162 protein-coding genes, 1 tRNA gene and 4 pseudogenes (1 of these 167 cut by a window edge) are annotated in these 230,686 nt (G+C 45.7%); 86 read left to right on the plus strand and 81 right to left on the minus strand.

Annotated elements, in window-relative coordinates; all coding sequences use genetic code 11:
* The 3 genes from BQ7997_RS00080 to BQ7997_RS00090 all read left to right on the plus strand — a co-directional run.
* A partial coding sequence (locus BQ7997_RS00080; protein WP_073342340.1) for a hypothetical protein occupies positions 1–800 on the plus strand: 800 nt, incomplete at its 5' end.
* 197 nt (positions 801–997) lie between these two features.
* Complete coding sequence (locus tag BQ7997_RS00085) at positions 998–1,903, plus strand: hypothetical protein (protein ID WP_055278963.1); 906 nt, start codon at positions 998–1,000, stop codon at positions 1,901–1,903.
* 74 nt (positions 1,904–1,977) lie between these two features.
* Positions 1,978–2,652, plus strand: coding sequence for a DUF5131 family protein (locus BQ7997_RS00090; protein WP_082436464.1), 675 nt, complete (start codon positions 1,978–1,980; stop codon positions 2,650–2,652).
* Positions 2,653–2,755: 103 nt separating this feature from the next.
* On the opposite strand, the gene BQ7997_RS00095 is transcribed toward BQ7997_RS00090, so the two are convergent.
* The 8 genes from BQ7997_RS00095 to BQ7997_RS00130 all read right to left on the minus strand — a co-directional run bounded on the left by BQ7997_RS00095 (position 2,756) and on the right by BQ7997_RS00130 (position 13,366).
* Complete coding sequence (locus BQ7997_RS00095) at positions 2,756–4,210, minus strand: ATP-binding cassette domain-containing protein (RefSeq protein WP_073342748.1); 1,455 nt, start codon at positions 4,208–4,210, stop codon at positions 2,756–2,758.
* A gap of 70 nt (positions 4,211–4,280) precedes the next feature.
* A complete protein-coding gene (locus BQ7997_RS00100; protein ID WP_073342343.1) occupies positions 4,281–6,488 on the minus strand; it encodes an alpha-glucuronidase family glycosyl hydrolase in 2,208 nt (735 codons plus the stop codon).
* Between the two features lie 10 nt (positions 6,489–6,498).
* Complete coding sequence (locus BQ7997_RS00105) at positions 6,499–7,479, minus strand: glycoside hydrolase family 43 protein (RefSeq protein WP_073342345.1); 981 nt, start codon at positions 7,477–7,479, stop codon at positions 6,499–6,501.
* A 51-nt stretch (positions 7,480–7,530) separates the two neighbouring features.
* Positions 7,531–8,667 (minus strand): endo-1,4-beta-xylanase, encoded by a 1,137-nt coding sequence (locus tag BQ7997_RS00110; protein ID WP_073342348.1) that lies wholly within the window; start codon positions 8,665–8,667, stop codon positions 7,531–7,533.
* 26 nt (positions 8,668–8,693) lie between these two features.
* Positions 8,694–10,178: an MFS transporter gene (locus tag BQ7997_RS00115; protein ID WP_073342750.1), complete on the minus strand. Its 1,485-nt coding sequence runs from the start codon at positions 10,176–10,178 to the stop codon at positions 8,694–8,696.
* Between the two features lie 250 nt (positions 10,179–10,428).
* Complete coding sequence (pulA, locus tag BQ7997_RS00120; protein WP_083589128.1) at positions 10,429–12,429, minus strand: type I pullulanase; 2,001 nt, start codon at positions 12,427–12,429, stop codon at positions 10,429–10,431.
* 71 nt (positions 12,430–12,500) lie between these two features.
* Complete coding sequence (ruvC, locus tag BQ7997_RS00125; RefSeq protein WP_022137522.1) at positions 12,501–13,067, minus strand: crossover junction endodeoxyribonuclease RuvC; 567 nt, start codon at positions 13,065–13,067, stop codon at positions 12,501–12,503.
* Positions 13,064–13,366, minus strand: a complete 303-nt coding sequence (locus tag BQ7997_RS00130) for a DUF4286 family protein (RefSeq protein ID WP_022137521.1) — start codon at positions 13,364–13,366, stop codon at positions 13,064–13,066. Before BQ7997_RS00130 ends, ruvC begins: the two co-directional genes overlap by 4 nt.
* 118 nt (positions 13,367–13,484) lie before the next feature.
* Here BQ7997_RS00130 and BQ7997_RS00135 point away from each other — a divergent pair.
* Positions 13,485–13,558, plus strand: a tRNA-Ala gene (locus BQ7997_RS00135).
* 115 nt (positions 13,559–13,673) lie between these two features.
* Here the strand turns inward: BQ7997_RS00135 and BQ7997_RS00140 are convergent.
* Both BQ7997_RS00140 and BQ7997_RS00145 read right to left on the minus strand, forming a co-directional pair.
* On the minus strand, positions 13,674–13,886 hold the full coding sequence (locus tag BQ7997_RS00140; RefSeq protein ID WP_022137520.1) for a hypothetical protein: 213 nt from the start codon (positions 13,884–13,886) through the stop codon (positions 13,674–13,676).
* A 156-nt stretch (positions 13,887–14,042) separates the two neighbouring features.
* Positions 14,043–15,059: an energy transducer TonB gene (locus tag BQ7997_RS00145; protein WP_044656677.1), complete on the minus strand. Its 1,017-nt coding sequence runs from the start codon at positions 15,057–15,059 to the stop codon at positions 14,043–14,045.
* Between the two features lie 360 nt (positions 15,060–15,419).
* On the opposite strand from BQ7997_RS00145, the gene BQ7997_RS00150 reads away from it, so the two are divergent.
* Entirely contained in the window at positions 15,420–16,655 is a 1,236-nt protein-coding gene (locus BQ7997_RS00150; protein ID WP_073342353.1) for a site-specific integrase, read from the plus strand.
* A 13-nt stretch (positions 16,656–16,668) separates the two neighbouring features.
* Positions 16,669–17,031 (plus strand): virulence RhuM family protein, encoded by a 363-nt coding sequence (locus BQ7997_RS00155; RefSeq protein WP_073342355.1) that lies wholly within the window; start codon positions 16,669–16,671, stop codon positions 17,029–17,031.
* Positions 17,032–17,107: 76 nt separating this feature from the next.
* On the opposite strand, the gene BQ7997_RS00160 is transcribed toward BQ7997_RS00155, so the two are convergent.
* Together BQ7997_RS00160 and BQ7997_RS00165 are read right to left on the minus strand one after the other, a co-directional pair.
* Positions 17,108–17,413 (minus strand): helix-turn-helix domain-containing protein, encoded by a 306-nt coding sequence (locus BQ7997_RS00160; RefSeq protein ID WP_073342752.1) that lies wholly within the window; start codon positions 17,411–17,413, stop codon positions 17,108–17,110.
* Positions 17,414–17,453: 40 nt separating this feature from the next.
* A complete protein-coding gene (locus BQ7997_RS00165) occupies positions 17,454–17,747 on the minus strand; it encodes a helix-turn-helix domain-containing protein (protein WP_032535412.1) in 294 nt (97 codons plus the stop codon).
* Between the two features lie 223 nt (positions 17,748–17,970).
* On the opposite strand from BQ7997_RS00165, the gene BQ7997_RS00175 reads away from it, so the two are divergent.
* The 15 genes and pseudogenes from BQ7997_RS00175 to BQ7997_RS00245 all read left to right on the plus strand — a co-directional run bounded on the left by BQ7997_RS00175 (position 17,971) and on the right by BQ7997_RS00245 (position 39,907).
* Positions 17,971–18,312: a helix-turn-helix domain-containing protein gene (locus tag BQ7997_RS00175; RefSeq protein ID WP_445531311.1), complete on the plus strand. Its 342-nt coding sequence runs from the start codon at positions 17,971–17,973 to the stop codon at positions 18,310–18,312.
* 3 nt (positions 18,313–18,315) lie between these two features.
* A complete protein-coding gene (locus tag BQ7997_RS00180; RefSeq protein WP_073342361.1) occupies positions 18,316–18,666 on the plus strand; it encodes a helix-turn-helix domain-containing protein in 351 nt (116 codons plus the stop codon).
* A 19-nt stretch (positions 18,667–18,685) separates the two neighbouring features.
* Positions 18,686–20,275, plus strand: a complete 1,590-nt coding sequence (locus tag BQ7997_RS00185) for a DUF4099 domain-containing protein (RefSeq protein ID WP_073342363.1) — start codon at positions 18,686–18,688, stop codon at positions 20,273–20,275.
* A gap of 59 nt (positions 20,276–20,334) precedes the next feature.
* Positions 20,335–22,425 (plus strand): type IA DNA topoisomerase, encoded by a 2,091-nt coding sequence (locus BQ7997_RS00190; RefSeq protein WP_073342366.1) that lies wholly within the window; start codon positions 20,335–20,337, stop codon positions 22,423–22,425.
* Positions 22,426–22,588: 163 nt separating this feature from the next.
* On the plus strand, positions 22,589–23,041 hold the full coding sequence (locus BQ7997_RS00195; RefSeq protein ID WP_073342369.1) for a DUF1896 domain-containing protein: 453 nt from the start codon (positions 22,589–22,591) through the stop codon (positions 23,039–23,041).
* Positions 23,031–28,853: an N-6 DNA methylase gene (locus BQ7997_RS00200; RefSeq protein ID WP_073342373.1), complete on the plus strand. Its 5,823-nt coding sequence runs from the start codon at positions 23,031–23,033 to the stop codon at positions 28,851–28,853. Before BQ7997_RS00195 ends, BQ7997_RS00200 begins: the two co-directional genes overlap by 11 nt.
* Positions 28,854–29,512: 659 nt before the next feature.
* Complete coding sequence (tet(Q), locus tag BQ7997_RS00205; protein WP_073342757.1) at positions 29,513–31,438, plus strand: tetracycline resistance ribosomal protection protein Tet(Q); 1,926 nt, start codon at positions 29,513–29,515, stop codon at positions 31,436–31,438.
* Positions 31,438–33,756: a hybrid sensor histidine kinase/response regulator gene (locus BQ7997_RS00210; protein WP_073342377.1), complete on the plus strand. Its 2,319-nt coding sequence runs from the start codon at positions 31,438–31,440 to the stop codon at positions 33,754–33,756. The genes tet(Q) and BQ7997_RS00210 overlap by 1 nt, the downstream gene beginning before the upstream one ends.
* Positions 33,749–35,071, plus strand: a complete 1,323-nt coding sequence (locus BQ7997_RS00215; RefSeq protein WP_073342381.1) for a sigma-54-dependent transcriptional regulator — start codon at positions 33,749–33,751, stop codon at positions 35,069–35,071. The genes BQ7997_RS00210 and BQ7997_RS00215 overlap by 8 nt, the downstream gene beginning before the upstream one ends.
* 281 nt (positions 35,072–35,352) lie before the next feature.
* Entirely contained in the window at positions 35,353–35,766 is a 414-nt protein-coding gene (locus tag BQ7997_RS00220; RefSeq protein WP_073342384.1) for a dihydrofolate reductase family protein, read from the plus strand.
* Between the two features lie 210 nt (positions 35,767–35,976).
* Positions 35,977–36,594 carry an RteC domain-containing protein gene (locus BQ7997_RS00225; RefSeq protein WP_073342387.1) on the plus strand — a complete coding sequence of 206 codons (618 nt, stop codon included), beginning with the start codon at positions 35,977–35,979 and terminating at the stop codon, positions 36,592–36,594.
* A gap of 150 nt (positions 36,595–36,744) precedes the next feature.
* Positions 36,745–37,062, plus strand: a pseudogene (locus tag BQ7997_RS00230) (AlbA family DNA-binding domain-containing protein); the annotation flags it as partial.
* A gap of 407 nt (positions 37,063–37,469) precedes the next feature.
* Entirely contained in the window at positions 37,470–38,270 is an 801-nt protein-coding gene (erm, locus tag BQ7997_RS00235) for a 23S ribosomal RNA methyltransferase Erm (protein WP_073342390.1), read from the plus strand.
* A 39-nt stretch (positions 38,271–38,309) separates the two neighbouring features.
* Positions 38,310–39,449: pseudogene (locus tag BQ7997_RS00240) on the plus strand (ATP-binding protein); the annotation flags it as partial.
* Positions 39,450–39,454: 5 nt separating this feature from the next.
* Entirely contained in the window at positions 39,455–39,907 is a 453-nt protein-coding gene (locus BQ7997_RS00245; RefSeq protein ID WP_073342393.1) for a hypothetical protein, read from the plus strand.
* A 60-nt stretch (positions 39,908–39,967) separates the two neighbouring features.
* On the opposite strand, the gene mobC is transcribed toward BQ7997_RS00245, so the two are convergent.
* From mobC to mobA, 3 genes are read right to left on the minus strand one after another with little or no spacing between them, the layout of a single operon-like run.
* Positions 39,968–41,977, minus strand: coding sequence for a conjugal transfer protein MobC (gene mobC, locus BQ7997_RS00250; protein ID WP_073342395.1), 2,010 nt, complete (start codon positions 41,975–41,977; stop codon positions 39,968–39,970).
* A 33-nt stretch (positions 41,978–42,010) separates the two neighbouring features.
* Positions 42,011–43,267: a conjugal transfer protein MobB gene (gene mobB, locus BQ7997_RS00255; RefSeq protein ID WP_073342398.1), complete on the minus strand. Its 1,257-nt coding sequence runs from the start codon at positions 43,265–43,267 to the stop codon at positions 42,011–42,013.
* The gene (mobA, locus tag BQ7997_RS00260) at positions 43,246–43,671 is read right to left on the minus strand and encodes a conjugal transfer protein MobA (protein WP_073342401.1); all 426 of its coding nucleotides are present in this window, start codon (positions 43,669–43,671) and stop codon (positions 43,246–43,248) included. Before mobA ends, mobB begins: the two co-directional genes overlap by 22 nt.
* A 20-nt stretch (positions 43,672–43,691) precedes the next feature.
* Between mobA and BQ7997_RS25985 the strand changes: the two genes are divergently transcribed.
* The 9 genes and pseudogenes from BQ7997_RS25985 to BQ7997_RS00305 all read left to right on the plus strand — a co-directional run bounded on the left by BQ7997_RS25985 (position 43,692) and on the right by BQ7997_RS00305 (position 52,330).
* On the plus strand, positions 43,692–43,823 hold the full coding sequence (locus BQ7997_RS25985; protein WP_259302448.1) for a hypothetical protein: 132 nt from the start codon (positions 43,692–43,694) through the stop codon (positions 43,821–43,823).
* A 269-nt stretch (positions 43,824–44,092) separates the two neighbouring features.
* On the plus strand, positions 44,093–45,142 hold the full coding sequence (locus BQ7997_RS00265) for a ParA family protein (protein ID WP_073342403.1): 1,050 nt from the start codon (positions 44,093–44,095) through the stop codon (positions 45,140–45,142).
* Positions 45,143–45,144: 2 nt separating this feature from the next.
* Positions 45,145–45,585, plus strand: coding sequence for a DUF3408 domain-containing protein (locus tag BQ7997_RS00270; RefSeq protein ID WP_005944168.1), 441 nt, complete (start codon positions 45,145–45,147; stop codon positions 45,583–45,585).
* Between the two features lie 2 nt (positions 45,586–45,587).
* On the plus strand, positions 45,588–45,935 hold the full coding sequence (locus tag BQ7997_RS00275) for a DUF3408 domain-containing protein (protein ID WP_005850496.1): 348 nt from the start codon (positions 45,588–45,590) through the stop codon (positions 45,933–45,935).
* 21 nt (positions 45,936–45,956) lie between these two features.
* Positions 45,957–46,685, plus strand: coding sequence for a conjugal transfer protein TraD (locus tag BQ7997_RS00280; protein ID WP_083589129.1), 729 nt, complete (start codon positions 45,957–45,959; stop codon positions 46,683–46,685).
* A gap of 202 nt (positions 46,686–46,887) precedes the next feature.
* Positions 46,888–47,199: a DUF4134 domain-containing protein gene (locus BQ7997_RS00285; RefSeq protein ID WP_009016663.1), complete on the plus strand. Its 312-nt coding sequence runs from the start codon at positions 46,888–46,890 to the stop codon at positions 47,197–47,199.
* Positions 47,200–47,209: 10 nt separating this feature from the next.
* Positions 47,210–47,542: a DUF4133 domain-containing protein gene (locus tag BQ7997_RS00290; protein ID WP_005944155.1), complete on the plus strand. Its 333-nt coding sequence runs from the start codon at positions 47,210–47,212 to the stop codon at positions 47,540–47,542.
* Positions 47,539–49,926 (plus strand): annotated as a pseudogene (locus BQ7997_RS00295) (TraG family conjugative transposon ATPase); the annotation flags it as partial. The gene BQ7997_RS00290 and the pseudogene BQ7997_RS00295, both read left to right, overlap by 4 nt.
* A gap of 580 nt (positions 49,927–50,506) precedes the next feature.
* On the plus strand, positions 50,507–52,330 hold the full coding sequence (locus tag BQ7997_RS00305) for a reverse transcriptase/maturase family protein (protein WP_005680466.1): 1,824 nt from the start codon (positions 50,507–50,509) through the stop codon (positions 52,328–52,330).
* 94 nt (positions 52,331–52,424) lie between these two features.
* On the opposite strand, the gene BQ7997_RS25990 is transcribed toward BQ7997_RS00305, so the two are convergent.
* On the minus strand, positions 52,425–52,547 hold the full coding sequence (locus tag BQ7997_RS25990; protein ID WP_262481135.1) for a hypothetical protein: 123 nt from the start codon (positions 52,545–52,547) through the stop codon (positions 52,425–52,427).
* 52 nt (positions 52,548–52,599) lie between these two features.
* Between BQ7997_RS25990 and BQ7997_RS00310 the strand changes: the two genes are divergently transcribed.
* From BQ7997_RS00310 to BQ7997_RS00360, 11 genes are read left to right on the plus strand one after another with little or no spacing between them, the layout of a single operon-like run.
* Positions 52,600–52,980 (plus strand): DUF3876 domain-containing protein, encoded by a 381-nt coding sequence (locus BQ7997_RS00310; protein WP_073342408.1) that lies wholly within the window; start codon positions 52,600–52,602, stop codon positions 52,978–52,980.
* A gap of 23 nt (positions 52,981–53,003) precedes the next feature.
* On the plus strand, positions 53,004–53,633 hold the full coding sequence (locus BQ7997_RS00315) for a DUF4141 domain-containing protein (protein WP_005850484.1): 630 nt from the start codon (positions 53,004–53,006) through the stop codon (positions 53,631–53,633).
* A 3-nt stretch (positions 53,634–53,636) separates the two neighbouring features.
* Positions 53,637–54,641, plus strand: a complete 1,005-nt coding sequence (gene traJ / locus BQ7997_RS00320; protein ID WP_005944138.1) for a conjugative transposon protein TraJ — start codon at positions 53,637–53,639, stop codon at positions 54,639–54,641.
* A 31-nt stretch (positions 54,642–54,672) separates the two neighbouring features.
* Complete coding sequence (traK, locus tag BQ7997_RS00325) at positions 54,673–55,296, plus strand: conjugative transposon protein TraK (protein ID WP_004308925.1); 624 nt, start codon at positions 54,673–54,675, stop codon at positions 55,294–55,296.
* Between the two features lie 5 nt (positions 55,297–55,301).
* Positions 55,302–55,610 (plus strand): TraL conjugative transposon family protein, encoded by a 309-nt coding sequence (locus BQ7997_RS00330; protein WP_073342411.1) that lies wholly within the window; start codon positions 55,302–55,304, stop codon positions 55,608–55,610.
* Positions 55,591–56,937, plus strand: coding sequence for a conjugative transposon protein TraM (gene traM, locus BQ7997_RS00335; RefSeq protein WP_073342414.1), 1,347 nt, complete (start codon positions 55,591–55,593; stop codon positions 56,935–56,937). The genes BQ7997_RS00330 and traM overlap by 20 nt, the downstream gene beginning before the upstream one ends.
* Positions 56,938–56,981: 44 nt before the next feature.
* A complete protein-coding gene (gene traN, locus BQ7997_RS00340; RefSeq protein ID WP_073342416.1) occupies positions 56,982–57,968 on the plus strand; it encodes a conjugative transposon protein TraN in 987 nt (328 codons plus the stop codon).
* Between the two features lie 2 nt (positions 57,969–57,970).
* Positions 57,971–58,546 carry a conjugal transfer protein TraO gene (locus BQ7997_RS00345; RefSeq protein WP_073342419.1) on the plus strand — a complete coding sequence of 192 codons (576 nt, stop codon included), beginning with the start codon at positions 57,971–57,973 and terminating at the stop codon, positions 58,544–58,546.
* A 10-nt stretch (positions 58,547–58,556) separates the two neighbouring features.
* Positions 58,557–59,459 (plus strand): toprim domain-containing protein, encoded by a 903-nt coding sequence (locus BQ7997_RS00350; RefSeq protein WP_073342421.1) that lies wholly within the window; start codon positions 58,557–58,559, stop codon positions 59,457–59,459.
* A complete protein-coding gene (locus BQ7997_RS00355; protein ID WP_073342424.1) occupies positions 59,456–59,959 on the plus strand; it encodes a DUF3872 domain-containing protein in 504 nt (167 codons plus the stop codon). Before BQ7997_RS00350 ends, BQ7997_RS00355 begins: the two co-directional genes overlap by 4 nt.
* Positions 59,956–60,483, plus strand: coding sequence for a glycoside hydrolase family protein (locus BQ7997_RS00360; protein ID WP_073342426.1), 528 nt, complete (start codon positions 59,956–59,958; stop codon positions 60,481–60,483). Before BQ7997_RS00355 ends, BQ7997_RS00360 begins: the two co-directional genes overlap by 4 nt.
* Positions 60,484–60,546: 63 nt before the next feature.
* Here BQ7997_RS00360 and BQ7997_RS00365 read toward each other — a convergent pair whose 3' ends face one another.
* The 11 genes from BQ7997_RS00365 to BQ7997_RS00415 form a co-directional block, all read right to left on the minus strand.
* The gene (locus BQ7997_RS00365) at positions 60,547–60,768 is read right to left on the minus strand and encodes a DUF7688 family protein (protein ID WP_073342429.1); all 222 of its coding nucleotides are present in this window, start codon (positions 60,766–60,768) and stop codon (positions 60,547–60,549) included.
* Positions 60,769–60,885: 117 nt separating this feature from the next.
* Positions 60,886–61,194 (minus strand): hypothetical protein, encoded by a 309-nt coding sequence (locus tag BQ7997_RS00370; protein WP_073342432.1) that lies wholly within the window; start codon positions 61,192–61,194, stop codon positions 60,886–60,888.
* 45 nt (positions 61,195–61,239) lie between these two features.
* Complete coding sequence (locus BQ7997_RS00375; RefSeq protein ID WP_253298539.1) at positions 61,240–61,485, minus strand: DUF6956 domain-containing protein; 246 nt, start codon at positions 61,483–61,485, stop codon at positions 61,240–61,242.
* Positions 61,482–61,715, minus strand: a complete 234-nt coding sequence (locus tag BQ7997_RS00380) for a DUF3873 domain-containing protein (protein ID WP_073342762.1) — start codon at positions 61,713–61,715, stop codon at positions 61,482–61,484. Before BQ7997_RS00380 ends, BQ7997_RS00375 begins: the two co-directional genes overlap by 4 nt.
* Positions 61,716–61,721: 6 nt before the next feature.
* Positions 61,722–61,919: a hypothetical protein gene (locus BQ7997_RS00385; RefSeq protein ID WP_073342765.1), complete on the minus strand. Its 198-nt coding sequence runs from the start codon at positions 61,917–61,919 to the stop codon at positions 61,722–61,724.
* Positions 61,920–61,937: 18 nt separating this feature from the next.
* Positions 61,938–62,195, minus strand: a complete 258-nt coding sequence (locus BQ7997_RS00390; protein ID WP_073342438.1) for a hypothetical protein — start codon at positions 62,193–62,195, stop codon at positions 61,938–61,940.
* 24 nt (positions 62,196–62,219) lie between these two features.
* Positions 62,220–63,509: a PcfJ domain-containing protein gene (locus BQ7997_RS00395; protein WP_073342441.1), complete on the minus strand. Its 1,290-nt coding sequence runs from the start codon at positions 63,507–63,509 to the stop codon at positions 62,220–62,222.
* Between the two features lie 2 nt (positions 63,510–63,511).
* A complete protein-coding gene (locus tag BQ7997_RS00400) occupies positions 63,512–63,934 on the minus strand; it encodes a PcfK-like family protein (protein WP_073342444.1) in 423 nt (140 codons plus the stop codon).
* Positions 63,935–63,950: 16 nt separating this feature from the next.
* Positions 63,951–64,547 (minus strand): hypothetical protein, encoded by a 597-nt coding sequence (locus BQ7997_RS00405; RefSeq protein WP_073342447.1) that lies wholly within the window; start codon positions 64,545–64,547, stop codon positions 63,951–63,953.
* A gap of 12 nt (positions 64,548–64,559) precedes the next feature.
* Positions 64,560–64,781, minus strand: a complete 222-nt coding sequence (locus BQ7997_RS00410) for a hypothetical protein (RefSeq protein WP_007366491.1) — start codon at positions 64,779–64,781, stop codon at positions 64,560–64,562.
* 11 nt (positions 64,782–64,792) lie between these two features.
* Positions 64,793–65,008, minus strand: coding sequence for a hypothetical protein (locus tag BQ7997_RS00415; protein WP_005850429.1), 216 nt, complete (start codon positions 65,006–65,008; stop codon positions 64,793–64,795).
* A gap of 456 nt (positions 65,009–65,464) precedes the next feature.
* Between BQ7997_RS00415 and BQ7997_RS00425 the strand changes: the two genes are divergently transcribed.
* From BQ7997_RS00425 to BQ7997_RS00470, 10 genes are all read left to right on the plus strand, one after another.
* Complete coding sequence (locus tag BQ7997_RS00425; RefSeq protein ID WP_073342450.1) at positions 65,465–65,656, plus strand: hypothetical protein; 192 nt, start codon at positions 65,465–65,467, stop codon at positions 65,654–65,656.
* Between the two features lie 710 nt (positions 65,657–66,366).
* Entirely contained in the window at positions 66,367–69,360 is a 2,994-nt protein-coding gene (locus BQ7997_RS00430; protein ID WP_073342453.1) for a SusC/RagA family TonB-linked outer membrane protein, read from the plus strand.
* A gap of 29 nt (positions 69,361–69,389) precedes the next feature.
* A complete protein-coding gene (locus tag BQ7997_RS00435; RefSeq protein WP_073342456.1) occupies positions 69,390–70,997 on the plus strand; it encodes a RagB/SusD family nutrient uptake outer membrane protein in 1,608 nt (535 codons plus the stop codon).
* A 101-nt stretch (positions 70,998–71,098) separates the two neighbouring features.
* Positions 71,099–72,118, plus strand: a complete 1,020-nt coding sequence (gene pheS / locus BQ7997_RS00440) for a phenylalanine--tRNA ligase subunit alpha (RefSeq protein WP_022137516.1) — start codon at positions 71,099–71,101, stop codon at positions 72,116–72,118.
* Positions 72,119–72,216: 98 nt separating this feature from the next.
* On the plus strand, positions 72,217–73,416 hold the full coding sequence (locus BQ7997_RS00445; protein ID WP_073342458.1) for an MFS transporter: 1,200 nt from the start codon (positions 72,217–72,219) through the stop codon (positions 73,414–73,416).
* Complete coding sequence (gene nth, locus BQ7997_RS00450; RefSeq protein ID WP_022137514.1) at positions 73,413–74,090, plus strand: endonuclease III; 678 nt, start codon at positions 73,413–73,415, stop codon at positions 74,088–74,090. Before BQ7997_RS00445 ends, nth begins: the two co-directional genes overlap by 4 nt.
* 93 nt (positions 74,091–74,183) lie before the next feature.
* Entirely contained in the window at positions 74,184–75,443 is a 1,260-nt protein-coding gene (locus BQ7997_RS00455) for a phosphoglycerate kinase (RefSeq protein WP_073342461.1), read from the plus strand.
* 107 nt (positions 75,444–75,550) lie between these two features.
* Entirely contained in the window at positions 75,551–76,597 is a 1,047-nt protein-coding gene (locus tag BQ7997_RS00460) for a porin family protein (protein WP_022137512.1), read from the plus strand.
* A gap of 163 nt (positions 76,598–76,760) precedes the next feature.
* Positions 76,761–77,942: a DUF418 domain-containing protein gene (locus BQ7997_RS00465; protein ID WP_073342464.1), complete on the plus strand. Its 1,182-nt coding sequence runs from the start codon at positions 76,761–76,763 to the stop codon at positions 77,940–77,942.
* Positions 77,943–77,956: 14 nt separating this feature from the next.
* Positions 77,957–80,161: a tetratricopeptide repeat protein gene (locus tag BQ7997_RS00470; protein ID WP_073342467.1), complete on the plus strand. Its 2,205-nt coding sequence runs from the start codon at positions 77,957–77,959 to the stop codon at positions 80,159–80,161.
* On the opposite strand, the gene BQ7997_RS00475 is transcribed toward BQ7997_RS00470, so the two are convergent.
* The 5 genes from BQ7997_RS00475 to BQ7997_RS00495 form a co-directional block, all read right to left on the minus strand.
* Positions 80,156–80,737: a Maf-like protein gene (locus tag BQ7997_RS00475; RefSeq protein WP_073342469.1), complete on the minus strand. Its 582-nt coding sequence runs from the start codon at positions 80,735–80,737 to the stop codon at positions 80,156–80,158. The two genes, BQ7997_RS00470 and BQ7997_RS00475, sit on opposite strands and share 6 nt — an antisense overlap.
* 99 nt (positions 80,738–80,836) lie before the next feature.
* Positions 80,837–81,358, minus strand: a complete 522-nt coding sequence (locus tag BQ7997_RS00480; protein ID WP_022137508.1) for a KdsC family phosphatase — start codon at positions 81,356–81,358, stop codon at positions 80,837–80,839.
* Positions 81,339–82,133, minus strand: a complete 795-nt coding sequence (locus BQ7997_RS00485; protein ID WP_073342767.1) for a Rossmann-like and DUF2520 domain-containing protein — start codon at positions 82,131–82,133, stop codon at positions 81,339–81,341. Before BQ7997_RS00485 ends, BQ7997_RS00480 begins: the two co-directional genes overlap by 20 nt.
* A gap of 7 nt (positions 82,134–82,140) precedes the next feature.
* A complete protein-coding gene (locus BQ7997_RS00490) occupies positions 82,141–82,476 on the minus strand; it encodes a hypothetical protein (RefSeq protein ID WP_022137506.1) in 336 nt (111 codons plus the stop codon).
* 2 nt (positions 82,477–82,478) lie between these two features.
* Positions 82,479–83,015 (minus strand): nitroreductase family protein, encoded by a 537-nt coding sequence (locus BQ7997_RS00495; protein WP_022137505.1) that lies wholly within the window; start codon positions 83,013–83,015, stop codon positions 82,479–82,481.
* Between the two features lie 102 nt (positions 83,016–83,117).
* Here BQ7997_RS00495 and BQ7997_RS00500 point away from each other — a divergent pair, with 102 nt between their 5' ends.
* Positions 83,118–83,339, plus strand: coding sequence for a hypothetical protein (locus BQ7997_RS00500; RefSeq protein ID WP_073342472.1), 222 nt, complete (start codon positions 83,118–83,120; stop codon positions 83,337–83,339).
* Between the two features lie 77 nt (positions 83,340–83,416).
* Here BQ7997_RS00500 and BQ7997_RS00505 read toward each other — a convergent pair whose 3' ends face one another.
* From BQ7997_RS00505 to BQ7997_RS00515, 3 genes are all read right to left on the minus strand, one after another.
* Entirely contained in the window at positions 83,417–83,959 is a 543-nt protein-coding gene (locus tag BQ7997_RS00505; RefSeq protein WP_022137502.1) for a beta-class carbonic anhydrase, read from the minus strand.
* Between the two features lie 139 nt (positions 83,960–84,098).
* A complete protein-coding gene (locus BQ7997_RS00510; RefSeq protein WP_073342474.1) occupies positions 84,099–85,898 on the minus strand; it encodes a RagB/SusD family nutrient uptake outer membrane protein in 1,800 nt (599 codons plus the stop codon).
* Positions 85,899–85,911: 13 nt separating this feature from the next.
* Positions 85,912–89,028, minus strand: coding sequence for a SusC/RagA family TonB-linked outer membrane protein (locus BQ7997_RS00515; RefSeq protein ID WP_073342477.1), 3,117 nt, complete (start codon positions 89,026–89,028; stop codon positions 85,912–85,914).
* Positions 89,029–89,270: 242 nt separating this feature from the next.
* Between BQ7997_RS00515 and BQ7997_RS00520 the strand changes: the two genes are divergently transcribed.
* From BQ7997_RS00520 to BQ7997_RS00550, 7 genes are all read left to right on the plus strand, one after another.
* Positions 89,271–90,269, plus strand: coding sequence for a GNAT family N-acetyltransferase (locus BQ7997_RS00520; RefSeq protein ID WP_022137498.1), 999 nt, complete (start codon positions 89,271–89,273; stop codon positions 90,267–90,269).
* A 175-nt stretch (positions 90,270–90,444) separates the two neighbouring features.
* Positions 90,445–90,849 carry a methylmalonyl-CoA epimerase gene (gene mce, locus BQ7997_RS00525; RefSeq protein ID WP_008999807.1) on the plus strand — a complete coding sequence of 135 codons (405 nt, stop codon included), beginning with the start codon at positions 90,445–90,447 and terminating at the stop codon, positions 90,847–90,849.
* A 29-nt stretch (positions 90,850–90,878) separates the two neighbouring features.
* Positions 90,879–92,432 carry an acyl-CoA carboxylase subunit beta gene (locus BQ7997_RS00530; RefSeq protein ID WP_044655719.1) on the plus strand — a complete coding sequence of 518 codons (1,554 nt, stop codon included), beginning with the start codon at positions 90,879–90,881 and terminating at the stop codon, positions 92,430–92,432.
* A 31-nt stretch (positions 92,433–92,463) separates the two neighbouring features.
* Positions 92,464–93,384 (plus strand): OadG family transporter subunit, encoded by a 921-nt coding sequence (locus tag BQ7997_RS00535; RefSeq protein ID WP_044655720.1) that lies wholly within the window; start codon positions 92,464–92,466, stop codon positions 93,382–93,384.
* 24 nt (positions 93,385–93,408) lie between these two features.
* Positions 93,409–93,840 (plus strand): acetyl-CoA carboxylase biotin carboxyl carrier protein, encoded by a 432-nt coding sequence (locus BQ7997_RS00540; protein ID WP_022137408.1) that lies wholly within the window; start codon positions 93,409–93,411, stop codon positions 93,838–93,840.
* 1 nt (position 93,841) lies between these two features.
* Positions 93,842–95,002 carry a sodium ion-translocating decarboxylase subunit beta gene (locus tag BQ7997_RS00545; protein ID WP_022137409.1) on the plus strand — a complete coding sequence of 387 codons (1,161 nt, stop codon included), beginning with the start codon at positions 93,842–93,844 and terminating at the stop codon, positions 95,000–95,002.
* Positions 95,003–95,257: 255 nt separating this feature from the next.
* Positions 95,258–96,571, plus strand: a complete 1,314-nt coding sequence (locus BQ7997_RS00550) for a tetratricopeptide repeat protein (protein ID WP_073342479.1) — start codon at positions 95,258–95,260, stop codon at positions 96,569–96,571.
* A gap of 100 nt (positions 96,572–96,671) precedes the next feature.
* Here the strand turns inward: BQ7997_RS00550 and BQ7997_RS00555 are convergent, their stop codons facing one another.
* Positions 96,672–97,676, minus strand: coding sequence for a class II fructose-bisphosphate aldolase (locus BQ7997_RS00555; RefSeq protein ID WP_022137411.1), 1,005 nt, complete (start codon positions 97,674–97,676; stop codon positions 96,672–96,674).
* 371 nt (positions 97,677–98,047) lie between these two features.
* On the opposite strand from BQ7997_RS00555, the gene BQ7997_RS00560 reads away from it, so the two are divergent.
* The 6 genes from BQ7997_RS00560 to BQ7997_RS00585 all read left to right on the plus strand — a co-directional run bounded on the left by BQ7997_RS00560 (position 98,048) and on the right by BQ7997_RS00585 (position 106,870).
* The gene (locus tag BQ7997_RS00560) at positions 98,048–98,302 is read left to right on the plus strand and encodes a type B 50S ribosomal protein L31 (protein WP_004300906.1); all 255 of its coding nucleotides are present in this window, start codon (positions 98,048–98,050) and stop codon (positions 98,300–98,302) included.
* A 168-nt stretch (positions 98,303–98,470) separates the two neighbouring features.
* Positions 98,471–98,878 (plus strand): hypothetical protein, encoded by a 408-nt coding sequence (locus tag BQ7997_RS00565; RefSeq protein WP_073342482.1) that lies wholly within the window; start codon positions 98,471–98,473, stop codon positions 98,876–98,878.
* 768 nt (positions 98,879–99,646) lie between these two features.
* The gene (locus tag BQ7997_RS00570; protein ID WP_073342484.1) at positions 99,647–101,296 is read left to right on the plus strand and encodes an ISL3 family transposase; all 1,650 of its coding nucleotides are present in this window, start codon (positions 99,647–99,649) and stop codon (positions 101,294–101,296) included.
* A 178-nt stretch (positions 101,297–101,474) separates the two neighbouring features.
* A complete protein-coding gene (locus BQ7997_RS00575; RefSeq protein WP_022136476.1) occupies positions 101,475–102,530 on the plus strand; it encodes an efflux RND transporter periplasmic adaptor subunit in 1,056 nt (351 codons plus the stop codon).
* Complete coding sequence (locus BQ7997_RS00580) at positions 102,527–105,565, plus strand: efflux RND transporter permease subunit (RefSeq protein WP_073342487.1); 3,039 nt, start codon at positions 102,527–102,529, stop codon at positions 105,563–105,565. Before BQ7997_RS00575 ends, BQ7997_RS00580 begins: the two co-directional genes overlap by 4 nt.
* Positions 105,566–105,598: 33 nt before the next feature.
* Positions 105,599–106,870: a TolC family protein gene (locus tag BQ7997_RS00585; RefSeq protein WP_073342489.1), complete on the plus strand. Its 1,272-nt coding sequence runs from the start codon at positions 105,599–105,601 to the stop codon at positions 106,868–106,870.
* A 100-nt stretch (positions 106,871–106,970) separates the two neighbouring features.
* On the opposite strand, the gene BQ7997_RS00590 is transcribed toward BQ7997_RS00585, so the two are convergent.
* From BQ7997_RS00590 to BQ7997_RS00630, 9 genes are all read right to left on the minus strand, one after another.
* On the minus strand, positions 106,971–108,206 hold the full coding sequence (locus BQ7997_RS00590) for a sodium ion-translocating decarboxylase subunit beta (RefSeq protein WP_073342492.1): 1,236 nt from the start codon (positions 108,204–108,206) through the stop codon (positions 106,971–106,973).
* Positions 108,206–110,035, minus strand: a complete 1,830-nt coding sequence (locus BQ7997_RS00595; RefSeq protein WP_073342494.1) for a biotin/lipoyl-containing protein — start codon at positions 110,033–110,035, stop codon at positions 108,206–108,208. The genes BQ7997_RS00590 and BQ7997_RS00595 overlap by 1 nt, the downstream gene beginning before the upstream one ends.
* Before the next feature lie 29 nt (positions 110,036–110,064).
* Positions 110,065–110,325 carry an OadG family protein gene (locus BQ7997_RS00600; RefSeq protein WP_022136481.1) on the minus strand — a complete coding sequence of 87 codons (261 nt, stop codon included), beginning with the start codon at positions 110,323–110,325 and terminating at the stop codon, positions 110,065–110,067.
* A 653-nt stretch (positions 110,326–110,978) separates the two neighbouring features.
* Complete coding sequence (locus BQ7997_RS00605; RefSeq protein ID WP_044656116.1) at positions 110,979–111,815, minus strand: FecR family protein; 837 nt, start codon at positions 111,813–111,815, stop codon at positions 110,979–110,981.
* Positions 111,816–111,823: 8 nt separating this feature from the next.
* Positions 111,824–112,414, minus strand: coding sequence for an RNA polymerase sigma factor (locus BQ7997_RS00610; RefSeq protein WP_073342497.1), 591 nt, complete (start codon positions 112,412–112,414; stop codon positions 111,824–111,826).
* 76 nt (positions 112,415–112,490) lie between these two features.
* On the minus strand, positions 112,491–114,065 hold the full coding sequence (locus tag BQ7997_RS00615) for a peptide chain release factor 3 (protein ID WP_022136484.1): 1,575 nt from the start codon (positions 114,063–114,065) through the stop codon (positions 112,491–112,493).
* A gap of 5 nt (positions 114,066–114,070) precedes the next feature.
* Positions 114,071–114,919, minus strand: a complete 849-nt coding sequence (rfbD, locus tag BQ7997_RS00620) for a dTDP-4-dehydrorhamnose reductase (RefSeq protein WP_022136485.1) — start codon at positions 114,917–114,919, stop codon at positions 114,071–114,073.
* Entirely contained in the window at positions 114,920–115,465 is a 546-nt protein-coding gene (locus BQ7997_RS00625) for a DUF4924 family protein (RefSeq protein WP_022136486.1), read from the minus strand. It lies immediately after the preceding gene.
* Between the two features lie 10 nt (positions 115,466–115,475).
* Positions 115,476–116,129 (minus strand): LysE family translocator, encoded by a 654-nt coding sequence (locus tag BQ7997_RS00630; RefSeq protein WP_044656119.1) that lies wholly within the window; start codon positions 116,127–116,129, stop codon positions 115,476–115,478.
* A gap of 259 nt (positions 116,130–116,388) precedes the next feature.
* Here BQ7997_RS00630 and purL point away from each other — a divergent pair, with 259 nt between their 5' ends.
* The 4 genes from purL (at position 116,389) to BQ7997_RS00650 (ending at position 125,522) form a co-directional block, all read left to right on the plus strand.
* Positions 116,389–120,093 (plus strand): phosphoribosylformylglycinamidine synthase, encoded by a 3,705-nt coding sequence (gene purL, locus BQ7997_RS00635; protein ID WP_073342500.1) that lies wholly within the window; start codon positions 116,389–116,391, stop codon positions 120,091–120,093.
* A 273-nt stretch (positions 120,094–120,366) separates the two neighbouring features.
* A complete protein-coding gene (locus tag BQ7997_RS00640) occupies positions 120,367–124,383 on the plus strand; it encodes a hybrid sensor histidine kinase/response regulator transcription factor (protein ID WP_073342502.1) in 4,017 nt (1,338 codons plus the stop codon).
* Complete coding sequence (locus tag BQ7997_RS00645; protein WP_073342505.1) at positions 124,380–124,922, plus strand: chromate transporter; 543 nt, start codon at positions 124,380–124,382, stop codon at positions 124,920–124,922. Before BQ7997_RS00640 ends, BQ7997_RS00645 begins: the two co-directional genes overlap by 4 nt.
* A gap of 51 nt (positions 124,923–124,973) precedes the next feature.
* Entirely contained in the window at positions 124,974–125,522 is a 549-nt protein-coding gene (locus tag BQ7997_RS00650) for a chromate transporter (RefSeq protein WP_022138353.1), read from the plus strand.
* Here the strand turns inward: BQ7997_RS00650 and BQ7997_RS00655 are convergent.
* A complete protein-coding gene (locus BQ7997_RS00655; RefSeq protein WP_195406521.1) occupies positions 125,519–127,105 on the minus strand; it encodes a glycoside hydrolase family 10-like protein in 1,587 nt (528 codons plus the stop codon). The genes BQ7997_RS00650 and BQ7997_RS00655 overlap by 4 nt on opposite strands.
* A 17-nt stretch (positions 127,106–127,122) precedes the next feature.
* On the opposite strand from BQ7997_RS00655, the gene uvrA reads away from it, so the two are divergent.
* Complete coding sequence (gene uvrA / locus BQ7997_RS00660; RefSeq protein ID WP_073342510.1) at positions 127,123–129,894, plus strand: excinuclease ABC subunit UvrA; 2,772 nt, start codon at positions 127,123–127,125, stop codon at positions 129,892–129,894.
* 111 nt (positions 129,895–130,005) lie between these two features.
* On the opposite strand, the gene BQ7997_RS00665 is transcribed toward uvrA, so the two are convergent.
* Genes BQ7997_RS00665 through BQ7997_RS00675 form a run of 3 tightly spaced genes read right to left on the minus strand, consistent with a single transcriptional unit; the run spans position 130,006 to position 132,153 of the window.
* Positions 130,006–130,491, minus strand: coding sequence for an outer membrane beta-barrel protein (locus BQ7997_RS00665; protein WP_073342512.1), 486 nt, complete (start codon positions 130,489–130,491; stop codon positions 130,006–130,008).
* A 4-nt stretch (positions 130,492–130,495) separates the two neighbouring features.
* Positions 130,496–130,726, minus strand: a complete 231-nt coding sequence (locus BQ7997_RS00670; protein WP_022138347.1) for a hypothetical protein — start codon at positions 130,724–130,726, stop codon at positions 130,496–130,498.
* Positions 130,723–132,153 carry a carbon starvation CstA family protein gene (locus BQ7997_RS00675; protein WP_073342515.1) on the minus strand — a complete coding sequence of 477 codons (1,431 nt, stop codon included), beginning with the start codon at positions 132,151–132,153 and terminating at the stop codon, positions 130,723–130,725. The genes BQ7997_RS00670 and BQ7997_RS00675 overlap by 4 nt, the downstream gene beginning before the upstream one ends.
* A gap of 108 nt (positions 132,154–132,261) precedes the next feature.
* Between BQ7997_RS00675 and BQ7997_RS00680 the strand changes: the two genes are divergently transcribed.
* Entirely contained in the window at positions 132,262–133,713 is a 1,452-nt protein-coding gene (locus tag BQ7997_RS00680; RefSeq protein WP_073342517.1) for a glycoside hydrolase family 10-like protein, read from the plus strand.
* Positions 133,714–133,746: 33 nt separating this feature from the next.
* Here the strand turns inward: BQ7997_RS00680 and BQ7997_RS00685 are convergent, their stop codons facing one another.
* From BQ7997_RS00685 to BQ7997_RS00715, 7 genes are all read right to left on the minus strand, one after another.
* Complete coding sequence (locus BQ7997_RS00685) at positions 133,747–136,107, minus strand: PDZ domain-containing protein (RefSeq protein WP_073342520.1); 2,361 nt, start codon at positions 136,105–136,107, stop codon at positions 133,747–133,749.
* Between the two features lie 228 nt (positions 136,108–136,335).
* A complete protein-coding gene (gene hepC / locus BQ7997_RS00690; protein WP_073342523.1) occupies positions 136,336–138,456 on the minus strand; it encodes a heparin-sulfate lyase HepC in 2,121 nt (706 codons plus the stop codon).
* A gap of 16 nt (positions 138,457–138,472) precedes the next feature.
* Positions 138,473–140,161, minus strand: coding sequence for a RagB/SusD family nutrient uptake outer membrane protein (locus tag BQ7997_RS00695; RefSeq protein WP_073342525.1), 1,689 nt, complete (start codon positions 140,159–140,161; stop codon positions 138,473–138,475).
* A 12-nt stretch (positions 140,162–140,173) separates the two neighbouring features.
* Positions 140,174–143,155 (minus strand): SusC/RagA family TonB-linked outer membrane protein, encoded by a 2,982-nt coding sequence (locus BQ7997_RS00700; protein ID WP_073342528.1) that lies wholly within the window; start codon positions 143,153–143,155, stop codon positions 140,174–140,176.
* Between the two features lie 24 nt (positions 143,156–143,179).
* A complete protein-coding gene (locus tag BQ7997_RS00705; RefSeq protein ID WP_073342770.1) occupies positions 143,180–144,952 on the minus strand; it encodes a RagB/SusD family nutrient uptake outer membrane protein in 1,773 nt (590 codons plus the stop codon).
* A 10-nt stretch (positions 144,953–144,962) separates the two neighbouring features.
* Positions 144,963–148,205, minus strand: coding sequence for a SusC/RagA family TonB-linked outer membrane protein (locus tag BQ7997_RS00710; protein ID WP_083589130.1), 3,243 nt, complete (start codon positions 148,203–148,205; stop codon positions 144,963–144,965).
* A 37-nt stretch (positions 148,206–148,242) separates the two neighbouring features.
* Positions 148,243–149,661, minus strand: a complete 1,419-nt coding sequence (locus BQ7997_RS00715) for an alpha-L-fucosidase (RefSeq protein ID WP_082073556.1) — start codon at positions 149,659–149,661, stop codon at positions 148,243–148,245.
* Between the two features lie 482 nt (positions 149,662–150,143).
* Between BQ7997_RS00715 and BQ7997_RS00725 the strand changes: the two genes are divergently transcribed.
* Entirely contained in the window at positions 150,144–150,593 is a 450-nt protein-coding gene (locus tag BQ7997_RS00725) for a DUF5053 domain-containing protein (protein ID WP_073342531.1), read from the plus strand.
* 53 nt (positions 150,594–150,646) lie between these two features.
* Here BQ7997_RS00725 and BQ7997_RS00730 read toward each other — a convergent pair whose 3' ends face one another.
* From BQ7997_RS00730 to BQ7997_RS00740, 3 genes are all read right to left on the minus strand, one after another.
* A complete protein-coding gene (locus BQ7997_RS00730; protein ID WP_073342534.1) occupies positions 150,647–154,735 on the minus strand; it encodes a hybrid sensor histidine kinase/response regulator transcription factor in 4,089 nt (1,362 codons plus the stop codon).
* 62 nt (positions 154,736–154,797) lie between these two features.
* Positions 154,798–155,997, minus strand: a complete 1,200-nt coding sequence (locus tag BQ7997_RS00735) for an AGE family epimerase/isomerase (protein WP_073342537.1) — start codon at positions 155,995–155,997, stop codon at positions 154,798–154,800.
* Between the two features lie 237 nt (positions 155,998–156,234).
* On the minus strand, positions 156,235–157,884 hold the full coding sequence (locus BQ7997_RS00740) for an ISL3 family transposase (protein WP_073342484.1): 1,650 nt from the start codon (positions 157,882–157,884) through the stop codon (positions 156,235–156,237).
* 793 nt (positions 157,885–158,677) lie between these two features.
* Between BQ7997_RS00740 and BQ7997_RS00745 the strand changes: the two are divergent.
* Positions 158,678–159,222: pseudogene (locus BQ7997_RS00745) on the plus strand (AAA family ATPase); the annotation flags it as partial.
* Here the strand turns inward: BQ7997_RS00745 and BQ7997_RS00750 are convergent.
* The gene (locus tag BQ7997_RS00750; RefSeq protein ID WP_073342540.1) at positions 159,182–160,435 is read right to left on the minus strand and encodes a hypothetical protein; all 1,254 of its coding nucleotides are present in this window, start codon (positions 160,433–160,435) and stop codon (positions 159,182–159,184) included. The pseudogene BQ7997_RS00745 and the gene BQ7997_RS00750 overlap by 41 nt on opposite strands.
* A 161-nt stretch (positions 160,436–160,596) precedes the next feature.
* On the opposite strand from BQ7997_RS00750, the gene BQ7997_RS00755 reads away from it, so the two are divergent.
* On the plus strand, positions 160,597–161,775 hold the full coding sequence (locus BQ7997_RS00755) for an ATP-binding protein (RefSeq protein ID WP_044655606.1): 1,179 nt from the start codon (positions 160,597–160,599) through the stop codon (positions 161,773–161,775).
* A 32-nt stretch (positions 161,776–161,807) separates the two neighbouring features.
* Positions 161,808–165,356: a pyruvate:ferredoxin (flavodoxin) oxidoreductase gene (gene nifJ, locus BQ7997_RS00760; protein ID WP_073342543.1), complete on the plus strand. Its 3,549-nt coding sequence runs from the start codon at positions 161,808–161,810 to the stop codon at positions 165,354–165,356.
* A 75-nt stretch (positions 165,357–165,431) separates the two neighbouring features.
* On the opposite strand, the gene BQ7997_RS00765 is transcribed toward nifJ, so the two are convergent.
* From BQ7997_RS00765 to BQ7997_RS00835, 14 genes are all read right to left on the minus strand, one after another.
* A complete protein-coding gene (locus BQ7997_RS00765; RefSeq protein WP_044655963.1) occupies positions 165,432–166,295 on the minus strand; it encodes a glycine betaine ABC transporter substrate-binding protein in 864 nt (287 codons plus the stop codon).
* Between the two features lie 48 nt (positions 166,296–166,343).
* Positions 166,344–167,171, minus strand: coding sequence for an ABC transporter permease (locus BQ7997_RS00770; protein ID WP_073342545.1), 828 nt, complete (start codon positions 167,169–167,171; stop codon positions 166,344–166,346).
* Positions 167,168–168,394 carry a quaternary amine ABC transporter ATP-binding protein gene (locus BQ7997_RS00775; RefSeq protein ID WP_073342548.1) on the minus strand — a complete coding sequence of 409 codons (1,227 nt, stop codon included), beginning with the start codon at positions 168,392–168,394 and terminating at the stop codon, positions 167,168–167,170. The genes BQ7997_RS00770 and BQ7997_RS00775 overlap by 4 nt, the downstream gene beginning before the upstream one ends.
* Before the next feature lie 296 nt (positions 168,395–168,690).
* Positions 168,691–169,029 (minus strand): MGMT family protein, encoded by a 339-nt coding sequence (locus BQ7997_RS00780; protein WP_073342551.1) that lies wholly within the window; start codon positions 169,027–169,029, stop codon positions 168,691–168,693.
* A 127-nt stretch (positions 169,030–169,156) separates the two neighbouring features.
* On the minus strand, positions 169,157–171,967 hold the full coding sequence (locus BQ7997_RS00785; RefSeq protein WP_317044999.1) for a substrate-binding domain-containing protein: 2,811 nt from the start codon (positions 171,965–171,967) through the stop codon (positions 169,157–169,159).
* 14 nt (positions 171,968–171,981) lie between these two features.
* Complete coding sequence (locus BQ7997_RS00790; RefSeq protein ID WP_073342557.1) at positions 171,982–177,546, minus strand: alpha-2-macroglobulin family protein; 5,565 nt, start codon at positions 177,544–177,546, stop codon at positions 171,982–171,984.
* A 347-nt stretch (positions 177,547–177,893) separates the two neighbouring features.
* The gene (locus tag BQ7997_RS00800) at positions 177,894–178,742 is read right to left on the minus strand and encodes a BRO-N domain-containing protein (RefSeq protein ID WP_044653168.1); all 849 of its coding nucleotides are present in this window, start codon (positions 178,740–178,742) and stop codon (positions 177,894–177,896) included.
* A gap of 237 nt (positions 178,743–178,979) precedes the next feature.
* Positions 178,980–179,867, minus strand: a complete 888-nt coding sequence (locus tag BQ7997_RS00805; RefSeq protein ID WP_022140174.1) for a carbohydrate kinase family protein — start codon at positions 179,865–179,867, stop codon at positions 178,980–178,982.
* A 35-nt stretch (positions 179,868–179,902) separates the two neighbouring features.
* Positions 179,903–181,072 carry an MFS transporter gene (locus tag BQ7997_RS00810; RefSeq protein WP_073342562.1) on the minus strand — a complete coding sequence of 390 codons (1,170 nt, stop codon included), beginning with the start codon at positions 181,070–181,072 and terminating at the stop codon, positions 179,903–179,905.
* A 392-nt stretch (positions 181,073–181,464) separates the two neighbouring features.
* Positions 181,465–183,297: a glycoside hydrolase family 32 protein gene (locus BQ7997_RS00815; protein WP_073342565.1), complete on the minus strand. Its 1,833-nt coding sequence runs from the start codon at positions 183,295–183,297 to the stop codon at positions 181,465–181,467.
* 130 nt (positions 183,298–183,427) lie between these two features.
* Entirely contained in the window at positions 183,428–184,999 is a 1,572-nt protein-coding gene (locus BQ7997_RS00820; protein ID WP_073342568.1) for a glycoside hydrolase domain-containing protein, read from the minus strand.
* A gap of 33 nt (positions 185,000–185,032) precedes the next feature.
* Positions 185,033–186,427 (minus strand): DUF4960 domain-containing protein, encoded by a 1,395-nt coding sequence (locus BQ7997_RS00825; protein ID WP_073342779.1) that lies wholly within the window; start codon positions 186,425–186,427, stop codon positions 185,033–185,035.
* 13 nt (positions 186,428–186,440) lie between these two features.
* A complete protein-coding gene (locus tag BQ7997_RS00830; protein ID WP_073342776.1) occupies positions 186,441–188,144 on the minus strand; it encodes a RagB/SusD family nutrient uptake outer membrane protein in 1,704 nt (567 codons plus the stop codon).
* 33 nt (positions 188,145–188,177) lie between these two features.
* The gene (locus BQ7997_RS00835) at positions 188,178–191,282 is read right to left on the minus strand and encodes a SusC/RagA family TonB-linked outer membrane protein (protein ID WP_073342571.1); all 3,105 of its coding nucleotides are present in this window, start codon (positions 191,280–191,282) and stop codon (positions 188,178–188,180) included.
* A gap of 290 nt (positions 191,283–191,572) precedes the next feature.
* On the opposite strand from BQ7997_RS00835, the gene BQ7997_RS00840 reads away from it, so the two are divergent.
* A complete protein-coding gene (locus BQ7997_RS00840) occupies positions 191,573–192,421 on the plus strand; it encodes a BRO-N domain-containing protein (protein ID WP_073342574.1) in 849 nt (282 codons plus the stop codon).
* Between the two features lie 10 nt (positions 192,422–192,431).
* A complete protein-coding gene (locus BQ7997_RS00845) occupies positions 192,432–193,304 on the plus strand; it encodes an aldose 1-epimerase family protein (protein WP_073342577.1) in 873 nt (290 codons plus the stop codon).
* Positions 193,305–193,408: 104 nt separating this feature from the next.
* Here the strand turns inward: BQ7997_RS00845 and BQ7997_RS00850 are convergent, their stop codons facing one another.
* From BQ7997_RS00850 to BQ7997_RS00860, 3 genes are all read right to left on the minus strand, one after another.
* Positions 193,409–194,800, minus strand: coding sequence for a glycoside hydrolase family 32 protein (locus BQ7997_RS00850; protein WP_394333721.1), 1,392 nt, complete (start codon positions 194,798–194,800; stop codon positions 193,409–193,411).
* Between the two features lie 132 nt (positions 194,801–194,932).
* Positions 194,933–196,432 (minus strand): hypothetical protein, encoded by a 1,500-nt coding sequence (locus BQ7997_RS00855; protein WP_073342582.1) that lies wholly within the window; start codon positions 196,430–196,432, stop codon positions 194,933–194,935.
* Between the two features lie 56 nt (positions 196,433–196,488).
* Complete coding sequence (locus tag BQ7997_RS00860) at positions 196,489–199,002, minus strand: carbohydrate-binding protein (RefSeq protein WP_073342585.1); 2,514 nt, start codon at positions 199,000–199,002, stop codon at positions 196,489–196,491.
* A gap of 381 nt (positions 199,003–199,383) precedes the next feature.
* Here BQ7997_RS00860 and BQ7997_RS00870 point away from each other — a divergent pair, with 381 nt between their 5' ends.
* The 9 genes from BQ7997_RS00870 (at position 199,384) to BQ7997_RS00910 (ending at position 223,373) form a co-directional block, all read left to right on the plus strand.
* Positions 199,384–202,626, plus strand: a complete 3,243-nt coding sequence (locus BQ7997_RS00870; protein WP_073342590.1) for a glycoside hydrolase family 2 protein — start codon at positions 199,384–199,386, stop codon at positions 202,624–202,626.
* Positions 202,627–202,662: 36 nt separating this feature from the next.
* A complete protein-coding gene (locus BQ7997_RS00875; protein ID WP_073342593.1) occupies positions 202,663–204,924 on the plus strand; it encodes a GH92 family glycosyl hydrolase in 2,262 nt (753 codons plus the stop codon).
* Between the two features lie 201 nt (positions 204,925–205,125).
* Entirely contained in the window at positions 205,126–207,708 is a 2,583-nt protein-coding gene (locus BQ7997_RS00880; RefSeq protein WP_073342596.1) for a Kelch repeat-containing protein, read from the plus strand.
* Positions 207,709–208,156: 448 nt separating this feature from the next.
* Positions 208,157–211,435 carry a SusC/RagA family TonB-linked outer membrane protein gene (locus BQ7997_RS00885; protein ID WP_073342782.1) on the plus strand — a complete coding sequence of 1,093 codons (3,279 nt, stop codon included), beginning with the start codon at positions 208,157–208,159 and terminating at the stop codon, positions 211,433–211,435.
* Positions 211,436–211,446: 11 nt separating this feature from the next.
* On the plus strand, positions 211,447–213,435 hold the full coding sequence (locus BQ7997_RS00890) for a SusD/RagB family nutrient-binding outer membrane lipoprotein (RefSeq protein ID WP_073342785.1): 1,989 nt from the start codon (positions 211,447–211,449) through the stop codon (positions 213,433–213,435).
* Positions 213,436–213,457: 22 nt separating this feature from the next.
* Positions 213,458–214,819: a glycoside hydrolase family 99-like domain-containing protein gene (locus tag BQ7997_RS00895; protein ID WP_073342599.1), complete on the plus strand. Its 1,362-nt coding sequence runs from the start codon at positions 213,458–213,460 to the stop codon at positions 214,817–214,819.
* A gap of 30 nt (positions 214,820–214,849) precedes the next feature.
* The gene (locus tag BQ7997_RS00900; protein WP_073342602.1) at positions 214,850–216,679 is read left to right on the plus strand and encodes a DUF5010 domain-containing protein; all 1,830 of its coding nucleotides are present in this window, start codon (positions 214,850–214,852) and stop codon (positions 216,677–216,679) included.
* Between the two features lie 44 nt (positions 216,680–216,723).
* A complete protein-coding gene (locus BQ7997_RS00905; protein WP_210436298.1) occupies positions 216,724–219,432 on the plus strand; it encodes a hypothetical protein in 2,709 nt (902 codons plus the stop codon).
* A gap of 242 nt (positions 219,433–219,674) precedes the next feature.
* Positions 219,675–223,373 carry a glycoside hydrolase family 2 TIM barrel-domain containing protein gene (locus tag BQ7997_RS00910; protein WP_083589133.1) on the plus strand — a complete coding sequence of 1,233 codons (3,699 nt, stop codon included), beginning with the start codon at positions 219,675–219,677 and terminating at the stop codon, positions 223,371–223,373.
* 138 nt (positions 223,374–223,511) lie between these two features.
* Here BQ7997_RS00910 and BQ7997_RS00915 read toward each other — a convergent pair whose 3' ends face one another.
* From BQ7997_RS00915 to BQ7997_RS00930, 4 genes are all read right to left on the minus strand, one after another.
* Entirely contained in the window at positions 223,512–226,103 is a 2,592-nt protein-coding gene (locus BQ7997_RS00915; RefSeq protein ID WP_073342791.1) for a glycosyl hydrolase family 95 catalytic domain-containing protein, read from the minus strand.
* A gap of 89 nt (positions 226,104–226,192) precedes the next feature.
* Positions 226,193–228,745: a glycoside hydrolase family 3 C-terminal domain-containing protein gene (locus BQ7997_RS00920; protein ID WP_073342607.1), complete on the minus strand. Its 2,553-nt coding sequence runs from the start codon at positions 228,743–228,745 to the stop codon at positions 226,193–226,195.
* Positions 228,746–228,772: 27 nt separating this feature from the next.
* Complete coding sequence (locus BQ7997_RS00925; RefSeq protein ID WP_073342609.1) at positions 228,773–230,476, minus strand: family 43 glycosylhydrolase; 1,704 nt, start codon at positions 230,474–230,476, stop codon at positions 228,773–228,775.
* A 38-nt stretch (positions 230,477–230,514) separates the two neighbouring features.
* Positions 230,515–230,686, minus strand: partial view of a glycoside hydrolase family 3 C-terminal domain-containing protein gene (locus tag BQ7997_RS00930; RefSeq protein ID WP_073342613.1) — the end only. The gene runs 2,693 nt beyond the window's last position; the window shows 172 of its 2,865 coding nt (coding positions 2,694–2,865); the start codon falls outside the window, past its right edge — the gene reads right to left on this strand; it ends in the stop codon at positions 230,515–230,517.

Consider the following 230,686-nt stretch of genomic DNA (forward strand, 5'->3'; position numbering starts at 1 on the left):
AGTATAGCGAGTTGCTAGAGTATATATATCCAGTGACACAAGAATATTTCCCTGATTTTGATTATGATGAAGAAACAGGACAGGCATATATGTTGCCGTCACAAACGCCAGATACTTTTAAAGGAAGATACAACAGAGGGATATTGAAAGGTAGATTTTCCATTGATGCTTACTTGCAGAATCGTGAATTGCAGGATTTACTTACTACATTAGATTTAGATGCTGAAAAGTTTTGGTATCTATTGCTTTTCTGTTATGATTGCAGTTGGGGTAAATGTATGGAGGGTATAGAAATAAAAGAATCCCCTAAAGAACAGATAGAAAAACTTGTTAATGCTATCAGTGAGGATTATAAAAGAGATACTCCGTTTGGTGCAGTCTTTAAAAGCCCAATTTGTATTACCTTGAAAATAGGTAGAAAGAATATCGTGATAGATAATAAGACGGCTATTGCTAGTATAGCAAAGTTTTGTGCAGACGGATTGGAAACAGTAAATTCAGACCAAATGAATACTGGTAACGTTGATTTGAGTAATCCACATACTGAATCATTCTCCGTATTCGCTTATTATTTTTCACAAATGATTATCACTGCCTTGAATTATCAAGAACAGGTAAAAGAAAAGAGAAAGAAGGGAGCTAATATGTCTGACAAGGAAAAGACGCTGATTTCTCATCTACTATACTTCACTGGCATCGTGAGCAACGAAAGTGTGTTGGTTGATAATGACTACTTGAAGTCTTTGTTGAAACAATATAAAGACAAGGACATAAGGAGTTTGAACGCATTTTATCATTGATTGAAACTTATTTTATTGTTTATTTCTGCTTTCTTATTCTTTAAATACTTCATTCTACAACTTGTGAAGTGGGGGAATAAGAAAGCAGTGTTTTTTTATTCCCGTTAGCTTTTCAAGAAAAGGGCAATCTTTGTAGTATAAAAATAATCGGTGAGCCAGATACCAAAATAAGTCCGCAGGGCAGCGGTAAGATTTATATGAAGAAAAACGAAGTAACAACATTAACCTCGTTAGTAAATGAAGGAAAAAAGATTGCACGTTTAAGCGGTAATCGTGATTTGAATGAAAAGATTGTGAAGGCTAAAATGGAAACACTTGAAGAGTGCGGACAGTTAATTCCTGCCATAGTGGTAGATGCTACTGATGTTATAAATCAAGGGCTGGAAGTTGTTGATTTTACTACAGGTAATATTATAAGAGAAGAAGAAGCTGTGGATTATTTGGTGTTGGTGGAAGGTAATCATCGCTATGAAGCGCACCTTAGACTTATAGCGAGTAATGAAGAACGGGATGAGCAAAAACGTTATAAGAGAGAATTTAAGTTATTGTATGCTTTGAATACGGAACTACCAATAGCTAAGATGTTATCAGAAATCAATATTGCTACTAATCCGTGGAAGGGCAGCGACTATGTGAAAGGAGCAAAAATAAACAATCAGCAAAAAAAACTACCTTTGTTGGATGCTATGAATAATTTAGTAAATAAAGGTTATTCTTTAACTTCAGCGTCGAAGTGGCTGACCTTCACCTCGAAAATTAATAAAAAAGTCATGGATTGTGCCATAGACGGTAACATTGTTGATGAGTTGAAAAATACCAATGGCTTGGAAAGAGGGTTAAGACTTTTGCAAGCGGCAGAAGGTATTTTTAAAGAAACGACAATACAGGCACGAACAGTAATCGACTGGATAATATCCAAGTATGAAAAAACTAGTGATAATCTCAAACCTGAATTTACAAACAAAATGGAACGTTTTTTGAAAAATATTAGTAAAGAAGATGCTGATTATATTGAAAAAGCCAAAGGAACTAGAGGAGGTGATACGAAAGAAAATATTATCAATAATAAATTGAGTGGATTGTGGGACGGATTTGAAAAATAATCCGTAGAGATAAGAAGCCAGTAGGTGCTTCCTGCTGGCTTTCCAACAAGAATAATAACTAATAAAGATATATCATGATTAAGGAGAGTAAAGGCAATATGTATGAATTTGTGACACACACATGGAATCCTATTAAGGGTAAATGTTCTCATGGCTGTACCTATTGCTATATGAAAAAAATGTGTTCTCGTTTGAATACCCCTAGATTAGATGCGGCAGAATTAACCTGCTATCTTGAGTGCTTGAACTTTATATTTGTAGGAAGTAGTATTGATATGTGGGCAGAAGATATACCTAGCCATTGGATTCAAATGGTTTTAGATTATTGTGATAGGTCTGCCAATAAATACTTGTTTCAAAGCAAAAATCCTTCCAGAATATTAGATTTTATAGCTCATCCTGTATTTCATCATTCAGTGGTTTGTACGACCATAGAAACCAATAGGTTTTATCCAGAAATAATGCGTAACTCACCAGAGATAGAAGAAAGGGTAAGAGCAATGGAAAAAATTGCAAATTTGGGTATAGATACCTATGTTACGGCAGAACCTTTGATGCAGTTTGATTTGGATAAAATGGTGGAGTACATAAAACGATGTAAACCTCTACAAGTAAATATAGGACGGAATACGAACAGAAAAGTACAGTTGCCAGAGCCAACAGCAAACGAAGCGAAAGTACTTGTAACAGAACTGGAAAAGTTCACAACAGTGGAGATAAAGAAAAATGCAGGAATATGGTTTAAGTGAAAGCCAGAGTCAAAACAGAAAATCCAACTATCAGAAATGGTAGTTGGATTTTTTTATGTTCAATTCACTAAAATAAAAAAACATTTTAACACAGCATCGTAATTTACTGATTTTTAGACAAATGAATCCGTCTATCAATTGTTTGCGGCAATTCTGATTCATAATGTGTTACCATAATCATCGTCTTATCTTTACGTTTGCAGAAGGCTTCGATAACCTTTTTGACCCGACGACGATTATAAGTATCCAATCCATGAAGCGGCTCGTCCAAAATCAGCAATTCCGGATCTTTGACGAAAGCACGTGCCAACAGAGCCAGACGTTGCTCCCCGCTGGAAAGTTGCAGGAAAGGTTTGTCTTTCAGACCGGCAATACCGAATATATCCATCCACCATTCACAGACAGCCATCTGTTCCGGTTGGGGGCGTTTGTACAGACCGATACTGTCGTGCAAGCCGCTCGCAACAATCTCGATGGCCGGCAGGTTCTTGAGATAGGCACGGTGCATTTCGGGACTTACATATCCGATGTGTTTCTTGATTTCCCAAATGCTCTCCCCCGTTCCCCTCTTCCGTCCGAAAAGGCTGATGTTGCAGGCATATGATTGTGGATTATCCGCACAAACCAAACTCAATAATGTGGACTTTCCTGCGCCGTTCTCTCCGCTCAACGCCCATTTTTCCCCACGACGCACCGTCCAGTCCAGTTCGTTCAGAATAGTACGGTCATCGTAGCCGATACTTACCTTATTCAGTTTCACCACTTCGTCCGAATCATAGTTATTGCCGTCATAAGGCAAATCAATGATACGCTTCTGCAATTCATTGAAAGAAACAGCTATATCTCTGTCGCGAAAAGCATCGAGGTAGGCTTCACGTTCCATCTTGGGAAACACTTCCATTTTATCTACCGGAATAACGTGGGTGATAAACGACGGTATATCATCGAGCATGGAAAGTACCAGAATAATCTGGACAGACGACATCTTTGTCAGATGTTCGAGCAAAGAGAACAAAAGTTCGCGGGTAGGCGCGTCCAGTCCGATAAACGGATTATCCATTATCAGGACGCGGGGGGCTGTCAACAGTGTTTTTGTAAGTTGGAACTTACGCAGTTCGCCACTGGAAAGAAGAATTATCTTTTTATCAAGAAGAGGTTCGATACGGAAGAGCTCGAACAACTCATTCTTTAACTGTTCGTCTTTGATTTCCCCCAACATTTCGCGGACATCCGGTGTTTCATCCTGGTCATGCGCATTCCAACGCTGTTGGTAGTAATAATTGGCATCCGCCGCTCCATAAGTATCACGGAACGCGATATATTTCACATTATCATAAACGGTTTGAGTGGCAGAAGGGGAAAAGTCATACTGGAGCGTTCCTTCGCGCAACGGATATTTTCCGGTCAATGTATCTACAAAAAGGCTTTTGCCACCACCATTAGGCCCTACAATGGCTATATGTTCATCCGCACCGATAGTTGCCGTGACAGGTTTGGCTAAACGCACAAGCGGGTTGCGTGCAACGCCCCCCGCCATGCTAAATGTATTTTGGCTCATATTCTTATATTCTGTTTCATTATTGTCCGCAAAGGTAACAATTTTATCACAGAACAAGCATTTTTCTTGTCTATTTAGTAAATCCGTAAGGCGGACATTCAAAATTAGTAATATTCAGCCTGTATTCCATCATATCTTTTAATTCATGCACCGGACGTTCCAGTTCATAAGGTATCGGCTGCTTGCTGAATTGCTGGAAATACAGTAAACAGGCATCTTTCCACCACACTGCATCCCGCGCCTGAATCTTCAACCGGTGTTGTACATCACGAAAACGTTCCGGGTCGATGTATTTCTCCATAGGCTCCCACAACTTTTGGAAGTTTCTGGTTTCTTGCACCCCACGGTCATAAGCATAGCACAACTCCGCCCAAAGTGTACGCCCGCTCTTCATCCGATGATTCCAGGGAACATGATGAAACCAAAGAAGCAGGTTTTCGGGACAGGTATTTACGTCATCCAGTTGTTCGCATAAAGGAGAATGATATTGTGCAGTCGCATTGCTTCCTTTGCTGCTGCGGTCGAATCCGATGCCGTCCTTATCCGCCCTGTGATAATAAGAAGGCATCCAGTCGAGACGGGCGCCGGGAATATCACACCAGGGTTCCGGCCCGTAATGATGTCCCCATGCAAAGATGTGATGCAGTCCGAGGGGCATCATATAATCGACTACTGCTTCCCTTGACTTTTGGAGAAGTTGAGAGTTGAGAAGGGAGAGTTGAGAGTGAAGTTGTTGTCTCTCTTTTTGGGACAGTTCATTTGCGGAATCACTGCGTGACTGTTCGAAAATGGGTAGAAAGGTTTGCTTCAGCCATTCTTCGCCTATCTCTTCGGATGAAAGGGAATGTTTCCAGGCGAGACGCCCGAAGGCATACCAGTTGGCTTGCGCAAAAGGATGCCCGCACCAGTTTACATCGTCGCCGATGTTGGTAACTCCGGCAATAGCAGTCAACGGATGAGAAAACAGAGAGCCATCCGTCACACGGGCGATGGTAGAACCTGCGCCTTGCACGTAAGTGTCACTATCCAAACATTCCTTCCACATGGGAGCGAGAAAGGCAAGGTGGTTGGAGAAGCCCAGATACTCCTGTGTGATTTGGAATTCCGGCATCACGGGCGTTTTCTTCATGGCTCCGAATAGCGGACTGAACGGTTCACGGGGTTGGAAGTCAATCGGGCCGTTCTTTATCTGCACAATTACATTGTCGCGGAACTTTCCATCCAAAGGTTCAAATTCAAGGTAGGCCTGCTTGGCACGGTCGCTGTCCGTGGGCGAGTAAACGAAGGCACGCCACATGATGATACCGTGATAAGGTTTCAATACATCGGCAAGCATGTTCGCTCCTTCGGCATGGGTACGTCCGTAATCACACGGCCCGGGTTGTCCTTCGGAGTTCGCTTTCACCAGAAATCCGCCGAAATCGGGAATCAGGGAGTAAATCTCTTTTGCTTTCTTCTTCCACCAGGCGATTACTTCTTTATTCAAAGGGTCGGAAGTAGGTAAGCCACCCAGGGCGGCCGGAGATGAAAAATTGATAGAAAGATATACTTTCAATCCGTAAGGACGGAAGATATCAGCCAGTGCTTTTACTTTTTGCAGATAGTCGTCGGAAAGAATCCTGGGACTTGCGTTAACGTTATTCACCACGGTTGCGTTGATGCCGATAGAAGCATTGGCACGTGCGTAGGCTTCGTAACGGGGAGAGATTACGGCAGGAAGTTCTTCCCACTTCCAAAGTGAATGTCCGGCATAGCCACGCTCAATCGTTCCGTCCAGATTGTCCCAATGGTTCAGGATACGAATCCGGTAATCCGGTTTTTCCGAGATATTCAGAGCGTTCAAGCTTGAGTCCGGATTAGAGTTTGAACTCAAGTTTGAGTCTGAGTTTGAGTCTGAGCTTGAATTTGAGCTTGGGTTTGGATTCAAAAGCTGTTCCGTAGCTTGCAGACGGAGTAAGTGGTAAGTTCCATAAAGCACGCCTTGTTCACCGGAAGAAGCAATAGTGATTTGCTTGCCGTCGGCAGAAGTACGGATGGTGTATCCTTCATTTCCAAGTGCACGCAGTTCTTTAGTTGCGTTTACTTCCAAAGCCACAGGTATACCGCCTTTCCAATGTTTCTGTAATTCGGAAACGGCAATATTCAATGTCGGCGACTGCTTCCTGCAACTAATTTCCGCCTTCGTACCCGTCGCATAGCGAAGCCACAGGGCGCTTCCATCTTCCGCACGGGACGAAAGACAGAAGAACAAGGCTAATAATATAGATATTATTCTCACAAGTAATAGTTCAAAGTTTATCTATTCCTTCAATGGTGATAATCCGCCCGTCCGCATCATATTGGAGTTCACAGACTTTCAGACTACGAAGCCATGTCTTCCCTTCGGACGGCACACAGTCGTGATGGAACAAGTACCACTTGCCTTTGAATTCCACAATGGCATGATGGGTAGTCCACCCCACTACTGGAGTAAGGATAACGCCCTGATAGGTAAACGGCCCGTAAGGATTGTCGCCAATCGCATAACAAAGCAGATGAGTGTCTCCCGTAGAATAAGAGAAATAGTATTTACCATTATATTTATGTACCCAGGAAGCTTCAAAAAAACGACGGTCGGTATCTCCTGCTGTCAACGGCTTGCCGTTCTCATCCAAAATTATCACCGGACGGGGTTCTTCCGCAAATTCCATCATATCCCCACTCAAACGGGCTATACGAGCCGGCAAAGCTTCTTCCTCTCCTTTCGGTAGAACAGCCGACTCCAAAGCCTTATTATTCCGGTAACGTTGAAGTTGTCCGCCCCACAAACCACCGAAATACATATAGTAATTACCGTCGCCATCGTCCAACACGGCAGGGTCTATGCTATAACTTCCCTTCATCGGGTTGGCTTCCGGCACAAAAGGGCCGTATGGATTATCGCTGACAGCCACTCCGATACGGAATATGTCATTCCGGTCTTTCAACGGGAAATACATATAATACTTACCGTTCTTCAAAGCGACATCGCAATCCCAAAGTTGACGTCCCGCCCACGGAATATCCTCTGTGGACAGCACTACACCGTGGTCGGTAATCTCACCGTTCATCACATCGTCCGTAGAATAGACGTGATAGTCTTTCATGTTGAAATGATCCCCGTTGTCATTTTCGGCAATCCCGCTTTCCCAGTCATGAGAAGGGTAAATGTAGAGTTTGCCGTCAAATACGTGTACGGCAGGATCAGCCATATAATCATTGGGAACTAAATATCTTTTTTCTGTTTTCATGGTTCTATTCTTTTTACTAATAAAGTTAATATTATCGCTCAGACAAACGATTCATTTCCGTGCTGCTTCTTTGATAATCAAGTCGACTATCGGTTTCGGTTGGTAGTTGCGGTCGAAAAGCAACGGATAATCCGTGCGTCCATTCATCGGCCAGTCGTTGCGCCAGGAGTTATGGTCGGCCACTCCCCAAAGGGTAACCCTGGTTATAATATCCTGATGTTTCAGGAAAAGACGGAAGAAGTCGTTCATACGCGCTGTCCATGCCTTTGCCACTTCTGCAGGCAGTTCCTTCGGATAGGGATTCATCTCTTTCTTATATTCGAAAGAAGCGGAGACTTCCGCACCGACATTGGGATTCGGTGAGGGAATAACTGTCAGATCCAGTTCCGTTATCATCACCTTTACTCCTGTTTCGGCAAAAGCAAGCATACTCTTTTCAAATTCACTGATTTTCGGATACTCCATGCCGACATGTCCCTGCATACCTATGGCATCAATACGGATACCCCGTTTTTTCAGGTCTTGCACCAGTTTCACAACTGCCGCCCTTCTTCCCGGAAGAGCCATCGAATAGTCGTTGTAGTATAATTCGGCGTTCGGGTCGGCTTCGTGTGCATACTGGAAAGCCAGAGGAATATACTCTTCTCCTAAAATCTCATAAAACTTCGTCTTACGATACGAACCATTATCTTCAAATGCTTCATTCACTACATCCCAACCTTTGATACGGCCTTTGTAACGTTTCACAACGGTGGTGATATGTTCTTTCATCCGTTTCTTCAAGACTTCGGGAGAAACATTTTTGCCATCCTTATCCACGCAGAACCAACGGGAAAGTTGAGTGTGCCATATCAAGGTATGTCCTGTAACCGTCAAATTGTTTTTCTCGCCGAATTCTACAAATTCATCCGCCTTTGTAAAGTTATAACGGTTCTCCTCAGGATGGATTTCCTGGTTTTTCATGCAATTCTCCGCTACAATGGCATTAAATTGTTTCCGGATAACCTCTGCTCCTACTTTATCTTTGCCGGATGCCTGTTGTGTATTCACTGCCGTTCCTATCAGGAATTTATCTTTCAAGGCTTCTTTCAAAGTATTCTTTTCTTGCGCAGAAGCTATCGAAGAGCCTGCTATCAATGCTGCCACAACCCATAAGAATGATACAGTTGTTTTTGTCGAAATCTTCATATTTATCTAATTCTATTAATTATTAATCAATTGTTTTCCAGTCTTCGTTTTGTCAGGTCTGCCTGAATATGCTCATTCAATTTCTTTGAAATCGGATAGAAGAACAACGCAATCACTCCGATAAAGAATGTGATAGAAGGAATCACACTGGACGTCAGGCGAATGCCAAAGAGCGCACTCTCTGTTTGTGCTACATTAGGGATGAAACCGAACGAATCGACAATCGCGCCGCAGATAGCTCCACCGATACCTAATCCGGCTTTCAATGCAAAAACCACTCCTGCAAAGACAAAACCCGTAGCACGGCGATGGTTCACCCATTCGGAGTGATCGGCTACATCACCCATCATCGCCCAAAGCAACGGGATGGTAGGTGCGTAAGCCAAGCTCTTCAAACTGTTTATGATGAATATCGTGCCGATGCTCGTTGAATCTACCATAAAAAACAAAGCTGTAAACAATGCGGTCAGTGCCAGACAAATCAAGAACACATTCCGCTTGCCAAAGATATTGGAAAGATAGCCGGAAAGCAAAATTACACCCGCTAAAGTGATAATCTGACCAATCATATTGAACAGGCTGAAACCTACTGCAAATACATTGCTATGGTCAGGCTGCGCTATCAAGCCGAAAGCATCAAGAAAAGTATGCCACATTCCATACGTTTCCCCTTCTACCCTCACTAGTCCGAAGTTTTGCAGGAAATCGAAAAGGGCTGTCTTATCTACGAAGTAATTAAAATAGTAGGACATACTGCTGCCCCACATAGCCAATGTCGTAAACAGGAAAAGGGTCAGGATAAACATAGACTTCCAGGGACGGCTGCTTACAATGTCCTTAAAGTCCTGTTTCACGGAAGTCTTCTGTCCCACAGGCGGAGTGATACGTTCTTTCGCAGAAAAGAAAGTGATTACTAATAGAATGACTCCGATAACAGCAAACAGAGTGATTGTCAGAAACCATCCGCGCTGGTCGTCTCCCTGTCCGAATTTAGAGACTAACGGCAGAGTAAGTCCTTGTACAACGAAAGTGGCTATCGTAGCCGTCACGAAACGGATGGACGAAATACTGGTACGTTCCTTTATATCACTGGTCATTACGCCACCCAGGGAAGCATAAGGTGTGTTATTGAAGGAATAAATGGACATTAATAAGGTATATGTAATACCTGCATAGATTATTTTACCACGCTCGCTAAGGTCGGGTGTCGTAAATGCCAGGATGAAGAATACAGCAAAAGGGATAGCCGTCCACAATAGCCAGGGGCGGTATTTCCCCCAACGAGTATTGGTTCTATCGGACAGGATGCCTACCACGGGATCGACAAACGCATCGAATATGCGTGCGACGAGTAATATCATTCCTGCTGCTGTTGCTTTGATTCCGAACACATCTGTATAAAAGAAAAGTTGGAACATCATCATCATTTGGAAAATCAGGTTCGCAGAACCGTCTCCCAAGCTATAACCGATTTTCTCGGCCATCGACACTTTTTGAGTCTGTGCTTTCATGGTACTGTTATTTATTTTATTCATTCTGTATTTTCTTTTATGTTTTAGCCTGTGAGCATTTGAAAGGAAAAACCATCCGAAATGTCACAGTGCAAACTTAAGAAGTTTATTCCCTACCGCCGAGGAATTACGATTCAGAATGTTTCTTGTCTGTTACATCAGCGTTTGCAAATGTTACAAATACGTTTTACCATGTTACATCCAAGCTAAGACAGGCATTAGAAGGCAGGTGCAAGCAGCAAAGTGAGTTTTACTTATACATTATCAGCGCAGACTGACCGGGGACAATCACTTCCGCCCCGGTTTGCGTTCCCAATCCGCGGACGTCTATCATACCGTCTTTGCACACGACTGTGTATTTGCCGGCAGGCACTTCAAGACGGGCAGGCGTAGTACGGGAGTTGTAAGCAACGACAATATCTCCCCAACGATCCCCGTTGGCATGGTCTTTCAGGCGGAACGCAATCAGGTTCCTGCCTTCTACGGGAAGAAACTCCAAATGTTTCCGAACTTTGTCCGCATCTCCCATACGGAAAGCGGGATGGGATTTGCGAAGGTCTATCAGCCGTTTGTAGTACATGAAGACATCGCCATTCGTCGTTTTGCGTCTCCAGTCAATGGCATTGACCGCATCCGGACTTTTGTAACTGTTATCCACTCCTTGTTTGTCACGCATCACTTCTTCTCCGGCATAGATAAACGGAATGCCCTGCGAAGTAAAGACGACCGTTTGCGCCAATTTATCAAGGCGTACAAGTTGTTCGGGAGTAATCCCCGGCATACTCGCTTTCAATCGGTCTGTCAGGCATAAGCCATCGTGACAGGAGACGTAGCCGATCATTTGAGTCGGTTCTTCCGCCCACGGCTTCTGACTGTAATTCACCGAATCATACCGTACTTGCGGATGCTCAATAGCTCCTACGATACCAAACTTAACGCTATTCTCCCCACCCGGAATTCCGGCAAGGAAAGCTCCTTTGTCTTTTTCCCAAACAGGGCCGCAGAGTCCGTCACGCAGTTCGTCGGAGAAAACGGCTATTCCCGGCATATGGGCAGCGTTTCCTTTCATTGCCAAAGAATCAGCAGGATATTGGGGAGTTTCGGCCGCCCAGCCTTCGCCATAGATGCAAATTGTCGGGTCTACTCCGTTCACCGCCTTGCGGATTTCGTTCATTGTCTCAATGTCATGCACTCCCATCAGGTCAAAGCGGAAACCATCGATATGATATTCCTTCATCCAGTAGAGGACGGACTCTATCATAAACTTACGCATCATAGGGCGCTCGCTTGCCGTCTCATTGCCGCATCCCGAACCATTCGCCAAGCTGCCGTCTTCTTTCTGACGGTAAAAATAGCCGGGAACGGTACGTTCAAAGTTGCTCTCTGCCGTATTGAAAGTATGGTTGTAGACTACATCCATAATCACACGGATACCGGCTTTGTGAAGTGCCTGCACCATTTGCTTGAATTCTTTCACACGGGTGGCAGGCTGATAAGGGTCAGTTGCGTAGGAACCGTCGGGGACGTTGTAGTTCAACGGGTCGTATCCCCAGTTGTACTGGTTTTCGTCCAGTTTCGTTTCATCTACGGAAGCATAGTCATAAGAAGGAAGGAGATGGACGTGCGTCACGCCCAGTTCTATCAGATGGTCGATGCCGGTCAATAGTTTGTCCGAGTTCATCGTTCCGTGTTCGGTCAGTGCGAGGTATTTTCCTTTGTTCTTTATTCCTGAAGTAGAATCGACGGAAAAGTCACGGTGGTGCATTTCGTAGATAATCATATCGGCAGGAGATTTCAACGGTGGACGCTGGTCGCTCTCCCACCCTTCCGGATTCGTTGACTTCCAGTCAATGATAGCGGCACGTTTTCCATTCACTCCGACCGCATGGGCATTGATGCCCGGTGTATCTCCCTGCCACTTATCGTCAATCTTCACATTGAAAGCATAGAATTTATCGAGCAAATCCTTGTTTACTATGGTAGTCCAGGTTCCGTCCTCTCCGCGCTCCATCTTCACTGTTTCGTAAGCGTGTCCGCCTTCGCCTTCATCATAAAGCATCAGGCGCACTTCTTCCGCTGTCGGCGACCAAAGAATAAACTTAGTTGCTTCCGGCGCATATTCCATTTCCGTAAGACTTCCCGTGCGAACCGGATATAACTCAAAAGAAGCATATTCCTTTTTCGCTGAAGAGCAACTCATCACTGTTGCCACTGTAGTAACCCCTACTATTGCTGAATAATTAATTCCCATCCTAATACTCTCCTGTGATAACGTTTTTCGTTCTATGATTATCTTCTATAATCTATCAGTAACCCATCAGTTTACTTTACCTTATCCGGATTCTTCGCTATAAAATCCTTCCAGCTACTATACCCCTTTTCCATGACAGGGCGTCCCATTTGCAGAAAATGACAGTAGGCGGCAGCCAGTCCGTCCGTAGCGTCCATAAAGACAGGCATATCTTCTTTCGAGAGACGGAGCATCCGCTGTAACATATCCGCCACCTGCTCTTTCGAAGCCTGTCCGTTTCCGGTAATCGCCATCTTTATCTTCAAAGGGGCGTATTCGGTGATAGGAATATCACGGCTCAATGCCGCCGCCATCGCTACTCCCTGCGCACGTCCCAGTTTCAGCATAGACTGCACGTTCTTACCGAAGAATGGAGCTTCAATAGCCAGTTCGTCAGGCAGATAACTTTCAATAATTCCCAATACCCGTTCGTGGATATGGCGCAGTTTCAGATAGTGATTGGCAAATTTGCGCAAGTCGATAATTCCCATGGCAATCATTTCGGGCTTGGTTCCTTTGATTCTCAAGACTCCGTATCCCATGATTGTCGTACCGGGGTCAATCCCCAGGATTATCTTTTCCTTTACCGGCTGAATCACTCCACTATCTCCATTAATGTCGGAAATCCGACCACTTTATCTTTAAATATTTTTGTAAGTTCGTCATTCAAACGCACTCCCTGTTCCAAATGCCAACGATGCAGCAATCCGCTGCTTTCCACTTCCCATTGCAGAGAATAGGCACTTCCATCTTCCCGATGACTCAGAATCCGGCAAATACGCGGCGCTTTCAATGTGCCGTGTTTTTGCACTTCGGGAATATAGAATTCTTTTATCCAAATCAAAAAATTGTCGTGGATGGCATCGTCCACCTGAAAAGTAGTATTATAAATCAGCATATTTTTTTTTTCAAACAATTATTTACCGCAAACATAGCAATTATTTCAGAATATTGCATTATATTTGCGCCAACAAAAAAGGATTCGTTTGCAAACGTTATCATATAAAGTTGAAAAAGGGGGGTTAGCTCATCTGGCTAGAGCGCGACACTGGCAGTGTCGAGGTGATCGGTTCGAGTCCGATACTCTCCACTAAAAAAAGAGCAATTCTGAAAAGAGTTGCTCTTTTTTGATTTATTTTATGGAGTAACTTTACGCTCTCGAATAACCTATTATGCTTTATGCGCACTAAAATAAAAAAAGACCTTTATTCAAGGTCTTTTTTTATCACTTCATCCATTTCCTTTATACGTTTCTTACGATCCTTGATAGGGCCGTCCTTCTTGTCATTCTTGAACACATTGTCGGCACGGTCGGCCACCTCGCCGCTCCATTCTTCAAAATCGTTCGTAGCCGGACGACCATTCGGTTCGATATTCTCTTCGGCAATCGAATCATGTCTGTTAATCATATCATCCATAAGTTTTCTTTTTTATAGGTTCATGGCTATAAGACAATTAAGAACAAGATAAGTTTGTTGTATTAATGATTTTTGAAGAAATTAAAGGTACTATTATACCGTGCCAGTGATAGGTGATAGAGGATTTCGCGTTTTTACTTGGGAGAGAGCACTGATTTATTTGGCACGATAACTCTTCGGACGGAAAGGAATATACAAGGTATAATTACTATCCGACGGCTTTCCCCCGACAAGGGCAGGCGACCATTTCGGCATCCCTTTCACTATGCGAAGTGCTTCTTCCGCAAATTCAGGATGAGTGGAACGCAGAATGTGCGGACGAAGGATCACTCCCTCTTTGTCAATAGTAAATTCACAGAGGACATATCCCGATACATTCTTTTCCAAAAGGCTTTCCGGATAAATCATCTGTCCGGCGATATATTCTTCCGCACTCATGTCCGGAAAGTGAGCCAGTTCTTCGACTTGCCTACCCGAAAGCGTTTGTGAACGAGGGCCTATCTGATAAATGCCTACATACATCGGTTTCTTATAAGCATCCGGTTGTTCCTTAGTACGTTGCTGCAACGATTTCAATAAGGCGGCAGCCTCTTCCGCCAAAGTCGGCTCCGAAATATTGTCACCTTTGGACAACATATATGCCGACTGGCAAACCAACACCAGACGTTCCATCAAAGTTCCCTTGGCAGGCGACCATTTACGCCCCATCTGTTCTTTCCCATTCGCATCAGTAGAAAAGAAATAATAGACAATTCCGTCCAAACCTGCACTGGAACCATCCAAATCCTGTATCTGCTCGGTGACTAAACGAAAAATAGCTCCTAAAGACTGGTAAAGGGATGCGCTGATTACTACCGACTTAGTCTCCACTCCCACTGTTCCTTTCTCCGCTTGCCAGTAGGTACGCGACAGCGTATTTGAAATCAGGGAATAACGCCCGTTCCTCTTTTCAACCGACATTGCATATTCGGGTGAAAAGGAAGGGATAGCTACAAAACGTGCATAAGGTTGTTTTTGAAAACCTGTATTTAGTAAAGAAAACACATTACGATAATATTCGCCCAACTCACCTTTATAAGTAGAAAAAGGTCGCACCGGCTCCAAATAATCTATTTGAGCCATAAGGCGGAAAGAAAAAGTCAAAAGCAGAAGAGTGAAAACAATCTTTTTCATAAGTTGCCGGATTTTCGGTACGTATCGGGAACAAAGTTACTACAAAAAAGTGAAATGCGGAAAGATATAGTGATAGAATTGAGTTACAGGGGTTTCAGTTGTACTTCCGATTATTCGTGAAGCCATCGCAATCACCGCTGAAGCCAAATCAGGACGCCGCTACGTTACTTGTCCGTAACCATACCCAAAAGGGCGACAAACGGACACGGATGGCGAAACAAGACGTTAAGGATTAGTGAGTTACTGACAACCCACGCAACAAATCCGGTTACGGAAAAAGATTGCGCCGTTCCTCCCCGTTTTGCGTACCGACACCGGACTCTTCACCAACTAATTTTGAACCTAAAAAAATTAAGGACGATGAAGAGTACATTTTCAGTAATCTACTACCTCAAGCGTCAGGTAGTGAAAAAGGACGGGACAGTACCCGTCATGGGACGCATCACGGTGGACGGCAGCCAGACGCAGTTCAGCTGCAAGCTGACCGTCGATCCCAAGCTGTGGGACACCAAAGGGGGACGTGTCACGGGCAGAAGCTCGGCGGCACTCGAAACGAACCGCATGCTCGACAAGATGCGTGTGCGTATCAACAAACACTATCAGGAAATCATGGAGCGTGACAACTTTGTCACGGCGGAGAAGGTCAAGAACGCCTTTCTCGGACTGGAACACCGCTACCACACGCTGATGCAGGTGTTCCGCCAGCACAACGAGGACTACGAGAAACAGGTGGAGGCCGGCATGAAAGCCAAAGGCACGCTCTTGAAGTACAGGACCGTTTACAAGCACCTGCAAGAGTTCCTCACCATCCGCTACCGCGTGAAGGATATTGCACTGAAAGAGCTTACGCCCGCCTTCATCTCCGACTTTGAGATGTTCCTGCGCACGGACAAGCACTGCTGCACCAATACCGTGTGGCTGTATGTCTGCCCCTTGCGGACGATGGTGTTCATCGCCATCAACAACGAGTGGCTCACACGCGACCCGTTCCGGGAGTACGAAATCAAGAAGGAGGAAACCACACGCAGTTTCCTGACGAAAGAGGAAATCCGGCTGCTGATGGAGGGCAGGCTGAAAAACGCCAAGCAGGAGCTTTACCGCGACCTCTACCTGTTCTGCGCCTTCACGGGCTTGTCGTTCGCCGACATGCGCAACCTGACGGAAGAGAACATCCATACCTACTTCGACGAACACGAGTGGATAAACATCAACCGCCAGAAGACGGGCGTGGTGTCCAATATCCGCCTGCTCGACATCGCAAAGCGCATCATCGACAAATACCGGGGACTGTGCGGGAACGGCAGGATTTTCCCCGTTCCCCACTACAACACGTGCCTTGCCGGAATCCGTTCCGTTGCCAAGCGTTGCGGCATCACCAAGCATATCACGTGGCATCAGAGCCGCCACACGGCAGCTACGACGGTGTTCCTCTCCAACGGCGTACCCATTGAAACGGTGAGTTCCATGCTGGGACACAAGAGCATAAAAACGACGCAGATATACGCAAAAATCACCAAAGAGAAGCTCAACCAAGACATGGAGAACCTTGCCGCAAGGTTGAACGGCATCGAGGAATTTGCAGGTTGCACCATCTAAAAACAGAGAAGCCATGACACGAGGAACCATCATCATAGAGGACAACAGGGTCAGCGTAACCGGTAACGGGGTATGGATGACCGCCACAGAAATCGCCGGGCTGTTCCACACGGGCGTCCCGGCAGTGAACGCCGCCATCAGAGCCGTCCGCAAGCCGGACGTGCTGAACGACTACGAGGTGTGCCGCTACATGCGGCTTGAAAACGGGCTGCACGCGGATGTTTACTCGCTTGAAATCATCATCCCCGTCGCCTTCCGGCTGAACACCTACCATGCGCACGTGTTCCGCACGTGGCTGGTAGGCAAGGCACTCACGAAGGAAAAGCGGCAGGCATACGTGATGTTCATACAGAACGGAAAAGCCGGGTATTGCTAAACACACATACATATAATTATAAAGGAAACGGACAGCCCGTATGGAGTTGCCCGTTCCCTTTTTTCATGCAGCCGCCTTATTCCATCGGCTTGCTGTAGTTCGCCTCCAGCAGCTCACGCAACCCCGATTCGGGGTAAAGCACCTTTCCTCCCAAAAGGATAAAGGGCAGCACCCTGTTGTTGCGGTACTCCTGCAAGGTGCGGCGGCTGACACGGAGCAGTTCCGCCACCTCCCTGTCCGTCAGGTAACGCTCCCCATCCAGCGGCGGACGGTAACTTTCCAGAAAGGCGGAAAGCCATTTCGAGCCTTTGCGCATGTTCTGCACGACGGAGGCAAGCGGCTCGTCCTCCATCGTAAACACTTCATTGTTCTCGTTCATCATCATTTCGGATTCAGTGGGTTGTGAATAATAAAAAATCAAATCATTTTCCGCCGGGATAGAGCGTGCCGACAAGCGGAATGAGCCTTTTGACCTCCTCCGGCTTGTAATAGAACCTGCGGTTAATCTGCGAGTAGCCGATAAGCCGCCTGTCACGCAAGGTCTGCAACGTGCGCGGGCTGATCCTCAACTGCCCACAGACCTCCTCGCCCGTGAGCCACCTTTCCATCCGCCCGCCGTCGCTCCTGCGCCTCAGGGCGGCTACCTTCTCCGCGAGGGCGTTGAAGGACGCCACCATCATCTCGAAGGTCTTTTTCTCGATAGATACTATTTCCATAAGCAAAACATTTCAGAGTTTGCCGCAAAGGTAACGAAGCCGCCTTGCACACGTGCCGTTTCCCGCTAAAAGGCAGCTTGTTGCGCCGTCTGTCCGGTTTACGGAGCCATTATCCGTAAAAATCTTACGTGAGCCACGTAGTGAGCTGTTAAAGCCCCTTTGGTTTATTGCCGAATTTTGCCGCAGAAACCAAAAGAAAGGACTGAATATGAAAGTGATAACGATGGAAAGTTCCGCCTTCACCGCATTGACGGAACAGATAGCCGAGATAGCGGCACACGTGCGTGCCGTTTCCGGCGGGAGAAAGGAAGAAGCTCCCGACAGGCTGCTCACCACCCGCGAGGCGGCGCACCTGCTGAACGTGAGTTGCCGCACCCTCCAGCGCATGCGCAGCGAACAGCGCATCGCCTATGTCGTGCTGCGCGGCAAGTGCCGCTATCGGCAGTCGGAAATCGACCGCCTGCTCGAAGACAGCACCGTCACGGGAGATGCCGCGACACCGGAACAGATGAAACGCAACCACACGCTGCGCACGGGCGGCAGACCCAAAGGAAGGAGGACGTAGGACATGGAACTGCTTACCCGCAACAATTTCGAGAACTGGATGCAGAAGGTGATGGAACGGCTCGACCGTCAGGACGAGATGCTGCTATCCATGCAGCCGTCCGGCAAAGCCCCGAACCCGATGGAAGGGATCAGGCTTTTCGACAACCAAGACCTGTGCATGCTGCTCCAGATCAGCAAGCGCACCCTGCAACGCTACCGCAGCATCGGCGCATTGCCCTACAAGACGCTCGGCAAAAAGACCTATTACAGCGAGGCGGACGTGCTGACGTTCCTCTCCGAACATGTAAAGGATTTCCGCAAGGAAGACATAGCCTTCTACAAGGCTCGTATCCATAATTTCTTTCAAAAATAACCATTAAAACATTTTTCAGATGGCAAAGAAAAAAGACGAAAAGGACGTGCTGGTTGTCCGTGACGAGAAGACGGGCGAAATCAGCGTGGTAGCCGGGCTGAACGCCGACGGCTTCCCCAAGCGCATCCCCGCGAAAGCGGAGAACTCGCAGAGTTTCCTGCAATTCGACCGGCACGGCGACGTGCTGGACAACTTCTTCAAGAACTTCTTCCGGCAGTGCAAGGAACCCAGCCGCTTCGGTTTCTACCGTGTCGCGGCGGATCAAGCCGACAAACTGCTGGAGGTTATCAAGGACTTGCTGAAAGACCCCGACGGCAACAAGGAACTGCTTGCGCCCCACAAGGTGGACACCTCCGGCTACGAAAAGAAAGTACAGGAGGAGCAGTCCGCCGAAAAGCAGGAACAACCGGAACAGAAACAAGATGACGAACCTAAAAAACAGGAAGAACTGGAACAGAAAAACGAACAGAATCAGGAAAGCCCGCAGCAGACGCAGGGCAACCGGGGCTACCGGCCCATCGACGAGAGCAAGATCAACTGGCAGGAGTTGGAGGAGAAATGGGGCGTGAAGCGCGACGACCTTGAAAAGTCGGGCGACCTTGACAGGATGCTCAACTACGGCAAGTCCGACTTGGTGAGGGTGTCGCCCAATTTCGGCGGAGAGGCTTTCGAGCTGGACGCCCGCCTCTCCTTCAAGAAGGACGGCGAGGGCAATGTCAGCCTTGTGCCGCACTTCATCCGCAAGGAGCAGAAGCTCGACGAGTACAAGGAACACAAGTTCTCCGACGAAGACCGTAAGAACCTGCGCGAAACGGGCAACCTCGGCAGGGTCGTGGACCTCGTGGACAGGGAAACGGGCGAGATCATCCCCTCGTTCGTCAGCATCGACCGCAAGACGAACGAAATCACGGATGTCCCGGCCAGCAAGGTGCGCATACCGGAGCGCATCGGCAAGACGGAAATCACCAAGCAGGAGCAGGGCATGCTGCGTGCCGGGCTACCCGTGCGCGACAAGCTCATCGAGCGCAAGGACGGCAGGAAGTTCGTCACCACCCTGCAAGTGAATGTGGAACAGCGCGGCGTGGAGTTCGTGCCGGGAACCGGCAGGTCGCCCCGTACCGCCCAAACGCAGGAAACGAAGAACAACCCCGCACAAGGACAGGCGCAGGGTACGGAGAATGCCGGGGGCACGAACAAGGAGCAACGCCGCAACACGTGGACGAACGCCGACGGCAGCATCCGCCCCATCAGCAAATGGAGCGGCGTGGACTTCACCGAACAGCAGAAAGCCGACTACGTGGCGGGCAAAGCCGTGAAACTGGAGAACGTGACCGACAAGCAGGGCTTCCACGCCACGATGTACATCAAGTTCAACCCGGAAAAGGGACGCCCGTACCGCTACGACACCAATCCAGACAACGCGCAGAAGGTCGCGTCTTCCAACGAGAGCCGCACGCAGGTGGCGGTGAACAGCGAGGGCAAGACCAACGAGGCTACCAAGAACCTGAAGGAGCCGTTGCGAAAGGGACAGACCGCCCCGAAGGACACCGCACAGCAACAGCAGCAGGAGAAGCCGCAGAAGAAAACGGGCAAGGGCATGAAGATGTAATCCAGTGTCCGCCACTAAATCCGAAGTAACATTTGTAAAATTCAAAACGACAGAAAAATATGAAGACAATCATTGCAGAAAAGCCGTCTGTGGCACGTGAGATCGCCCGCATCGTGGGCGCGACAAAGAGAGAGGAAGGATATTTCGAGGGAGGCGGCTACGCCGTGACATGGGCGTTCGGACACCTCGTGCAGCTTGCCATGCCCGACGGCTACGGCATACGCGGCTTCGTCCGTGACAACCTGCCCGTCATCCCCGACACCTTCACGCTCGTCCCCCGTCAGGTAAAGACGGAGAAGGGCTACAAGCCCGACAGCGGCGTGGTGACGCAGATCAAGACCGTAGCCCGACTATTCAAGGAAAGCGAACAGATTATCGTGGCGACCGATGCAGGACGCGAGGGTGAGCTTATCTTCCGCTACCTCTACCATTATACCGGATGCACCACCCCGTTCGTCCGCCTCTGGATAAGCTCGCTTACAGATAAGGCTATCCGCGAGGGACTGCGCAACCTCGAAGCGGGCGGCAAATACGACAACCTCTATCTTGCCGCCAAAGCAAGGAGCGAATCAGACTGGCTTGTGGGCATCAACGGCACGCAGGCACTTTCCATCGCCGCCGGACACGGCACATATTCCGTCGGACGGGTGCAGACACCTACATTGGCGATGGTGTGCGCACGCTATTGGGAGAACCGCCGCTTTAGCCCCGAAGCCTTCTGGCAGCTCCATATCGCGACGGACGGCTGCGATGAAGGAACGGTGAAGTTTTCATCTTCCGAAAAATGGAAAGAGAAAGAGCCCGCGACGGAACTGTATAATAAGGTGAAGTCGGCAGGCACAGCCACTGTCACGAAAGCCGAACGCAAGGAGAAGACGGAGGAAACACCGCTCCTGTACGACTTGACCACGCTCCAGAAGGAAGCCAACGCCAAGCACGGCTTCACGGCGGAACAGACGCTTGAAATCGCGCAGAAGCTCTACGAGAAGAAGCTCATCACCTATCCGAGAACCGGAAGCCGCTACATTCCCGAAGACGTGTTCGCCGAAATCCCCAAGCTGCTCGCCTTCATCGGGGCTTTGCCCGAATGGAAAGGCAAGGTGCAGCCGAAAGCCGTACCGACACGCAGAAGCGTGGACGGTAGCAAGGTGACAGACCACCACGCCCTGCTCGTCACGGGCGAGAAGCCGCTGTTCCTCTCCAAAGAGGACAGCACCGTCTATCAGATGGTTGCCGGACGCATGATCGAGGCGTTTTCCGAGAAATGCGTCAAGGATACCGCCACCGTCACGGCAGAGTGTGCCGGAGTGGAGTTCACGGTGAAAGGTAGCGTCATCAGGCAAGCCGGATGGCGTGCCGTCTATGGCGAGGAGGACAAGGAGGAAACCGCCATCCCCGGTTGGGAGGAAGGCGACACGCTGACGCTGAAAGGCTGCTCCATCACGGAAGGCAAGACCAAACCCAAGCCGCTGCATACCGAAGCGACATTGTTGTCCGCTATGGAAACGGCGGGCAAGGACATAGAGGACGACGCACTCCGTCAGGCGTTGAAGGACTGCGGCATCGGCACGCCCGCCACCCGTGCGGCGATTATCGAAACGCTCTTCAAGCGCGGATACATGGAACGCTGCAAGAAGTCGCTTGTGCCGACTGAAAAAGGGCTTGCCCTCTACTCGGTCGTGAAGACGATGCGCATCGCCGACGTAGCCATGACGGGCGAATGGGAGAAGAATCTGGCACGCATCGAGCGCGGGGAGCTGCCAGCCGACACCTTCCGCAGGGAGATAGAGGCGTACACACGCGAAATCACCTCCGAACTGCTCTCGTGCGACAAACTGTTCTCCCGCAGGGATTCCGGCTGCAAGTGTCCCAAGTGTGGGACGGGCAACATGCAGTTCTACGGCAAGGTGGTACGCTGCGACAACGCGGAGTGTGGGCTGCCCGTGTTCCGCCTAAAAGCGAACCGCACCCTTTCCGACGACGAGATCAAAGAACTGCTCACCGACGGGCATACGAAGCTGCTCAAAGGCTTCAAGAGCAAGCAGGGCAAGAGCTTCGACGCCATAGTCGCCTTTGACGGGGACTATAACACGACTTTCGTGTTCCCCGAAAGGAAAACGAGCAGGAAATTTTCAGGACGGAAGAAATAGTATTAACTTTGCCACTGGTTCAGAGTAATGAATTGTTCTTCGATATCGGATTACACTCATACTTTGGATTTAGTGGTGGCACTCGGAGGGATACCGAGTGCCTTTTCTTTCTCCTTTCCAGACGATTATCCCCGTCATTACCAATCCACTAAATTCCAAAGTAATGAACAACAAGAAGAAAAACGAGGGTCAGACCGACTTTTCCTATTACGGTCTGTACCTGCTGGACTACCTCCGCACAAACAAGTTTGAACAGGCTTCCGACGATGCCTTCATCCGGGAGCGTGCCGACCGTGCCGCCGAAACGTATGAGCGTTCGCGGCTCGAAGGCTATCCGCCCGAAGGGGCGCAGGAGTTGGCGATGGACACGCTCCTGCGGGGGCTTCGCTATTCCAAGTACGCCATCCTCCGCGAAGTCGTGGAAAACGAGTTTGCCGGTGAAGTGCCGGAAAAGAAACGCGAAGCCTTCATCCGAAAACTGCTGCCGCCTGTCGGTAATGTATTCTCCGTCTATGACCTTTCGGACGACAACTTCGCCCTGTCGCCCGAATACGACCTGCTCTATACGGAGCTGACGGGAGCCGTCGTCCTTTATATCGACGAGTATGGCGTTTAACCGCAAACAACGGCTGCGGGACAACATCGAGGCGATACGGACGGCATTCATCCTTGAGAGGGAACGGAGGACGGCAACCGCCGAGGAACAAGCCATACTTCGGAAGTATTGCGGTTTCGGCGGGTTGAAGTGCATACTGAACCCGGCAAAGGAACTGACGGATGCCGTGCATTGGGCGAAATCTGACCTCGAACTGTTCGCCCCGACGGTGGAGCTGTACAGGCTGGTGCGTGAACACAGCAAGGACGAAACGGAGTACAAGCGGTACGTGGATGCCATGAAGCAGTCCGTGCTGACCGCTTTCTACACCCCGCCGGAGATAACCGGCACTATCGCGGATGTACTGCATGAACACGGCATACGTCCCGACCGTGTGCTGGAGCCGTCGGCGGGTGTGGGCGCATTCGTGGATGCCGTGCTGGAAAACAAGCCGGACGCGGACATCATGGCTTTCGAGAAAGACCTGATGACGGGCAAGATATTGGGACACCTGCATCCCGACCAAAAGGTAAGGGTGCAGGGATTCGAGAAGATAGAGAAGCCCTTCACGGACTATTTCGATCTGGCAATATCGAACATCCCGTTCGGTGACGTGGCTGTGTTCGACCCGGAGTTTACGGGAAGCCAAGACCCCGCAAGGCGTTCCGCACCGAAGGCAATACACAACTATTTCTTCCTGAAAAGCCTTGACGCGGTGCGTGAGGGCGGCATCGTGGCGTTCATCACCTCGCAGGGGGTGCTGGACGCACCGTCCAACGCACCCATACGCGAGTATATGATGCGTAATGCCAATCTGGTGGGTGTCGCACGCCTGCCGAACAACCTTTTCACGGACAACGCGGGTACGGAAGTGGGCAGCGACCTTATTATCCTTCAAAAGAACAGCGGCAAGAATGGGGAGCTGTATTATAACGAGAAACTTTTCATGCAGACCGAACAGACCCCTATCGGCACTTCTGTAAACGGGTATGTATGGAGCATCAGTTCTCTTTCCAATACAGATTTAATCAGAGGCACAGACCCTTATGGCAAACCTGCCTATCAACTTATACACCGGGGCGGCATCGGACAAATGGCGGATGACTTGCGGGAACATCTGAATATTGAGTTACCCCAGTTAGACATAGAACTATATGAAATGCACAACCTGCATCCGGCACAGGTAAAAAACACAGTGACGGAACCCATTTTCACACCGGTTGTCACTCCTGAAATACAGCCTCTTACAGAAATGGCAGTGAAGCCCGAAGCGGTAACACCGCAGCCGGAGGAAGAAAAGCCGGAGATAGAGCCGCGCCGCCCCGATTATTCAGCAGGCGTGCAGCTCTCCCTGCTCGACCTTTGGGGCATGACCGAGGAAGTCCGCAAGCAGGAAGCACCCGCCAAGAAGAAAAAGACAGCGAGAAAGGAAAGCACGGCAAGGCGTATGTCCCCCAAACCGCAGGCGCAGGTTACGCCGAAGGTTACGACCGCACCGCCGCCGTCTGCCGCACTGCTGACGGAGAACAGGGACAGCCATGAAACAAAGTCGGTGAGTGTCGCAGCCAAAGCCGATCCGGATGATATTTACGCCACTTTGGATTGGGATACCAACCCGCCCATCAACGGCTTCTATGAAATGATGATGGACCTCACGCCGGAGCGACGCAAGGAGCTTCGCAGGCTGGCGGCACAGCATCAGGAGAAACGGCAGCATGTCACGGGCGTGAAAGCCGCACCGGAGCAGGAAACACGGCGACCCAAAACACAGCCGGAAATTGCCGCCAATCCTGCCGCTCCCGCAACGGAAACGGCTGCAACCTCCCTTTTCCCCGAAATGGAAGCGGAAAAACCGAAGGAGGAACCTCTCTACCTTTCTCCCCGTCCGTTCAACGGTCTGCTGGAGCCGCACTACCGTGACGGCTCTATGGTACTGGATGCGTCACGCAATCTCGGCTATTTGAAAGACCTCACGCTTTACGGCGCGACATTCCAACCGCTTGACCTGACCGGCTACCAGAAGGAGAAAGCGATGTTGTATGTGTCACTCCGTGATTCATACGAGCGGCTTTACCGCTACGAGGCGGAGTACCACGATGAAGGGTCTGCGCAACGCGGAGCGTTGAACACCTGCTACGATGAGTTTGTCATGCGCTACGGCAACCTCAACGCCAAGCAGAACGTGAAACTGGTGATGATGGATGCAGGAGGACGCGACATCCTTTCGCTGGAACGGGCGGAGGACGGCAGGTTCGTCAAGGCGGATATTTTCGAGCGTCCCGTTTCTTTCTCGGTGGAGAGCCATGCCAACGTCAGCTCTCCCGAAGAGGCGTTATCCGCATCGCTCAACAAGTTCGGCACGGTCAATCTTGATTATATGCGGGAGATAACCGACAGCACGGAGGAGGGATTGCTTGACGCCCTCAAAGGACGCATCTTCTACAACCCGCTCGTAACCGGTTACGAGATAAAGGACAGGTTCATCGCCGGGAACGTGATAGAGAAGGCGGAGCGCATCAAGGCATGGATGGGCGACAACCCTGAAAACGGACGTATGCCGGAAGTGAAGCAGGCGTTGGAGGCTCTGAAAGAAGCCGAGCCGCAACGCATCTCCTTTGAGGACCTTGACTTCAACTTCGGGGAACGCTGGATTCCGACGGGCGTGTACGCTGCTTATATGAGCCACCTTTTCGACACGGACGTGAAAATCGCCTACTCCGCAAGCATGGACGAGTTTTCGGTGGCGTGCGGCTACCGCACCATGAAAATCACGGACGAGTTTTTAGTGAAGGGCTATTACCGGAACTATGACGGCATGCACCTTCTGAAACACGCCCTGCACAACACCTGTCCCGACATGATGAAGTCCATCGGCAGGGACGAGCATGGCAACGACATCAAGGTGCGCGACAGCGAGGGAATACAGCTCGCCAACGCCAAGATTGACGAGATACGAAACGGCTTCTCCGAATGGCTCGAAGAGCAGTCGCCACAGTTCAAGGAGCGGCTGACGACGATGTATAACCGCAAGTTCAACTGTTTCGTGCGCCCGAAGTATGACGGCTCGCATCAGACTTTTCCCGACCTCAATCTGAAAGGGCTGGCAAGCCGGGGCATCAGGAGCGTCTATCCCTCGCAGATGGATTGCGTCTGGATGCTGAAACAGAACGGCGGCGGAATTTGTGACCACGAGGTTGGAACCGGCAAGACGCTGATAATGTGCATCGCCGCGCATGAAATGAAGCGTCTGAACTTGGCGCACAAGCCGATGATTATCGGGCTGAAAGCCAATGTTGCGGAGATTGCCGCCACCTATCAAGCGGCATATCCCAACGCGAGGATTCTGTACGCTTCGGAGAAAGACTTTTCGACCGCCAACCGCGTGCGTTTCTTCAACAACATCAAGAACAACGACTACGATTGTGTCATTATGTCGCACGACCAGTTCGGCAAGATACCGCAGTCGCCGGAGTTGCAGCAGCGCATCCTGCAAGCGGAGCTTGACACGGTGGAGGAAAACCTCGAAGTGCTGCGCCAGCAGGGAAAGAACGTATCGCGGGCGATGCTGAAAGGTCTGGAGAAGCGCAAGCATAACCTTGAAGCGAAATTGGAGAAGGTGGAACACGCCATAAAGTCACGCACGGACGACGTGGTGGACTTCAAGCAGATGGGCATCGACCACATTTTCATTGATGAATCGCACCAGTTCAAGAATCTGACTTTCAACACGCGCCACGACCGTGTGGCGGGATTGGGGAACAGCGAGGGAAGCCAGAAGGCACTGAACATGCTCTTTGCTATCCGCACCATACAGGAGCGCACGGGCAAGGACTTGGGGGCGACCTTCCTCTCCGGCACGACTATCAGCAACTCGCTGACTGAGCTGTACCTGCTGTTCAAGTACCTGCGCCCGAAGGAGCTGGAACGGCAGGACATTCGATGTTTTGATGCGTGGTCGGCGATATTTGCCAAGAAGACAACGGATTTTGAGTTCAACGTGACGAACAACGTGGTGCAGAAGGAGCGTTTCCGCTACTTCATCAAAGTGCCGGAGCTTGCCGCCTTCTATAATGAAATCACGGACTACCGCACGGCGGAGGATGTGGGCGTGGACCGTCCCAACAAAAACGAGATACTGCACCACATACCGCCCACGCCGGAGCAGGAGGACTTCATACAGAAGCTGATGCAATTCGCCAAGACGGGCGACGCCACCCTGTTGGGCAGACTGCCGCTTTCGGAAACGGAGGAAAAGGCGAAGATGCTTATCGCCACGGACTATGCCCGGAAGATGGCACTCGACATGCGCATGATAGACCCGCATTACGAAGACCACCCCGACAACAAGGCGAGCCACTGTGCCAAAATAATCGCGGAGTATTATCAAAAATACGACGCGCAGAAAGGCACGCAGTTCGTTTTCTCTGACTTGGGGACTTACCAGCCGGGCGATGGGTGGAACGTCTATTCGGAAATCAAGCGCAAACTGACGGAGGACTACGGCATACCGCCAAGCGAGGTGCGCTTCATTCAGGAGTGCAAGACCGACAAGGCTCGGAAGGCGGTGATAGATGCCATGAACGCCGGGACGGTGCGTGTGCTGTTCGGCTCCACCTCCATGCTCGGAACGGGTGTGAACGCACAAAAAAGGTGTGTCGCCATCCATCATTTGGATACGCCTTGGCGACCGTCCGACCTGCAACAGCGTGACGGACGGGGAGTTAGAGCAGGCAACGAGATTGCCAAGCATTTTGCCGGGAACAACGTGGATGTCATCATCTATGCGGTGGAAAAGTCACTGGACAGCTACAAGTTCAACCTGCTGCACTGCAAGCAGACGTTCATCTCGCAGCTCAAAAGCGGGGCGATGGGCGCGCGTACCATCGACGAGGGTGCTATGGACGAGAAATCGGGCATGAACTTTTCGGAGTACATGGCGTTACTATCCGGCAATACCGACCTTTTGGACAAGGCGAAACTGGAAAAACGTATCGCCTCGCTCGAAGGGGAACGCAAGTCGTTCAACAAGGGCAAGCGTGATTCGGAGTTCAAGCTGGAATCGAAGACCCGCGAGCTGGGCAACAACACAGCTTTCATAGATGCCATGACGGAGGACTGGAACCGCTTCCTCTCTGTGGTGCAGACCGACAAGGAGGGCAATCACCTTAATATAATAAAGGTGGACGGAGTGGATTCCGCCGATGAGAAAGTCATCGGAAAGCGTTTGCAGGAGATAGCCAAGAATGCCACGACCGGAGGGTTGTACACGCAGGTTGGAGAGTTTTACGGTTTCCCGATAAAGGTGGTCAGCGAAAGGATACTCAAAGAGGGATTGGAGTTTACCGACAACCGCTTCGTGGTCGAGGGGAACTACAAGTACACCTACAACAACGGGCATCTGGCGCTGGCTGACCCGTTGGCCGCCGCCCGCAACTTCCTCAACGCGATTGAGAGAATCCCCTCCATCATCGACCAGTATAAAGCGAAGAATGAGGTCTTGGAACGTGAGATACCGCAGTTGCAGGAGATAGCAGGCAAGGTGTGGAAGAAGGAGGAAGAACTGAAACAGTTGAAGTCCGAACTTGCCGCCCTTGACCGCAAGATACAGCTGGAACTTGCGCCGCCTACACCCGAAATCACCGAAAAGGAGCATGAAGGGCAACAGGTCAAACCGGAAGCGAAAGGTGTGCGAAACGGTATCAGGCAATATCCCGAAGATACATCACCGCAAATACGCAATCCATCGGAAAGTATTATCGCCAATCACACCATAACTGGGCATCCGGGGCTGTATGCCAAGGAGGAAACCCGGTCCAAAGGATTGAAAATATAACCTTAGGAATTTTATCTGAAGTATTAATAAGGGCTATCCCAAAAGGTCTAAAAGTAAATTTTATCCTTTCTGCAAGTATCTGTAGGATGGCAACTGCATTTTTTTTCTTTTTGGGCAGCCCTTATTAAAATTTATTCTTATTTTAGGTTATATACATTCATGTCCATTTATGTAAAAAATCCTGCTGACCTTGTTTATGTCTTGTCAGTCACCATTTGCAAAACCATATTTGACCCTCAAAGAGGCTGAATTTGATAAGCAACTTGCTACATACTCATAATAAGGAGCTAAATAGAACACGAATGGGAAATACTCAAATGCCAAACTAAAGAAGATATTGGCCAAAATAAACGTTATACCGAGAGAGAAACTTGATTTTTTTCAACTTCCTAAAACGTTGTTGTTCAAACATTTCTACTTATTTGTACTTACCAGTTGAACCTACGCTTCCCTAATAAAATGTCTATGGTAAAAAGTTAAAAAATCCTCCCACTTTTGTTAGATATATTTTTTTGTGTAATTTTGTAATCGTTATGCGGCAGTAATAATATACATATTAATACGAGTTAGTAATCCTGTAGTTCTCACATGCTACGAGGAGGTATTAAAAGGTGCGTTTCGACAATGCATCTATTGTAGTATATTATTGCTTAATCCAAATGAATATTATAAATTTAGGAATTCTTGCTCACATTGATGCAGGAAAAACTTCCGTAACCGAGAATCTGCTGTTTGCCAGTGGAGCAACGGAAAAGTGCGGCCGTGTGGATAATGGTGACACCATAACAGACTCTATGGATATAGAGAAACGTAGAGGAATTACTGTTCGGGCTTCTACGACATCTATTATCTGGAATGGAGTGAAATGCAATATCATTGACACTCCGGGACACATGGATTTTATTGCGGAAGTGGAGCGGACATTCAAAATGCTTGATGGAGCAGTCCTCATCTTATCCGCAAAGGAAGGCATACAAGCGCAAACAAAGTTGCTGTTCAATACTTTACAAAAACTGCAAATCCCGACAATTATATTTATCAATAAAATTGACCGTGACGGTGTGAATTTAGAGCGTTTGTATCTGGATATAAAAACAAATCTGTCTCAAGATGTCCTGTTTATGCAAACTGTTGTCGATGGATTGGTTTATCCGATTTGCTCCCAAACATATATAAAGGAAGAATACAAAGAATTTGTATGCAACCATGACGACAATATATTAGAACGATATTTGGCGGATAGCGAAATTTCACCGGCTGATTATTGGAATACGATAATCGATCTTGTGGCAAAAGCCAAAGTCTATCCGGTACTACATGGATCAGCAATGTTCAATATCGGTATCAATGAGTTGTTGGACGCCATCTCTTCTTTTATACTTCCTCCAGAATCAGTCTCAAACAGACTTTCAGCTTATCTCTATAAGATAGAGCATGACCCCAAAGGACATAAAAGAAGTTTTCTAAAAATAATTGACGGAAGTCTGAGACTTCGAGACATTGTAAGAATCAACGATTCGGAAAAATTCATCAAGATTAAAAATCTAAAGACTATTTATCAGGGCAGAGAGATAAATGTTGATGAAGTGGGGGCCAATGATATCGCGATTGTAGAAGATATGGAAGATTTTCGAATCGGAGATTATTTAGGTACTAAACCTTGTTTGATTCAAGGGTTATCTCATCAGCATCCCGCTCTCAAATCCTCCGTCCGGCCAGACAGGTCCGAAGAGAGAAGCAAGGTGATATCCGCTCTGAATACATTGTGGATTGAAGACCCGTCTTTGTCCTTTTCCATAAACTCATATAGTGATGAATTGGAAATCTCGTTATATGGTTTGACACAAAAGGAAATCATACAGACATTGCTGGAAGAACGATTTTCCGTAAAGGTCCATTTTGATGAGATCAAGACTATCTACAAAGAACGACCTGTAAAAAAGGTCAATAAGATTATTCAGATCGAAGTGCCACCCAACCCTTACTGGGCCACAATAGGGCTGACGCTTGAACCCTTGCCGTTAGGGACAGGGTTGCAAATCGAAAGTGACATCTCCTATGGTTATCTGAACCATTCTTTTCAAAATGCCGTTTTTGAAGGGATTCGTATGTCTTGCCAATCTGGTTTACATGGATGGGAAGTGACTGATCTGAAAGTAACTTTTACTCAAGCCGAGTATTATAGCCCGGTAAGTACACCTGCTGATTTCAGACAGCTGACCCCTTATGTCTTCAGGCTGGCCTTGCAACAGTCAGGTGTGGACATTCTCGAACCGATGCTCTATTTTGAGTTGCAGATACCCCAAGCGGCAAGTTCCAAAGCTATTACAGATTTGCAAAAAATGATGTCTGAGATTAAAGGTATCAGTTGTAATAATGAGTGGTGTCTTATTGAAGGGAAAGTTCCATTAAATACAAGTAAAGACTATGCCTCAGAAGTAAGTTCATACACTAAAGGCTTAGGCACTTTTATGGTTAAGCCGTGTGGGTATCAAATAACAAAAGGTGGTTATTCTGATAATACCCGTATGGAAGAAAAGGATAAACTTTTATTCATGTTTGAAAAATCAGTATCATCAAAATAATGGAACGATCCAGGAATTTCTATAAGACAATACGGTTGGGGTATATACTTATCTCCGTTCTTATCGGATGTATAGCATATAATAGCTTCTATGAATGGCAGGAGATAGAAGCATTAGAACTTGACAATAAAAAAATAGACGAGTTCCGAAAAGAGATAAACAATATCAATATTCAAATGATAAAATTCTCTCTATTTGGTGAAACAATACTGGAATGGAACGATAAAGATATCGAACATTACCATGCACAGCGTATGGCAATGGACAGTATGCTCTGCCGTTTCAAAGCTACCTATCCGGCAGAGCGTATAGACAGCGTACGCCATCTTCTCGAAGATAAGGAACGGCAGATGTGCCAAATCGTGCAGATACTTGAACAGCAACAAGCCATCAACGATAAGATAACCCGTCAAGTACCCGTAATCGCGCAGAAAAGTGTGCAAGAACAACCCAAGAAACCTAAACGAAAAGGATTCTTGGGCATCTTCGGCAAAAAGGAAGAAGCGAAACCAACTGTGACTACCACGATGTACCGTTCCTTTAACCGGAATATGAGAACCGAACAACAGGCGCAAAGCCGTCGCTTATCGGTTCATGCCGATAGCCTTGCCGCACGAAATGCGGAACTTAACAGGCAACTGCAAGGACTGGTTGTTCAAATAGACGGGAAAGTACAAACTGACCTACAAAAGCGGGAAGCCGAGATAACAGCCATGCGGGAACGGTCGTTCATTCAGATTGGGGGCTTGACAGGGTTCGTTATACTGCTACTGGTCATATCATATATCATCATACACCGAAATGCCAACCGCATCAAGCGATATAAACAGGAAACCGCAGATTTAATCGAGCGACTGCAACAAATGGCAAAGCGAAACGAGGCACTGATAGCCTCTCGCAAGAAAGCCGTACATACCATTACCCATGAATTACGCACACCGCTGACTACAATAACGGGCTATGCCGGACTGATACCAAAAAACTTCGATACGGATAAAACCGGGATGTATATCCGAAATATTCAGCAATCCTCCGACCGTATGCGTGAAATGCTTAATACTCTTCTGAGTTTCTTCCGGCTGGACAACGGCAAGGAACAGCCTAATTTCTACACGTGTAGGATTTCATCAATAGCGCATACGCTCGAATCAGAGTTTATGCCAATTGCCATAAACAAGGGACTTGCTCTTACTGTGACGAATCACACGGATGCTGTTGTCTTGACCGATAAGGAACGTATTCTACAAATTGGAAATAACCTGCTGTCAAATGCCATCAAGTTCACTGAGAACGGTGGCGTTTCTCTGACAATGGGGTATGATAACGGTTTGCTGAAGCTAATCGTCAAAGATACAGGAACGGGCATGACCGAAGAGGAGCAACAACGTATATTCGGTGCGTTTGAACGTCTGTCAAACGCCGCCACAAAAGACGGCTTCGGACTGGGATTGTCCATCGTGCAGCGTATCGTGGCAATGCTCGGCGGTACAGTACGGCTGGAGAGCGAAAAAGGTAAAGGTAGCCGTTTCACAGTGGAAATACCCATGCAGACAGCTGAGGAACTGCCGGAACAGATAAATAGAACACAGATTCATCATATCCGTACATTCCATAATGTTATTGCCATCGACAATGACGAAGTGCTGCTTCTGATGCTGAAAGAAATGTATGCACAGGAGGGAATACACTGCTATACCTGCACCGATGCTGCGGAGCTGATGGAAATGATACGTCGGAACGAATATAGTCTGCTGCTGACGGATCTGAATATGCCGGATATAAACGGTTTCGAGTTGCTGGAACTGTTGCGCACTTCCAACGTTGGCAATTCAAGGGATATCCCGGTAGTCGTGATAACAGCTTCGGGCAGTTGCGGCAAAGAGGAACTTATAGAACATGGATTCACAGAATGCCTGTTCAAGCCGTTCTCCATATCTGAACTGATGGAGATTTCAAATAAATGTGCCATGAATGCGGCACAAAATGAAAAGCCGGATTTCACATCCCTGCTATCCTACGGCAATGAATCCGTCATGCTGGAGAAACTGATTACGGAAACCGAGAAGGAAATGCAGGCGGTTCGGGAGGCGAAACAACGGAAAGACCTTCAGGAGCTGGACGCCCTTACACACCACCTGCGCAGCTCGTGGGAGATACTCCGTGCCGACCAGCCGTTAAGGGAACTTTATAAACAGCTTCATGGAAGTGCCGCTCCCGACTATGAAGCATTGAACAAAGCCGTGACTGCCGTATTGGATAAGGGTTCGGAGATAATCCAACAGGCAAAAGAAGAAAGGAGAAAATACAACAATGGTTAAAACAAAAATCATCGTGGTGGAAGATAATATCGTGTATTGCGAATTTGTCTGCAACCTGCTGGCACGTGAGAAATTCCGTACAGTGCAGGCTTTCCACCTCTTGACAGCGAAGAAACATCTGCAACAAGCCGCTGACGGTGACATAGTGGTTTCAGACCTTCGCTTACCTGACGGCAACGGTATCGACCTGCTTCGTTGGATGCGCAAGGAAGGCATGACGCAGCCGTTCATCATTATGACCGACTATGCCGAAGTGCATACGGCTGTGGAAAGTATGAAACTCGGCTCGCTGGATTATATACCCAAACAGCTTGTGGAGGACAAACTTGTCCCATTACTCCGCACCATATTGAAAGAACGCAATGTCGGACGGAGCCGTATGCCCGTGTTTGCTCGTGACGGTTCAGCCTTCCGGAAAATCATGCACCGGATAAGGCTGGTAGCACCAACTGACATGAGCGTACTGATATTCGGTGAGAACGGCACGGGCAAGGAGCATATCGCCCACCATCTGCATGACAAAAGCAAGCGTTCTGGCAAACCGTTTGTGCCTGTGGACTGCGGATCGTTAAACAAAGAGCTTGCTCCATCGGCATTTTTCGGACACGTCAAAGGCGCATTCACCGGTGCGGACAGTGCCAAGAAAGGATATTTCCATGAAGCCGAAGGCGGCACGCTGTTTTTGGACGAGGTGGGCAACCTTGCACTGGAAACCCAGCAGATGCTTCTGCGTGCCATACAAGAGCGGCGATACCGTCCCGTTGGTGATAAAACGGATAGAAGTTTCAACGTCCGTATCATCGCAGCCACCAACGAGAATCTGGAAAAGGCGGTCAATGAAAAGCGTTTCCGTCAGGACTTACTGTACCGTCTGCACGACTTCGAGATAACCGTACCGCCATTGCGTGACTGTCAGGAGGACATCATGCCGCTGGCGGAGTTCTTCCGCGAGATTGCCAACAATGAATTGGAGTGCAAGGTTAGCGGATTCAGCTCCGAAGCACGGAAAGCGTTGCTGACCAATTCATGGCCGGGCAACGTGCGCGAGCTTCGGCAGAAAATCATGGGTGCGGTGTTGCAGGCTCAGACGGGACTTGTCACAAAAGAGTATCTGGAGCTTGGGATAACCGAAACAACCTCTGTTACCGGCTTCTCCCTACGCAACGACGAGGAAGATAAAGAGCGGATTATACGCGCTTTGAAGCAGGCTGACGGGAACCGGAAGGTCGCCGCCGAACTGCTTGGAATAGGCAGAACAACACTCTATAACAAGCTGGAAGAATATGGATTGAAGTATAAATTTGAGCAATCATAGCCCGCAATTCGCTGAAAATGGCTATCTTTGCATGACATATTAGAAGGTAACGGCGATTGGCAGAGCCTTTTGCCGCCTATATATAACATAAGACCGCAAGGCGTTTCGAGCGAAAATCTGGTAAATTGACACTACGGAGACGATTGCGTGATGCTTATGCTATGCCTACGCATAGCGTGCATTCACGTACTCTCCGTAAAAGGCTTTACCAGAGCCGTCGCTTGAAAGTAGTGTGATTTGCACGCTACTTTTTTGCCCTTGCCCAACGAAAGGAAACGATAATGGGTAAAGTACAGATTCTTGCCGTCCTCACGATGGACGGTTGTCAAAGCTCCGAGTTATGTTGCAAAGCGTATAAGGAACTGCGCCTTGAAGATTGCGGTATCAATGAGATAAGGGAAAACGCCCTTTATCATATCACACCGGATTATTCCATCTCCATGCTTGACGAATGGCGGAAATCCACAACAGACATCTGCTATCTGGCGGAAGTCACTCCTGAAAAAGCGGACTACATCAACGGGCTGCTGCGTATGCGTGTGGTGGATGAAATCATACTTTACACGATTCCTTTCATTGCCGGAACGGGAAAGCGTTTCTTCCAATCCGCCTTGCCGCAGGAACAATGGACGCTGACCTCACAGAAGGTGTACCGCAACGGAGTGGTCCGCCATATCTATAAAGCGTGCGTTTGATGTCCATAAAATGGACGAATGTTCAGCAAATGAACACTTTAAGCTGAATACAATTCCTTTCAGATAAATAAATCGCGAAATTATCACTCTGAAATCCAGCACCTTGCAGAGAGCGTGCCGGATTTTTTATTTTATGGACACGCTTTTTGCCAATCATATTCATGTGCGCATACCGAAAAACAGAGTGTAAAATTTCAAAATTGACAGGACATGAATTATTTCTTATTGACGGAAACCGAGTTCTTCCGTCGTATAAACGAAGCCGGGGACTGCAATATGGAAACGGCATACACGGCTTTCGCCACGCAAGTGATCGAACTATGCAACGGCAATGTGGACACCAACCGCACCATCATCGCGCTGGCTTACATTGAAATCGAGTTGCAGCACCATCCCGTGCGCAATCTTCCCGAAGAAAAGAGGGAGGTTGCAGCCTACATCAGCAAGGCACTCTCTTTCGTTAGGAAGATGCAGAAGTTCCTTGCCGCTCCCCAAGTGCCACCACTAATCCCCATCCGTACATCCTCCGACAACACAACCGAAAGTCCCGCTCCACCCCTGCAATGGACGGGCAACGCCATCGACCTCGTGGAACTTATCTACGGCATCAACGAGATGGGCTGCATCAACAACGGCAACATGCCGCTTAAACAGCTCGCCCCGCTCCTCTACAAGATTTTCGGGGTCGAATCAAAGGACTGCTACCGCTTCTATATCGACATCAAACGCCGGAAGAACGAAAGCCGCACCTATTTCCTTGACAGGATGCAGGAGAAACTGAACGAGAGGATGCTCCGCGACGAGGAAATGGAACGTTTGAGAAAATAATCCTGTACCAATGATGAATCAGGGGGTGACGTTATGCCACTCTCTGATTTTTTGTAGGTTTTGTACCTGCCGTGCAGATACATTTCGTTATCTATTCGCCCGAAAACCAGCGAAAAGCACTATCTTTGTACCCACATTACAGAATTGTATATGAGCATAGACAACCTCGACATAGTAAAACGGCTGATAGCCGAAAAAGAATGCGGACGGGTGGAGTTCAAGGAAACCACCGGACAGTTGGAGCGCGGCATGGAAACGCTTTGTGCTTTCCTTAACGGAGAAGGCGGCACGGTATTGTTCGGTGTCACCGACAAGGGAAAAATCATCGGACAGGACGTGAGCGACAAAACCAAGCGGGATATAGCGGACGCAGTCTGGCGTATCGAGCCTTTTGCCACAGTTGAAGTTTCTTATACTGAAATACCAGACACCGGCAAAAGCGTCATCGCACTGTCTGCGGAAGAACGGTTTTGCGGTATGAAACGTTTGGGAGAGCGGGCTGTGTTCCTATCAACCGACACCGAAAGTTGATGCGTGGCAGTATGCTCGAATAACCACTTCACCCCAAATGTTTTATGACCGCATGTTATGCACAGGCATTTTTTTTATTATCTTTGCACAAATTTAATAATTAATACTTATGTATTCTGTTTCATTTGCATTCTACTTCAGACCTTAGGCTACTATCTAAGTGATAGACAGTCCATCCATTAATATTATCGAATGGTGTGTTGTTATCTTTTATAGCAATACAGTCATAGGTTATTTATCTATGTTATAAAGATTTGTATCAAAACTTTATTTCTGTGGATTGAATACTGTCTTATCACTTCCTTGTGATTTGAACCCAAGTATTCATTTTCAAGAAATAAGTAATGATAAAAAATAAACTGCCCGTTAGATTCACGGGGCAACATTTTACTATTGATAAAGTGCTGATTGCTGATGCAATTAAAATTGCTAAAATAAATGAAACCGATACTGTTCTCGACATTGGGGCAGGAAAAGGCTTTATAACTGTTCATTTAGTTCGTCAATGTATAAACGTGATTGCAATAGAAAATGATAAATCTCTATTGTGCATTTTAAAAAATAAGTTTGCCAACAATTACAATGTCAAGATTATTGATTGTGATTTTAGGGGTTACACTATACCAAAAAGAAATTTTAAAGTTGTGTCTAACATACCTTTCAGAATAACTTCTGATATTTTAAAATCCTTGATGTTTGATTGTGTTGAGCATTTTATGGGTGGTTCGTTGATAATGCAACTTGAACCTGCCGAAAAGTTATTTTCAGAAAAAGTATTCAACCCATATATTGTATTTTATCATACTTTTTTTGATTTAAAACTTATGTATGAAATATCTCAAGAAAGTTTTTTGCCACCACCAAAAGTCAAGTCAGCACTTTTAAGGATTGAAAGAAGAAAAATGCATATAGGTTATGAATTGAAAGGAAAATATCTGAAATTTATCACTTGCTTGTTACATAAACCCGATTTGCCAGTCAGAACAGTCTTGAAGACACTATTCAGAAAAAATCAAGTCAGAGGAATTAGTGAAAAGTACGGAATAAATCTTAATTGTCAAATTGTAAGTCTGTCTGCAAATCAGTGGAAATGTTGTTTTATGGAAATGTTGGATAAAGTTCCAGAAAAGTATCATCCCACATAATTGTTTGTTGACCCGGGGCGGTTGCATGCTTGTGCATAACAAAGATATATGCGTCCGTTCTCTTACAAAGGACGGGCTTACCAGCGAGTGGAAAGCGCGACATCCACCATGCCGCAGGAGATGTATAACCAATATCTGATACAGCGGGGCGGGAAATACGCTTGGGAAGCAATAACAAATCCTGACCTTAAAATATCTGACCTTGACGAACATGCCGTCATTAGTGCTGTACGCGGGGGAATCAGAAGCGGTCGTTTACCTGAAGCAACCATAAGGGAAGACCTGCCGACCATTCTCGAAAAATTCAGTCTGTTGCATGACGGGAAACTTAACAATGCTTCAGCAGTGCTGCTCGGTCGTGATTTTTATTATTATCCCCAATGCCTGCTCCGTCTGGCGCGTTTCAAAGGCACGACGAAAGACGAGTTTATAGACAATCAACGTGTCACCGGGAATATCTACGCACTGCTGGATGCGGCAATGGCGTTTTTTTTCAAGCATCTCTCCCTTTCCGGAAAGATAGAGGGGCTATACCGTGAGGAGGAACTGGAAATACCTTACAAGGCTTTGAGGGAGTGCTGCACAAACGCCTTGTGCCACCGCTCGTACCACCGTCCCGGAAGCTCGGTTGGGATAGCCATCTATGACGACCGTGTGGAAATAGAGAACAGCGGAACATTTCCACCTGACATGACAATGGAAAAGCTGTTAAGCGGTCATAATTCAGAACCGCAAAACCTGATCATAGCGAATGTATTGTATAAAAGCGAGGTCTTGGAAAGCTGGGGAAGGGGCATCGGGCTTATTATAAGCGAGTGCCAGCGTGTAGGCATTCCTGATCCGGAATTCCATACGGACGGAAACAGCGTATGGGTTATTTTCCGCTATGTCCGGAAAGCTGTGGGGTACAACCCGACAGTCACCCCACAGTCGCCCGACAGTTACCCCGCAACCACCCCACAAGTGGGAAAAGTGTTGTCCGCAATCGAGAAACAGACGCTCTCGACAAAAGAGATTATGGGTATAATCGGATTGAAAGACAAAAGCAATTTCTTGGAACTCTACCTATATCCTGCAATAAGGCTGGATTTGGTGGAGCCGATTTACCCGGAAAAGCCTAAACACCCACGACAGAAATACCGCCTTACAGAGAAAGGCTTGGAATTGTTGAAACAGTAATAGGCATGGCGAAAAAGAAGAAGAAACAGCAGGGACACTATTGCCGTATCTGCGGTGACTACAAGGCGAACGAGAAGTTCAGCGGCAAAGGTCACGCACAACATATCTGCAAGAGTTGCATGTCCGCCATGCGCAGCGGCAAGAATCCGGAGGATATTCTGCCGGAGCCGTTACCCGTGAGCCGTGAAACGACACGCTTCAAGAAACTGGACAAAGAGGGAAAAGCCGTGTTAAAGGCGTTTATCACTGAATCCGTAACCGAATACTGGCAGGAAAACAGGCAGATACCGTTTGCGGAAAGTTTCTCCGAACTTAAAAAATATATCATCGGAACTTATGATGAGGAATGCGGCATACTCCTGAAAGATGACGCAGAACTGAAGACCTACTTTCAGACGCATACGATAACGACCATAAACAAATTGCTGAAAGAGGAAAATCCGGAAAACTTCAGGTAAAGATAACGGGCGGAACAAGGTATCAAACTTGTCCCGCCCGTTTTCGTTGCCGCCTGCCGGCTATTTCTGCTGCAACAGATGTTTCAGATTTTCGTCATTAGCGATGCGTTCCAACTCCTCCTGAACAATCTGTTTCACCTCCTCCTTGATACGCCTGTAATTCGCCTGCACTGTTTCCTTCATACAGTCGTTGCCGTCCTCATCCGTGAAGTCGGTAATGACAGGTATCGGCTTGTAGGCTTTCTCCTCGCGCTTGACCTTCTCGGCATCCACGACAATCTCACAGTGGAAAATCTTCTGCTCTATACGCTCGTTGAAATTGTCTGATACCGAACCGACAAACATGCCCTGCGTAAGCCCGGAAATCTTGCTCGGCGGGATAAGCGCGTCCATCTGCGTGTTGATGGAGGTGGAAACATCCTGCCGGTTGATGGAAATGGACTGCCGTTTCTGCAACACCTTTCCGAACCGTTCGGATAGCGTCTTGGCGGTTTCGCCCACCACCTGACCGGAGAAGATATTGCCGACTGTATTCATCACGACTTTGGCTTCTTTATCGCCATAGTCGCGCACCAACTGGCTGAAATCCTGAAAACCCAGACACACGGCAACCTTGTTGCTTCGCGCGGTGGCGATAAGGTTGTCCAACCCCTTGAAGTATATCGTCGGAAGCTCGTCGATGATGACCGACGACTTCAACATCCCTTTCTTGTTGATGAGCTTCACGATACGGGAATTATACAGACCGAGAGCCGCCCCGTAAATGTTCTGACGGTCCGGATTGTTGCCCACACAGAGGATTTTCGGCTCTTCGGGATTGTTGATGTCCAGCGTGAACTCGCTGTCCGACATCACCCAATAGAGCTGCGGGGAAATCATCCTCGACAGCGGAATTTTCGCCGATGCAATCTGCCCCATCAACTGCTCGGCAGCCCCTCCGAGCCATGCATCCATAAAAGGAGAAAGATAGTTCTCCAGTTCCGGGTAAGAGGTCAGTATCGGAAAAATATCCTCGTAACGGCGGTTCAGGAACTCGATGGCATGGGGGAACGTGCAATACTTGCCGTTCTGAAAAATTTTGAGATACCAGATGATAGCCGCGAAAAGGATGATGGGCGATTCCACAAAAAAGTCGCCCTGTTTCTGCACCCAACTCTTGTTTAAGTTGAGCATGATGGTGTACGCGCTCTCGTAAGCGTCCGTAATATCCTCCATGAAATCCGGGTGAATGGGGTTGCAACGGTGGCTGCGTCGCGGGTCGTCGAAGTTTATCACGTAGAACTTCGGCTTCACCTTGTATCCCTCCGGGTGGTTGAGCAGATGATTATAGGCTATCGTGGACAAGTCACTGAATTTGAAATCATAGACATACATCGAGAAGCCCTTCTCAATCTGTTGTTTGATGAAACTGTTTACCACCGCGTATGACTTTCCGCTGCCCGGCGTACCCAAAACGATGGAGGCACGGAACGGATTCACGACATTGATCCAGCCGTTGTTCCAACGTTTCCTGTAATAAAAGCGTGTGGGCAGGTTTACCGAATACTCGCTTTCGATAAGCCGTGTTTCCTGCATGAAGCTCTCGTTCTCGTTGTTGAACACGTCATCCATGAGGTTGTGTTTCAACAGGCGGCTCATCCACAGACCGCCCATCAGCAGGCATACATAGCCTGTGCCTACGGTCAGCGCGTAAAGCCCCGTCACCGCTTCAACCGGCAGCGGCAATGCCAGTATCCACCAGTTGAGGAAGAACAGCACGAACCCTGTGGCAAGTGCCGTCCAGATCCTTCCCCAAGTGATTTTCTCTCCCTTGACACCCTTCGTCCCCAGACAGGACAGGGCAAGGAGGAGGACGGCGAACAGTTTCGTGTAGAGGATGGAACGGAACAGCCCCGCCGTGTGGTTGAAATTCATCAGGATTCTGTCCACCACGCCGATGTCCACGCTCCAGAGCCGTATGGCTTCATAGCAGAACCAGTACACGTTCATGACCACTAAAATAATACTCACGGCACGCAGAAAATCCATGATTTTCGCCAATGCCCTCAAATCGTCTTCTTGTTGTGACATAGATTGAAAAATTTTGATTGTTGATACTTCCGGTTACATTCCCAAGCCCTTGCCCTTGCGCTTCTTCTTTTTCCTCTTGCGCAGCATCGCCCGGATAAAGGCTTCCTCCTCGGCATCCACAGCCGGACCTTCGGGAGTGAGCAGACCGATACCGCCCGCCGTGTACTCGTGGTCGGATGCGGTCTGTCCGCGCATATCCTCTCCTGTTTCCACCGGAACGGAAAGCGGAATAGGCGGCTGTCCGGCGTAAGGCAGCGTGAAGTGTTCCTGCAAGGCGTTGGCGGAAAGTTCCTTGCCCATGCGCGAGCCGTTCAGCACGCAGCCCGTGCGGTGGTCGATGAACGTGGCTCCGTAGATGCGTCCTTCCTCCGTGTAGCGCAGCACGGTGTCGATACCCTTCTCCTTGAGCCGCGAAACGAACTTCTCCTTGTCATACGTGCCTTCAAGCACGGAAAGGACGATGCGTTTCGTCATGTCAGCGAGTTTCCGGTCCTTAATCTCCTGCTTGGAACGGGCAAATTTCTTCTGCACGGCATCATAGCCTGCGGACTTCCCAAAAAGCGAGGATTTGAACGGGTTGCCCGTCTTGTTTCCGGCATCATCGGTGACGGAATAGACCAGCCCGTGATACTCCCGTCCGCGCACGTTGCCCTGCGCTTCCTCCACCGTCATATTATATAAGGAAAGGAGGGCGCGGTATTCGCCCATCGTCTGGAAACGGTACTGTCCGTTCAACGCTTTGAGGGTATTCCCGACCTGCCTTTTCACGTCGCCCGCCGAAGCGTCCACCTTGCGCAGCGGATTTTCCAGCCGTAGGTTCTTACGCTCCGCCGGGTGCAGCCCGTACTTCCGTTCCAGTTCCCTGCGGATGCGGTCACTGCGGCGGAAAAGGAAATCCTGATTGAGCCGCCTGCCTTTCTCGTCCACATTGATTGTCACGATGTGCAGGTGGTGGCGGTCTATGTCCTCGTGCTTGACAACAAGGTACGGCTGGTTCCCGTAGCCGAGTTTCTCCAGATACTCGCGTGCGATGTCCTGCAATTCCGTATCGGTCAGCACGTCGTCGGGATGCGGGTTGAGCGAGATATGGAGTACCGGTTTCTCCACCCTCGTATGCTCCGGCATACAGGCGAGAAAGCCCTCCATCGCCTTGCGTATGTCCACCGTCCCCGTGCCGTCATTGTAGATGCGGTTGGTGGTGAGCAGCCGCCCTTTCGCCTCGTTGATCTTTTCCCCGTTGTAGGCAAGCGCGCCGTACAGCGACTTTCCTACACTGATTTTTGCGACCATTTCGCCTCCATTTCTCTCGACAATTCCACAATCTGACGGCTCAGTTTCACGAGTTCGACGGTCTGCTGCTCCAGCTTGTAGAGCAACGCCATCGCCTTTTTCTCGGAAAAATGCAGCCTGAGTTCCTTCACGACTTGGTTGTAGTTCGTGCCTACCGCGCGGAACTGCACATGGAAATCGGACAGTCTGGTGTAATAATCCACCAGCGTCCTGTCCACTTTCAGCACCCTGAACGGCTGCCCGAAGAAGTGCGCCTTGATGAAAACCGACTTGGCGTAAACGCCCGACTTCTCGAACATGGCGAGGAAACGGTTGTGTTCCTCCTCGTTGAAACGGACGGTGTAACGGAACACCGCCGGATCAAGTTTGGGATTTCTCCCGGTCTTGTTTCTTTTCTCTTTCATATAAACTTTGGATTTAGCGGATGGACGGCATAAGCCGCCGCTTGGGGTACAGACACCGCAGGTTTGAAAGGCTTCCCGACTTCGGAGAGGAAGCCCGCCCCCTGCAAGGGCAAGTGCTTTTCGTGGCTGCTCAAAACGTTTTGAGCGGCTGAAAAGACATCTTGCTATGTTCAGGCGAACATAAAAATCCGTCGGGGACGGATTGGGGGAATGCCTTTCAAACTCCGGGCTGCGCCACCTGCGGCGAACCCTGCCGTTCGGGTGCAAAGTTACGCCCTTAAAACGGTATCGGACAGAGGCTTGAACCGGACAATCAGTGCCAACCGGCGCAACATGCCGCCACTTGCCGGGAAAGTGGTACGGATTCAAAAATATCCTTGTTTATTTGCAGCATGATTCAAGAAACGAACGATTTGAAGATATGAAAAATGAGGCTTTCAAATACCCGGCAAACCGCTTCGGCGGCTATTTGCCTGACCGGATACCCGAACCTTCGGATGCCCGGTTTCCCAATGACGCAGTGATTCACGGATTCAATGACTTCATGACGCAATGTCGTCATTCACCAGTTATCCGAATCCCTGCCTCACCGTTGAAGCGGATACGTGACGAACCGGACAGGCGGAGATTCGCGGACGCGGATATACATGTCACCGATTCCGTATCGGAGCAGGAAAACAATTCATCAACCATTAAAACCAACAGAACCATGAGTAATGAAACATTCGTTGCATTCGCAACACAGAAAGGGGGCATCGGCAAATCCACCGTCACGGCACTTGCCGCCAACTACCTCCACAACGTGAAAGGACACAATGTCGCCGTCATAGACTGCGACGCCCCGCAGCACAGCATACACGGGTTGCGTGAACGTGAAACGGGACTTATCGGCGGGAGCCTCTATTTCAAGGCACTCGCGTGTGACCACTTCCGCAAGACAAGGAAGAACGCCTACCCGGTCATTGCAAGCGACGCCCTTAACGCCCTCGATGATGCCGAAAGGATGCTTGCCGCAGAAGAGGTGAAACCCGACATCGTGTTCTTCGACATGCCGGGAACACTGAAAAGCAACGGCGTGGTCAAGACCCTCTCGCAGATGGACTACATCTTCGCGCCCATGAGTGCCGACCGTTTTGTCGTGGAAAGCACCCTGCAATTCGCCGTGATGTTCCGTGACAACCTCATGACGACGGGACAGGCGAAAACAAAAGGGCTGTACCTGTTCTGGACGATGGTGGACGGCAGGGAGAAGAACGGGCTTTACGACCTGTATGAGGATGTGATAGCCGAGATGGGGCTGCCGGTGCTGTCCACCCGCCTGCCCGACAGCAAGAAGTTCCGGCGCGACCTCTCGGAAGAGCGCAAGAGCGTGTTCCGCTCGACCATCTTCCCGATGGATGCGTCCCTGCTGAAAGGGAGCGGCATCCGTGAGTTCTCGGAAGAGATAAGCCGTATCATCAGACCTCAATAATCATGGGCAGCAGGAAAGTGAACACCGAAGGCATTGACGAGGAACTGTTGATAGCCTCCATCGGCAGACGCAGGCAGGACGGGACCCTGTACCACGCACAGGAGCCACCCGCGCCTGCTCCCGAAGAAGAAAGCGTCCCTGAAACGGAACCGCCGCCCGTGCAATATACGGCAAAGGAAAAACCGCAGAGGGACACCGTCCGCCGCAAACGGCAGGAGGACGACTATTCCGGGCTGTTCCTCCGCCGCAACGAGATAAAGACACGCCAGTGCGTCTATATCAGCCGCGACGTCCACAGCAAGATTCTCAAAATCGTGAACGACATCGCCGGGCGTGAAATCTCGGTAGGCGGCTACGTGGATACCGTGCTGCGCCAACATCTGGAACAGCACAAGGAGAAAATAAACGAACTGTACAAGAAACAACGTGAAGACTTGATTTGAATATGGAAAAGAACCAGAAAAACAGAAGTCCGCAGCATGACGGCGGCGGTATGCTTGCCCAAGTGCAGGCGAGTGTGGAAATCCTGTCCCCCGTGCCGTTAGGCGGCAAATGCGGAGAGAAGGACTATGAACGGCTGTTCATCCGTGAAGCCGAAGTGAAGGCACGCGAGGGAAAGATGGCGTATGTGCGCCCGGAGTACCACGACCGCATCATGCGCATCACCCGTGTGATCGGGCATGACCGGCTGTCGCTGTCCGCCTACATCGACCATGTGCTTACGCACCACTTCAACCAGTGCGAGGAGGCGATAAAAAGCCTTTACGCCCGGAATTACGACGCAGTATTTTAACCCTCAAAAAAGAGAACGTGCATGAGTGAAACAATAAGCATGACTGATATTCTGCTGACCGTATCGGTCGGCTGCAACCTGTGGTTCCTGTTCCTGCTCCTTTATGACAGGATCATGGAAACCAGACTTGTCCGCTTCCTCAGAAGCATAGCCGGACTGTGGCGGTCGTTGGGCGGCACGGCGGCAAAGCCCGAAGCGGTAAGGGAAACACCGCCCGCAGACACCCCGGACATCATCGGCAAGAGCCGTTTCAGGATGGCATCGACCCGGACAACCGCTGCCATACCGACGCAAGAAGCCGCCACTTCGGAAAAAGGCATTGAGCTGACGGAGGAAGAGGCTACTTTTGACGACGGAAACACGGAAACCGTGTCCCGTCCCGCCCAAATCCCGGAGGATAAACTCGACGAAACCTTCACGAGCCTCACGCCTTCGGATCTGGAGTTCGGGGAGGACGAGCCGGAGGAAGAAACGCCCGACGCGCCGAGGGCATCCGGAAGCAGCTTCGACGAGATAGACGATGCGGTCAGAACCGCCAAGAACCCGGAAGCGACAACGACGGAACGGGAGCGGGCGGCAAAGGTCTTCACCGATATGGAAGGGACGGAGCTGTACGAGAAGCTGATGACCGGCTCGTCTGAAATGAGCATCCGCATCAAGGGGCTTATCGAAATACGGCTGAAGAAACCGAAAAAGGATTTTGTCGTCCCGGACAATATCGAGGACTTCGACATCCGCAACTATGTATAACGATTAAAAAAGAATGAAAATGAAAACGTAAGACGGCATCACCCACGCGCACGGCGGTACAAGGTACAGCTGGTCCGCAACGGACACACCCAAGTCCGTAGAAACAAACGGGCAGCCCACTAAACCAAAGAAAAGTAACCGAGTATCAACCGCCCGACAAAGGACCATCCACCCTTTTGACGGCACAAAACAAGAACAGTTTATGAACAAGAACAACAGACAGAAACTTATCCTCTCTGCGGCACTTCTGGTTGCCGCAACCGCCTCCGCCTTCGCGCAGGGAAACGGCATCGCGGGCATCAACGAAGCCACCTCTATGGTGAGTTCGTATTTCGACCCCGGCACGAAACTCATCTACGCCATCGGCGCGGTAGTCGGGCTTATCGGGGGCGTGAAAGTGTACGGTAAATTCTCGTCCGGCGACCCCGACACCTCCAAGACTGCCGCCTCGTGGTTCGGAGCGTGCATCTTCCTGATTGTCGCCGCCACCATCCTGCGCTCATTCTTCCTTTAATAAACGATGTATGGCTGAATACCCGATAAACAAGGGTATCGGCCGCCCGGTAGAGTTCAAGGGCTTGAAGGCTCAGTACCTCTTCATCTTCTGCGGAGGTCTGCTGGCTCTCTTCGTCCTGTTCGTCATCCTCTACATGGTCGGCATCGACCAGTGGGTATGTATCGGCTTCGGCGTGGCATCGTCCTCCGTCCTCGTATGGCAGACCTTCGCGCTGAACGCCCGGTACGGCGAACACGGACTGATGAAATTAGGGGCAACAAGGAGCCATCCCCGATACCTTATCAACCGGCGGCGGATCACCCGATTATTCAAACGGAAACGAAAGGAAGAAACGACATGAGGAATACATCCAAAATGACAACACTGGAAAACAAGTTCCCGCTATTGGCGGTGGAGCAAGGTTGCATCATCTCCAAAGACGCCGACATCACGGTGGCTTTCGAGGTGGAGCTTCCGGAGCTTTATACCGTGACGGGTGCGGAGTACGAGGCGATACACGGCTGCTGGTGCAAGGCGATCAAGGTGCTGCCGGACTTCTCCGTCGTCCACAAGCAGGACTGGTTCATCAAGGAGAAGTACACGCCGGAATTGCAAAAGGAGGACATGAGTTTCCTCTCACGGAGCTTCGAGCGTCACTTCAACGAGCGTCCGTACCTGAAGCACACGTGCTACCTCTACCTGACCAAGACGACGAAGGAGCGTAACCGGATGCAGAGCAATTTCAGCACGCTGTGCCGGGGGCATATCATCCCGAAGGTGCTTGACAAGGAAACCGCCGCGAAGTTCATGGAGGCAGCGGAACAATTCGAGCGCATCATCAACGACAGCGGCTTCGTCAGGCTGCGACGCCTCTCCACCGACGAGATTGTGGGGACGGACGGCAAAGCCGGACTGATAGAGCGTTACTTCTCGCTCATGCCCGAAGGCGACGCCACATTGCAGGACATCGACCTCTCGGCACGGGAGATGCGCATCGGCGACAACCGCCTGTGCCTGCACACCCTGTCCGACGCGGAAGACCTGCCCGGCACGGTAGCTACCGACACCCGGTATGAAAAACTCTCCACCGACCGCTCGGACTGCCGCCTCTCCTTCGCATCCCCGGTGGGGCTGCTGCTCTCCTGCAACCACATCTACAACCAGTACGTGATTATTGACAACAGCGAGGAGAACCTCCAAAAATTCGAGAAGTCCGCAAGGAATATGCAGTCGCTCTCGCGCTACTCAAGGAGCAACAGCATCAACCGCGAGTGGATAGACCGCTACCTGAACGAGGCGCACTCCTACGGGCTGACCTCGGTGCGGGCGCACTTCAACGTCATGGCGTGGAGCGACGACGCGGAGGAGCTGAAGCACATAAAGAACGACGTGGGCAGCCAGCTGGCAAGTATGGAGTGCGTGCCGCGCCACAACACCATCGACTGCCCGACACTTTATTGGGCGGCGATGCCCGGCAATGCTGCGGACTTCCCGGCGGAAGAGAGTTTCCACACCTTCATCGAACAGGCGGTGTGCCTCTTCACGGAGGAAACCAACTACCGCAGCTCGCTCTCGCCCTTCGGCATCAAGATGGTGGACAGGCTCACGGGAAAACCGCTACACCTCGACATTTCCGACCTGCCGATGAAGCGGGGCATCACCACGAACCGTAACAAGTTCGTATTGGGTCCTTCGGGCAGCGGCAAGTCGTTCTTCATGAACCACCTCGTGCGGCAATACTACGAGCAGGGCGCGCATGTGGTATTGGTGGACACGGGAAACTCCTATCAGGGATTGTGCGAGATGATACGGCGCAAGACGGGCGGCACGGACGGCGTGTATTTCACCTACACGGAGGAGAAGCCCATCAGCTTCAACCCGTTCTATACCGACGACTACGTGTTCGACGTGGAGAAGAAGGACAACATAAAGACGCTACTGCTGACACTCTGGAAGTCGGAGGACGACAAGGTGACGAAAACCGAAAGCGGGGAATTGGGCAGTGCCGTGAGTGCCTACATCGAGCGCATCAGGGCAGACCGGAGCATCGTCCCCTCGTTCAACACTTTCTATGAGTACATGCGCGACGACTACCGTAGGGAACTGGCGGAGCGTGACATCAAGGTGGAGAAGGAGGACTTCAACATCGACAACATGCTCACCACCATGCGGCAGTATTACCGGGGCGGACGCTATGACTTCCTGCTCAACTCGGCGGAGAACATCGACCTGCTGGGCAAACGGTTCATCGTCTTCGAGATTGATTCCATCAAGGACAACCGCGAACTGTTCCCGGTAGTGACCATCATCATCATGGAAGCCTTCATCAACAAGATGCGGCGTCTGAAAGGAGTGCGCAAACAGCTTATCGTGGAAGAGGCTTGGAAGGCTCTCTCGTCGGCAAATATGGCTGACTACCTGCGCTATATGTACAAGACGGTGCGCAAGTATTTCGGTGAGGCAATCGTGGTGACGCAGGAGGTGGACGACATCATTTCCTCGCCCGTCGTCAAGGAGAGCATCATCAACAACTCGGACTGTAAAATCCTGCTCGACCAGCGCAAGTACATGAACAAGTTCGACCAGATTCAGGCGTTGCTCGGACTGACGGAGAAGGAGAAGTCGCAGATACTTTCCATCAACATGGCGAACAACCCTTCACGGCTCTACAAGGAGGTGTGGATAGGCTTGGGCGGCACGCAGTCGGCGGTCTATGCCACCGAGGTGAGCGCGGAAGAATATCTGGTGCGCCCGTAAAGGGAATTTGACGAATGTCGCTTTGGCAAGCGACTGGGCAAGTGTTTAAAATGCCCATTAACAACCGCTAACCGGAGGGGAAAACCCCACAAGGGAACATAGCACGTTGGTAAAGCCATAAGTCAGCCAACTGTCAGGCTGCGACCGAATGGCAAGTTAAAATGATAGATATGAGGATAAAGCCTGCATTGGTTGAACGATAGTCCGAGCAGTCGTATCCTTGGGCAATGACGGAAGACAGTTGAATAATTCTTCGGAATTATACCGTTATGTTGCGGTACTACACTGATGACACGTAGCAGGAGTAGCATAAACTTACCGCAAGGCAACTACCATAAGTAGTAAAGGACGAAAGTCGTATCCGACAATCTATCGAGCCAAATAGTCGTCAAATTTCTAAACGGGGATTGCCTAAACCGGAAAGCCAGTTGTAGGGCTATGGGGTCTGCCCCTGAATATCCGGCATGGCAACGGAGCTTCCATAGTAGTCTGAGCAGGGTAACGCCCTGTACATGGCGAAGGGGAGCAGCTAATTAAGTTTAACAATTTAAAGGAAGATGTGAGAGACATGAGAAATCCAGAAAATGTGTTGAACAGTCTGAGTAAACACAGCGGTAACTTGAACTATAAGTTTGAGCGGCTGTATAGAGTGCTGTTTAACGAGGAAATGTTTTATGTAGCCTATCAGAATATTTACAGCAAGACAGGCAACATGACGGCAGGAGCCGATGGTAAAACCATTGACGGAATGAGTATTGACCGAGTTGAACAACTGATTGGCAGTCTTAAAAATGAGACTTATCAGCCTAATCCGTCCAAAAGGACGTACATACCTAAGAAAAACGGGAAAAAACGTCCGCTTGGCATACCCTCTTTTGATGATAAGCTGGTACAGGAAGTAGTCAGAATGATACTTGAAGCAATCTATGAAGGTAGTTTTGAACATACTTCACATGGGTTTCGTCCCAAACGAAGTTGTCATACTGCTCTTATAGATATACAAAAGACATTCACTGCCGTGAAATGGTTTATTGAAGGCGATATTAAAGGATTCTTCGACAATATCAATCATGACGTACTGATTAATATTCTTCGGGAACGTATCGCCGACGAGAGATTTTTGCGGCTTATCAGAAAATTCCTGAATGCCGGATATGTGGAAGACTGGGTATTTCATAGAACGTACAGTGGAACTCCGCAAGGCGGGATTATCAGCCCAATACTGGCTAACATCTACCTTGACAAGTTCGACAAGTACATCAAGGAATACATCAATCGGTTCAATAAAGGGGTAACAAGAAAAGGCGACGCTCGATACAAGCTCTACGAACAGCGAAGATACCGACTGGCAAAGAAACTAAAGAATGAGAAAGATGTAAAGGTAAGGAAACAGATGACCGCCGAAATTAAGCGGCTACGAGAAGAACGGAACAACTATCCGGCACGTAATGAAATGGACAGCAGTATCAAACGGTTAAAATACGTGAGATACGCAGATGACTTTCTGATTGGAATTACCGGTAATCTTGAAGACTGCAAAACAGTAAAAGAGGATATTAAGAATTATTTGAATGAAGCTCTTAAACTGGAACTGTCAGACGAAAAGACACTGATAACCAATGCGCAGAAACCAGCGAAATTTCTCGGATATGACGTATTTATACGTAGGTGTAACGATTTACGTAAGGATAAGTACGGTAAAACGGTTCGTGCATTCGGACACAAGCCTGTATTGTACCTGAATTTTGAAACGATGCGGAAGAAACTCTTTGATTATAAAGCCGCAAGAATCGCGGTCGTCAATGGCAAAGAGGTTTGGAAATCCATCGTCAGAACGTACATGCTGAACTTGGATGACTTGGAAATAGTCAGTCAGTTCAATGCCGAAATCCGAGGGTTCTATAATTACTACTCAATAGCCAATAACAGCTATGTCATCAATTCTTTCTATCACATTATGTCATACAGCATGTATAAGGTATTTGCGAACAAATACAAATCATCTGTAAAGAAAATACTTCTGAAATATAAAAAGAACAAGGTTTTCCAAGTGGCATATGAAAATAGCAAGGGTAAGACACTTTACCAATCATTTTATCATGATGGTTTCAAACGCAAAAAGGTTGCAGGGAATATTTACTGTGACACTATTCCACGGACAGTTTCCATAACAGGTGGACGTAACAGCCTTATGGAAAGGCTGAAGCTCCAAGTTTGCGAATTATGCGGTGCTACCGATAAACTCGAAATGCATCACGTTCGCAAACTTAAAGACCTGAAAGGTAAATCCGACTGGGAAAAGAAAATGATAGCTCGAAGACGAAAAACTTTGGCTGTCTGCTCAAAGTGTCATGCAAAAATAGACCCCGACCGAAGAATCAGACTGAATTAATTAGTGGAGAGCCGGATACAGGGAGACTTGTAAGTCCGGTTCGGAGGCGAGTACTCGGAAACCTACCATAGAAATATGACAAGGCGCTGGGTGCTTAGCCTACGCGTACACCACCGAGGAAACGGAAAAGGTGGAGGTGTACCGTCTGGCGGAGCAATTGGGCGGCGACATCGAAGCCGCCATCCGGCAGCTTGCCGAAAGGCGGAGAAACAGGCAATAAGCAATCAATAATCGGTAAAACAGATTTATCAACGAAAAAAGAAAAGCGTATGAGTATATCAAGAGCAAAGATGCTGCAAGTCAGCAAGTGTTTAATCGGGCTGGCGGTCATGGTGCTGCAATCCTGCGACGTGGCGGAGAACCGCCGCAACCTGCTGTGCGGGAACTGGGAAAGCGTGGAGGGCAAGCCCGACGTGCTTATCTACAAGGAGGGCGAAGCCTACAAGGTGACGGTATTCAAACGGAGCGGCATCCGCCGCAGGCTGAAACCGGAAACCTACCTTTTGCAGGAGGAGAACGGCAACCTGTTCATGAACACCGGCTTCCGCATCGACGTGGCGTATAACGAAGCCACCGACGTGCTGACCTTCTCACCGAACGGGGACTACGTGCGTGTGAAGCCGCAGCCGGAAACTCCGGCAGAAAAATAAGAACCGCTAAAATCCAAAGAAACATGAGAACAAGAATAACATTCGTCATCTGCCTGTGCCTGCTTTTCGCGGGCAGGGCTTCCGCCCAATGGGTCGTGAGCGATCCGGGCAATCTGGCGCAGGGCATCATCAACGCCTCGAAGAACATCATCCACACCTCGAAGACCGCCACGAACATGGTGAACAACTTTCAGGAAACGGTGAAAATCTACGAGCAGGGCAAGAAGTATTACGACGCCCTCAAATCGGTGAACAATCTGGTCAAGGACGCCCGCAAGGTGCAGCAGACCATCCTGATGGTGGGCGACATCACGGACATCTACGTGACCAGCTTCCAGAAGATGCTGCGCGACGACAACTTCACGGTGGAGGAACTCGGAGCCATCGCCTTCGGATACACGAAGCTGCTGGAAGAATCCAATGACGTGCTGACGGAGCTGAAGAACGTGGTGAACATCACCACGCTCTCCATGACGGACAAGGAGCGCATGGACGTGGTGGAACGCTGCCACTCCAAGATGAAGCGTTACCGCAACCTCGTGAGCTACTACACCAACAAGAACATCAGCGTGAGCTACCTGCGTGCGAAGAAGAAAAACGACCTCGACCGCATCATGGGGTTGTACGGCAGTATGAACGAAAGATACTGGTAGCCTATGGAGTTCGACAACCTTCACCAGATTCTCCGCTCGCTCTACGAGCAGATGATGCCGCTGTGCGCTGACATGGCGGGCGTGGCGAAAGGCATCGCCGGGCTGGGCGCGCTCTTCTATGTCGCCTACCGGGTATGGCAGTCGTTGGCGAGAGCCGAACCCATAGACGTCTTCCCGATGCTCCGCCCCTTTGCCGTCGGTCTGTGCATCATGTTCTTCCCTACGGTGGTGCTTGGCACGATAAACAGCGTCCTTTCGCCCGTCGTGCAGGGTACGGCGAAACTGCTCGAAACGCAGACTTTGGACATGAACAAGTACCGGGAACAGAAGGACAGGCTGGAATACGAGGCGATGGTGCGCAATCCCGAAACCGCCTACCTCGTGTCCAACGAGGAGTTTGACAAGCAACTGGAGGAATTGGGCTGGTCGCCCTCCGACATGGTGACGATGGCGGGGATGTATATCGACCGGGGGATGTACAAGATGAAGAAGGGCATCCGCGACTTCTTCCGCGAGATACTGGAACTGATGTTCCAAGCCGCCGCCCTCGTGATAGACACCATCCGCACCTTCTTCCTCGTGGTGCTGGCGATACTCGGTCCGATAGCCTTCGCCATATCGGTGTGGGACGGCTTCCAAAGCACGCTCACGCAGTGGATATGCCGCTACATTCAGGTCTATCTGTGGCTGCCCGTGTCGGACATATTCAGCACCATACTCGCCAAGATTCAGGTGTTGATGCTCCAGAGCGACATCGAGCGTATGCAGACCGACCCTAATTTCTCACTGGATTCCAGCGACGGGGTGTATATTGTGTTCATGATAATCGGCATCATCGGCTACTTCACCATTCCGACGGTGGCGGGCTGGATCATCCAAGCCGGGGGCATGGGCGGCTACGGGCGCAACGTGAACCAGATGGCGGGACGCGCCGGAAGCATGGCGGGCAGCGTGGCGGGTGCTACCGCAGGCAACATGGTCGGACGTGCCGGGAAACTGCTGAAATAATCAATGTGCAATTATAAACGGAAAAAGTAAAATGGAATTCAAGTCACTCAAAAACATCGAATCATCATTCAGGCAGATACGCCTGTTCGGTATCGTCTTCCTCTCGCTGTGCGCCGTGATAACGGTATGGAGCGTGTGGAGTTCCTACCGCTTCGCGGAGCGGCAGCGTGAAAAGATCTATGTGCTGGATAACGGCAAGTCGCTGATGCTGGCACTCTCGCAGGACTTGTCGCAGAACCGTCCGGCGGAAGCGAGGGAGCATGTGCGCCGCTTTCACGAACTGTTCTTTACGCTCTCGCCCGAAAAGAGCGCGATAGAACACAACGTGAAGCGTGCGTTGCTGCTGGCGGACAAGAGCGTGTACAACTACTATTCGGACTTCGCCGAGAAGGGGTACTACAACCGCATCATCGCCGGGAACATCAACCAAGTGCTGAAGGTGGACAGCGTGGTGTGCGACTTCAACGGCTATCCCTACCGCGCCGTAACCTACGCCACGCAGAAAATCATCCGGCAGAGCAACGTCACCGAGCGCAGCCTCGTAACCACGTGCCGCCTCTTGAACTCGTCCCGTTCGGACGACAACCCGAACGGGTTCACCATCGAGGGATTCACCATCATCGAGAATAAGGATTTACAAACCATCAAACGCTAACAGGCATGAAAGGAATCGGAAAATCACTGTGGGGAGCCTATTGGAAACTCCACGACAAAAAGAAAATGCTGGAGGCAAGGCTCAAGGGCTATCTGGACGGCTTGCCGCCGAAGACACGCAGACGCATCGTGCTGGCAATGCTCGCCGCATTCGCCGCGCTTGCCCTCTACACCTTCGGCAAAGCCGTCCATGACATCGGCAGGAATGACGGCAGCCGGATGGAGATAGACCATGCCGGACAGGTGGAACTGTCCGTGAAGCCGGATAACAATCACAACGTAACACCTTATTTATATGGAACAGACGAAGAATGAACCCAAGAACGAAAACAAGGCGGTTCCCGGCAACGACAAGCCGAAGAAGGAGCGCAAGCCGCAGACCGAAGCCCAACGGCTGAAACGTCAGAAAATGATAGTGCTGCCCGCGATGGTGCTGGTATTCATCGGGGCGATGTGGCTGATATTCGCCCCGTCCTCCGGCAAGGAGCAGGATCCGGGAACAAGCGGCTACAACATCGAGATGCCCGATGCGGACAAGGAGAACCGCCGGATTATCGGTGACAAGGCGAAAGCCTACGAGCAGGGGGCAATGGAGGAACGGCAGGAGAACCGCAGCCGCGCCATGCAGCAGTTGGGCGACCTGTTCGACCGCGAAACGGCGGAAGCGGACGGTGGCAGCGACTTCGACCTTGCCAATCCCGGCGGAACGGAAGAGGCGGTGAAGCCCGCACCGAAGACCATCCAGTCCTCGGCAGCCGCCTACCGCGACCTCAATGCCACACTCGGCAACTTCTACGAGCAGCCGAAGAACGACAATGCGGAGATGGACGAACTGCTGGAACGCATCGCCACGCTCGAATCCGAACTGGAAAGCGGAAAAGAGAGAAGCTCCACGATGGACGAGCAGGTGGCACTCATGGAAAAATCCTACGAGCTGGCGGCGAAGTACATGGGCGGTCAGAACGGCACGCAGGCGGCGGGACAGACCGCAGAGCCGTCCCCCGTGCAGAAAACCGGAAAGAACACGGCAAAACCCGTCAGGCAAGTGACGCATCAAGTGGTGTCCTCGCTCGGACAACCCATGAGCAATGCCGAATTTGTCGCTTCCTTCTCGCAGGAACGCAACCGCAGTTTCAACACGGCGGTGGGCGTCACGACCGTATCGGACAGGAACACCATACCGGCATGTGTCTATGGGGCGCAGAGCGTGACGGACGGGCAGGCGGTCAGGTTGCGGCTGTTGGAAGCGATGGCGGTGGCAGACCGGATCATTCCCCATAATGCAGTGGTGGTCGGCGCAGCCAAGATTCAGGGTGAACGGCTCGGCATTGAAATCACCTCTCTGGAACACGACGGTACGGTTATCCCGGTGGAGTTGGAGGTCTATGACACGGACGGGCAGCCCGGCATATTCATCCCCAACTCGATGGAGATGAACGCCGTCAGGGAGGTTGCCGCCAACATGGGCGGCTCACTCGGCAGCAGCATCAACATCTCCACCAATGCCGGGGCGCAGCTCGCCTCCGACTTGGGCAAGGGGCTGATACAAGGCACGAGCCAGTATATAGCCAAGAAGATGCGCACCGTCAAAGTGCATCTGAAAGCCGGGTACAGGGTCATGCTCTATCAGGGAGTGAATTAAGGAAACAATCAAATTTTTATTTACCACTAAAAATCCAAAGTAAAATGAAAAAAGTAATCATGATGTTTGCCCTCGCTATGGGCATCGCAACTGCCAACGCGCAGGAAAACGTAACCGTTGAAACGACCAACGGAAGTGACCAACCGACCTTGACAAAGGAGGTCTATCCGCAGAAGGAGGCGGACGGCGACCTGTATCACGGTCTGACGAGAAAGCTGGGCTTTGACCGTATGGTTCCCCCGCACGGCTTGGAAGTGACCTACGACAAGACCGTGCATGTCATCTTCCCGGCGGAGGTGCGCTATGTCGATTTAGGCTCTCCCGACCTGATCGCGGGCAAAGCCGACGGAGCGGAGAACGTCATCCGTGTGAAGGCAACCGTGAGGAACTTCCCGAACGAAACCAACATGTCCGTAATCACGGAGGACGGGAGTTTCTACACTTTCAACGTGAAGTACGCCGCCGAGCCGCTGCTGCTCAACGTGGAGATGTGCGACTTCATCCATGACGGCGAGGCGGTGAACCGTCCGAACAACGCGCAGGAAATCTACCTGAAAGAGCTGGGCAGCGAAAGCCCGATGCTGGTGCGCCTTATCATGAAGTCCATCCACAAGCAGAACAAGCGTGAGGTGAAGCATATCGGCTGCAAGCGTTTCGGCATCCAGTACCTTCTGAAAGGCATCTACACGCACAACGGGCTTCTGTATTTCCACACGGAAATCAGGAACCAGAGCAACGTGCCTTTCGATGTGGACTACATCACGTGGAAAATCGTGGATAAGAAGGTGGCGAAGCGTACCGCCGTGCAGGAGCGTATCATCCTGCCGCTCCGCGCGCAGAACTACGCCACGCTCGTGCCGGGCAAAAAAAGCGAACGCACGGTCTTCACGATGGCGAAGTTCACCATCCCCGACGGCAAGTGCCTCGTGGTGGAACTGAACGAGAAGAACGGCGGCCGCCACCAGTCCTTCGTGATCGAGAATGAGGACTTGGTGCGCGCCAATACCATCAACGAACTCCAAGTGCGCTGACCATGAGAAAGTACATCGCAATAATCATAGCGTCGCTTGCCCTGTTCGCAGGGCAGGCGCACGCCCAGCGATGCCTGCCGAAGATGCAGGGCATCGAAATCAAGGCGAACATGGCGGACGGCTTCAAGCCCGGCGGCAACGACGGGGGGTACAGCTTCGGGGCGGCTTTCTCCACCTACACGAAGAAGGGGAACAAATGGGTGTTCGGAGGGGAGTATCTCCTGAAAAAGAACCCCTACAAGGACACCGCCATACCTGTGGCGCAGTTCACGGCGGAGGGCTGCTACTATTTCAAGATACTTTCCGATGCCCGTAAAATCGTGTTCGTCTATGCGGGGGCTTCGGCTCTTGCCGGGTATGAATCGGTGAATTGGGGCGAAAAGATGCTGCATGACGGTTCGACACTGCATGATCGGGACGCCTTCATCTATGGCGGTGCGCTGACGCTTGATGTGGAGTTTTACGTGGCTGACCGTATCGCCCTGCTCGCCAACCTCCGGGAGCGTTGCCTGTGGGGTGGCGACACAAAGAAGTTCCATACCCAATTCGGGCTGGGCATCAAGTTCGTCATCAACTGACACACGCCGCATGGAAGGGACCAATATAGACGCCATGAGGCAAATATCCCTCGCGGACTTTCTCGCACGGTTGGGACATGAGCCTGTCCGAAGGAGCGGAAACGAATTTTGGTATCGTGCGCCGTACCGCAATGAGCGCACGCCCTCTTTCCGTGTGAACGTGGCGAAACGGCTCTGGTACGACTTCGGCTTGGGCAAGGGCGGTGATATCTTCACGCTTGCCGGGGAGTTTGCACGAAGCGGTGACTTCATGGCGCAGGCAAGATTCATAGCGGAAACTGTGCGTATGCCATTTGTCGCAGCGGAAAAGCCGTTGTTCCTGCCGGAACCGTCCGAACCTGCCTTTGAGGGAGTGGAAGCCGTCCCGCTGCTCCGCTCACCACTGACGGACTATCTGGCGGAACGGGGCATCCCTTATGCCGTTGCATCCCGCCACTGCTGCCGCCTGAACTACGGCGTGCGTGGAAAGCGGTATTTCGCAGTTGGCTTTCCGAACGTGGCTGGCGGCTATGAAATCCGGAGCCGTTATTTCAAGGGATGCGTGCCGCCGAAAGATGTGTCGCTGGTCAAGGCGGAAGGCTTTTTGACTGACGTGTGCAGTGTATTTGAGGGCTTCATGGACTTTCTGTCCGCTGCTGCACTCGGCATAGGCGGCAATGGCGACAGCCTTGTGCTGAACTCCGTCGCCAACGTGGGTAAGGCGGTGAAACACTTAGACGGGTACGGGCGCATCGACTGCTTCCTCGATCGTGACGACGCCGGGCGGAGGACGCTGGAAGCCCTCAAAGGACACTACGGCGGACGTGTCTGTGACCGTTCCGCATTCTATGACGGTTGCAAGGACTTGAACGAGTATCTGCAACTGACAGCAAAAAAAGAAATGAACAATAACTTAAAAATCAAAGGACAATGAACATACTGAACAACAAAAACAAGAGAACATCCATCTTCAAGGCGTTGGCACTCTGCCTGTTCGCCGCCGTGTCGCTCACGCTCGCATCGTGTGACGATGACATGGACATCCAGCAATCCTATCCCTTCACGGTAGAAACCATGCCCGTGCCGAACAAGGTCACAAAGGGGCAGACGGTGGAAATCCGCTGTGAACTGAAAAGGACGGGCGATTACGCCAACACGCTCTACACCATCCGGTATTTCCAGTTCGAGGGGGAAGGCACGCTGAAAATGGCGAGCGGCATCACTTTTCTGCCCAACGACCGCTACCTGCTCGAAAACGAAAAGTTCCGCCTGTACTACACGGCAGAGGGCGACGAGGCGCACAACTTTATCGTGGTGGTGGAGGACAATTTCAAAAATTCCTACGAATTGGAATTTGACTTCAACAACCGGAACGTGAAGGACGACATTCAGACCGTCATCCCCATAGGCAATTACAAACCTCTGCCAAGATGATGCGTGTATTCATGGCTATCTTCTGTTCGCTGCTGGCAGTCTGCTCCGTGTCCGCACGGGACAGCCGTCAGAAGGGGACGGACGGGCAGGCGGCAATCTACCGCCTGCCGCCTTTCGAGCGGGCGGTTCGCTGTACGAAGTATTTTGAGGGCTGGCACTCGGAGAAACACCATCCATACGTGGGCTGGGGTCACCGGTTGCAGCCGGGGGAAAGGTATTCGGCACGTACCATGACGAAACGGCAGGCGGACGTTCTCCTGCGGAAAGACTTGCGGAAGTTCTGCGCCATGTTCCGCAAGTTCGGGCGTGACAGTCTGCTCCTTGCCACGCTCGCCTACAATGTCGGTCCATACCGGCTTTTGGGGAGCGGGAAGATACCCAAAAGCACGCTGATCCGAAAATTGGAGGCGGGCGACAGGAACATTTACCGGGAATATATCGCTTTCTGCAACTACAAGAGGAAACGGCACGCCATGCTGCTCAAACGGAGAAAGGCGGAGTTTGCACTGCTGTACATTCCGTAACATGGCAAATGCCTGACAAATGAAACTCCGATGAAGCCGCAACTTCATCGGAGTTTCCGCTTTTCATACATTCGGGATTTTTCCTTTGCCGATTACTTCACCATCCCTGCAATGCTCTATGATGCCGGGCGAAAATCCCATCTCCCCGATTGCGATGTGCCGGATATACTCCGCATATTCCTGACCTTGAAAATTCCTCCCCGTAAGGTTTTTGAAAATCATCCTTATGCTTGTTCCGTCATCGCTGTACAGGATGATTTTTCCGTTCTGTCTGATTTCTTCCATGATTGAAACTTGTTTTTGTGAATACTATCGTAGATTGGGACAGCGGTTTCTTTGCTACTTTCTTTGTCCGCCATCATGCTCACCGAAAGAAAGTAGGGCGGCTTTCGCCGCCGCCACTCAAAAACGGGTGTAGAGTCCCGTTACCATCGTGAACATTTCTTCCAGCATATCGCAGTATATGCCCTCGTGCGTTTCGATGTCCTTCGTCTTGCACTCGAATGTCTTTTTACTGAACGTTTTGCGGTAGAAACGCATATTGTAGAGGTCTAATCCTGCATCGTAGATGATGTCAAGGCGGTTTGCGCTCGTCTTGTTCCTCGCAAGGCTCATGCGCAATCCGTTACCCATGTCTATAAAGTCCTTGCTTCCCGTCATGGCGGCAAAGCGTCTGCCGCCTATCTGCTCTAAAATCGTCTTTGCTATCATGCTTTTCTTGGTTTTAGGTTGGCGGTGCGGACACCGCCAACTGGTTTAACATTCTGTTATCTCGGCAATGGGTGTGTTTCGTTTCAACCATTCCATCAGGCACTCCATATTGTACTCGCTTGTGATGACTGCCGTATGGCTGTTGATGGCGGTAAACCTGCTACTTTCATAGTCATCTATCCACCCTTTTAGGGTATCAACTCCCCACGCTTCGGCATCGTCAAAGATACCGTCCAATACCGTAATAGGCTCGCTGAACTTCACTATCAGCGTTTGATAGGCTGCGTTCATCGGTTGTCCTCCTTCCCTTCCTTTGCCGTGAGCCACTTGTCCCGTGCGGCTCGGCACTCGTCCAACGTGGGTTTTACACAAGAGAACAACTCTCCGTCTGTGGGGTGGCGGTAGTCGTACTGCACAAGTGTCCGCTTGCGTCTGCCGATACCTAATTGGAAACGCTCGTATTTTTCCGTACCTGCTTCGGTGCAGGTGCTTGCTCCGTTGATGGTCATCCGTGTTGCCATAATCATCTATTTTTGAATGAATTTTTCTAAATACTTTTCCTGCACTCCGAGTGCTTCCGCATAGACACTCAATTGGGCTGCATAACGGGTACGGTAGTAGCTTCTCTCCATTTCGTTCTTGGATAATCCGATATGCGCCCTTATATCGTTCAAATGCCTTTTGACGATATACTTGTAGCAATGAAGTTTCCTCTTTCTGTCCATAATCATATTCTTTATCTGTTAGAAATGCACTGACAACACTCTGTTTTTCATCACCATTTCGGGGGCGCTCGTGTAGCGTTGATGCAGGTAGAAATGGTGGGAGCCGAAGCCGTAAAGGAAAAACCTGTCAAGTTCGTGCTTCTCGGCAAAGTCCTTTACACTCTGTCTTAACTGCTCCTCACTCGTTGCAAGAGTGAGGAGGTTCACAAATTCAAGGAACATCGTGGGGATTTTATCGTCCCACAGACAAATCATGCTTTCAATTCTTACTTCCATACTATTGGGTATTATAGGTTGATACTATGCCGCTTCCATCCGCTGGCGGATAAGGTTCACGTTGCTGTTCACAAGGTTTACAATGCGGTCGTGGTACTCGGTATTGGAATTGTGCAAGCCACGACTTTGCACCACCTCCAATGTCTTCAAGGAAACCTCCACCGTTTCTATGCGCTTGCCGTCAATGGTGGCGGATAGGATAAGGGAGTTCTTTTCAAGGAAATAGGAGTTGGAAAACACGCAATGGTGCAGTTCCGTCCCTTCCGCTGCAAACTCCGCCACGCTCTCCAACACACGCACCTGCAAAGTGCCGTCCGTAAAGGCAATGCCGAAGAATATGCCTTTGAGTTTGCGGTATGCCTTCTCGTGTTTCTTCGCTTGGCGGATGCGTTCCTCCAACTTCTTGCGCTCTATCTCCTTGTTGCGCTTGTGCATAAGTCTGTCGTGTTCGGCTTTGAGGTCGGAGGGACAGACGTACTTCGGGCTGTTCGTGTCCTTGCCGAAATGACGCAGGAGGTCTATGGTGTCACGCCACATGGAGCCGTCCGAAATGGTGTAACCGTTACGGATACATATCTTTATGGATGCCCAATACCTCTCTATGTCAAAGGAACTGCGGATGTAGTGGCGCAACATGGGATATTGCCCTGCCTTCAACAGCGTTTCGGCTCGGCTGTCGGAAAGGATAGCCGTGAAAAGGTCGTAAGGCAGTATGTTGTGGTATTCGCCATTGAAGCCGTTGCGTTTCAGTTCGGGTATGAAACGCTGTCGGGGATAGGTGCAGACGGGGTTTATATCGTATGCACGGAGTTTGTTGTTCTTGCGTACCTCCATGTCGCTGTATTCCGCCCATAGGTCGTAGTAAAGTATGGACATTCCTCGCAGTCGGGCGACAGTGACGGTTGTGCCTTTGGGCGAAATCCACCTTTGCACCACTTCATAAATGGAATACCCGGCTGCCTGCCCTGCCTTGTATCGGGATTTGACGAAGAAGAAGCGTATCACTTGGTACTGCTTGCAGGTGGTGATGATGCAGAAATACTCGTTCTCGTTGAAAACCCTCTTTCGGGTGCGCAACGCTTCCAGCTCCATTCCGCAATGTGGGCAGGTGCATCCGCAAACGGTGTCCGCAAGGTCGTGTTCACTTTTCCATGAATGTCCGCACTCGGTGCAGATGTTCGTGCCGTCCGCCCTCTTGATGGCGTAATGCTTGAAGCAATGACGGAAAGCGTATGCCCTCTGTGTGGCGGTCAATTTGGGCAGTCGCTCGCTTAATCGTGCGACTTCCTGCTGTATGGGTGTTCTCGGTTTCATAATCAGAAATTGAATAGGTTGGGTTGTTGTACTTCTTGTGCGGTCGCTTTGGTGGCGGTTCTCGGCTTGCTGCGGTTCTGCAACTTGCGGAGTTCCTCCTCTTGGTATCTGCGGAGTGCGTTCTGCCGTGCTTCCGCCTTTTCCTCTGCCGTGAGTTCCACAACGTGGTTCACCGCCACTTGGCATTGGATAGGCTTGCCCACCTCTATCTCGTTCTCGTCATAGTAGTGGACTGCTTGCCCGAATATCTCCCCGTCCGTGAAGCCGTTGCAACCGCTCCGCTGCACGTAGTTGAGAATGTAGGTGACGCAATCGTCTATGTTCTTGGCAGGGTTGCGGTAGTTCTTCGCAAAGAGCGCATCTTCCGCTGCACGCTGCTCCAAGTGCATCTGTATCGTTCTCTTGAAATGTTCTGTTCCTTTCATATCGCTGTCGTTTTTATCAGTTATACATTTTTCCGTTTTCCAAAAACTCGTAGTCGTTGGCTGCGCAACTCTCCTCGAAACCTTCCTCACTGCACTGGAATTCCATATCGTCACGGCACGACTTGAAGAAACTGTCAAGACACTTGTCCATGAGGTCGTACAGAGTGGTTCGGGTGTCGGGGGCTTTCAGAAAGTCGTAGATGGGTCGCAGGATGTCCTCGTCTGCGCAATAGCCTGTCAGTACGCAACAGTTATCCGTGAATACCCTGCTTTTGCGTCTTTTATTGTAATTGCCTTTGAGGTAGTAGGTTTTCGGCTTGAATAGGGTGTGCCAATAGTTATTGACGATGTATTTCAGAAGCCGTATGCCGTTGAGTTCTTCTTCCTCTCCGCTGTAACGTGAGGTGAAGCGGTAGGAATAACGGCACGTGTCGTAACTCCAATCGTTCACTTTGACCCTGAACACACTTTCAAATGCTTCCAGCGTGTTGCGGTTGTCGCTGTCCCAACCGTATTCAAAAGTGCGTAGCCATTCATTGTATGCGGTATCTCTCGCTGCTGCGGAGAGTTCGGCTAATTGGAATAGGTCGTATGTCCTTGTTATCGTTCTCATATCGCTGTCGTTTTAGATGGTCTGTTTCAGTATCTCTCTCCAATAGGTCGGCTCCACCTCGCTCAAAAGGAAGTCTGTAAAATCCCTCCGTGCGTCCTTGTTCAGTTCTCGGTAGAGTTCACGGAACACGGATATGTTGCCGTTGATGTACGTTTCAACCATATACACGAAGATGTTGTCCACCTCGTAGTATCTGCATTGCTGCGCTGCCGTCTTGCTGCTTCTCTTTGCCATGTCGGTAAGGGTTAAAGGGTGAATAACCAAAGGATGAAACCGAAGAAGGCGGTTGCGGAAAGGATAGCCACGATTACGCCTATCGCCACTCGGAACACTCCGTTTACAATCTCTCTAATGATGCCCCAAAGGATGCCGAACACCCCGAAGGCGGTGCGCACCATCAAGCCGCATATCGCAAGCCCTATGTACTGCGCCATTTGTCTGAAATTTGCCGTTGCCGTCATATTTTCGCTGTTTTTGATTTTTTGTTTTTTTTATGCGGATTCAAGAGCTGAGGGAGTTGAGTTTCAAACTATCTTATTTGCCTCTCGTTTATCCGACATTTTTTTTAATGCGTCTTTCTGTCGCATCGGTCGTTTTCGTTTCGGGTGCTTAAAAAGGTAGGGATTAGGGGATGCAAGGTTTTTCGGGAAAAATACTACCCGCAGGGCTGGAGATTTTTCCCGAAAACAGGAGGCTTGACCTTGCATTCCCGTCCAATCCCGGAATTACCTTTGCGCCCAGAACGGAAATGACAACCTGATGCGCTCCCTGAAAGACGCGAAAATGGAGGTAAACGGAAGTGGAGGCAGATTGGACAGGAAAACTTCAAAAGAGAAATCCGTGAAAAAGGGAAAACGCCAAAAGGAAAAGGGACACTGCCGGAGGCGTGAAACCGGGCAAACCACCGGCAAGGAAGTATGATTTTGTATGTCTGGCCGAACGTGTCCGGTCGGACAGATAAAATCATTCTTCCCGGTTTGCCTGCCGTGTGTGACGGCTTGTTCCATTTATGGATCGGGCGGTCAGACACGGCTTTCCGCTTACGGCACAAAGGAACAGCGGAAAAAGAAAAATCGTCAGAAACCCGTAAAAGCACCTCTTTGGCATAAGCACAAAAGAAATGAGCCTTGCATCATCAGTCTAAACTGTTGTTTAGGCGTGAGGCAAAGCCCTTTTCTTCGCTTATGCGGCAGTCGGCATACGTTCGTCCAAAATCCTTTTGTACGATGGTGTGCCGACGGATAAAATCGCTTTTACGGAAAAACTTGTATGAGAAGAAAAAAATTAGGGAGATTCATTTCAAAATCTCCCGTTTTATTGTTACTTTTGCATACGAAGAGTTCTTTGAAGGTTACGCAACGCGCAGAAGGATGATGCAGTAGATAACTAACTAAATCGTAACCTATTACTATCATGAGCAATTAACCTACGCTCACTTCCAATAAATTACACTCTTTTCGTAACTTCGACGTACAAAGATACAAATTATTTCGATGGTACATAAAAAAATGTAGCTGAATAAAAACATCTTACGTAAACATTCGCCCTTCCCGACAAATATACTCAAAGAAAAAAACTGAATTATCGGGAATATATACCGGGAATGTGGAATACACTCCACAACACTGTGGATTTTTTACACAACAACACAATTTCCGGTTCTACACATCAAATAAGTTTACTCTTTTTTCATCCATTATATATCACTAATAATCAAGCATTTTCACCCAACAAACAGATAACACGCTGTATTCTGGCACGTTGCTTGTTAAATAATAACCATATTCAACCCCTATAACAAATCTAAACTTAATCAAACATGAAAGTAATAAGAAAAAGCAAATGGTTGTTAAGCGTTCTTTTTATGTTTCTTTTACCATCCCATCTGTTTTCACAGGCAGCAAGTATGCCTGAAGAACAGCCGACAGAAATACAGGAAGCCGGGGGAGACGACAACAGAACAATAAAAGGAATTATCTATGACGAACAAGGAGAAACTATTATCGGAGCCTCTGTACTAATAAAAGGCGAAGAAACCGGAACGACCAGTGATATGGACGGCAAATTCTCACTGGAAGCGCCACAAGGGGCTACTCTCGTTATTTCTTACATCGGATATCATCCGCAGGAGATAAAGGTAAGAAAAAGGGGCACGCTCAATATCATACTGAAAGAAGATAACCAGTTACTTGAAGAAGTAGTAGTGGTAGGATACGGAACAGTCAAGAAAAGCGACTTGACGGGTTCTGTTTCGGGAGTGTCGACCCGGCAGTTCAGGAATCAGCCGGTGAAGCGGGTGGAAAACATACTTCAGGGCCGTACCCCCGGTGTGGAAGTTACCGCGACAAGCGGTGTGCCCGGAGCAGGCATGAAGGTACGCGTACGTGGTACTACTTCTATTAATAAAAGCAGCGACCCGTTGTATGTAATAGACGGAATCATATCTTCCAGTGGGTTAGATGGTCTTAATCCGTCGGACATCCAGTCTATGGAAGTTCTGAAAGACGCTTCTTCCACTGCCATTTACGGTTCGCGGGGGTCGAATGGCGTTATATTAATCACCACCAAAGGCGGCAGCGAGGGAAAGGCAAGTATTACGTTTGACGCGTCCATCGGTCTTTCTACCGTGAGAAAGCAGTATGATTTATTAAATGCGTACGAGTATGCGACAGCACTGAATGACATCCGCGGTTCGTCCACTATCTCGCCCGAAAACCTCGCGGCTTACAAGAACGGAACGAAAGGGATTAACTGGGCAGACCTTATCACCCACACCGGAGTGACGCAGGATTATCGGCTGAACATATCGGGTGGAAACGCCAAGGTGAAATATCTTATTTCAGGGAATGTACTGGATCAGGAAGCGGTCACCATCGAGACGGATTACAAACGGTATGGTATCCGGGCAAATATTGACGCGGATGTAAAACCGTGGCTGACAATATCGGCAAAGATGAACGCCACCAGTCTGCATAAGCACAACGACGGTGCCAACTGGTTTCACATCACCAACTTCTCTCCTACGATGGAAATGAAAGACCCGGAAACCGGCGTATATAACAGAGACCCGTACAACATCGCCAACGGTTCGAACCCATACGGTGAACTGATGGTGAATTACAGCGACAGTTACAGTTATAACCTGAACGCGAACCTGACTTTCTTATTTAAAATAATGAAAGGACTTACCCTCTCCGTGCAGGGTGGTTATGACTACGACCATAGTCCTTCCTACTCTTTCAAATCTAAACTGGAAGCACCCGGCGCTATCAACAGCATGAGTAATACCAGCAATATGCACAACTACTGGCAGAATACCAATAACCTGACCTGGCAGAGACAATTCGGCGACCACAGTGTCACGGCAATGGCCGTATGGGAAATAAGCCGTTCATGGGACACAAGCCTGCAAGGTAACGGCTCGAACCTGAACAATGAGAGTGTAGGATACTGGAATATCGCCAACGCCGCGATAAGAAACGCAAGCAACTCGTACACGGAAGCGTCTCTGGCTTCAGGAATCATACGTGCCAATTACGACTACAAGAAGCGGTATTTTATTACTGCGGCATTGAGAGCCGACGGTTCTTCCAAATTTCAGGGAGATAATAAATGGGGTTATTTCCCATCTGCGGCAGTAGCCTGGGATATAGCAAAGGAAAAATTCATGAGTAACCAGCATGTACTGGAACAATTAAAACTAAGAGGTAGTTTCGGTGTGACCGGTAATCAGGATATCGGTGCTTACAGTACCTTAGGAATGCTGTCGGGCGTAGCTTACGGCTGGGGGACTTCCAACGCTTACACCGGATATTGGGGAAATCAGTTTCCTACGCCCGGCATCACATGGGAAAAGACTTATCAATACGACCTCGGGGTAGACTTGAGCCTGGGTGGTTTCAATATCACATTCGACTGGTTCAAGAAAATGACCAAAGACCTGCTCTTCCAAAAACAAGTGCCCAAGTATAACGGCGGCGGTACGTATTGGGTAAACCAGGGCGAGTTGCGCAATACGGGAGTCGAATTCTCCGTCAACACCTTCCCGGTGAAAGGAACCGTGACTTGGGAAACAAGTTTCAACGCCGCTTACGTGAAGAATGAAATAACCGACCTTGCCGGCAGCGATTTTGTATTGACAGCTAATTACAGCGACTTGGGCGGCGCGATGCAAATCATGAAACCGGGTTACCCGATGGGGTCTTTCTATGTATATCAATGGAAAGGTTTCGATGACAAAGGCGCCAATCTTTATCAGAAAGCGGACGGCAGCCTGACCACGAGCCCTACTTCCGAAGACTTGGTAGTCAAAGGACAGGCAAGTCCGAAATGGACAATGGGATGGAACAATACAATCAATTGGAAGAACTGGACTGTAAATATCTTCTTCAATGCCGCCACCGGATACAACCGTCTGAATATAAGCCGTTACACGGCGGCTTCCATGACCGGAAATTCACGTTTCGTCACCTTGCGGGATGCATACTTCAAAGGTTGGGATCATATAAGCAACAAAGCGGAAGCTGCTTATCCGAGCCTTACCAATACGGACAGCAAGAATTATGCGAACTCGGACTTCTGGCTGGAAGACGCTTCTTTCGTGAAATTGAAGAACATCAGTATTTCGTACCGTATCCCGAAACGGGTTGCCAAATTCGCGAGCATACAGTTGTCCGTAAGCGCGCAGGATCTTTTCACCATCACCCGTTACAAAGGAATGGATCCGGAAGTTTATACCAGTTACGACGGTCTGGACTATGGCGCTTATCCTATTCCGAGAACTATTACTTTCGGTGCTAAAATCAGATTTTAACCATTGACCTAATTAATTATAAGAACAAGATGAAAACAGCATATAAATATATCAGAAGGACATTGCCATTCGTTTTGGCGGGCTTGTGCCTGGTTTCGTGCAACGACTTCCTGACAGAAGACCCTAAAGGACAGTTGACTTCGGAGAATTTCTTCAGTAACAAGGAAGACCTCGATGCGTCACTGACTGCATTGTATTCCGTGATAGCAAGTTCGCAAGCCAGTAACAACCTTTGCGGCACTAACTTTTTGGTCGGCGATGATATCTCCACCCACCCTTCCAGTAACAAACAGCCGCTCAGGGAGCATGACCAGTTCGATGTGAAAGATAATAATTCATGGTTGTCCAGCATGTGGGAACAGCGTTTCAAGGTTATCAAGGCAGCCAACTTTATCATAAACAATGCCGGACGCACCCCTGATGTATCAGAAGATGAAATCAAGGCAGCCATCGGACAGGCACATTACTGGAGAGCTTATTCTTATTTCTATTTGGTGACAACCTGGGGAAAGGTACCTGTCATGTTAGAGGAAGAAATCAATTACAACGCCCCATTGAAAACGGAAGAAGAGATATATGAACTGATTGTATCCGACCTGAAAATAGCGGAAACAGACTGCCCTGTAAATTATACCAAAGAGCCTTATGCCAGAAACGGAATGAATATCGCCGTAAGCCGGGGAGCAGTGAAAGCGACAATGGCATATGTGTACATGTGCATGGCAGGTTGGCCGCTCAACAAGGGCACGGAATATTATAAACTGGCTGCCGGCAAAGCCAAGGAAGTAATTGACGGTACAGAGAATCATACCTATTATTATAAACTACTGGATGAATACAGCAAAGTATATTCCTGGGAATACAATAATAAGAATACGGAACTCCTGCTGGGTATCTATTATAACAGGGATCAAACGAACCAGGCTGCTCCTCTGACCGACTTTCTACAAGACATGGCACAAGGCGGATGGGGAGATACAAACGGGGAAATCAAGTTTTGGAAAGAATTTCCGGAAGGCCCGCGCAAAGACGCCACTTACTTTCCCAAAATCATATTAAACGACGGTAAGGAATACGACTGGTGGTATGACACTAATCCCCCTTCCCGCGAAGTGGTTGCGCCCGTTTTCATGAAAACCGTGGAAGGTGCCGTGCGCGGAACGGAGTTTGATTACACCAATCCCGCCCCGGTCAATGCCGCAGGCGAAAAGACTTTCCAACTGATACGGCTTTCACAGGTATATTGTTGGTATGCCGAAGCGACAGGACGTTCGGGAGAGATTAACGCAAAAGCCATCGAAGTATTAAATAAGGTACGCAACAGGGCTGATGGCAAAGAAACCAATCTTTATGAAGAAACGATGAGTCCCGAAGAACTGGCGGAAGCCGCCTACAATGAACACGGTTGGGAAATGGCAGGTTATTATTGGGGCGGCATTGCGAGCAGAGCCAGGGATATGTTCAGAATGTACCGGTACAAAGACCATTTTGAATACCGCAAGGAAAACCCGGAGATTGAGGTGGCTCCCGGAGTGAAAAGAAAGGAAATCGTACCCGTCACGGGTACATGGGATGACAGCAAAATGTATGTCCCCTATCCTTACGAGGACGCAATTTTAAATCCGAACCTAAAGTAAGCTGCTCTATAAAAACGTCTATATAGATTTCACCAACTGAAATAAATATTATATCTTTGCAAGGTTTTTACTAAGAAACTGAATAACAATATATCAAGAATATGATAGCTAAGATTGAACAACTTCTGAAAGAGGTGGAAGCCTTGCACGCCTCCAATGCCGAAGAACTCGAAGCTCTCCGCATCAAATACCTTAGCAAGAAGGGAGCCATTAACGACTTAATGGCGGATTTCCGTAACGTAGCCGCCGAACAGAAAAAGGAAGTCGGCATGAGACTGAATGAACTGAAAACAAAGGCGCAGGATAAAATCAACGCGCTGAAAGAGCAGTTTGAAAGTCAGGACAACGGTTGCGACGGACTGGATTTGACGCGTTCGGCTTATCCCGTAGAACTGGGTACACGCCACCCGCTTACCATTGTAAAGAACGAAGTCATTGATATTTTTGCCCGTCTGGGATTCAGCATCGCTGAAGGCCCTGAAATCGAAGACGACTGGCATGTATTCTCGGCGTTGAACTTTGCCGAAGACCATCCGGCACGCGACATGCAGGATACTTTCTTTATCGAAGCTCACCCGGATGTAGTATTGCGTACGCATACTTCTTCCGTGCAGACCCGTGTCATGGAAACTTCAAAACCTCCTATCCGCATCATCTGTCCGGGACGTGTATATCGTAACGAAGCTATCAGCTACCGTGCACACTGTTTCTTCCACCAGGTAGAAGCGCTGTATGTAGACAAAGATGTATCGTTCACGGATTTGAAGCAGGTATTGCTGTTGTTCGCCAAGGAAATGTTCGGCGCGGATACGAAGATTCGTCTGCGTCCGTCTTATTTCCCGTTCACCGAGCCTAGTGCGGAAATGGATATTAGCTGTAATATCTGCGGTGGAAAAGGTTGTCCGTTCTGCAAGCACACCGGTTGGGTGGAAATCCTCGGTTGCGGCATGGTAGACCCGAACGTACTTGAATCCAACGGTATCGACAGCAAAGTGTACAGCGGCTATGCCCTCGGTATGGGTATCGAACGTATCACGAACCTGAAATATCAGGTGAAAGACCTTCGTATGTTCTCCGAAAACGACACACGCTTCTTAAAAGAATTCGAAGCGGCATACTAAATAATGTGTTCACATACATACTAATGTGCCAATATGCTGCGCTTTATCCGCAGGAAATTGGCACATTAGTATTATTGATACATTAAATAATATTCATTATGGCAAAGGATAGACTCATTACTTCCAGTTATTGTTTCATCTTGGCGGCCAACTTCCTGCTCTACTTCGGTTTTTGGTTGTTGATTCCCGTTTTGCCGTTCTATTTATCCGAATTTTTCCAAGCCGGAAACTCGACTATCGGTATCGTGCTTTCCTGTTATACGGTGGCGGCACTCTGCATCCGTCCGTTTTCCGGTTATCTGCTCGATACTTTTGCCCGCAAACCTCTCTATCTTTTCGCTTACTTCATCTTTATGATGATGTTTGGCGGCTATCTCATTGCCGGATCCCTTACCTTATTTATTATATTCCGAATCATACATGGCGTTTCATTCGGGATGGTCACGGTAGGTGGCAATACGGTGGTAATCGATATTATGCCTTCGTCCCGCAGAGGGGAAGGGTTGGGTTATTACGGGCTTACAAACAATATGGCGATGTCCATCGGGCCGATGTTCGGATTGTTCCTGCATGACGCGGGAGTGTCTTTTCCCACAATCTTCTGTTATGCGCTCGGTTCCTGCATTTTGGGCTTTTTATCCGCAAGTCTGGTAAAGACGCCCTATAAGCCCCCTGTGAAACGGGAACCTATTTCGCTCGACCGCTTTATCCTGCTAAAGGGAATGCCTGCGGGACTTAGCCTGCTGTTGCTTTCCATTCCGTATGGTATGACGACCAATTATGTGGCGATGTATGCCCATGAGATAGGGCTTCGCACACAAACAGGGTTCTTCTTTACCTTTATGGCAGTCGGCATGGCTATCTCGCGGATATTTTCGGGGAAACTGGTAGACCGGGGAAAAATAACACAAGTAATAGCTGCCGGATTATATTTGGTGGTTTGCAGCTTTTTCCTGCTTTCGGCCTGTGTGTATCTGATTCAGTGGAATGATAGGGCTTGCACGGTTCTTTTTTTCGGTATTGCACTGCTGATGGGTATCGGGTTCGGGATTATGTTTCCGGCATTCAATACGCTGTTTGTGAATCTTGCACCCAACAGCCAACGAGGAACAGCCACTTCGACCTATCTCACGTCCTGGGATGTGGGAATCGGTATCGGTATGCTGGTCGGGGGATATATTGCGGAAATCAGTACATTTGACAAAGCCTATCTTTTCGGAGCCTGCCTGACGGTGGTTTCCGCTATCTATTTCAGAATCAAAGTAACGCCTCATTATCATAAAAACAAACTACGATGAGAAAGAAAGAACGTTATGAGAAAATAATCGCCTGGTTTCAAGAAAACGTGCCTGTGGCGGAGACTGAATTACATTACAATAACCCGTATGAGTTGCTGATTGCCGTAATCCTTTCCGCACAATGTACGGACAAGCGGGTGAATATAATCACTCCGCCTTTGTACAGGGATTTCCCGACACCGGAAGCCCTTGCGGCTACTACGCCAGAAGTGGTTTTCGAATATATCCGAAGTGTGTCTTATCCGAATAATAAGGCTAAACATCTGGTGGGAATGGCGAAAATGCTGGTAAATGACTTCAATAGCCAGGTGCCGGACAATATGGAAGATTTGATAAAACTGCCTGGTGTGGGGAGAAAGACGGCGAATGTCATTCAGTCCGTGGTATTCAACAAGGCTGCCATGGCGGTGGATACGCATGTGTTCCGCGTCAGTCACCGCATCGGATTAGTGCCGGACAGTTGCACAACTCCGTTCAGTGTAGAAAAGGAGTTGATGAAGAATATTCCGGAAAAACTCGTACCGATTGCCCATCACTGGCTCATCCTGCACGGTCGTTATGTTTGTCAGGCACGCACTCCAAAATGTGTCACCTGTGGTTTGCAAATGATGTGCAAATATTTCTGCAACACTTATAAAGTTACAAAAGAGACACCAAAAGGCAAGAATAAATAACGATTTAATAGCAGAGAACCGAAATAAATAGTAACTTTGCGGTCATTCTAAAAGAAGAATTTTAAAAACACTTTTAAATAAAAATAGAGTATTATGCAGACAATTGACAAATTCAATTTTGCCGGTAAAAAGGCATTTGTTCGCGTGGACTTCAATGTGCCCCTGGACGAAAACTTCAACATTACAGATGACACTCGTATGCGTGCAGCTCTTCCTACTTTGAAGAAGATTCTGGCAGACGGTGGTAGCATTATCATTGGCTCTCACTTGGGCCGTCCGAAAGGCGTTGCCGATAAATTTTCTTTGAAACATATCATCAAGCACCTGTCTGAATTACTGGGCGTTGAAGTTCAGTTTGCTAATGACTGCATGGGTGAAGAAGCTGCTGTAAAAGCTGCTGCCCTGCAACCGGGCGAAGTTCTGTTGCTCGAAAATCTTCGTTTCTATGCTGAAGAAGAAGGCAAACCAAGAGGTTTGGCGGAAGACGCGACAGACGAAGAAAAGGCTGCTGCCAAGAAGGCTGTAAAAGAAAGCCAAAAAGAATTTACCAAGAAATTGGCTTCTTACGCTGACTGCTACGTTAATGACGCATTCGGTACTGCTCACCGTGCTCATGCTTCTACTGCATTGATTGCTAAACATTTCGATGTAGACAACAAGATGTTCGGTTACCTGATGGAGAAAGAAGTGAAAGCTGTTGATAAAGTATTGAACGACATCAAACGTCCGTTCACTGCTATCATGGGTGGCTCTAAAGTTTCTTCTAAAATCGAAATCATCGAAAACCTGCTGGGCAAGGTGGACAACCTGATTATCGCAGGTGGTATGACTTATACATTTACTAAAGCTATGGGTGGTAAAATCGGTATCTCTATCTGTGAGGACGACAAACTCGACCTGGCTTTGGACTTGATCAAGAAAGCAAAAGAAAAAGGTGTAAACCTTGTTTTGGCTGTTGATGCCAAGATTGCTGACGCTTTCTCTAACGATGCAAATACTAAATTCTGTCCGGTTGACGAAATTCCTGACGGATGGGAAGGTCTTGACATCGGTCCTAAGACTGAAGAAATCTTCGCTAACATTATCAAAGAATCAAAGACTATTCTTTGGAACGGTCCTACGGGCGTATTCGAATTTGAAAACTTCACTCACGGCTCACGTACAGTAGGTGAAGCTATCGTTGAAGCAACTAAGAACGGCGCTTTCTCACTTGTTGGTGGTGGTGACTCTGTAGCTTGTGTCAACAAGTTCGGTTTGGCTAGCGGTGTATCTTATGTTTCAACCGGTGGTGGCGCATTGCTCGAAGCAATCGAAGGAAAAATTCTTCCGGGTATCGCTGCTATTCAAGAATAAGAATTTATAGCTGATTTTTACAAGGTTAAAAATAAAAGGGCAATTCTTTGTGAAAAGAGTTGCCCTTGTTTGATAAGTATCAACCATAATCAAATAACAACTACTTCATGCGAAAAACACTCCTCCAACTCTCCGTCATCGTGCTATGCTTAACCGGCATACAAGACACTCTTGTTGCACAAGAGAAAACGACCTCACTGAACCAGGTAGTGAACACCCTGAAAGAGCGTATCAGCCTTGCAGGATATGCGCAACTCGGATATACATATGACGACGCTGCCAAACCGGACAATACGTTCGACATCAAACGTATCATTTTCATGGCACATGGAAAGATTACCAAACGGTGGACTTGTGATTTCATGTATGACTTCTATAACGGCGGGATGCTACTCGAAGTTTATACCGACTATCAGTTCCTGCCCGGACTTACAGCTCGTATCGGTGAGTTTAAAGTTCCTTATACCATCGAAAATGAATTATCGCCTACCACGGTGGAGTTAATTAACTGCTACTCGCAGTCTGTCTGTTACCTGGCGGGAGTAAGCGGCAGCGACAAGTGCTATGGCATGACTTCGGGACGGGACATCGGTATGATGCTCCACGGTAAATTGTTCCATGACTTTCTGCAATACAAGGTGGCTGTCATGAACGGACAGGGATTGAATACAAAAGACAAGAATAGCCAGAAGGATGTTGTCGGTAACTTGATGGTTTATCCATTGGAGTGGTTGTCCGTAGGCGGTTCGTTCATTCGCGGAACGGGACATGCGATAGCGGATTCGGAATATACCGGAATTAAAGCCGGAGAAAATTATGCCAAGAAGCGTTGGAGCGCGGGAGCAGTTGTCACTACTCCCAAATTCAATTTGCGTTCGGAATATCTTGGCGGAAAAGACAGAAATGTAAAAAGTGAAGGATTCTATGCAACGGGCAGCGTTCGCTTTGCCCGGAACTTCGATTTCATAGCTTCGTATGACTATTTCAACCCGAACAAGGCTGCCGGCTTCAAACAGAATAATTATATTGCAGGCGTACAATACTGGTTTTATCCCAGGTGCCGTCTACAAGCACAATATACCTTTTGCAATAAAAAAGGAGACGGACAAAAAGACTCCAATCTGATACAGGCACAAGTACAAGTGAGATTTTAACTCAACTTAGTCTCTTGCCAAAATAATCTTATATTATTTGGCACGGATTACACGAATTAACGCTGCTGTTTTACATATTCATCATTCTAAAAACCGTGAAATCCGCGTAATCCGTGCCTAAATTTATTATATAAACCAATTAATAACAGAAACTAAAAGAATCATGGAACACAAAATCGCCGAACCCAACGCCCGGGTAGACGTTGCCGACGTATTAAGAGGATTAGCAGTCATGGGAATTATCCTCTTGCACAGTATCGAACATTTCAATTTCTATTCTTTTCCGAAAGAAGTGCCTTTCGAATGGATGAAGTTCACCGACCAGGCCATTTGGAAAGGATTATTCTTTGCATTCAGTAATAAGGCATATGCCGTATTCGCCCTGCTCTTCGGCTTTAGTTTCTATATTCAGGATAACAACCAGCAACGGAGAGGAAAGGATTTCCGCCTGCGGTTCTTATGGAGATTATTTATTTTGTTCATCATCGGACAATTCAACGCAGCTTTCTTTACGGGAGAGATATTGACGATGTATGCCATCCTTGGAATTATCCTGCCGATATTCTGCCGGATGAGTGACCGTACTGTTCTTATATTTGCCACTTTACTTATTCTTCAACCTATCGACTGGGTAAAGCTAATCTATGCTTTATGTAATCCTGACTATGTGGCAGGGGAAAGCCTTGCACGCTATTACTTCGGCATCGCATTCGATGTGCAAAAAAACGGAACATTCCTCGAAACGGTTCGTATGAATATGTGGGAAGGACAGATGGCTAACATGACCTGGGCTTTGGAACACGGACGTATCCTGCAAACACCGGGATTATTCCTGTTCGGTATGCTTGTCGGCCGCCGTCAATATTTCCTGTACAGTGAAAAGAACGAACGTTTGTGGCTGAAAGCACTGGCTTTTTCCCTTCTCTGCTTCTTCCCTATCTACGGGCTCAACAATATGTTGCCGGAATTTATAGAACGGAGTGCCGTACTTGTTCCCTTGCAACTTATCCTAAGTTCATTCAGCAACCTTAGCTTTATGGTGTTACTGGTGACGGGATTATTGCTGACTTTCTACCACGTGAAAGACCGCAGTTTCTTTATGCGTTTCACAACTTATGGAAAAATGAGTTTAACTAACTATCTCGGACAATCTATTTTCGGTTCCCTTTTGTTCTATCATTGGGGATTCGAACTGGGCCGGTATTTAGGTATTACATATAGTTTCCTTTTTGGCATCCTTTTTGTTCTATTACAAATGGCATTCTGTTCGTGGTGGCTTCGTCACCACAAACACGGTCCTTTTGAGGGTCTTTGGAAACGTCTGACCTGGATTGGAAAAAAATAAATAATTAAATCACAATGAACGAAAAAACGATTAACGAACAATACGCATATATACGTACCTTACTTGAGGATAAAAGACTCAAAGAGGCTTTGATGCAACTGGAATCCTTGTTGTGGCAATGTCCTGACTGGGATTTACGTACACGTCTGGAGCAATTGCAAACCTCGTACAAGTATATGCTTGACTATATGCGGCAGGGAGCAAATGACCCGGAACGCTGGAATCTGTATCAGAAAATGGTAGCGGACACATGGGGAATTGCCGACCAGTCACGGTTGCTTATACTGGATAACGTATCATCAAGATATTATCACGAGGTACGCCGTACTCCCGTGTCGCCTGATTTGTCGGACTACGGCATTAAAGCAATATTGCATATATTGGAGTCATTTAATGACGACTTGGCAGTCAGCGGATTGCTTTCTGACGAAAAAATGGACGAAGTCCTGAAACGGCATGAGGATACACTCAAATTTATATTCATCAGGACATGGACAAACAGTGCATGGACACCCCAGGATGAGGAAGAGGCACAAGGCATGCTTACATCGGAATTACTTCCGGGAGATGATTTATGCTTGTTCGTCAGTGCTGTCACATTGAGTTTGATGGAATGTTTCGACTTGCGGAAAATCATGTGGCTGCTTGATGCATACCGCCATAAGAACGTCAACGTCAGCCAACGGGCATTGGTGGGCGCAATGATTATCTTCCACATTTACAGAAACCGGCTTACTTTCTATCCGGAACTTATCAAGCGGGTGGATCTCATGGAAGAGATTCCTTGGTTCATAGAGGACGTCGCACGCATTTATCGTCAGATGTTGCTGTGTCAAGAGACGGAGAAGATCGACAAAAAGATGCGGGAAGAGATTATTCCCGAAATGCTGAAGAATGTTTCTTCGATGAAGAATATGAGGTTTGGCTTTGAGGAGAACGACGAGGAGAATGACGACAAGAACCCGGACTGGGAAGATGCTTTCGAGAAGTCCGGCTTGGGAGATAAATTGCGTGAAATGAACGAACTTCAATTGGAAGGGGCTGATGTATATATGAGTACGTTTGCCGCTTTGAAGAGTTATCCGTTCTTCCGCGAAGTACATAACTGGTTTTATCCGTTCAGCAAACAGCAGTCTAATGTGTTTAAATCACTTAAACAGGCGGGAAACAGTGGAAGCAGTTTATTGGATTTGATTCTTCAATCGGGATTTTTCAGTAATAGCGATAAGTATTCGTTGTTTTTCACGATTCATCAGTTGCCGAAGATGCAGCAGGACATGATGTTGAGCCAACTGAACGAACAACAGGTAGCCGAATTGGCTGAAAAAACGAATGCAGACACAATGAGACGGTTCAATGAGCGTCCGGGAACGGTAAGCAATCAGTATTTGCACGACCTTTACCGTTTTTTCAAACTTAGCGTACGCCGTCAGGAGTTCAGGGATATTTTTAAAGAGAAGCTCGACCTTCATCACATCCCTGCACTCGACAACGTGCTGTCTTGGGAAGATGTATTATTCCCTATTGCCGATTTCTATTTGTCAAAGGAACGTTGGGACGAGGCTATCGAAATTTTTGAGGAATTGGATGCTATCAGTGAATTCGGAGAGGACAGTGCGGAATATTATCAGAAATTCGGATATGCATTGCAAAAGAGAAAGAAATACGCAGAAGCTATTCAAGCCTACCTGAAAGCAGATACGCTGAAGCCGGATAATATTTGGAATAACCGCCATCTGGCTATTTGCTATCGCTTAAACAGAAATTATCAGGCTGCCCTTACTTATTACAAAAAGGTGGAAGAAGTTGCTCCGGAAGATGTGAATGTCACGTTCCACATCGGTAGCTGCCTGGCTGAAATGGGACAATATGAAGAAGCACTGAATTACTTCTTCAAACTGGATTTCATTGAAAGTAATTGTGTAAAGGCATGGCGTGGTATCGGATGGTGCTCATTTATCAGCCTGAAATATGAGCAGGCAATGAAGTATTACGAGAAAATCATCGAGCAAAAGCCATTGGCCATCGACTATATGAATGCCGGACACGTTGCATGGGTGATGGGAGATATACAGAAGGCTGCTGTTTTCTACGGAAAGGCGATAACAGCCTGTGGAAACCGGGAGCGTTTTCTTGAAATGTTCCATAAAGACGAAGAACCTCTTCTCAAACAAGGTATTCGAGAAGAGGATATTCCTTTGATGCTGGATTTATTATAATTTCTTTAACTCCCCGTACAGTTTCTGTATGGGGAGTCCCATTATATTATAGAAACTGCCTGAAATAGACTTGACGCCGATATAGCCGATCCATTCTTGAACGCCATAAGCTCCCGCCTTATCCATAGGTTGGTAACGGTCAACATAGTACCGGATTTCATCTTCGGACAAGACATCGAACAGTACATCGGAAGAAGCGGTAAAGCTCTTTTGCCATTCGGTAGTTGTCAGACAGACACCCGTAAATACCTGATGGGATTTTCCCGAAAGAGCGCGAAGCATTTCAACAGCCCCTTCCCTGCCCTCCGGCTTGCCGAGAACTTTTCCATCCAACCAAACGATGGTATCCGCCGTCACTAACAATTCTTCCGGTTTCATCATAGCGCGATATGCATCGGCTTTCTCACGGGCGATAAATTCAGGGATTTCTGCACCAACCAACGTATCGGGATAAGATTCATCGACATCGGGCAATGTCCTGACTACATAGTCTACTCCCAAACCTGACATCAGTTCTTTTCGACGGGGTGAATTGGAAGCCAGTATGATCTGGTATTTCTTTAGATTATCAAGCATTATTCTATTTACGATTTGAGATTTGAAGATTTGATAATTTACTATATACTATTACTATTTACGATTGAAAATACTTTTTATTGATATCACAGGTTGTTCTTACCAACCGAAAGCATCTTGCGCCATCCATAAACCATGTGCCTTCAAGACTTGCTCTACGACATCACGTCCACAGCCACAGCCACCGTCCGCATAAGAGATGTATTTCGCAACGGATTTTACTTCCGGCACAGCATCTTTCGGGCAACAGGGAAGTCCGCATTCCCGCATCACTTCTATATCGGGAACATCATCCCCCATATATAATATTTCATCGTCAGCCAATCCGTATTTGCCACGGAAGGCACGATAATCATGTATCTTCACCGCAGAACCCATATATAAATCCTTCACTCCCAAGCCTTCAAAACGGATGCGTACCGCTTCTGTCCGTCCGCCGGTGATGATGGCGATATGAAGTCCTTTTTTCACTGCAAGCTGGATAGCATACCCATCCTTGATATTCACAGTACGCATCGGCTCACCGGAAGGATGCAGCGGAACTGTGGTAGAACTCAATACTCCGTCTACATCAAAAGCTAACGCTTTGATACGGGATAAATCATAATTGATGGTGCTCATGGATACTTTTGCTCATTAATTTATATATTTCCTGTAATGCCGGCGAGTCTGCCAGCATAGCAAGATGATTGTTTATCACATTTTCGTCATAACGCACGGCCGGGCCGGTTTGCGCATCCAGGGGCGTCAGTTCGTGCACTTTACGTGCCGTTTCATCAATCAACGGAAGCATGACATCAAACGGCAGATTATATTTCTCAAGCAAATCTGCCGCTAAAGCATACATGTGATTGGTGAAGTTACAGATAAAGACTGCCGCGAGGTGAAGGCTCTTGCGTTGTTCGGAAGTAGCTTCATAGACATTCTCGGAGAGAGTGGCGGCAATTGCTTTCAGTAGTTCCACGTCTTCCGGCCTTTTGGCTTCAATAAAGAATGGTATTTCCCGGAAATCGACTTCACGTTGCTTGCTGAATGTCTGCATCGGATAGAACACTCCATAACGTTCCGTACGTCCTTCCCAAATACTCATCGGGATGCTTCCTGCCGTATGTACTAATAGGGCGTTTTGTTTGCCTTCTGTTATTTGGGGCAGTAGTTCCACAAAAGCGGCATCTTTCAGGGATACGATATATAATTGGGCTTCTTTGGAGATTTCCTGTAAGTCGGTTGTATATTCCGCTTCCACTTGTCCGGCTAAGATACGGGCGGATTCCTCAGTCCGGCTATACACTTGCACGATACGGAAGCCTTTATGATAAAGTGCTTTTGCCAGGTTGGTAGCCAGGTTTCCGGCACCGATAAACACAATCGGAATATCTTCTATACTTCTATTCATCATTTCTTTACCGTTTTGCAATCCAAAATAAAATAATTCCGATGATGAGTAATGTCAACGGCAGCAAATATCCTGAAAGCGAACCCAGCAATGACATTACCAAACCGATATTCATCACCAACCAAAGTCCCAATAATACGAAACCGATGGATTTATCGCGTTTGAAAATAAGAAAACAGATAGAAGCATACAGCAGCATATTATCCTTATTCATCACCCAAGGCAGACCGATGGAAGAAAAATGAATCAGTTTATCAATCAGATATAGTGCTCCGATTACCATAAAGGTAACGGCGGTAGCCATATAGGTATCTTTGCTATTATTTGCTTTGGCAGCTCCCATCGTTATTTTCCTCCGAACTTGTTAATATGAATTTTCTCCCACTGAAGATGTTCTTCGTTGAAGGGTTTGCGTTCCATTGCTTTGTGCCCGATGGCTATGACGGAAAGAATCTGAAGTTGCAAAGGTATATCCAGTATGCCATGTACAAATTCATCGGAAGGCATTCCGGTAGCAGTGAAGCGTTCGCGTACCTGTACCCAGCAGCTCCCCAGCCCGAGGTCTTCCGCCTGCAACTGTATCATAATGGAAGCAATAGCGGCATCTTCAATCCAGACATCACTCGCCAGCGGGTCAGCCATTACGACAATCGCCAAAGCGGCATCGGCTATGAAGGAAGAAGCCTGTTCCTTGCAATGGGACAGTTCTTTCAACATTTCTTTATCATCGACTACTACAAATTGCCAACTGTTACTGCGCTTGGAAGAGGGGGACATCAAGGCTGCTTTCATCAACGTAACAACTTCGTCCTGTGTCAGCTCTTCATCGGTAAACTTGCGCATACTGCGACGGTTCTTTATCAATTCACTGAAATTTTCCATATTGTTTCCGGGTTTCATTTGATTAATAATTGCAAAGATAGTGCAAAACAGGCGTAATCGAAAATAAAATAGTATCTTTGCACTGACAAATAATATCATGGTATGAAAAAGCAAATTACGCAGGACGATTACATTAAAGCGAATCGTAAGGCAAGCCGGGAGGCTGAAATCGAGATGTACGGACACCCTATTTGTCATAAACGGGTGCACCAGTCAAAGAAAGTTTATAACCGCAAAAAGATAAAGGCAGCTAACAAAGAGCTGCCTTATTTTTTTGTCCTTTTCCAAAGGGATTTTCCAATATTCCGGTTGGATTTCCGATAATCCGAAAAGAGTCCTGATAATCCGAAAGAGAAGCCTGACAATCTAAAGAGATTCCTGATAAGATATAAAGAGCCTGCTTATACTACTCTCGTCAACTCTCCTGTAGTAGAATCAATAATAAATCCGTAAACTTTCACATCCGAAGGTATCAAAGGATGGCGTACAATAGAATCTACCGTTCCCCTCACCGACTTTTCCGTATCTTCAAAACCATCCAGCCATGCATGGAAGTCCACTCCGCAAAAACTCATCATGTCGATATATTCGGGATTAATTCCCCGCGCTTTCATTTTTTCAAGCATTTCTTCGCTGTGCATATGACAGGCTCCGCAATCGGAATGGGCAATCACCATAATCTCCTCTACGCCAAGTTCAAAGATAGCAACGAGCAGACTACGAACCACACTACCAAAAGGATGGGAAATAACACCTCCCGCATTCTTTATCATTTTTACATCGCCATTCTTTATACCCAGCGCGGCCGGCAGTAAAGCAGTCAGCCGAGTGTCCATACAGGAAAGAATAGCTATTTTCTTGTCGGGATACTTATTCGTAATATACTCTTCATATCCCTTCTTCTCTACAAAATGCTTGTTGTAAGCTAAAATTTCTTCAATCATAGTGGTTGTTTCATTTACAGTGCGTATTTAACACAGCAAAAATAAACAAAACAGGATAAAAAAAGAAGGATACACCACAAGATATATCCTTCTCTATCAAAATTTAACCTACTATCATTTCATCAATATCCCGAACATATTAATAATTCGGATTCTGATACTCCACACCATTCTCTATAATCTCCGTGAATGATTGCGGAATAGGACGCACAGTATGGGTATTATCCCGGAAATACTGACCGACATCCGGATTTTTCTGCTGCAAATAATCTTCGGTCAATTTACCCGTTCTCTTCAAATCAAACCATCGGACACTTTCACCGGCCAGTTCTCTCGCCCGTTCATCCAATACATATTGAATATCTACTGCACCGTTGTATTGAGAAGCATTAGCCCGTTCACGCACCTTATTAATATATTTATTCGCATTTGCTCCACCTGTCAGATAAACATCTGCTTCGGCTGCCAACAAGTAGATTTCAGCCATACGCATAGTTATAATGGAAGCATTACTACCATAGCGTCCTTTGCTCCAGTTAGAAACAATAATATTGGTTGTATTGAACTTGGACAAAGACGGATAGAAATAATAAAAAGGATTCAAAACCGTTTTCCCGTCATTCTGACGAGTATAGTTCATCTTGACCTTGCCGTCAGTACCATATAAATCTTTTGTATCAACAATCATATAATCGGCCTTCAATTTATTCGCTGCCAAAGTTACATAATCGTCTTCCTCGGGTCGTATAACACGAATAGCTTCATCGCCCGCAGCCAAAGAAGTATTAGTTGTAATATTACCTTCTCTATCCATCTCCTTGATTTTATCTTCCGACCAGGTGAAATCTTTGTTAGCTTTCCATGAAGTCTTGAAAGAAGCGGCATAACGGGGATCTAACTTATTATCAGATTGAACATACAAGTCCATCAAATATTTAGAAGGCATAAATGTTCCTTCCGGATTACCTCCCCACTGCTTTATACCATCCTCCGTCTTCTCAATAGCCGGAAAATAATATGTGTTGCAATAGAATTCCATCCAACTTAAATTATTTTGCCATTTATTGACGCTTCCATATTGAGTACTACAAGCAATTGAGAACATAGACTCTTTGTTATTCTGATTGTTGGCATCAGCAAAAACATCGTCGTAGGTAGGGTACATATAAGTATCCAAATCAGCTCCACCAGTCTCACAATCCCGAATCAGCTCATCCGCCAAGTCCTTGGCAGCTTGCAAATAATCAGAGCATCCATATTCTTTGGTTGTCAGATAAGCCTTTACCAAATAAGCCTTGGCAGATTTGCGCAATGCACGCCCTTCTTCCTTGGAACGGGATACTGGTAAATAAGTAGCGGCAAATTCCAAATCCGGGATAATACAGTTTTTGTAAATTTCCAAAGGTTCTGTCCTGACGGGAGCTGTATCCACACCTTCATTTTTAGCAGTGATAAATGTGACTCCGCCAAATATCTCCACCAAATTATAATAATATAGGGCTCTCAGGAAATGCGCTTCGGCAAGCACTTCATTCTTAACCTCTTCCGAATCCCAATCTATTACCTTATCAGCCAACGCGAGTGCTATATTGCATGAGCCTATGCCGTCATATCCCGAATTCCAGATACTTTGAGCCATATTTTGGTTCATAGAACCACCTTCCGCATATTTAAAATAGTTGGCATTTGTATTAGAATTCTGTTTGGCTGTCCACAAGTCTGTACCTGCTTCTGCCAATTCGATATAAATCTGCTTACCATAAAAGCTACGTTGCAAACCGAAATAGCAATTATTTATAGCCTGCTTGAAGCCATCTTGTGTTGTCATTAATGCTTCAAGAGAAGAACCGCCCGGATTATATTCATCCAAAGAACAAGACGCTCCTCCAAGAATCCAAACCGCAGCTAACAATATATTGTATATTTTTCTATTTTTCATAACTCTCAATTAATTAAAAGGTTACATTTACACCAAATACAAATCTCTTGGTCAATGGGAAATTGGACGCACCGTTATTTTCAGGGTCAAGATCTCTCATCAGTTTTTCTTTGGCAAAGATAAACGGGTCATAAGCTGTTGCGTATACGCGAAGTTTTTCCATGCGAATCTTAGCCAGCCACTTTTTCGGGAGAGAGTAACCTAAAGTAATATTCTTCACTTTGATATAAGAACCGTCCATATAAGCAAGAGAAGTGAATCCTTTATAATCAGCGGCCTTGTCATGAAGTCCCGGACGAGGCAAATAAGCTCCCTGATTTTCTGGAGTCCAATAATCACTTCCTGTCGGTGAGTTATCCAGACTAGTTGTCGGATTGTAACGAGTGATAACGTCATTATTAACCATATACCCCCAGCGCGCCATAACAAAGAAACTCAAATCAAAATCACGATAAGTAAAATTGTTCTGGAAGCCAAGAATCCAGTCCGGCGTTTTTTTACCTAAAATAAAATAATCCGTATTACTGCTGTAAGAATGGATACCTTTGTCATTAAAAGAGCCGTCGGTAGCGACCTTTATGTCACCAGGTTTAGAGCCATATTTAGCTGCTTCTTCAGCTTCGGCGGTCGACCATATTCCCAAATACTTGAAATCATAGAAAACACTGATTGCCTCACCCTCAAAGAGTTTCTCCGCCTTTACGTCTCCATCCGGCAAAGAGACAATTTTTTCCTTATTAGCCGTAAAAGTAATATTGGAAGACCAGGTGAAATTCTTCTTGACAATGTTTTGGGTATTCAGCGACAACTCAATACCTTTATTATTAGTCTCACCAAGGTTCTGCCATGCTTTCATCGGTGATCCCCATGCAGCTATTCCGGAAGTAATCGGCATTGTACGTGAATACAGCAAATCTTTTGTATCTGTATTATACCAGTCAGCCGCCAGATTAACCCTCCCATTGAATAGTCCAAGATCAATACCGATATTCGTATTATATGATTTCTCCCATCCAACATCCGGATTTCCATATGTACCGCCGTACTGAATATGTCCGGCTGCACTATTGCCGAAGCCAACTCCCGAAGGATAAGTATAACTACCCGTAGTAGAAGAATAAGCGGCATCTTTACGGCCGGAGTTACCCGTTACACCATAGCCGGCACGTAATTTCAGATTAGATAACCAATTCTGAGTCTTCTCCATAAACGTCTCATCACTGATACGCCACCCGATTGCAGCAGCAGGGAAAGAATCCCATTTATGTCCTGCCGCCAAATGGGAAACCCCATCCCAACGATTGGAGAATGTGAACAAGTACTTCCCTTTATAGCTATAATTCAAACGGAAAGCATAAGACATCGACTGTGTCTGCGAAAAGCTTGACGCTACCTGAACTTTTTCCGTTCCCGCGCTCAAATTATGAAATGACTGTGCCGCCAGTTCCTGACCTTGAGCATGGCTTTCATTTGCTTCATCTTGATTTTTGGAATAAGATGTGATTCCCGTCACGCCAAAACTATGGTCTTTAGCTAATGTAAAGTTGTAAGTAAGTACATTTTCCCATCTATAAGCATAAGGAGCACTATTATATATTTCGGCAAGAGGCGCCTGATAGCCGGAAGTAATATTGGCTATTGATTTTTTTCCAAAGAAAACACCGTTGCGGGAATTACTCAAAGTCGTTCCCAACACTGATTTAAAAGTCAATCCCTTCAGCGGGGTTAATTCCAAATAAGCATTGCCGGTAAAATAAGTGCTGCGGGTATTATTCACATACTGGTCTTTGGCTTCATCAGCCATCGGATTGACCTTCCCGCCATCTTTGCAATATTCATAATTAATATTACCACCAGCGTCATAAACATCCCCTAAAGGCAGGAAAGTCAACGCATTTACAAAAACACTTTGATTACGGGTATTTCCATCTGTATATGTCAGGTTTGTATTAAAACCTACCTTAGCCCAGGAAAAGATAGATTGATCCAGATTCAAACGCATACTATAACGCTTACGGTTATCATTCTTAATCAACCCTTCTTCATTGTTATAATTCAAGGAAGCAAAAATCTTCGTTTTTTCAGTTCCTCCTGTTATTGACAAATTGTAGTTTTGCTGGACGCCGTTCTTACCCATAACCTCATCTACCCAGTCAATCCACTTGCCTGCGTCATATGCATCGAGCACTCCCTGCTTATCAAAGATGGTAGACATGAATTCAGGATACTCCTCATTATTCTTAGTCCTCCATGCTTCCCTTTTCAGATTAACATATTCATCACCGATCATGCCGTGAGGAAATTTTGCAAATCCGCTTACACCGACATAGGCATCAAAGTTGACCGTCGCCTTTCCGGTCTTGCCTTGCTTGGTAGTGATTATTACAACACCATTCGCTCCGGCCGAACCGTAAATGGCAGTTGAAGAAGCATCTTTCAACACCTCAATAGACTCAATATCAGCAGGATTCACCTGATTATAACTTCCTTGGATTCCATCAATAATGAACAAAGGAGAATTTGAGCCGTAAATGGAACGAGTTCCGCGTAATTGAATATCGACATCAGCTCCTGCCTTACCGGAAGACTTCATAATATCCAGACCAGCCACCTTTCCCTGAAGCGCTTCCATCGGGTTATTCACCGGACTTACTGTAATATCTCCACTTTTTACAGAAGTAACCGCTCCTGTCAAATCACGTTTTTTTACCGTACCATAACCAATCACCACTACCTCGTCCAAAGCTTGCGTGTCCGGAATCATTTTCACACTTAACGGTGAACTTCCCGTTACAGTTATAGTCTGATCTTTGTATCCGATATAAGAAACCAACAGTTCTTTACTCCCTCCGGAAAGATCAATTGAGAATTTACCGTCAAAATCAGTAATTGTACCGGTACCCGTACCTTTCACTACAATAGAGACACCAATCAAAGGTTCTCCATTCTCATCCAAAACAGTTCCTTTCACAGTTTTTGTTTGTGCCGTAATCTGTACCATAGTATTAGAGCTCCCATTTTCTGCCTGAACAGAATATGGAATAGGGGAACATAATAAAGCCAGCCCCAAAATCATGGAAATGCGTCTATGTTGCATCTTCCACATTTCAACAAATGCATAATCTCTCATTCGTCTTAAGTTAAAGTTAATATTAATTATTTGACATAACATATTTGTTTCAAATCTATAAAGAGACGCTACATTTTTTATTTTGTACCCACAAATAACTCATTATCATGCAAAAATTCTTCTTTTTCATTCTTTTTTTCCATATGTCTGCTTTAAAGAAAGGACTGACAAGTTTAAACATTGCCAACAAATTCTCTGTTTTATTGTTGAATGAAGAATAAAAAGTGTAAATTTGTACTTGGATGCCACTTAAACTAACCACATATTATAAAGGAAAGGATATTCCTGATTTATCAGGAAAGAATACATTCCATTCCAAAGAGCTGTTTCAAATCTATGAAGCAACTCCGGGATATACACCCTTATTAATAGTAGCGACAGAAGACGGCAAACCGGTGGCACGCTTACTTGCCGCTATCCGTAAGGCAAAGAGATGGCTTCCATCCTCTTTGGTGAAGCACTGCGTGGTATATAGTGAAGGCGAAGCTTTGGATGAAACTCTCTATACTAATAAAGAAAAGGCGGAAGAAGTTTTCGGCGAGATGCTCGAGCATCTTACCCAGGAAGCATCACGTACCTGCTTCCTTATTGAATTCCGTAATCTGAATAATGCCATGTTCGGTTACAAGTTCTTCCGAAGCAATGATTACTTTCCGGTCAATTGGTTACGGGTGCGAAATTCACTGCACAGTATGAAAAAGACTGAAGACCGGTTCAGTCCGTCGCGTATCCGGCAGATTAAAAAAGGACTTAATAGCGGAGCAAGAGTAGAAGAAGCACATACGGTAGAAGAAATACGTGATTTCTCACGGATGCTGCACAAAGTCTATTCATCCCGCATACGCAGATACTTCCCTGCCAATGATTTCTTCCGGCATATGAACAGTATGTTTATCAAAGGAAAACAGGCAAAAATATTCATCGTCAAATATAAGGAGAAAATTATCGGAGGTTCCGTCTGCATCTATTCCGGTGACAATGCATTCCTTTGGTTTTCAGGGGGAATGAGAAAGACCTATGCGATGCAATATCCGGGTGTACTCGCCGTTTGGAAAGCCCTGGAAGACGCTCACGAACGAGGATTCCGACATATGGAATTTATGGACGTAGGACTTCCGTTCCGCAAACATGGTTATCGTGATTTCGTGCTTCGCTTCGGCGGAAAGCAGAGTAGCACGCGCCGTTGGTTCCGCGTCAGTTGGACTTGGCTGAACAAACTCCTAGTCAAATTTTATGTCTAAATGCAATCTCAAGATTACAAAACGACTTCTTGTGCCACTTCCCTACCATTTTTTATGCTTTATAACCCAACAATTAAATGCTGAAATATTTCTTTATTAGGTAAGAATTGTCTTTCTTTGTGCTGTTTTATACCGTATAAGCACATAATTAAAACCAAATAATAAAAGTATAGTTATGAAGATTTCACACATTGAACATCTGGGCATCGCTGTAAAAAGCATCGAAGAAGCCCTTCCTTACTACGAAAATGTATTAGGTCTGAAGTGTTACAACATTGAAACAGTGGAAGATCAAAAAGTAAGAACCGCTTTCTTAAAAGTAGGCGAAACAAAAATCGAACTGTTGGAGCCGACTTGCCCTGAGAGTACCATTGCCAAATTTATTGAAAACAAAGGTGCAGGTGTTCATCACGTTGCCTTTGCTGTTGAAGATGGCGTAGCTAATGCTTTGGCTGAAGCTGAAAGCAAAGAAATCCGCCTCATCGACAAAGCTCCACGCAAAGGTGCCGAAGGTTTGAGCATCGCTTTCCTTCATCCGAAATCAACTCTTGGCGTGCTGACAGAACTCTGCGAACATTAATCATAAACTCTAAAAACTAACAAGAACTCATGAGTAATCAACTTGAAAAAATTAAAGAGCTTATTGAACGCCGTGCCGTAGCACGTCTCGGGGGCGGCGAAAAAGCAATTGCGAAGCAACATGAAAAAGGGAAATACACAGCACGCGAGCGCTTGGCTATGTTGCTGGATGAAGGTAGCTTCGAAGAAATGGACATGTTCGTTGAGCATAGATGCACGAACTTCGGCATGGAGAAAAAACATTATCCGGGTGATGGCGTAGTAACCGGTTGCGGTACTATCGAAGGACGTCTGGTATATGTTTTTGCACAAGACTTCACAGTTTCTGCCGGTTCATTGTCCGAAACAATGTCATTGAAGATCTGTAAGATCATGGATCAGGCAATGAAGATGGGTGCTCCATGTATCGGTATCAACGACTCGGGTGGCGCACGTATCCAGGAGGGTATCAACGCCCTTGCAGGTTATGCAGAAATTTTCCAGCGCAATATCCTTGCTTCAGGTGTTATTCCGCAGATTTCAGGTATCTTCGGTCCTTGTGCCGGTGGTGCCGTTTATTCTCCGGCTTTGACGGACTTCACATTGATGATGGAAGGTACCTCTTATATGTTCCTTACCGGACCGAAAGTTGTAAAGACTGTAACAGGCGAAGATGTAAGCCAGGAAAACCTTGGTGGCGCAAGTGTTCACTCTACCAAATCGGGTGTCACTCATTTCACCGCTAAGACAGAAGAAGAAGGTTTCGCGCTGATTCGTAATCTGTTGAGCTACATTCCTCAAAATAATCTTGAAGAAGCTCCTTATGTAGATTGTACAGACCCGATCGACCGTCTGGAAGATTCTTTGAATGATATTATCCCTGACAGCCCGACTAAACCGTACGATATGTACGAAGTAATCGGTGCTATTGTTGATAATGGTGAGTTCCTGGAAATCCAGAAAGACTATGCCAAGAATATAATCATCGGTTTCGCACGTTTCAACGGACAGTCCGTAGGTATCGTTGCCAACCAGCCTAAATACTTGGCAGGTGTGCTCGATAGTAACGCATCTCGTAAGGGTGCACGTTTCGTCCGTTTCTGCGACGCATTCAATATTCCTATCGTATCATTGGTAGACGTACCGGGATTCCTTCCGGGAACAGGACAGGAATACAACGGCGTTATCCTTCATGGTGCCAAATTGCTGTATGCTTACGGCGAAGCTACCGTACCTAAAGTAACTATCACATTGCGTAAGTCTTACGGTGGTTCTCACATCGTGATGAGCTGTAAGCAACTTCGTGGTGATATGAACTATGCATGGCCGACAGCTGAAATCGCAGTAATGGGTGGTGCAGGAGCAGTAGAAGTACTGTATGCACGCGAAGCCAAGGATCAGGAAAATCCGGCGCAATTCCTTGCTGAAAAAGAAGCAGAATACACTAAACTGTTTGCCAATCCTTACAATGCAGCCAAATATGGTTATATTGATGACGTGATTGAACCACGCAACACACGTTTCCGTGTTATCCGCGCTTTGCAGCAGCTGCAGACCAAGAAGCTGACCAACCCGTCTAAGAAGCATGGTAATATTCCGTTGTAATCCAACTTTTCACATTAAAACAAGAACGATTATGAACAAAACCAAAATCGGAATATTCCTTTCTTTGCTGTTGCTGGTTGGACTGACTTCCTGTGGAGAGAAAAAGTCGAACAACAAGCTAGTGCTGAACGAAGTCCTGATAGATAACCAAACCAACTTTCAGGATGATTACGGACTGCACAGTGCATGGATTGAAATATTCAATAAATCATTCGGTAGCGCCGATCTGGCAGCTTGCTTGCTGAAAGTAAGCAGCCAACCAGGCGATACAGTTACTTATTTTATCCCGAAAGGTGATATACTTACGCTAGTGAAACCACGCCAGCACGCTTTATTTTGGGCGGACGGCGAGCCTAACCGCGGAACATTCCACACCAGCTTCAAGCTGAATCCCGAAACAGCCAACTGGGTTGGCCTATTCGACTCCGGCAAAAAGCTGATGGATCAGATAGTAATACCGGCAGGCGCTCTCGGCCCTAACCAATCATATGCACGCATAAGTGACGGTGCAGCAGAATGGGAAGTAAAAGGAGCAAGCAGTGACAAATACGTTACTCCGAGCACCAACAACCAAACTCTTAACAGTAATGCTAAGATGGAAAAGTTCGAGGAACATGATGCTAACGGTATCGGTATGTCTATTTCTGCTATGAGTGTGGTATTCTGCGGATTGATTCTTCTGTTCATTGCTTTCAAAGTTGTCGGCAAAGTTGCAGTCAACTTAAGCAAGCGCAATACTATGAGAACGAAAGGCGTCGACAAACAAGAAGCGAAAGAGCTGTCACAGGCTCCGGGCGAAGTTTACGCTGCCATTTCTATGGCATTGCACGAAATGCAGGATGAAGTACACGACGTAGAAGATACAGTACTGACCATCACTCGTGTGAAACGCAGCTACTCACCGTGGAGTTCGAAGATTTACACGTTGCGTGAAACTCCTCCCAGAAAGTAAGTCACCCTATAAAAAGTAAAAACGATGAAAGAATATAAATATAAAATCAACGGTAACTCATATAAAGTAACCATCGGAGATATTGAAGACAACATCGCTCATGTAGAAGTGAACGGTACACATTATAAAGTAGAAATGGAGAAACAACCCAAAGCGGCTGCAAAGCCAGTAGTGGTACGTCCTATGCCTAACGCGCCTGCCGCTCCTACCCAAGTAGTGAAACCGGCTGCTCCGTCTACCGGCAAATCTGGCGTCAAGTCTCCGCTACCGGGTGTTATCCTCGACATCAAAGTGAATGTAGGCGATACTGTAAAGAAAGGACAGACCATCATTATATTGGAAGCCATGAAGATGGAAAACAATATCAATGCGGACAAAGACGGCAAGATTACTGCCATCAATGTAAATAAGGGAGATTCTGTTCTCGAAGGTAATGACCTCGTAATTATCGAATAATATGGGAGATTTTATAAACTTTTTAGGAAACAACCTTGCCGACTTCTGGACCTACACGGGTTTTGCCAACGCTACCGTAGGACACGTGGTGATGATCCTCGTAGGCTTGGTGTTCATCTATTTGGCGATAGCCAAAGAGTTCGAGCCGATGTTGCTGATTCCTATCGGGTTCGGTATGCTGATCGGTAATATACCTTTTAATATGGATGCCGGTCTGAAAGTCGGTATTTACGAAGAAGGTTCAGTTTTGAATATATTGTATCAGGGAGTAACTTCCGGATGGTATCCGCCACTCATATTCTTGGGTATCGGCGCCATGACGGACTTCTCGGCACTTATCTCTAACCCGAAACTGATGTTGATCGGTGCTGCTGCACAGTTCGGTATCTTCGGCGCATACATGATTGCATTGGAAATAGGTTTCGACCCGATGCAAGCCGGAGCAATCGGTATCATTGGTGGAGCAGACGGTCCGACCGCCATCTTCCTCTCATCCAAGCTGGCACCTAACTTAATGGGAGCCATTGCGGTGTCCGCCTACTCCTATATGGCGTTGGTTCCGGTGATACAGCCGCCTATCATGCGACTGCTCACCACCAAACACGAACGCGTCATCCGCATGAAACCGCCGCGTGCCGTTTCTCACACGGAGAAGGTGATTTTCCCGATTATCGGTTTGTTGCTGACTTGCTTCCTGGTTCCTTCCGGTTTGCCTTTGCTCGGTATGCTGTTCTTCGGTAACCTGTTGAAAGAAAGTGGTGTAACCCGTCGTCTTGCCAATACAGCAAGCGGCCCGTTGATTGACACGATCACTATCCTGTTAGGTTTGACAGTAGGTGCTTCTACCCAAGCTTCTGAATTCCTTACTATCGACTCTATCAAGATTTTCGCTCTCGGTGCATTGTCATTCATTATTGCAACTGCGTCAGGTGTAATCTTCGTCAAGATCTTCAATCTCTTCCTGAAGAAGGGTAACAAGATTAATCCGTTGATCGGTAATGCAGGTGTATCTGCCGTTCCCGACTCGGCACGTATCTCACAAGTCATCGGTTTGGAATACGACCCGACCAACTACCTGTTGATGCACGCTATGGGTCCGAACGTTGCCGGAGTAATCGGTTCAGCAGTTGCTGCCGGTATCCTGCTGGGATTCTTGATGTAGGGGCAAGGTGCTCCTGCCGTGTTTCCATTCGGTATGCCTTAAAACTATAAAAGTAGATTTTTCTACTGCGAACATGCCTCTTTCCCGGGAAAGAGGCATGTTTTATTATCACTCTTTTCGTTGTATCACATTCCTCTGCCATGTTATCCAGTGTTATCGGTACGTTAATCTATCTGAAACATATTACGAATATTTCGTAAATGCAATAATTTTAGTAACTTGCAACTCATTAACAACACACTAAAATTACGATTTATGAAACGGTTACTTCTATTGTTCCTGCTCTGTCCCACCACCCTGTTAATGGCACAGCACCTCGACCCTATCCAGGAAGCAATGGCAAACTATGATTACGAGGCAGCACTTTCTCTTATTGCGGCAAAAAAGCCCACCACTCCCCTGCTCCTGCAAAAAGGAAAAGCATTGCGGGGGCTAGGACTCAACACAGAAGCACTTTCCACCTATCAGGAGATTATCACGAACGACACCACAAATAGCCGTGCATTTATTGAAGCAGCCGAATGTTGCCGTATGCTTGCCAAAAGTAATCAGGCACTGAAGTATTACGAACGGGCACTCGACCTCAATCCGGAAAACAAATATGTCCGTATCCAATATATCAACCTGCTCCTATCCCTGCAAAAATTCAGGGACGCATTAGGGGAAAGCAGTTTGATGACAGAGAAAGACAGTTCCGCTATTGCCCTGCACTTGCAGGCACAAAGTTTCGAAGGAATGGGTGAACCGCTCCCCGCAGCCGGGTGCTATTACAATATTCAGGAGAAATATCCGAGCGATTATCTTGCCGCCGCCAAACTGGGCGCTATAAATATAGCAGGTTCCTACTTCGACGAAGCCATCGAAGCCACAGAGAAATACCGGCAAATCGACACTACCAATATCGCAGTCAACCGCCAGAATGCTTTGGCGTACTGTTTGAAACAAGATTATCCTACCGCAATTCGCCGTTATCAATACTTGGTGAACCAAGGAGACAGCTCCTTCCATACTTGCTACTATCTTGGCATCAGTTATTATGCAATAGAAAGATATTACGAAGCACATGACTTTTTGGAAGCCGCCCGGAAATACGATCCGGAAAATGTAAACCTTCTCTATTATCTCGGACGTGCCTGCGCCAAAACTTCGTGGAAAAAACAGGGAGTAGAGTATTTGGAACAGGCTATCAACCTGTCGATACCCAAAGACAGTAGCATGACGCGGCTTTACATCGGTATGACCGATTGTTACAAGATGGCACAGATGTATAAAGAGCAACTGGCATCCATGAAAGAACGTTATCAGAAATACGACAGGCAAAATCACAAAATTCTGTATGACATGGCACACCTATCCTTTTCTGCCTTGAAAGACAAGAAAAGCACAGAGCGTTATTTGGAAGCATTCTTGAAAACACGCCCTAAAGATGATAAGACCGGGCAAGCTAAATTGAACGAAAAAGGTGAACTTGTTTTGGGAATGGCCAATTATTATAACGCTGCCGCCAACTGGCTGAAAGATTTGAAAAGCAAACAGAAAATTGAAGATTTCTTTCAGAATGGAAAATGATAATTTCTTTTTAGACAGAAGACCTCTTTAGCACCAATTAAAAAGGCTGCCACCGTTAACCGGAAGCAGCCTTTCTTATTATATTGGAATAAGCTGATGATTACTGAGCCAATTTGTTATCAGAACCAAGTACGTTGATGATTTTGTGCTTGTACAATTTTTCCATATTGTCACGAGCCGGACCAAGATACTTACGCGGGTCGAATTCAGCCGGTTTTTCAGCGAATACCTGACGGATAGCAGCAGTCATAGCCAAGCGAGAGTCAGAATCGATGTTGATCTTGCAAACTGCAGAAGTAGCAGCTTTACGCAACCATTCTTCAGGAATACCGATAGCAGCTTTCAGGTTACCACCGAACTTGTTGATAGTTGCAACTTCTTCCTGAGGAACTGAAGATGAACCGTGAAGAACGATAGGGAATCCCGGAAGTTTTTCCATTACAGCGTCCAATACTTCGAATGCCAATGGAGGAGGAACCATCATACCTGTAGCCGGGTCAATGTGACATTGTTCCGGAGTAAATTTGTATGCACCGTGAGAAGTACCGATTGAGATAGCCAAAGAGTCGCAACCTGTGCGAGTAGCGAAATCAATAACTTCTTCAGGGTCAGTATATGTGTGGTGGTCAGCAGAAACTTCATCTTCTACACCTGCCAATACGCCAAGTTCACCTTCAACTGTTACGTCAAACTGATGAGCGTATTCAACCACTTTCTTAGTCAATGCAACGTTTTCTTCGTAAGGAAGGTGAGAACCGTCGATCATAACTGAAGAGAAACCAGAGTCGATACAAGATTTGCAAGTTTCGAAAGTATCTCCGTGATCAAGGTGAAGAACGATTTCCGGATGTGCGCAGCCTAATTCTTTAGCATATTCTACAGCACCCTGAGCCATGTAACGCAACAAAGTAGCGTTAGCATACTGACGGGCACCTTTAGAAACCTGAAGAATCACAGGAGATTTAGTTTCAACAGCAGCCTTGATGATAGCTTGCATCTGTTCCATATTGTTGAAGTTGAATGCCGGGATAGCATATCCACCTTTGATAGCCTTAGCAAACATTTCTTTCGTGTTTACCAATCCTAAATCTTTGTAATTTACCATTTTGTTTAAAGTTTATTGTTAGTGAATAAAAATTCTACGCAAAAGTAAGCATTATCCACCGAATAACGAACATCGGAAAGAAAAATATAGTAGAAAAAGGTTTAAATCAGACATCAAATTCCAGTAGGAAAGCTCGCCCGGCATTAGATTGTAATGTCCACCTTGCAAACAAATGACTAAAAGATAGAATAGCCAGGCAGCAGATAATCCAATTACCCCAATAGGGCACTAAAGTACTTTATCATCTTTTTTTTCTGCAAAACCTTTTTCTATTTCAAGGAAATACATTATCTTTGCGCTCTGAAAATGACCATTACACTATTTCTTACCAAAATAGTAACAGAATATAAATTAAAAAAACAGATACTGAAATGAAAAAAGGCCTTCATCCAGAATCATACCGTCCGGTAGTATTTAAAGATATGTCAAATGGTGACATGTTTTTGTCTAGATCAACTGTAGCAACTAAAGAAACCATCGAATTCGAAGGTGAAACTTATCCGTTGCTGAAGATTGAAATCTCTAACACTTCTCACCCGTTCTATACAGGTAAATCTACATTGGTGGATACTGCAGGTCGCGTTGATAAGTTCATGAGCCGTTACGGTGACCGTAAGAAGAAATAACTCAATCTTTCGTTAAAGATGAAAAAAGAGGAGATTCTCACTGAGAATTTCCTCTTTTTCGTTTAAAGTGCCCTTACGACAAAAAGTAAGTTTCTTAAAAGAAACACTTCTTTTTTGTTTGATTACCGAATAAAGAGAGTACCTTTGGTGACTTAATAAACAAATAGAATGGAAATAGCTCAATTAAAACTAATGACAAAAGAAGAGGTACTCAATTTCATCAGACAACGTCTGTCTTTCAGTTCAGACATAAAAAGACAACTCAAACATGTGAATGAAGATGCTTTCAACAAAGAACACCGCAGATTCGAGATGTCGGGAAACGAAGAAACAACAGGGTGGTGCACGCTTTTCAACACTGCCATACTAAATGAATTTGCCAATTTGGGGATTTACGATTACACTTCTTATCTTTTCCTTGATTTCGATAATGGAACTCCAACTGTTTATCTCAGATACTACTCCGATAACGAGAATCTGGAATATGACCTCAACGGTTATTCAACGGTCGAAATCATATTTACTATTTTCGAACTGACTATCTTTTCCGGAAAACCCAAAAGACAACGGAACTAAAGTTCCAGTAAATTAATAAAAACAATCCCCGACAGTATCACTGCCGGGGATTGTTTTTATTAATAATGTGATTCAATGACTGAAGGAGAGTAAAACAGTGCAGAAATGAGCCAAGTATTTAGCTTCATCAAGATTTAAAATGATATAATTATCTTGCACACCTACACTCTTTGCATCTATTCAATTGATACATAGAAATATAAGTATGTGCAAGATACCGTTGCAGATGCGTGCAAGATAAAAGTATCTTGCACGCTGTCTGCTGTGATTACTTAGCTATTCATTCCTGTTGACGGTAGTTCCCATTTGTTTCAAGTACTTGAAACAAAGTGTTCATAGGCTTGAAACAAAGTGTTTACTTACTTGAAACAAAGTGTTTCTCTATAGCAAACACTTTGTTTCATTACTTTGAACAAGTTATTTGATGCCTTGATTCTATAAATGACTGCATAGTTTTCGGGAATTATCAGGAACTTTTTGAAAAAGACAAAGCGTGCAAGATACTTTTATCTTGCACACATCTGCAACGGCATCTTGCACACGCTTATATCTCTATGTATCAATCAAGTAGATGCAAAGAGTGTAGGCGTGCAAGATAATTATATCATTTTAAACGGTTCTTCGTCAAATTCCGTGCTTTTTTATTTTTAAATATGCCTTGTTTATATTTTATTATTTAGTTATAAATCAATATACTTTATAGTAATAAAAATAGCGAATATGCTTGTATTTTAGTAACTTTATAGCTGACCAAAGCATCCAGTTACTATGTATCCAAACATATCCGCCTTCGACAAAAATAATGAAAAAGAATCATTAAACAATCTTCAATCTAATAAAAGTTTTAGCCTTGTTTCCATCCGTCTTGCCGCGCCTGGCTTCAAGCAGGACCATCTGACGATACACGAAAATCACGTGTCAGTTCATTTATCCAGTATTCGCAAGACTTCCGTTTGCCCTTATTGCGGCCGAAGAACCAAACACGTACATAGTTATTATTTCCGTCATATTCAGGCATCTGAAAGCTTTAACATGGGTACTGTTCTTCTTGTAAAAGCCCGTAGATTTCGTTGTAAACACTGTGTACGCACTTTCAGCGAGTCCTTACCCGGTATAGCTCCCCGTTATGGACGAAAAACCCAAGAAGTTTTAGACAGAATAACTTCTGTATCTTTAAAAACGACTTCTCGTATCGCTTCATACTTATTGGGGCTTCAGCATATCTCTTGTAGCGCCTCCACTTGTCTACGCAGTATTGACCGGAATCTTCCGACTTCCCATGCTACAGCCATAGGAATCGATGACGCAGCTAAAAAGAAAGGGCACACTTATATGAGTGTGGTTGTGGATCAACATAGTCATCAGATCATTGCACTGCTGGACTGCCGTTCGGGTGAAGAGTTGGATAGCTATTTATTAGAAAACCAACAAATACAGTTTGTTACCAGAGACGGTTCCGCCACTTATGCCGACGCCATAAGCCGTTGCCTTCCGGGGGCAATTCAGATAAGTGACAAGTTTCATCTGATCAAAAAAATGCTTGATATGCTGGCCGATGAGTTTTCCGGGCTACTACGCGGCTTTTGGGGAGCGAAGAAAACATACAGCTTCCCAACCGTACAGGAATGTAAAACTGAGATTATGAAGGACTTTTGGAACCTGGGCGACCAAAGACATCGGGAGAAACTTCAGTTTTTTATAGAAGCGGATAATGCATACAGAGAAGGAAAGACTTTCTACCAGATAGCACAAACATATAATATGCATACAGAAAAGGTCAGGAAATTATTGTTCAAACATACACGTAAAGACTATATGAGCGATGAACAGAAATTAATCTTTAAATTTATTGATAAGCTGGCTCTGGAGTTTTCCTTGGGATGCTGGAAGGTGAATCAGTTAGTTGAAAGGATGGATAACAAACTCTCCGCATCTGCTATAAAACGAGTAAGTCAAACACTGAGAAACAATATCGGAAATCGGCAGAAAGAAATAAAAAAAGAGAATAGCAACATTGCAAAAAAAATAAAAGAAAACCGTATATCAAGAAAAACAATCCAGCGCTTTATACTTACCGGAAAAACAAAGTTGGAAGAACTTGAGAAACTTTATCAGAGTAAACGGGCCAAACAAGCAATAGAACTTGCACGAGAGTTCAGGGAAATTCTTAATAGAAACTCTCTGAATCCATTGGAGGGATGGCTCGAAAGGGCGGTGGAGGCAAAATCCCAAGCTATCAGAGGGTTTGCCAAATATATAAAATCAGACCTGAAAGCGGTAAAGGCAGCTATTGATTATTCCTGGAACAACGCAGTACTGGAAGGAACTGTTAATAAATTAAAGGCAATCAAAAGACAAATGTATAACAGGGCAAACATAAAATTACTGTTTGCTAAAATTAATGGATTTAGCACATAAAAAAGCACGGAATTTGACGAAGAACCTTTTAAACTCTATGTAATGCAGGAACTATTATGATTTTGTTCAAAACCGTACTAAAAGAAACAAACCCTGAACATTCATACCTGCAAGTTGTTTATTCTCTTTAAAAAAGAAAAACGAATCAACGCAAAAACTCTAAACATCAGTGTGGTATATGAAGAAGAAATATGGATTTGTCCTGGCGGCTGCAATCTTGCTAGCCGGCTGCGGACAGAAAAAAGAGACGAAAGTAACAACAGCTCGCCCCGTTAAGACTACGATTGTAGAGTCGAGGTCGGTTATCAGGAAAGATTTTTCGGGAATCGTAGAAGCTGTGGAGTATGTGAAACTGGCATTCCGCGTTAGCGGACAAATCATCCAATTGCCCGTCATCGAAGGAGAGAAAGTAAAAAAGGGACAACTGATAGCAGCAATTGACCCTAGAGACATTGCGTTACAATATGCTGCTACAAAATCCGCCTATGAAACGGCTGCCGCACAGGTGGAGCGTAATAAACGGCTTCTCTCCCGTCAGGCTATCTCGGTGCAGGAATACGAAATCAGCCTGGCCAACTACCAGAAAGCAAAATCCGAATACGAATTATCTGTCAACAATATGCGCGACACAAAGCTGACAGCTCCTTTTGACGGTTCTATCGAGAAGCGTCTGGTAGAGAATTATCAGCGTGTCAATTCCGGTGAAGGCATCGTGCAGTTGGTCAACACACGTAATTTGCGTATCAAGTTCACTATTCCTGATGCTTATCTCTACCTGCTCCGTGCCAAAGACCCTCGTTTCCTGGTAGAATTTGATACATTCAAGGGACACGTGTTCCAGGCAAAACTGGAGGAGTATCTTGACATATCGACAGATGGTACCGGAATTCCGGTGAGTATCACGATTGACGACCCGTCGTTCGACCGCGACCTCTATGCGGTGAAACCGGGATTTACGTGCAGCATCCGTTTCACAGCAGACGTAGGTCCGCTGGTGCAAGATAGTTGGACAATCGTGCCTCTTAGCGCCGTGTTCGGCGAAAGCGAGGGAAAGAAAATGTATGTCTGGGTAGTGGAAGGAGACAAAGTTCATAAGCGTGGGATTACCGTCAATGCACCGACCGGAGAAGCCCAGGCTCTTATCTCCGAAGGACTGAAACCCGGAGAGAAAATCGTTATTGCAGGTGTGCATCAGTTAGTAGAAGGAGAAACTGTAAAAGAAATTGAGAAATGAACTTAGCTAAATATTCACTGGACAACACGAAAATCATCTATTTCTTTCTTGCCGTATTATTGATTGGGGGAATCACTTCCTTCGGTAAGCTAGGTAAGAAAGAGGATGCTCCCTTCGTTATCAAGTCGGCGGTTATCATGACCCGCTATCCGGGAGCCGAACCGGCTGAAGTGGAGAGATTGATTACCGAACCTATCTCTCGCGAGATTCAAAGTATGAGTGGTGTGTACAAGATTAAGTCGGAATCCATGTACGGGCTTTCTAAAATCACATTCGAACTACAACCGTCACTGGCAGCCGGTTCTATTCCACAGAAATGGGATGAGTTGCGGCGAAAGGTGCTCAATATACAGCCGCAATTACCAAGCGGTGCTTCCACGCCAACCGTTTCCGATGATTTCGGGGATGTGTTCGGCATCTATTATGGATTGACAGCGGACGACGGTTACTCGTATGAAGAGATGCGCAACTGGGCGGAACGAATCAAGACACAGGTAGTCACTGCGGACGGAGTGATGAAAGTTGCCTTGTTCGGGGTACAGACGGAAGTAGTCAATATCTTTATTTCAACCAACAAACTGGTAGGTATGGGCATTGATCCGAAGCAGCTTGCCAGTCTGCTACAATCACAGAACCAAATTATCAATACCGGAGAAATCCGTGCAGGCGAGCAGCAGTTACGGGTGACCGCCAATGGTATGTACACTACGGTAGACGACATCCGCAACCAAGTGATTACCACGAAAGCCGGACAAGTGAAACTGGGGGATATCGCCGTTATAGAAAAAGGATATATGGATCCGCCTTCCAATATCATGCATGTGAACGGAAAACGTGCCATCGGTATCGGTGTCTCTACCGACCCGCAACGGGACGTAGTGCAGACAGGCGAGAATGTGAAAGCGAAATTAAGCGAATTATTACCACTTATGCCGGTAGGACTTGAGTTGCAAAGCCTGTATCTGGAGAACGAAATAGCCAATGAAGCCAATAACGGATTTATCATCAATCTGATAGAGTCTATCCTGATAGTAATCGTGATTATCATGTTAGTGATGGGGCTACGTGCAGGATTACTCATCGGTTCATCACTCATTTTCTCCATCGGTGGCACACTGCTCATCATGTCTTTCTTCGGTGTCGGGCTGAATCGTACCTCATTGGCAGGATTCATCATCGCCATGGGTATGCTGGTAGACAATGCTATCGTAGTGACGGACAACGCACAGATAGCCATTGCCCGTGGAGTCAATCGACGGAAAGCATTGATAGATGGCGCTACCGGGCCGCAATGGGGATTACTCGGAGCCACATTTATTGCCATTTGCTCGTTCCTGCCACTCTACCTCGCTCCTTCTTCCGTGGCGGAAATTGTGAAACCGCTTTTCGTCGTACTCGCCATCTCACTCGGATTGAGCTGGGTGCTTGCCCTCACGCAGACTACCGTATTCGGTAATTTTATTCTGAAGGCAAAAGCTGCCGATGGCGCTAAAGACCCTTACGACAAGCCTTTCTATCACAAATTTGCTTCCATTCTCCGTGCATTAATCCGCAGGAAAACATTGACGCTAGGTTCTATAGTCGTACTTTTCGTCATTTCACTCGTTATCATGGGGACGATGCCGCAGAACTTTTTCCCGTCTTTGGATAAGCCTTATTTCCGTGCGGACGTATTCTATCCGGATGGATACAGCATCAACGATGTGGTGAAAGAAATGAAATCGGTAGAAGAACATCTGGCCAAACAGCCGGAAGTGAAGAAGGTATCCATAACCTTCGGCAGCACGCCGCTCAGATATTACCTGGCTTCCACTTCAGTAGGCCCGAAACCTAACTTTGCCAATGTATTGGTGGAATTGACGGACAGTAAATATACAAAAGAGTATGAAGAGAATTTCGATGGATATATGAAAGCGAATTATCCGAACGCGATTACCCGCACAAGCTTGTTCAAACTATCTCCTGCCGTAGATGCTGCTATTGAAATCGGCTTTATCGGCCCCAATACGGATACACTCGTGGCACTCACCAACCAGGCATTGGACATTATGCATCGGAACCCTGATTTGATTAACGTACGTAATTCGTGGGGAAACAAGATTCCGGTGTGGAAACCGGTGTATAGCCCGGAACGGGCACAACCCTTAGGAGTATCACGCCAGGGCATGGCACAGAGTATCCAAATAGGAACTACAGGAATGACATTGGGAGAATATCGTCAAGGTGACCAGGTGCTTCCGATTTTACTGAAAGATAATACGGTAGATTCGTTCCGCATCAATGACTTGCGCACATTACCGGTATTCGGAACCGGAAACGAGACAACCAGTCTCGAACAAGTCGTTTCTGATTTTGATTTTCAGTATCGGTTCTCGAATGTGAAAGATTATAACCGGCAGATGGTCATGATGGCTCAATGCGACCCGCGTCGCGGGGTAAATGCCATCGCTGCCTTTAATCAAGTATGGTCGCAGGTACAGAAAGAGATTAAAGTTCCCGAAGGATATACGATGAAGTATTTTGGTGAACAGGAAAGCCAGGTGGAATCTAACGAGGCGTTGGCAAAGAATTTACCGTTGACGTTCTTCCTGATGTTTGTGACATTGCTGTTCCTGTTCCGTACCTATCGTAAGCCGACAGTGATTCTGCTCATGTTACCGCTGATTTTCATCGGAATCGTATTGGGATTATTGGTGCTTGGCAAGTCATTCGACTTCTTCTCTATCCTGGGGTTGCTGGGGTTGATTGGTATGAATATAAAGAATGCGATTGTACTCGTCGAACAAATCGACTTGGAAGCGGCAACAGGGAAGAAACCTATGGATGCTGTTGTCAGTGCAACGACCAGTCGTATTGTTCCTGTAGCGATGGCATCCGGTACAACGATCCTTGGTATGCTGCCATTGTTGTTCGACGCCATGTTCGGTGGAATGGCGGCTACTATTATGGGCGGACTGCTAGTAGCTTCGGCGCTGACATTATTTGTCCTTCCGGTAGCTTATTGTGCCATTCAACGAATCCACTCCGATTCCTGATGAAACTTGATTTTAATATTTATAATGAATAAAATGAAGACTCAACTTATAATTCTAGCACTACTGGCCCTCGGTGTCACGGCCAGGGCGCAACAGCCTTATCTCAGCAGGGAAGCCTACCGGGATAAAGTGGAAGCGTACAGCCAGATTCTAAAACAACAGAAACTAAAGACATTGGCTAGTACTGAAGCACGAAAGATTGCCCATACAGGATTCTTGCCCCAAATAGATGTCAATGCGGACGGTACTCTCAACATGAGTGACCTCAGTGCATGGAATGAACCGTTAGGTGAATACCGCAATCACACTTATCAAGGAGTATTTGTCGTGTCGCAACCACTGTACACAGGCGGCGCTCTCAATGCCCGGCATAAGATAGCGAAAGCAGACGAAAAGCTGAACCGGCTTAATGAGGAACTCACCATAGACCAGATTCACTATCAGAGTGATGCTGTCTATTGGAACGCTTCCGCTTCACAAGCTATGTTACAGGCTGCTGATAAATATCAGAGTATCGTAAAGCAGCAATATGATATTATCCAGGATCGTTTCAACGACGGAATGATTAGCCGCACGGATTTACTGATGATCTCTACCCGGTTGAAAGAAGCGGAATTGCAATATATCAAAGCCCGCCAGAATTATACATTGGCATTGCAAAAACTAAATATTCTAATGGGATCGGAACCTAATAGTCCCGTAGACAGCCTGTATACGATTGATACAGCTTCCGCCCCTATACAAATCCTATCCCTTGAAAATGTATTGCAACGCCGTGCCGATTATGAAAGCACGGAAGTCAACATCCTGAAAAGTGAGGCGCAACGTAAAGCGGCGCTCAGCCAGTTCAATCCGCAGTTGAATATGTACTTCAGTGGCGGATGGGCTACAGCTACGCCTAACCTCGGATATGATGTTTCATTTAATCCCATTGTCGGCATTAATCTGAATATCCCTATCTTTCGCTGGGGTGCCCGTTTCAAAACGAACCGTCAGCAGAAAGCATATATCAGTATGCAGAAGCTGCAACAAAGCTACGTGACGGATAACATCAATGAAGAACTTTCCGCTGCGCTGACCAAACTGACGGAAACGGAATATCAGGTAAAGACAGCGACAGAGACGATGAACCTGGCAAACGAGAATCTCGATTTGGTTTCTTTCTCATACAATGAAGGGAAAGCGAATATGGTGGATGTACTCTCCGCACAGTTATCATGGACACAGGCTCATACCAATCTGATTAATGCTTATCTGGCGGAAAAGATGGCGATAGCGGAATACAGGAAAGTTATCAGTGAATAAAGAGAACCCAATTCTCAAAATCTCTATATAAAGAAAACCGGAGAATGAGTCAAGATGCTCATTTCTCCGGTTTCCATTTCTTAAGTCAGTTGTTCTTCACTTACGCAAGGAAGGAAATCAACACACCCGCTGCTACGGCAGAACCGATCACACCGGAGATGTTACTAGCCATACAATATTGCAATACGTGATTCTTCGGGTCATATTTCAAAGCAATCTCGTTGGCAACACGGCTTGCCATCGGAACGGCACTAAGTCCGGTTGCACCGATAAGCGGGTTGATTTTCTTCTTGGAGAAGAGATTAAATAGTTTCACTAAGAATATACCACCGGTAATGGACAGTGCGAATGCAAGGAATCCACCGATAACGATACCGATTGTCGTCCAGTTCAGGAATGCTTCGGCAGTCATCGTTGCCCCTACGGATAAGCCGAGGAAAATAGTGGCTGCATTCATAATGCTGTTGGAAGCAGCATCATACAAACGGAATGTATTGGTTCCGATTTCCTTCACCAGGTTACCAAACATCAACATACCAATCAAAGGCACTGCACTGGGCACGAAGAGGGCAACAACCGTAGTTACCACAATCGGGAAGATAATCTTCAATACACGCAGGTTCTTGATTTCAGTCTTTGAAGGATATTTCTTTTCCTGTTCCTTCATGTTGATACTTAGCTCTTTCTTTGAGCAAAGCAGCTTCACTACCAACGGAATGATGACCGGCACTAATGCCATGTAAGAATAAGCGGCAATAGCAATCGGGCCCAGCAAATGCGGAGCGAGCTTAATAGTCGTAAAGATAGCCGTAGGGCCGTCCGCGCCACCGATGATACCCAATGAAGCAGCTTCTTGCGGAGTGAATCCCATCAGGATGGCCACCAGCAATACAGTAAAGATACCAAGCTGTGCGGCAGCACCGAAAATAGAAAGATGCAGGTTGCGCAGCATCGGCCCGAAGTCCGTCAATGCACCGACACCCATAAAGATTATCGGTGGCAAGAAACCTGTCTTAATCAACATATAGTAGATGAAGTTCATGATTCCCAATTCGTGGGCAATGTCGTGCAAAGGCATTTCCCAAATGTTCTTCATTACTCCGTTTATCATTACCATACCATTCTCGTCCGCCTGAATCACGCCCATATCTCCACCGGGGAAGTTGGCAAGCAACACACCGAAAGCGATGGGGACAAGCAGCAACGGTTCGTACTGTTTCTTGATACCCAAATAGAGCAACACGAACGCGATGGCATACATAACCAGGAACTGCGGTTCGGCAATGATATTGCTGAACGCAGTCATGTCGTACAAATTCTCAAATATCTCGTTCATTATCCTATCTTCATTAATACATCATCTTCTGAAACAGCATCTCCCGGGTTAGCGCAAATGGCAGTCACCGTACCACCAAACTCCGCACGGATAGCATTGTAAGTCTTCATTGCTTCCACATAGCCGAGCACGTCGCCTTCCTTCACAGTATCGCCTACCTGCAAAGCAGTTTCCTGCGCATTCTTCACCAGGAAGAATTTACCTTCCAATGGAGAAAGCACCTCTTTACCCTCTCCTGCCGGAGCAGCGGTGGCAGGTGTTGCGGGAAGCTCAGCGTCACCATAAGCAACAGTCACGCGGTAAGCCTGTCCGTCTACCTGTACGGTCAGTGTCTTTGGTTTTGCATCTTCTTCGGGAGACTTGTCTTTTTCGGCACGGCGCTTGGCAACATCTTCCAGGAAGTCTTCTTTCGCCTTGCCACTCTTGTAGGCTTCATATTGTGCCGGATGCATGGCATATTCGAAGAGTTCTTCGTCGTCTTGTCCGGTTTCCCATTTATTCTCCTTCATCAGCTTGCGATACTTGTCGAGATTATCAGGATAGTTGTCCTGCGGATTTCCTTCAAAGAATTTGCGTCCTTCGCGTTCCGCCTTTTCGATGATTTCAGGAGCAAGCTTACCCGGCAAGCGTCCGGCTTTACCCAGAATCATATCCCAAATATCATCGGCAATCATACCCCAACGGTCTTTACCTTTCTCCATTGCCATCACGTTCATCATGGCAAGGTTCTTCACATACTGGCTGAACGGAGTCACCAATGGTGGATAACCTACACGCGGCCATACATAAGCCACTTCATCAAACAGTTTGATAAGAAGCTGATCTTGCGTCATAAACGGCAGGTTGTGCTTCGCCTTGTATTTATTGATAGACTCCAGGTTGGATTCCAAGTCTGCCATCAAGCTACCCATCATACCACCGGGCAGTCCGGGAGCAATCAGCAGGGAGTTCATCAGGCGGTTTTTCGGGCTGATGTACAATCCCAGGAAGTCATCCATAAATTCCTGAATCATACCGCGCACCTTCATATAGGCTTCCATATTGATTTCGGGAACCTGGTATCCGGCATCTTTCAGCATTGCCTGTACACTCAGCAAGTCAGCGTGCCCTGTACCCCATGAAAGAGGTTCCATGCCTACGTCGATGTAGTCGCAACCGGCTTCGCACACTTCAAGGATGCTTGCCATATTGAATCCCGGACCTGCATGACTATGATACTGGACAGGTATTTCGGGATGCGCAGCCTTGATATTGGCCACGATTTTTCCTAATGAAACAGGACGACCGATACCGGCCATATCCTTGATACAAATTTCGTCCGCCCCCAGTTTGATAAGTTCCAATGCCATATTGGTGTAATACTCTACCGTATGGATGGGTGAATGAGTGATACAAAGCGAGCACTGTGAAATCATGCCGGCCTCTTTTGCGTAGGTAATGGAAGGAGCGATATTGCGGACATCGTTCAATCCGCAAAATGTACGGGTAATATCCGTTCCCTGTACTTTCTTTACTTTATAGAATAACCTGCGGACATCTGCCGGAACAGGACTCATGCGGAGTCCGTTCAGTGCACGGTCAAGCATATGGGTTTGAATACCTGCTTCGTGGAAGGGCTTTGTCCATTCACGTACAGCTTTATTCGGATTTTCGCCAAACAATAAATTTACTTGTTCAAAACCACCGCCATTTGTTTCTACGCGGGCGAAACAGCCCATTTCAATGATGGCAGGTGCTACCTTTACGAGTTGATCTACACGAGGTACATATTTTCCGGCAGATTGCCACATATCTCGGAAAACCAAACTAAACTTTACTTCTCTTTTCATGTCTTTCAGTGATATAACTTTTTATAGATTTATAATTTTTCTACTTTAGTGACTTTACCTTTGCCCAATGTCACCACATTCACAGCGGCTGTAATAGCTGCCAGAATATTTCCGGGGATAGGCGCAGGACCTTTCTGTGTTTCCCGCTTCACAGGAGCCACTTCTTCGGGGGCATATTTATTGACCAGAGTGATCAAGAACTTGCCTAAATAAATCACAATCAGCAGAATAACAAATACGGTAGCCATTCCAACTACCATCAGCAGGAGCGCTGTTTCGATATTTTCCATATAATAAATTATTAGTAATTTAAGCCGTTTGTCTAAAAAGCGTCCGAAAATACCAAATATTTGCTATAAAATAAATTAAGAAAGGAATATAAAATATAAATCCGTAATTAACCTTGCTTATTGACAGGTATAAAAACAATGTGAGAGAAGGCCCCTCAACCTTCTCTCACATTCTGATAAAACAATTATTAAATAAAAATACTCAATGATAAAAACTGGTTCGGCTTCGCATTCTGGTTTCATACCGTCTTAACCTATTAACCACCAAAATGGCCGACCGTCTTTGTAAACCTCTCATCCGCCATCACGGCGTTCATCTTTCAATTAGTACAGCAATGTAGTGTTCGGTTGTCAACCCTTTTATTAGCCGTTTCCTATTCTAATTTCCGACAACCATTCACCTGCCAATTGTCTATTGTTTGTTTTGAGCTTAAAATTTAGTCCTCATCGCGAGAACCTTTCTACATCAATTTCTTCTACAACATTTTACTCTTCTAATTAAATCTCTATCGTTTCTTTCATACATCATTAATAGCTCATCTATTAGAAAGAGAAGAGAACGTTTCTTTTTTACCAAGAAAAAATGAAGAAAATATGAAGAAAATATGAAGAAAAACAAAAAAGCCCCTTCCAGACATCCAGAGGGGCTTTTTTTATTTTAAAATTATTTCTTTTCCGCGAAGTTCGTAACTGATTCCACATGAACCGAAGACTTTTTCGAGGGTAGCGTTCAAGTCTTTCGTCAGAACCGTGCCATTATAGGTCAGTCCGTCGCACTTCTCACGCCCTACCACCGTGACCTTAAATATGAGTTCTATATCTGCCACTACATTTACGAGTGGGTCGTCTTCATACCCCAGGACTTCCGGAAATTCCGGATCATCCGGTTTCGGCACAGGAATAATCTTGTTTTCATCACAGCGCACACTTTCTCCGGCAACCAATGTCCGCTTGCCTACGGCAGTCTCTACCTTGACACTACCTTCTTCACAGTTCACAAACATTTTCTTTCCTTGCTGGTCGACCAGGAACTTTGTTCCCAACACTGTCACAGCACCGGCTTCGGTATTCACAGTAAATGTCTTACCCTTAGTCACCTCGAAAGAAGCTTTGCCAAACAGTTGCAGTTTACGTTCCCAAAGCCAGGTGATCCGGTTGTAAGTCAGGCTCGAGTTCTCCATAATCTGCACATTACTGCCATCCGGCAACTCATATGCCAGAGCCGTACCTTCCGTCACAATCTTCTTCTCCGAGAAATAATATCCGCCTATTCCCAAAAGAAGCAAGAACATGGCAGCTATTCCCCAAGAGAAAGGAATACCGCGCCCGACGCCTTGCTTTCTCCTGCGGCTTAAGGCAATCTTATGGCTCTCTTCACGCTGCAACTTTAGCTTATCACCGATTTCTTTCTTACGGGAGAACTTTTCGCCGATCAGAGGTAGTTTGCCTTCTTCCAGGTATTTTTCTAAAGATTCTGTCCAATTTTCCATATCCCACCTTAATTAAAGATCCATAAATTAGCCATCACTGCTAACAATAAAGATGTACCTAAACGCTCTCTCAATCTGGTTATAGCCATATGGGTGGTATTGTAAACCGTACGAGGAGTGAGTCCCATCACCTGAGCAATCTCTTCCGGACTCATCTTCTTATAGTATTTCAGATACAATACTTCCCGTTGCTGCTTTGTCAAGCCATTCAACTCTTTTTGCAAAGCCTCCAACTGTTCCTTTTCCAATTCCGAACGGATAATAGCTGTCTCTATGTCTATCTCCAGATCAAACCGATATTCATTGGTGTCTACTTCATCCAGCGATTTGAATGTTCCACTATTCTCTCTTTTCAGCTCGTTCACTATCATATGTCTCAACGAAACACATAGATAGGCAGATATGGATTGAGGTTCGGCGCACGTTTCCCTTTTCTCAAAGATGTAAACAAACAACGACTGTATCGCCTCTGTCACCACGGTGTCATCACCGGCTATCTTCATGCCATACCCATAAAGCAAATCTGCATATTGGTCATAAAGCTGCCTGAATGCATCCTCATCCCCTTGCTGAATCTTATCCCAGGATAGTGTCTTCATTTCTCTCCGCTCATTTATATGAGATATGTTTTTCCTTTTTTTACCTGTTTTTTAGTAAAAATATATCAGATATGCCTTAAAACTCACTTGTAAAGTGGAATCTGATGTTTTTAAAGTCCATTTGAGCCATCTGAAGTACATAACCGGAATCGGCCAGGAACACATCGCGTCCTTCCCTATCCTTCGCCATATACTGATATTTACGTTTCTTGAAGGCTTCCAGTTCCGCAGGATCGTCACTCTCCACCCAACAAGCCTTATACAGGCTCACCGGCTCCCAGCGACAGGACGCGTTATACTCGTTCAACAAACGATATTGGATAACCTCAAACTGCAACTGTCCCACCGTACCGATAATCTTGCGGCCATTGAACTGGTTGACAAACAACTGTGCCACACCTTCGTCCATCAACTGGTCGATACCTTTCGCCAATTGTTTCTGCTTCATCGGGTCTGCATTCTCTATATACTTGAACATCTCCGGCGAGAAACTCGGCAATCCGCGGAAGTGAAGCATTTCACCTTCCGTCAGCGTGTCGCCAATCTTGAAAGTACCGTTATCCGGCAGACCGATAATATCTCCGGCATAAGCTTCGTCAATCGTTGTTTTACGCTGCGCCATAAACTGTGTAGGCGACGAAAAGCGCATTGTTTTTCCGTGGCGCACATGCTGGTATGGAGCGTTGCGCACAAACTTGCCGGAGCAAATCTTGCAGAATGCTACACATGAGCGGTGGTTCGGGTCGATATTGGCAGTTATCTTGAAAATAAATCCGGTGAATTTAGGCTCTTCCGGTCTTACTTCACGCTCTTCAGCCTGCACAGGACGGGGGCTTGGAGCAATCTCCACGAAACAGTTCAGCAACTCCTGAACACCGAAATTATTCAAAGCCGAACCGAAGAATACCGGAGCACAATCACCCGCCAGATAAGTTTCAGCATCAAATTCAGGATAAACCCCTTCAATCAGTTCCAAATCACCGCGCAGCTTGTCTGCCAATGTTTTTCCGATCTGTTCGTCCAGTTCGTCCGTATGAATATCGACTGCCACTTTTTCCGTCACCATTTGTTTGGATGGCTGATACAAGTCCAGTTTCTGTTCGTAGATATTATATACACCCTTGAAACGGGCTCCCTGCTCAATCGGCCAGGACAAAGGACGAACCTGAATCATCAGTTCCTCTTCCAGTTCGTCCAACAAATCGAACGGGTCTTTTCCCTCGCGGTCCATCTTGTTGACGAAAATAATAACCGGGGTCTTGCGCATACGGCACACTTCCATCAGTTTACGCGTCTGTGTTTCCACACCTTTCGCACCGTCCACAACGATGATAACGCTGTCTACTGCTGTCAATGTACGATATGTATCTTCGGCAAAGTCCTGGTGCCCCGGAGTGTCGAGAATGTTAATCTTGTAGTCGCGATAGTCAAATTCCATCACAGATGTCGTTACCGAGATACCACGCTGCTTCTCAATCTCCATCCAGTCGGATGTAGCCGTTTTCTTAATCTTATTACTTTTTACCGCACCCGCTACCTGAATCTGACCACCGAAAAGCAACAGCTTCTCCGTCAAAGATGTCTTACCGGCATCAGGATGCGCAATAATGGCGAACGTTCGCCGTCTCAAAATTTCTGTATTATCTGCCATATATATTATAAGGTGTCAATGCATCGTTTAAGACTTTCCTCCCAGTGAGGAATCTCGATGCCGAACGTTGTTTTTATCTTTGTCTTATCAAGTACGGAATAGGCGGGACGGTTGGCCTTAGCCGGGTATTCCGCCGTATGCAAAGGTCTTACCTTGCATGAAGTGATTCCGGCAAGGCGGTGGATAGCTATCGTAAAGTCATACCAGGAACATACGCCTTCATTGCTGAAATGGTAGACACCGCGAACTATACCTTTATTAATAATCGTATAGATGGCTTGCGCCAGATCGTTGGCATAAGTAGGTGTTCCTATCTGGTCAAAAACGACTCCCAGGTTATCACGTTCTTTACCCAAACGAATCATTGTTTTTACGAAATTATTACCAAAGGTGGAATAAAGCCATGCGGTACGGATAACGACTGCTTTCTCGCAGTGATTCATCACATCATATTCTCCTTCCAGTTTCGTAGTGCCATATACGGAATCCGGACAAGGGTCGCAGTCTTCGGTATAAGGAATATGGGCAGTGCCGTCGAACACGTAGTCAGTAGACACTTGTATCATAGCCGCCCCATTGAATTGTGCCGCTTTAGCCAATTCTTTCGGTGCTTCACAGTTCAGTTTGTAAGCTAATTCCGGATTATCTTCCGCCTTATCCACTGCCGTATATGCGGCACAGTTAACAATAAGTTCAATCCGTTTCTCCGCAATATAAGCCCAGACAGCTTGCGCATCACAAATGTCGAGTTCCTGCACATCTGTGAAATAATACGTATGTTGCGGGTTCTCTTTCGCAAGCACCTGCATTTCGTTGCCAAGCTGACCGTCGGCACCCGTTACCAAAATTCTCATTTATTCATCCAGTTTTAATTCACCTTTGCGGTCTTTATCATAATAGTTCGCCAACATGGAGAGGAAGCTAGTGATGGCTTCCATTGCCTTGGCTGTTCCTTCACTGATAGGTTTTCTCTGAAGCCGGAGCAAGAGTACTCCGTACAAGGCTTCAAAGCAGGTTTCCAATTCGGGCTCATCCTTCTTGCCGTTTTTATTCCGCAGTTCCACGATAAATGGCAATGCTTTGAAATAGGCGGCACTGTAAAAAGGAAATTTAGGGGAAGAAGCCAACGCATTGTGCAGTTCAGTCAGATTGATGATCACATTCTTGTTAATCTGCAAATGTCCCGCTTCACGCACACCTTCCTCGTTCATCATCGTAATCAGGTTTCCATACCATTCACGCATGCCGGAACGTTGTTCTTCCGGATAACGGGAAATCACATTGACTTCCATTTCTTCCGGTTCACAATGATTGGCACGGATCAGGTCTTCCTCTTGCCACATATATATAAGGTATTCGGCAATATTCCGCTCCTTCAGTTGTTGTGCTATCTGATTCATAAGCTATCTCCTAATAAATTGACTCTCCCAACAAAGTATAAATCAGTCCCGCCACGGATACCAATATCACAATACTTCCGATAACCCGATTCAGTATCCAGATGCCACGCAGGTTGAACTTGGTGCGCACCTTGTTTACAAAATAAGTGATTCCGAGCCACCAGGTCAATGCGCCCGCTGCGATAGCAAAATATCCCGTTATCTCTTCAAAGACCAGAACACCCTGCTGCACAAAGGCAAAACGGGCAAAAAGTCCGATAAACAGGAATATGATTAAGGGGTTGGAAAGAGTGACGAAAAATGCAGTAATAAAATTATGAAAATAAGAACCTTTGTTGGACGAAGCCGGACGAATCGAGTTCACCGGATTGCTGCGAAAGGTATAGATTCCGAAAATAAGCAACATGACACTACCGAGTAATTGCAGATAGAAACTGCCTTTATTAATATAGTCAGAAACGAAGCTCATGCCATAACCTGTCAACAAAGCGTAAGCTATATCACTTATAGAGGCTCCCAGCCCTGTCACAAATCCGTACCAACGCCCTTTGTTCAAAGTCCTCTGGATACATAATACGCCCACCGGACCGAGGGGTGCGGACACAACAACGCCAATAATAAAGCCTTTAACTAATATATCGAATATTGTCTCTATCTGAATCATTCCGCAAATATCGCACTTTTTTGTGATATGGGGATAGTATATTAACGTTTTTTCCACACAAGAATCATGATATATAGCCATAATAAGCAAAACATACATCGAAAATAAACATATTAAATAAGGTATAGGAATTTATTCTCCCTATTTTTTCCTACCACCAATGAAATTGATTATCTTTGCGCCACAGAAAAAGAGAAGAGTTTCTCCCGCAGAGACTTCAATCGTAAAATTGCAAATCGTAAAATCGTAAATATACAACATGATTCTTTTTTTCAGAACCCCTTCCAAGAGCGTGATTGCCGTAGAGAGCAACCATCAGCTCACCACTGACGAAAGTAATAAACTCTGCTGGCTTTTTGGAGAAGCCGTGATGGAAAGTGAAGAAAACCTGAAAGGCTGTTTCGTCGGTCCGCGCCGCGAAATGATCACTCCCTGGAGTACAAACGCAGTAGAAATCACCCAAAACATGGGACTTGAAGGCATCAGCCGCATCGAGGAGTACTTCCCCGTTAAGGACGAAAATGCCGACTTCGACCCAATGCTACAACGCATGTACAAGGGACTCGACCAAAATGTATTCACGACCAACCGTCAGCCGGAACCGATCATCTATATCGAAGACCTCGAAGTGTACAATGAAAAAGAAGGCCTGGCGCTTTCTAAAGAAGAAATGGACTATCTGAAGAAAGTGGAAAACGACCTCGGCCGTAAACTGACTGACTCTGAAGTTTTCGGTTTCGCACAGATTAACTCCGAACACTGCCGCCACAAAATCTTCGGCGGAACGTTTATCATCGACGGTGTAGAGCAGGAATCTTCCCTGTTCCAAATGATTAAAAAGACGACACAGGAAAATCCGAATAAAATCATCTCTGCTTATAAAGATAATGTAGCCTTCGCAGAAGGGCCGGTTGTAGAGCAGTTCGCTCCGGCAGACCACTCCAAACCTGATTATTTCCAGGTGAAAGACATCAAGAGTGTTATCTCTCTGAAAGCGGAAACACATAACTTCCCGACTACCGTAGAGCCGTTCAACGGTGCTTCTACCGGTACAGGTGGTGAAATACGCGACCGTATGGGTGGTGGTAAAGGTTCATGGCCGATTGCAGGTACTGCTGTATACATGACCTCTTATCCCCGCACGGACGAAGGACGCGAATGGGAAGAAATTCTTCCGGTACGCCAATGGCTATACCAAACTCCCGAACAGATTCTTATCAAGGCATCCAACGGCGCTTCCGACTTCGGAAACAAGTTCGGCCAGCCGCTGATCTGCGGTTCCGTACTGACATTCGAACATACGGAGAACAAAGAAGTGTACGGGTATGATAAAGTAATCATGCTCGCCGGTGGTGTAGGCTACGGTACACAGCGTGACTGCCTGAAAGGTGCTCCCGAAGCAGGTAACAAGGTGGTAGTAATCGGCGGCGACAACTATCGCATCGGACTGGGCGGCGGTTCCGTATCTTCAGTAGATACAGGACGTTACAGCAGTGGCATAGAACTGAATGCTGTTCAGCGCGCCAACGCTGAAATGCAGAAACGTGCCAACAACGTAGTACGTGCCCTTTGCGAAGAAGATGTGAATCCTGTTGTTTCCATCCACGACCACGGTTCAGCCGGACACGTTAACTGCCTGTCCGAGTTAGTAGAAGAATGTGGTGGCTTGATTGACATGAGCAAGTTGCCTATCGGTGACAAGACATTGTCGGCAAAAGAAATCATTGCCAACGAGAGCCAGGAACGTATGGGACTGTTGATTAAAGAAGAAGCTATCGAACATGTACGCAAAATCGCCGAACGCGAGCGCGCTCCGATGTACGTAGTCGGTGAAACAACCGGCGACCATCGTTTCGCTTTCCAACAGGCTGACGGTGTACGTCCGTTCGACCTTGCCGTAGAACAAATGTTCGGTTCTTCTCCCAAGACCTATATGGTAGACAAGACCGTAGAACGTCATTATAAAATGCCGGAATACGAATTGTCCAAACTTCACGAATACCTGACTAATGTATTGCAGCTCGAAGCAGTAGCCTGCAAGGATTGGTTGACAAATAAGGTAGACCGTTCGGTAACAGGTAAGGTAGCCCGCCAGCAATGCCAGGGTGAACTTCAGTTGCCGTTGAGCGACTGTGGTGTCGTAGCACTCGACTACCGTGGTGAGAAAGGTATCGCCACTTCTATCGGACATGCTCCGCAAGCTGCATTGGCTGATCCGGCTGCCGGCTCTATCCTTTCCGTATCCGAAGCGCTGACCAACCTCGTTTGGGCTCCGATGGCAGAAGGCATGGACAGCATCTCTTTGTCTGCCAACTGGATGTGGCCCTGCCGTTCACAAGAAGGTGAAGACGCTCGTCTTTACACAGCTGTGAAAGCATTGAGCGACTTCTGTTGCGCTCTGCAAATCAATGTGCCTACCGGAAAAGACTCTCTGTCCATGACTCAGAAATACCCGAACGGTGAGAAAGTAATTTCTCCGGGAACAGTGATTGTCTCTGCAGGCGGTGAAGTCTCAGACGTGAAGAAAGTAGTATCTCCAGTATTGGTAAACAATGAAAAGACTACTCTTTATCATATCGACTTCAGCTTTGACGAACTGAAACTCGGTGGTTCCGCTTTCGCGCAATCTTTGGGTAAAGTAGGCGACGATGTACCTTGCGTACAGGATGCCGAATACTTCCGTGATGCTTTCCTTGCCGTACAGGAGCTTGTAAACAAAGGGTTGATTCTTGCGGGACACGATATTTCCGCCGGTGGTCTGATTACCACATTGCTCGAAATGTGTTTCTCTAATGTAGAAGGCGGTATGGAAATCAGCCTTGACAAGATGAAGGAACAGGATATCATCAAGATTCTGTTTGCTGAAAATCCGGGTATCGTTATCCAGATCAGCGACAAGCATAAGGAAGAAGTGAAGAAGATTCTCGAAAATGCCGGCATAGGCTACATGAAGTTGGGTAAACCGACTGACGAACGCCACATCCTGGTATCTAAGGACGGTGCTACTTACCAGTTCGGTATCGACTACATGCGTGATGTATGGTATTCTTCTTCTTACCTGCTCGACCGCAAACAGTCTATGAACGGCTGCGCAAAGAAACGTTTCGAAAACTATAAGATGCAACCTGTTGAATTCGCGTTCATGCCTGAATTCAAGGGTAAGCTTTCTCAATATGGTATCACTCCGGATCGTCGTACTCCTAGCGGTATCCGTGCGGCTATCATCCGTGAGAAAGGTACAAACGGCGAACGTGAAATGGCTTACTCACTCTACCTGGCAGGCTTCGATGTAAAAGACGTTACGATGACCGACCTTATCAGCGGACGTGAGACACTGGAAGATGTGAACATGATTGTTTACTGCGGTGGTTTCTCCAACTCTGACGTACTGGGTTCAGCCAAAGGATGGGCAGGCGCATTCCTGTTCAACCCGAAAGCGAAAGAAGCGCTGGATAACTATTATGCCCGTGAAGATACACTGTCATTAGGTGTCTGCAACGGTTGCCAGTTGATGATGGAACTCAACCTTATCAACCCGGAACTGAAGAAGCAGGGCAAGATGTTGCACAATGATTCACATAAGTTCGAATCACGCTTCCTCGGCCTGACTATCCCGACAAACCGCAGTGTGATGTTCGGCTCTTTGAGCGGCAGCAAACTGGGTATTTGGGTTGCTCACGGAGAAGGAAAGTTCTCTTTGCCCTATGATGAAGACAAATATAATGTAGTAGCGAAGTATAGCTATGATGAATATCCGGCTAACCCGAACGGTTCCGACTATTCCATCGCAGCACTGGCTAGTGCGGACGGACGTCACCTGGCTATCATGCCTCACTTGGAACGCTCCATCTTCCCATGGCAAAATGGTTGCTACCCGGCAGATCGCAAGAACAGCGATCAGGTAACTCCGTGGATCGAAGCATTTGTCAATGCCCGTAAATGGGTGGAAGAAAAAGTGAAATAAAGTTTTCCTTTATAATTCATCTAAGAAAGGCTGGTGTTTTTTGAAATATCAGCCTTTTCTTCATTTCTCTCTTGCTACCGTAATTCCTTTTTTTGCAACTAAACAGTCTCAAATAAACAGCTTATACAAATAGCGGTAAAATACCTTATCCACTTCACTTTAAGAGCCATGTAATCTTACCTTAAAATTTTGCAGTATCAAAAATTCTTCTTAATTTTGTCAAACTTTCCCCCTCTAAAATAAGATTCAATAACCCTTAAAAGTCCTATTTGTATGAAAAAGTGGATTTTTCTATTATTATTGTTTCCTTTAACCTGTGTCGCTCAGACGTATCAATATCTAGGAGTGGAAGATGGGTTGAGCAACAGGCGAGTTTATTGCATTCAGAAAGACAGAACCGGCTATATGTGGTTCCTCACACACGAAGGTATTGATAGATACAACGGAAAAGATTTCAAGCGATATAAGTTGATGGACGGTGACACAGAAGTAAATTCTCTGTTAAACCTCAACTGGCTGTATATAGACCGGGATGGAGTACTGTGGGAAATCGGCAAGAAGGGCAAGATATTCCGATATGACGAGATCCATGACCGTTTCGAACTTGTCTACAAGTTACCGATAGAGAACTTCCGTGACCTGCCTGCTCCGGTCAGCTTTGCATGGCTCGACCGGAATAATCATATATGGCTATGCAATGAAGAAACAATCTTTCTTTATAACACGGCAACCGCTCAAGTGTGTCCTATCAGAAATGAAATAAAGGAAGAAATCACCGACATCGAGCAAATAGACGAATCGCATTACTTTATTGGTACGGAAATGGGGATTCACTATGCCAAACTGGAAAATGACACTCTGGAACTTATCAACTGCGATAAACTGGAGAACGTGAAAGTTCAGGTCAGCGACCTGCACTTCGACAAAAAGATAGGAAAACTATTCATAGGAACTTTCCTTCGGGGCATTTTCATCTACGACATGAGTATCAAGTCTGTCGTACAACCGGACAACAATCTGAGAGATATCAGTATCAACAAATTCAAGTCACTGAATGACAAAGAATTACTGATAGCAACGGATGGCGGTGGTGTACATAAAATGAATATTGAAACTTTCCAGTTAGAACCTTACATCATCACAGACTACAACAACAATAATGGCATGAACGGCAACAGTATCAATGACATTTATGTAGATGATGAAGAAAGGATTTGGCTGGCAAATTATCCTATTGGAATAACCATACAAAACAACCGTTACTCCAGTTATAAATGGATAAAACACTCCATAGGAAACAAGCAGTCCTTAATCAATGACCAGGTAAATGCAATCATTGAAGACAGCGACGGAGATTTATGGTTCGCGACGAACAACGGTATCAGCTTTTTAAATTCAAAAACCGGACAGTGGCGTTCGGTGCTCAGTTCATTTGAAAAGTCACAAGAAAATAAGAGCCATATATTCCTCACCCTTTGTGAAGTAGCTCCCGGGACTATTTGGGCAGGCGGTTATTCTTCCGGTGCTTACCAAATAGACAAGAAGTCATTTAAAGTCAGTTATTTCATGCCGCCGCTATACACCCAAACCAGCATGCGGCCTGACAAATATATTCGTGATATCCGCATGGATTCACAAGGATACATCTGGTCCGGCGGATTTTACAACCTGAAACGTATCCGCCTGGAAACACAGGATGTACGGTTTTACCCGGGCTTGAACTCTGTCACCGCCATCGTCGAAAAAGATGATAAAAGCATGTGGATAGGTAGTGCCACGGGGCTATATCTATTGGACAAGGAATCCGGAAAATGGGAACGCATCAAGCTGCCGGTAGAATCAACCTATATCTACTCACTGTATCAGACAAAGAACGGGTCATTATATATAGGTACAAGCGGTTCAGGACTCTTGATCTACGATTTTAATAAAAAGCTGTTCACTCATTACTACTCGGAGAACTGCGCTTTGATATCCAATAATATCTATACCATATTGTCGGATGCGGATAAAGAGATATTAATGGGTACAGAGAGCGGACTGACGAGTTTCTATCCGGAACAAAAGAAATTTTATAACTGGACGGAAGATATGGGATTGATGACTACGCACTTCAATGCGTTGTCGGGCGTATTACGCAAAAACAATAACTTTGTCTTCGGAAGTTCTGACGGAGCAATCGAATTTCATAAAGACATGAAATTACCCAGAAGCTATTCGTCCAAGATGATTTTCAGTGACTTCAAGCTTTTCTATCAGACTATTTATCCGGGAGATGAAAATTCTCCGCTGAAAGAAAGTATCAATGATACCAAAGTACTGGAATTGAAATACAATCAGAATATTTTCTCCTTGAAGGTTTCTTCCATCAACTACGATTATCCTTCCAACATCCTTTATTCCTGGAAACTGGAAGGATTCTACGAAGAATGGAGCAAGCCCAGCAGTGAAAGTATAATCCGTTACACCAACCTTGCACCGGGAACATACACACTGAAAGTACGCACCATCTCTAATGAAGACAAGCGTATCGTACTCGAAGAGAGAAACATGGATATTATCATTGCCCAACCATTCTGGTTGACGTTCTGGGCGATGCTGTTATATGCAGGTATACTTTTCCTCATTGCCGCCATTCTATTGCGTATCCTTATTTTAAGAAAGCAGCGTAAAGTTTCCGACGAGAAAATACACTTCTTCATCAATACGGCACATGACATCCGCACTCCATTGACGCTGATCAAAGCACCTTTAGAAGAACTTCGCGAAAAAGAGACATTAAGCAAGGAAGGCATTTCGAATATGAATACGGCTTTACGTAACGTAAACTCTCTGTTACGTCTCACGACTAATCTTATCAATTTCGAAAGAGCGGACGTATATTCTTCCGAGCTATATATTTCGGAACATGAACTCAACACGTTCATGAGTGAAATATTCAACGCATTCCAGCAGTATGCCAATATCAAACATATCAACTTCACCTATGAAAGTAATTTCAGGTACATGAATGTCTGGTTTGACAAGGAGAAGATGGAATCTATCTTCAAGAATATCATTTCAAACGCATTGAAATATACACCGGAAAATGGAAACGTGCAGGTTTTCGTTTCAGAGACGTCCGATTCGTGGAGCGTGGAAGTCAGGGATACAGGTATCGGTATTCCGGCCAGCGAACAAAGCAAATTGTTCAAACTTCATTTCCGCGGCAGTAACGCCATCAATTCCAAAGTGACCGGTAGCGGTATCGGACTGATGCTCGTATGGAAATTAGTCCGGTTGCACAAAGGAAAGATTAACCTGTCTAGTGTGGAGAATCAGGGTTCCGTAATTAAAATCACTTTCCCGAAAAACAGTAAACTTTATCGGAAAGCGCACCTGGCGACTCCAAGCAAGCAACGCCAGGAAATCAAAAGCCTCAACAATGATGTAGCTCCATCCCCTGAGATTTATGAAACAGCGCAAAAGAAAGAAAATGCAGGTCACCAACGAGTCTTAATTGTGGAAGATAACGATGAGTTACGTAACTACCTATCACAAACATTATCCGGAGACTATACCATCCAGGTTTGTTCCAACGGAAAAGAAGCGTTGACTATTATTCCCGAATATAAACCGGAACTGGTTATCTCCGACATCATGATGCCGGAAATGCGGGGGGATGAGTTGTGCAAAGTTATCAAGAACAATATCGAGACATCACACATCCCTGTTATCCTGCTGACGGCTCTCAACAACGAGAAGGATATTCTTGCAGGACTTAACATCGGCGCAGACGAGTATGTAGTGAAACCGTTCAATATTGGTATTCTAAAGGCAAATATATCCAATCTGCTGGCAAACCGCGCCCTTTTGCGCAGCAAGTATGCAAGCCTGGATCTGGAAGACGAAGAGAACGATGAAGATTGCATCAATTGTTCACAGGATATTGACTGGAAGTTCATCGCAAGTGTCAAGAAGAATGTGGAAGACAACATAGATAACCCAGCTCTTACAGTAGATGTGCTTTGTAGCCTGATGGGTATGAGCCGTACCAGTTTCTACAATAAACTAAGAGCACTGACCGACCAGTCACCCGGAGATTACATCCGGCTGATTCGCCTGAAACGTGCCGTAAAATTACTCAAAGAAGACGCACACAGCATAACGGAAATAGCGGAGATGACAGGATTCAGTGATGCCAAGTACTTCCGTGAAGTATTCAAGAAGCATTACAACGTAAGTCCCAGTCAATACTTCAAAACAAAAAAAGCAGTAACAAACAAAGAAGAAGGAGAAAAAGAAGAATGAACATTTATCTCGAATCATTTGGAATCTTTTTTAAAATAGGCGCTTTTACCATTGGCGGCGGGTATGCAATGGTACCACTCATCGAAAATGAAATTGTGACCAAGCGGAAATGGATAGCGCAGGAAGACTTTATCGACCTGTTGGCCATCTCCCAGTCCGCCCCCGGCATCCTGGCGGTTAATATTTCCATTTTTATAGGATATAAGTTGCGCGGCATCCGGGGAAGCATTGTCACGGCATTAGGAACGATTCTTCCTTCTTTCATTATTATATTGGCTATCGCCCTGTTCTTTCATAGTTTTAAGGATAATCCGATAGTGGAGCGTATCTTCAAAGGTATCCGTCCGGCAGTAGTGGCACTTATCGCCGCACCGACCTTTACAATGGGGCGGTCAGCCAAAATCAACCGCTACAATCTGTGGATTCCCGTTGTTTCAGCACTGCTTATCTGGCTGCTGGGCTTCTCGCCGATCTGGATTATTATTGCTGCGGGTGTAGGTGGTTTCCTTTGGGGAAAATTAAGAAAAGTTGAGAGTTGAGAACGGAGAGTTGAGAAGGCACGGATTATTATATAATAAATTATTAATCACATGATTTACATACAGTTATTCTATACATTTTTCAAAATCGGACTTTTCGGCTTCGGTGGCGGTTATGCCATGCTTTCCATGATTCAAGGCGAGGTGGTAACCCGCTACGGATGGGTAAGTTCGCAGGAGTTCACAGATATAGTCGCCATCAGTCAGATGACACCGGGGCCGATAGGTATCAATGCAGCGACCTATGTTGGGTTTACTTCGACAGGCAGCGTTTGGGGTTCTATCATTGCCACTTTTGCGGTAGTTTTCCCCTCTTTTATCTTAATGCTGACTATCAGTAAATTCTTTCTGAAATACCAGAAACATCCGGTAGTAGAATCCATCTTCAGCGGGCTGCGACCAGCAGTCGTAGGACTACTGGCTTCTGCCGCACTGGTATTAATGAATGTAGAGAATTTCGGTTCACCTACGGAAGACACTTATTCGTTCGTTATCAGCGTCATTATATTCCTGATAGCTTTTATCGGAACAAGAAAATATAAAGCAAATCCGATTCTGATGATTATTGCCTGCGGTATTGCAGGATTGCTGCTTTACTAAAGCTTCACTTTCTTACTTACAGACTTCGATTCATTATGAAGGCGATCCAAAGCCGTTACCACATAACGGTGTTTCGTTTTTCCAGTTTCGTATGGAAGTTTGTAGAAAGGATTGCGGGTGATAGCTACAATATGCGAAGGGTCGTCAAGGTTCACTTTTTCTTTTCCGCCAAAGCGGTACACTACATATTGGACAGCCTTATCCATTTCTGTTTCTGCTTTCGGAGCAGTCCAAAAAAGGACATAACCATCTTCTGTCCATACCTTTTTCATCTTGCGCACTTTGCCCGGAGCCTTGTCATCCATAAAGTCAAAGACAGGAATCAATGCAGGATATTTATGATATTCACTCACTAAAGCATCACGGTATCTTCCCTGATTTTCGACAACAGCCGACGCATACCATTGGCAGCTACCGCCAATCGTCTGATAAGCACGCTGCAAAGCCATCTTTCGTGGAAGCTGGTTGATGGAAGGATTCTGCGGGTCGGCATGCTGGATAGTGTTCGGCACAGACTGACCGATAAACAACGGACGGTTTTCCGAATGGGTAGCCCACCATTTCACCAACGTCTCATAATCGGCTGCCTTATGACCGATTTCCCAATATATCTGCGGAATATTATAATCAATCCATCCCTCACGTGCCCAAAGCAGGACATCGGCATACAAATCATCATAATTCTGCAAACCGTTCGTATTACTTCCCAACGGATCGCTCTTCTGATTACGATAAATACCAAACGGACTGATACCGAACTTCACCCACGGCTTTATCCCGCGGATAGTCTCGTGAAGCTTCTTTATCAACACATTGACATTACTACGACGCCAGTCAGCCTTGTTCGTGAATCCGCCCCCATAACGGGCAAAGCTCGCATCATCCGGAAAGTCCAATCCTTTCACCGGATAAGGATAAAAATAATCATCCATATGGATAGCATCCACATCATAGCGGGACACGATATCGGTCACGATCTTACAGATGTATTCCCGGCTTTCGGGAAGTGCCGGGTCGAAGTATAGCTGATCGCCATAAGTAACGAACCATTCAGGGTGCTGGTGGTAAATATGTTCCGGTGCCAACTGATTCTTCAACGAAGTCTTCACACGATAAGGATTAATCCAGGCATGAAACTCCATATTCCTTTTCTGGCATTCTTCAATCATAAACTGCATCGGATCCCACATAGGAGAAGGAATCTGTCCTTGCGTTCCGGTCAGGAAACGGCTCCACGGTTCATGTTGTGAAGCGTACAGTGCATCCGCTTCGGGACGTACCTGAAAGATGATAGCATTAATGCCGGCTCCCTGGAGAGAGTTCAACTGACTAATCAATGTCTGTTTCAGCCGTTCGGTAGGAATCCCCCGGAACTGCCCGTTGACAGCCTGTATCCATGCTGCACGAAATTCACGTTTGGGATATTTATTGCCGGTTGGCACCTGCGCCCTCACTCCTACCGCAAGAAGAAGAGCTAAAAGTAAAAGATAGTTTTTCAGCTTCATAATATTCTTAAATCGTAATAATGTGACGCAAAGATAATACAAACTCCCGATAAATTCGCTAACTTTGCCGACTACCATAAAACAAGGAGTATTTTATGTCAGAAAATAACTATATTTCGATTAAGGGTGCACGAGTAAACAACCTGAAAAACATCGATGTAGATATACCACGCAACAAACTTGTTGTAATCACCGGATTATCGGGTTCCGGCAAATCTTCCCTCGCTTTTGATACCCTCTATGCAGAGGGACAACGCCGCTATGTAGAAAGTTTGAGCAGCTATGCGCGCCAGTTTCTGGGGCGAATGAGCAAGCCGGAATGTGACTTTATCAAAGGGATTCCGCCCGCCATTGCCATCGAGCAGAAAGTGAATAGCCGCAACCCGCGTTCTACAGTGGGGACTTCGACTGAGATTTATGAATATCTCCGCCTGTTGTATTCCCGCGTGGGGAAAACATACAGCCCCGTCAGCGGACAGGAAGTGAAGAAACATTCGACGGAAGATATTGTCAACTGCATGCTCTCGTATCCGGAAGGTACAAGATATACGGTGCTGACACCAATCCGTCTGCGTGAAGACCGCACCCTGCAACAACAGTTGGAAATAGACCTGAAACAGGGTTTCAACCGTATCGAAGTGAACGGTGAAATGAAACGTATAGATGAATATACACCCGTGGCAGGTGATAAAGTCTATCTGCTGGTAGACCGTATGGCGGTAGCCAACACCAAGGATGCCATGAGCCGGTTGACCGACTCTGCCGAAACAGCCATGTATGAAGGTGACGGAACCTGTATGTTACGTTTCTATCTTTCGGACGGAACAACGAAGCTACACACTTTCAGCACGAAATTCGAAGCGGACGGCATCGTCTTTGAAGAGCCGAACGACCAGATGTTTTCGTTCAACTCTCCTATCGGCGCCTGCCCTACCTGCGAAGGATTCGGCAAAGTGATCGGTATCGACGAGCATTTGGTTGTGCCGAACCGTTCTTTATCCGTATACGAAGGAGCTATTGTATGCTGGCGCGGCGAGAAGATGGGAGAATGGAAAGAAGAACTCATCCATAATGCGGAAAAGTTCGATTTCCCGATTTTCACGCCTTATTTTGAGTTGACGGATGCACAACGTCGTCTGCTTTGGGAAGGTAACCAGTACTTCCACGGCATCAACGATTTTTTCAAGATGTTGGAAGAGAATCAATACAAAATACAATATCGTGTGATGCTTGCACGTTATCGGGGAAAGACGCTTTGTCCGAAATGTCACGGCACACGTCTGAAACCGGAAGCCGGATATGTACGGGTCGGAGGTAAGAATATCTCCGAACTGGTAGATTTGCCAATCACGGAATTAAAGCAGTTCTTTGACGGTCTGGAACTCAACGAGCACGACAGCGACGTAGCCCGCCGTATCCTTATTGAAATCAACAACCGTATCCACTTCCTGATTGATGTAGGTTTGGGTTACCTGACCTTGAACCGTTTAAGCAATTCCCTCTCCGGTGGAGAAAGCCAGCGTATCAATTTGGCAACATCATTGGGAAGCAGCCTTGTAGGTAGCCTTTATATCCTCGATGAGCCAAGTATCGGCCTTCACAGTCGTGACACGGATCGGTTGATTTATGTATTACGCCAACTACAACAGTTAGGCAACACAGTAGTAGTCGTGGAACATGACGAAGAGATTATCCGTGCCGCAGATTACATCATCGACATAGGCCCTAATGCCGGACGTTTGGGGGGAAAAGTCGTTTATCAAGGCGACATGAAAGACTTGAAAAAAGGAAGTAACAGCCACACGGTGCGTTATCTCTTGGGAGAAGAAGAAATTCCCGTTCCCGAACATCGCCGTCCGTGGAACAATTATATAGAATTAAAAGGCGCGCGCGAAAATAACCTGAAGGGTGTGGACGCCCGTTTCCCGCTTAACGTAATGACAGTTGTTACCGGAGTTTCCGGTTCCGGCAAGAGTACGCTGGTACGGGATATTTTCTTCCGGGCACTGAAGCGTGAACTGGATGAATGTAGTGACCGTCCGGGAGAATTCTCCTCTATCGGTGGTAGCCTGCGCGACCTGAGGAATGTAGAATTTGTAGACCAGAACCCGATTGGCAAATCATCACGTTCCAACCCGGTGACTTATATCAAGGCATATGATGAAATCCGTAAACTATGGTCTGAGCAGCCTTTAGCCAAACAAATGGGTTATACAGCCGGATTCTTCAGTTTTAACAGCGAAGGCGGACGTTGCGAAGAATGTAAGGGTGACGGAACAATCACCGTAGAGATGCAGTTCATGGCAGACCTGGTACTGGAATGTGAATCCTGCCACGGAAAACGTTTCAAGTCCGACACATTGGAAGTGAAATTCCATGATAAAAGTATCTATGATGTATTGGAAATGACCGTGAACCAGGCTATTGAATTCTTCAATGAACATGGACAGAAGAAAATAGTGAAGAAGCTGCTCCCATTACAGGACGTAGGATTAGGATATATCAAACTGGGACAATCCTCTTCCACCCTTTCCGGCGGTGAGAACCAGCGCGTGAAACTGGCATTCTATTTAAGCCAGGAGAAAGCAGACCCTACCATGTTCATCTTTGACGAACCGACTACGGGATTGCACTTCCATGATATCCGCAAATTGCTGGATGCTTTCGACGCACTAATTCGTCGGGGACACAGCATCGTTATTATCGAGCACAATATGGACGTTATCAAATGTGCCGATTATGTAATCGACCTCGGTCCCGAAGGCGGAGACAAAGGTGGAAACATCGTAGCCGTAGGTACTCCCGAAGAAGTGGCTGCTTGCGGAGCAAGCTATACGGGGCAGTTTTTGAAAGAAAAACTAAGATAAGCAACGTTTATTGCTGTAAAGAGTATCAAACCTGACTCTAATAAATAAAGCCCTTGTGGAAATATAGCTTCTACAAGGGCTTATTATTTTGTATTCTATCAGGTTTCTCTCTTACAAGTAAAATCCGAATCCTATCTTAACACCGAAACGTGACATATCACCGTCGTTGAAACGCCATTTATAATAAACGGCAGGTTCGATAGTCACTGTACGGGAGAGGAAATAAGCATATCCGGCTTCGATACCCAATCCCCAGTCTGTCTGATGCTTGCCGCCACTCCAACGGAAACGGTTCCAGTCAAGTCCGCCACCCAGATAAATACCAGTTTTGTTAAAGTAGAAACGTACTCCCGTACCCAATGTGTACTCGTCTACCGGTTTCGACCAGTCGGCTCCGGCATTTACCATCAAGGCAATACCTTCGGCAAAGAACGTACCGACTTGTGCACCAAGGCCAAATTTTGCTTTATCATTTTTACTATACGAAAAGTCCAATCCCGACAATGAAGGATTAATAATCGTAGTTCCTTTCTCAAATTGTGCCTGTGCAGTGAGAGAGACTGCCAATAAGCAAAGAGCCAAAGCTAATTTCTTCATAAACTTACTTTTTTAAGTGAATAGATTGTTCGTCTTTTTTGCGGCGTTCACGCATTTGTTCCTTTTTCCGGAGTACCAACCAGAGGAGGAAGACAATGACATAAGATACGGCCACCGTCAGTATTTTCTCTGTCAGACCAACTTCAGTGTTACGCGGCAACAAATAAGCCGCAGTTACTGATACATAAATAAGGAATGCAAGCGCAACTCCCGTCGATTTCTTTATTTTCTTCATTCTGATAATTTTCTTGTTTTCTGTTTGCCCAGCCAGACGTAGAACCAAACTGCCGCAATCACCACACACGCTATACCAACGCTATAAGAAATTACGTGCGAAAGTCCCAAGCCTTCAGGAGCAATACATATATAAGTAGAACATACACTTGTCATAAACAATGCCGGTATCAAAGTAATGATATAAGGTTTCTTGGATACCGCTAAAAATACTGTTATAGCCCATAGGGTAAACACAGCCAACGTCTGGTTAGCCCAAGCGAAATAACGCCATATCATATTAAATCCGTTCGCATCACGTAAGCTATACAAAAGCAGACCGATAGCAACTACGAACATCGGAATGCAGATGTATAAACGACGACGCATACTTTTTTGTTCCAGTCCCAGGAAATCCGCCACAATCAGACGGGCGGAACGGAAAGCCGTATCTCCCGAAGTAATTGGTGCGGCAATCACTCCCAAGATAGCGAGCACTCCGCCAACTGTTCCGAGCCATTCTTTTGTAATGGCATCCACTATAACCGAAGCATTACTCTCTCCCATCCCGTTCTCATGGAAGAAGTAAGTAGCGGCGGCAGCCCAAATAAGGGCGACAATACCTTCGGTAATCATCGCACCGTAGAACACCGGGCGACCGTGACGTTCCGAAGTCATGCAACGTGCCATCAAAGGACTTTGCGTAGCGTGGAAACCGGAAATTGCCCCGCAAGCAATACTCACAAACATAATCGGGAAAATAGGAAGCTCGCTCGCTTCGGGATTTGTATTTTGTAACCCATCCCACAGTTCCGGCAAGGCAGGATGATGAACGTAAAGCATCACCAGGATACCTACTGCCATAAACAGTAGCGCCACCGCAAACAGCGGATAGATTTTACCAATGATTTTATCTACAGGCAATAAAGTTGCCAAAATATAATAGGCAAACACAACGATAATCCAAAACGTGGCATCCAGACTTTCCGGTGTAAGTTTGGCCAGCAGTCCGGCAGGGCCGGCCACAAACACCGAACCTACCAAAATCATCAGGATAACGGTAAATCCCCTCATTATCTGTTTCGTTGTAAGCCCTAAATAACGGCCGATGATTTCAGGCAAACTTTCACCGCCATTACGCAAAGAAAGCATTCCGGCAAAATAATCGTGTACCGCACCTGCAAAAATACTTCCCAATACTATCCATAAATAAGAAGATGTTCCGAATTTCGCTCCCATAATTGCCCCGAAAATCGGGCCTAATCCTGCAATATTAAGGAATTGAATCATGAAAATCTTCCAGGTTGGTAAAGGGATATAGTCCACTCCATCAGCCTTGGTTAGTGCCGGTGTTTTACGGTCATCCGGACCAAAGACGCGCTCCATCAGGCGTCCATACGTAAAATAGCCTACTATCAATGCAAGCAGGCATAGAGTAAATGTAATCATAGTGTGTCGTTTTTTAGCTTGGCAAATGTAACATAATCTCACGAAATAGCCCAACAATACCGACACTTTTACTAACTTTGCAGGGATTTAAAACAAAAAATAAAGAATATGCGCCTATCTATTTTCATTCTTTCACTTTTGTTTCCTTTACTCCCGATGGCTGCACAGCCCAAGTATGAAGTCCGTGCCGCATGGCTCACAGCTTTATATGGTCTCGACTGGCCTCGTACACGTGCTGTAAGTCCGCAAAGTATCCGCAAACAGAAGGAAGAACTCGTAGATATTCTCGATAAACTGAAAGCTGCTAACTTCAATACCGTCCTGTTTCAGACACGTACACGCGGGGATGTGCTATATCCCTCGTCTATCGAACCTTTCAACTCTATCCTGACAGGGAAATCCGGCGGAAATCCCGGATATGACCCGCTCGCCTTTGCCATTGAGGAATGTCACAAGCGGGGCATGGAGTGCCATGCCTGGATGGTGACTATTCCGCTAGGAAACAGGAAACACGTTGCTTCTCTCGGCAGCCAGTCCGTCACCAAGCGGATGAAAGATATTTGCGTACCGTATAAGAATGAATATTTCCTGAATCCTGGACATCCGGGAACTAAAGAGTATCTGATGAAACTGGTGCGGGAAGTCGTAAGCCGCTATGATATTGACGGAGTGCATTTCGATTACCTGCGTTATCCCGAGAATGCTCCTCTCTTTCCCGACAAGTACGACTTCCGCCGATATGGCAAAGGTCGTACAGTAGAACAGTGGCGACGGGATAATATTTCAGAAATCGTACGCTATATATATAAGGGTGTAAAAGCGATGAAACCGTGGGTGAAGCTAAGTGCCAGCCCGGTAGGAAAATATCGTGATACTTCACGTTACCCTTCCCGTGGGTGGAATGCTTTTCATACCGTTTATCAAGACCCGCAAGGATGGCTCGGAGAAGGCATCATGGATCAGATATATCCGATGATGTATTTCCAAGGGAATAGTTTCTATCCTTTTGCCCTCGACTGGCAAGAACAGAGTAATGGACGACAGGTGATTCCGGGGCTCGGCATTTATTTCCTTCATCCCGACGAAGGAAAATGGACGCGTGACGAGATAGACCGTCAGATGAATTTCATCCGCAGTCATAAACTGGCGGGTGAAGCACACTACCGGGTAAAGTATCTCATGGAAAATACACAAGGTATTTATGATGAATTAGCCGAAAACTTCTATGCATATCCGGCTTTACAGCCACCAATGCCCTGGTTGGATAATGTGCCGCCCACAACTCCAACCGAACTGAAAGTAACTGATATCGACCATGGATATACAGAATTAAAGTGGCAGGCTGCTACTGATAATGATCCGCATAATAATCCGATGTATGTGATTTACGCTTCCAATGAGTATCCGGTAGACACCAGCCGACCAGAAAATATCGTAGCGCAGAATATCAGGGAGACAAGTTATATCTATGCCCCTATCCTACCTTGGAATGCGAAAAAGCATTTCGCTGTTACAGCCGTAGACCGTTATGGAAATGAGAGTGTAGCGGTACAAAAGTGATACTAACAGTATCAAGTAAAGACATATATAAAATCAAAGAGGAATAACAGTTTTATGTTCCTTTTGATTTCTAAAGATAACAAGCTCTACCTTTTTGCGTGTATCCGCATGTTTCAACGCCTCTTTCATGTCAGTTAAATTATTGACAAGCTTTCCATTTACACTAAGAATAGCGTCATTCGGAGCAATAAAATCTCTGACCGGACTACCTAGGGCATCTACTGAAACGACATAAACTCCCCGTTCCGTGTCCATACCGGTAGCGGAGCGTTCTTCCAATGTATCCAGATTCTTAAACGTTACCCCTTTCCAAAGCATCGTCTTAGTATCCGTAATATGACCTGCCACAAGCGGAACGGGCATAACAGGCCTTTCAGCCAGCTGTTTCAAACGAGAAGACAACACTCCGAAATTATTCATTGGAAAATTACGGAAACCTCCTTTAATTATCGCTTCAGAATCGTCTGCTACATTAAAATCACCTTTCGCAGTATCTATAAACCTGATTGCAGCTACTATAGAATAAGCATCTCCACCAAGTTGGCGAGCCGCAAGATACGACAAACTGTCTGTAAAGATATTATAGTCTACTTCCCTGCCCCAGCCATACACTCTTATAGGTTTATATTTGGTCATTACAATATTACGTGAAAAAACATCTCCGCTATTTTTAAACCACAAATGCGGGTGAAGCGTATTATTAATGATAATATTATTTTCAACAGTCCGATAAAAACCTTCACGCAGTTTAATACCACCATTCAAACAAAGATTATTGTATATTTGATAATTACTGGAGCCATCATCCAAATCTATATCCCATCCTCTATCACAACGCAACCGATTATGACGGATAATGATAGGTTCGACTACATCTGCCAAAATCAATGCTGGATTTTCATCCGTAATTTGCGTCATTACATTATAATTCGGATGCCAAAAACGGTCACGTCCCCAAGAGTTGATAGTTCCATGGTCACCCGTTTCTTTTACGGTGTTAAAAATATCGTTATATTCGATAATATGTCCGCCCCAAGTACCTTCGCTGATGTTAATCCCAGCACGGGGAGTATCGTAAATACTATTATGACTAACTGTAATGTTACGGCACATGGAAAGTTCCACTCCTGTAATCTGCTTTTCAAACAAACCGATAGTACATATCAAATTATCATAAACCTCACAATAAGCAGGATGATTGTCATTCTGAGGACCTTTAGTAGTATCTATTTTATCCAAAGGAACAAATCCCCCGTACCTAAAACTTGGTGAACGAACTCCCGCCACATCTCCAACAAAGCAGATGGCACTGGCTCCAATAGAAGTCAGGAAAGAACCGGTCACTGCCGAATAACGGTTATATTTATCAAAAAAGACACCGTTTCCTCCGACATGATGGACATAGCAATCACGCAAGGCACATTTTTCCGTTCCCCTGAAAATAATGGCTCCTCCCCGGTATATCGTCCAGTCCGAACGGAGCAAGGGCTCGTAAGGTTCCATAAATGTCCGTATCGTTTGCGTCAGTTCTATTCCTTCAATGGTTATGTTCTTCACCGGATAGGATGAAGTGCCCGCCAATTCAATCAAGTTTTTAAGTTGAGGAGTTTCAAACGTCAGTTCGTTTATATTTTCATCGGGCAAAGGATAATAATACAACCAGCCTTCTTTTTTATCATAGTACCATTCTCCCGGAGCATCCAGTTCTTCAAAGATATTCTCTACCATCCTGTTTTCACGATGGATTCCCATAGGACGGTTGTTCTGCCAACCGCCTTCCAGTTGCAACTCTCCCTTTTCATTCTTACCTGTAATGCGATAATGAAAATCACCCCAATCATGACTATGCATAGCATGAAGGTAACCTCCTTCCGGATTCTTCCATTTTTTCACTCGTTCCGGTGCTGTTGCCAAAGCAGATGTACCATTAAAACGAACAGCAGTTTTATCATAATCAGGATAACGTGCCATAGACCTCAAATCTCCGTTTACGATAAGCATATCCATAACCGGATTCCCTTTCACCGCAGCCCGCATGATACCATTTTTGTACTTTTCCCATTTCAAGTCCAAGGTAATTCCGCTTGATATTATAGCTTTCTCACCTGGATAATTCTTTATTATTAATTCTTTCGAATCATTTCCATCAGCAGAGGTCAGCACCAAGGGGCTATCTAATATATATTTCCCTTCCCTCAAATAAATAGTAGTGCAGTTCTTATCCTTTCGAGCTTTTTCCACTGCTTCATGAATGACATGAAAAGGAGTTGCCTGACTGCCATCTCCACCAGATGATGCATGAGGAGAAACGTAATATATCGATTGGGCATAAATGCCTATAAATGGCATTGTTGATAAAAAAAGAAGGATTGTTTTTATTCTTCGTGTTTTCATAATGATATGATTATTGGAGCTATCTGTATGGGCAAAGATAGGCTAAATAAAATACTTAACTAACAAAAAATGAAATTTTAATAACTTTACGTACCATAAAAGAAATGATATGGGATTACATCAAAAAATAATCAATCCCATACCATTTCAGTTACCTGAAAAAAGAGCCAAATTACAAATTCATCTCTATATCCAAACTTTTACCTATGATACATCAAAATAAAAAAACTATTTTAATTTATAAGATAAATCGTACTTTGTACCACCTGCGAAAACTTCTACAGAAGCACCATCAGCATGGAATGTGCCGGGAGTTGCACCTGTATTATCTGTAAATTTAGCACTAATATTCAAGTTTGCACGTTCAGACTCATTCGTAAACGGATAGATTACCGTAATAAAACGTGCTGCACCTCCCATCGGTTTGGTTATACTCACCCGATACCATTTGCGTTGAAGTGTTTTTTCATTCTGTTTACTAGACGAGTAATTAGTGTTCCATTTATAAGCATATCCAGTAGTTGTTTCAACAAAAGTCTTAAAATACATATTATTATTATCTTTAAATTTTGTATAAGCGCCATATTGGAAGTTTGCATTATCGTCATCAATAACAACATCACTCGCATAACCCAAATTAAAAGTCACATCAACCGTAGGAGTAGTTTTGCCCACATCATACCCCTCATCCACCAAAACAAAAAATGTCTTGTTTACAAAGAATACAGCACGACGGTGTGTCAAGTCACCATAAGACTTATTTTCCGTTACAAGCACATCAATATTATCTTTGCTTTCTTGCAGCAAGAATTTTCCGTTCATATAACCATCTGCTATAGTAGCCGCATTTTTGGTCATTGTATTATGCATGGTTGTTGCCCGATATTGTTTACGCAAATTATCACTTTCTTTATCTCCTCCATAAGTAAAGAAACCTGCATCCGGCAAGAAATTACGTCCGTCACGATATAAACTAAAGGTTCCGTTATCCGGCTGACAGTGCACATAATTCTTAGGATTATTGTTATTTTTCAAAACCATCATTGTTGCATCCGGCGCCCATTTGTTACGCAACATATAATAACCTCCATCCTTATAGAGCTGGATTAATTCTTCCGGTCGCTTTCCCTGTCTCCCTTCAGTTGCCATCCATTCTATCTCCTTATCATCAGGGAACATAGCCATATATCTACGGAAATTACCTAACAGTACACTTTTAGTCCATGAACTGGCACCTGTATCATTAAAATTATCAAAAGAATAATCGGGATATGTAATATCCATTACGAAGCGGGCGGCTTTCTTTAACAAGCTGACATAATTGCTCGGGAAATACCCTACTTTATTGTTGACTTGTGCCATATTATAAAGCTTATTGCAAGCATAAACAGCCTCTATATGATAGCCCGGGGTCAATTCTACATGTACTCCATCGTCCAGGAATTGTGATTCTACCTGCTCAGTGATTTTCTCTGTACCTTCATTCAACCATTCGCCTGCTTTCTTAAATTCCGGCATTAATATTCCTGCAGAAAGAACACTCTCCACCTGAGTAATAAGAATATTAGTTTCTTTATAATAATTCTTACGAATACATTCCACCCCGTCCGAAAGTGCGACTAAGAATGTAGAAAGCCATTCAGGAGTAAAATTCTCCGATTGAATAAAATAAGGCATCATATCAAGCTGTGCCTGTATTCGATGAGCCGGTTGAAGTCCATACCATTCCACATTTTTGCTTTTATCGACTTTCCCTTCAGGGCAAGGAAACGTTTTCAACCAATCACCATAAACCTCTATCCATGATTTGACATATTTCTCATCATGAGTAACCGAATATGCCTCTGCCTGATATATCATCCACTGGTGACGATGCAACTGATAAACAAATTCAGCATCTCCCTTAAACTTATCAGGGACATAATTCCAGTTTATTCCATCTTCTTGTTTAAACAGGACGTACGTTTCTTTTCCTGCTGCATCTTTTGACTCGTATTTATCTTTTACATAAAAACGATATTCTAAAGCCTGGTCAGCAATATTTTTATTGAAATCACCAATAGACGTCAGATTCTTAAGATTAGGATTAATCACGTCCTCCCTGTTGCGATAGTATTCCAACAATGTCGAAGTGGCGGAGTTATAATCTTTCTTTTCACAATATGCTTTCACTTGCTCCAAACCGGGATAATCAAGATTGATTACTTCAAACAGTCTTGGAACTGATGTTTCACTTCCGCCATTATCCTCTTCCTTGACATGATTCTCAAAGAAAATAATCTTATCATCATTGCAGGCAGTCATGAGCACACCCAGCAAAAATAATAAACTAAATATTTTTGTATTCATACTGATTCAATTTGAATTAATTACCATTACTCCATCCCGGGTTTTGCCCCAAATCGGCATTCATATAAATTTCATTTTGGGGATATGGGAACAAATACATCTTATCCTCCCAATGCATTTGCTGCAACAAGACCTTTTCATAAGACAGAGAAGTCCCGTTCTTTTTTATCTTTACCCCATAGATATTCCTAACTTCATCCAACCCCGCTATCTTCCAACGGCGAATATCATAAAAGCGATGTCCCTCAAAAGCCAGCTCAATGCGGCGTTCATTGCGAACCTTTGCTGTAAAGTCCGCTCCATTTTCAGTCACATGTTTCATATCAGCACAATCACGAACCTGATTCAAGGCTTCGCGTGCCGTCAACGGGCATCCTTCTGCCGTAGCATCCGGGCCTTTCCACTCATTCATAGCTTCTGCATAATTCAACAATATCTCGGCATAACGGAACAAGACATAGTGATGATACAGTTTATTCGGTTTATTCGGATCGAGTGATACGGACGGATTCATATATTTACGCAGATAATATCCAGTTTTCGTAGAACCATCCAATGTCTTGTTTTTACCGCCTTCAAAAGTCTCCACCTTTTGCTTCTGCCATATCGAGCCATTGGTCAGTACGTTTTTGTATAAACGAGGGTCACGAGTTTCTTTATTGGCAGTATCATAATACATATTTGCTACATGCGTCGGATTATTCCAGTCAAACGGAGTTCCGTCCTTCATTTCATAAGCGTCCACCAGATTCTGTGTAGGAGTATTTCCACCTTCTGCCCCTTCATATCCCATCGGTTCATTGCGTGACTCAAAATCATTCGTGGTTGCAATGGCACGACGCTCAAAAATCAACTGCTTGGATTTCAAAACCTCATTACCCCCTAAATCCGAATACAAGGGGTCGGCCGAGACTTTCGGCAATTGATATTTATTCATACCGATGACCTCATAAGCTGCTTTAGCTGCCGCTTCCCACTTTGTCAAGTCATGAGCAGGATTATGCAAATCACTTGCCGCATACAGTAAAGCCCTTGATTTTAAAGCCAGTGCCGCACCTTTGGTCACCCTGCCTGTCTCGCCTCTGACACCATCTTCCGGCAGTCCTCCTTCCCGGGTTATCTCTGTACATTCCTTTGCTATGAAATCTATCACATCCGCAAATGAAGTCTTTCGTACAGAATTAATCTCTTCCTGCGTATAAGTACGTGTTATCAAAGGAATATCCCCATAGCGTTTAGCCAGTTCGAATAAATAAAACGCACGCAAGAAACGGACTTCCAAAGAAAATTTAGAAGCCTTGTCTATCATTTCATCATAATCTTCATTATACTGAAAACGTTCAAGCACTTTCGGATCAAAATTTTCAAGGAATAAATTGGCGCTACGAATTCCGTTCCAGAAACTCCAGCCATCATCGACACATTTTAGAGGACTCCAAATACCATTGGTTATATAATAGATACTATTATTCTCCCAAGTATAGACAGAATTATCGGTAGCAGATTCCATCATCGCATCACTCACCCTCCCAAAATCAGTCGGCAAGAAGCCATATATATAAGCTACCGATGAGTTCATATTATTAAAATAGCTGTAGGCTTCTTCCTTGGTTTTTCCGCTAGTTTCATCGTAATCGAGAAAATCACATCCATCCAATAAAAACAGAGCGAAAGCCGCCACTACATAGTTCTTTATATTTCGCATAACTATCTTTATTTAAAAGTTAATATTCAGACCCAGACATACAGAGAATAAATCCGGATACCCCAATGTCAGATCTTCACAATTGAAATAATCAATCTTATCTATAGAAAATACATTCTGAGCCTTAGCATAAATCTGAAGTTTATCCAATTTTATCTTTTTTACCCATTTCTGCGGCAGATTATAATAGACATTCAGATTACGTAATTTCAAGAATGAGCCATCTTCAATCCATTGTGTACTAGTCTGATAATTATTTTCATTCGATAATGTAGAAAGACGAGGTACGTTGGCAACATCTTTCATAGCTTCCGTCCAACGAATCTTATCTTTCAAATACCAAGTCGCGATATTGGTATTGCCATTACGTAAGGGCTGATGTACATTTGCCACATTCAATTGTTTGGTCAGCCCACTCACTCCATTAAAGACCATATCTATTCCAAAGCCTTTATATTCGAAGCCCAGATTCAAGCCGAACACCATTTCGGGCACCGTCGTAGACTTGCCGATTGCTACCCTATCCTCACTATCTATCCTTCCATCTCCATTCTGGTCTTTATATTTCACATCTCCCGGACGAACCACCGAAAATGTTTGTTCCGGGCTCTTGGCAATATCCTCTTCATCACGGAAATAACCGACGGCTTCCAATCCGAACAATTGTCCCACTTTATGTCCGCGTGTATATAAATAGTCGTAAGGCTGATAGGCCTGTCCGTTTTCAACAATCTCACTATCATTCAATGCCCAATTCGCATTTACAAAATAATTGAACTCCTTATGTTGTCCAGTCCATCCCAAACTCAATTCTACACCACGGCTCTTTACTTCACCTATGCAGGCTTTCGGCGGGTCGATGCCTAATATGCCGGACACATTATTATTAGCAACTAAAATATTAGTACGATGGTCATAGTACACCTCCGCCGTTGCCGTGAAGTTCTTCCATAAACGCAAGTCTATTCCCACATTATATTTGTCTGCAGTCTCCAGATTCAAGCCATATACAGGTAACCTTTGTTCTTTCAAACCATTGACTACTGTCATACCATCTCCGAAAGGATATCCTGTACCCCCTGTCCAGAAATAATTCCCCAATCCATAATCAAGTTCATCTACCGCAGAACGTCCCCAAGAAGCCCGAAGTTTCAACAAGTCCAAGTTAGAAGCCCCTTTCAGGAAATCTTCGTTAGCCAGATTCCAACCGGCAGAAACAGCCGGATAGAAACGGAACTTATCACCTTTCAACAGAACACTTGTACCATAATAATTACCGACAACATCTACCATATAACGGTTGTCATAATTATAACCGACAAATCCCATTACATTCTGCCGATAGTAAGAGGCGTTATTTTCCAACGGCTCTTTCATATCCTGCCGATAGACAGCCGAAGCCGACAACTGATGCTTACCGGATGTATAGTCATAATTCAATTTAGCCTCAACACTGGCACGTATCAATTGGGCAGACAATACAGACTTGGTTATCTGCACCTTGCTATCCGTACCATAAGTCTCACTTACAGGGAGTCCCTCTTCCGACAGATAACCGACTTCATACTTATAGGTCTTACTACCTATATCCTGAAAAGTGGCAGTATTATCATAAGCGACAGCCACTTCCGCACTCAACCCCTTCAGGAACATAGAGAAATCTTGAGTAATCCGCATATCTGTTTCCAACATACGACGATTTTCCTGTACATATCCCACATCTGCAATAGCTGCAATCGGATTCATCTTAAAAAGCGTATTACTCCCCCAATTATTATTCAGCGTCTTCACCGGAAATGCAGCGGCAGGTACTTTATAAAAATTCTGGAAGATGGTATTAATATCCGTATTCGGTCGCTTATCTTCCCCAATAATGCCATATAAGCCAAACTTCATTCGGGTGCTGGAAGTGATATCCACATCCAAATTCATACGCAGTCCTAACTCATAAGTCCGTATCTGAGAATTATAACGATCCGAATAGTGAGTATAATCTTCATTCAACAAACCAAACTTATTCTTATAATCCAACAACGCCATATACCGTACTCTTTTTCCGCCACCACGCATCATTACATTAAACTGATTGTTTTCGCTGAAATTCCTCGTACCCTCTTCATACCAGTTGACGTTCGGATAATAATTCGGATTCGTACCATCCTTAAACCGTTCCAAGTCCCTTTTCGTGTATTGTAACGGCAAACCATCATAATACAGCGCTTCGTTCTGCGCCATAGCATATGTATAAGCATCCGCCATTTCCGGCCGGTTGACAGGAAAATCAAAACCATGACGATAGTTCACATCCACATCAAACGAATTATAAATACCCCTTTTTGTATTCACCAAGATTACTCCATTAGCCCCTCTGGCACCCATCAAAGCCGTAGCGGCACCATCTTTCAAGACTTGGACGGACTCTATTTCTTCTATTGTCATATTAGTCAGTCCCCGTTCAAATCCATCCACCAACACCAAGGGAACTCCGCTACCCAAACCACCACGACCACGTATATTCATGCCGGCATTAGCATCCCAACCCACCGTTTGAGTCAGATGAAGCCCTGATATCAATCCGAAAAGCGCATTATTCACCCGGTCGGGAGAAGTCGCGTTCTTTTCCAGCAAGTCAGCATAAATAGCAGTCACAGACTGGGTTTGGGTGTCTTCTGTCCGCTTTAGAAATCCCAAATCAACAACCGCGTCTTTCTTGATATCAAACACCAAATTCAGGGTATCCCCTGTGATTTTAATCCGCTTGGTTGCTACATCTGCATAATTCAGTTCTATATAATCACCTTTCTTCAACAGGAGTGAAAACAAACCGTCTTCATCAGTGACATTGTTATTTTTGAATTCTCCTACCTTTGATACCTTTACACCCGAAAGAGGTTTACCGGAGCCATCTTTCACAATGCCATTCATCATCTCTTGCGCCACCAGACTTACCGAAGAGATGAATAACATGCCTATCGTAAATAATAATTTATTCATAATCAAATCGTTTAATTAACCTTATTACCAGCCGGGATTTTGAATCAATCCATATTTCTTATTGATTTCGCTTACAGGAAATGGCAGTAAATACCAATATTCATTCCAATAATATTTAATATCGTCACGCGTACTCACTGCATACTCGAAGCCACTTCCGACCTTCGTCGTTTCCAGCATTTCCATGGGACGTATAGCCCATTCCGCTCCCTTTTTATGACGCATCATATCAAAGTAGCGAACATCTTCCTGTCCGAATTCACGGGCACGTTCATCCAATAAGTAGTTCAACAATGCATCACCTTGCGGCACCTTAGCGGAAGTTACTCCCGGCAACCCTGCACGTTCGTGCACGAGGTTCAGATAATCATAAGCGGTCTTCTCAAATTCATCGGGCACGTTAGCCTTCCCCAATTGGTTCATAGCTTCGGCTATACTTAAATAAATCTCTGGCATACGAATCATGGGACAAGAATAAGGCTTGCCTTTCATCTCATTCTTCTTATCACGAATAAACTTGCGGAATCCATAGCCAAATTGAGTTTTCTTCTGCACAGAACTTCCCGAACCATATCCTTCGCGTCCACCTTTATAAACTTCTGCTGTCCGTCCCTGCCATTTATCACCATTTACAAGCAAGTTCTCATATAAACGCACATCACGGTTCGGCTGTCCTTTTTCATCAAAAAACGGATGCGCACGGTGTGTCTGATTATTCCAATCGAATGTAGAACCATCCTTCCATTGGAACATATCCGCATAATTTCCACGCGGGATACCATAACCGGATTCATACATACGGAACGGTTTATCTACGCCATCATAAGTTCCCCAACGGAAAGAAGCCATCACAACCTCCTGATTGCCTTTCGTAAAATAGCCGTTTACATAGTCCTCTCTGGGATTCCCTGTATTTTCAATCCGATAATAATCACCATTCTGCATGTTCAGACGCAAGAACTCTCTTCCTGCCTCCAAAGCAGCCTCCCAACGGCTATCCTGCTGATTTCCATACCAAGTCAGAAGTTCAGTAGCCGCCTGTCCGTCATAATAGGGTACTTTATTATTAAATAATGGACTGGCAACAAATAAGAGTAAACGGAACTTCAACGCTTTAGCAGCGGCTGCTGTCATATGTCCATATTCTTCAGCGGTGGTAGACCAAGGCAAATCGGTTGCCGCCTCATCCAACAACGCAACTGTTTTATTGACTGTTTCCTCCAACGTCAGACGAGGAAACTGGAAAATCTCATCTGCCGCATACGCGTGGTCTATCCAAGGCATGCCACCATAGAAACGAATCATTTGAGTATAGTGAAAAGCAATGACTACCTTAGCTTCCGCTTTTCGAATACGCTTTTCGTCATCAGTCATATCGGGAACTTTATCTACATTTTCAATATAAATATAAGCCTTCCTTATACCAAAAGAAGGATTTCCCGTCACTTCAGTAATCTGTGAATGAAAAGGGAAATAGGGAAAGTTAATACAACTGGAAGAAGAATTAAAGTCTCCGCGTGTCCATGAGATTGGTTGTGCATATCCTATATCAGTATATCCATCCAAAATAAGCCCCTCCGGATGACACCCTCTCAAGGTAGGCATAAAATCCCACAAACTCTTATAAAACTGGTTTAGGGCCTGATCTGCATACTTTTTAGAAGAAAACACCGTATCAATAGATACATCATCACTATTGGGCTTCTCCAAAAAATTATCACCGAACTTCAGGTCTTCACATCCGATGAATAAGCTAGCCAGAAGTCCGCATAGAATAATTAAACTTTTGTTTTTCATAATAATCATTTTAAAAAGTTACATTCACTCCCAAGCTGAAGATTTTCATAATAGGATACGTATTCGTATCACGTGTCAATTCTCCTTCGGGATCAAAAACTTTCAATTTGTCAAATGTCAAGAGATTATAGCCGGTAAATTGAACCGTCAACTTAGAGGCGCCGATAGCTTTTAAAATCTTCTGTTGAGTAATATTATATCCAATCGTCAGATTTTTCAATTTGATGTATGAAGCATCTTTCAACCATACGCTCGATGTCTCTTGGTTAGTCGAACTTGCAATGGACAAACGGGGATACACAGCCGTTGCTGCTGTTTCAGGTGTCCAACGCCCGTCAGCCATATATTGATAAAGTACCTGCCCCTCATAAAAAGGACGTTTATAAGCATTTGCCATCTCAATATCACACTGGGCTACTCCCGTCCAGTTCATGGAAGCAAAAAAGCCTTTATATTCTCCACCCAAATTTAAACCGAACGTATAAGCCGGGCGTTTAGGGTTTCCTATTTTGGTCTGGTCGTCATTATCAATGATATTATCACCGTTCAAATCTGCAAACTTAATATCACCGGGATATTTTTTCCCCTGCGGTTGCGGCAGATCCGCACGAACATTACCATCCGCATCAAAGTCATCCTCATTATAGAACCCTTGTGCCAGATATCCGAAACGGGCTCCCACCTCGTGTCCGGTACGCCACATATAAGGTTCGTTCGGTTCTACTTCATCCTGATAAATAATTTTATTTTTAGAATAAGAGACATTTGTATTTATATAATATGAAAAGTCCTTAATACGATCATTCCATTTTAAATCAACTTCATATCCTTGATTATTGACTTCACCCATATTAACCACAGGTAATATGCCATTCATTGCAATCAAGGAAGGAACAGTGCTGCGTTGTATCAGAATATCACGACGATTTTCCCGGAAATAATCAAATGTCAACTTCAAACGGTCATTGAAGAAATAAGCGTCTATACCGTAATTCTGCTTTAAGGCAGTTTCCCAGGTTACATTCGAATTTCCCAGCATAAGTTCTTTCGCAGCTGTCTGATAGGCTGTATTCGTCAATCCGAAAATATACCCGTTCTTATCCTGATAGGCTTTCTGCAGCCAGTCGGAATTATTTATTGAATAAGAGTCCGGCAAATAAAGGAAGCGGTTACTGGACATATTGTCATTACCGACCAATCCGACAGAAGCACGCACTTTCAGATAGGTTAAGAAGTCATTTTTAGGAATGAATTTCTCTTCTGTTATAACATAGCCGATAGAACCTGCAGGGAATGTACCAAAACGTTTATCCGGTGCAAAGTTCTCGGAACCATTATAGCCAATATTAAATTCTGCTATATATTTCGACTTATAATCATAAGTCAAACGGCCTACCAAGCCAACATAAGCAGTCGGGACATCCCAAAACTTGTTAGGATAATTAGGATAGTACTTTTTACTTTGGTTGTACAGCAATAAGGCACCGACATTATGTTCTCCGAATTTGCGATTATAACGAATGCTTCCTTCCACATACCAGTCACGGGCACGTTTTTTATCTCCGGTTCCATAAGTTTTCATCATATTTTCCCCCGTTATCCGATACACAAGACTCTTATCAAAATCAGGGTCTTCAACATCAAGTCCCGATCCGTCTATTTCGGATTTATAAAAAGGAGTATATGTTTCCACATGTCCCCGTACGGTTTTGATGTAAGAGTAATCCGTATTATATGCCCCTTTCGCTTCAATAGAAAGCCCCTTGGTTATAAAATCCAGATTTTGAGACAAGTTCAAATCGAATGTCATATTATTCGAGACTTTGCGGTCATAACCATAGCCATAAAATCCATTAATTACTTGATTCTCCATTTTAACTCCGGGAAAACGTGTACTCTGTGTCACCACTTTTTTCCCGTCGACAATTCCCGGAGATGAGAATGGCAACGACCACGTAAGTTGTTTCCATACATTGCCACTGCCTCCCGGGTCACGCTGGTTGCCTACAATTCCGCCCATGCCGAACTTTAACGTAGTGGTGCGTGTGAGGTTTACATCAAGATTGGCACGATAGTTATAACGGGTATAGCTGTAATTGTTATCATAATCAAGCCCGTCCAGTTGTTTAAACAAACCATTCTGAAACAAAAAACCTAACGATACAAAATAACGGATATCTTTTGTTCCTCCGGAAATACTTACATTATGTTGGGTTTGAACAGCAGCCTTATTCATCAAATAATCATACCAGTTCACATTGGGATACAGAATAGGAGAATCCCCCAAACGAAAACGTTCCATATCATACTCCGAGAAAGCCAGCTGGTCATCTGCAACTCCGTCATTACGTTGTGCCTCTCTGAATAAAGAAGCGGTTGTATAGCTGTCTGCCACATCCAATATACGGGTAGGCATCTGAATGCCGACATTCGAGCTAATCGAAATTTTGGCCTTTCCTTCTTCTCCCCGGCGAGTAGTGACCAATATGACTCCGTTTGCACCGCGCACTCCGAATACAGCCGTAGCCGAAGCATCTTTTAATACATTAATAGATTCTATCTCGTTAGGATCCATTTGATAGAAAGAACGCTCCACGCCATCCACAAGAATAAGCGGAGCAGCTCCCCCTTCCGTCAATGAACCTACACCACGTACAAATATTTTCGCATTGTCAGCTCCCGGTTGTCCACTTGCCTGCATGGAAGAAACTCCCGGCAACTGCCCTGCCAACGAATTGGTGACACTGGCACTAGGGGATTTCAGTAAAGCCTCCGTACCGACACTTGATATAGCACCGGTCAATGTCGCCTTTTTCTGCACACCATATGCAACAACCATTACTTCGTCCAGACTTTGTACATTTTCCTGTAAACGTACGTTAATCCCCCTTCGGGAGTTTACTTTTATTTCTTGTGACTGGTAACCAATAAATGAAACCGATAAAATTGAATTTCCATCAGGTACCGTTATTGTATAACGGCCGTCAATATCTGTGATAACTCCTGTGGAAGTCCCTTTCACTTGTACAGTAGCACCAATAATAGGTTCGCCACCCTCACTCGTAACAACCCCTGTAACTATTATACTTTTGTTCTGTTGCAAAGCGGAACTGACCCACTCTTTGCCGGTGTCACTGCCCGACAAAATCCTACCCGTCTCTGCGGAATAACAAATCTCGCCCCACAAAGACGACCTGATACATACGGCGATAAATAAAACCTTCCGCATGCGACCTGTTAAGATGTTTTTCATACTTTGATAATGTTAAAAAGTTAAACAAAAAGCATCATTATAATTTCTGCTTAAATTTGAAAACCAGCGATTCATTCTTCAATCCTTTCGGCAGAGTTACTGTCACTTTGCCGTCTTTCGTCCGATACTTCACGCTACGACCGTTTTGAAGCAATACCATCTTGCCGGCAGGTTCATTTCCTTCCCATACAATTTCCTGCGGCAATTCCACATTGTCCGGCAGTGCATAGATAGCATACAGTGTCTTTCCATCTTTGTTAGCCGTGAACCAGATATTCTCACTTTGATAGACAGGAGTAGTGCGTGTGTTGTAAATTGCTTCACCATTTATTTTCAGCCATTGCCCTATCTCTTTCAAACGCTGTATTCCCTCTTCCTCGATAGTACCTTCCGGTGTAGGTCCCACACCCAAAACCAAAGAACCGCCTTTGGCTACAATCTCCGTGAGAATATTGATTACTTGAGCTGCCGATTTGTAAGGAGCATCTTTCCACCATCCCCAACGATTGGTCAGTGTTATGCAACTTTCCCAAGGATGATCCAGTTGCTGCTTGGGAATAGTCAGTTCCGGTGTTTGGTAATTTTCGTTCCGGCCGGGCACAGTCCTGTCTACCGCTATCAAGCCCGGCTGACTTTCGCGTGCCTTATCTATGATTTGATTCATTTTGATGTCTTCCTTGGGAGCCCTTACCCAGCCTCCGTCCAGCCAAAGAAGGTCTACCCGACCATAACGCGTCATGAGTTCATTGATTTGATTAGCCGTATATTCTTGAAAACGTTTCCATTTATCCGGATTCAGCTTGATGTCATAATTCACATTCCGGGTGGGCGTTGCCCTGTCTCTACTCCAGTAATCATTGCAATGCCAGTCGGGCTTGGAGAAGTAAGCACCTATCATAAAGTCTTTCTGACGGAAAGCACCAAACACTTGATAAGTCACATCTTTTAAAGGATTGTTTTTAAAAGGTCCTTTAGCTATCGAGAAATCAGTTTCCTTCGTATCAAACATACAAAAACCGTCGTGATGTTTGGTTGTGAAAATCATATATTTCATACCGGCATCTTTCATAATGTCCGCCCATACTTCCGGAGCAAACTTCGTTGGATTGAAAGACTCGCTTAATCCCCAATACCATTTTTTAAAATCATCATAAGGCATATCACCGAAGATTTTAGTGCGGCGTGGAATAAATCTTTCTTCCGAACACAACAGCCACGACTCGAAAGTACCCGGTACGGAATAAAGTCCCCAGTGGAACAGTACACCGAATTTCAAGTCTCGCCATTGATCTAATTTCTGCAGTACTGCCGGGTCTGTCGGATATTCATAAGAGGTGGATGATTTGTGCACATACCCTTGATCTTTAATATCACTTTGCTGTGCACATACATTCCAGGAAAAAGAGAGTCCGAACAAAGCAGCCAATACCACTTTCATACTTTTCATTTTTCTCATACTTACCGTTGTTTTAGAGGTTTTAAATTTCACCGCTAAGATATGAGAATTGAAATGAAAGGGTGTTTTGTATCATTTTTTGTTTGTCCGATAACTGCCAGAAGAGTGCTAAAAACTATCAAATCTTTTTAGATTTTATCCAGAAGAACCTTCAAACGGCATTTTTCCGTTCCGGCAACATTTTATCGCCCTTTCCTTTCATAATATACAAATGTTTATTACCTTTGCATAGTAGTTCATTGAAGTAATGATCGATCAGCAAGAGCTAAAGGCTCAAATAGAACATGTTAAACGCGTTTTAACGTTCTATTCTCTATATGGAGATGAAGTGGTAGAACAAGGATTCTCCAGAAGAGAATTGGAAAAGCTAATAGACATTCAGCTGGATAAGCTGAACGAATTGCTTCGACAGTTGAAAGATTAAAAAGCTCCCCTCAGCAGGGGAGCTACTTCATGAATTAATAAAAAAGAAAGGAGAAAATATGGATTTATCACAGAAACAGTATGCTAAAGAACAGTTAGACGGGCTTTTACAAGAATTCTGTTCTTTACAATCTTCACAAGATGAAGCAGATTTCTCAAAGAAGATGAAGTCTATTCTTTCCAATAAGAATGAAAAAGAAAAAGAAATCTTTGCGGAAGTATTTGTAGAAGGTGCCAAAGAAGCCATTGTGCAATCGGAGTCTATCATAAAAGAGACTAATCTACGTTTAACTTTAGACAATATATTTCCAGCAATTTCATGGTCTTATATTGCATCTAATTATTTTAAGAAATCCAGATCGTGGTTGCACCAGCGAATCAATGGGAGCGTTGTTAATGGAATACCTGCAAAATTCACAGATGACGAAAAGAAAATCCTAATAAAAGCATTGAATGATTTAGGTATAAATATAAAAAAAACAGCTCAACTTATTGAGCAAACTTCATAGAACTACACAATCGAGAGGTATCTGTCATTTTCAGATACCTCTTATCATTTAAACTATTTTCTCTGTTTTTTCACATAATCAGAAGGCATGCAACCCATATACTTTTTAAAACTAGTAGAGAAATAAGAGCGGGATGCAAAACCTACCATGGCACTCACTTCAGATATGGAGTAACGCCCGTCCAACAGTAATTTGCACGCCATATTGAAACGTATCCGCCGAATAAAATTTGCCGGCGGTTCACCCGATATGGAATTCATCTTGTAGTATAGTGACGAGCGGCTCATAAAGAGCTTCTCCGCAAGGTCATCGGCTGTAAAGTCTTCATCAGAGATGTTTTCTTCCACAGTCTGAATGGCTTTGGTTATAAATTCCTCATCCAGCTTATTCGAAGTCATTTTTGCCGCATCAATATCAATCGTACTGGAATAATAGTATCTCAAACGCTGCCTGGCTTTCAGGATATTATTAATCTTCCCTTTCAGAAGATTAATAGAAAATGGTTTGGGGATATAATCGTCCGCGCCTGCCTGAATACCCGCAGTCTGTGCCTCAAGACTACCTTTCGCTGACAACAAAATAACCGGAATATGGCAAGTTTGCATGTTCTTCTTCACAATCTCACATAACTTTATACCATCTATTCCCGGCATCATCACATCAGAAAGAATTAAATCCACTTTCTGTTCCTTCATCATTTCCAGTGCTTCTTCCCCGTTTCCGGCTATCAACGTGATATACTCCGATTTAAAATTATCCTTCAAATAATCAACCATTTCCTTATTATCATCCACCAGCAGGATAGTCGCTCTCCCCTCTTCTTCCCTACCATCCGGTTTCTCTATGTCAGTGGTATTAACTACAACCTCTTCCATGTAGGAAACATCCATAGGAGAATACATAGGTTCTGATAAAGTGAAGGCCGCTTCCGTGTCCTGTTTTTGTTCTTCAGCCGGAAATATGTGGATGTCTACCGGCAAAATCACCCTGAATTCTGTAAATTTTCCGATTTCACTAGCGACCTCTATCGTGCCCCTATGCTTGTCTATCAACAATTTCACCAAAGACAAGCCAATGCCGGAACCTTTCTGATTATCGTCCACTTGGTAAAAGCGTTCGAAAATGCGGGAAAGTTTCTCTTCCGGAATACCTATACCGTTATCACGTATCGTAAATCCGTAGACAGACTCCTTCTTCCACAATGATAATGAGATTTCTCCACCGTCAGGAGTAAACTTAAACGCATTGGAAAGCAAATTCATCAATATCGTTTCCAAATACATCCTGTCAACAGGAAATAATTCATCTTTCAAATCCGAACGGAAATGGAAATTAATATTTCGTTTCCGTGCATTCTCTATAAATAAATTGAATACATTCATTGCCATGCTCTCAACCGGCCCTGAAACGATATTGATAGGTAATGTTCCCGATTCTGCCTTCCTGAAGTCAAGTAGCTGATTGACAATATGCAGTAATTTCTGTCCATTCTTATAGACATAAGACAATTTTTGTTGCACAGCGGGCTCGAAAGAGTTCTTTTCGCCCAACAATTCCTCTAACGGAGCCAATATCAGACTTAAAGGTGTGCGCAATTCATGAGACATATTAATATAAAAACGGACTTTCTCCTGACTGATTTCTTCTATCTTATTCCGTTCGATATGCTCAATCTGTACCTGCATCCTCATCTTGGCACGAACAATAAAGAAATAAAATACAAAAGCTAAAATACCGATGATAAAGAGGAAAAACAACGTTTTTGCCCACCACGTCTGATACCACATCGGAATAATATCAATAAAAAATTCTGCAGGGATTTCTGACCATTGTCCACTGTCACTGCATGCCTTTACTTTAAAAACATATCTACCCGGAGACAAATTCCAATAGTTCACTCCACGACTTCCCGCCCATGTAGCATAAATCCAGTCCGAATCGTACCCCTCCAGCTTATAGGCAAACTTGTTACGGCTGTTTGACAGGTAATTTATTACAGAAAAAGTGATTCTGAACATTTTGAGTTCCGAAGGAAAAGAAACTCCCAGCAACTTCCCGTTGTCAGCCTGATAAAAATCGACATCTCCGTCTTTAGCTTGCCTTATGGGGAGATTCTGTATGGACAATCCGGTTATCACTGCGTTAGGCGTAAAAGGAGTGCCGGAGAAGTGTTCGGGATTAAAAAAGACGACTCCATTCAAAGTCCCTAAAAAGAAAGTACCGTCTTTTGAGCTACATACTGCCGACTGCATAAATTGATTGTTCGGCAAACCATCTTGTTTGATATAGTTGCAGAAATTCTTTTTATGTAAATCAAAACAGGAAAGTCCCCTGCTCGTTGTGAGCCACAACCGCCCTTTTTTATCTTCCAAAATACCGCTGATACAGTCATCGGGCAAACCGTCGCTCATAGAATAACGCTCCCATGAAAGAGAGGTTCCTTCTTTATAGCGGTACAATCCGGAAGAAGTGCCTACCCAAATGACATGGCTAGTGTCCTCATATACACACAACGCCTGTATCAGGCCAAGAGAATAAGCCCCTGCCGAATCAGCCATCACTCGCATTTCTCCATCAGCACACATGTACAAACTTTCTTCCGTGCCAATCCAGACACGCCGTCTTGAATCACGGAACAAAGTAGAGACAAGCACACCTTTCAATTGAGGATATCTGATTGCCAAAGGATGCAAGGAGATTTGTCTTGTTTGATAATCAAAACGATATAAACCAGCCATCGAACCAATCCAAAGTGTACCATCGTCTCCATCCAACAGTGAATAGCAACTATTTTCCAAGGATGCGGCACCGGGAATATCATAATTACTTATATGTCCGGTCTTGACGTTCAAATGACTCAACCCGCCGCTATGCATACCGATATAAACAGAACCATTTTTCTCGGGAAACACACATTTAATGTTATTCGAACGTAAGGAGCCGACTTTGTTGCCTTCATCGGAATAACAAGTGAAATGCCCGGTTGTCCTGTCATAATGATTCAACCCTCCATCATTTGTACCAATCCAAAGATTATTGTCAAAAGGATCTTCCGCTATGCAACTGACAGTATTGTCACTCAATGAATTACGATAGACAGAATGTTGCAGGACACGAAAATCAGGAGCTAATACATGATAATAATTAAGCCCTCCGTGATAGGTGCCTACCCACATTCCTCCCTGATGATCCCTTAGGAGAGAACGTACAGAATTATGTCCCAAAGAAGAAGGGTCTTCATAGGAAAAGCGATATTGCGAAATACTTTTTGTATCCGGTTGGAGAATCAGCAGTCCTTCTACCGTTCCAATCCATAATCTTCCCCGATCATCCAGTTGAAGAGCCCGGACAGCATCAGAAACAAACTGTTTCGGATAATTTTTTCGGTTATAATGTTCTCGAACCTGAAATTTGTCATCTATCAAATATACTCCGTTCGTCAATGACGCCAGCCAGCAATTCCGGGTCTTATCATCATAAATGATACTGGAGATTACTTCATTTTTCAATTCAGGAAGCAATTGAACAATATTACCATTACGGAAATAATAGAAATAAATGCCCTTTGAAGTTCCAAGTAATGCCCCGTCTCCTATAGCACGAACGGAATAAACATTCTTCCCTTCTAACTGGGGGAGTATTTTCATCTTGCCATCCGCTTTCTCAAAAAGAACCAATCCCCGATTGGTTCCTAACAACAACTGTTCCCTATCTGCCGGCTCTTCTATGGCAAATACCTGAACCGACTGATTGCCTGGTAATGAGTAATTTGTAAAATCATTACCTATAATATTATACCGGGAAAGTCCGACCATTGTCCCAACCCACACAGTTCCCTTTCGGTCAGTATAAAGAGAATAGATGTAGTTATTCCCCAAACTGGCAGTATCGCCCAAAGATTTATAAAAGGACGCAAAGCGGAAACCGTCATGCCAGTTCAATCCTTCAGTAGTGCCTACCCATATCTTATTGTTATGATCCTGAGTTAAAGCGAGCACTGTATTGTACGACAATCCATCATCTACAGACAAACGTTTAAAACGAACTGGAGCCTCATCTGCCAATAAAGTAGATATCGGAATAAATTGGAAACAAATGGCTAAAACAATCAAATAACAAATTTGTATATATCGGTTTTTCATAAGTAATCACGGTTCAAGAACATTTTAACTCAAACAAAGATATATATTTCCAGCCACTTTTATCACATATATCCGTTAGCTTTAATATCTTTATATCGTTTCAAAGCCTCCAGATAATAATAATCGGCATAAATCAATGGGGTGTCGACTTCACTATTATGCGGAAAGCTACCCACCGAATGCATGAGAATAAATCCGTGATTTTCTCCTTCCCTTGCCAAGTATGTTTCTGAAGAAAGCTGTTTTAAGATTTGTTCGGCATAACGGAAATATTTCCGCCCTTGTTTTTTGTCCCCATAACCGCTTAATTCCAACAAGGCGGAAGCTGTAATGGCAGCCGCCGAAGCATCGCGAGGTTCATTGGGAATGTTCGGAGCATTATAATCCCAATAAGGAATAAAGTCTTTTTCGGACGGGCAATGGCTCATTATAAATTCAGCGATCTTATAAGCCGCTTTCAGATAAGTTTGTTGTTTTGTGAAACGATAACACATGGTATATCCATATACGGCCCAAGCCTGACCACGTGCCCAAGACGATTCATCATCATATCCCTGGTAAGTACCCTTCGACTCAACTGTACCATCTTCCGGCAAATAACTGACTACATGATAAGATGTCATATCTTCCCGAAAATGATTCTTCAGTGTTTTGTCGGCATGTGCTATGGCAATTTCCCGATACTTCGGATTACCAGTCTGTTCCGATGCCCAGAAAAGCATCTCCAGATTCATCATGTTATCAATAATGACAGGATAACTCCAATTGCCAAAGTCCCAGGAACGAATCAATCCGACTTGCGGTTCAAAGCGCGTACAAAGGCTTTCGGCAGCGCGAACGAGAATCAGGCTGTCCGCAGATTCCGGTTTTAGACGGATGCCCTGCCCATAACTACAAAACATCATAAACCCCAAATCGTGATTTTTCGTATAATATTGCATCGCTTCCAGACGTTCAGTGTACAAACGTGCCTGTTTTGCCAATTCCTCCTTAGCTGTAAGCTCATACGCCAGCCACAAGGAGCCCGGGAAAAAACCGGAAGTCCAATCCAAAGGTTTTTCCAAGCGATATTTTCCATCTTTCAAAGAACGTGGGAAACAGAGGGTATCCGGTTCATTTTTTAACTTTTCTGCCATATAGAGCAATTGATGTCCGGATGTATTCACCGCACGGTCAAACCATTTCATCTCATTTTCTTTCGGAACATTACAAGCAGCCAGGAAAATAATTCCTGTTGCCACCATTAGAAGTTTGCTATTCATTGTCTCAATCTATTTCTGTTATTACTTCTCCATATACCAACAACAAAGGTAGACTAACTTACAGACATCGGTTTTACAATACTCTCTTTTTATGTCCGTTTCCATATTAGTGGTGTTTGATTTTGTACAAAAGTTGTCCGTTTTCAGATATTCATAACCGTTCGGTTTTGAACAAAATCATAATAGTTCCTGCATTACATAGAGTTTAAAAGGTTCTTCGTCAAATTCCGTGCTTTTTTATGTGCTAAATCCATTAATTTTAGCAAACAGTAATTTTATGTTTGCCCTGTTATACATTTGTCTTTTGATTGCCTTTAATTTATTAACAGTTCCTTCCAGTACTGCGTTGTTCCAGGAATAATCAATAGCTGCCTTTACCGCTTTCAGGTCTGATTTTATATATTTGGCAAACCCTCTGATAGCTTGGGATTTTGCCTCCACCGCCCTTTCGAGCCATCCCTCCAATGGATTCAGAGAGTTTCTATTAAGAATTTCCCTGAACTCTCGTGCAAGTTCTATTGCTTGTTTGGCCCGTTTACTCTGATAAAGTTTCTCAAGTTCTTCCAACTTTGTTTTTCCGGTAAGTATAAAGCGCTGGATTGTTTTTCTTGATATACGGTTTTCTTTTATTTTTTTTGCAATGTTGCTATTCTCTTTTTTTATTTCTTTCTGCCGATTTCCGATATTGTTTCTCAGTGTTTGACTTACTCGTTTTATAGCAGATGCGGAGAGTTTGTTATCCATCCTTTCAACTAACTGATTCACCTTCCAGCATCCCAAGGAAAACTCCAGAGCCAGCTTATCAATAAATTTAAAGATTAATTTCTGTTCATCGCTCATATAGTCTTTACGTGTATGTTTGAACAATAATTTCCTGACCTTTTCTGTATGCATATTATATGTTTGTGCTATCTGGTAGAAAGTCTTTCCTTCTCTGTATGCATTATCCGCTTCTATAAAAAACTGAAGTTTCTCCCGATGTCTTTGGTCGCCCAGGTTCCAAAAGTCCTTCATAATCTCAGTTTTACATTCCTGTACGGTTGGGAAGCTGTATGTTTTCTTCGCTCCCCAAAAGCCGCGTAGTAGCCCGGAAAACTCATCGGCCAGCATATCAAGCATTTTTTTGATCAGATGAAACTTGTCACTTATCTGAATTGCCCCCGGAAGGCAACGGCTTATGGCGTCGGCATAAGTGGCGGAACCGTCTCTGGTAACAAACTGTATTTGTTGGTTTTCTAATAAATAGCTATCCAACTCTTCACCCGAACGGCAGTCCAGCAGTGCAATGATCTGATGACTATGTTGATCCACAACCACACTCATATAAGTGTGCCCTTTCTTTTTAGCTGCGTCATCGATTCCTATGGCTGTAGCATGGGAAGTCGGAAGATTCCGGTCAATACTGCGTAGACAAGTGGAGGCGCTACAAGAGATATGCTGAAGCCCCAATAAGTATGAAGCGATACGAGAAGTCGTTTTTAAAGATACAGAAGTTATTCTGTCTAAAACTTCTTGGGTTTTTCGTCCATAACGGGGAGCTATACCGGGTAAGGACTCGCTGAAAGTGCGTACACAGTGTTTACAACGAAATCTACGGGCTTTTACAAGAAGAACAGTACCCATGTTAAAGCTTTCAGATGCCTGAATATGACGGAAATAATAACTATGTACGTGTTTGGTTCTTCGGCCGCAATAAGGGCAAACGGAAGTCTTGCGAATACTGGATAAATGAACTGACACGTGATTTTCGTGTATCGTCAGATGGTCCTGCTTGAAGCCAGGCGCGGCAAGACGGATGGAAACAAGGCTAAAACTTTTATTAGATTGAAGATTGTTTAATGATTCTTTTTCATTATTTTTGTCGAAGGCGGATATGTTTGGATACATAGTAACTGGATGCTTTGGTCAGCTATAAAGTTACTAAAATACAAGCATATTCGCTATTTTTATTACTATAAAGTATATTGATTTATAACTAAATAATAAAATATAAACAAGGCATATTTAAAAATAAAAAAGCACGGAATTTGACGAAGAACCGTTTAAAATGATATAATTATCTTGCACACCTACACTCTTTGCATCTATTCGGTTGATACATAGAGATATAAGTGCGTGCAAGATACCGTTGCAGATGTGTGCAAGATAAAAGTATCTTGCACGCTTTGTCTTTTTCAAAAAGTTCCTGATAATTCCTAAAAACTATACAGTCATTTATAGAATCAAGGCATCAAATGACTTGTTCTATTATTTGAAACAAAGTGTTTGCTATAGAGAAACACTTTGTTTCAAGTAAGTAAACACTTTGTTCCAAGCCTATGAACACTTTGTTTCAAGTGCTTGAAACAAATGGGAACTACCGTCAACAGGAATGAATAGCTAAGTAATCACAGCAGACAGCGTGCAAGATACTTTTATCTTGCACACATCTGCAATGGTATCTTACACGCACTTATATCTCTATGTATCAACCAAATAGATGCAAAAAGTGTAGGTGTGCAAGATGATTATATCATTTTTAATCTTAATGAAGCTAAATACTTGGCTCATATCCCGTACGGAAATGAGCTAAATGACAATTTCCCAGTTAAACAAAATTATAACTCCCGTTCTTTGAGATATTGAAACGAAATATTACGAAAATAATGATTATCTTTGAACCACTAAAAGGAAAATAACAATGAATGACCTGCTTTGTAAACTCCCTATCGGGATACAGACCTTTGAGAAACTTCGTAAGGGTGATTATCTATACGTAGATAAGACAGAGCTTGTATGAAAAATAGCTTATACATCTACTCCATACTTTCTGAGCCGTCCACGCCGTTTCGGTAAAAGTCTTCTCCTCTCTACCTTTGAAGCCTACTTTGAAGGAAAGAAAGAACTCTTCGAAGGGCTTGCCATTGAAAAGTTGGAAACGGAACAGGAAAAGCATCCTGTCTGCATCTGGATTTGAATGCCGAGAAGTACGATTCTCCGGAAAGACTTTATGATATCCTCAGCCGTCAACTCACCTTATGGGAAATCCAATATGGCAAAGGAACAGACGTAAACACTCTTTCCAGCCGTTTTTCCGGTATCATCCATCGTGCCTACGAACAAACTAGCAGCAGCGTCGTAGTCCTGATAGATGAATACGACAAACCTCTATTGCAGTTTCCTAATGATGAAGTCCGCTACGGCTTCATGAATTTCCTGGTACCGTTCTACACTGGAGTGAAGAATAACGTTCAAGGGTGAAACTATCAGGAGTCACCAATATCCACGCCCGATAACAACTTCTCCTATGAACAGGAACCAAAGGTAAATAACCGGAGTACACTCTACCTTCCCTGATTTCCAACGGATAAGTTGCAGACATCCGTTCATGTTCCTTCAAGGCTTCGCCTTCCGAAGGATGATAATCAATCATAAAACGTCCTGTTGAACCTGGGTGTACATAGCGGTCATACAAAAAACGCGCAATGACTCCCATATTCATGCGCAGATTGATTTCCACACAAGGATGAATCCGAAAAACCGGCTTCTCATCTTCAGGAAATCGGCAAACCATCATATCAACTCCAAGATAACCTTTATAAACGGTTCCTACCAACGCAGAAAGCCTATATTTCAAACAGTTCTCCAAGTCCGTCAGAACCTCTGAAGGAACATATTGTGAAAGTTGTCTTCGGATGCCCTCATTAGAAAGCAGACAGTTTCCTTCATACATTCCGCTCTTTCCGGTATGGAAGAGGGAATATCCCGCAAATGTCACTTCACCTGCGCCATCGGAATAAAACTCCATAGCAAAATCCTCCACCTTATTATATATAGGTTCTGCAATGACTCCACCCTGCGAAGCAGCCACGCGCGCACACCAACCGGAGATAAAAGGAGTAAATATGCCTTTGCACCAGTTCAGCCCTTTACCACTTCCCGAAAGCGGAGCTTTCAACAGGCAGCATTCCCGCCCTTCCACAAAAGCTTTCCATTCTTCCGGTGTCTTCAAACAATAAGATTCTCCGCAGAAATATTCATTCAGCTGTAATTCAGGGAGCAATGCAACAGCTTTAGAACGATGGGAATATTCCCGCCAAGCGTTTAATTGCCACATAGAAGGAAGCAGGACTTCACTCCCCCCCAATCCTGACAGCCGTTTCCGCAAAGCTGCATCCCACCCCCAAGGGCGTATATCCAGATCCGCTTCGGAAGCAAGTTCAGGTTCTGTCATCAGATGTACGGAAAGTCCCAATAACTCCTGCATTCTTTTCAGATAGTCGAGATTATAAGCGGAAGGAGCCAGCACCGCACTCCCCTCTTCCGCATACCAAATCGGCAACAAAGCCAGTTCGAATGCCATCTGCCGTGCGGAAGCCGGTGCCATATAGTTCGTTTCACCGCTAGCCAATGCCAAATCATGTTCCGGGTTGAATATATAAAGAGTCTTTTTAGCCATTTCAAACGAATTCAAACTTTATTCTGCAAATATATGCAGGAAATAGTCAGGAATGGCTACAATAAACAGAAAGTTAGAATTAAAAGCACAATTTTGCCATCTCTACTTTGCAAATCCTAAAAAAAGCCCTATATTTGCCCCCCGAAAAACAAAGAACAGAAATGGAATCATTCTATCGCACGCACTCCTATCTTGTTGAGCACACCAATGCCCCCGTTCGCCGCGACCTCATGGACGAGATCGACTGGAGCGACCGTCTGATTGGTATCAAAGGGACACGTGGCGTAGGAAAAACCACTTTCCTGCTCCAATATGCCAAAGAGAAATTCGGGAACGACCGTTCCTGCCTGTTCATCAATATGAACAATTTCTACTTCTCTGGACACAGCATTGTAGATTTTGCCAACGAGTTTCAGAAACGCGGTGGAAAAGTATTACTGATCGACCAAGTATTCAAGCACCCGGAATGGAGCAAAGAACTGCGTATGTGTTACGACCGTTTTCCCAATCTGAAGATTGTCTTTACCGGTTCGTCCGTGATGCGACTGAAAGAAGAAAACCTCGAACTACGTGATATTGCAAAAAGCTATAACCTGCGCGGATTCTCTTTCCGCGAATTTCTGAACTTACAGACAGGTATGAAATTCCGGGCTTACAGCCTTGAAGAGATTCTAAGCACGCACGAACAGATTGCCAAAGGAGTACTCTCCAAAGTTCGTCCGCTGGATTATTTCCAGGATTACCTGCATCATGGTTTTTACCCGTTCTTTCTCGAAAAGCGTAACTTTTCGGAGAATCTGCTGAAAACGATGAACATGATGGTGGAAGTGGACATACTGCTCCTCAAACAAATTGAACTGAAATATCTTTCAAAGATAAAAAAATTACTATATTTGCTCGCTGTCGACGGTCCGAAAGCTCCCAATGTGAGTCAACTGGCAAGCGACATACAGACATCCCGCGCCACGGTGATGAATTACATCAAGTATCTGGCGGACGCACGACTCATTAACCTGGTTTATCCGAAAGGGGAAGAATTTCCGAAAAAACCATCAAAGATAATGATGCACAACTCCAACCTGATGTATTCCATCTATCCGGTGAAAGTAGAAGAACAGGATGTACTGGACACTTTCTTTGCAAATTCCTTATGGAAAGACCATAAGATACATAAAGGAGACAAGAACTACTCGTTTATGGTAGACGAAGTAATGCCGTTCAAGATTTGTCAGGAAGGAGCAAAGATAAAGAATAATCCGAATGTGACGTACGCATTGCACAAAGCGGAAATAGGCCGAGGCAACCAGATACCTCTCTGGATGTTCGGTTTTTTATATTAAAAGATTTATTTACTTAAATATTTAATTTAGTTATGACTAAACAGAAGAAATTCATCACTTGTGATGGTAACCAGGCTGCAGCGCATATCTCGTATATGTTCTCTGAAGTAGCTGCTATCTACCCCATCACTCCTTCTTCGACTATGGCTGAGTACGTAGACGAATGGGCTGCCGCAGGACGCAAGAACATCTTCGGCGAAACAGTATTGGTACAGGAAATGCAATCTGAAGGTGGTGCTGCCGGTGCAGTTCACGGTTCTCTTCAGGCTGGTGCGTTGACTACTACTTACACTGCTTCTCAGGGTCTTCTCCTGATGATCCCTAACATGTACAAAATTGCCGGTGAGTTCTTGCCTTGCGTATTCCATGTATCTGCTCGTACATTGGCTTCTCACGCATTGTGTATCTTCGGTGACCACCAGGACGTAATGTCAGCTCGTCAGACTGGCTTTGCGATGTTGGCTGAAGGCTCTGTACAGGAAGTTATGGATTTGGCTGGTGTTGCTCACCTGGCTACCATCAAATCTCGCGTTCCGTTCATGAACTTCTTCGATGGTTTCCGTACATCTCACGAAATCCAGAAGATTGAAATGTTGGAAAATGACGATCTTGCTCCGCTGATCGACCAGGAAGCTTTGGCTGAATTCCGTGCCCGCGCACTGAATCCTATGAATCCGGTAGCTCGTGGTATGGCTGAAAACCCCGACCACTTCTTCCAGCATCGTGAATCATGCAACAACTACTATGAAGCAGTTCCTGCTATCGTAGAAGAATACATGAATGAAATTTCTAAGATCACAGGTCGTAAATACGGTTTGTTCGATTACTATGGTGCAGAAGATGCAGAACGCGTAATTATCGCTATGGGTTCTGTAACAGAAGCTGCCCGCGAAGCTATCGACTATCTGGTAGCAAACGGCGAAAAAGTGGGTATGGTTGCCGTACACCTGTATCGTCCGTTCTCTGCAAAACACTTCCTGGCTGCTGTACCTAAGACTGCCAAGAGTATTGCAGTTCTTGACCGTACTAAAGAACCGGGTGCTAACGGTGAACCTTTGTATCTTGACGTTAAAGACTGCTTCTACGGTGCAGAAAATGCTCCGGTTATCGTTGGCGGTCGCTATGGTCTGGGTTCTAAGGACACTACTCCTGCCCAAATCCTTTCAGTATTCGAAAACCTGGCTATGCCGATGCCGAAGAACCACTTCACTATCGGTATCGTAGACGACGTTACTTTCACTTCTCTTCCTCAGAAAGAAGAAATCGCTTTAGGCGGCGAAGGTATGTTCGAAGCTAAATTCTACGGTTTGGGTGCTGACGGTACGGTAGGTGCTAACAAGAACTCTGTGAAGATTATCGGTGACAATACCGATAAACACTGTCAGGCTTACTTCTCTTACGACTCAAAGAAGTCAGGTGGTTTCACTTGTTCTCACTTGCGTTTCGGTGATAATCCTATCCGTTCTACTTATTTGGTAAATACTCCGAACTTCGTTGCTTGTCACGTTCAGGCTTATCTGCACATGTACGATGTAACCCGTGGTTTGCGTAAGAACGGTTCTTTCTTGCTGAACACTATCTGGGAAGGTGAAGAGTTGGCTAAGAACCTGCCGAACAAGGTGAAGAAATATTTTGCACAGAACAATATTTCCGTATACTATATCAATGCAACTCAGATTGCACAGGAAATCGGTTTGGGCAACCGTACCAACACTATCCTTCAATCTGCATTCTTCCGTATCACAGGTGTAATTCCTGTTGAACAGGCTGTTGAACAGATGAAGAAATTCATCGTTAAGTCTTACGGAAAGAAAGGTGAAGACGTTGTCAACAAGAACTATGCTGCCGTTGACCGTGGTGGTGAATACAAGACTTTGGCCGTTGATCCTGCATGGGCTAACCTGCCGGATGACGCAAAAGCAGAAAACAATGATCCTGCATTCATCAATGAAGTAGTTCGTCCTATCAATGCACAGGATGGTGACTTGCTGCCTGTATCTGCATTCAAGGGTATCGAAGACGGTACTTGGTATCAAGGAACTGCTAAATATGAAAAACGTGGTGTAGCCGCATTCGTTCCTGAATGGAATCCGGAAAACTGTATCCAGTGTAACAAGTGTGCATACGTTTGTCCTCACGCTTCTATCCGTCCGTTCGTTCTCGATGCAGAAGAACAGAAGGGTGCTCAGTTCGAACAACTGAAAGCGGTAGGTAAAGTATTCGACGGTATGACATTCCGTATCCAGGTTGACGTTCTCGACTGTCTGGGTTGCGGTAACTGTGCCGACATCTGTCCGGGTAATCCGAAGAAGGGTGGTAAAGCATTGACCATGAAACACCTCGAAAGCCAATTGGCTGAAGCGGCTAACTGGACTTACTGCGTAGACAACGTGAAAACTAAACAACACTTGGTTGACATCAAGTCTAACGTGAAGAACTCTCAGTTCGCTACTCCGTTGTTTGAGTTCTCAGGCGCTTGCTCAGGTTGTGGTGAAACTCCGTACGTGAAACTGATTTCTCAGTTGTTCGGTGACCGTGAAATGGTTGCTAACGCTACCGGATGTTCTTCTATCTACTCCGGCTCTGTTCCTTCAACTCCTTACACTAAGAACGAAAACGGTCACGGTCCTGCTTGGGCTAACTCACTGTTCGAGGACTTCTGTGAATTCGGTTTGGGTATGGAATTGGCTAACGAGAAGATGCGTGCCCGTATCGTGAAAGTGATGAATGAAGCTATCGCTGCTGACTGCACTCCTGCCGATGTGAAAGAACTGTTCGCTGAGTGGATCAACAATATGCTGGATGCGGACAAGACTAAAGAACTGGCAGCTAAGATTATCCCGGTAGTTGAAGCTAACAAAGATAAATGTAATCATTGCAAGCAAATCGCTGAACTGCAACAATATCTTGTTAAACGCAGCCAGTGGATTATCGGTGGTGACGGTGCTTCTTATGATATCGGTTACGGTGGTCTTGACCATGTAATCGCTTCCGGTAAGGACGTTAACATCCTTGTTCTTGATACTGAGGTTTACTCTAACACAGGTGGCCAGTCTTCTAAGGCTACTCCGGTAGGCGCTATCGCTAAGTTCGCTGCTGCCGGTAAGCGCGTACGTAAGAAAGACCTCGGTCTGATGGCTACTACTTATGGTTATGTATATGTTGCTCAGATTGCTATGGGTGCCGACCAGGCTCAGACTCTGAAAGCTATCCGCGAAGCTGAAGCATATCCGGGACCATCTTTGATTATCGCTTATGCTCCGTGTATCAACCACGGTCTGAAAGCCGGTATGGGTAAGAGCCAGGAAGAAGAAGAAAAGGCTGTTAAGTGCGGTTACTGGCACTTGTGGCGTTACAACCCGGCTTTGGAAGAAGAAGGCAAGAATCCGTTCCAATTGGATAGCAAAGAACCGAACTGGGAAGAATTCCAAGGTTTCTTGAAGGGTGAAGTTCGTTACGCTTCTGTAATGAAACAATATCCTACCGAAGCTGAGGAACTGTTCAAAGCTGCTGAAGAAAATGCTAAATGGCGTTACAACAGCTACAAACGTTTGGCTAGAGAAAACTGGGGTGCTGAATAATTAATCACACTCAGATAGATATAAAAAGGGAGTCTGCTCAAATGCATGACTCCCTTTTTTTTATGTCCAAGCCAGTTATTCCTTTGATTTCGGTATCCAGCTATCCACCAACTGCCGATGTTCATCCCGCCATTTACGTGCTATATCTTCTTCATCCATCCGAGCGTCTTTCATAGCTGTCATAAAGGAGCTAAGTTCCTCTGTCGTTAATTTGATATTACCAAAGAACTCCGCTGCGAACGGGTCTTTTTCACTGAATCCTTTCCAGGCAATGGCATGGATTTCTTCCAAGTCACCATATACTTTCTTCGGGTCTTCCAGGAATTTCAAATCAAACTGATCGAACATCCAGTGTGGTGTCCATCCTGTAATAACTATCCATTCGCCTTTCTCCATCGCTTTTTTCAGAGATGCAAGCATCGTCGAGCTACTTGAAGTCATCAGTGTATAGCCGTCAAGGCCGTAAGCCGAGATGGCTTTATCCGTGGTTTTCATGATTCCTGCACCGGCATCTATTCCGACTATTTCAGAAGAGAACCGGTCTTTATTGGCGGCCAGTTCATCAATGGAATTAATGGTAACGTATTGAGGTACGACCAGTCCGACACGCGCTTCTCCATATACTTCGCCCAAAAATTCGATACTATCACCATATTGGTCCATATAATCTTTCATTGTTATCGGTAACCAGGTATCCAAAAAGACATCTGAATTCTTTCCGGATATGGATACGAAGATGGGTGCAAGGTCGGCATTCTGTAGTTCAACCTCGTATCCTTGTTCTTCCAGTACCACTTTCGCCAAATGGCTCATGGCTATTCCTTCCAACCAATTGGCATAGGCTATTTTTACTTTTTTCTTATTTGAGTCGGAATTCGTACAGGAAGCCAGCAAAAGCAGAGCGGACAATACGATTCCTACTAATTTATATATTCTCATTTTTATTCCTTTCAGTTTTCTGTCTTTCTTGTTTCAGTCCTTTCTATTTTAGTCCTTCTTGCTTTTTCTTCCTGCCATACCTTGTGTGATACGATCCAAGATGATAGCCAAGATAACCACTGCTATGCCGCCTTCAAATCCGAGTCCGATTTTCATTTGGGTAATACCCTTTAATACGATTTCTCCCAAACCACCGGCGGCAATCATTGCGGCGATTACGACCATGGAAAGTGACATCATGATTGTTTGGTTTACTCCGGTCAGGATGGTAGGCAACGCCAAAGGAAGCTGTACTTTATAAAGTAACTGCCAGCGGGTAGCTCCGAACGAACGGGAAGCTTCCACTACATTTTTAGGAACTTGCCGGATTCCCAATCCGGTAAGGCGGACTACGGGCGGCATCGCAAAAATGATGGTTGCAAACACTCCGGGCACTGCCCCCAAGCCGAAGAAAAGAACGGCAGGAATCAGATAGACAAAGGCAGGCATAGTCTGCATCAAGTCAAGAATGGGGCGGAGTATCTTATCCGCACGCGGACTGTTTGCCGTCCATACTCCTAAAGGAACACCGACAACCAAGGCCAGACAGGTAGATGATAATACGAGAGCCAGAGTTTGCATGGTCGCTTCCCAAAATCCCATACCGTAGATTAACAATAAGCCTAGTACGGTGAAGATACCAGTTCCGCGTCCTGCTTTCATCCAGGCTGCGACGGCAAGTACGAGGATGGTTATATAAAAGGGGATTCCGAAAAGAATGTGTTGAAATCCGATGATGAAACTACCGATGCCTGCATTCACGGCATCAAAAAAGGTGGCGAAATGTACCATCATCCAGTTGATGGCGCTTTCTATATATTGTCCCATATTTATCATAAATCTATTGCGTTTTGGATTATTTCGTTTATTTCTTCTTTATCTTTTCCTGTCACTTCGATGATTAAGGATGACAGCGGGATAGTTCCCAGAAATTCATGTGTTTCATCAATCACCCAAACCGGTGAATTGCTCTTTGTCATCAGAGGGAGAATATCTTCCAGAACCGTGTCGCATAGTACTGAATGGACTTCTGTCCGCACAATAGGTTCTATGGATTTCTCCTGTTTACTACGCAGTTTAAGCAGGTCATTCAGACGCACCTCTCCTACCAACTTGTCGTCGGCATCTATGACAGGAAGTACTGTTATATTCTTCGCACGCATCTTACGGATCAGTACTTCGGGGCCTTCTTTCTTCAAGCGGGCAACCAATGGTTTGTCAATCATCAGGGATGAAGCGGTAATAATCTTGCTTCTGTCTACGTTTTCCACGAAGCGGGCTACATAGTCGTTGGCGGGTTCGGTCAAGATTTCTTCTGAAGTTCCTACTTGTACGACTTCCCCGTCTTTCATAATAGCAATGCGGTCGCCCAGTTTGATTGCTTCGCTCAAGTCGTGGGTAATAAAGACAATGGTCTTTTTCATCTTTGACTGCAAAGCCAGCAGTTCATCCTGCATCTGTACGCGAATCAGAGGGTCGAGGGCGGAGAAAGCCTCATCCATTAAAAGTACTTCGGGATTATTGGCCAAGGCGCGGGCTAGCCCGACACGTTGTTGCATCCCACCGGAAAGCTCGCCTACCATTTGATTCTCGTAGCCTTTCAGCCCGACTAACTTCATACTTTCCATGGCTTTCTTTTCACGTTCCTCTTTCTTCACTCCCTGAAGTTCGAGCCCGAATGCGATATTATGTAATACGGAACGATGGGGCAACAACCCGAAGTTCTGAAAAACCATAGCCAGTTCTTTTCGACGGACTTGCAAGAGTTCTTTTTCGGATACTTTGGAAATATCTACTCCATTGACGAGTACTTGCCCCGATGTGGGACGTATCAAACGGTTTATACAACGTAGTAATGTCGATTTTCCACTACCGGAGAGTCCCATTATCACAAAAAATTCTCCCTCGTTAATTGAAAGATTGGCATCTTTCACTCCTACCGTGCACCCGGTATCTTTCAGGATTTCCGCTTTGCTCTTATCTTCTTTCAGCATCTTGAGTGCTTTCTGTTTCTCATGACCGAAGATGAGATATAAATCCTTTATTTCTATTTTGCTCATATAATATATTGGTTTAGATTATAATATTTGTTTTGTTTCCAACTGTTGCGCTTATCATTCTCACCAATGATAAACAAGTTGAAAGTTCGCTTGGTTCGATCACGTTACATTATAACATGACAACCTGATGAGTTTTAATGATTAAAAAAACAGACTGAGTGGTTTAAAAGGAATAGAATTTGATAAGATTATCCTCTCAATGAACAGTAAAAAACAGTATTTTTATATACGAATTACAGCCTGTTTTTGCATATTGTTACTGCAAAGATAGGCAAAATGGATTAAAGATGCAAATTTTATTCAGAAACGGAGTAGTTCCAAAGATGCTTTTTCAAGTCTACGCACCCATTTTGTTTGAAAGAAATCCCTTCTTCCAAGAGTAATAGTTTTTGCTCTTCCCAACCGGGAACGAGACGTCCCGATGCATTGACAACCCTATGACAAGGCGCAGAGACTTCATCCGGCACTTGCTTCAGGGCACGACCTACCATGCGGGAGCATTGAGGTATGCCCAATAATGCAGCTATACCACCATAAGTGGAAACTTTACCTGAAGGAATTTCACAGACCACCTGATATACTTCCCGGCAGAAGTCGTCGGAAAGGCTCGCTTTATCTACTTTATAATCTTTCATTGCTTAAACTTTACTTATCAAGTCTACAAAACTAAATAAAAAGAAAGGTATTTGCAAATAATAAGATTGTATCAAATAAGCCTGCAACTCATTGGGGCTTCAATATGTTTTGAAACAAACCATTACCCTATCCTTTTCTCTTCAACAAATCCGTCGGGCTCTCACCAAACTGTTCCTTATAACATTTAGTAAAATAAGAAGGAGAACTGAAGCCGACTTCATAACCTATCTCAGAGACAGTCATATCCGATGAAGCAAGCAGGGAAGCCGCTTTCTTCAGGCGGGCAATCCGAAGTAATTCATTAGGAGAATAGTTAGTCAGAGATTTTATTTTCCGATAAAGCTGTACACGGCTTAATCCCATATCTTTGCCTAAATCTTCTACGTTCAAATTGGAGTCTCCCATTTTCGCGTCAATCAAGGCTTTGAACTTTTCTACAAAATCCTTGTCCATATCGCAGACATCTTCTTTTGCCAATGTCTGTCCGTCACCAAAGAATTGTTTCAGGCGACGATGCGAATCTATCAGGTTGCGGACACGTGCCAGTAGCAATTGCGAACTGAAAGGTTTGGAGATATAAGAATCTGCGCCACCGTCGTATCCTTGGATTCGTTGTTCATCTAAAGAACAGGCTGTCAGAAGGATAACAGGAATATGACATGTTTGTAATTCACTTTTCAGTCGGCGGCAACATTCAATGCCGTCAATACCGGGCATCATCACATCGGAGATAATCAGATCCGGAACATATCTCATAGCTTTGCGGATACCTTCCGAACCGTCGGCTGCTTCAATGACAGTATAGTCTGTATGAAGTAGTCCATGAACATATGAACGGATATCTGCATTGTCATCAATGATAAGCACGGAAGTTTTGGAAGGGTCATAACTTTTTCCCGGTTTCTCTTCTTCTCCAATGGATAAAGCGTCATTCAGTGAAGAAGATTCAGAAACAGAAGAAGCGAAAGAAGCAGAAGATGTCAAAAGGTCTTCCACAGTATGAGTATCACACGTTCGTACCGGTAAATCCACGGTAAAGACAGTTCCTTGCTTTTCATCACTTTCCACTGATATAGTTCCACCATGCAACTCAACGAAAGCCTTTACTAATGCCAGCCCTATTCCCGAACCGGCATGGTGCATATCTATTTTATAGAAACGGTCAAAAATACTCCGGATATGTTCTGCGGAAATCATCGAACCGGTGTTGGATACGGTAAAACGAATCCATCGGTTATCCTCTTTTGTCAAGGTAGACAAACGGACGGTAACTTTACCATTCTCCGGAGTAAACTTGAAGGCATTGGAGAGAAGATTAAAATAAATGCGTTCCAACTTCTCTACATCTGCCAAGGTACGGAAGTCCGTATCCGGCATATTGTCAAAAGAGAAATGAATATGCTTTTTGCGGGCTGCCGCCAGGAAAGACTCATTCCAACCTTCGAAAGAAGAAAGAATATCTACCGGAACGGGAGTATATTCCATCTTGCCATTTTCGTATTTACGGAAATCCAATATCTGATTGACCAAACGCAAGAGGATATTTACGTTCCGTTGTATCAGCATCAACATCCGGTGCTGGTCACCACTTAATGTGTTATCGGCCAACAGATGTTCTACCGGGTCGGCAACCAAAGTTAATGGAGTACGGAAATCATGGGAGATGTTCGTAAAGAAAACAAGTTTGGCGTGAGTGGCTTCTTCCAGTTGATGAGAAAGCTGTATTAATTGGTCACGCTGTTCTTCCAGTTTGTCACGTTGTTCCTCTAACTTATCCCGTTGCTCTTCCAGTTTATCGCGCTGCTCTTCCAACTGTCTCTTTTGCTCCGACAATTCTTTATTCAGCCTGTTTTTAGAGCGAAGCGACTTATAAACGACTAATAACAACCCCGCCACCAATAAAAGAATGACCAAACCACCATACATGACAACCTGCTGCGTAGCTACACGTGACAGATATCCACCGATACGTCCGTTTAAGGTTTCTATCTTCTGGTCCAGTTCTGAGATGTGAGTAGTCTGAAGTTGCATGACGTGTGCGTTTGTACGGTCTACAACAGCGGTATTCATCACAGTTTCTCTAGGATAAGGCTTTTTCTCAAGGATATTCATCGCCAACTGCAATACCTTGTCGCCATTGGTAGGATAAATAAAGGTGGCGTCCAACACACTATCAAGCACAAGTTCAAGTCCGTTTCCTTTACCCGGCAGAGCGTCAATACCGACAAACATCATTTCCTTTTCCCGTCCCACTTTCTTGGCGGCCTGATAAGCTCCCGGAGCTATACGGTCATTATGAGCATATACGGCATCAATCTTCGGATTACGACGGAGCATACTATCCATTTCCACTTCTGCCGGGCCACGCTCCCAGGCAGCATCCGCCTTGTCAATCAGTTTGACGTCCGGGAAGTTACTGATGGCAGCCATAAAGCCCTGATGCCGTTCCATAGCAGGAGTCGAGCCACCTAAGCCGGTAAGCTCCACCACATTTCCTTTTCCTTTCAGGCTGGATGCAATGTAGTTTCCCACCGCACGGCCTATTTCATAATTATCAGCACCGATATATGCAGTATATTTATCAGAAAGAATCTTCCGGTCTACCAAAACGACGGGGATTCCCTTTTGATAGACTTCTTCCACTATCGGAGTCATGGGAGCTGCCTCGTTGGCAGAGATTATCAGTAAATCAACCCCTTTGTCAATAAAATAATGAATATCTTCCGCCTGCCGGCGATTATCATCTCCGGCAGAACGTATTTCGACCGATACCCCGTCATAGAACATCGCTTCACGGAGAATTTCATCATTCATCTTGTGCCGCCACGAATCATCACTACATTGAGCCACCCCAATACGGAAACGGGGAGCATCCTGCCGACAGGCAACCATTCCTAAAAGACAAAACAATATCACTATCCATTTCGTATATTTCATCGCCTTAATTGTTTTCATTCTTTCGTATTTCTTTCTGTAATCCAAATTCTTTTCCCTTCGTTATTAGCATTCACTACCGGGAAGTACATCAATTCCACTTTCGCAGGATTCAGTGTATATTTACCGGTAAACCGTGGAAGCAGAGGAATCGTAAACCTATAAGTACCTATCGGTAATTTTTCGCTAAAGATAACGGTTTTCTCCTTAAAATATTCACGATACACTTCGCCACCGGAAAAATTAACAGGTTTTGAAGCATAGCTGCAACCTGCCGGGATAGGAACTTCGAGCATTACATACTGTGCTCCTTCCTGTTTCACCTGCAAGGTAACCGTCAGCGTGACAGGCATACCCGCCACTAAGGAGTCCGTCCCCAAAGTCGATTCTACCTTGAATGAATCGCTTTCACGAGCGTCCATTACACGCTTCGTCGAATAGACACTATACAATAAAGGTTCTTTTCCTGTTTTTGAAATAAGCAGACTCTCTCCTGCTGTCAGCCGGGCTTGATAAGGAAATTCCGTAATTCGTTTGTTGTCCTTACTGCTCACGGATACAGTCGTCCCCGTTGTGCCTTTCGATTCTTTTAATATATCAGTGAGGATGGTTGCCACGGCAGAAGAAGCTTGATAAGTATTCCAACCACGGTCTTTAGTCCGCAGAATGTATAGTTGCATCTTGTCTTTCAGCTTATATAAGGAAGAATCATTCTTGATAATCCGGTAAGCAATCAGAGTATTTATCATTTTATTTCCTTCCCAAGACCAGAAAGAAGTACGCCGCCCGTCATCACAATAAACACCGCCCAATATATCTCTTTTCAAATAATGATTCACACTATCGCCTACATTTACTGAATCCACTTGCTGTTTGATTTCCCAAAGAAGCAGCTTTTCTTTCAGATACGAGCGAGGACGGTAATCCTTATATCTGTTTGCCAGTGAATCCTCCTTCTGTTCCTGTTGCCGGACAAACGGTTGCAACAATTTGACAGCAGAAGAATAATCCGCCCGAACTCCCCATTCATACAATGCATGAAGTATTTCTATATCATCCAGTTTCATCCCCCGATAAGGACGCACATGGGTATAATTTATTTCCAATCCGTTCAGGTTCAAGTCTACTGTATAGCCTGCATCTTTCGCTAATTTCAAAGCCCGCAGGATATGTGCCGACATCCAGTAAGAAGTATTTTCCATATTTCCCCACCACGACCATAGCTTCTGCTTATTCTGATTGTTCACCAACTTGCGGACAATAGATTTGATTGCCTTATCCGTTTCTTCCGGTTTGCCCTTATTTTGCATCAACTTTTGATAGGCCAACAAACCTATTAATTTGGATGCCAGTTGCTCATTACATAAATATTTGTATCCGTTCAGGTAATTCACCGATTCTTTATAAACATCCAGTTGGTTGTCCATGATACTAACCGTGACCTCTTCATCCTTGCCGGATTGTACTTTGACCGTTTTCGTATCGGATAAGATACTTAACGTACCTTCAGCCTGTTCCGTACCTTGCGGTAATACAGGAATTGTATATTCTTCCCCATCCTTATATCCATCGTCACGAGTGAAAAGATAACTCATTGTCACACTATCGGTATTCGCGACCTGCATCGGCAACGTTTCATGAAATCCTTGCGTCAGATTTACTTCACGCTCCGTCCTGGCATCCCCATCAACACAGAACTGCACGTTTCCTTTTATCTGCTGCCCTTCCAAATAATTACGAATCATTCCGACCAATGCACTTTGGTCTCCATCTATCAGGAAACGGGGAGTTTTCAGTTCCGCCATCAACGGCTTGTAGGAGCGGACGGAACGGCGGAAAGTGCCCGTCTGCAAACGTCGGTTCATAGCATAGACCACCGCTTCCCATTTCGTCATATTATCTGGGAAAGTCGTCTCAAACCGGACTGTTCCGGTTTTATCCGTCAACAAGCGGGGTTGCCAGAAAGCTACATCCGAGAAGTTCCGGCGCAATCCGCTTAATTGCATCAACTCATTATAGATTTGACCGGCATCCACTTCGTCCTTAGTTTCTTTATCCTGTTCTTCCAGTTTCTCTAAAGGCGCGGAAGCCGGGGTAGAAGAATCCGCCGAAAGTCCGGCAACAGCTCCCGTCAACGAACGCCTGACACTTATTCCATATCCAACAACTACCACTTCTTCCAACGCCTGACTATCTTCTTCTAACGTAATCATCAGATTCATGCCGGGAGTTGCCATTATTTCCTGTGATTTAAACCCGATATAACTAATCTGAAGCAAATCTCCGCTCCTGTCACAATCCATTTCAAAATATCCGTCCACATTAGTTATCGTCCCTTCCATCGTTCCTTTCACCAACACACTGCATCCTATCAATCCTTCTCCCGTAGAATCAACGACATACCCGCAAATCTTTCCTCCATAATGGCGAACATACTGCGTTATCCTCATCGTTTTGCCAAAAGACGGATTCGTTCCGATAAAACCGGCTTCTCCTCCCGCCAAAAGCCATTTGGCAGATAAAGAATCACATTCATGCAATGACAGAGATTCCATATTAACGTCCATATAAGTATAAGGACTTATCCGCAAACTGTCCCGCTTCAGATACTTCCCATTCCTATAAAGGAGAATAGCATCATAGATGCCCGCAGGAAGTTTTGAATATATCCTGCTTTTCCGCACCAGTGTATCCGGGTAGTGCATTTCCCCGGTAGCACAATCCCTGAAGAACAAGTTCGCCACTCCGGTAGAATCCTTTTCTTCGGGAAGACGGAAGTTCAACTTCTTGTCCGGCAAAGAAAAATAAATCCGGGAAGGATGCCAACTGATTCCTTTCTTATGTTCTTCCACTAGCTTACGGAATCTTTCCGGCGACAAGTGGGAATCGTCCAAAGTGGAAATCTTAGCCACAGATGAAAAGTATAAACGGCGCGGACACAGCTCGTCATCCTTATACTTATAGACTACATTCCCCTCAAACTCATAAGAGAAACCGCCTTCATGCCGGTAGAGTACGCCATTCATATATTTCCAAAGTCCCGGCTCTACCGGCCCTGCCAATATATTCTTCTTATAACGCGGCAATCCCTGAAGTGAAACAGGAAACAAATCTCCCTTATGTTCAAGGGAAGTATATCCCCACCCTTCCGCTACGGGAAGCCGGCAAAGATACCGTTCATATCGTTTTTTCTCTTCCGGGGTAAACTTATACTCATAATATTTCCCCTTCTTATGTCTTAGCCAAACCATTGATACGCCTTGCGGCAACTGATTCATATCAAAACTTAGTATCGTTTTCTTGCCCCGTTCAAAGGCCAAAGAGTCAATAATAAAAGCTCGGTCATGCATCCGTAAAGTTATCTTCTGCTTTCCCTGCGGATGAAGCACAGGAAAAGAATACTCTTTCGGTTGCTCTGTCCACGAGAAATAGCAGGGAACATCGTCCTGCTCAATCACATAAATATTCACCGCTTCCCCGTTCAGCATCACATAAGGAGCAAACTGGGTAGTTCCATCCGACGTGTCCGCCGTCTGCCTGAACAGCTTTCCCGAAGGATAGGCAAACTGATAATAAAGCAACTTTTCCAAATGAAGCAACTGGTTCCAACGTTGATAATCCAACTTGCCGGTATGCAGATATTCTTTTTGCTGCATCGAATAAGAAGCACGCTGCTCACGCGGACGGGGAGCGCTGCCATAATAAGGCAAATCGGGTACATAATAATTTAATTGACTATTCACAGCAAAAGCCGTCAAGTCCACATTGGCGACCGGATGTCCCTGGATATTCGTTACATTTAGTTTTGTGGTTACTTTCTGTCCGGGATACACACGTTCGGGCAAATCGGATTCAATCAACAAGCGTTCGGAAGGAGATGTGTACGAGCGTTTCAGCATACATTCCTTATCTCCCATAAAATAGAATATCTCCACGTAATAGACAGAAGACGGGTCAACTTCACCGGAGCGATATTCCATCTCTTTCCCCGAACCTTTTTGCAATAACCGGTTGCCTTGATATACATACCAAGAAAGTTCCAGTTGCAGAGGATTGGAAAGAGAGACGCAGAACGAGTCCTTTTCTATGCCACCGTTCAATTTCAGTCTGGAATCCAGTCTGTCGGCAGTAATGACTGTTTCATAATCCGCTTCAGGGATTTTAAACCGATAGTCGGAAACAGACTGGTTGAATGGTTCCCGATAAGGCAAACGGATTTTCTTTACTTCTTTCTTATCTCCATAAACCAGTTCCGCCGCTACCGGACGTTCCACGCCCAGGTCGAAGAATGAGAAAGTAATGGTATCCGCCTGCGTCGTATATTGTATATCATGGTTGCAATGATAAAAGGTTGCCTTGTCGTACTGTTCCAACCGGTTATTATCGGCAGTCAGCAACACGGCATTTACACTATAAAAGCAGTCGGAAGCGCCGAATATTTTAGAAGGAATATCTACCGAGGCTTTTCCTGAGACATCCAGTTCCGCCTGTACAGACATCAACGTATCCGGCAAAGAGAGGATTTCCGTATAAGATTTCAACACTTGCTGCCTGTTGATGGTAACTTCCACATTCACTTCCCGCAGAGGAAGTCCGTTGGCATCCGTGGCACTAATATCTATCCGGTTGCTCTGTGGAGCATACTGCACATTCGAAGCCAACTTGACAAGCAACTTATTCCCGTTCAGCTCATAATCCTCGTATCTGAACCCCGTAGAACTGACAATACGCCCCCGCTTGTCACGAAGCTGCATGACATACATTTGGTCTAACTTCAGATTCAATGAATCGTCCAACTGAAATTCTCCTGCATATCCCCCCGGATGATAAGGAGTGACAGGCATTATCTTCTTATAGTCGCGTCCGGAAGAACCGGTACGCATCCATAAAGAAAGTTCCTGTTTCAAAGGTCGTTTATGCTCCGAAAGAGCATAAGATTTAAAGCGAACCGTCTCGCCCGGTTTATATTTATTCTTATCCGTAATCAGATAACTATAAAATTCCGGGCCGCTTTGTTGCCCATAATCATTCCGATACCAAGGCGAAACAAGATGTTTGCGCAAATCAAATACTGCCCTGAACTTGTCTAACTCCACCGTCAGGATATGTTGTTCTTTCTGCGACCAGTTATCATCCGTATATGTCTGGCTGTCTTTATCGTAATATACCGCCCTGCCGCCAACACGTACTTTAGCATCTTTTCTGATTGTTCCTTCGGCATCAACCACTTGAAGGGTCAGTACCCCATACTCTTTGAACAGAAAAACATGAAAAGGAATCACCGGAGCATACCGGTAATGAACTTCATTCCGTTCTACATCCGCCAACAGGAAATGCCCTTTGGCGGGAAGATCAGTCCATGTTTTGGTAAAACGGGCAAATGGCGTTTGTTGTATTCTGTCCCAATCCTTACGTCCGAGTTTACCTTTGAGAAGTTTCAAAGCATCTTTATTGGTCAGTTCGAAAACAACCGTTTCGGGAGAAGCGTCGCTTCCAAGCATCGGTTGTCCGAAAGTCCGTCCCGAAAAAAGTAATAATACCAGTAGTAACAGGCTTTTTATCTGAAATTGTGGGGTGCTCATAGTATTCTGCATTAATTCAGAACAAAAATAAAAATAAATACGCGAGTTCGCTAATAATCACTCGATTATTCTACTAATTACCCTTCTGACAGAAAGCGGAACGACTACAAATATTTGGCGGGAAATTATTAACAAAAGTGTAAAGCATAAACAAAACGCTTAATCAATGTTATAAAACATCTCTTTTTATTTGGATTATTTGCAGATTTCACAGAAGTCCGTATCTTTGCAATGTATTTTTCATAGTATTAGATTTAAGGTTAACAAAGGTTGGAGCAAGGCGTTGCTCCTTTTTTTATGCCTGTACGTCTCATTACCAGCTCAGCCTTTTAGTAAAGGAAAAGCAGTTATTCATCGCCTTGTTCTATGTCATCCGGTAATAAATAATCATTCGCTTTAGCTGAAGATATGACAGGACGTCCTAATTGTGATTCCAGTTGCATTCTTGCAGCCTTGGCTACACTACCACCACTTTTGGCAACCTTGGCGTTCTGATTGAATCCCTTGGGGTTCTTCTGTTTCGAGATTTCTGCCGTTGAAGCTTCAGCAAGAGTATTAAGTGCCAACTCAAGATTCGTCATGTTATCGCGGAGATTCTCTTTCTTCAATCCTTTGAATTGCTTGTATTCCTTAGTTGTTCTTCCACTCCATTCCTGAGTAATGATATCCGTTAATGAAGCATATTGAGTACCGTTGATTCCATTGCGTTGCCATTCATCCGTTAGCTCCTTACGGACTTCCATACTCTTGATTCGCTGATTAATCCAATTATCCGAATAGCCCAAACGTTTATAATCCATCATTGCTTGATTAATGGACAGTTCCGGGTCTTGCAGTTGGTCTATACGCTCGCTGGCTACTTGTGCCATCCATTGTTTGAAAGGCTCTGCTTTGGGTGAAGGAATAGATTGGATAAGACGGAAAAGTTGCTCCGTATCTGCTACATCTGTCAATCTCATTTTACCGTCAGCAGCTTGCATTTTCAACTGGTTACAATTTGTAACCGTTTCATTACCCTCTTTTGAAAGCCTGTTTTTCAATACTTTCCAGTAATTCCTTGCAGCTTGATAATCTACACTATCAGTTAGCACCGCCACCACATCTACTATGGAAAAATACCACTTTTCCTGTTCGTCATCCCATACCGTACGAACTTTCTTGTCCTGAAACAACTTTAATGCTTCTCTTTTTGTCATTGCTATTCTATTTTTTTATTCACATTATTAATAGCTCTCTCCACCAATCGTAATCGGAACAAGCAAAGCGGGTTATTAAGTTTATGCAAAAGTAGGTATTTTATGACACAACCTACGAAGAAACATTCTTTAAAAAACAAGATAATTTTCAACGGAAGAAGGAAAATAATTATAAAAAGAGTAAGAACATATCTCCTGATTTAAGATATACCCCTACCCTTATATTCTAAAGACAATTTACAATAGTCTGTCTTTCAACACCTGCGGCAGTTCCGGCATCGCTCCGCTCTGCGTACATACATAAGCGGAGACTTCCACCGCCAACTTATGTGCTTCAGGAACCGGCTTGCCATTCAAGATAGAAGCACAGAAAGCCGCTGTGAAAGAATCGCCTGCCCCTACCGTATCAGCTACGGGAACTCTCGGAGTTTCCTGAAAAGAGACAACACCCGGAGTAAATACATAGCTGCCATTGATACCGCAAGTCAGAATCAGCATTTTCAGGTTGTACTTGGCCAATAGAATCCAGCACTTATCCTGCAAATCAATCCCCGGATAACCGAACATACGGCTGATAGTCACCAGTTCTTCATCGTTAATCTTCAAGACATTGCAACGTTGGAAAGACTCGCGCAATACTTCTTTGGTGTAGAAGTCCTGACGGAGATTGATATCGAATATCTTTAATTGTCCGTCTATATCGGGCATTGTATCCAAGAAGCGGTTGATAGTGGCACGGCTTGCTTCATTGCGCTGCGCCAATGAACCAAAACAGACAGCACGGGTGTTCAGAGCCAGGCGTTTCAGTTCGTCCGTGAAAGGAATGTTATCCCAGGCGACACCCTCTTTGATTTCATAACAGGGCACACCTTCGGCGTCCAGTGTCACCTGCACCGTACCCGTAGGATAATCTACCCGTTCAATCTGAGTGTTCAGTTTCTTTTCCTTGAAGACCGACATTATCTCGTCACCCAATTCGTCATTGCCTACCGCACTGACTACACGGCTGTCAAAGCCGAATTGTGAAACATGGTAAGCAAAGTTTGCCGGAGCACCACCTATTTTCTTTCCTTCGGGCAGCACATCCCATAGTGCTTCGCCCATTCCTACTATTATATTATTCATGATAAACAGAGTTTAATTGATTCCCAAATATAAAATTATTTTCTGATACGGAACGTATAGAACAGCAGATAAAGCACTCCGATTGTCATAACGGCAATCGCACCGTTCTGTCCCATAGAAGTATCCGAAGCCAGTCCCATCGCCAACGGGAATACCGTTCCACCGAAAAGCCCCATAATCATCAAGCCGGAAACTTCGTTTTTCTTACCCGGCAGATAAAGTAATGCCTGCGAGAAGATGACGGAGAATACGTTAGAGTTGCCGAAACCAATCAAGGCGATACAAGCATAGATAATCGCTTTCTCGTGGAAGATAAACAAACCTGTCATGGCAACGAGCATCATTACTACGCTGATGCCGAAGAAAGATTTCGGAGACATCTTGCGCAGAATGAAAGAACCCAGAAAACAGCCTGCCGTACGGAAGATAAAATAAAGGCTTGTCGCAAAAGCGGCATCGTCCAGTCCCATACCGATACGTTCCATCAGAATCTTCGGGGCGGTAGTGTTTGTACCTACATCGATGCCGACATGACACATGATGCCGATAAAGCAAAGTAAGATAAACGGTTTGCCGAGCAAGGCAAGGCACTGACCGAAAGTAGACGGTTTTCCCTCTTCCTTTTCCTCTTCAATCTGTGTGACATTGAGCAGGAGAATGGCAACGACGGCCACTATCATATAAATAGGGAAAAGAATCCGCCAACCCAAGTCGAAAGACGGAATGGCTTGCGTCGCTCCCCACATGGCTATATACGGTGCAAGGAAAGAAGCAATCGCTTTTACGAATTGACCGAAAGTTAGGCTGCTCGCCAGACGGTCACCCCGCACAATGTTGGAAAGCAACGGATTCAGAGAAGTCTGCATCAATGCGTTTCCGATACCCAAAAGGGAGAAAGAAATCAGCATCAACATATAACTGTCACCGAAAACCGGCAACAATAGCGAAGCGAATGTCACAAGTAGACTGAGCAATACGGTTTTCTTCTGACCGATACGGCTCATCAGCATCCCTGTCGGTACGGAGAAAATCAAGAACCAGAAGAAGACGAGTGAAGGAAAAATGTTTGCTTGTGAGTCCGACAGACCAAGGTCTGCCTTTACATAATTGGAAGCAATGCCTACCAAGTCAACGAATCCCATGGCGAAGAAACATAACATCACCGGAATGAGTTTGGAGAGAGAAGAGTTTTTACTGTTTTCCATTATTATATCTTTTACTTAAATTTCGCATACCTGTTTATCCGTATGCTACAAAGTGAATCTGTTATTATATAATTTCTGTATCCTTAGGGCCTAACTTGTCCGCCCCTACGGGAGTAAACCTGTTTGCCCCTTATCCGATTCGCACTTCCTACCGCTATAATAGGATGAAAGCTACGATATTGTTGGTTTGTCACGGCCGTGACGAATTCTTTTCATGGCTGTGGTAGGTTCTCTTCATGGCTGTGAGAAGAAGCTACCACGGTCGTGGTAAGCTGACCATACCGTAAGCTTGGCAGAAGTATACCGTTACCTTAAGTGTAGTAATCCGTAAGGGTAGATATACTCTGCCGTAGGGAATCGGGAAAAGAGCGTATAGATTGCATAGAAGAAGCCTATGGCTTCAACCGGTAAACCACAAACGAATCTACCTTGTAAGCTCCGCCCTTGCTGTAAAAGTCGATGTGACTGTAAGGTTCCGACGGGAATACCTGATTGGTCATCGCGAAACGTCCACCGTCACCGAATGCTTCTACACTTGATTTATCTACAAACAGGCGAAGTTTCAATTCGTTCCTTCCGCTTTCGATAGCCGTCCATGTCAGCATCGGGAAGTTTTCGTTGAAGCCGACATCTCCGCTTTTACGACGATCCATAGAGAATTTATTCTCTTTCATATCATATTGCATATCCACTTCTTCGCCTTTATCGTTGTAGAGACGGAAGCCGATAATGGCTGCATGTTGGTTCTTGATGCTCAGTTCTATTTCGTAAGCACCTTCGTTGCCTGGAATCATTTCTTTGACCGTGCGTGTTCCGCTTACTTTGAACGAACGTTTCTTTGAAATGTCGCGCAGTTTCAACAGTTCGGGAGAGGGAGCGGATTTGAGATAAATCCCACCGTCTACGGCAAACAGGCTCAAGTCGCGAGGAACAGAGTTCGGGCTACGGTATTGGGAAGTCGGGACGTCGTTGGCATACTGCCAGTTGCTCATCCATGCGATAGCGATACGACGGTTGTCGGGGGCATCACTCCAAGTCACGGTGGCGTAATGGTCTTTTCCCCAGTCCATCCATTTGGTAGCTTCCGGTTGGTTGTCACAGACAAATTTCTTTCCGTCAAAGCTGCCGACAAAATATTGAGTGGCGGAATCTCCGAAAGGGCCGTCACCGAGACTGCAAAGCAGTACCCATTTCTTTTCATTGGTTCCTTCCACGGGAAGTTCGAAGAGGTCGGGACATTCCCACACATTACCGTGAGCGCCGTATCCTTCGCCGAAGCTGCTTTCAAATGTCCAGTCTTTCAAGTTCGGAGAAGAGAAGATTTGCATTTCCTGTCCTACGGCAAGCACTTGAATCCAACGTTTTGTTCCTTCGTACCAAAAGACTTTCGGGTCGCGGAAGTCGCGGGCCCCGGAAACCAGGACGGGGTTGTTTTCGTATTTGGTGAATGAACGCCCGTTGTCGGTGCTGTAAGCGATGCTTTGTACCTGGCGGTCGCCGTTTTGTGTATAGATGGCGATGATGGCGCCTGCGCCGAAGCCGGCGGTATTGTTATGGTCTACTACTGCCGAGCCGCTGAATATCGTTCCGAAAGCATCGGGAGCAATGGCAACCGGACGGTGTTCCCAGTTAACCAGGTCTTTACTGATGGCATGTCCCCAGTTCATGTTGCCCCATTTGGAACCGTAAGGGTTGTATTGGTAGAACAGGTGGTATTCACCGTCTTTATATACCATTCCGTTCGGGTCGTTCATCCATCCGTAAAGAGGTGAAAAATGATAAGTGGGGCGGAACTTCTCGCGATTGGAAGTATCGAATGTGTCGGATAACTTCATTTCCTTGCAGCAGGCAGTGTTGTCCGGTGAAAGGTTGACGCGAACCGGGTCGTTCGAGTTCAGTTTGAATTTGAAAGAAATCAGTTGATCGGAATAATCGGAAAGGTCTACCGGAACAAAGTAATCCACTTTATTGATAGCCAGCCGGACATCGAAATTCTTTACTTCTTTATTATTAACAATCATATTGATACGTACATCGGGAGACGCATCTTCTACGGGCAACAGCAGGTATTTCTGATTCGTGTTGACACGCACCAGACAATAACCTTCTCCCAAATCCTTTATCAATAAGGAAGAATCAGCCGCTCGGAGTGAGAGTGAAACAGTCATAAGCGTAAAACAAATCAGAAGAGTCTGAAGTTTTTTCAAAGGCAAAAATACATTCATGTTTTATGGTATTAAGGTTGCTACTTATTTTATGATATTACATTTCTTGTTTACAGTGCAAAGATAGGCGCAATGGAGCAGAGCGCCTATCACATTTGTTTCAAACGCTGTAAAAGATGTTACTTTCGGGTTAATAAGTACTCAGTTTTATGTCGGATACGGTGACTTCGCCATCCGTACAGAAGACAGACCACGGGTTCTTGGCCAAATCGTAGATACGGTTGGTGAATGCGTATCTGCCGTTGACATAGACTACACATACGGATTGTTCGGTGTAGGCTTCGATGTGATATACATTGTCTGCGGCCGGAACGATGGTACGCTCTGTGATAGAAAGCGCATCGTTCCATTCACCTGTCTTTTCATTTACTGCCACTTCTTTCATTTTCAGATAACCGTACTTATCTTCGATGAAGATACGCGCCTTTTCTTCCTTGTCGCTGCAATCTACAAACGACAGTCCGAATACGGCATCGGTTCCTTCGGGGACAGTTACGGTCATTGTTATCTTATTCTGGTTTCCCAAGCGGGCGAAACGGACAAAGGAGTTCGTCTTTAAGGTATAGGAAGAAGCGGCAGATGTAACCTCTCCTACTCTCGCCTTTTCGGTCAAGGCGACTGGTTGTGAGTACTTGGCGGAGATGGCTTGCGGGACGTTCAGGCTTAATGTGCCGTCTTCGTTCTGAACCAGTTTATGAGCTACCAAGGCCCCTGCCCAATCAGCGTTGCCTGTTGTTCTCCTGCCTTCGCGGGTGGCACACCAGCCCCAAAGATAGCGGTTCTGTCCGTCGCTTGCCGTTTTGCCTGCATAGAAAGAAGTAGCTTCCAGTTTTCCTTCGTCAGGAAGGGTGGACGGGTATCTGTCACTGGGGAGATTCATCAATTCGTCCAGTGTACTTGCGTAGAAGTATTGCACCATGCGGGTGACGTCCTTATCGGAGTAAATCATGTACCAATAGTTACCCATCTTGAATACGTCGGGACATTCGTAGAAACGTCCCCATATATTCGTAAAGAAAGGTGCTGCCAATGTCCAGTTGCGAAGGTTGGTCGAGGTAAACTGTGCAATCACGCTCTTACCATCTTTCAGGGTTGAAATCAGCATCCGGTAAAGCTGCGCGTCCTCATCATAAAAGACATACGGGTCGCGGAATTCGTTCTTGTCATATCCTTGCTCCACGGGGGAAGGCAGACGGAAAGAACGGTCTTTAGTCCATGTCCTGCAATCTTTGGAAGTGGCCAGCAGAATCACTTCGCGGGGCTCGGCGGATTTGTGTCCGGTATAGAAAGTACAATAGGTCTTGCCGGCCTCATCATAGATTGTACTTCCTGTGCCGATGGCGGGGTCGTCTTCTACTGCCGTGCCACAGGGGATGGCTTCACGGAAAGAGGTGTAGTTTGCCGCGTCCGTGGTTGCCAGTTCGTGGATGGGATGGTAAATGGTAGAGTTGCCGTCGCGGTCGTCTTGAAGATAGAGGATGCGAAACTCCTTGCTCACGGGGTCGAAAAAAGGCATCGGGTCGCCTACATAACCGACATAGGGTTTATAGTAGGTACTGTAATTACTGGGTTCTGTCGAACTGAAGAAGGTCGTTGTTTCGTCCAGGTTCTTATCTGTTATCACCGGGGCGTTGTCGTCGCTGCAAGCAGCGAACGACATTGACATACCCAGTATTGAAGCTATTACTATCATAGTTTTCATAATTTTCTTTTCTTTCTGTTAGATTAAACGATGTCACTTACTCAAATAATCAATCGCATTTTCCGTCATTCTCATCACATTGTACTGATATTGATTACCGGAATTATTCTCGTCATACCAGTCATAGAATGGAGTGCCGATACAGATGGCTCGGCCTGTTGTCTTTCCTGCAACCGTGCGCGGAGTAATTTCCGCAATGACAATTCCGTCTTTATCATCTCCCTCGGTTCCGGCGTAGCCCAAATCAATGCCACCAGTGCTATTCTTCCAGTTTTCTACTGATTGGTAATCGCCCCAGTTAGGACCGATATACCAACGCAATGTACGATTGGTGCAACGATAACCGGTATCTGTCAATTTAACCAATGAACCGTTTTCGACAGATAAGCCTTCAAAGATAGCATGGCTTTCATGACCGGCTCCGATTACGAAACTGCCCGGAGCATCCGAAGTGTAATCCGGTTTGGAATCAGGGAATGTGTTGTTAGGTCCTTTCCCGTCTGCCGGAATCATCCAGCGGTCACCGATATATTTCAAACATTCACCTGTCAGCAAGAGATTTCCACCATTTGCGTAATAGTCTCTTATCTTATCTTTAGTATCCCAGTTCAAATCCGGCCAACCGTCATTGCTGTCATGGAACCAAACCGTCCGGAAGTTTGCCGGAGCAAGTGTCACATTGCCATCTCTTATCTCAAGGTAAGAAACATATCGCGCTCCCAGAAATTTCTCCAGCATCCATGTAGCCGCCGCTTTTTCTTCTTCGGGCAGTTCGGCAACCGTAGTAGCCAAACCAACAAATGCCATCGGTTCCACCGATTTCACTTTCTCTACTGTGACGGTATAGGTAGCCACGTTCAGGCGGTTCGTCACTGTATATTCTTTCGGAGTAGTGAAATCGAGCGTAGTGCCGGACAACGGACTTACCGTGGCCCCATCCGGGACAGTCACTATTGGCGACAAAGCCGTCACGTCTACATCATCGAGTACATATACCAGAATCGTCTTGTCCGTTTCATTGATTCTACCGGCAGACTCTCCTATCATGAACTTGGTAATCAGCGGTTTGTCCGGTTCCACGGAAATCGTATAGTTCATGAATACATTGCCATTGGTGACTTTCACTACCACCGGCATGGTAAAGTTGACAGGTTTGCCACTTTCGAGACTTGCCGAAGCGCCTTCGGACAAAGTGAATACAGGCACCAGGTTAGTTATGTCAGTATCGTCCGTCACATGTACCTTTATCGTTTTCGCCTGATTATCCTGTTCTATGATAAAGCGGTCGTTTCCCTGGATACGGAAAGAAATAATCCATGCATCACCGTTCAAGGCAAAAGAAGTATCATCGTCATCACTGCATCCGGTTGCGGAGAAAGCCAGCGCAACCAACAGCATCATATATATTTTATTAATCAAAGTCTTCATCGTTTCCTGTTTATTAATTATCCCAACCATTATTTTGCTGATACAAACCACCGCTATAATTTATCTGTTTCTGCGGTATAGGCAGATATTCATTCTTTCCGGCCGTGAAGTTTGCGTTCGAGTAGTATGAACGGCGACCGGCTTCCGAATGGTAATACTGATTCATGACCGTTGCGGCGTCTCCCCAGCGAACCAGGTCGAAGAAACGGCTTCCTTCCAAAGCCAATTCCAGACGGCGTTCCCATTTAAGGTCCCTCATTGCGGCGCTTTTATCCGACCAGTCGGCTACCGTATAAGGGGCTACATTGAAATTTGCTCCGTAATCAAAAACAAGCGTTGTGCTACGGGCCGCACGGTTACGTATATCGTTGACCAGCGGCAGGGCTTCCGACAGCCGGTTCAACTGAATCAGGGCTTCAGCACGCATCAGTACCACGTCTGCATAGCGCAATACGATACGGTTCATCGAGTTAGCTACAAAAGGAGAGTTTACTTTCTTCAAGCAAGAGCAGTCGGGGTCTACGTTTTCTTTCAATGAAGAGTAGAGTCCGTAGTATTCCTGGTCGTTGCGTGTCCATGATTTGTCGAAAGTATAGTTTACGTTATACTTATAAGGGAATCCGGGGATGGCTACCGTGTGGAAGAGACGGGGGTCGTATTCACTTTGGGCATCGTAGTTGTCCTTGGCGTTATAGCTATCGAACAACGGTTTGCCGCTTTCGGTACGGAAAGCATTGACAAGATTCTGGCTCGGTTTCTGAAAGTCACAGCATCCGAAGTATTGGGGAGCTGTCAGTTCATTCCCAAAATTCAGATTGCCATACATCGTATTGTCATCCTGTGAGTACTGGACTGCCCAGATGGATTCTTTTCCGTTTTCGTATTGCGGCAGGAAGTTGTAGGCGAAATCTTCTTCCAATCCGAAACCGCCGGCAGTCATGATGGCGTTATCGGTATAAGTCAATACCGCTTTCAAGTCGTCTTCGTTAACTTCGGTCACTTCGTTCTTTTCGTTTTGGCGGTAGGCTTTATAAAGCATGGTCTTTGCCAGGTAGGCGGAAGCGGCGGCTTGTGTGGGACGGCCTTTCTCTACTTGGGTGTCGGGCAGATGGTCGTAGGCGAACTTAAAGTCATCGGCTATCTTTTGCCAAAGCTGGTCATTGGTGTACTGGCGGTTGGAAATCTTGGTGTAGTCCGTGGTCGGGATGGTTTCGTCCACATATACGATGTGCTTGAACATTACTTTCAGCAGGAACATATAGTGCCCGCGCAGGAAACGCATTTCACCGATACGTTCGTTTTTCTTCGGGTAGGTGGCTTCGTCCATTCCGTCCAGTGATTTCAAGGCGGCGTTGGCACGTGCTACGCCCGAGTAGAGGCGATACCAGATATCATCAAAAGCCCAGTTGTCGGTAGTCATGCCTGTGGCTATCTCCAGAAAGTGGAAATGAGAGCCGTCTTCGGAGTTCGCTCCGCCTTTGTAAGCGTCGTCCGCACGGACATTGCCGTAGGGCCAAAGGCTGAAAGGGCTGTTCATGTCCTCGCCGGAAACCATGTGGGCGTAGGCGGCAATCACAAGATTGTCTACATTCTCGGGGTTGATGGTCTGCCCTTCGTCAGAACTTCCCTGCAAATCTCTGTTCAGGAAATCGTCGCAACCGGTAGTGCCTATCAGAGAGGCGGCCAAGAGCAAAGAGGATATATATAGTTTCTTGATTTTCATGATTCTTGTTGTTTAAAGATGAATGAATTAAAAGCCGATGTTGAAGCCGAATGTCAAGTTCAAGGGGATTGGATAGCCGAAGTTCGGATTTTCGGGATCCATGCCGGTGAAGTTCTTGCTCTTGATGGTGAGCAGGTTCTGTGCGCTGAAGTAGAATCGCAGGCGTTCCATCTTGATTTTCTTTGAAAGTTCCGTCGGCAGTGTGTAGCCCAGTTGCAGATTACGGAGTTTCAGGTAGGAACCGTTTTCGATATAGTAGCTTGAGATTCTTTTTTCGTTATTCAAGTCTTCAAGGCAGACGGCGGGAATGTTCGAGTTCGGATTCTCCGGTGTCCATGCACCCAGCAGGCGGGTTCCGCGGTTGGCGTTCATGTCGCCTACCGACCAGAAGTCGGTGTTCTTCTTCACTTCGTTGTAGACATCGACGCCTTGTACGCCTTGCCAGAACATGGTGAGGTCGAAGTTTTTGTATTCCAAATAAATATTCAAGCCGTAGGTGAAGTCGGGATTCGGGTCACCAATCCATGTCTGGTCTTTGGTGTCGATGACTCCGTTATTATCCAGGTCTTTGTAGCGGATACGTCCGATGCCTTTTCCTGTCTGGTCGGCATGGTTATCTACTTCTTCCTGAGATTTGAAAATACCGTCGGCGATATAGCCTGCTCTCATATTGATGGAATGTCCGATAATATTCATCACCCCGTCACCGCCGAAGTCACCGGTAGAAGCTACTTCACTGGGAACGAACAGGATTTTGTTGCGATACAATCCAAGATTCGCATTTATGTCATAACTCAATCCGAAAGCTGTTTTGTTACGATAGCCCAGGTGGAATTCGAAGCCTTTGTTCTCCATCGAACCGGCATTCCGCCACTGACCGCCACCTTCGCCAAGAATAGCGATGTAAGAGGGTTTAATCAGAATGTCTGTCGTTTTCTTGTAGTAGTATTCGGCAGAGCCGTACAAGGTTTGGTTGAACAGGCTGAAATCAAGACCGATGTTGGTTTGAGTGGTTGTTTCCCATTTGATGTCGTCGTTTCCTATTTGAGTGCGGACAAAGCCGGAAGGGAGCAGTCCGCCGCCGTTGTTGCCGGTAATATCATAAGAAGTGCCGTAAGTGGGGGGATTACCTGTGCCGTATTTGGATTCGTAGATGGAATAGCGGGCATAGTTCTCAATATCCTGATTACCAGTCTGTCCCCATGCGGCACGAATTTTCAAGTCGTCAATTACACTTCTGGTCTTTTCCATAAATGCTTCTTCGCTGATACGCCATCCCAGGGAGACGGAAGGGAAAGTGGCGTATTTATTGTTGCTACCGAAACGAGAAGAGCCGTCACGGCGGAGCGTAAATGAAAGCAAATATTTGTCAGCGTAGGAGTAGTTCAGTTTTCCGAAGAAGGAAACGAGAGAGAAGCCGCCTGCACCACCGCTTGCCTGTGATTGTCCGACGCCTGCGGACGGATACATATAGTCGGGAGTCAGGATGGCAAATCCTTCGCGGTAGGCAGCAAAGTTGATGTCGTCTTCACGGTTCAGCTCCATACCAGCCATGACGTCGCCACGGTGTTTGCCTATCTCCAGTTCGTAGGTGGCAACGGCGTTCCACATCCATTTGGTGAAGTGTTCCTGTTTCATTTCCACTGCGTCTTTGTCACTGTTCAGAAAGCCGGTGTTGTAAGGGAGCGTGAAGTTGCGCTGGTATTTCTGTGCGTAGTCCAAGCCGAAGGTGGAACGGATATTGAGTCCTTTCAAGGGGTTCAGGTTGACGTATGCGTCACCGAAGATACGCCAGTAGGTATAGCGGTTGTTGCGGTTGTCGTAGACTACACGCGCTACGTTCTGGCGGTCGGGCATGGTGCTGTTGGGGCCGCCCCAGTTAGTTCCGTCTACCGTGCGCACGGGAATCATCGGAAGGGCAATCATTGCGTCGCTCATTATATTACTTGGGGCTTGCACTTCGGTGGTACGGTTGAGGGTGAAGTGTTCACCGATGGTCAGGAGATTACCTATTACTTTATAATCGCTATTGATACGGGCGGAGATGCGGTCGAAGTCGGTGTACTTTATCAGACCGTCGTTCTTATAATATCCTAAAGAAAAGAAATAGTTGCCGCGTTCCGTACCGTTACTCAGCGAGAGGTTGTATTGCTGGATAAAGCCGGTACGAGTGATTTCGTCGAACCAGTCCGTATCGCCGATGGCGATTGTATTGGCTTCATCTATGAATTTGGGGACGTAGATGTTGTTCAGTACGGGACGTCCTTCGGCATTGTATCCCCAGTCGTATTGATAGCCGATAGAGTTGGCGTTCGGATTATTGCCGCTGTTCACGTTGGCTTGCCATAAGGTACGTCCGTATTGTTCGGTATTCATCATATCGAGTTTGGACTGGTACATGGAAGCGGATACTGAGGCGTCGAAGTTGATTTTGACTTGACCTTTCTTGCCTTGTTTGGTGGTGATGATGATTACACCGTTAGCAGCACGCGAACCGTAAATTGAAGCGGAAGCAGCATCTTTTAATACTTGGATGGATTCGATGTCGTTTCCGTTCAGTTCGTGCATACCGGCTTTGGACGGTACTCCGTCGATAATATAAAGAGGGTCGTTATTGTTCAGCGTACCGATACCGCGGATGCGGACGGTGGCGGAACCGCTCGGGTTACCATCGGCTGTAATGTTCATACCGGGGACACGTCCTTGAAGGGCTTTCACAGGGTTGTTCTCACCTTGTTTCTGAATCTCGTCTACCTTAACGACGGAGACTGCTCCGGTCAAATCGGCTTTGCGCTGGGTGGTGTAGCCCGTCACTACGACTTCATCTACCATCTGTGTATCTTCTTCTAATAGTACACGGATAGAAGCAGCCGCTTTCACGGTCATCGGTTTATAGCCGATATACGAAATCTTTAAGGTTGAACTGGCAGGAACGGAAAGGGTGAAGTTACCGTCAAAGTCGGTAATTGTTCCGTTGGTCGTAGCTGTGGTTTCAATGACGGAAGCACCGATAATCGGCTGTCCATCCGTCTTGGAAGTAACGTTTCCCTTCACCGTAATGCCTTGCCCCCAAAGACTAGACATGAAAGCAAACAGGAAACAAACGCTGCTAAGAAGTTTTTTGTTCTTCATAATACTGAGCACTAGTTTAATGTTATTAATTTAAAAGTACGAATTTTCTTTTTATCGATGATGCAAATTACGGTTGATTTATGTCAATCGGCTGAAAGAAATGTTTCAAAGGCTGTTATTTTTGTTGCATGTGCCCTTATTTTTAGGGTTTTATGAGTGTTTCTTCTTGCAGTGAGAATTCTTGAGATTATATTCCCTTATAATACCAGAAAACATTATCTTTGTATAGTGATATGAGCCCCCAAAAGAACGACTCTTCATTTAATATTAAACTCTAAAAAACAAAATTCATGACTAAGCAACAAGCTTTAAAGCTCTTTGAGGAAAGAAGAGTGCGTACGGTATGGGATGACGAACAGGATAAGTGGTATTTTTCGATAGTAGATGTGGTGGCTGTTCTGACGGACAGTGTTGATTCTACGGCATATTGGAGAAAACTCAAACAGCGTCTAAAAGCAGAAGGAAATGAAACCGTGACAAACTGTCACGGTTTGAAAATGCAGGCAGCCGATGGCAAAATGAGACTTACCGACGTCGCCGATACCGAACAACTTCTCCGCCTTATCCAGTCCATTCCTTCTCCCAAGGCAGAACCTTTCAAGCTATGGATGGCTAAAGTTGCCAGCGAACGACTCAACCAGATACAAGACCCCGAATTATCCATCGACCAGGCCTTAATGGATTATAAGCGTATGGGGTATTCCGACAATTGGATTAACCAACGTCTGAAATCAATAGAAATCCGCAAAGATTTAACTGATGAATGGAAGAAACACGGATTGCAGGAAGGTGTCCAATTCGCCACACTCACAGATATTATTTATCAGACATGGTCGGATATGACAGCCAAAGAGTATAAACAATTCAAAGGATTAAAAAAAGAAAATCTACGGGATAACATGACCAACAAAGAGTTGGTACTGAATATGCTTGCAGAACTTTCGACGAAGGAAATCTCCGAAGCCAACAATCCGGAAAGCTTTAACGAACATATGGATATTGCCCATCAAGGCGGAGAAGTAGCACGCAATGCACGATTGGAACTCGAAACCAAAACCGGGAAGAAAGTAATCTCTCCCCTGAATGCAAAAAGTGGTATTCTCTTAAAAGACGAATCAAAAGAAAAATCCAACAAATAAGTAAAATGATATGAAGACAATCTCCAACGAACAACTTACGATTCAAGTATCTCCGCATGGAGCTGAACTTTGCAGTATCTTTGCCAATGGAAAAGAATATCTATGGCAAGCCGACCCTGCATTTTGGAAACGCCACTCCCCTGTCCTGTTCCCCATTGTAGGAAGTGTGTGGGAGAATGAGTATCGCAATGAAGGTATTCCTTATATACTTACTCAACATGGTTTTGCCCGCGACATGGAATTCACGCTTGTTTCTGAAAAAGAGAACGAAGTATGTTATCGTCTTACCAGCAATGAAGAGACGTTGCAGAAATATCCGTTTCCATTCTGTCTGGAAATAAGTTACCGTATTCATGGGAAGCAAATTGAAGTGATATGGAAAGTTAAGAATACCGGTGAAAAAGAAATGCATTTTCAGATTGGCGCGCATCCTGCTTTCTATTGGCCGGACTTTGATGCTGCCACTTCGGAAAGAGGTTTCTTCGGATTCGATAAGAAAGAAGGGTTGAAGTATATTCTTATCTCTGAAAAGGGATGTGCAGACCCTTCTACTGAATATACGTTAGAGCTGGCGGATGGATTGTTACCACTTGATATACATAGCTTTGATAAGGATGCTTTGATATTGGAAGGTGAACAGACTCATAAAGTCACGTTATATAATAAGGAGAAGAGAGCTTATCTAAGCCTGCATTTTGATGCTCCAGTGGTAGGTCTTTGGTCACCGCCTGCAAAGAATGCTCCTTTCGTATGCATCGAACCCTGGTATGGGCGTTGCGACCGCGCACACTATACAGGTGAATATAAAAATAAAGACTGGATGCAACATTTACAGCCGAGTGAGATATTCCAAGGGGGATACACGATTGAAATAAATGAGTAATTGATGAATAGCCGACAATATTCGAACCATATCATACCTAAAAGTAGCTGCCGGATTCGTATCCGACAGCTACCCACACCTAATTCTAATCAACAAAACCTAACTTATAAACCTAATCTATACACTTTTAATGAATCAACATTGAATGCTCCCCCTTTACTGTAGAAACACATACGGTTGTATGGTTCCGTCGGAAAAACGAGGTTAGTCATAGCTATCTTTCCCCCATTCAGAAAGACTTCTACCGAACACTTATCAACAAAAATATCCAAAGTATATTTATTCTCTTTCCTTATAGGCGCCCATGTAGCCAACGCAAAATCATCCATATAATTAATCGAAATCGTTTTTCTACGGTCATGGGCTTCCAGTTCATGGGGTACACTGTTCTTTCCGAAATCTACAATACCGCTTTTTGTACGGTCCATTACGAGTTTCTTCTCCGGAAGATTGAAATAGACGTCAACCTTTTCACCTTTACCATTAAAAAGGCTGAATCCCATAATCTCCGCTTTCCCGGCAGTAACATCCAGTACAAGTTCATAAGAACCTTCATTATCAGTTAATAAAGAATCAACATGATAATCTTTGGTAACGGCGAAAGCGGGAATCTCTTTACTTTCTTTCCGCAACATCTTTACTTCCGCTACCGGAGTGGCGGAAAGATAAATGTCATCGTCTTGTGTGTACAATCCCAATTCACGCGGCAATGCATTGGCACTGCGGAATTGTTTCGTTGGAACAATGTGGCAATATTGCCGGTTATTCATCCAAGGGACGACAATCACCCGTTCTTCTGTATTTGAGAAGCAAGCTGTAACATAGTGGTCTTTTCCCCAATCCAGCCATTTGGTGACATTAGGCTGATTGTCACAAATAAAATTCGTCCCGTCAAAGTCTCCTATAAAATACTGAGTTGCACTACCGCCGAAGTAACAGCCCGGATTTACATTGACTACCAAAGCCCATTTCTTACGACCGATATCTCCATCTACGGGAAGTTCCACCATATAAGGATATTCAAATAGACAAGGCTGAACTCCGTATCTTTCCCCGAAGCTGCTCATATACTTCCAATCCTTCTTATCTTTGGAATCATAAAAACTTATTTCTTTACCGGCAGACACGATCATCACCCATTTGTTCTCCGATGCATACCAAAAGACTTTGGAAGCGCTGAATATCTCCATGTCGTCGGAAAAGATGTGTTCCAACGTATCACGGGAAGCAGCCGGCACCAAATACTCCCAATGCATAAGGTCTTTGCTTACAGAATGTCCCCAATACATATTTTCCCGTTTGGAATCGGGGAAATCGTATTGAAAATAGATATGATACTCTCCATCTTTATAGGATAATCCGTTAACATCGTTCATCCAGCCGTAAAGGGGAGCATGATGGTAGACAGGACGAAACTTATCAGTATCGGCTGTATCTAACGTACCGTTTGTGTGGCAACAGGTCAGTCCGCAGGAAACTGTCAACACAAGTAGCATACCTTTACATAGTTCTATCCAAGGGGTTGTTCTCATAGCAACAAAGCATTCTTTATTTATACAAACTTCTAATCAAAGATAAGACGAAGGCAAAGATAGGGGGTATCTTTGCCTTCGTCTATAAACTTTGTTTCAAAGGATGTCAATTTTGATACAACCGGCAGGCAGCTTATAATAAAACCCGACACTAAAATTATACAGCGGATATGCCTTATCATAAATGATTTGTCCCGATTCATCCTTAGGTTCATAGTCAGGACGGAGAGTCGTTTCGAATTCCTCACGCGGATAAACATAAGAACCATCCTCATTCTTTTTATCCAAGTCTATATAGGTATAAAAAGCTTTATAAAGGTCGCTGTCCCGCAAATTGCCATGTCCCTGCAAATGATTCTTGCCATGCTCCTGCTTGTCAATATGCGCTCTTGTCCCGGCATACATGATGATAACTTCTCCTTCCAAAGATTGCTGACAGGTCAGTACAACTTCATCTTTCTCGATAGCTATGTTTGTTATCGTCTGACGATTGTCCGGCCGATAGTCATTCAGATACACTTCAAAACCATAATCACGGATTTTGGGTAATGTATTCACGTCAAACACCAAAGGCGGCACAGGTACATGAAACTTGATACGTATCTGATTGGGCTGACTTGTCCGCTTTATTGCCACCGGTTGTAAAGGTTTGAATTCCTTCTTTTTGATTTGCGTCTGATAATAAACCTTACCCAACATCTCCCCGTACCAACGATAACCATTCGCATCGAGATGCCCGCCCCTGTCTGTCATCGGATAAATGGGGCCCGCACAGATAATATCCGGATTTTCGTTAGCCGCCTCAAGTTGTGCCATAGAAATGGAAAGCGTATCCCGCATATATTGCGCACCGGTCTGATAGGTTATAAATACCGGTTTCTTCTTCTGTCCGTATCGTGACAATATATCATCCTGCATGTTGTTTTTCAACTGCAACAACAAAGCTTTGTATTCTTCCTTGTCTGTTGTATTCGGCACATCGGCACGCATTCCCTTATCTTTATTCGGACTGTAATTAAACTCACCCTGCATCCAAAAAATAACCGGGCAATAGAGATTGCTATTCTGGTTTCGGGCAACTTCAGCACCATAATCCAATGAACGGAGAAAGTCCTTATAATAAGAACGTATTTCCGACTCTTTCGACAATTCTTCCACACTGGCACCACTGACGCCTACCGAAGTCGCCAAAATTTTATCCATCTTCGGTCGCTTCAAACGGATATGATTGACAGCCGCCAATAACGGGCACTCGGCTATCGTTCCTGCCGAACGGCTCTTTACATCGTTTCCGGTGCGAAAACTCGAAGCGATATTGCCTGTCAACGGATTAAACACATATTCCCGGGAATTTCCATAGTTTATCCATACCTGATTGCCAATCATATAATTACCTTCCACATTCTCCGTAGAAAGTACCGGATAAGACTGGTGCCCGGTAGACAAACTCTGCCCGTTCATTATTATATGAACATAGGTATCTTTCTTTTCCGTGCCCGGCACTACCGCCTTTTCAACAGTAACCGCTGAAACTAAAGACGGACAGTAGCCAAAGAAGACAAGGCTTCCCGCTAAAAACAAATTTCGTATTCTCATATTTTGCTCTATTTAATTCTCAAACAAGCTCAACTATACTTATTTCTTTCTATTTCTTATCGAAATTCAAACCAATCGATGTTCAAGGCACTGAGTATATGAATTTTCATCGTATGAGTGCCGGGAGATAATTGTACATTCGATACTGTAAAGTCATTATAAGTATTCCAGTTCCCCGTAGTTGTGGAAACGGCATCCAACTGCGTCCCGCCATCAAAAGAGAGAGCAAACTTACCGCCATTTTCTGCTGCCGCGCGAACCTTGACACTGGAAATTTTCTCCTGAACGTTAAACGTATATTGAATCCAGTCGCCACCGGAAGTATTACTGATATGGACAACATTATTACTTGCACTGATAGCCACCCCCTGGTCGCTCCTGTAAGATTTGAAATTGCCGGACGAACCGTTCTTGAAACTATATTGTCCTTCGTCAAAATCCTCAGCCTGAATGACACCGGGCACCTGGCTGTGTCCCGCACCGAACTTTATCCAGTCCATGTCAATATCCCCGCCCTTAATACGGAAGTCGATATATTGCTCGCCTGCTTCCAGTTCAACAGGGTATACAAAAGTCTCATTCCATACACCGGCAGAACCGCTCAAAGAAATTTCACCCGTTTTATATACCCCATTGATGGCAATACGGAATTTACCGCCCGAACGCTTCTGAAACATTCTGCAAGTGATGCCATAACGTCCCGCTTCCCTGACATTAATCGAATAACGTACCCATTCACCGGACTTCATTCCTTTAAGATACGTAACCCCATTTTGTGTCTCCTGCTTCATTCCGCCTTCCGACGGATTCTTATGATACCCATAATGTTCACCGCCCGCATTATAGTCCTCTGCCTGAATCACCACAGACGGCGACATCTTTACTTCCACGGCCTTTCCACTGCGGGGAATTCCCCAATTCCGTACCATTTTCAACTTATTATTCTGGTCATATTCAATCGGGTCTACACAGACCGAACGTAAAGCTCCTTTTCCCGAATGATTAGCCGTATGGTAGAACGAATACCAACGCCCGTTATACTCAACAATAGAACCATGCGCCGTTTCTTCACCATGAGGATACATATATGCACCACATGGAGTATACGGGCCTAAAGGATTGTTGGACATAGAATACTGCATCCGGTTACCGCCCTGACTGGCCGCATGATTGTCCGAATGGCTCAAATAGTACTTACCTTTATATTTATGCACCCAAGGAGCTTCATGAAAATCGGTAAAACCGGTCAGAGGAGTCATTACGCCGTCCAGTTTCGTCCAGTCATCCTTACGTAATTTGGCGCCCCAACAACCTTTGCCGGCACCGCTGGTATAAATATAAGGCTGTCCGTCGTCATCGACAAATACGCAAGGGTCAATCGTAGAAGGAATACCGTCAATCACTCCTTTCACCCTGAACTTCGCGGCAGGTTCTTTGCTCGTTGCCACAAAAATGCGCCATGTATTCGCGTCAATCTTATGAGGGAAATAAAAATAGTACAATTGGTCTTCCTTATTATACGCACAATCAGGAGCCCACATAAAGCCGTCGATACCCATGCCTACGTGCGCTTTTACAGTAGCCGAGTTCATTATCTCTCCATGGTCTGTCCAGTTTTTCATATCCGTAGTAGAGAAAACATGGTACCTGTCCATGCGGTCACATCCCTGTGTCGGTTCCATGTCGTGTGAAGCATAGACATACAGTCTTCCGTCCGCCCAAACATGTGCCGAAGGGTCGGCTGTATAAAGCGTTCCCGTAAATGAATTCTGAAACATCTGAGAGGAGAAATTGACGAACAACGGATTATGTTCATAATAGCCGTATCTGGGATACTCAAACTGAGAACCATCCACTTTATCTCCTGTATATTCTCCGGTACGTGTAAATACGAACTTATCCAGATTAATGCTGCCCGTAGTGTACCACCTCAATACATGCTTTCCTTCGCTCAACTGCACATTCGTCACCTTGACCGAATGTGAAAAGACGCTCCAGTCATCTTCCGGCGAATCGACTATCTGACCGGCGGATTTCCCGTCCACCTCAAAATAAAAACTGGTCTTTCCGCCACCCGACACACAATATGTTTCAATAGAGTAAGCCCCTGCCTGAGTGACCTGCAATGTATAGCAAAGCCAGTCACCATTATTGATATTACCAATATTAATGACCGTTCCGCTCTTGCTGATGGCAACTCCCTTTTCTGTACGATAATCCTTGTAGTTTCCAGCCGTGCTGTTTTTGAAGTTGAAAGAGATGTCCTGTCCGCCGTCATCAAAGTCCTCGGCTTCTATCGTAGCGGGGACTCCCGAAATCACAAACAAACTATTTCCTTCCTGGTCTTTCTTAAACGGAACTCCCCGATAATTGGCCAAGTATTCCTCGCAGCTTATCCCATTATCATAACGGTCGTCCACGTACTCATATTCATCATCACTATCCCCATCTTTCCCGGAATCATCATTGATGGATGAACGTTCTTCCTTACAAGCAACATTCAAGACGACTAATCCGCTAAAGAAGAGCGGAAGAAAATATCTCAAAGCAAATAATAAATTGTGTCTCATAGTTTTTCATTTTTATCAAATAACATTTATCATATCTGTATTTGCAAAGATAAATGGAGCCGGTTTCCTACTTTATTAAAACCGGATTAACCGGAGATTAAAAAACAATTAAATCGCTTAAAATGCCGTTTTTCATCTAAAATCCACCCGGACAACAGATGGAAACCAAAATAAAAAACATTCTTGCCCACAAGTTTTTTTAGTCCCGCAAAGTTGACAACCAAACCTTGCTTTTCTTCATTATTTTGAAGAAAAACGAGCGTTTTGTGCAATTAATCACTTTTTAATCCCAGATTAATTCTTTTCCTTCCCCCTTTTTAATGCTTTTCCCTTTACTTTGCCACAAACTAATAATATCAGAAAAACTATTAATGTATAAATATGAAGAAGAATCTAATCCTATTGTGCAGTCTGCTGGCTAGTTTTACCTTACAGCCCATACAGACGAATGCACAAACAGTTACTAACGGACAAAAGTTACTTTATCCCTACCCTTTTGCTCCCAGCGAGGGCTTAGTGAATAAAACCGAGAAAGAACACCGTCAAGAAATTTGCCTGAACGGCTACTGGGATTTTCAACCTGTTGCTTTACCGAAGGACTACAAACAAGGGAAAGGAACAGCTCCCGAATTGCCACTCCCGAAAGAAGGCGACAGTTGGAGTGCGACACGCATCAAAGTTCCTTCTCCATGGAATATCAACTCTTTCGGTTATCGTGATTTAGAGGGGCCCGACCATCGCAACTATCCTTCTTACCCGAAAGAATGGGAACAGGTAAAAATGGCATGGATGAAGAAGAACATCACCATCCCCGCCAACTGGACAGGTCAGCAAATCAAACTTCACTTTGAAGCCGTCGCAGGATATTCCGAAGTCTATGTCAATAAGAAAAAGTTAGGCGAGAATTTCGATTTGTTCCTGCCTTTCAGCTTCGACATCACAGATAAAGTGACTCCCGGCGAAACTGTGGAAATACTTGTAGGAGTACGCAGCCAGTCCTTATTTGAAGATAACTCGACTATCGGACGCCGTATCGTACCAGGTGGTTCTATGTGGGGGTATCATATCAACGGTATCTGGCAAGATGTATATCTGTTGGCATTGCCCCAAATACATATAGAAGATGTATATGTGAAACCGCTGGTTTCCAAGAATACATTGGAAATAGAAGTAACCCTGAAGAATAAAACCACCCAGAAAGCCAACATACAACTGCAAGGCAATGTAAAAGAATGGATAAACTGTGCCGGAACGGACATTAATTCCGCTCCCGTTCCTGCTTGGACATTGGGTACGGAAGCGTTACAGGTAGCTCCGCTCAAAGTTTCGCTGGCAGCCAATGAAACACAGAAAGTAACTTTACAAGTACCTGTCGGCAAGAATACGCTCCAATACTGGACTCCCGAACAACCGAACCTGTATGCCTTGTTACTTTCCATAAAAGACAAAAAACAGACTGTCGACACGAAATACGAACGCTTCGGCTGGCGTGAATGGACATTGCAAGGAACTACACAATGTCTGAACGGCGAACCTTATGCATTGCATGGAGACTCCTGGCACTTTATGGGTATCCCGCAAATGACACGCCGCTACGCATGGGCATGGTTCACTGCCATTAAGGGCATGAACGGAAACGCAGTCCGTCCGCACGCACAGGTCTATCCCCGCTTCTATATGGATATGGCCGACGAAATGGGTATCTGCGTACTGAATGAAACCGCCAACTGGGCAAGTGACGGCGGACCGAAACTAGATTCGGAACACTTTTGGGAATCATCAAAAGAACATCTGAAACGTTTTGTCTTGCGTGACCGCAACCATGCTTCCGTCTTCGGATGGAGTGTCAGCAACGAGAATAAACCTGTTATCCTGCATGTATATAACCGTCCCGAACTAATGCCCACCCAACAAAAGGCATGGGAAGAATGGCGCGACATCGTACGCCTATATGACCCTACCCGTCCCTGGATTTCATCTGACGGTGAGGACGACGGCAACGGCATACTACCCGTAACCGTAGGACACTATGGAGACATCAACTCCATGAAAAACTGGATTAACATCGGCAAGCCTTGGGGTATCGGCGAACACAGCATGGCTTACTACGGAACACCGGAACAAGTATCCAAATACAATGGAGAACGTGCTTACGAATCACAGGAAGGACGTATGGAAGGACTGGCAAACGAGTGTTACAACCTGATAGCCAACCAACGCCGGATGGGTGCTTCATACACCACTGTCTTCAATATGGCATGGTATGCACTGAAACCACTCCCACTCGGCAAGAGAGATGTAACGAAAACGCCTTCCGTGACGGAAGACGGCGTATTCTTCGGCGAATACAAAGAAGGGGTTCCGGGCGTGCAACCCGAACGTGTAGGCCCTTATTGCACGACATTCAATCCCGGTTACGACCCAACCTTGCCACTCTATCAGGAATGGCCGATGTATAGCGCCCTGCGGGCCGCCAATGCTCCGGGAGAACCGGCATGGTCACCTTACGCCACAATCGACAAAGAACAATACAAGGCCCACGAAGCCACAAATGCAACCGGGAATTATAAAGAAGTAGTATACGTGGGCAATCCGGACAGCAAAGTAAAACAACTGATGGACGCACAGGGAGTAACATTCGCTTCAAAAATAACTACTCCTTCCTCACTGCTTTATATAATAGACGGTAGCCGCGCATTAGATGCCGCCACCCAAAAAGAACTGCAAAAGCAGCTTGCCAAAGGTGCAGATGCATGGATTTGGGGAATTACACCGGAAACCGTAGGAAGATACAACGAGATTCTGCCGCTTCCGGTAGCCTTAGACCCGCTGAAACGTTCTTCTTTCCTACCTGTGCAGAAAGCATGGATGCATGGACTCAACAACTCCGACTTCTATTTCTGTGAACTTCAAAAGGCGGATGCTTCCGAGTATTCACTGAAAGGCGCATTCGTAGAAGAAGGCGATGTCCTACTGAACGCCTGCAAGACAGACTGGCGCAAGTGGAACAAACGACCGGAAGAAATCAAGACAGCCGGAACAATCCGCAGTGAATACGAATGTACGTCCGCCACTCCGGTGTTTGTCAAATACCGGGAAGGCGCTTCCACTTTCTATTTAAATACACTAACCGAGTTCGCCAATTCAGAAAAAGGATACAATACCCTGAGCGCTATCTTGAAGAACGCAGGAATCCAGTCCCAAAAGCCGGAAATCGACATTAACGAAGTCTTTTTCCTGCGCGACGAGCAGATGAACTTCCCGGTAGCCACCAAAGATAAATTCGTGAAGGAGAATGACAGCCGGACATTGGAATTTTATGTATTCAGCCCGCGTCCCCTGGACGACCTGTTGATAGAGCCTAATATGCCGAAACTCTCCCTGATGTTGAAAGCGAAGAAACGCGAACTGTTCATTAATGACAAGCCTTATACAAGCGTATCGCACAATGGGCGGAATGAAATAATCTATAAAGAGCTTCCTCTATTGCAAGGCTGGAACAAGTTTATCATTAAAATAGGAGAAGGCGACCGGAACGACTTTACCGGATTCTTCAAATGTGACAACAAACAGGATTTTCTTCCGACTTTAAAGGCTGCCTTCATCAACCCGGAAGACAAATAAGATAGGATTAGAAACAACTAAAAATAAAAAGTAACCATGAGAATTACACATTTCTTCGCTGCCGCAACAATCGTTGCCATATTAAGCGGATGCAATGGCGGACAGTCGCAGAGCTCCAACAAGGAGCCTGTCGACTATGTCAATCCGTACATAGGTAATATCAGCCATCTGCTGGTTCCTACATTCCCTACCATCCAACTACCGAACAGTATGCTCCGCGTCTATCCCGAACGCGCCGACTATACAACCGAGTTGTTAAACGGACTGCCTCTGATTGTTACCAATCATCGCGAACGTTCCGCGTTCAACCTCAGCCCCTATCAGGGAACGGAGCTCCGCCCCATCATTACTTACAACTATGATAACGAGCGTCTCACCCCTTACTCATACGAAGTAGACCTGGACGACAACCGCATGAAAGCAGAGTATGCCCTTTCCCATCAATCCGCCCTTTACCGGATAACCTTTGAAGCGGACAAACCTGCCTATATCATTGTCAACTCCCGCAATGGCTCTATACATGTAGGGGAGAACTTTATCAGCGGACATCAGCAACTGAGCGACAACACCAATGTATATGTATATATCGAACCGCAGGAAAAACCGGTAAGTACAGGTATCCTGAACGACGGTGTCATCGAAGCCAGCAAAGACAATGCAGAAGGCATAAATGCTTGTGCAGCATGGCGTTTCGCCGACGGAACAACGACAGTCAACCTTCGTTACGGCATTTCTTTCATCAGCGAAGAACAAGCAGAAAAAAATATGCGCAACGAACTGAAAGACTACAATATAAAGAACCTGGCAAAAGCCGGGCGCCAACTGTGGAATGAAACCTTGGGACGCATCAAGGTGGAAGGCGGTACGGAAGACGACAAGACCGTATTATATTCCTCGTTCTACCGTACTTTCGAACGTCCTATCTGTATGAGTGAAGCCGGCGGCCGCTACTTCAGCGCCTTCGACGGCAAAGTACATGACGACAACGGTACACCTTTCTATAACGACGACTGGATTTGGGACACCTACCGCGCCGCCCACCCGCTTCGCACACTCATCGACCAGAAAAAAGAAGAAGATATTATCGCTTCTTTCCTGTTGATGGCGGAACAGATGGGAACGATGTGGATGCCTACCTTCCCCGAAGTGACAGGCGACTCACGCCGTATGAACTCCAATCATGCCGTCGCCACCATAGCCGACGCCCTTGCCAAAGGCTTGAACATAGATGCGGCAAAAGCCTACGAAGCCTGCCGGAAAGGAATTGAAGAGAAAACTCTCGCCCCTTGGTCGGGAGCCGCTGCCGGATGGCTGGATGAATTCTACCGTGACAACGGATATATCCCCGCCCTTCGCCCGGACGAGAAGGAAACCGACCCGAACGTGCATCCTTTCGAGAAGCGCCAACCTGTTGCCGTCACATTGGGAACCAGCTACGACCAATGGTGTCTTTCACGCATCGCGGACGCATTAGGCAAAAAAGACGAAGCCGCCCACTACCTGCAATGTTCTTACAACTACCGGAATATCTTCAATAAAGAAACAAGTTTCTTCCACCCGAAAGATAAGGAAGGCAACTGGATTACTCCATTTGACTACCGTTATTCAGGCGGTATGGGTGCCCGTGAATATTATGGCGAAAACAACGGCTGGGTATATCGTTGGGACGTCCCCCACAATGTAGCCGACCTCGTCAACCTTATGGGCGGAAAAGAACAGTTCATCGCCAACCTCGACCGTACTTTCAGCGAACCGCTGGGACGCAGCAAATATGAATTCTATTCAAAACTCCCCGACCACACAGGCAACGTCGGACAGTTTTCCATGGCAAACGAACCGTCATTGCACGTACCTTATCTTTACAACTACGCAGGTCAGCCCTGGAAAACTCAGAAACGTATCCGCCAAATGCTGAAAACCTGGTTCCGCAATGACCTTATGGGGATGCCGGGAGACGAAGACGGCGGTGGCATGACTTCATTTGTAGTTTTCTCCTCACTGGGTTTCTATCCTGTCACTCCGGGAATGCCCGTCTACAATATCGGGAGTCCTCTTTTCACCAATGCAAAAGTGACCCTCAGCAACGGTTCCGTATTTGAAATCGAGGCTCCGGACGCTTCCGAAGAAAATAAATATATCCAGTCGGCTACACTGAACGGTCAGGAATGGGAGAAACCCTGGTTCAGCCACGATGATTTGAAAAACGGTGGAAAATTAGTATTGAAAATGGGCAATAAGCCGAATAAGGCATGGGGCAGCGGAATCAATGCCGCTCCACCCTCAGCAGACAGTAAATAAGCTACAACCGGTTTATATGAAGATGTCGCAAAATAGAATTTTCATTTCCTGCATTCTATTTTGGGACATCTTCATTTTTCATAAAACGTATGATAGATAGTAATGCCAAATGTTTGTTTCAAAGTATTGCCCCATAAATAACTCCCATTTCTTGGGGATATCATACAGTTTTTTGTATTTTTGCACTATAAACAGAGTACTATGAAATATCAACTGCAAATTTTGCTCTTCGTCCTGCTTTGCACGGTAGGTAAAGTGGACGCATCTTCTTTGTATGATTATGGTCTTTCTCTCAAATCCCATACAGTGCCGGGAGTAGAGAGAACCACCTTGTACTTGGATGATAACCAACCTTTCTCTATAAAAAACGACTTCATCATTTCCTTTCAGATGTATGTACGGGCAGGCGAACCCGACTTTGGTTCCATTCTCCATCTGCATACAAATACGAACCAGTTTATCCGCTTCTCATTTGTCGCAGGTGAAGAAAGGCATTTCCCGGCATTGGTGCTCAACGAAGGTATCGTGAACATAAACAGCCCCATAGAACGGGAAAAATGGCTGGATGTATCTTTGCACCTACGCCTGAAAGACAACGTTATCGAAGTAGATTACGACAACAAGAAAATATCGGCAATGGCTCCCCTGCAAGGAGTGAAAAGCGTAACGGCTTCATTCGGACAGATGCAACAATACCTGGCAGACGTAGCTCCTATCGACCTGAGAAACATAACCATCACACAAGATGGAAAACAGATACGAGAATGGAAACTGTGGAAACACAATGACGATGTCTGCTATGATGAAATAGAAGAGGCCGTGGCACGCGCAGTCCATCCTCTATGGCTGATAGACAATCATATTGAATGGAAACTTATCCACCAGGCTAAAATTCCGGGAAAACTGAACATAGCCTTTAACGTCCGCGACGCCTTGTTTTATATCGTCAAATCCCAGTCTATTGATATTTTAGATGAAAACGGAGTCCTTCAAAAAGAAGTAACCATACGCGGCGGTTATCCGGCTGTCGAGTCTCCCAACCATCTTATATACGATACGTTAAGCAACCGGTTAGTCTCTTATTTCCCGAAAAAAGGCACAACTTCCAGCTTCTCGTTCGATACGGAGAAATGGAGCAACGAGGTACGCAATACGGAAGAAGCCTCTAACTACAACCATGCCAGGGCATTTAATCCGGCAGACTCTTCTTTCTATTTCTTCGGAGGCTATGGTTTCTACCAATACCGCAATGACCTCTATCGGATGAAGTCCGGCAGCGGCAAAGTAGAACAGATAGAATACGAACGCCCCCTCTATCCCCGCTACTCGGCAGCTATGGCGGTGGTAGGCGATGAACTATATATCTTTGGCGGCAGAGGATACAAGTACGGCAAGCAGGAACTAAGCACTCACTACTATTGGGGCTTGTGTGCCATCAATCTGAAAACCAAGCAATCACGTATCGTCTGGCAAAAAGACAATCCCAAAGCGGACGGCACAATTATGGCTTCATCCATGTATTTCGAACCATCGGACAGTACCTTCTACGCCGTCTCGACAAATAAAGGGGGCGTATTGTGGAAGATTTCGATGAAAGACTCCGTTTACACGGAAGTCTCCAAGCCTATTTATAACGAATCGACCTATCAAGACTGTGATTTCAGCCTTTATACCTCTCCGTCGCACGGAAAACTGTTCCTGGTATTAGATAAGATACTAAGCAACCATACTCACGATGTAGCTATCTATTCCATCAATATGCCACTCGTGAACGAAATGGATATCCGGCAGTCCACGGCTGAAGAGGATACCGGCAGTTGTTGGTATATCTACGTCACCGGTATCATCCTGCTTGTCTTAGGTGGTTTCGTATTCTACCGCTTGAAATGCAAGAACAAGAAGGAAGAAACACCTGCCCCCAAGAAAATCGCAGAAAATCCAGCTATGACAGAAACCGGAAATACCCAAAAACAACTGGAACCGACAGAGTACAAGGCGGCATCGAGAAGAGAAATAATGCAAGACACAGAGCCCGTTTTCACTGAAACGATGAACTATTACGACCGTAGCCGTGCATCAATTTCTTTACTGGGCTGTTTCAACGTACGCGATAAAGATGGGAATGACATCACTTCCAACTTCACCCCCCGCTTGAAACATATGCTTATCCTGCTGATACTCCATACAGAGAAAAATTCCCAGGGCATTTTAGCATCCAAGACAACGGAAATACTATGGCCGGACAAGGAAGAAACAGCCGCCCGCAATAACCGTAACGTAAACCTGCGCAAGCTACGGGTACTCTTGGAAAGCATCGGAGACATGGAAGTAATGATAGAAAACAATTTCCTGCGTATCAAATGGGGAACAGACGTTTTCTGCGACTACCATACCCTGATTGCCTGTACCAAACAATTCGAGCAGGAGAAAAGTGAAGAACTATTGAACCGAATCCTGGAATTACTATTATACGGCCCCTTACTCCCCAACACGATTCTTGATTGGCTGGACGACTTTAAGGACGATTATTCCAGTTATTCCATCGACTTATTGAAGAACCTGCTGGACATTGAAATCAGCCGGAACCATCAGGATATGATTATCCGCCTTGCCGACATCATGTTCCTGCACGACCCGCTGAATGAAGAAGCATTGGCAGCCAAGTGTTCCGTACTAGTCGCACAAGGAAAGAAAGGTATTGCCCGAAACCTGTACGACCGCTTCTGCAAAGAGTATCATGACTCCATGGGTGAAACTTATAAAGTCCCCTTTGCCGACTTATAACCTGGACGACAAGCTATTTTTTAATTAAATTTTCTCTCCCTTTTCCCTGAACCACCGATAAACTTATCAAGATTTAGAGAAAGGGGAGTTTCTTTTCATACATTCCACACCACAAGCCTGAATAAACCGAGTGATATTCCTCTTTGCTCATAACTTTATTTTCACTTAATACAAAAGGTAAGCATCTGTTTGTGAAGGATTATAAGAAAAAAAAGACTTAATTCACATTTAATTGTTTTTTAATCCCCAATTAATCGCAAACACCACGCTTTTTTTATCGGTTCACAGTTCTTTTGCTGAAAATTAATCTTAAAAACAGAACTGTATTATGAAAGAAGAAAGAACACCTTAATCTAATTCGAATGATGAAGCCTATAATAAAAACAGGTTCCCTCATCCGACTGATTCTTAAATTTAGTGATTATTCAAAAATAAATTCATGAAAAGCATGAAACAACGATTTTCTCAGCACATGAGATACTATGAAAGAAGTCTCATTTTAGTTTTAATGCTGTTCAGTGCTTCGGTGATGCAGGCGCAGAACCGGACAGTTAAAGGAACAGTATCCGATGCACAAGGTGAGCCTATTATCGGTGCTAATGTAGTGATAGTAGGTGGTACAAAAGGTGTAATAACCGACCTTGATGGTAAATACTCTATTCAAGTCCCGGAAAACGGCGCCGTGTTGAAATTCTCCTATATCGGTTTTAAGACAAAATCATTCAATGTAGTAAAAGGAAAAAATGTATTGAATGTAACCCTGGAAGAAGACGCCGTCATGTTGGAACAGACCGTAGTAACAGCTATGGACTTGCGCCGTGATGAAAAATCACTTTCCACCGCTTTCCAGAAGATGGACGTGGAAAGCATGACCGAAAACCGGGATGCCGGATTCGTAAACATGCTGGCAGGTAAAGTAGCGGGATTACAGGTTATCTCCAATGGTGCCGCCGGTTCGGCTACCGTGCGCATCCGTGGCGCCAACTCCATTTCAGGTAACAACCAGCCACTTTATGTTATCGACGGTGTACCTATTATTAATGATGTCACCGGCGGCGAAATTGACTACGGTAACCCTGCCAACAGTATCAACCCGGACGACATTGAAAACATCGTAGTCCTGAAAGGTGCGAACGCTTCCGCCCTCTACGGTTCGGATGCAGCCAACGGTGCCATCCTGATTACCACCAAGAAAGCCGGTCAAAGAAGCGGACTGGGAGTTACCTACTCCACAAACGTGCAGTTCACCGAGTTTTCCCAATACCCCATCTATCAGAATATATATGGGGGCGGACATATCAACCGTTTTGAAAACAACAAGGCTAACTCATTCAATGGTGACGTCAAAGTGCCCTACGACCCAAATCTGCCTTACGGCATCCAACGGATGGGCGGTTATGACAACTCCCGTTCATGGGGCATGCCCATGTTAGGCTTCCAAGTAGTGGGACGTAACGGAGAACTCAAATCCTACGTTCCTACCCCGGCAAACACCACCTCCATGTATCAGACTGCTTACTCCTGGACGAACAGTGTTTCCATAGAACGCGCCACCGAACATGTCTCCACCCGTATCGGCTTCACCAACCTGCGGAGTGACGACGTATTGGAAGGATTGAACAACCTTACCCGTAACGCTTTCAACGTGCGTTCCAATGTGAAACTGACAAAGTCACTGGACGTCGACCTGAACGGTCGCTATACGCACGAGAATGTAAAAAACCGTTCTTACCGTAACAATTCCGACCGTAACCCTATCTATACACTTATGGATATGCCCCGTGACCTTTCCATACAGGAAATGTATCCCTGGAAAGACGAGAACGGAAAACCGACCGCCCTTCAATTCAAAAGCCCGGTATGGATGCTGAACGAGCTTTCCAACCAGGATAAGAAAGAATGGTTGCTGGCGGACGTAACGGTCAACTACAAAATCACCAAAGACCTGAAACTGCGTTTGAAAGCCGCCCTCGACCTGAATATGAAAGAAGGATACGAATTTCGCAATATGTACACTCCGGGGGATGCCGACGGATTCTACAAGGAGTTTACCGAAAAATCACGCAACTATACTTACGAAGCCATGCTTTCTTACAACAAGACCTGGAAAGACTTCAACATATCCGCCAGTGTGGGTGCCAACTCGCAGGACTTCCTGTTCAAGAAACAAAACTCGGAAATCGGCACATTGGCTACTTCCGACTTTATCTCTCTCACCAACAACGGTGCTACTGTCAAATCATGGCCGGAGTATAACGCGAAGAAAAAGCAGGCTGTCTACGGAACCGCCAGCATAGGTTACAAAGATTTCATCTACGTGGACGTAACCGGACGTAACGACTGGTCGTCTGCCCTGCCTTCCGACAACCGTTCTTATTTCTACTCCTCTTACGGTGTCAGCTTCGTACTGACGGAGCTAGTGAAGAGCATTCCTAAAGACTGGTTATCCTATGCCAAGATTCGTGGTTCTTACGCCAAGGTAGGTAACGATACCGGCTTCGACCAGTTGCTGAACGGATTCAGCTACAATACTTCTTATCTGGGAGACATGGCATGGTTTGAAAGCGAGAACAAGAGAAAGACCAACTCATTGAAACCGGAAAGCACTACATCTTTCGAGACAGGTTTGGACCTTCGTTTCCTGAAAGACCGCGCTTCCTTAAGTTTCACCTACTACAACAAGAACACCAAAAACCAAATTCTGACTTCCACCATCAACGGTGTAAGCGGCTATGGAGAAGCCTTGTTCAATGCCGGTGAAGTTAAGAACTGGGGATATGAAGTAACACTAGGCGTCGTTCCTTTCAGAAACAAAGACTGGGAATGGAAAGTAGACATCAACTGGGCTAAAAACAACTCGGAAGTGGTTTCACTAGCCAACGGTATGGACTACATGACACTGACTACCGTACAAAACAGCGTGGAACTGCGCATTGTGAAAGGTGAGCCGCTAGTCAGCCTCTACTGCCGCGAGCCGTGGAAGACCAATGACGAAGGACAAGTGTTGGTGGGAGCCAACGGCCGTCCCTTGTCAGGCGAAGCTAAATTCCTTGCCAGCGTAGAGCCGAAATGGACAGGCAGTATCCGTACTTCCCTCCGTTGGAAAGATTTGACTTTCTCCGCCATGTTAGACATCCGTATGGGCGGGCACGTATGGTCGGAGACAGCTTTCCAGTCTTCCCGAAACGCGCAATCCATCATGTCACTAGGCGGACGTACCGAACACCTGTTCTCCGACTTGATTCTGAATGAAGGCGACCAGACCGGTTACCTCGGTATTCTCGACCCTAAATACGTCCCCAATGGCAAGAACAACATCTACATGGACGCTTCGCGCCCGAAAGGCATGAATATTCCCGGAGCCGTTTATGACAGTTCCGTACCGGGATTGGCGGGACAACCTTGCCAGGCTTGGATTAAACCGATTGACTATTGGACCAACGACAGCGGTAAAAACGGCGAACTCTATCTGTACGACGCTTCTTACGTGAAACTGAAAGAAATTTCTTTAGGGTACAACATTCCCAAGAACTGGCTGAGAAAGATAGGGTTCATACAATCCATGAGAGTTTCCGCCGTAGGCAGGAACGTAGCTATCCTTCATCAGAAAACGCCGAAAGGAATTGACCCGGAAGCCACTTCTTCCATGGGAATCCAACAAGGTTTGGAACGAGGCTTCAACCTGCCCACTTCCAGTTACGGTTTCGATTTTAAAATAACTTTTTAACAGCGATGACGATGAAAAAGTACTTATATACACTATGCACTGCAGCCCTGTTGGGACTGGCTACATCTTGCGTGGATAGTTTCGACGCAACCAACCAAAACCCCAACAAGCTATATCTGGATGAGATTGACATTCAGAAGATATTTCCGGGCACTATCTACAAATCCCTGGACGTATTATCCGAAATGAACTATAACTACTACGCCTACATGGCACGTTACGTAGTTTCCTGGACAAGCCCGCAAAGTTCGGACAACGTAGGCGACAGATTCTATAACTTCTACAAGAAAGTCCTGGGCGACGTAGCCATCATGGAACAAAAATATAACCGGGATACCAACGGCAACTACTGGGCGATACTGACCACTTGGAAAGCCTACCTCTACTCCGTACTGACCGGAACTTGGGGACCTATCCCTTTGGATTCTGCCTGCAAAGAGACTTACGGAAACGTATATTACTACAACAGCGAAGCCGAAGCATATATGCAAATACTCCGCTGGCTGGATCAGGCAGTGGAAACTTTCGACCCGAACGGAACGAAAATGCTGAAAGACCCGTTCTATCCGTCTGCCGGTGGCGACAGCGACATTGATAAATGGCGCAAGTTTGCCAACTCCCTGCGTCTGGACGTAGCTATCCGCATGATGAACATGAAGAAAAGTCCCGAAGCCATCTCCATGGCACGTGAACAGATAGAAAAAGCATTGAATGAAACAAACCGCAACTACCTGTTCAGTTCCAACAGCGACAACGCAGCCGGACGCTACGGAACCGACCCCAATGCCGACGTATCCTTATATTACAACCGTATCCTGAAAGAGTTCGACCTAGGTACGAAACTAGAAACAGAGATAGGCGGCCTGACATACCCGGCAATGAACGAATACTTCTTCTGCTATATGCGTTCCTACAAAGACCCTCGTCTGAGCAAGTACGCACAAACATCACGTATCAACGAGAGCGGTGACTACCGTGCTGTAGTAAGAGATTCCCTGTGGTCCGTAGCAGAGCAGAAATATATTCAGGTATCCTACAGAGTACCGTTCCTGCCCCGCTTCGAATTGAAACAGACTCCAACCGGATGGATTGTAGGCAAGGATGAGCACAATAACAACCTCCAGAGCCTTTACTCCACAGCTTCCGTCAGCATCGAGGGATATACATACGCCTTGATTCATCGTGACTTTATCAAGCAGAACGCTACGGTGAAACTGCTGACGTGGGCGGACATAAACTTCATGCTCGCCGAAATCCAATTGCGTAAAGACGAATGGGGATTGAACGTGGCATTGCCACAGAGTGCCGAACAATACTACTACAACGGTATCAGTGCTTCCATGAACGAATATGGCGTCACCAGCGGAGTATCCGGATACATCGAACGCAACGGTATCAAATGGAATACCAACGGACTGGGATGCCGCGACTACCGTGCCTTCTATAAAGCCGACATCAACGGAAAAGGCGGTTACAAGAACAATCTGGAACAGGTATGGAAGCAACGATACATCGCCGACTATTTCAACGGATTCGCCGGATGGACATTGGAACGCAGAACACGTGTGATGCAATATCCGCCTATCTTCTACAACGGAACTCCGAACAACTACGGAACCTATGGTGCCAACCAGTTTGACCCTGTGCCCGAACGCCTGCAATATCCTACGGACGAACGTAACTGGAACATGAACTATTACCGTGAAGCCTGCCGTATGCTGCAATCCACTTCACTCGTACCCCGTTCCGACGGTAACTATAATGATAATTTCTTCACTCCGTTGGGCATCGGCGGTCCATACAACCAGGAAGGCTTGTACGAACGTTGGAAAGGCGGCCAGTTGATGTATAACAACGAAATGGTAGCCCATTGGTATGGCGACACAATTGAAGAGTTTGTCGAAAATGTACTCGAGGACTATCCCGAATACGCTTCCCTGCAAGGAGAAGAACGCTTGGCGGCAAGTATCAAGTGGGTACGCATAGAAGATAATAAATAATATAATAAACAGATAGACAGTTATGAAACTAATGAAATACATTACCGGATGCTCCGCAGCCTTACTACTTCTTGCAGCATGCAGCAAGGAAGAAGGTCCGAGTGTCGATGACTACTTCCTGAACTACGAGATTCCGGAAATTCCTGTCACCGAAGATTATCAGGTGGGCATCTTCTACTACAAGGGGAATGACATCACCACCAGACCGAATGGTGACGCTAATTTCACCCGTTGGGAACTTCTGACGCTGACAGACAAGGAACTGAGCGCCAAGAGCGACTACAACAACCTGACACCACAAGTAATGCCCGAATCACAAAAGGACGGCTATTTGCAACCGGACGCAGGAAGCCAGAGTTACCGCATGATACCGATGGTACAGCAGCACGTGGACGACTGCATTGAAGCAGGAGCGAACTTTATCATCCTGCCCGAAGTGGGCGCTGACTTGGGCAAGGGCCCCGGTACGGAAATCAACCAGGGAGATTCACTGTTCGTCACAATGATGCTGGGACGTTCCGGCAGAGGTGGCAAACGCCTGCCGATGCCACACCTCGGTCAACCGGGAGTAGACTTCGTAGACTTGAAAACAATGAAAATAGTAATTTCGGTCAACTGGAACAACATTGTCGATCTGCCTCCTACCCTTTCTTCAAGCAACTGCATCGAGACTGCTGCCGGAAAGGTATATGACGGTGTCACCTACACCCGCCAGCAACTACTGAACAATTTCTTCAGCAAAATCGGCTGTTACTTCTCGGACGACCGCTACTACAAACTAGGCGGCACACGCCCGGTAGTTTACATCAAGAACAAGACAGGCGAAATCTATGCGCAAGAATCCAAAGCAATGTATGACAGCATCCGCAAAGCGGTGAAAGAAGCTACAGGTTACGACATTTACATCATGGTGGAAAGCGCTGATGTATGGTGCAACCAGATGCGTTACCAATACTTCTACATGGAAGGTTGCGTAGACGCCGTAGCCAGTCGCAATATGTACGACCAGTCGGAAATGAGCCGTTCCTATATGTACCCGCAGATGATAGACCAAAACTGGAAGTACAACCGTGAAACAGCGTTGCCCGCTTTCGGCGACGGCAGCATGGAGTTCGTTCCTTGCGTCGGTCCGGCATGGAACAAACTGGTGCAAGACGGTCGCGGTTCTGTCGGCAACTCTCCGATTGTGAAGAAAGACGCTGCCACCTACCGCACCATGTGCAACGTAGCCAAGATGAATGCCGGACGCAACCGGTTAATTCTTATCGACTCCTACAACAAGTACAACTTCGACTCCTTTATTGAGCCGACAGTAGAAGGGTACGGCAACGGATACGGCCGGACTTATCTGGACATCACCCGTCAGCAATTCAAGAAAAACTAAGATTGTAAACTCTTTAATGATAGAAAGAATATGAAAAATAAATATTGGAAATACATTTGTCTGCTGGGCTTGGGCGCTTTCTGCTGGACGTGCTCGGACGACAATCCGAATGACGGACCGGACGGTCCGGGTTCTGAAGGCGGACAGGGAACAGAACAGGAAATCGTACGTTCCTACAAGATAGGTACACTGGCAGGATTCGAAGGTAACCTACGCCAAAAGATGGACAAGCCCAGAACCGACGTTTCCACCATGCACAACCGTTCATTATTCTGCCGCTACGTTGCTTCCGCTTATCCGGAAGCACAGGACGACAAACCTTATCCCGGTCCGATTACCGAAGATGACTGGTGGGATAACTTCGTAGAAGAAATCGCTTACAGCGGTCAGGATTATGTTGCTATGAACTGTCGCGGTGAAGCCAACAAGGATATTGACCACGGACGTCCCGACAAGCTCCACGACCTGATGGCAGCTATCAAGCGTAAAGGTGTGGAACACGAGTTCAAAATCGCCATCTTCGATGATACGCCTGCTTCATGGTCGGCTGCGCGTAACGCGCACAAAGGCTACGGTTATGACAACAAGCCATTCAAAAACGGTAGCCGTGTAGAAGGCTCACACTATCCGTTGCTGTTCCTCGACCCCGAGAAAGAAGATATGAAAGGGGCAAACAACGATTTCCGCAAGGAAGTGTACTACTACATCTGGGATGCAAACCTGAAACCCTCGTTCGAAAACGTGCCACGCGACTACTGGTTCGAGATAGACGGACGCCCGGTTATCCTGTTCTGGAATCCTAACGGCTTCCTGCAGGACAGTTACCTCAGCGAACTGATGAAGAAAGACCCGGCAAAATACAAAAGTACGACCGGGCTTGATGAAACAAAATCGGATGCCTACAACGGCAAGTTGAGCTATATCCTGAAGTGTATCAGTGACGATTTCAACAGTACGTTCGGCGTGCGCCCGTTCCTTATCATTCAGCGCGAATGGACCGACCGCGACTTCTCACTGGTAAACTGTCCCTATCTGGACGGTATTCACAACTGGTTTGCAGTTCCCACTATGGATATGTCAGAGGAAGTGTACAATGAGAACTTAATCTACAACACCTATATCTCCGCCTACAACTTCAAAGGTTTCAGTGTAGGCAGCGGATGCCCGGGTTTCGTGCAAGGTGACCTCGCCCGTCCGAACTGGCAGTTTATCGACTCCGACCACGGTCGCTACGCAACCAAGATGATGGAATCGTTCTTAGCTAAAAAGCCTGACCTCGTATTCCTGGAAGGATTTACTGACCTTGCCGAAAACGCAGCCTGGTGGCGCAGTTCGGATAAAATCTACTACGACTATCCCAACCAACGCATCAACCTGCTCCGCAAGTACAGCAACCGTCCTTTCCCGACCAGACAGAAATTGGAAGCGGAAGCCTGCGACTATTGTTTCAACGGTTCGGTTTCGGGAAGCAAGATAGAGTCGCTGTTGATGGAAGTAGAAATGAACAATGCTCCCGAACAGGGCGTGGTGAAATACAGCGACGATACGAAGTACAACGGCGGTTGGCACGCCAACCTCACTTCCGGCGGTCTGAATACGCTAAGATGGAAAGAGATTCCTTTCCGAACCGGAGCATCCACCATCCGCTTCCGCTACTCCAGCAATGGTGCAGCCAGCGTACGTTGCCAGATTGGCGACACGATGACCCAAAGCGTAAGTCTCCCGGCCACAGGCGGCGCATGGGAAGAAGCCGAAGTAGCCGTTTACTCCCGTGAAGCACGCGGATATGCCGACTTCAACCTGATAGTGTCCGAAGGTGACATCAGCCTGAACTACGCGGAAATTATCGCAGAGAAATAAAGAAATTAGAATAGTAAAATATGTATCAAACTAAAAATTTACCTATGATGAACAAAAGAGTATTAAACAGTTTTCTCTATGGAGCACTGTTGTTTTCATTAGGAACAGGAGTTGTTTCTTGCAAGGATTACGACTCGGATATCGAAGGTCTGAACAACCGCATCACAACGGTTGAGTCCGACATGGATAGATTCAAAGAAAAGATTGAAGCTGCGCTGAACGCAAACCTGACCGTACAAAGCTGGTATCCCAGTGAAGACCAGTCGCAATATACCATCGTATTGAGCAACGGAGACGAGTTGTATGTACAGGCTTCCAATAAAGCCACCCCTTTCTACCAGTTCAAGGTGGAAGAAGGCACATGGAGATATACCAAAGACAAAGGTGCGGGCTGGTATAAAGTGCTGACATTCGGTACCGAACAGGAAATCCCAGGAACAGACAAAGACCAACTGTATTATGACAAGAGCAACGGTTACATCTATATCCAGAAAACGGAAGGAATGGTGCAAACCACTATCACCGCAGACAAGGATACACCGATTCTGGCAGAAAACAAAGAGAATAAAACGCTCTCTGTCTATATCTACGGTGAAAACTATATTCTTCCCGTACAAGGCGGCGGTTTCAGCGGTATCAGTTCTATCCTTTTCCAGAAACAATTTGTATTCGAAGAAGACGAGTTCCTGGAAGCAGCCAGCTATACCAATACACAAGGCAAAGTAGTTACTGCCCATACAGCTACCGCCAAGTTCAAGATTCTGCCCAAAGACATTGATTTGTCCGAAGCTGACTTCCAGTGTGCGGATATTCACGAATTGAAGCTGACACGTGCGGAAGTGCCTCAATTGTTGGTAAATACAACTAAAAAGTTAGACGAAAACGGCATTTTGAGCGTAGAGTTGACTCCAAGTAACATGACTGCTCCTTACTACGGTGCAGTACTGGAAATCACATTGGACAAGACGACTACAAGTTCCAACTACTTCGTAGTGAAACCGACTTCCTACAGTGCCAACAACGGCGTGTTCGCTTATCGTGAGACACGTACGGTATATCAGAACTCGGAATCCTTGAAATTCGTCAGCACGGAAAGTCTCGACCTTGCCAGAACAATAGGCTGGGGATTCGGTGAAAACGAAGAAGTGAAGTTTGTAGACGAACTGGGATTCAGTGAACTCGCAGTTGCAACCACTTATGAATTGACAGAAAACCCGAACAATACATTCGAAGTTACTGATAAAGGTGTATTAACTGCCAAAGCTGCTAACAGGTCGGGTAAAATCAGAATAACTTATACCGTTGCCGAAGAGGAATTCTCTAAAGAAGTATTGATTTATTCACAGGATGAAGCAACCGCTAAGAACGGTATCGAATTAAGAAGTACAACAGTATCGTTGAGTGACATTGAAAGTCTGTACAAAGGTACAAAAGTCTTCATTGTACAGAATGCCCAAACAACAATGGAAAATCTCGGTGTCACTGCGTCCAAAGCATGGAAACTGGGTACTCAAGCCAATGGCGGCAATTGGGAAGCTATCCCGATGACTACCAACCTTGCAACGATTACACAAGACACTGAGTTAGCTAATGGTGAAGTATGCCTTTACTACGATGCCGCCCAAAAGACCAGTTATCTGTTGGTAGGTCCTCAGGCCGATGGCATAGAAGGTGCTAACCTGTTCGCAATGAATGATGAAGGAACAGACAAAGCTCCTTTCACTCTCAATGAGAAAGAAGTGGGATTGTATGTAGGAAATGTAGATACGAAATATGTAGTGGAAGCTCCGACCGCAAAAGAGGAACTGGCTATTCAAATGTATGTAAAAGCCGGTATTGACCATCCGGATACTGACCCGAATCAGAATATACGTATATTAGGCAAGAAATTGGCAATCCCCGGTGTGTATGATGAAGAACTGGGTTACCACTTCAACGAGCTGGATTTGCGCACTACCTTGTATAATTTCAAACCTGCTGACGCTGATTTCAAAATCACATTGAATAGAGACGACCAGAATGACAAGGTAAAAGAAAAATGGGGTACTAACTTCAAATGGGATGCCGACAACTATACTTTAACATTAAGTCCGGTATGGGCTCTGTATAACTTCAATTTCAACGACAAGAAAGTGAGTGATATGACAGAAGCCAATAATGGTGTCAAATTCTCTTGGACATTCGATGCCGGTAAGGGAGCAACTAACTCTAACGGAAATGAACAGTGGTACATCAAAGACCCCGTTCGCCAACCAGGTGAAAACACAATCTACATGGGACTTGACAAACAGCCAAACGCAACGGGCGTCATCAGTACAGACTATGAAATCAAAGTATCTGAAATAACGGGCGACCCGGAAAAGAAGAAATTGTCAGATTTGGAAGTAGGCAAAGTATATAAATTCGGAGATTACTTCAAAAATCACAATTTCTGGGTAAACGGTTGTTCATGGGATGTTTATGGCGGGCCTGATAATCTTACCGGAAAGAATCTTCCCGTATTAATAAAATATGATTTTGCCACAAATAAACTTGTGATAACCGATTATGCAAAGAAGTACTTTGGTAAAAGAAGGTGTGAATTAAAGTTCCAACCACAAGGTAATGAAACTACTGCCGGCTTGGAAATTGACAGTGACGAACAGACATTCAAATTAAAGGTAGTTCCGACAACGACCAATTTTCAAATAAAGATTGATTATAATACCGACTTCTCAAACCAGAACCTGTTCTTCAGAATTGTTGAGGGGTAAGTCTTATTCTCTGTACAAACTAGAGTAATGCAGGTTACTTTAGAATAGGGACTCTATCAAACAACCATGCCGTGAAATCGCAAGTCTGTTACAGGCCTCGAATTCCGGCATGGCTCTTTTTACAAAAAAACAAGAGCAGGGACAATTAATCACATTTTAAGCGTACATTAAGCGACACTTCATCCTAAAATTTATTGCCGGACGATATCTTTGTCTCAAAATTATTATTAACTTGTAATATCATGAATAGAATCAGCAAAGTATTTCTAGCCTGTGCGTGCAGCGCCTTCTGCATGAACGGACAAGCACAAGACAATGCTTCATGGACAAACGACTTCTCCAACGCCGGAGAAACACTGAAAGTGGTGGGTCGGGGCACATGCAGTATTGCCGACAACGTATTCCGTTCCAAAGGCTCCTACGCCTTATTCGGCAACCCCGAATGGAAGAACTACTCTTTCTCTTTCAAAGCCCGTGCCCCTAAAAATGCCGAACAGGTACAAATCTGGGCGAGTTTCCGCAATTACAACCGTTTCGACCGCTATGTGGTAGGTATCAAAGGCGGATTGCAGGACGACCTTTACCTGATGCGCACGGGATATATGGGTACGGATGAGTTTATGGGTGTCCGTCCGTTGGGTTTCCACCCTGTGCCCGGAGAATGGTATCGCGTGAAAGTAGAAGTTTGCGGCAACCGTATCCGTATCTTCCTCAATGACGAGAAACACCCCCGTATCGACCTCGTGGACAAAAATGCGAACCTCGTTCCGTCGGGTGAAGTTGCTTTAGGCGGCGGATGGATAGAAACTGAATTTGACGACCTTGTCGTAACCCCGATGGCGGACGACGCACTGAAAGACGTAAAAGTAGCGGAATATAAAAAGAAAGCCACCCCTGCGGAAAAAGAAAACAAACGCCGCGAGGAACGTGCCGCCTACGCGCCCGTTCAATTAAAAGCCCTCACCGGCAGCCGCACGGACATCACGCTAGATGGCAACTGGCTATTTATGCCTGACTATCAACTGGACAACAAGGATAAAGCTATTTCAGCACAAACTGACGACCAAGACTGGCATATCATGTCCGTCCCCAACTTCTGGAATCCTATCCGCATCTGGCTGCACGGCGAAACAATGCCCTCTCCCACCGGAGCACAGCCGAAAGGCGTATCGGACACCTACTACCAACAGGAAACCGACCGTTGCGAAAACTATACCTTTGATTACCGCCGCGTGAAATACGCCTGGTATCGCCAATGGATGGAACTGCCCGCCGACGTAGCAGGCAAGAACCTGACTTTGACCTTCGACGCCGTTTCTAAAATTGCCGAAATCTATATCAACGGCATACTGGCAGCTTCGAACATCGGTATGTTCGGTGAAATCCGGGTAGACGGCAGCCAACTGCTGAAACCCGGCAAGAACCTGCTTACCGTGAAAGTGACTCGTAATGCAGACGGCAACGCTTCGGCTGACTCCAACTCTATCGACTTCTTCTACTCTTCCGTCCGCGAAAGTGAGAAAGAGGACGGCAAAGTGACCGTAAAGAAAGATATCCTGAAAGACATCGCACATGGTTTCTACGGTGATGAACCTGCCGGAATCTGGCAACCGGTGAAACTGACCGTTACCGACCCGATGAAAGTGGAAGATGTCTTTATCAAACCCACATTGAATGGTGCAACTTTCGATGTGACTATAAAGAACCACGGCAGCAAGAAGAAACAATTCGACCTTTACACGGATATTATCGACAAGGAAACCGGTTCCGTATTTTACTCCGGCCTGTCCCTGCGGAAACTGAGCCTCAATGCAGGCGAAGAACGAATGGAAACCTACACCATCAACGACCTGAAACCCCGTCTTTGGACACCACAGCATCCTAATCTCTACGATTTCAAGTTCCGCCTGGTTGCGGACAAAGGCACTGAGCTGGACTGCCTGACTGAAACTTCCGGTTTCCGCACCTTTGAAGTGAAGGACGGACTTTTCTATCTGAACGGCAACAAATACTGGCTGCGTGGTGGAAATCATATTCCTTTTGCACTGGCACCTAACGATGAAAACCTTGCGAATACTTTCATGCAACTGATGAAGGCCGGAAATATCGACGTGACACGCACACATACCACTCCGTGGAACAAGCTTTGGATGAATGCCGCTGACAATAATGGTATTGGTGTTTCATTCGAAGGCACATGGTCATGGCTGATGATTCATTCCACCCCGATTCCCGACCAACGCCTATTAGAGATGTGGCGTAACGAATTCCTAGGATTGCTGAAAAAATATCGCAATCATCCGTCATTACTCTTCTGGACAGTAAATAATGAAATGAAGTTCTACGACAATGACAGCGACCTGAAACGCGCTAAAGAAAAATACCGCATTATTTCGGATGTAGTGAAGGAGATGCGCCGCATCGACCCCACTCGCCCAATCTGTTTCGACTCCAATTATCAGGCGAAAGGCAAAGACAAGAAATTTGGCGCAGACTTTATGAACAGTATTGATGATGGTGACATTGACGATATGCACGGCTATTATAATTGGTATGACTACTCGGTGTTCCGCTTCTTCAACGGTGAATTCCAAAAACAGTTCAAAGTAGCCGACCGTCCGCTTATCAGCCAGGAAATGTCTACGGGCTATCCCAATAACGAAACAGGCCATCCCACACGTTCTTACCAACTCATTCATCAGAATCCTTATACATTGATAGGTTACGAAGCTTATGACTGGGCAGACCCGGCTTCGTTCCTGAAAGTACAGGCATTCATTACGGGTGAACTGGCAGAAACTCTCCGCCGTTCCAACGACCAGGCTTCGGGAATCATGCACTTTGCGTTAATGACATGGTTCCGCCAGACATACGACTATCAGAACATTGAGCCGTATCCTACTTACTATGCCTTGAAACGGGCTCTGCAACCCGTATTGGTCAGCGCAGAGCTGTGGGGACGCAATTTGTATGCCGGTGAGAAGTTACCTACACGCATCTATATAGTGAATGACCGTGAAGACGGTACGGATTTGAAACCTTCTCTGCTTCGCTGGGAGATACAAGACGAAACCGGAAAGTGCCTGACAAGCGGTTGTGAAAAAATTCCTGCCGTGAAGCATTACGCACGACACTATATCGAGCCAAATATCCAGTTACCGACCAACCTGCCTGCCAACAAGACAAAAACCAAACTGGTATTGAAACTCACAGAAAACGGCTTACCTATTTCTGCCAATGAATACGAACTACTGCTTGCCCGTAAAGAGTGGAACGCAGGTCAGGTGAATAACAGCAAAAAGATTGTATTGCTGGATAAGGATAACACGAAAGCTGTATTCGACTTCCTGAATATCAAATACCAGCCGGTTTCTTCCGTAAAGGAATTGCTCGACAGTAAACAGAAGGCTGACCTTTGCGTCATCTCCGGTCTGACGACTTGCAACGATGAAGAAAAAGAATTGCTCCGTACTTACCAGTCAAAAGGTGGAAAACTTCTCTTCCTCAACAGCAAGGAAACTGCTAAAACCGTATATCCCGAATATATCACGGGCTGGATAATCCCGACGGAAGGCGATATCGTAATCATGGAACGCAATGATGCTCCGGTCTTTAACGACATCGATGTACTGGAACTGCGCTATTTCAATAACAATAAGCGAGAAATTCCCGTGGCATGTACAGCTACCCTAAAAGCTCACCGCCATAAGAATGTAACAGAGCTGGCAGGACAAATGAAAATCCATGCTTACATCGACGGTGGAAAACCGGAAGACCGCATTGAACGAATAGAATCCATGCGCGGGCTGACCATGTTACAAATAGCTGACGGAAAGGGAGAAGCAATCATTTCTACCATGTGCACGGAAAAAGCGATGACAGACCCGATAGCAGGCAAATTGGTAGTGAATATGATAAACTGCCTGACTGCAAATAAATAGGCATCAAGTTATGAATCAATAGGTAAAAGGTAAAAAGGGATAAAGAAAGAGGGGCTGTATCGACGAATACAGTCCCTCTCCTTTTGTATTAGGAATAAAAACAATAACTATAAAATGAATATTAAATCATTCAATATTTCATCTGATAGCATATCTCTTACCTTTCACTGTATTAAAAGCAATCCGGTCATCGGCAAGTACTTTGACCTTCGCACCGGAAACTTTCAGATTCTTTGCGCCCGGATATTTAATCACACATTCCGCACCGGAATTGGACAAGATTTCAATAGAAGTGATTTTCCCTTCTTTCCAGGTTACATCCACTTCAAAATTCCCTCTCGCCTTCATTCCTCTAAATGCACCGTCTTTCCAGGCATCGGGCAAAGCAGGAAGCAACTCAATGTATCCACCATGACTTTGCATCAACATTTCTGCGATTCCCGCCGTACAACCGAAGTTACCGTCAATTTGGAAGGGCGGATGCGCATCAAAAAGGTTAGTATATACACCACCGAAACGACCATGCGGCACAGTCAGTCTCATGGCACTTCTCAATAGTTTATGAGAACGGTTACCATCATGCAAGCGAGCCCAAAAGTTCAGTTTCCATGCCTTACTCCAGCCTGTCCCTTCATCGCCCCGTGTATTCAAGGTCACTTTCATTGCATTTGCATATTTATCATCCGCCTCGCTCCTTCCAATCACAATCTGCGAACCCGGATGCAGCCAGAAAAGATGATTCGTATGCCTGTGCCCGCCGTCTCCGGTGACATCTTTCGTCACTTCATCCTTCCATTCCATAAATTGTCCGCCCAAACCAATTTTCGGACCGGACAGCTTGTTCATGGCAGTTTCTATTTCCACTATCTCCTGTTCCTTATCCCTGCCTAACACCCTAGCGGCTTTTATCATCATATCGAACATCTCGGCTATCATCGCCTGTGAAGTGGAGCAACCCAATGAAAACTCACCATGTTCGGGAGAATGTGACGGATTTGCCACCAACGTACCGTCCCGCTCATCTGTCCAAAGATTATCCACCCAGAAAAGAGCCGCTTGGAGCATGACATCATAATATGCTTTCAAAAACTCCTTGTCAAGATTGAACTGGTAATACTCCCAAATATCCTGACACATCCAAATGGCTCCTGCCGGAAAATGATGAGGAGTATCTTTCTTGGCAGGAGCCGTATTCCCCCAAATATTGTTTTCATGATGCGTCACCCATCCGCGCACATTTCCGCCATCGGGCTTGCAATAATAGTGTTGTGCCGTGTATTTTCCGCGAGGTACCAGACTCTTGATGTATTCAACCATAGGCAGGTGACAGCGGGACAAATTAGTCGGCTGCGTAGGCCAATAATTCATTTGCACATTGATATTGGTGTGATAGTCGGCATTCCAGGGATTAGAGAGTTTTTCCCCCCATACACCTTGCAGATTGGCAGGCAAAGACCCCTCTCTTGAAGAAGAAATCAACAGATAACGTCCGAACTGGAAATACAACATTTCCAGATATTGGTTTTCCTGTTCCGAATTGGTACGAGCATCCATGCCCTTCAACAGGCTATCTGTAGTTGCAACGGGAATTTCCGGCAGATTATTGCCCAGATTCAGTTGCATTCTATCGTACAATGAATGATAATCTTTCTCGTGGGCAGACAATAATGTGGTATATTTCTTACCGACAGCCTTTTTCAAGGTAGCTTTCACTTTCTCCAACGGTTCTTCTTTTGAGAAATAATCGTAGGAATCGTCCATGCACTGAACATAATTTGTTGCGGCTGACATCAATACGATTATCTCTTTGGCATTTTCCACTTTCAGTTTCTTCCCGTCTACAACCGAAATTTTGCCGCCTGTATTTTTAACTAATAATTGCTGCGCGTACTTCAAGCCATTCTTCCAGCTGTCCCCTACCCGCTTGTCACCACTTGTTGGAGTAGGATAACCCGTCAGGGTGATGGTATTGCCCGAAGCCTCGATAACCTTGTCGGTATGTAAAGATTCCAGTGAAATAATACGTGAAAGTCTTCCTTTCTTCGAATCCGATGTCAAGCGCATCACCATGACATTGTCCGGATAACTCATGAAATACTCCCGTTTGAAAGTAATTCCATCCTCTTTATAAGTCACCAGATGAATGGCATTGTCGATGTCCAGTGTACGGGTATAATCAGAATAGGTAAGCTCGGAAGTAACCGGATTTACAGTCTCTACTATGATATTGCTCAATGTCTGGAAAGAACCGAAATGCTCCTTAGTTCCTGCCAGCCTGTCAATGAGATTCCGCAACTCCGTACCTTTGCCGTCTCCCTCATAGTCATGAGTAACCAACTTTCCGGTTTCATCCATATAAGCCGGATGATTTGCAGTAAAATCATTCATCTTCTGCTGTAAAAAGACACGAGTTTTATGAAGATAACTTTTATTCATTTCAGGATTTCCCAAATGTCCCCCATCATAAGACGGGTCTTCACCCGGACCACCCGACCACAAGGAATGTTCATTCGTCTGGATAACATCCACACCGACACCGCCGAAAATCATAGCTCCCATATAACCGTTGCCAATAGGCAACGCTTCACTTTCCCAAACTTTTGCAGGCTTGTTATAGGTCGCTTTCAAAGTTGGCTGACGGAAGTGCCCGGAGCGGGCTTCCATTGTTGTTCCTGCCATTAGGCAGCATAAGAATAGTGCATTTATGCACCGTAAATACTTGTTTTTCATCATACAATAAATTTAAAAGCCGGGCTGTGTAAAAAGCGCAGTAAATATACCAATCACCTTTTACACAGCCTCAACAAATATGGTAAAACCTATAAATTGAATCCTGTCTGTAAACGAATATCCTTGGAAGATGCACCGACCATTATGTCGAATACGCCCTCAGGCATTACAAAACGTCCTTTCGCCGTATCCCAGTAGCGAAGCTGTTCTTTATCAAGCCCAATGTCCACGGTACGGCTCTCTCCCGGTTTCAAAGGAACACGCCGGAAACCTTTCAATTCTTTTATCGGAACTATGCCGCCTGTTTCGGGGATTCGCACATACACCTGCGCCACTTCATCGCCTTTTCTCTTTCCGGTGTTCTTCAAGCGGAAAGACACTGTTACTTTATCTGCACTGTCTTTTACTTTCAAATCGCTATATTTAAAAGAAGAATAACTCAGTCCGTAGCCAAAAGGATAAAGGACGTCGCCCGTGAAATACTTATAAGTACGTCCCTTCGTGATATCGTAGTCATCGAACGGCGGCAGTTCATCCAGCGATTTGTAATAAGTGAGCGGCAAACGTCCGGCAGGATTATAATCACCGAATAATACGTCGGCAACAGCCGTCCCGCCTTGCTCACCCGGATACCAGGCATTCACGATGGCAGGAATATGTTCGTCCATCCAGTTGACAGCCAATGAGCTTCCGGCAACGAGAACAACGATAATGTTCGGATTCACTTTATAGATTTCCTGCAAGAACTCTCTTTGGTCTGCCGGAAGCTGAATATCATATCTGTCCTGCCCTTCACGTTCGATTGACTTATTGATTCCCATCACAGCAACCACCGTTTCGCACTCGCGGACAGCCTTTCCGGCTTCTCCATACAAATCGAGACGGGTAGCTTTTCCCACTTGCGGCACTTTCCATTGCAGCTTTGCGATAGCGTAATCCCGGTTATCGTAATATTCCGCTTTTAATAGATACTCTTTTCCCGCTTCAAGATTAATCGAAGCAGAGTCGGTAGATACCGCATGTGCCGACCAGGCATCAATCAACAACTGATTGTCAATGCTCAAACGGCAACCGTCGTCCGAAGTAAAACTGAATGTATAACGACCGGAAATAGTAGGTTTCAGCTTTCCCGTCCAGCGAATAGACAACGGAGATTTTGGCAAGAACGGGTCGGGAGCCTGGTTGGCAGGTTCAAAGTTTATCCAGTTCTCTGTGCGCACCTTGGGAGTGCCTTTCAAATGAGTGTCTTCAAAATATTCCGCTTTCAATCCTTCGGGGAAGTTCTCTCCCTGAATAAGTTCCAAGCCATCGGCAGCAGATTTCCAAGGTGCATACACGACTTTCACCTTATCGCCTACCCTGTTTTTGATTCCCTGCAAGATAGAAACGGGTTCTACCACCGGCGCACCGCTATAATCGCCGAACTCACACTTGCCCGCATTGATGCCTACTACTGCTATTGATTTCAGTCTATCGACATTCAACGGAAGCATATTCTTCTTATTCTTCAGCAGGACGATACACTCCCTGGCAGCATCCAAAGCAATCTGTTGATGCTCTTTCGAGCCAATCACCGAGGGGGATATCTTTGTATATGGATTTTGTTCCATTCCATCGAAAAGCCCCAGTTTCATACGGGCTGTCAGAACGTTATAGGCAGCCGAATCAATATCAGCATCAGATACCATATATTGCTTATAGGCATTCAGCAGATATTCGTCATATACATCGTCTCCACATTCCAAGTCCAGTCCTGCTTTAATAGATAAAGTAGCGGCCGCTTCTTTCGTTTTTACATATTTGTGGGCGTTTACCAACAGAGACGGCCCCCCGCAATCGGAAACGACATATCCCCGGAATCCCCAGTCCTGACGCAGCACTTTTTGCAATAGCCAGGCATTCAGCGTACAAGGCACATCGTTCAATGCGTTATAAGCAGTCATGATGGAAGCCACTTTCCCTTGCTTCACACACATTTCGAAAGCTGGGAAATAATACTCACGCAATTGTTTCTCCGATATTTGCGGATTACAGACAAAGCGGTTGTGTTCCTCGTTATTGGCTGCGAAATGCTTGGGAGTGGAAACGATTTTCAAATAACGCGGGTCGTCCCCTTGCAGTCCTTGCACAAAAGCTGTTCCCATCACTCCGCTAAGGAAAGGGTCTTCGCCATACGTTTCCGGAGTACGTCCCCAGCGAGGGTCACGTGCCATATTTACGGTAGGCGACCAGAAAGTCAATACATCGCTAAACTGTTCTTTCTGCTCCCTGCCCTGCTCCAGTTCATTCCAACGGGCACGCGCCTCATCCGAAATCACGGTAGCCACCCGTTTCTGCAACACAGGATTCCAGGTAGCAGCCAATCCGATGGCTTGCGGAAATACAGTAAAACGTCCCGGACGGACGACTCCATGCAATGCCTCATTGCCATGATAATACTTATCAATACCCAAACGGGGGATGGCAGGAGAAGTAGCACGCAGCAGACTTATCTTCTCTTCCACGGTCATACGGGACAGCAAATCCATCACCCGCTCATGTACAGGAGCATTTTCATTCTTATACAACTCTTGCGCATGTATAAAAGGACAAGACATCACAGCTAAAACACCCGCCAACAGAATCTTTTTATACCTATTCATTATTACCTTTTTCTATCTTACATTGAATTAATTGCCATTACCATTCTCATTAAAAGCAGTTATCGAGAAATAATATTCCGAGTCCCGGTTAAAATAACGGGCTTCGTATTGATTGTCGAACACAGTTACTGCGTGCGTCAACTTATCTTTCTGGGTTCCCCACCGCAGCACATATCCGGTCGCTCCTTCCTGTGCGTCCCAAGTGAAACGATAGATTCGTTTGTCATCCTTATCCCGAATTGCCCGGAAGCCTGTCACTTGAGCAGGTGCCACCCCCTCTCCCTTGCCGAATACACGAAAGCCGGACAAAGAAAAACACCCTTCCATATCTTTCGCATTACAAATCCTCAGGTATCGGAGTTTCATCGGCTTCTTTAATGTAAACAAGCGATGAGGCTCATCTTTTTCATTTTCCCTTTCGTCAATCAAAGTTACCCATTTCTTTCCGTCTGCCGAGCCTTCGATAAAGTATTGATAAGCAACCGGTGGATGCGGTGCAAATACTTTAAAATTGTGGTCGGCAAAGTTCACATGCACAGCATTTACTAACATTGGAGTTTGCAAATCAACTTGCAGCCATTCATCCTTCTTTCCGGTTTGGGCAGCCCACCAGGTTTCAATCTGTTCATCATTAACGTTATCCGGCTCATAAGCGGTAAGGGACGAAGAAGCCTGCACCGGTTTCCGGTACGATAGCAGGTTCCATCCCATGCTTAAATCAGTTTTCTCAAAGTCCACTTTCCGGTCGGGAATGGAGAAAGGATAATCCGACCAAGCTGTGTGGGCATACATACCATTGCGGGTAGAAACAACTACCGGAAAAAGCCCCAACCGCCGCTCAAACCAATGACGGACAGAAATGGTCATAGTAGCTACATGCCAATAATTTCCATACTTATCCAAGAAAGTATGTCCATGCCCTGCCCCGCCGATGAAGCCACCCGGTTTGAATGAAAACGGATTGTCTTCCATATATTCAAAAGGCCCCAAAGGAGTATCCCCTACATAGATTCCGTCTCCATAAATACGATATTGAGTGCCCGGAGCCACATACTGTAAATAGTAACGTCCTTCGAATTTCAACATGCAAGGGCCCTCGTTCCATCCCTGGCGTGGCTCTTCATTATTCTTTCCGGGAACTTCCCAACCGTATTTATCACCATGATGCGCTATCAGCGCTTTGGCTTCACCGATTGCACGAAAACCGTCTTTCGGGTCTACTTCCACGCCCATAATCGGTTCTCTATCCGAACAGCCCCAATACATATATACTTTGCCATCCTCATCTTTATAGAAAGCCGGGTCGTGCAAACGATAAGTAAGCCTGGTATCCACAGCTTCCCAAGTATCTTGTTCCGGGTGAGCATTCTTGAATATCTGAGTTTTCCCGCTGGAAGTAGTAAAATAGAGCGTGTCTCCTATCGGCAAAATAGTGGGAGCATAATCTTCTAAAGTAGGGATAGTAGTACAGAGAATATACTCCCAGTTCGCCAAATCATCAGAACGCCAATATCCACCGGACTTGGACGCAAACAGATAGTAATAGCCTTTAAAGTACTCCAATACCGGGTCTGCCGCTTCACGACGCGATTCGTCCTTTGGCTGAAACCGGTAGTTCAGATTGATGGGATTGGTCACAATTCTATGTCCGGCTATCCGCTTTTCCGATGAGCAGGAAGTGATGCATCCTGCCAATACACCCGCTATCAACAGGTTAGTAGCTCTTTTCATTGTGTTTTTCTATTTATTTGTTCCGGCAAATGATGGCTCTACAGAGCCACCATTTTATACTTGGTAGTAAAAGCGACAGGCTGCTTATTGTCCTTGCCCAACTTGAACGGAATCAGTTTTTCTTCTCCGGCTCCCAGTTCATAATGGATAGCATCACCCACCTTTTTACCGTCAACAAACATTTCTACTTTTCCAATATCCATCAGTGTG

The organism is Bacteroides congonensis (assembly GCF_900130125.1).
GTDB classification, from domain to species: Bacteria; Bacteroidota; Bacteroidia; order Bacteroidales; family Bacteroidaceae; genus Bacteroides; species Bacteroides congonensis.

Bases quoted from the DNA above. Each gene is read 5' to 3' on its own strand.
- BQ7997_RS00785 (WP_317044999.1), bottom strand. From the start codon at position 171,967: ATGAAATATACGAAATGGATAGTGATATTGTTTTGTCTTTTAGGAATG.
- BQ7997_RS00820 (WP_073342568.1), bottom strand. From the start codon at position 184,999: ATGAAAACTATGATAGTAATAGCTTCAATACTGGGTATGTCAATGTCG.
- BQ7997_RS00345 (WP_073342419.1), top strand. From the start codon at position 57,971: ATGAGAAAGTACATCGCAATAATCATAGCGTCGCTTGCCCTGTTCGCA.
- BQ7997_RS00790 (WP_073342557.1), bottom strand. From the start codon at position 177,546: ATGAGCACCCCACAATTTCAGATAAAAAGCCTGTTACTACTGGTATTA.
- BQ7997_RS00695 (WP_073342525.1), bottom strand. From the start codon at position 140,161: ATGCGAAATATAAAGAACTATGTAGTGGCGGCTTTCGCTCTGTTTTTA.
- BQ7997_RS00800 (WP_044653168.1), bottom strand. From the start codon at position 178,742: ATGACAAAAAGAGAAGCATTAAAGTTGTTTCAGGACAAGAAAGTTCGT.
- traJ (WP_005944138.1), top strand. From the start codon at position 53,637: ATGGAGTTCGACAACCTTCACCAGATTCTCCGCTCGCTCTACGAGCAG.
- BQ7997_RS00835 (WP_073342571.1), bottom strand. From the start codon at position 191,282: ATGAAGAACAAAAAACTTCTTAGCAGCGTTTGTTTCCTGTTTGCTTTC.
- BQ7997_RS00140 (WP_022137520.1), bottom strand. From the start codon at position 13,886: ATGGATGATATGATTAACAGACATGATTCGATTGCCGAAGAGAATATC.
- BQ7997_RS00310 (WP_073342408.1), top strand. From the start codon at position 52,600: ATGAGTATATCAAGAGCAAAGATGCTGCAAGTCAGCAAGTGTTTAATC.
- BQ7997_RS00885 (WP_073342782.1), top strand. From the start codon at position 208,157: ATGAAACAACGATTTTCTCAGCACATGAGATACTATGAAAGAAGTCTC.
- BQ7997_RS00355 (WP_073342424.1), top strand. From the start codon at position 59,456: ATGAACATACTGAACAACAAAAACAAGAGAACATCCATCTTCAAGGCG.
- BQ7997_RS00560 (WP_004300906.1), top strand. From the start codon at position 98,048: ATGAAAAAAGGCCTTCATCCAGAATCATACCGTCCGGTAGTATTTAAA.
- BQ7997_RS00815 (WP_073342565.1), bottom strand. From the start codon at position 183,297: ATGAATGTATTTTTGCCTTTGAAAAAACTTCAGACTCTTCTGATTTGT.
- BQ7997_RS00900 (WP_073342602.1), top strand. From the start codon at position 214,850: ATGAAAAATAAATATTGGAAATACATTTGTCTGCTGGGCTTGGGCGCT.
- BQ7997_RS00855 (WP_073342582.1), bottom strand. From the start codon at position 196,432: ATGAGAATACGAAATTTGTTTTTAGCGGGAAGCCTTGTCTTCTTTGGC.
- BQ7997_RS00595 (WP_073342494.1), bottom strand. From the start codon at position 110,035: ATGAAAAGAGAAGTAAAGTTTAGTTTGGTTTTCCGAGATATGTGGCAA.
- mobB (WP_073342398.1), bottom strand. From the start codon at position 43,267: ATGGTCGCAAAAATCAGTGTAGGAAAGTCGCTGTACGGCGCGCTTGCC.
- BQ7997_RS00925 (WP_073342609.1), bottom strand. From the start codon at position 230,476: ATGAAAAGAGCTACTAACCTGTTGATAGCGGGTGTATTGGCAGGATGC.
- purL (WP_073342500.1), top strand. From the start codon at position 116,389: ATGATTCTTTTTTTCAGAACCCCTTCCAAGAGCGTGATTGCCGTAGAG.
- traK (WP_004308925.1), top strand. From the start codon at position 54,673: ATGGAATTCAAGTCACTCAAAAACATCGAATCATCATTCAGGCAGATA.
- BQ7997_RS00210 (WP_073342377.1), top strand. From the start codon at position 31,438: ATGGAACGATCCAGGAATTTCTATAAGACAATACGGTTGGGGTATATA.
- BQ7997_RS00460 (WP_022137512.1), top strand. From the start codon at position 75,551: ATGCGAAAAACACTCCTCCAACTCTCCGTCATCGTGCTATGCTTAACC.
- BQ7997_RS00535 (WP_044655720.1), top strand. From the start codon at position 92,464: ATGAACAAAACCAAAATCGGAATATTCCTTTCTTTGCTGTTGCTGGTT.
- BQ7997_RS00825 (WP_073342779.1), bottom strand. From the start codon at position 186,427: ATGAAGACTTTGATTAATAAAATATATATGATGCTGTTGGTTGCGCTG.
- BQ7997_RS00165 (WP_032535412.1), bottom strand. From the start codon at position 17,747: ATGGAAATAGTATCTATCGAGAAAAAGACCTTCGAGATGATGGTGGCG.
- BQ7997_RS00530 (WP_044655719.1), top strand. From the start codon at position 90,879: ATGAGTAATCAACTTGAAAAAATTAAAGAGCTTATTGAACGCCGTGCC.
- BQ7997_RS00765 (WP_044655963.1), bottom strand. From the start codon at position 166,295: ATGAGAATATATAAATTAGTAGGAATCGTATTGTCCGCTCTGCTTTTG.
- BQ7997_RS00545 (WP_022137409.1), top strand. From the start codon at position 93,842: ATGGGAGATTTTATAAACTTTTTAGGAAACAACCTTGCCGACTTCTGG.
- BQ7997_RS00675 (WP_073342515.1), bottom strand. From the start codon at position 132,153: ATGATTACATTTACTCTATGCCTGCTTGCATTGATAGTAGGCTATTTT.
- BQ7997_RS00390 (WP_073342438.1), bottom strand. From the start codon at position 62,195: ATGGAAGTAAGAATTGAAAGCATGATTTGTCTGTGGGACGATAAAATC.
- BQ7997_RS00755 (WP_044655606.1), top strand. From the start codon at position 160,597: ATGGAATCATTCTATCGCACGCACTCCTATCTTGTTGAGCACACCAAT.
- BQ7997_RS00175 (WP_445531311.1), top strand. From the start codon at position 17,971: ATGGAAAGTTCCGCCTTCACCGCATTGACGGAACAGATAGCCGAGATA.
- BQ7997_RS00425 (WP_073342450.1), top strand. From the start codon at position 65,465: ATGATTTTGTATGTCTGGCCGAACGTGTCCGGTCGGACAGATAAAATC.
- BQ7997_RS00520 (WP_022137498.1), top strand. From the start codon at position 89,271: ATGCCACTTAAACTAACCACATATTATAAAGGAAAGGATATTCCTGAT.
- BQ7997_RS00575 (WP_022136476.1), top strand. From the start codon at position 101,475: ATGAAGAAGAAATATGGATTTGTCCTGGCGGCTGCAATCTTGCTAGCC.
- BQ7997_RS00485 (WP_073342767.1), bottom strand. From the start codon at position 82,133: ATGAATAGAAGTATAGAAGATATTCCGATTGTGTTTATCGGTGCCGGA.
- BQ7997_RS00445 (WP_073342458.1), top strand. From the start codon at position 72,217: ATGGCAAAGGATAGACTCATTACTTCCAGTTATTGTTTCATCTTGGCG.
- BQ7997_RS00375 (WP_253298539.1), bottom strand. From the start codon at position 61,485: ATGAACGCAGCCTATCAAACGCTGATAGTGAAGTTCAGCGAGCCTATT.
- BQ7997_RS00680 (WP_073342517.1), top strand. From the start codon at position 132,262: ATGCGCCTATCTATTTTCATTCTTTCACTTTTGTTTCCTTTACTCCCG.
- BQ7997_RS00305 (WP_005680466.1), top strand. From the start codon at position 50,507: ATGAGAAATCCAGAAAATGTGTTGAACAGTCTGAGTAAACACAGCGGT.
- BQ7997_RS00400 (WP_073342444.1), bottom strand. From the start codon at position 63,934: ATGAAAGGAACAGAACATTTCAAGAGAACGATACAGATGCACTTGGAG.
- BQ7997_RS00600 (WP_022136481.1), bottom strand. From the start codon at position 110,325: ATGGAAAATATCGAAACAGCGCTCCTGCTGATGGTAGTTGGAATGGCT.
- BQ7997_RS00145 (WP_044656677.1), bottom strand. From the start codon at position 15,059: ATGAAAAAGATTGTTTTCACTCTTCTGCTTTTGACTTTTTCTTTCCGC.
- BQ7997_RS00395 (WP_073342441.1), bottom strand. From the start codon at position 63,509: ATGAAACCGAGAACACCCATACAGCAGGAAGTCGCACGATTAAGCGAG.
- BQ7997_RS00715 (WP_082073556.1), bottom strand. From the start codon at position 149,661: ATGAGAAAAATGAAAAGTATGAAAGTGGTATTGGCTGCTTTGTTCGGA.
- BQ7997_RS00890 (WP_073342785.1), top strand. From the start codon at position 211,447: ATGAAAAAGTACTTATATACACTATGCACTGCAGCCCTGTTGGGACTG.
- BQ7997_RS00195 (WP_073342369.1), top strand. From the start codon at position 22,589: ATGAACAACAAGAAGAAAAACGAGGGTCAGACCGACTTTTCCTATTAC.
- BQ7997_RS25985 (WP_259302448.1), top strand. From the start codon at position 43,692: ATGGACGGCATAAGCCGCCGCTTGGGGTACAGACACCGCAGGTTTGAA.
- BQ7997_RS00110 (WP_073342348.1), bottom strand. From the start codon at position 8,667: ATGAAGATTTCGACAAAAACAACTGTATCATTCTTATGGGTTGTGGCA.
- BQ7997_RS00505 (WP_022137502.1), bottom strand. From the start codon at position 83,959: ATGATTGAAGAAATTTTAGCTTACAACAAGCATTTTGTAGAGAAGAAG.
- BQ7997_RS00200 (WP_073342373.1), top strand. From the start codon at position 23,031: ATGGCGTTTAACCGCAAACAACGGCTGCGGGACAACATCGAGGCGATA.
- BQ7997_RS00840 (WP_073342574.1), top strand. From the start codon at position 191,573: ATGACTAAGCAACAAGCTTTAAAGCTCTTTGAGGAAAGAAGAGTGCGT.
- BQ7997_RS00115 (WP_073342750.1), bottom strand. From the start codon at position 10,178: ATGAAAGCACAGACTCAAAAAGTGTCGATGGCCGAGAAAATCGGTTAT.
- BQ7997_RS00490 (WP_022137506.1), bottom strand. From the start codon at position 82,476: ATGGGAGCTGCCAAAGCAAATAATAGCAAAGATACCTATATGGCTACC.
- traM (WP_073342414.1), top strand. From the start codon at position 55,591: ATGGAACAGACGAAGAATGAACCCAAGAACGAAAACAAGGCGGTTCCC.
- BQ7997_RS00860 (WP_073342585.1), bottom strand. From the start codon at position 199,002: ATGAGACACAATTTATTATTTGCTTTGAGATATTTTCTTCCGCTCTTC.
- BQ7997_RS00105 (WP_073342345.1), bottom strand. From the start codon at position 7,479: ATGAAAACAGAAAAAAGATATTTAGTTCCCAATGATTATATGGCTGAT.
- BQ7997_RS00370 (WP_073342432.1), bottom strand. From the start codon at position 61,194: ATGATAGCAAAGACGATTTTAGAGCAGATAGGCGGCAGACGCTTTGCC.
- BQ7997_RS00730 (WP_073342534.1), bottom strand. From the start codon at position 154,735: ATGAAAAACCGATATATACAAATTTGTTATTTGATTGTTTTAGCCATT.
- BQ7997_RS00540 (WP_022137408.1), top strand. From the start codon at position 93,409: ATGAAAGAATATAAATATAAAATCAACGGTAACTCATATAAAGTAACC.
- BQ7997_RS00615 (WP_022136484.1), bottom strand. From the start codon at position 114,065: ATGGCAGATAATACAGAAATTTTGAGACGGCGAACGTTCGCCATTATT.
- BQ7997_RS00190 (WP_073342366.1), top strand. From the start codon at position 20,335: ATGAAGACAATCATTGCAGAAAAGCCGTCTGTGGCACGTGAGATCGCC.
- BQ7997_RS00750 (WP_073342540.1), bottom strand. From the start codon at position 160,435: ATGGCTAAAAAGACTCTTTATATATTCAACCCGGAACATGATTTGGCA.
- BQ7997_RS00705 (WP_073342770.1), bottom strand. From the start codon at position 144,952: ATGAAAAACAAAAGTTTAATTATTCTATGCGGACTTCTGGCTAGCTTA.
- BQ7997_RS00280 (WP_083589129.1), top strand. From the start codon at position 45,957: ATGAGTGAAACAATAAGCATGACTGATATTCTGCTGACCGTATCGGTC.
- BQ7997_RS00585 (WP_073342489.1), top strand. From the start codon at position 105,599: ATGAAGACTCAACTTATAATTCTAGCACTACTGGCCCTCGGTGTCACG.
- BQ7997_RS00625 (WP_022136486.1), bottom strand. From the start codon at position 115,465: ATGAATCAGATAGCACAACAACTGAAGGAGCGGAATATTGCCGAATAC.
- BQ7997_RS00270 (WP_005944168.1), top strand. From the start codon at position 45,145: ATGGGCAGCAGGAAAGTGAACACCGAAGGCATTGACGAGGAACTGTTG.
- BQ7997_RS00650 (WP_022138353.1), top strand. From the start codon at position 124,974: ATGATTTACATACAGTTATTCTATACATTTTTCAAAATCGGACTTTTC.
- BQ7997_RS00290 (WP_005944155.1), top strand. From the start codon at position 47,210: ATGGCTGAATACCCGATAAACAAGGGTATCGGCCGCCCGGTAGAGTTC.
- BQ7997_RS00265 (WP_073342403.1), top strand. From the start codon at position 44,093: ATGAAAAATGAGGCTTTCAAATACCCGGCAAACCGCTTCGGCGGCTAT.
- BQ7997_RS00875 (WP_073342593.1), top strand. From the start codon at position 202,663: ATGAGAATTACACATTTCTTCGCTGCCGCAACAATCGTTGCCATATTA.
- BQ7997_RS00465 (WP_073342464.1), top strand. From the start codon at position 76,761: ATGGAACACAAAATCGCCGAACCCAACGCCCGGGTAGACGTTGCCGAC.
- mce (WP_008999807.1), top strand. From the start codon at position 90,445: ATGAAGATTTCACACATTGAACATCTGGGCATCGCTGTAAAAAGCATC.
- BQ7997_RS00895 (WP_073342599.1), top strand. From the start codon at position 213,458: ATGAAACTAATGAAATACATTACCGGATGCTCCGCAGCCTTACTACTT.
- pheS (WP_022137516.1), top strand. From the start codon at position 71,099: ATGATAGCTAAGATTGAACAACTTCTGAAAGAGGTGGAAGCCTTGCAC.
- BQ7997_RS00920 (WP_073342607.1), bottom strand. From the start codon at position 228,745: ATGAATAGGTATAAAAAGATTCTGTTGGCGGGTGTTTTAGCTGTGATG.
- nifJ (WP_073342543.1), top strand. From the start codon at position 161,808: ATGACTAAACAGAAGAAATTCATCACTTGTGATGGTAACCAGGCTGCA.
- BQ7997_RS00670 (WP_022138347.1), bottom strand. From the start codon at position 130,726: ATGAAGAAAATAAAGAAATCGACGGGAGTTGCGCTTGCATTCCTTATT.
- BQ7997_RS00495 (WP_022137505.1), bottom strand. From the start codon at position 83,015: ATGGAAAATTTCAGTGAATTGATAAAGAACCGTCGCAGTATGCGCAAG.
- BQ7997_RS00365 (WP_073342429.1), bottom strand. From the start codon at position 60,768: ATGGAAGAAATCAGACAGAACGGAAAAATCATCCTGTACAGCGATGAC.
- BQ7997_RS00780 (WP_073342551.1), bottom strand. From the start codon at position 169,029: ATGAAAGATTATAAAGTAGATAAAGCGAGCCTTTCCGACGACTTCTGC.
- nth (WP_022137514.1), top strand. From the start codon at position 73,413: ATGAGAAAGAAAGAACGTTATGAGAAAATAATCGCCTGGTTTCAAGAA.
- BQ7997_RS00565 (WP_073342482.1), top strand. From the start codon at position 98,471: ATGGAAATAGCTCAATTAAAACTAATGACAAAAGAAGAGGTACTCAAT.
- BQ7997_RS00640 (WP_073342502.1), top strand. From the start codon at position 120,367: ATGAAAAAGTGGATTTTTCTATTATTATTGTTTCCTTTAACCTGTGTC.
- BQ7997_RS00810 (WP_073342562.1), bottom strand. From the start codon at position 181,072: ATGGAAAACAGTAAAAACTCTTCTCTCTCCAAACTCATTCCGGTGATG.
- BQ7997_RS00775 (WP_073342548.1), bottom strand. From the start codon at position 168,394: ATGAGCAAAATAGAAATAAAGGATTTATATCTCATCTTCGGTCATGAG.
- BQ7997_RS00655 (WP_195406521.1), bottom strand. From the start codon at position 127,105: ATGGTAGTCGGCAAAGTTAGCGAATTTATCGGGAGTTTGTATTATCTT.
- BQ7997_RS00630 (WP_044656119.1), bottom strand. From the start codon at position 116,129: ATGATTCAGATAGAGACAATATTCGATATATTAGTTAAAGGCTTTATT.
- pulA (WP_083589128.1), bottom strand. From the start codon at position 12,429: ATGGGAATTAATTATTCAGCAATAGTAGGGGTTACTACAGTGGCAACA.
- BQ7997_RS00555 (WP_022137411.1), bottom strand. From the start codon at position 97,676: ATGGTAAATTACAAAGATTTAGGATTGGTAAACACGAAAGAAATGTTT.
- BQ7997_RS00180 (WP_073342361.1), top strand. From the start codon at position 18,316: ATGGAACTGCTTACCCGCAACAATTTCGAGAACTGGATGCAGAAGGTG.
- traN (WP_073342416.1), top strand. From the start codon at position 56,982: ATGAAAAAAGTAATCATGATGTTTGCCCTCGCTATGGGCATCGCAACT.
- BQ7997_RS00130 (WP_022137521.1), bottom strand. From the start codon at position 13,366: ATGCTGATTTATAATACTACTTTTCAGGTGGACGATGCCATCCACGAC.
- uvrA (WP_073342510.1), top strand. From the start codon at position 127,123: ATGTCAGAAAATAACTATATTTCGATTAAGGGTGCACGAGTAAACAAC.
- BQ7997_RS00590 (WP_073342492.1), bottom strand. From the start codon at position 108,206: ATGAACGAGATATTTGAGAATTTGTACGACATGACTGCGTTCAGCAAT.
- BQ7997_RS00805 (WP_022140174.1), bottom strand. From the start codon at position 179,867: ATGAATAATATAATAGTAGGAATGGGCGAAGCACTATGGGATGTGCTG.
- erm (WP_073342390.1), top strand. From the start codon at position 37,470: ATGATAAAAAATAAACTGCCCGTTAGATTCACGGGGCAACATTTTACT.
- BQ7997_RS00225 (WP_073342387.1), top strand. From the start codon at position 35,977: ATGAATTATTTCTTATTGACGGAAACCGAGTTCTTCCGTCGTATAAAC.
- BQ7997_RS00090 (WP_082436464.1), top strand. From the start codon at position 1,978: ATGATTAAGGAGAGTAAAGGCAATATGTATGAATTTGTGACACACACA.
- BQ7997_RS00480 (WP_022137508.1), bottom strand. From the start codon at position 81,358: ATGAGCACCATCAATTATGATTTATCCCGTATCAAAGCGTTAGCTTTT.
- BQ7997_RS00095 (WP_073342748.1), bottom strand. From the start codon at position 4,210: ATGAGCCAAAATACATTTAGCATGGCGGGGGGCGTTGCACGCAACCCG.
- BQ7997_RS00385 (WP_073342765.1), bottom strand. From the start codon at position 61,919: ATGGACAGAAAGAGGAAACTTCATTGCTACAAGTATATCGTCAAAAGG.
- BQ7997_RS00380 (WP_073342762.1), bottom strand. From the start codon at position 61,715: ATGGCAACACGGATGACCATCAACGGAGCAAGCACCTGCACCGAAGCA.
- BQ7997_RS00085 (WP_055278963.1), top strand. From the start codon at position 998: ATGAAGAAAAACGAAGTAACAACATTAACCTCGTTAGTAAATGAAGGA.
- BQ7997_RS00610 (WP_073342497.1), bottom strand. From the start codon at position 112,414: ATGAAGACACTATCCTGGGATAAGATTCAGCAAGGGGATGAGGATGCA.
- BQ7997_RS00455 (WP_073342461.1), top strand. From the start codon at position 74,184: ATGCAGACAATTGACAAATTCAATTTTGCCGGTAAAAAGGCATTTGTT.
- BQ7997_RS00580 (WP_073342487.1), top strand. From the start codon at position 102,527: ATGAACTTAGCTAAATATTCACTGGACAACACGAAAATCATCTATTTC.
- BQ7997_RS00160 (WP_073342752.1), bottom strand. From the start codon at position 17,413: ATGATGAACGAGAACAATGAAGTGTTTACGATGGAGGACGAGCCGCTT.
- BQ7997_RS00470 (WP_073342467.1), top strand. From the start codon at position 77,957: ATGAACGAAAAAACGATTAACGAACAATACGCATATATACGTACCTTA.
- BQ7997_RS00665 (WP_073342512.1), bottom strand. From the start codon at position 130,491: ATGAAGAAATTAGCTTTGGCTCTTTGCTTATTGGCAGTCTCTCTCACT.
- BQ7997_RS00845 (WP_073342577.1), top strand. From the start codon at position 192,432: ATGAAGACAATCTCCAACGAACAACTTACGATTCAAGTATCTCCGCAT.
- BQ7997_RS00770 (WP_073342545.1), bottom strand. From the start codon at position 167,171: ATGATAAATATGGGACAATATATAGAAAGCGCCATCAACTGGATGATG.
- hepC (WP_073342523.1), bottom strand. From the start codon at position 138,456: ATGAATACAAAAATATTTAGTTTATTATTTTTGCTGGGTGTGCTCATG.
- BQ7997_RS00410 (WP_007366491.1), bottom strand. From the start codon at position 64,781: ATGGCAAAGAGAAGCAGCAAGACGGCAGCGCAGCAATGCAGATACTAC.
- BQ7997_RS00510 (WP_073342474.1), bottom strand. From the start codon at position 85,898: ATGAAAAATAGAAAAATATACAATATATTGTTAGCTGCGGTTTGGATT.
- BQ7997_RS00710 (WP_083589130.1), bottom strand. From the start codon at position 148,205: ATGAAAAACATCTTAACAGGTCGCATGCGGAAGGTTTTATTTATCGCC.
- mobA (WP_073342401.1), bottom strand. From the start codon at position 43,671: ATGAAAGAGAAAAGAAACAAGACCGGGAGAAATCCCAAACTTGATCCG.
- BQ7997_RS00515 (WP_073342477.1), bottom strand. From the start codon at position 89,028: ATGAGAGATTATGCATTTGTTGAAATGTGGAAGATGCAACATAGACGC.
- BQ7997_RS00685 (WP_073342520.1), bottom strand. From the start codon at position 136,107: ATGAAAACACGAAGAATAAAAACAATCCTTCTTTTTTTATCAACAATG.
- BQ7997_RS00350 (WP_073342421.1), top strand. From the start codon at position 58,557: ATGGAAGGGACCAATATAGACGCCATGAGGCAAATATCCCTCGCGGAC.
- BQ7997_RS00740 (WP_073342484.1), bottom strand. From the start codon at position 157,884: ATGTATCCAAACATATCCGCCTTCGACAAAAATAATGAAAAAGAATCA.
- BQ7997_RS00315 (WP_005850484.1), top strand. From the start codon at position 53,004: ATGAGAACAAGAATAACATTCGTCATCTGCCTGTGCCTGCTTTTCGCG.
- BQ7997_RS00500 (WP_073342472.1), top strand. From the start codon at position 83,118: ATGAAAAAGCAAATTACGCAGGACGATTACATTAAAGCGAATCGTAAG.
- BQ7997_RS00215 (WP_073342381.1), top strand. From the start codon at position 33,749: ATGGTTAAAACAAAAATCATCGTGGTGGAAGATAATATCGTGTATTGC.
- BQ7997_RS00870 (WP_073342590.1), top strand. From the start codon at position 199,384: ATGAAGAAGAATCTAATCCTATTGTGCAGTCTGCTGGCTAGTTTTACC.
- BQ7997_RS00645 (WP_073342505.1), top strand. From the start codon at position 124,380: ATGAACATTTATCTCGAATCATTTGGAATCTTTTTTAAAATAGGCGCT.
- BQ7997_RS00415 (WP_005850429.1), bottom strand. From the start codon at position 65,008: ATGACGGCAACGGCAAATTTCAGACAAATGGCGCAGTACATAGGGCTT.
- BQ7997_RS00735 (WP_073342537.1), bottom strand. From the start codon at position 155,997: ATGAATAGCAAACTTCTAATGGTGGCAACAGGAATTATTTTCCTGGCT.
- BQ7997_RS00550 (WP_073342479.1), top strand. From the start codon at position 95,258: ATGAAACGGTTACTTCTATTGTTCCTGCTCTGTCCCACCACCCTGTTA.
- BQ7997_RS00360 (WP_073342426.1), top strand. From the start codon at position 59,956: ATGATGCGTGTATTCATGGCTATCTTCTGTTCGCTGCTGGCAGTCTGC.
- BQ7997_RS00330 (WP_073342411.1), top strand. From the start codon at position 55,302: ATGAAAGGAATCGGAAAATCACTGTGGGGAGCCTATTGGAAACTCCAC.
- BQ7997_RS00725 (WP_073342531.1), top strand. From the start codon at position 150,144: ATGGATTTATCACAGAAACAGTATGCTAAAGAACAGTTAGACGGGCTT.
- rfbD (WP_022136485.1), bottom strand. From the start codon at position 114,919: ATGAGAATTTTGGTAACGGGTGCCGACGGTCAGCTTGGCAACGAAATG.
- BQ7997_RS00155 (WP_073342355.1), top strand. From the start codon at position 16,669: ATGACACGAGGAACCATCATCATAGAGGACAACAGGGTCAGCGTAACC.
- BQ7997_RS00185 (WP_073342363.1), top strand. From the start codon at position 18,686: ATGGCAAAGAAAAAAGACGAAAAGGACGTGCTGGTTGTCCGTGACGAG.
- BQ7997_RS00220 (WP_073342384.1), top strand. From the start codon at position 35,353: ATGGGTAAAGTACAGATTCTTGCCGTCCTCACGATGGACGGTTGTCAA.
- BQ7997_RS00915 (WP_073342791.1), bottom strand. From the start codon at position 226,103: ATGAAAAACAAGTATTTACGGTGCATAAATGCACTATTCTTATGCTGC.
- BQ7997_RS00285 (WP_009016663.1), top strand. From the start codon at position 46,888: ATGAACAAGAACAACAGACAGAAACTTATCCTCTCTGCGGCACTTCTG.
- BQ7997_RS00435 (WP_073342456.1), top strand. From the start codon at position 69,390: ATGAAAACAGCATATAAATATATCAGAAGGACATTGCCATTCGTTTTG.
- BQ7997_RS00430 (WP_073342453.1), top strand. From the start codon at position 66,367: ATGAAAGTAATAAGAAAAAGCAAATGGTTGTTAAGCGTTCTTTTTATG.
- BQ7997_RS00570 (WP_073342484.1), top strand. From the start codon at position 99,647: ATGTATCCAAACATATCCGCCTTCGACAAAAATAATGAAAAAGAATCA.
- BQ7997_RS00880 (WP_073342596.1), top strand. From the start codon at position 205,126: ATGAAATATCAACTGCAAATTTTGCTCTTCGTCCTGCTTTGCACGGTA.
- BQ7997_RS00475 (WP_073342469.1), bottom strand. From the start codon at position 80,737: ATGCTTGATAATCTAAAGAAATACCAGATCATACTGGCTTCCAATTCA.
- BQ7997_RS00245 (WP_073342393.1), top strand. From the start codon at position 39,455: ATGGCGAAAAAGAAGAAGAAACAGCAGGGACACTATTGCCGTATCTGC.
- BQ7997_RS00850 (WP_394333721.1), bottom strand. From the start codon at position 194,800: ATGCTACTTGTGTTGACAGTTTCCTGCGGACTGACCTGTTGCCACACA.
- BQ7997_RS00910 (WP_083589133.1), top strand. From the start codon at position 219,675: ATGAATAGAATCAGCAAAGTATTTCTAGCCTGTGCGTGCAGCGCCTTC.
- BQ7997_RS00700 (WP_073342528.1), bottom strand. From the start codon at position 143,155: ATGAATAAATTATTATTTACGATAGGCATGTTATTCATCTCTTCGGTA.
- mobC (WP_073342395.1), bottom strand. From the start codon at position 41,977: ATGTCACAACAAGAAGACGATTTGAGGGCATTGGCGAAAATCATGGAT.
- BQ7997_RS00150 (WP_073342353.1), top strand. From the start codon at position 15,420: ATGAAGAGTACATTTTCAGTAATCTACTACCTCAAGCGTCAGGTAGTG.
- BQ7997_RS00275 (WP_005850496.1), top strand. From the start codon at position 45,588: ATGGAAAAGAACCAGAAAAACAGAAGTCCGCAGCATGACGGCGGCGGT.
- BQ7997_RS00905 (WP_210436298.1), top strand. From the start codon at position 216,724: ATGATGAACAAAAGAGTATTAAACAGTTTTCTCTATGGAGCACTGTTG.
- BQ7997_RS00605 (WP_044656116.1), bottom strand. From the start codon at position 111,815: ATGGAAAATTGGACAGAATCTTTAGAAAAATACCTGGAAGAAGGCAAA.
- BQ7997_RS00405 (WP_073342447.1), bottom strand. From the start codon at position 64,547: ATGAGAACGATAACAAGGACATACGACCTATTCCAATTAGCCGAACTC.